Below are 223,844 nucleotides of genomic sequence, written 5' to 3' on the forward strand. Positions count from 1 at the left end.
GTCGACAGCGCATCGACGAAGCCCGGCCAATAATCCACCGTGCGCTCGCGGCGCCGGTTGCGGGCAAGAGCCATGGCTTACTTGCCCTCGCTCTTTTCTGAGTGGCTGGCGCGTTCGCGCACGCGCTCGCTCCGGTCGCCGGTGCGCTCCTGCATGCCGATGCGTTCGGCCAGCCGGTCGAGCGTGCGGCGCATTGCCTTGGCCTCGTCCTGCTGTGCCTCGATCCAGTCGCGCAGCATCTGCTGCTCGTTGCGCATATTCTTGACCAGGCCCTGAATGCCTTCGGCCAGGCTCGCCATGGCGGCGACGGAACGCTGGCTGCCGGCGCCCCCCTCCTCCGAGACCTTGCGCAGATAATCGGAGAGCGCACGCATATCGTCCGAGGAAGCGCCGGCGACAGCGTCGAGGGCCGGCGCCAGGTCGGAGCCGACATCGGTAACCGAGGAGAGCCAGTTTTCCAGCTCCATGTAGAAGCGGTTTTGCGCGCGGCCAGCCTGGAGGTCGAGGAAACCGAGAATGAGCGAACCGGAAAGGCCGAGCAGCGAGGAGGAGAAGGCCTGGCCCATGCCTGAAAGCGGCGTGGAAAGCCCTTCCTTCAGCGCCGAGAGCACGTCGCCCGTGCCGTTCGAGCCGGCATCGAGCGACTGGATGACCATGCTGATCGAACCGATTGTGCCGATCAGGCCCCAGAAGGTGCCGAGCAGACCGAGGAAGACAAGCAGGCCGATCAGGTAGCGCGAGACGTCGCGCGATTCGTCGAGGCGGGTGGCGATCGAATCGAGGATCGAGCGCAGCGCCGTCGTCGACAGCGCCACCGAAGTCTTGCGGCTGCCGATCAGCGCCCGCATCGGCGCAAGCAGCCGCGGATTACGGTTGACCTTGTCGGCGCTGCCGGCGGCGCGGAACGAATTGAACCAGCGCACTTCGGGACGAAGCGCCAGTACATGGTTGAAAACAAGGATGATTCCGACTGCGAGAACGCCGACGATCAGGCCATTGAGGCCCGGATTGTGCATGAAGGCGGTCTGCGTCTGCCGGAAGAGGATGGCGGCGATAAAACCGACGATGACGAGGAAAAGCAGCATCGTCCAGAGGAAGGGCATGGGACTCGAAAGCCTGTAAGCATAACCGCCGGCCGTCTTTTCGGTGGAGCCGATCTCCGCCACATTCACATTTTCCATAGGGTCCGCTGCCTCCGGAGTCATTGCTGGCGGAGACTAGAGCAACATTGTGCCGAATTGAAGTATGCCGGGGTGAAAACCGTGACTTTACAACAGCCAGATTTTCATCCGCTTACTTGGCGGGGATTGGCCGCTTGACCACTTCGATCAGCGCCTTGTGGATGGCTTCGTTGCCGGCGACGATCGCGCCGCTCTCCAGAATGGCCGTCCCGCCGTCCCAATCGGTGGCGAAGCCGCCGGCTTCGCGGATGAGCAGGATGCCGGCTGCCATGTCCCAGGGCGCAAGCTCAGCTTCCCAGAAACCATCGAAACGCCCGGCCGCGACATAGGCAAGATCGAGTGTCGGCGATCCCAAGCGGCGGATGCCCGCAACTTCACCCATCACGTGACGAAGCTCGACCAGGAACTTGCCGTGATTGCGCTTGCCGAGCGCCGGCACGCCGCAGCCGATGACGCAATCCGAAAGCGCGCGGCGCGCGGCGACGCGCAGGCGCCGGTCGTTGAGGAAGGCGCCACCGCCGCGCTCGGCGGTATAGAGTTCGTCGGTCGCCGGGTTGAAGATGACCGCAGCGACAATTTCGCCATTGCGCTCGAGCGCGATCGAGACGGCGAAGGCCGGGATGCCGTGCAGGAAGTTCGTCGTGCCGTCGAGCGGATCGACGATCCAGCGATGCGCGCCGTCCGTGCCCTTGATCTCTTCGCTTTCCTCGCCGAGGAAGCCATAGGTCGGACGCGCCTTCAGCAGCTCTTCCCTGACGATCTTTTCGGCCTTGCGGTCGGCGGTGGAAACAAAGTCGCCCGGCCCCTTGACGGACACCTGCAGGTTCTGCACTTCGCCGAAATCACGCCCCAGCGATTTTCCTGCCTTGAGGGCAGCCTGAACCATGACATTGAGAAGAGCTGAACGGGCCATCGGCGCAATTTCCTTGGGACTGATACGAGGTGCGCGCTGCCAGGGGCGGGAAGGTTCCCTGAACATGCATGACAGGCAGCGCTGAATAGATTGGCGGCCTCAAGACCACAAAATCAGGGAAATTTCAAGGGGAGGCGCGCATGGCTGCCTTGCGTCGGAGGAAACCGGCATTATTCCGGCTGGAGCGGTTTAAAAGGGTCTCAGAACTTCTGCTGCGTCATCAGCACTTCACGAGCGATCTGATCGAGCGGCAGGATTCGGTCGACGCCGCCCTTGGCGATTGCCTCCTTCGGCATGCCGAAAACGACGGAACTCGCCTCGTCCTGCGCCACCGTGTAGGCGCCGCCCTGATGCATTTCCAGCATGCCGCGCGCACCATCGTCACCCATGCCGGTCATGATGATCCCCATGGCGTTCGAGCCGGCCGAGCGCGCCGCCGAACGAAAGAGCACGTCGACGGAAGGCCGGTGCCGCGACACCAGCGGCCCGGTCTTCACGCTCACATAATAGCGCGCACCCTGGCGTTCGAGCAGCATGTGCTTGTCGCCCGGCGCAATCAGCACATGACCGCGCAGCACGGGATCGCCATCGACGGCTTCCTTGACCTCGACCTCGCAGAGACCGTTCAGGCGTTTGGCGAAAGCGGCGGTGAATTTCTCCGGCATATGTTGGACGATCACCATGCCGGGCGCATTGGCCGGCAGTTCCTCCAGGAACTCGCGCAGCGCTTCGGTGCCGCCGGTAGAGGCGCCGACGCAAACCACCATTTCCGTCGTCTTCGCCATGGCGCGGCCCGTCGGCGGCGGCAGCATCACATCCGCTGTCAGCTTCTTGGCCGGCCCCTCCGGAGGAGCCGAGCGAATAGTTCCGGCGGCGCGCCGCACATTGGAAAGTCGCGCATGCGAGGCGCTCTTGACGACTTCGCGAATCCGCATGGCATCTTCCGCGAGACCGTCGGCGGCCCCGATCTTCGATTTCAGAATGACGTCGACGGCACCGGCCTCCAGCGCCTGAAGCAATGTCTCCGAACCGGCTTCCGTCAGCGACGAGCACATCACCACGGGGATCGGCCGCTGCGCCATTAGCTTGCGCAGGAAAGTAATGCCGTCCATGCGCGGCATCTCCACATCGAGCGTGATGACATCGGGGGTCTCTTCTTGCAGTTTCCGCGCCGCCACGAAGGGGTCGGACGCCACCGCCATGATCTCGATATCGGGATCCTGCTCCAGCACATAGGTCAGCGTCTGACGGATGCTGGCGGAATCGTCGATGATGAGAACGCGGATTTTCTTAGCCATGAAGCCTCTAAATGCGCTGAAACACCGTGTTCGAGACCTGCTTCAAAGGCAGATCGAAGCCGGTGATCGATTCGGAATGGCCGATGAACATGTAGCCGCCCTTCGCCAGGCAGCCGCAGAGACGGTTGAGCACGCCGGCCTGAGTCTGCTTGTCGAAGTAGATTAGCACGTTGCGGCAGAAGATGACGTGCATCGGTTCGCCGACCGGGTATTTCTCGTCCATCAGGTTCATGCGGGCAAAACCAATCCTGCTGCGCAGTTTCGGCGTGATGCGCACCTCCCGCCGATTCGGCTGCTTGGCCGTCAGCACGTATTTGCGATGCAGGTCGCGCGGCACCGGTGCGATTAGATCTTCCGGATAAATACCCCGGCGCGCCGTCTGCAGCACATCGGTGGAAAGATCGGTCGCCAGCACGCTGTAGGAGAGGTCGTTGCGACCCTCGGTGAACTCCGCCAGCACCATCGCCATCGTATAGGGTTCGGCTCCCGTCGAGCAGGCCGAACTCCAGGTGCGAATAGTGCGAACGCCGCTGCCGGCAATCGCCGGCAATGCCACGCTCTGCATATAGTCGAAATGCTTGGCTTCGCGGAAGAAGTCGGTCTTGTTGGTCGTCACCACGTCGATCAGGTAGACGGTTTCCTGGGCGAGGCCGTCTTGATTGAACAGGAAGTCACAATAATCGTCGAAGGTCGAGTGGTTGGTGGCGCGAAGGCGGCGCCTTAGCCGCCCTTCGAGCATCGTCAGCTTGGTCGGCGGCATCTTGATGCCGCTATAATCATAGATGAACCGGGCAAGCTTTTCGAAATTGCGCTTGCTGATCCGGTCGCCGGGCAATTGGGTTTCCACCGCTGCTGCCATACTCATAGAACGCAGTACTCCGGGTTGACGCGCGGTCAGGCCGCCGATTGCAGTGCCGAGGCGTCCTCGCGCGACAAGAGCCGCCCGAGATCGATTATGACGACAAAGCCGTTTTCACGGCGAACGACGCCGGCGATATAATCCGAGCGCCAGCGCACGCCGATGTCCGGCGCCGCTTCGATCTGATCACGCCGAAACGGCGTGACCTCGAAGACGCGGTCGGCGACGAGGCCGAGTGTCAGGAGCCGGCTTTCCATCGGTACGTCGAGGACGAGCACCCGCGTATGCGGCGTCGGCTCCGTCTTCGTCATGCCGAGCTTCAATCGAAGATCGATCGTCGGCACGCCCTGCCCGCGCACATCGCGCAGGCCGAGCAGATAGTCGGGACCATTCGGAATCTTGAAAGCTTCCGCATAATCGAGGATTTCCCGTACGACCTCGACCGGCACGGCGAAAATCTCCTCGCCGAGGCTGAAGGTCACGAATTGCGCTTCCAGAGATGTTGGAGCCATGATCAGGCGCTTTCCTTGAATTCGGCGTCCCCATCATCGGGACCGCCCATGGAGAGATCGAGAGCGAAGCCTTTCGCCCGCGCCTGCTGACCGGCGACGCTGTTGGCGGCGAGCTTCCTGCCGCCGAGCTTGCGGCCGGCGACGGGCGCCGAGCTACGAATAGTCACTCTGGCAGCCGGGACGCGGGATTGGCGGTTGCCTGCCATATCGACCTTGAAGAAGGCGATCGAGGCCTGCAGTTCTTCGGCCTGGCTCGCGAGCTCTTCCGAGGTCGCAGACATTTGCTCGGAGGCGCCGGCATTCTGCTGCGTCACCCGATCGAGCTGCTGGATCGCTTCGTTGATCTGGCCAGCACCGATATCCTGTTCGCGGCAGGCGGCACTGATCTCCGAAACCAGTTCGGCCGTCTTGCGAATATCGGGCACCAGCCGGCCGAGCATATCGCCGGCGTCCTGAGCGGCCTTGACCGTATCGCCCGACATCGAGCTGATTTCCGCCGCTGCCGACTGGCTGCGTTCGGCAAGTTTGCGCACCTCGGAGGCGACGACTGCAAAACCCTTGCCGTGTTCGCCGGCACGTGCCGCTTCGACGGCGGCGTTGAGCGCCAGCAGGTCGGTCTGACGGGCGATTTCCTGGACGATGCTGATTTTCTCGGCGATGGTCCGCATCGCCTGTACGGCGCGCGTTACCGCGTCACCGCTCATCTCCGCATCCTTGGCCGACTGGCGGGCGATCTTCTCGGTCTGCGCCGCATTGTCGGCATTCTGCTTGATATTGGCGGCCATCTCCTCCATCGAGGCGGAAGCCTCTTCAGCCGAAGCGGCCTGTTCGCTGGCGCCCTGTGACACCTGCTCGGAGCTCGAGGACAGTTCCTGGCTGCCGGCCGAAACATTTTCGGCGGCAACGACCGCATCGGCAACGACGCCGCGCAGCCGCTCAACCATCTGTTCGAGCGCAATGCCGAGCGTATCCTTCTCCGAAAGCGGCTTCGGGGACACCGTCAGGTCGCCGTCGGCGATCTGCGTGGCGATGTCGGCGGTGATGCGCAGATTATCCGTCATGACGTTGATCATGTTGACCAGGTCTTTGATCTCGTCGTTGGTCCTGATCTCGACCTTCTGGTTCAGATCGCCGATGGCGACAGCGCTGGCAACATTCATGATCTTGCGCAGGCCGCTGTTGACGCCGAGCGCGATCCACAGCGCAGCGGCGAAAGCGATGACGGACGCTCCGATTGCGATACCGATCAACATGGTCTTCGTCGAACTATAAAGAACATCGGTATCGGCATCGGCTTGCGCCATCGACGTCTGCTGAAGTGCGACGAGTCTCCCGAAAACATCTTCCATTTCTGTAACAAGGGCGCGAACCTCCCCCGAGGAAAGTGCCACGGCCGCTGCCCTGTCACCGCTTTGCTGGATAGAGGCGACCTTGCTGGAACCTTCATCGAAGCGTTTGGCCAGCTCGACCAGCCTGTCCCAGAGGGGCTTGCCCTCAGCCGTTGCGAGCAGTTGGCCGCCCGTCGCGAAGGTGAGCATTTCATCGACGCTCTTCGCCGAATTCAGGTAGTCCTTCTTGGCGACGTCGGCATCCATTTCCAGAAGCGCGTTCTTCTGCCAGCGAACGGCATCGAGCTCGGCAGTCTTCGCTTCCAGTGCCAGTTCCAGCCTTTTTGCAGGACCGGAAACAAGATTGCCGACAGCATCGTTCAGTGAACTGAGGCTGATGATTCCATAAACCGCGCTGCCCACCAGCAACAATATGACAAAGCCGAAAGCGGCTGCGAGCTTAAGTTTGATCGTAATACGCATCTCAATATTCCTCTGTGAGAGCGAGGCAATAAATATGGTCCAGGCGGCGCGGCATCATGCAGCAAAGAATTCCGTCAGGCGAAAACATGCCACGGAAAGAAATGAATAGACTTCCATCCCGGCTCCCCCGAGCCGGAAGTATGTGCCGCGGGCCATGCTGGCTGGCCCGCGACCGTTGCGAACGGGGATAACGCTCATGCGCTTTCCCCAGGGGAGCGCCTAAGCGCTCTCCCGAAACTCGTCATCGACGGTGTCGGGACCGCCCATCGACAGGTCGAGGGCAAAGCCTTTCACGCGGGCCTGCTGGCCGGCGACCGTATTGGCCGGCGCCTTGCCGGCCGGTTTGCGCGGTGCGGCTTGAACCCGGCTGCGGGCAGTGGATTTTGCGGCAGGCGCGTGCGCGCGGCGCGCGCCCGCCATATCGACCTTGAAGAAGGCGATCGACGTCTGCAGTTCTTCGGCCTGCGAAGCGAGTTCCTCGGAGGTTGCCGACATCTGCTCGGAGGCGCCGGCATTCTGCTGGGTCACCTTGTCGAGTTGCTGGATCGCTTCATTGATCTGGGCAGCCCCGATATCCTGTTCACGGCAGGCGGCGCTGATCTCGGAAACCAGTTCCGCCGTCTTGCGGATATCGGGCACCAGCCGGCCGAGCATCTCGCCCGCTTCCTGGGCGGCCGTCACGGTATCGCTCGACATCGAGCTGATTTCGGCCGCAGCCGACTGGCTGCGTTCGGCAAGCTTGCGAACTTCCGAGGCGACGACCGCAAAACCCTTCCCGTGTTCACCCGCGCGCGCAGCTTCGACGGCGGCGTTGAGCGCCAGCAGATCGGTCTGACGGGCAATTTCCTGAACTATGCCGATCTTCTGGGCGATCGTGCGCATGGCCTCTACAGCGCGGGAGACGGCTTCACCGCTGGCTTCCGCATCCTTGGCCGACTGACGGGCGATCTTTTCCGTCTGAGCGGCATTGTCGGCATTCTGCTTGATGTTGGAAGCCATCTCTTCCATCGATGCGGAAGCCTCTTCGGCCGAAGCGGCCTGTTCGGTGGCACCTTGCGACACCTGCTCGGAGCTCGAGGACAGTTCCTGGCTGCCGGCCGAAACGTTTTCCGCAGCGGAGATCGCGTCGGCAACGACGCCGCGCAGGCGCTCGACCATCTGCTCAAGGGCGATGCCAAGCGCATCCTTGTCGGAAAGCGGTTTCGGAGACACCGTCAGGTCGCCATTGGCGATCTGGTCGGCGATGCCGGCGGTGGTCCTGAGATTGGAGATCATGCTCTGCATCGCGATGCCGAGCGTATCCTTGTCCGAGAGCGGCTTGGCATCGGTGCTGAGGTCGCCCGTGGCAATCTGGTCGGCAAGGGCCGCCGTGGCGCGCAGATTGGCGGTCATGGTATTGACCGTATTGATCAAATCCTTGATCTCGTCATTGGTCCTGACATCGACTGTCTGATTAAGGTCGCCGAGTGCCACGGCGTTTGCGACAGTCGTGATCTTCCGCAGACCATTGTTGATTCCAAGGGTAATCCACAATGCGGCGCCGAGAGCGATGAGCACGGCAATGCCGGACGCGCTGCCGAGGATCAGCTTCGTCGAGCCATAAAGATGGGTGTTCGATTCGGCGGTCGCCTTCATTCCTTTGCGTTGGATTTCGACGAGCGCCGCAATCGCAGCGCCCATATCGTCGGTCATCGTCCTGAGGTCGCCGAGTGAAAGCGCCAGCGCGCCGGCCTGATCGCCTCTTGCGTCGAGTTGCTGCAGTTCGGCGGATCTTTCGCGGAACTTCGCGCCGATCGTCTGCAATTTCTCCCAATATGGCTTGCCTTCCGGCAAGGCGATGGCAAGACCGCCATCGACGGCATCGAACATGTCCTGCAAGTACCGGTCAGCGTCCTTGTAAAAACCAGCAGCAATTTCGGGATCTGTCGAGAGCAAGGCATTCTTCTGGGAACGGATTGCGTTGACCTCGGCGACATTGGCGGTCAGGGCCAGCTCCAGTCGGCGCACTGATCCGTCGATCATCTGGGCGCTCGCGTCATTCAAAGTGCCGAGGCTCAGACTCCCATAAACCGCGATGGCGATCAGCAGCAGCGTCATGATGCCGAACGCAAGCCCCAGTTTGAGCTTGATAGTGAAACGCATGTGATACCCCCTATAAGCGGTCAAAAACCAATGGATAGAGAACATGTCCCCTTGGCGGGACGTCGAGCTTGATCGTGATGTGCCTGAGGGGAGAGCGACTACATTCACTTCCTGGCAGCCGGACATCTGTCGATCGCAGCGCCAACGCCTACATGCGTTGGGGGATATTCCCGCCCTGGGTCCACCGAGTAGCGAGAGGGATCACATGGAGGCGAAGGCGCATAACCTTCGCCTCCGGGCAAGCGCTTTATGCGCTCTCCCTAAAGTCGTCGTCGCCGGCATCAGGACCGCCCATCGACATATCGAGAGCAAAGCCTTTGAGACGCTGTTGCTGAGTCGAAATCGTCTGTCCACGGCCCTGGCCGTGGGCCTGCGATGCGGGCCTGTGGCCAGCGGCTGAGGGCTTGAGCACCTTGGCCGAAGCTTTTGGCTGCGCCTTGTTGACGCCGGATCGCGCGCTGCCTGCCGTATCGACCTTGAAGAAGGCGATCGACGTCTGCAGTTCTTCGGCCTGCGAGGCGAGCTCCTCGGAGGTGGCCGACATCTGCTCGGATGCGCCGGCATTCTGCTGGGTCACCTTGTCGAGCTGCTGGATCGCTTCGTTGATCTGCGAGGCGCCGATATCCTGTTCGCGGCAGGCGGCACTGATCTCCGAAACCAGCTCGGCCGTCTTGCGAATATCGGGCACCAGGCGGCCGAGCATGTCGCCGGCATCGGCGGCAGCCTTGACCGTATCGCCCGACATGGCGCTGATTTCGGCGGCAGCCGACTGGCTGCGTTCGGCAAGTTTGCGCACCTCCGAGGCGACGACCGCAAAGCCCTTGCCGTGCTCGCCGGCGCGCGCCGCTTCGACTGCGGCGTTCAGAGCCAAGAGATCGGTCTGGCGGGCGATCTCCTGGACGATGCCGATCTTCTGGGCGATCGTGCGCATGGCGTCGACGGCGCGCGTCACCGCTTCACCGCTCATCTCCGCATCCTTGGCCGACTGGCGGGCGATCTTCTCGGTCTGCGCCGCATTGTCGGCATTCTGCTTGATATTGGCGGCCATCTCCTCCATCGAGGCGGAAGCCTCTTCGGCCGAAGCAGCCTGTTCGCTGGCGCCCTGCGACACCTGCTCGGAACTTGCCGAAAGCTCCTGACTGCCGGAAGAGACGTTGTCGGCGGCCGACAATGCATCGGCAACGACGCCGCGCAGGCGTTCGATCATGATGTTGACGTTGCCGAGAAGCTCGCCGATTTCGTCACGGCTGGTGATATCGGCCATCTTCGTCAGATCGCCTTCCGACACTTCGCGAACCACGGTGTTGGCCCGGTTGAGGCCCTTGCTGATCGTGCTGGCGATCCAGAAGGCGGTAATGCCCGCAACCAGCAAGGCAACGCCGGCTACCGCCATCATCATCGTGCGTGTGGTCGCATACTGCGCGTCGGCGCTTTCGTCGGCAGCCTTCATGCGCTGCTTTTCGAGAGTGAGGATTTCGCCGAGCGTCGAGTCGATATCGTTGGCAGCGGCCCGAGCCGCCGTGACGGAGACGGTATTTGCGGCTTCGGCGTTCCCGGCCTTCACATAATCGCGGATCTGGTCGTCGGCTGCATTGAAGGATTTGGAAAGTTCCGCGATACGCGCCCAGCGAACCTTGCCCTCTTCGGTTGCCAACGTCAGTACATGGCCGAATGCATCGGCGAAGTCGTTGCGGGCCTGATTGCCCTTGGCGATGGAACCGGCAGTCTCGTCTGCAGTGCGGGCGGTGAGCAGGTTCTTCTGCTGTCGGATAGCCTCGAGCTGGGCAATGTTGATTTGCTGCGCGAGATCGAGACGGGCTGCCGGACCGGCAAGCAGATTGCCGATCGTGTCGTTCAGCGATCCCAGGCTCAAGATGCCGTAGGCAGCGGTGCCCATCAGCATGAGGATGATGAAGGTGAACGCGGTCACCAGTTTTGTCTTGATTGTCAATCGCATCGGTCTACCCCCAACTTAAACTCAGCCGACGTCAGCTGGCGGCTCCTGCCGCGTCGTGCTTCGATGAAAAAATCGCCTGCAGATTGGGGAGAATGATGAACTCTCCGCCCCTCTTCACCAGGCAGTTGATGTAGTCGGCGCGCCAGCGCATGCCGATGCTCGGCGGCGCCTCGCTTGCGGATTTTGCCAACGTCGTCACCTCGTTCACCTTGTCGGTTCTGAGCCCAACGAGCGTCTGCTCGCCCTGCAGATCGATCTCGATGACGATGAAGCGGCTGTCGATCGTCGCCTCTGCCGCTTCCATCCCGAAAGCGAGACGCAGGTCGGCAAGTGGAATGACCTTGCCGCGAAAATTGATGACGCTAGCGACGAAAGGCTGGCTGCCCGGCACCGCAGTCTCCGGAAGCAGATCCAGGATTTCCTGGACCATGGCCGCCTCCAGCGCGAAGGTCTCGCCGTTAAGGTCGAAGGTCAGAACCTCGACTTCTTCGGCATAGCTCCAGTGATTGTCGAATCGTTCGGCTGTTGCTGCTGCGCTCATCCTGCTACCCGCAATTGCGCCTCCTGATGCTGACCCGCGGCAACCAGGTGCCCGACGTCGAGAATAAGGGCGACGCTGCCGTCGCCGAGAATGGTCGCGCCCGAAAAGGTCGCGACGTCGTTATGCAGTTTCGACATCGACTTGATGACTGTCTGGTGGTCGCCGATGATCTGGTCGACGACGAGGCCGACGCGCTCCGTGCCGGTGGATATGACGACGACCTTCTGATGGACGTCGGGCTTGGTGCCGGTGCGGAAGAGGTCGCGCAGGCGCAGAAACGGCACCAGGCTGTCGCGCAGCGAGATGAAGCTGCGGCCGCGCGAGCGGAGATCTTCCTCGAGCGAAAGTTCGAGGCATTCCTCGACCGCCGAAAGCGGGATGACGTAACGGCCGGAACCGACGCGCACCAGCAGGCCGTCAATGATGGCAAGCGTCAGCGGGATACGCAGCGATACTTCCGAGCCCTGTCCCGGCACGCTAACGATGTCGATCGCGCCGCGAAGCGCTTCGACCGTCTTCTTGACCACGTCCATGCCGACGCCGCGGCCGGACAGGTTGGTGATCGCTGCCGCCGTCGAAAAGCCGGGGGCAAAGATCAGCTGCAGCAGCTCAGAGTCGGAAAGCGGCTGGCCGGGATGGATAAGGCCGGATGATTCCGCCTTGGCGCGAACCCGTTCGCGATTGATGCCGCGGCCGTCGTCCTTGATCGAGATGATCACCTCGCCGCCCGCCTGGCGGGCCGAAAGCGTCACCGTGCCGGCTTGGCTCTTGCCGGCGGCAAGGCGATCGGCCGGCATTTCCAGGCCATGATCGATCGAGTTGCGCACCAGATGCACCAGCGGATCGGCCAGCCGCTCGATGACCGTCTTGTCGACTTCGGTGCTCTCGCCCTCCGTCACCAGCTCGATCACCTTGCCGGTCTCGCGGGCGAGATCGTGAACGAGGCGGCGGAAGCGGGAGAAGAGGGTGGCGACCGGCACCATGCGCAGCACCATCATCGTGTCGCGCAATTCACCGGAGAGCCGTTCGATTTCTTCCGAGACGGAGCGCAGCGCGATATCGGTGCTGGCGCCGGCGAGCTGGCTAAGGCGCGATTGGGCGATGACGAGCTCGCCGACGCGGTCCATCAGCTCGTCCAAACGCTCGGCCGGAACGCGGACATTCTCGGCCGCCTTCGCCTGGCTGACGGCGGCAGGCGGCTCGCGCCTGGCCGGTACCGCCTCGACGGGGCGGAATTCCGGAACGGTGGCCGGCGGAACGGCGGTCGCCGATTCTTCGGCGGCGGGTACAGATGCAGGATTTTCTACGATCGGAGCGGCGGTTGCCGCCGCCGGCCCGCCGATCTCTTCGACGCTGAGTTCCATATCGTCGAGCACGAAGATGAAGACGTCGTCGATCGCCGAGCGGTCCTGCTCGCTGGTCAGCATGACATCCCAGGAAATATGCAGTTCCGTCGGCGTGAGTTCACCAAGGGGCGGAATGGCCGAGGTGTTGGCCCGCACCGTGCATTCGCCGAGATCGCGCAGCTCGTCCAGCAGGCCGAGCGGGTTGGTGCCGTTGGCCATCGAATTGGCCGGCAGGCTGAAGCGGATACGCCAGCTGTTTTTCGTCTTCGCCGATACTTCCCGCACGACCGCGGGCGCGGCAATAGCGGCCACTGCGGCGGCAGGCGCCGTCGCCTTGCCGCCGACGGCAGCCTGCAGCTGTGCCAGAAGCTTGCTGCCGGTGTCGCCGTGATCGGCGTCCGGCTGGTCGACGAGGGCTTGCATATGGTCCTGGGCGGCAAGAACGGCGGCGACGAGTTCGCTGGTCGCCGCGACCTCGCCCTTGCGAACGCGGTCGAAGGCGGTTTCGCAATGATGGGTGAAGGCGGCGAGCGCCTCGAAACCGAACATCGCGCCGGAACCCTTGAGCGTGTGGAGCCCGCGGAACACGGCGTCGACAATATCCTTGTTGTCGAGCTGGTGGGTCAGGTCGAGAAGACCGGCCTCGATCGCCTCGAGGCATTCGGCAGCCTCCATGCGGAACACGGCAACGGGATCGAGCGTACTCATCGTCCGAGCACCTTCTTCACGATCTTCACCAGATGTTCCGGATCGAACGGCTTGGTCAGCCAACCCGTCGCGCCGGCAGCCTTGGCCCGCGCCTTGAGATCGGCATCCGATTCCGTTGTCAGGAAGATGATCGGAACACCGGCCTGCCCAGGCAGCTTTCGCAGTTCCTCGATCATCGTCAGGCCGTCCATGACCGGCATGTTGAGATCGGTGACGATCAGATCGAAGCTGCTGCTCTTGGCCGTCGCGAGGCCTTCGGCCCCGTCGGCGGCCTCGGTGACGCGGTAACCGGCATTGGTAAGCGTGACCTTGGTGGTCAGGCGGATGCTGGCGGAATCGTCGACAGTCAGAATATTTGCACTCATAACGTTACCTCTTTATGCAACCAGAACTTGGAATCTTCTTGATCAAAAGATTCGGTAAAACCTGCGCGTTCGAGTACCTTCAGGACCGAGCCACGTGCAGGAGTAGAAAGCTTGAATGTCTTCCCGTCGGCTTTTGCTTGGCGGCGGGACGACTCAATGAGTTGAATGAAACTCAGATCCGCTTCTGCACTTTCGGGAATGTTGATGATAATTGTATCTCGACTGCGAAACTCATCAGTAAACTTTAAATATAGTTCGCACGCGGAGCGAATACTCAGCAAATCGGGCAAATTTATATATTCGTAATATTGTTTAGGAGTATCCAACGCAGCCTCCCCGGCCAGAGAAATACTTGATGACCCCTAAAGGACTCTCACGGCAGCGTTAATGCAGGGTAAACAGCGGTTGTATAAAACTACCGCATAACGGGTCCTGGGGACTCCCAATTCTCATCCGGAATAAGTTGTATCTTTCCCTCAAAATTTAGAAAAAGATAAAATAAAAGCAGTAGGTTAAACACTATTTACCCGCTAAGAAGTTCGGACGGCGCGCATCCACATCTTTCGTTAATCACAACGCTGACGAGTCCGGCGCGTTTACCGGACGTTTCCATCCTGCTCGTAGAAATAGAGTCTGATAAGCTTGAGTTTTAAGAAAAGGTATAAATGTTGGCACACGCTCTGGTATCGCCGACCGCTGCAGCCCACACAACCGGCCGGGACATCGGCCGGACCCTGGAATCCGCCCGCGGCCGGGTCGAGGAACGTTTTCTCGAAGGCGGCACGGTACTGCTCTCCGTGATGGATGTTCTCAACCGCTTGTTGAATTCTCTTGAGAGCGTCACCGCGGCGCTCGACAATGGGGAGTCGAGCGATACCGGCGCTGATCTCCGTGCCACGGTGGAGAGCCTGACGGCGCTGCCGGCCACCGAAGAAAATCGTCAGCAGGCACTCGTCTCGCTGGCGCAGACCGGCAGGGAGCTGCGCAAATACGTGTCCGACATGCAGGAGACGATGCGTTATCTCAGAACCTTCGCCGTCACCGTGAAGATCACCGGCGCCGGCCTTCCCGAATTCGCCGGCTTCGCTCAGGAGATTCTGGAACGAATCTATTCCGGCACCGATGAGGTCAATCGTTTCGCCACGCATCTCGACAGCCTCGATAAGGAGGTCAAACTCGCTGCCTCCTTCGGCGCCAGTGTCTCCAAGGGCTATGCCGACACCGTTCCGGCTGTCGCCGCCGCCCTGCGCGACGATGCCGCCAAGATCGCCGAACACCGCAAGCATCTCGGCGGCGTCGCCCGCGAAGTCGGCGCGATTGCACGTGGCGTCCAGAGCAAGGTCGCCTCGACGCTATCAGCCCTGCAGATCGGCGACATCACCCGCCAGCGCATCGAGCATGTGCAGGCCACCCTCTCGCTGCTTGAGGAATTCTTTGCAGGCGAAGATGGCTCAAAGCTCGATGCCGGCGCTCGCAAGCGCCTGCAGAACGTGATCCACCATCTGACCGCGGCGCAGATGAGCGACATGTGCGCCAATTTCCAGCGGGATTCGCAGAACGTCGTCACGACGATCGCCAGTTTCGATCACGACATGCGGGAGATTCTGAAGCTACGCGACCAGATGAGCGGTGCGACCGGCGAAGCCGGCGGCAATTTTATGCGTGCGCTGGAATCCAGCGTTTCGGCCGCCCACGAAATCGTCCAGCAGGTCGACACGGCAAGCCGCCAGGCCGACCAGGTGAGCCAATCGACATCAGGCACGGCCGCCAAGCTCTCTGAATCGATCGCCAACATCCGCGCCGTCAAGACCGACATCCATTACATGGCTTTGAACACCAACCTGCGCTGCAGCCGCCTTGGCGAGGAAGGCAGGTCGATCAACGTCGTCACCGCCGAGCTGCGCATCTTCGCCGGCAAGCTCGACGAATCTGCCGACGCCATCGTCAGCGGCCTGCCTGCCCTTGAAGCCGCAGCCGGGCGCGTCGCCCCCGCCACCGATGTCGGGGCCGGCGGTCTGGGAGAGAGCCTGACGTCGGCCGTCGGCAACATCCGCTCCGCCGCCAATATGATGGACAACGAACTGAAGGTACTCGCCGAGAACGGCCGCGAGGTCGCCACCAAGATCAGCCTGCTGATCGGCAAGCTCGATTTCCAGCGCGATCTCGGCGAAGTCTTAACCCGCTGCGCCGAGCTGCTCGAAAGCGCCGCCGGCACCGAGGTCGCCGATATCTCCGATCTCACGGAAGTGATCGCTTCGCTCGACCACAATATCTTCAAACACTATACGATGGTCCAGGAGCGCAGCATTCATCGCGACATCATCCCTGCCTGTGAGGACAGCACCCCGGCGCCCGCCGAGACCGTCAAAGCCGAAAACGACGAGGATCTTTTCGCCGACGCGCTTTTCTGAAGCGCCTCGCATGATTCGCATTTAATGCGACCGCTTTGGAGCAATTTCAGCAAATGTGCGCCGGCTATCGCCGCCGGAACTTGTTGGCGGCCTCGATCGCCGCTTTCTGCTGATCGTCCTCGATGCCGAGATAGAAATCCTCGAGCGACGGATCGGCGAGCCCCGCCCGGCGCGACAGGACGTACCACTTCGCCGCTTCCACCGGGTCGGGCGCCGTGCCGATGGCATTGATGTAAAGATGGGCGAGCTTGTTCTGTGCGACGACGTTGCCGCCATTGGCGGCAAGTTTCAGCCATTCGAAGCCCTTGACGTAATCCTTCGGCCCACCGACGCCGTTGACGAGCCAGATGCCGAGATCGAGCTGTGCCGTGTCGAAACCGGCGCGCGCTGCACGCGCCATCCACTCGCGGGCGAGCTGCTTCTTTTCCTCAGGCAAGTCTTTCAGCGTCGCATAGATCTGCGCCACTGCATATTGCGAATCGGCAATGCCCTGCTCGGCCGATTTCTCGTAGAATGGCAGCGCCAGCTTCAGTCCCTTCTCGCCGGGATTGTCGGCGATCAGAAGCTGCGCCCAGTTGAATTCCGCCGAAGGATTGCCGGCCTCGGCCGCCTTGCGCATGTAGTCGTCGGCCTTGACCTTGTTACGCGGCACACCCTGGCCTTCCATCAGGATCAGCGCATATTTGAACATTGCCGCCGCATCGCCGCCTTCGGCCGCCTTGCCGTACCAGAAGGCGGCATTCTTCACGTCCTTCTTGACACCAAGCCCCTGCGAGAGGATTTCGCCGATCAGCGTCTGCGCCGCCGCATCGCCGAGCTGGGCGCGCGGCAGCGCCTTGTCCATTGCCGTCAGGTAATAGCCGCGCTGGAAGGCGCCATAAGCCTCGTCGACGGGCCCCTTGTAATCCTTCTCCGGCGGCAGGTCCGGCAGCTTCGCACCCATACGGTCGAACACGCCGACACCATCGGAGGGTCGCACGACAGGGCCGGCGGGCCGGTCGGTGCGGAAGGTCGAAGCCGGCGCCGAGCCCGGCTGGCTGATGACGCTGTCGGTGGCTTGCGCCAGGACGACACCCGGCCCGGCCGCAACGAAGGCGGCCATGCTGGCAAGGAAAAATTTCAATGGGCGGGCGGTCGGGATCGGCATGAGCGCGATTTCAATCCTCAAACCGTGGCGCTTTTTCGTCAAGCAAGGCGTTGACTTCGGCAACGATAGACGGCGCCCGGCTGGGCTCGCCGAAGACCGCCAGCCGCAGCGCCACGAATTCCGCTCCGGTCTCGGCGACGGCGAGCGCCGAGGCCGGGTCGGTGCCGCCCATGACGATGCAGGGAATCTCGATCATCGAGGCCCACCATTCGCCGAGCGCAAGGTTCTTCGGATGCGCCTCCGGCTTGATATCACCGTCGAGCTTGCCGAAGAAGATATAGTCCGGCCTGACTTCGCCGATTTCAAGCGCATGGTGACGGTCGGCTGCGTTGCCGCCGCCGACGATCAGCTTCGGCGCATGTTTTTCGATCGCTTCCGAAAGCGCCTCGGCATTGCCGGAAAGGTGCAGGCCGTCAGCCTTTGCCCGTCCAGCAACACGGCTGTCACCTGCAATCAGCGCCGCACTCCCCGCATCCTGGATCAACGGCACCAGCTTCTCGGCATGTTTCTGGAAGGTGCCATCATCGAGCCCATATTGCGGCACGATCACCGAAGCGACATCGCCGCCCTTCAGCGCGTCGGCGACGATCCTTGCCTGTTCATCGGCATCGGCAATATCGGGTGTGATGAGCACAAGGCGGCAGCGGTTTTCCGGTTCGGTCATGAGGTCTTTCCGTTTCCTGCGAATTCCCCTTCGAAAGGAGGGATCCGCACTCGTTTTGTGTGAGTAGTTCCGTTAGACGAGGCTGGCAAGAGGAGGATGCCGAAAGCATGCCGCAGGATCTGTCATTCTACTATGCCGCCGTGCCCGCCATTCTCCTGGTGGGCCTCGCAAAGGGCGGTATGGGCGACGCTTTGTCGCTGATCGGCCTGCCCTTCCTCGCCCTCGTCGTCTCGCCGGTCGAGGCGGCAGCCATCCTGCTGCCGATCCTGGTCTTCATGGACATGATCTCGCTCGTCATCTGGCGCCGACATGGCGACTGGGCGACGCTGAAGATCATGCTGCCGGGCGCAGTCTTCGGCATTGCGCTCGGCTGGGCGACCGCAGCACTCGTTCCGGGCAACATGCTGCGCATCGTCATCGGCGCTGTGACCATCCTCTTCTGCCTGCGCTATTTCTGGAACAATTACGGCCCGGGCGCCGGCAAGATCGTCCCGCCGCGCGGCCAGCGGCCGGTGGCCGCCGGCCTCTGGGGTACATTTTCCGGCTACGGCAGCTTCGTCGCCCATGCGGGCGGTGCGCCCTTTCAGGTCTACGCCCTGCCGCTCAAGCTGCAACCACGCGAATATACCGGCACCAGCGTGCGCTTCTTCGCGATCCTCAACGCCATCAAGCTCATCCCCTATTTCGCACTCGGTCAGCTCGACACCCAGAATCTCGCCACCTCCGCGACGCTTCTACCCTTCGCCCCGCTCGCCACCCTTGCCGGCGCCTGGTGCGTGCGCCGCATGAAGCCGGCGGTCTTCTATCCCTTCATGTATGCGATGGCCCTGATTGCAGCCTTCCTGATCGTGCGCGAGGGTCTTGGCAGGTAGGGCCGCAGCAGCACGCTGCAATGCACAATTTCCTTGCTGGAACGCCCGGTTTGACGTAGCGTTCCCGTCATGTCGAACACGGACCCTTTCTCTGCGATTGCTGATCCGAACCGGCGGTTTCTGCTGGAGGAATTGCGTCGTGCGCCCCGGACCGTCAACGAGCTCGCCGAGGGCCTGCCGATCAGCCGCCCCGCCGTGTCGCAACATCTAAAGGCGCTGCTCGACAGCAATCTCGTCTCGGTGACCTCGGAAGGCACGAAACGCATCTACACGGTCAACAACCGCGGTTTCGACAAGCTCAATTTATGGCTGGATCAGTTCTGGGCTTGAAACAGGCTGACATTTCAGCGCCGCCCATCCTATGCATGCGACTTGAAGCGCGGCGCTCGCAAAAGCGCCAGCCGCAATGCCGCTGGCATCGGGCTGGCGCAATTCTGGTGTAAAATCACCGGTTCTTGCTGATATTAGGCGGAATGGATGGATTTACCTTTTCTTTCGCAAGATGATCGACCGGCGACCCTTGGGAAGATCAGTGGACGGACGACTTGAGACGCATAATCTCGTCCTTGATGCGCAGCTTGCGGCGCTTGCATTCGGCAATTTCCGTATCGGAGATAGAGGGAGCTGTTCTGAGCGCGTGCAACTCCTCCTCGAGAGCAACATGCTTTTTCTGGAGTGATTCAAGATGAGCTTGAACTGTCATTTGACCCTTCCTTCCTCTTACCCTCCCCGGCCATCATCGTCGGGGATCAAGGTGTCAACGCGGCGGACTGTGACATATTTTTGAAGGCTTGTCGAAGGCCAAAAGATGAAGACTGGATGGCAATTTCATGATCAAGACTAACTAGCCGTTACCCGTATTTGGTGATAGGAGCTTGCGGAAATCATCGGCAGATCGGACAAGGTCCGAGGACGATAACGGGGAATGCATATGGCCGATCAGGAACAGGCGGAAATCAGGCTCACCGTGGCGCGGCTGCGCCAAGAGCACGAGGATTTCGACGCCGCGATCAACGCCATGATCCAGATCGGATGCGATGCTCTGCGGATCCAGCGCATGAAGAAGAAGAAGCTCGTCATCAAGGACAGGCTTTCGAAGCTGGAAGATCAGATCATCCCTGACATCATCGCCTGAGGGGGATAGCACAATGATGACAGACAGACCGTCCGTCGCCATCATCATGGGCAGCCAGTCCGACTGGGAGACCATGAAGAACGCCGCCGACACGCTGGAGGCGCTTGAGATCCCTTATGATGCACGCATCATTTCGGCGCACCGCACAGTCGACCGGCTGGTCAATTTTGCCAAGGGTGCGCGGGCGGAGGGCTTCAAGGTCATTATCGCCGGCGCCGGCGGCGCCGCCCACCTGCCGGGTATGACTGCATCGATGACGCCGCTGCCGGTTTTCGGCGTGCCGGTCCAGTCCAAGGCCCTCTCCGGCCAGGACAGCCTTCTTTCCATCGTGCAGATGCCGGCCGGCATTCCTGTCGGAACGCTGGCCATCGGCAAGGCCGGCGCGGTCAACGCCGCCCTTCTCGCCGCCGCCGTCCTTGCCCTTTCCGACGAAGAAATCGCAGACCGGCTCGACGAGTGGCGCGAGCGCCAGAGTGCTGCCGTCGCCGAATACCCGATGGACAATCTATGACGGCAAGAACGATCGGCATCATCGGCGGCGGCCAGCTCGGCCGCATGCTGGCCATTGCCGCCGCCAGGCTGAACTTTCGCACGGTCATTCTCGAGCCGCAGGCGGACTGCCCGGCCGCCCAGCTCGCCAACCGGCAGATCACCGCCGCCTATGACGACCCGATGGCCCTGGCCGAACTCGCCGATATCTGCGATGTCGTCACCTACGAATTCGAGAACGTGCCCGTCACAGCCGCCGAGACGCTCGCGGCAAGCGTGCCCGTCTATCCGCCGCCGAAGGCGCTGGAAGCCGCCCAGGACCGCCTCGTCGAAAAGCGTTTCCTCAATGGCTGCGGCATATCAACCGCCCGCTTCCACGCGGTCGACAGCCAGACCGATCTCGAAATGGCGCTTGACGATTTCGGCGGCCAGGGCGTGCTGAAGACGCGCCGTCTGGGTTATGATGGCAAGGGTCAGAAGGTTTTCCGCTCAGTGGCCGACAGCGCTGATGGCGCCTATGCCGCGCTCGGCGCCGTGCCGCTGATCCTCGAAAGTTTCGTCGCCTTCGAGCGCGAGGTCTCGATCATCGCCGCCCGCGCCACGGACGGCACGGTCGTCTGCTTCGATCCCGCCGAGAATGTCCATCGCAACGGCATCCTCCACACCTCGACGGTTCCGGCTGCGATCTTGCCGACGACGGCGGAGGCCGCCCGCAGATCGGCCGAAAAGATCCTTGCAGCATTGAACTATGTCGGCGTTATCGGCATCGAATTCTTCGTGCTTGCCGATGGCGGCCTGATTGCCAACGAGATGGCGCCCCGTGTCCACAACTCCGGCCACTGGACGGAGGCCGCCTGCGTCGTCAGCCAGTTCGAGCAGCACATCCGCGCCGTTGCCGGCTTGCCGCTCGGCAATGCGGATCGCCATTCCGACTGCGTCCTGCAGAACTTGATCGGCGACGATATCCTTGCCGTTCCCGACTGGCTGAAGCGCTCCGATACGCTGGTCCATCTCTACGGCAAGACCGAGTGGCGCCCCGGCCGCAAGATGGGCCATGTCACCACCTTGACGCCGAAATCGTCGATTTCCAACTGAGAAAACGCTGCTGCGCCTTGGGAAAAACACCGTCATGCGGTTGACACGGAAAAGGTGACGGGGTATCTGCTCCCCCACCTAAAGAGCGCGCCCCGACGGCGCGCTTTTGATTGTTAAAAGATACGGGCGAATGTGAATTCCCCCATAGATCGCGGATCAGAAAAATGAAGATCAAGAATTCGCTCAAGTCGCTCAAGGCTCGCCACCGTGACAACCGTCTGGTTCGCCGCAAGGGCCGCATCTACATCATCAACAAGCTGAACCCGCGCTACAAGGCTCGTCAGGGCTGATTTCGCGCGTCCGGATCGCTTCGCCCGCGCAGTTTGCGCCGGCAGATATCCGGTGGGTCGCTGCGGTGATCACGTCAAATTTGTTTGATCTTCGGCGTTGGCGGGCTAATATGTCCGCCATGCGCTTTTTTGCTTTGACGTCAGCGGCGCTGCCGCTCGCCCTGATCCTCTTCACCGCCACCCTTCCGGCCACTGCGGCGGAGAAGGACGTTATCGTCGAGCAGGCGGATGTCAACTCTTCGCCGAAACAGCACCTCGACCAGCTCTTCAGCCAGCTGAAACGCGAGCGCGACCCTGATAAAGCCAGCGGCATCGCCAATGAGATCCGCATGGAATGGAACGATTCCGGCAGCGCCACCGTCAATCTGCTGATGCAGTGGGCCGACAAGGCGATCGAGGAAAAGCGCAATCCCGCCGCCCTCGATTTCCTGGACGAGGCGATCGCGCTGAAGCCCGATTATGCCGAAAGCTGGAACCGCCGCGCGACGCTGAACTTCGTCATGGGCAATTATCGCAAGTCGATGTCCGACATCGAACGTGTGCTCGATCTCGAGCCGCGCCATTTCGGCGCTCTCTCCGGCATGGCGGCGATCCTCAGCAATTCCGGCAACGACCAGCTGACCTTGAAAGTCTGGGAGCGTTTCCTTGACGTCTATCCCGCCGAACGCACCGCGCAGGAACAGGCCAACACGCTTGCGGAAAAACTCGCCGGGAACCGAACCTGATTCCGTATCGCCGACCTTGAAGCCAGGCGGCAGCGCCCAAATTTAGAACTGTGGCGGGAAACGATGCGGCGCTTCCCCGCCTGCAGATCTTCCCCGCAAGAACGCCTGTCGCTCGTTAATATCATGCTTGCAGAAGTTACCGCTCTTCTCGCCCCGCTCGCCGCTGCCATCGGCTACTCCTCCTACAAGGCGCGGCAAATCGAACAGACCTATCCGAATATCGGCGAGCTGACGGATGTTGGCGGCTATCGCATGAATGCTGTCCATGTCGAGCGCCCTGAAAATGCGGATCTACCGGCGCTCGTCTTCATTCACGGCGCCAGCGGCAATCTGCTCGATCAGGTCGTCGCCTTCCGCGCCGCACTCGAAGGCCGGGCTGAGATGCTGTTCGTCGATCGTCCCGGCCACGGTTATTCCGAACGGGGCGGCCCGGAAAATGCGGTCCCCTCCGGCCAGGCAGACGCTATCGCCAGGCTGATGGAAAAGCGCGGCATCGAAAAGGCTGTCATCGTCGGCCATTCCTTCGGCGGTGCGATTGCCGCCGCCTTCGGTCTGCGCCACCCTGACAAGACCGTCGGTCTGCTCTTTCTCGCCCCCGCCACCCACCCTTGGCCGGGCGGCATCGACTGGTATTATCATGTCGCCACCGTTCCGGTGATCGGCTGGCTCTTCAATCATGCGATCGTCTTGCCGCTCGGGCTGAGTCGGCTGGAACGCGGCACGCTGAGCGTCTTCCGCCCCAATCCGCGCCCGGCCGATTACATCGAAAAAACCGGTCCCTCGCTGGTACTCAGGCCGAACACCTTCCACCACAACGCCGCCGATTTCAAAAGACTGCTCGCCTACGTGAAGGAGCAGTCGCCGCTCTATGCGCAGATCACCGCACCGACCGTCATCATAACCGGCGACAGCGACGAGATCGTCTGGGAGCATCTGCATTCGCGCGGCCTTGCCCGCGATATATCAGGCTCCGAACTCATCACCGTTCGCGGCGTCGGCCACAAGCCGGATTACCTCGCCAGCGATGTCGCCATCGCCGCCATGGAGAAGATCGCCGGCAAGCAGCACGACCTGCAGGCGATCGCCCGCAGGGCCGAGGAAAGGCTTGCCGCCGCATCCAGCGGTCAGATGGGCGTGATCGCACCGCCGCTGGGGCCAAGCGTCCTGCCCGAAACCCTCCGCGGCACCGCCTGAAACTCGCCTCAGGCACTAAGATGCACACCACCATCGCAGGTGAGGACATGGCCGCTCATGAAGGTGTTTCCGATTAGAAAGGCGATCGCCTCGGCGATATCCTCCGGCCTGCCGACACGGCCGACCGGTGTGCGGCCGGCGAAATCCGCAAAGACACCGCCGCGCTGCTCCGGCGGCAGGAAATTCCACCAGGGCGTATCGATGACACCGGGTGAGACACCGTTGACGCGCAGCGGCTTCAGTTCCGCAGCAAGCACCGGCACCATCGCCTCGACGCCGGCGTTGACCGCAGCCAACCCGGCCGTTCCGGGCATGGCAGCCTGCGCGCTGACCGCGGAGACGAAGGTGATGCTGCCGCCCGGCCGCAACAGCGGCAATGCCGCCTGTGCCGCGGCGGCATGCGGAATGAGTTTGGTCTGGAACCCGGCAAGCAGGTCCGCCATGTCGAGCGCTGCGAAGGGTCCGGCGCCAAGACCGCTGCCCATCGCCAGGACGAGATGGCCGAGAGCACCAATCCCGGCGAACGCCTCCGCAAGTCCGGAAAGCTCCGTCGCATCGAGCACGAGGCTGCGCACTTCGCCACCGAGCGAAGCCTTGGCCGCTGCAAGCTTTTCCTCGTCGCGGCCGGCAATGGTGACCGTATATCCTTGTTTCGAAAGTAATTTCGCCGTGGCGAGGCCGATCCCGGAAGAACCGCCGATAACGACCACATGCTGCAAAGACATGATGCTGCTCCTTGAATTGAACGATCGGCAGGTGCCTTAAGCGCCTGCGACCGCCGGATCATGCCCGGCCTGGAAACGGCAAACAGTTCTGATTTTATCCTGGTATCGATACTGATATGATCGCGGGCATGGACCAGAAAGCCGATATATTCGAAGCCCGCCGCCGTGAATTCGCAGCCTTCCTGCGATCACGCCGCGAACGGCTGTCGCCAGCCGAAGTCGGCTTGCCGGAAGGCTTTCGCCGACGCACACCAGGCCTCAGGCGCGAAGAACTTGCCATGCTCGCCGGTGTCGGCACCACCTGGTACACATGGCTGGAACAGGGCCGCGACATCCGCCCTTCCGCGCAAGTGCTCAACGCCCTGGCCGGTGCACTACGCCTCGACGAGGCCGAGCGCCAGCATCTCTTCACCCTCAACAATCGCCAGACGCCCCAGGCAGCACCATCGACGCCGGAACATGTCGATGAGCCCCTGCAACGCATGCTCGCCAATCTGACCCAGCAACCGGCTTATGTGCTCGGCCGCCGATGGGATGTGCTTGCCTGGAACCCTGCCGCTGAAGTGCTGTTCGGTGGTTATGACACGCTGGACCGTGACGAACGCAACATCATGCACCGCCTCTTCGCTGACCCGGCGCATCGACGGCTGCTCGTCGACTGGGAATCGGTCGCCCGCGTCTCGCTGGCGATGTTCCGTGCCGACAGCGCGCGTTATGCCGGCGATCCGGATTTCGAACGGCTGATCGCGTTGCTGAAACAGGCAAACGGCGAATTTCGTGAATGGTGGCAGCGTCACGAGATCATCAGCCCGCTATCCGGCGTCAAGCGTATCGACCATCCGATCAAGGGCCGCATGTCCTTCGAGCATACCGGCCTGACGCTGACGAGCCAGCCCGATATGAAGCTCATTGTCTATACGCCGCTTGCTGACGACGACACCAACAGGAAACTCGCCGAGCTCCTCACATAAAGCCAATCCTTTGCATTGCCTCGGACTGGCGCCGACCCATATGTTTTTCCATCACTGTCCATAGGAGGGGAAATCATGGGCCGTCTGCATATCGGAACGATCTCCGTCATATCGGCACTGTCGCTGAGCCTGACTTCGGCCTTCGCCGCCTCGCCCGCCCCTGTCGAGGCCGAGCACGGCATGGTCGTCACGGCCCAGCATCTGGCGACCGATGTCGGCGTCGAGGTGCTGAAGGGCGGCGGCAATGCCGTCGATGCAGCCGTCGCCGTCGGTTATGCGCTGGCGGTCGTCTATCCATCGGCCGGCAATCTCGGCGGCGGCGGTTTCATGACCATTCGCCTGAAGGACGGCACCAAGACCTTCCTGGATTTCCGTGAACGCGCGCCGCTTGCCGCCACGAAGACCATGTATCTCGATGGCAAGGGCGATATCGTCCCGCGCGCCAGCCTCGATGGTTATCTCGCCGTCGGCGTTCCCGGCTCCGTTATGGGCTTTGAAACCGCCCGCGAGAAATATGGTACGAAGTCGCGCCAGGATCTGATCGCACCGGCGCTCCGCTTCGCCAGGGAAGGCTTCACGCTGGAACAGGGCGACGCCGCAAGCCTCTCCGGGAGCGCCAAACGCCTGGCCAAGGACGAGGCGGCGGCGAAGATCTTCCTGAAACCGGACGGCAAGCCCTTTGCATCGGGCGAAAACCTCCAGCAGCCCGACCTCGCTGCGGTCCTGGCAGGCATCTCTGAAAAAGGTCCCGACGCCTTCTACAAGGCAGCGCCCGCCGAGGCGATCGTCAAGGCGAGCCAGGAGAAGGGTGGTATCCTCGCCAAGGAGGATTTCGAACAATATGCCGTGCGTGAACTGAAGCCGGTCGAGTGCAATTATCGCGGTTATGACATCATTTCCTCGCCGCCGCCTTCATCCGGCGGCGTCATCATTTGCGAGATCCTCAATGTCCTGGAGGGCTACCCGCTCTCCTATCTCGGCTACAACTCCGCCGACACCGTGCACATCATGGTGGAGGCGATGCGCTATGCTTATGTCGATCGCAATGCTGCGCTCGGCGACCCCGATTTCGTCGAGAACCCGGTGGCAAAGCTCATCGACAAGAGCTACGCCAAAGAGATCGCAGCCAAGATCGATCCCTACAAGGCCGGCACGTCGGCGAACCTGAAACCGCTCGGCGGCAAGGAAAGCACCGAGACGACGCATTATTCCATCATCGACGACGAGGGCAATGCGGTCGCCGTCACCTATACGCTGAACGGCTCCTACGGCGCCGCCGTCGTGGCGCCGGGCACCGGTGTCCTGCTCAACAACGAGATGGACGATTTCACCTCCAAGCCCGGCGTGCCGAACCTTTACGGCCTCGTCCAGGGCGAGGCGAATGCCATCGCGCCGAAGAAGACACCGCTCTCCTCGATGAGCCCGACAATCGTCACCAAGGATGGCAAGCCCTTCATGGTGATCGGCAGCCCCGGCGGCTCGCGCATCATCACCATCACGCTGGAAGCGATCCTCAACGTCGTCGATTTCGGCATGGATATCAGCCAGGCGGTGAACGCTCCGCGTATCCACCATCAATGGCAGCCGGACAAAATCTATCTCGAACCCTATGCCATTTCGCCCGATACGGAAAAGACCCTCGCAGCCATGGGCTATAGCTTCGATGGCGGCAATGACGCACCGGTCTGGGGCCAGGCCGCCGGCATCCTCGTCGGCGGCAAAAGCCTTGCGGCGATCGAAAAGGGCGGCGGCGCCCAATACAACGGCGCCATGGACAGCCGCGCCGCGGAGGGCTCGGCGAGCGGCTACTGACGGGCGGCAGCAGCGGACAACAAACGCGACGGGCCATTCATGTCACGGTGACAAAGTCGCCGTTCACAAATGGCTTGCCGCGCCCTAAGCATGAGCGAACCCGCAAGCAGGACGATTCCCGAATGGCCAGCATTGAAATGATTGTTGCCGCCCGCGCCCGTCTGCGCGGCCACGCGAGGCGGACGCCGCTTTTGTCCTCCCCCTTCCTCAACGACATCGCCGGCCGGCGGCTGTTCGTGAAGGCCGAATGCCTGCAGCATTCCGGCTCGTTCAAGTTTCGTGGCGGCTGGTCGGCCGTCTCCGGCCTCGATCCGGCGGTGCGCTCGAAAGGCGTCATCGCCTTCTCCTCCGGCAACCATGCCCAGGGCGTGGCGTTGGCGGCCAAGCTGCACAATATACCCTCCGTCATCATCATGCCGAGCGATGCGCCGAAGCTAAAGATCGCCAACACCCGCGCCTTCGGCGCCGAAGTGGTGCTCTACGACCGCGTCGACGAAGATCGCGACGAGATCGGCGCCAGGCTGTCGGCCGAGCGCGGGCTGACGCTGATCAAGCCCTTCGACGAACCGCTGGTCATCGCCGGTCAGGGCACGACCGGCCTCGAAATCTCCGAACAAGCCGAAGAGGAAGGGGTGACATCGGCCGAAGTCCTCGTTCCCTGTGGCGGCGGCGGGTTGACCTCCGGCATTGCGCTCGCTCTCGAAGCCAGCGCCCCCGGCTTGCGCGTCCGCCCCTGCGAGCCCAAGGATTTCGACGACACAACCCGCTCGCTTGCCTCCGGGAGGATCGAACGCAATGCGGCGATCTCAGGCTCGATCTGCGATGCGATCGTCACGCCGCAGCCCGGAAACATCACCTTCCCGATCCTGAAACGTCTCGCCGGCGCCGGTATCGTCGTCACCGACGAGGAGGCGCTGCGCGCCATGGCGCTCGCTTTCGTCAGGCTGAAGATCGTCGTCGAGCCCGGCGGCGCGGTGGCGCTGGCCGCGGCCCTCTTCCACGGCGAGACGCTGGAAAGCGACACGGTCGTCGCCGTCACTTCAGGCGGCAATGTTGATGCCGATATCTTCGCCATGGCGCTCGAACGCTACGGCTGAGCAAAAGAGGGCTCGCCTGCACTTTCGCCGGAAATACACCCGGCCTGCGACGGCCGGATGCATTCTGTTGCTGCTACTGCTCCCGCAGCGCTCGGCGGATCGCGATCTCGACCGGCGAATAGGCGTCGTCTTCCCGTTCGAGCCGAAGAGCTTCGAAAGGCGCAAGACCGGGCTGCGCCATGAAGCGCGGCTCTTTGCCGCGATGCATCTGCGCTGCATGGACGAGGAAGGGATGGCACAGATAGACCGTGCCCGCCGCCCCCGTCGCCAGAGCAAGCTGCCGGTCTTCGCCAACATGCTCCAGCCACAGATGCGCCATTCCAGCCTCGCCTGCCGGCGCCAGAAGGCGGGCGACATCCTTGTGCGAACCGACACGGATGCGGGTCGGCGCGTCGTCCTCCCCGACATCCGAGAACAGGAAGAGCATGAGCAGCGCCCGCCCGCGTGAGGTGATGTTCACCCGCCAGGCGGAAAAATCCCGTTGCTCGGCCGGATCGGAAACCTCGCCGGGAAAGCTCAGATCGACATGCCAGCCGGCATCGCCGGGATCGTCCGGATGGGGAAAGCGCACCGGGAAACTTCCAAGCCCGGTGCGTGGCTCCCAGCGTCCGTTGCCGACGAGTTGGTCGAAGGCCGAATGCAGAACAGGCGTATTGACAGCTTTCTCGAACGGGCCACCGCCGTAACCGGCAAGCCGCACGACCGGCTGCGTCCATGTCCTTGGATCATCCGCATCGAAGGGAATATCGCGCCACATGATGGCACGAGCCTCCTCGGCCAATTCGCAGGGAAAAGCCTTGTCGATCCGGATAAAACCGTCCTCGATGAATTGCTCGATCTGCGCGGCGCTCAGCGCCGGCGGGTAAACATTGGATGTCATGAAATATCTCTCTATCGCCAATCCTGCCGGCTCTTTCCTTGGCCGGATGCAGGGTCGTTACAATCCACGGCAACGCGCCAGCCGCGAAGGCTGGCAAGCGGCCGCATCTTCCGATGCCCGAAGGCAGAGCTTTAAAGGCTCAAGAAGAAGGCCGTAGCGATATTGAGAGTGATCATCTTCATAGCAGCCTGAAGCTATAACCACGCGATCGAAGGGTCAATGCGGCAATGTCAGGCCGCCGTCTCGTGCAATGCGCCACGCACCGCCTGCAGCACCAGTTCGGCAAGCCGCGCCGCAGCCGGCTGCAGTTCGGCTTCCGTCTGATGCAGGACCAGACCGAGCTTGGGTAAATCGGGCAGGCCGACTGCCTCGGGCACCAGCGGCTGGACCTTCGCCGGCAGGCCGACCTGCGTGCGGATGGTGAGGCCGAGGCCTGCCGCCGTCGCTGCCCAAAGACCGCCAAGGCTGGGACTGACGAAGGCGAGCCGCCAGGAAATGCCGGCTTCGTCAAGCGCCCGGGTCGCCGCATTGCGCAGCAGGCACGGCGCCTCCAGCGAGACGAGCGGCATCGGCTCGCCGGTTGAGGCATGCCAGCCAGGCGCCCCCTCGGCAGGTCCGATCCAGCGCATTGGCACCTCGCCAATCCGCTCGCAATGCGCCGTCAACGTGCCGTCGCTCCAAGCGAGCGCCAGATCGAGCTTGCCTGACGTGACGCGCTCGATCAGTTCGGCATTGCGCACCACCCGCGCCTCGATGCGGACCTTCGGATGTGCCCGCGCGAAGCGGCCGAGCACCTCCGGCAGCAGGTTCTCGCCAAAATCCTCCTGCAGGCCGAGCCGCACCCAGCCTTCCAGCTCGATGCTGTGCACGGCCGCAGCCGCCTCGTCGTTGAGTTCCAGCAGCCGCCTGGCATAACCGAGCATCGTCTCGCCGGCATCGGTGAGCGCCAGGCCGCGCCCGGCCTTACGGAAGATCGGTGTACCCGCCTGCTCCTCCAGCTTCTTCAGCTGCGCGCTCACCGCCGAGGTGGAACGCCCGAGCTTTTCGGCCGCCTTGGCAAAATTGCCGAGCTCGATGCCCGTCGAAAAGGTGCGAAGCACATCGAGATCGAAGATCGTCCGCCGCATCGTATGATCCCATTTTTCAGGATCATTGATCCACAAAATTCTGATTTTCAGCACTATCGTGCCGTGCGATGGTTCTGCTGTCAAGGCCGGCAAACGGCCTGAACCATGGAGACCCCAATGCCCTTCGTTCGCATTTCCCTTCGCAAAGGCAAGTCGCCGGAATATCTCACGGCACTCGCCGACACCATCCAGCGCGCCCTTGTCGAAACCTTCGACGTCCCGGAAAACGACCGCTTTCAGGCCATCCATCAGCACGATGAGAACGAGCTGCTCTTCGACAGCAGCTATCTCGCCGGGCCGCGCTCCGGCGATTTCGTCTATATCTCGATCACCATCGGTCGGCCCCGCACGGCCGAGATGAAGGCGACGCTCTATCGGCGGCTCGCCGATCTGCTGGGCCAATCGCCGGGCCTGCGGCCCGAGGATGTCATGATCGTCATCAGCACCAGCGCCCCGGAAGACTGGTCCTTCGGCGACGGCATCGCCCAGATGACCAATCCTGATTGGCGGCTGCGGACGGCCGGAGGCCAGCAATGAGCGCTTCGAACCCGAAGACGATGACCGTCAGGCGCCCCGGAAAGGCGGTCCGCTCGTCCGAGGGTATCGCAACAGCGCCCTTCTGGGTGGAGATGCTGCTCGAAGGCAGCGCCGACGGCGAAAACACGGCCATGCGCGCCACACTCGATCCCGGCACCATCACCCACTGGCATACACACCCCAGGGGCCAGCTGCTTTATGTGCTTTCGGGTCTTGGGTTGGCGCAGAGCGAGGGTGGTCCCGTCGTGGAACTGCTTGCCGGCGATGCCATCTGGTTTCCACCTGGCGAGCGCCACTGGCATGGCGCAGCCGATGACAGCCCTTTCAGCTATCTCAGCATTCAGGCGACCGAAAACGGCAGCATCGTCGAATGGCTGCAACCGGTGGAGAGACGATGATGATCGCCATGCAATACAGCTTCACCATGCCCGCCGATTACGACATGTCGATCATCGACCGGCGCATCCGCGACAAGGGGCCGCTGCTCGACGGCTTTCCCAATCTCGGCTTCAAGGCCTATCTCAGTGCCCGAAAGGGCGAATTCGGCAGCCGGGATAATCTCTATGCGCCCTTCTACCTCTGGCAAAAGCCGGAAGGGGTAAGCGACTTCCTCTGCGGTCCGGCATTCCAAACGCTCGCCGGCGCCTTCGGCTGGCCTCAAGTAAGAACCTGGATCGTCTGGCACGCAGAAGTCTCGGGTGATATCGCCGCGGCTAGATTTGCCACACGCGATAACCTGCAAATGGAGCCTTACGCGCCGCTCGACGATATCCGCCAGGTCGACAGCACTGAGGCTGAAGCCGACGTAAGGGCAGGCAGCGCCCTCGCCTCCGTCTGCGGTTTCGAGCCGACGACATGGACGCGGGTGCGCTTCAGGCTATGGCGAGAGATCCCCGTGAGCGGTGAGCATGTGCAGGCCTATCGCGTCGGTCACCTATCCCTGCCTCGAGCCTGAACTTAAACGGTTGCCCGGCGGTAGAAGGCGAGCGAGCCGGCAAGCGCCAGCAGCGCACCGCCGCAGGCGCGCTCCAGCCATAAGGCGCCCGAGGTTTTCAGGAAACGCACCGCCTGCGAGCCGAAGAAGGCGTAGCCGAACATGATGAGAAAATCGAGCGCGGCAAAGGTGAGCGCGAGCAGCGCATATTGCGTTGCCTGCGGCAGCGCCGGATCGATGAACTGCGGCAGGAAGGCCGAGAAGAACAGGTAGCCCTTCGGATTGGTCGCCGCGACCATGAAGCTCTTCAGCCCGATCGAGAAGGTCGACGTCGCGTCCGCCGGCACCCCTGCTTTCAACGCCGCATCGATCCCGCCTTTCGAGCGCAGCAGCATGATTCCAAGAAAGGCGAGATAGGCAGCGCCTGCCCATTTCAGCATCGAGAACCAGAATTCCGATGCAGCCAGCAGCGCGCCGAGCCCGACCGCCACGGCGCCGATCAGCAGGAAATCGGAGAGTACCGCACCGATCATACCGGCAATTGCGCGGCGCAGCCCATGCCGCGAACCGTTGGTCAGCGCCAGCAGCACTGTCGGCCCTGGCGTGGCGATACCGACAAAGGAAACGGCTGCAAAAGCCAGTAGCGTCACGATGTCCATGATGATCCCTCCGAACCGAGCGCTGTAGGGGAGGAAACTTGCATGCACCGCAGCCCTTGGCAATGCCCGGCCGTCAACGAAAAAGCCCGCCGCCTCTCTTGAGGCAGCGGGCTTTCGAAGGGATGCACTCGGATCAGATGCCGCTCTGGCCGTCGGAGCCGATATAGGCGATGCGGATCATATTGGTGGCGCCGGGCGTGCCGAGCGGCACGCCGGCCGAGATGATGATGCGGTCGCCCGGCTTGCCGAAGCCTTCGTCTGCGACGATGCGGCAGGCACGGTTGACCATGTCGTCGAGATCGGTCGCGTCATGGGTGACGACGCAATGCAGGCCCCAGACGACGGCAAGGCGGCGTGCCGTCTTGATGATCGGCGACAGCGCCAGGATCGGCACCTGCGGGCGCTCACGCGAGGCGCGAAGGCCTGTCGTTCCCGACGAGGTGTAGCAGACGATCGCCGACAGCTTCAGCGTCTCGGCGATCTGGCGGGCAGCCAGCGAGATCGCATCGGCGCCGGTCGCTTCCGGCTGAGCGCGCTGGGCATAAATGATGCCCGGATAATGCGGCTCGCGCTCGATGGCGGTGGCAATCGAGGCCATGGTCGAAACGGCTTCGACGGGGTAGTCGCCCGAGGCCGATTCGGCGGAGAGCATAACGGCATCCGCACCTTCGAAGACGGCGGTCGCGACATCGGACACTTCGGCGCGTGTCGGCACCGGCGCCGAAATCATCGATTCCAGCATCTGTGTGGCGACGACCACCGGTTTGCCCGAACGGCGGCAGGCACGGATCAGCTGCTTCTGAATTCCGGGAACCGATTCGAGCGGCATTTCGACGCCGAGATCGCCGCGGGCGACCATCAGTGCATCGGAAAGCTCGATGATTTCCTCTATACGCTCAAGAGCCTGTGGCTTTTCGATCTTCGACATCAGGCCGACACGGCCACGGGCGATCTTGCGCACTTCGGCAAGGTCGTCGGGGCGCTGGACGAAGGACAGCGCCACCCAGTCGACATCGTCGGTGGCAAGCACGGCGTCGAGGTCGGCGCGGTCCTTGTCCGTCAGTGCGCCGACGCCGAGCAGCGTGTCGGGAAGGCTGACGCCCTTACGGTCGGAGATGCGCGTGCCCGAAATAACTGTGGTGACGATGCTCTTGCCGTCGCATTTTTCGGCGCGTAGCGCGAGCTTGCCGTCGTCGATCAGCAGGCGGTGCCCGGGCTGCACCGATTCCAGAATCTCGGGGTGCGGCAGATAGACGCGGTTCTGGTCGCCGAGCGCTTCGTTATTGTCGAGCGTGAAGGTCTGGCCGGGTTTCAGGTCGACCTTGCTGTCGACGAATTTGCCGACACGCAGTTTCGGCCCCTGCAGGTCGGCGAGAATGCCGATCGGCCGGCCGGAGCGCGCCTCGACCGAGCGGATGCGCTGGATGAGCGTACGCATCAGGTCATGGCTCGCATGGCTCATATTGATGCGGAAGACATCGGCACCAGCCTGGTGCAGCTTCTCGATCATCGATTCCTCGGCGGAGGCTGGCCCGAGGGTGGCGAGGATTTTAATTTTGCGATTACGCTTCATCAATTCTGGCTTTCTTGCGTCCCTGGGGTGTCGGAGAGTTGGACCATCCAGCTGCCCTGGCGGCCCGTGTCATATTCCTTGAATCCCATTTTCTGGTATCCGCGGGCATAACAATCCTGCACACCCGTGATCTTGAACTCGTTTTCCGCCACGCACATCTGCACGTCCCCCGTCCAACGTCCTCCCCGGGCGGCGTCCTCCGCGTAGAGGTAATAATAACGCGATTGCAATTCTCCCTCGATCAACGTGGCGCAGGTCGTTGCCGGCACCTGCCACCAGCCTTCCGTCATCCAGCCATCCTTGGCCCGATAACCGATCGCCACGCCGACGAGATTTTGCGTTCCGTTGCAGACGCGAAAATCGGCGCGCGCGGCATCTGCGATGAAAAACGGCACAAAAGCTGCAAGAGCAAACAGAGCGAGACGGACCAGCGGTCCGGACCGCGTGAGGAAACTTGGCGCGGCTTGGATCAACACGGCTCCCAAATAGCTCCACGGTTATTCGTATCCGTGTCTTCTTGCGCCGCCGTCAAGCGAAAGTCAACGCAATGCTAATCGATTATATTTCCTTTCACAAACGGCCGTCGAGGTTCGGCTTAAGCTCTGTCCGCCTGCGGCGCTTGAACCCACCGCAACCGCATGCGATCACTGCACCCGACTGCGCAATGACGAACGGCAATTCCTGATGGACGACTTCCAATCCTTCGAAATCCTATCCGGCAAACATGACAAAGGCATGGTGATCCTCGCAGATCACGCGATGAACCGCCTCCCCGCCCGATATGGCCGGCTCGGCCTGCCGGAGGCCGCCTTCGCCCGCCACATCGCCTATGACATCGGCATCGAGGGGCTGACCCGGCAGCTTTCGGCGAGGCTCGGCGTGCCGGCCGTGCTCGGTGGTTTTTCGCGCCTGCTGATCGACCCGAACCGCGGCGAAGACGATCCGACTCTGATCATGAAAATCTCCGACGGCGCCGTCATATCAGGCAATCATCCGATCACGCCGCAGGAGTGGGAGAACCGCATCGAAACCTTCCACCGCCCCTATCATCATGCCGTCGCCGCAACGATAGACAGGGTCGCGAACGCAACCGGCAAAGCGCCGCTGGTGCTGTCGCTGCACTCCTTCACGCCGGCCTGGAAAGGCATTCCCCGCCCCTGGCACGCCGCTGTGCTTTGGGACAGCGATCATCGCGCCGTCGGCCCGCTGCTCGACATGCTGCGCGCCGACCCTGATCTTATCGTCGGTGACAACGAACCCTATGACGGCGCGCTGAAGGGCGATACCATGTACCGCCACTGCATGATGTCAGGCATTCCTCATGCGCTCCTCGAGGTGCGCCAGGACCTGATTGCAGACGAGGCGGGGATCACCGCATGGGCCGAACGCCTGGCGCCGATCTTTGCGGCGATGAATGCCGATCCCGCCTTGCACGAATACGACGTCCATCTGTCGCGCACCGGTCCCTATTGAGGGATGGACCCTGTTGAATGAAAGGAAGCGAGATGACCGCGCTCAGCAAAGAACAGCAGACCGAATTCGAGGCAGCCGCCTTCCGTCGCCTTGTCGCGCATCTTCGTGAACGCAGCGACGTTCAGAACATCGATTTGATGAATCTGGCCGGCTTTTGCCGCAACTGCCTGTCGAACTGGTACCGCGAAGCCGCCGAGGCCGAAGGCGTCCCGGTTACCAGGGACGAATCGCGCGAAATGGTCTATGGCATGCCTTATGAAGACTGGAAGAATCTCCATCAGAACGAGGCCTCGCCTGTGCAAAAGGCAGCTTTTGAACTGAACAACCCACACAAATAGCTTGGGCTGCCCACAACGGCCTTGACCGTGACGCCGCTTCGCGGCAGTCACGTGCCTTCAAAATTGATCATCCCCAACCAGGAGAACACGATGTCTGATGCTCATGGCGTCGCCCGCGACCAGCTCCGCGCTTTCATCGAGCGCATTGAACGGCTGGAAGAAGAAAAGAAGACCATCGCCGACGACATCAAGGACGTCTATGGCGAAGCCAAGGGAATGGGCTTCGATACCAAGATCCTGAAGAAGGTCGTGGCGCTGCGCAAGAAGGACGAGCAGGAGCGCATGGAAGAGGAAGCGATCCTCGACACCTACCTGCTTGCACTCGGGATGATCGAGTCGCCGCCGGAAGGATGATCGGCCCGACATCGCGAATGTCGACAAGCCGCCGGGCCTTCCGGCGGCTTTTCTTTTGCATAGAGCGCGCTTGGCCAAACGATCATTCGCCCGGGTTGACGCGGCCAAAAGAAAAACCGCCGGATCGCTCCGACGGTTTTGATGTTCGGGTATTGGCTGGCTCAGTTCGTGTTGAACTTGCGCACTTCCATGAAGTTTACTGCCGTGCCGCTGAAGCGGGCCGGATCGACCGAAGCGGTCTTGAAGTTGAAGCCTTCGGCATAGACTGATGTCGGCTGGGCGCGCATCGTCTGGCTGACGAACCGCGGCGCCTTCACTTGCTTGGAGGCCAGTTCCAGACGGGCGTTTGTCAGCGCCCACTGGGAAATCATCTTCTGCGTCAGCTTCGGCTCGGTGCGAACAGTCGCGCGGCTGGCGTCCGCAGCGGCGGCTTCCTTGTGCGTCGGGCGGCCGCCCTTGGTGGGCAGACCCTGCGCCACGGCATTTTCGGCCGCCGGTTCATCAAAGCCGTCGCCGAAGCTTGCCGATTTGGTCATCGGCGCCAAGGCAGCGAGCTCGAGCGGAGGCTTTGCGGCCGGCGCCTTCTGCGTCATCGCGGCGTTGATTGCCTGCTCCACCGTCATCTCAGGCGCCTTCGCTATCTGAGTTTCCGCACCCTCGTTGCGCTGCTGATCGAGCGCATCGGCGACGGCGGGAGACAACGCGTCCTGTTCGGCTTCGTCGGCCTCTGCTTCCGGATCGGCGTCGGCGGCAGCAAGAAGGTTCTCGGCAACGGCAGGGCGTTCGACCGGCGTCGGAACCGGCAGGCCATTGGTGCCCGCCAGCGACGCAATCTCGGCGTCGCCGGGCGCGCGGCGCTGGCCGAGAAGCGAGGGAACCGGAATGCTATAGGCGCTGAGATCGGCAAACTGCTGCGGCTGGGCCTGATCGGCCGGAAGCGCTGCGGCAAGGGCCTGCTGCGCGGCATTACCCGAAGACGGTGCGACGAGCGCGCTCGCCACGTCGCTGCCGGCCGGCTGATTGCTGAAGGCCGGGCGAACCTGCGGCACCGGTGCGTTCAGATCGGCGACTTCGGTCTGCTGCGGCTCGGCAGGCGCCGGCTCGGCCTTCGGCGGCGTCGCCTTGGCAACCGCGACAGGTGTCGAATCGTCGCTCTCGTCTTCCTGCTCGTCAGCCCCGCCGCCAAAGAGTGCTTCGAATAACGTCTTATGCTTCGGCGCCGATTCGGAAGCGCTGGCGATCTCGATCTGCGTGCCGCTGACCCGGCGCTTGTAGTCGGCCATCGCCTGCTGATAACCCGGCAGCGGCTTGCCGTCAGCCGGGATATGAATGGTGTTGCCGTTGGGGAAAAGTCGGACCAGCTCGTCGCGGCTCATACGCGGCCAGGCGCGCACGCCGCCGACGTCCATATGCACGAAGGGCGAGCCCGATTTCGGATAGAAGCCGACGCCGCCGACCTGCATCTTCATGCCGATCCCGCGCAGGGTCGCCAGCTTGACGTCCGGAATGAAGAAGTCCATCGCCTTGCCGAGCATATGCTGGCTCTTTTCGGCGACGCCCGAGTTGCGCGAGCGGCCGCGCAGCATCTCGTTGGTACCCGGCGAACGGAAACCGCAGACGACGTTGATATAGTCCCTGGAACCGCTCTGGCGATAAACTTCCCAGATCAGGTCGAACAGCCGCGGATCCATCTTCGTCGGCTGGTTCTTGCGCCAGTCCCGCAGGAAGCGGTTCAGCTGCTCCAGACCCTTAGGGTCGAACTTGCCGTTACGCTTGTAGGTGATGACGGCTTTTTCGCCGGTATGGATGAAATAGAGCTTGAGGCTACGGGTGTCTCCCGCTGCCTCAGAAGGTGTACTAACGAATACCGGTGAGGAAACCGCGAGCGCAAGAAGGGCGGCCGCTACCGTCCTTACTGCCTTTCCGCAGATGTCGGCGCACAACAAGCGCCAGCTCAAGCGCGAAGGCTTGGAATTCCCATTCAGATTCGGCAACTCGATCCCCGTCAGACAGACAATGTCCCGTACTGTCTCAGATGACTGTCAAATGCGGTCACACGATGGCAAAAATGCCACACATGATCAACCTTTTCTTTACATAGTGAACGAGCCACTAACAAGTGGTTTATGATCAGTAACAAATCGTGGTTGCCTTAGTCTTAACAAAAACCCTTAAGCCGCATCTTTCTGGGGATTATCGGGGTCTATGCCGTAATCTTTGAGCTTGCGATAAAGTGTAGACCGGCCGATGCCAAGTTTGCGCGCCACTTGACTCATCTGCCCGCGATAGAATTTGAGCGCGAATCGGATGAGCTCCTCCTCGACGTCGGCAAGCCTGCGCACGTCGCCTGAGGGATTGACGCTGGCGATGGCGTTTTCGGAGACTTCGGACAGACGGTGGTGCACCTCGCCCGAGATCGACGCCCTGAACTCCTCACCATAGCTGTCGTCGGGATCGAGGCCGGTATTGTCGGCAACAAGCGCCAGGTGATCGACGACTTCGTATTCCGGAAGCTGGGCGGCGATCTGCGGGAAGTCCCCTTCCGTCAACTCCGGCCCTTCGGCCAGAACGACCGCGCGGAAGATCGCATTTTCGAGCTGGCGGATATTGCCCGGCCAGTCGTAGGCGGTCAGCAGCGCCAGCGCGCCTGAGTTGACCGTCATGCGGCGACCGTTCTTCTGCTCGCTGGAGAAGCGGTCGGCAAAGACGCGCACCAGATGCGGAATATCTTCTTTGCGCTTGCGCAGCGCCGGAATGGTGATCGGGAAGACGTTGAGGCGATAGTAGAGATCCTCGCGGAAATGGCCGTTCTTGACCTCCTCGATCAGATCCTTGTTGGTCGCCGAGATCAGCCGGACATTGACCTTGTGTGCGGTGCGCGCACCGACGGTCTCGATCTCGCCCTGCTGCACGGCGCGCAACAGCTTCACCTGCACTTCGAGCGGCAGGTCGCCGATCTCGTCGAGGAAGATGGTGCCGCCGTCGGCTTCCATGAATTTGCCGATGTGGCGCTCGGTCGCGCCGGTGAAGGCGCCCTTCTCGTGACCGAAGAGAATGCTCTCGACGAGATTGTGCGGGATCGCCCCGCAATTGACCGTGACGAACGGCTTGTTCGAGCGGTCGCCGCCGGACTGGATGGCGCGCGCCACCAGTTCCTTGCCGACGCCGGATTCGCCTTCGAGCACGACGGGAATGTTGGACTGCGCCGCGCGCTGGGCAAGATCGATGACGCGGAGCATCGCCGGGCTTGCCGAGACGATGTCGTCGAAACCGACCGCGCCTGAGCGCGACCGGCGTCCGGCCCGCGCCTTCACCTCGCGCTGATCAAGCTTCATCGCATTCGAGATCGACGTTGCGATGCGTTCGGGCGAGACCGGCTTGACGACGAAATCGAAGGCGCCGGCGCGCATCGCCTGCACCACCGTTTCGATACCGCCTTGCCCCGTCTGCACGATGACGGGGATCTGCGTGCCGAATTCATGCAGCGCGTCGAGGAATTCGAGGCCGGTCATCTCAGGCATCATCAGGTCGAGCACGATGACGCTGAAAAGTCCGCTGTCGCGTTTGACCATTTCCAGGCCGATGCGGCCGTTTTCCGCCTGGTGCACGACATGGCCGTGACGCTCGATTGCGTTCTTGAGCAGGCGCCGCTGCACGGGGTCGTCTTCGACCACGAGGATTTGCCCTGCACCCTTGAGCTCATTGTAACCGGTCATTGTCGCCTCACTTCATGCGAAACCATGAAGCGCACTCTGGCAGAAAGGCTTGAACATCCAGTTTTGAGAAATAATTGCATTTTAACGATTGGAACGGGTCGTTTTCGTGCCGAAGCGAGGCCCTTCAGGTGCCGAAAGACCCTTGATACGGGGCCTTCTCACGCTTATTCAAACAGACCTGTTATGAAAGTGGAGAGGAATTGCCCCATGAAAATCGAGCTCCCGCACGCCCGCCTTCTTTTGTCGGCAGCAGCGCCGGGTGGGGCGGCCGATCCGGCGCTCGGCGATCTGCCGGTCTGGAAGCTGCAAGATCTTTATCCCTCCGCCACCTCGACCGCCTTCGTCGCCGACATGGAAAAGGCCGGCAAGGCGGCGATCGCCTTTGAAGAAAAGTGGAAAGGCAAACTCGCCGAGGCGGCGACGAAGACCGGTACTGAGGGCATCGGCGCGGCGCTGAAGGAATATGAGGCGCTGGACGATATCATGGGCCGCCTCGGTTCCTTCGCGGGCCTTACCTATTTCTCCGACACCACCGATCCGGCCAACGGCAAGCTCTACGGCGACGTGCAGACCAAGATCACCGAATTTTCCGGCCACCTGCTGTTTTTTGCGCTCGAACTTAACCGCATCGACGATGCGGTGATCGATGCCAGCATGGTCAATGACCCCGCCGTCGGCCACTATCGCCCCTGGCTGGTCGACCTCAGGAAAGACAAGCCCTACCAGCTCGACGATCGGCTGGAACAGCTCTTCCTCGAAAAGTCGATGACATCGGCCGCCGCCTTCAATCGCCTCTTTGACGAAACCATGGCGGAACTGCGCTATGAAATCGACGGCCAAAAAGTGCCGCTCGAAGTGGCGCTGAACATGCTGCAGGAGAAGGATCCCGAGGTGCGCCGCAAGGCCGCCATGGCGCTTGCCGAAACCTTCAAGGCCAATATCCGCATCTTCACCCTGATCACCAATACGCTCGCCAAGGACAAGGATATTTCCGACCGCTGGCGCGGTTTCGAGGACATCGCCGACTCCAGGCATCTCGCAAACCGCGTCGAGCGCGAGGTCGTCGATGCGCTGGCCGCGGCGGTCCGTGAAGCCTATCCCCGCCTTTCGCACCGCTATTACAAGATGAAGGCGAAATGGCTCGGCATGGAGCAGATGAATTTCTGGGACCGCAACGCGCCCCTTCCGGAAACCTCCAGCGCTGTCATCTCCTGGCCCGAGGCGAAGGATACGGTGCTTTCGGCCTACGGCAATTTCGCCCCCGAGATGGCCGATATCGCCCGGCGCTTCTTCGACGAACAATGGATCGACGCCCCGGTTCGCCCCGGCAAGGCGCCCGGCGCCTTCGCCCATCCGACGGTTCCCTCGGCCCACCCCTATGTGCTCGTCAATTATATGGGCAAGCCGCGCGACGTAATGACGCTTGCCCACGAGCTCGGCCACGGCGTGCACCAGGTTCTCGCCGGCGCGCAAGGGGCGCTGATGTGCCAGACGCCGCTGACGCTTGCCGAAACCGCGTCGGTCTTCGGCGAGATGCTGACCTTCCGCGCACTTCTGGAAAAAACCAGCGACAGCCGCGAGCGCAAGGCGATGCTCGCCCAGAAGGTCGAGGACATGATCAACACGGTCGTGCGCCAGATCGCTTTCTATGAATTCGAGCGCAAGCTGCACACCGCCCGCAAGGCCGGTGAACTCACAGCCGACGACATCGGCGAACTCTGGCTCTCCGTCCAGTCGGAAAGCCTCGGGCCGGCGATCAACATTTCGGAAGGTTATGAGACCTATTGGGCCTATATCCCCCATTTCATCCACTCGCCCTTCTATGTCTATGCCTATGCTTTCGGCGATTGCCTGGTGAATTCGCTCTATGCCGTCTACCAGAAGGCCGAGCAGGGTTTTCAGGAAAAGTATTTCGAACTGCTGAAAGCCGGCGGCACCAAGCATCACTCCGAACTTTTGAAGCCTTTCGGCCTCGACGCCACCGATCCGTCGTTCTGGAGCCAGGGCCTGTCGATGATCGAAGGGCTGATCGATGAGTTGGAAGCGCTAGATAAGGGTTGAGAGGGCGAGTCCCTTCTCCCCACGGGGCAGAAGGTGCCGGCAGGCGGATGAGGGGGCCACACGGCAGAACCTGTCCTTCGCCTAAGCTCAGGACGTCGCTTCGCTCCGCCCCCTCATCTGCCCTTCGGGCATCTTCTCCCCGCTGGGGAGAAGAGGAAACCTAGACGTTCCCAATGCGTTTCGGGCAATGGGGAGCAGAACAAACCGAAAGTGGTGCGTGGCCGATCAACCTCATATTCTCTTCCGCGACGACACATCAGGCCAGGTGATGCTTTTCGCCGAACCGGCTGAGATCATCCTTGCCAGGACACGCGCCGAATTCTTTGCCGGCCTCGCCCGCATGGAAGAGGCCAAGGCCGAGGGCAAGTGGCTCGCCGGCTATATGGCCTACGAGGCCGGATATCTCTTCGAAGAGAAGCTTGCTCCTTTCGCTGAGGAAAGCCGCGAAACCCCGCTCATCTGTTTCGGCATCTTCGACGCCCCGCAGTCGGACATACATCCGCTCGCCCAGCCCAAACAGCGGCTCGAAAACGAGGAATTCCTCACTGCCCCAAAAGCCGCCTGGGATTTCACTATATATAAAGAGCGCTTCGACCGCCTCCACCAGCATCTGCGGCTCGGCGACGCCTACCAGGGAAACCTCACCATGCCGATCGAGGCCCGCTGGAACGGTGATCCCCGGGCCGCTTTCTGGTCGCTGATCGAACGCCAGCCGGTCAAATACGGCGCGCTGGTCGATCTCGGCGGCCCGGTCATCCTGTCGCGATCGCCCGAACTGTTCTTCCGCACCGATGAGGGGGGCTGGATCGAGACCCATCCGATGAAGGGTACAGCGAAACGCGGCGATACTCCGGCCGAGGATGCCGAAATCATCGACGCCATGCGCAGCGATATCAAGACGCAGGCGGAAAACCGCATGATCGTCGATCTGCTGCGCAACGACATCTCCCGCATCACCGAGGTCGGCACGCTCGACGTCCCAAAGCTCTTCGACATCGAGACTTATCCGACCGTCCACCAGATGGTGAGCCACGTGCAGGCCAGGCTCCGCCCCGGCCTTTCGATCCGCGATATCTTCTCGGCACTCTTTCCCTGCGGCTCAATCACCGGCGCGCCGAAGATCCGAGCGATGGAAATCCTCCACGAACTCGAGGATGCGCCGCGCGACGCCTATTGCGGCGCGATCGGCATGATCTCGCCGACCGGCGCCATGCGGTTTTCCGTCGCCATCCGCACCATCACGCTTTTTGACGGCGGCCGGGCCGTCTTCAATGTCGGCGGCGGCATCGTCTTCGATTCCACCGCCGAGGCCGAATATGAGGAATGCCTGCTCAAGGCCCGCTTCGCCGTCGGCGATCAATGGATTGCGCGATGATCGATTTTTCATTGATCGAGACGCTGCGCTGGCAGCCCGGCGACGGCTTTATCCGCCTGCGGCTGCATCTCGCCCGGCTTTCCCGCTCGGCCCGCCGCCTTGGCTTCCCGCAGCCGATCGACGCTGCGGCGAGACTTGACGAAGCCGTTGCAGGTGCGAGCGGCCCGCTGCGTGTCCGCCTGACTTTCGACGTGCAAGGCCGCATCGAGGTGACGAGCGCCGCCTTCGCGCCCCTCGCGCCCGGCACCACCTGGACCGTGCGCCTCGCCGAGACCCGTCTGAATTCCGCCGATAAGCTGCTGCGCGTCAAAACCACGCACCGCGCCGTCTACGAGGCCGCGCGCGCCGAATATGCGCCTGGTGAGGCCGATGAAGTCATCCTGTTGAACGAGCGCGGCGACGTCTGCGAAGGGACCATCACCTCGATCTTCCTGGATGACGGAACCGGCATTCTGCGCACCCCGCCCATCTCCTGCGGCCTGCTCGCCGGCGTACTGCGCACCGAGCTGATCTGCACGCGCAAGGCCCGCGTCGGCCACCTGACGCTTGCCGATCTCGATGCCGGCGCGCTTTATATCGGCAACTCGCTGCGCGGCCTGATCCGCGCAAACCTTATCAGGAACTGACCATGTTCATCCTCTCCCTCACCTACCTCAAATCCAATGAGGAAGCCGACAGGCACATGGAACCGCACATGGCCTGGGTGAAGGAGGGTTATGCCAAGGGCTGGTTCCTCGCCTCCGGCCGCAAGGTGCCGCGCACCGGCGGCGCGATCCTCGCGATCGGCGACCGCGCCGCAATCGACACCTATGTCGCCGCCGATCCCTTCACCATCCACGGCGTCGCCGAATACGACATCACCGAGCTTGCCGTGACGACGACGGTGGAAGGACTGGAAATCCTGAAGCGCTGAATTGACAGGAGCCGATCATGGATGACCTCGCCACCCATCTGAAAGAGCTTGAGGAAAAACTCTTCGAACCATCGGTTCGTGCCTCACGCGACATGCTGACCGCACTGCTCTCGCGCGATTTTCGCGAGATCGGCAGTTCCGGACGGCTCTATACCTTCGATGTCATCGTGCCCGCTTTGCTCACCGAGCAACGGACAGGAACATCACGCGGCGAGTTTTTCGAAACTCGAAGGCTTGCGGAGCATATCGCGCTCGTCACCTATCGGGCCATCCATACCGACGTCGCAGGAAGCGAGAGGCGAACGCTGCGCAGTTCCATCTGGCGGTTGGAGGAAGACGGGCACTGGCGCATGCTCTTCCACCAGGGCACCGTGATAGCCTAGCTCAATCCATGTGGGCAGCCGATCGCGCGGGGCCCAGGACGGCCTCCCGGCCCGATATTTACCCTTTCCCCCTCAACGCTCTTTATTGTGACGCGGTTTTATGGTTAGAGCCGGTCACCTTCGCATCTCTGCGGCAATTTCAAAAGAATTCTTCGGGCTGCACGCCTTCGTCCCCTTCCACAGGAGAAAAGAATGACGGAAAAGAACTATCCGGTATATGCCGAAATCACCGGTCCGATCGTGATGATCGGCTTTGGCTCCATCGGCCGCGGCACCCTGCCCCTGATCGAGCGCCACTTCAAATTCGACAAGAGCCGGATGGTCGTCATCGACCCGCGGGAAGAGCCCTCCGACATGGAGATCCTGAAGAAGCACGGCGTTCGCCACATCAAGGAATATGTCACCAAGGACAATTACAAGGACCTGCTGAAGCCGTTGCTGACCGCAGGCGGCGGCCAGGGTTTCTGCGTCAACCTCTCGGTCGACACCTCCTCGCTCGACATCATCAAGCTCTGCCGCAAGCTCGACGTTCCCTATATCGATACGGTCGTTGAACCTTGGCTCGGCTTCTACTTCGACAAGAATATGAAGAACGAAGAGCGCACCAATTATGCGCTGCGCGAAACCGTGCGCAAGGAAAAGGCGAAGAACCCGGGCGGCGCCACCGCCGTTTCCACCTGCGGCGCCAATCCGGGCATGGTCTCCTGGTTCGTCAAGCAGGCGCTCGTCAACCTCGCCAACGACACCGGCCTCAAATTCGACGAACCGGACCAGCACGATCGTGAAGGCTGGGCCAAGCTGATGAAAAAGCTCGGCGTCAAGGGCGTGCACATCGCCGAGCGCGACACCCAGCGCACCAAGCATCCGAAGCCGCTCAACGTCTTCTGGAACACTTGGTCCGTTGAAGGCTTCATCTCCGAAGGCTTGCAGCCGGCCGAACTCGGCTGGGGCACACATGAAGAGTGGATGCCGAAGAATGCCAAAAAGCACAAGAAGGGCAACAAGGCGGCGATCTACCTGGAGCAGCCCGGTGCCAACACCCGCGTGCGCACCTGGTGCCCGACCCCCGGCCCGCAATATGGTTTCCTCGTTACCCACAATGAGTCCATCTCGATCGCTGACTACTTCACGGTTCGCGACAAGGACGGCGAAGTGACCTTCCGCCCGACCTGCCACTACGCCTACCATCCGGCCAATGACGCCGTACTCTCGCTGCATGAGATGTTCGGCAATGGCGGCACCTCCCAGCCGGTCCATCACGTTCTCGACGAGGACGAGCTGGAGGACGGCATCGACGAACTCGGCGTCCTGCTCTACGGCCATGAGAAGAACGCCTACTGGTATGGCTCGCGCCTGTCGCTGGAAGAAACCCGCCGCATCGCGCCCTACCAGAACGCCACCGGCCTGCAGGTGACCTCCGCCGTTCTCGCCGGCATGGTCTGGGCGCTGGAAAACCCGAATGCCGGCATCGTTGAAGCCGACGAAATCGATTACAAGCGCTGCCTGGAAGTGCAGATGCCTTATCTCGGCCCGGTCGAGGGACATTACACCGACTGGACGCCGCTCGATGGCCGTCCGGGTCTCTTCCCGGAAGAGATCGACACCAAGGATCCGTGGCAGTTCAAGAACATTCTCGTTCGCTGAGATCGCTGACGCGACCCTGAAAATGCCCGCCGAAAGGCGGGCATTTTTGTAACGCCTGCTGTCTAAATGCCGCCCGGCGTCGGTCCAAGGCTTGCCTTCGCGGCGGGCGCGCGCCATGTTTTGCCCGAACTTGGCGGGTGTCCGCCGCGCCGATTCGCCGGGAGAAGCCTTATGAAAATCAGAACTGGTCTCGTTCTTGTCGGTGCAGCGGCCGCTCTTGCCGCCTGCGTTTCATCGGAGCCGCGTCGCCTGCCGGTTGCAACCGCGCCGGCTGCTACAAATTCAGTTGAAGGCGCGTGGGCAGACGCCAACGGATTAACGTCTACCTTCACAAGCGGACAGTTTGTAACCCGCACGAACGATGGAACGAATACACAGATGGCATCGGGGACATACACGACGACCCCAGACGGTCTTATTCAGATAAATCTGTACTCGAATATCAAAAGAACGAACTCCCTTGTGAATTGCGCTTTGATCGGATCGAGCCAGCTGAATTGCACCACAGCAACAGGTTCGCAGTTCACACTTTCCCGCCGCGGCTGACGAAAGCTCATGAGGCGATAGGCGGAGCACGCTATGCGGGCCATCGCCGGTTACCTCGTCCTGCTGATCGCAAAGCCGCTTGCGGCAATTGCGATCGTTTTGCCTGTTAACGTCTATCGTGCCCAGGGCATCGCTGCGCCCGATTGCGACGGGCCGCGGCAGGTGCTTATCGCCCTGCCGGCCGTCCTGATTTATGGCGCATGCACGTTCCTTGCCTATCGGGCCGGTCAACGCTTTCACCGCCTCGTTTCCCTTCTCTGCTTAGTCATCGCCATCGCCACGGTTCCGAATATCGCGGAGGCGGTGCACGAACTCTACCGGAATGCCGGCGATGGCGAATGGCTGGGTCAGCCCCCGGCTTTTTTGCCCTGCCCCCTTGGAAAGCGCCCGGCTTGGCCCAGCTTTCTCTTGCGGCCGCCCATCGTCTGATGGAACATCCGCAGGCCGGGAACCGCCCCGGCGGTTTAGGAAGGGATCGGCGAGGATCAAGGGGGATCTCTCGCCTCAATCAGGAGAACAGGGATGACGAAGTCTTTCAGCTTCGGTCTTTTGACCGCGTCCATGCTGGCGCTCAGCGCGGGTGCCGCTTTTGCGGATTACGAACTCAATATTCTTCATATCAACGATTTCCATTCGCGCATCGAATCGATCAACAAGTTCGACTCCACCTGCTCGGCCGAGGAAGAAGGCAAGAACGAATGCTTCGGCGGCGCCGCCCGCCTGAAGACCGCGATCGACCAGCGCCGTCAGGCGTTATCGGGCAAGAACGTTCTACTGCTGAATGCCGGCGACAATTTCCAGGGCTCGCTGTTCTACACGACCTATAAGGGCGCTGCCGAAGCCGAATTCCTGAACCTGATGAAGTTCGACGCCATGACCGTCGGCAACCATGAATTCGACGACAGCGAGGACGGGCTTGCGACCTTCCTCGACAAGGTTCAATTCCCCGTCGTGACGGCAAACGTCAAGGCGACAGCCGCCTCCAAACTCGGCGACCGCATCAAGCCCTCGCTGGTGCTGAATGTCGGCGGCCAGAAGATCGGCATCGTCGGCGCCGTGACCAACGACACTCCCGAACTTTCCTCCCCCGGCCCGAACGTCACGATATCTGATGACGTCCAGACCATTACCTCAGCCGTTCAGGATCTGAAGAGCCAGGGGGTCAACAAGATCATCGCGCTCACCCATGTCGGTTATCCCCGCGACCTCGCTTTTATCGCCAAGATACCGGATGTCGATGTTGTGGTCGGCGGCCACTCCCATAGCCTGCTCTCCAATACCGATCCGAAGGCTGAAGGCCCCTACCCTACGATGGTCGACAATCCCGGAGGCTACAAGGTGCCGGTCGTTCAGGCCGCCTCCTACAGCAAGTATCTCGGCGATGTCGTCGTCAATTTCGACGATAACGGCGTCGTCAAGGATGCCAAGGGTGACCCGATCCTGATCGATTCCACCTTTACGCCCGATCCGGCCGTCGTTGCCCGCATCGCCGAACTGGCTAAACCGATCGAGGAACTGCGCAAGAAGGTCATCGGCTCGTCCGAGACCCCGATCGAGGGCGACCGCAAGGTTTGCCGCGTCAAGGAATGCTCGATGGGCAATCTGGTGGCCGACGCCATGCTCGACCGCACCAAGAACCAAGGTGTTACCATCGCCGTTCAGAATGGCGGCGGCCTGCGCGCTTCGATCGACGGCGGTGAAGTCACCCAGGGCGAAGTCATCACCGTCCTGCCCTTCCAGAACACGCTCGCGACGTTCGAGGCCACCGGCGCAGATGTCATCAAGGCGCTCGAAAACGGCGTCAGCCAGATCGACCAGGGCGCCGGCCGCTTCCCGCAGGTCGCCGGCCTGAAATTCTCCTTCGACCAGTCCAAACCTGTCGGCAGCCGCGTCAGCGACGTTCAGGTGAAGGAGGGCGACAACTTCGCTCCGATCGACCAAGCCAAGACCTATAAAGTCGCCACCAACAACTTCATGCGCTCAGGCGGCGACGGCTATGTGATCTTTAAAGACGGCAAGAACGCCTATGATTTCGGCCCGGATCTTGCAGACGTGACCGCCGAATATCTGGCCGCCCACTCGCCCTATAAGCCCTATACCGATGGCCGCGTCACAGAAATGGGCGCGACCGTAGCAGAGGCGCCCGCTGCCGAACCGGCTGCTCCTGCGCCGGCAACACGCGCACCGACAAGCGAGGTTGCTCCCGCTCCCGCACCGGCCGCCGAGCCTGCCCCCGCTGCGCCTGCCCCGGCCACGCCGGCAGCACCCGCCCCTGCCGCAACGGCGCCTTCCACCCACGTCATCGCCGCTGGCGACACCTTCTGGGATCTCGCCGTGACCTTCTATGGCGACGGCACGTTGTGGCGGAAGCTTTCGGAGGCCAACGGCAGTCCAAACCCGCGTCACCTGACGGTCGGCAAAGAGATCGAAGTCCCGGCCAAGTAAGACGATTTGTCCCGATGCCACTGGCCGGTCCGGGGTTTCCCGGGCCGGCTTTTCTTTCTATAGGGTGAACCACGATCTCGGAGCTGCGTATGAGCCGACGAGACAAAAGAGCGTTGGGGCCAGAATGACAGCAGATACTTCACTCCGCCCGGCAGACCATCCGGCCATCAAGTCAGGCAAGGTCGGCGTCCTACTGGTCAATCTCGGCACGCCCGATGGCACCGATTACACCTCGATGCGCCGCTATCTCCGGGAATTCCTGACCGATCGCCGCGTCATCGAATGGTCGCCGTGGAAGTGGTATCCGATCCTGTTCGGCATCGTGCTCAACACCCGTCCGCAGAAGGTCGGCAAGGCCTATGAGCTGATCTGGAACAAGGAGAAGAACGAAAGTTATCTCCGCACCTATACCCGCAACCAGTCCGAGCGGATGGCCGAGCGCCTGAAGGATCTGGCGACGGTCAAAGTGGATTGGGCAATGCGCTACGGCACACCGTCGATCGCTTCGCGGATCGAGGCGCTGAAGCAAGAAGGCTGCGACCGTATCGTGCTCTTCCCGCTCTACCCGCAATATGCGGCAGCGACGACCGCCACCGTCAACGACAAGGCCTTCCAGAAGCTGCTTTCGATGCGTTGGCAGCCGGCGCTGCGCACCGTGCCAGACTATCATGACGACGAGGCCTATATCGAGGCGCTCGCAAACTCCGTCGAGAAGCATCTTGCGACGCTCGACTGGCAGCCGGAAATGCTGCTCGCCTCCTTCCACGGCATTCCGATGTCGTATTTCAAGCAGGGCGATCCCTACTACTGTCAGTGCCAGAAGACCGGCCGGCTGCTGCGCGAGCGGCTGGGGCTCACCAAGGAAAACTTCATGGTCACCTTCCAGTCCCGCTTCGGGCCGGAGGAATGGCTGCAGCCCTATACCGACAAGACGGTGGAGAAACTCGCCAAAGACGGCGTCAGGCGCATCGCCGTCATCAATCCCGGCTTCGTCTCCGACTGTCTGGAAACGCTGGAAGAGATCGCCGAACAGGCTGCCCACTCCTTCCACGAGAACGGCGGCGAGAAGTTCGCGCATATCCCCTGCCTCAACGACGGCGAGGACGGCATGACCGTATTGGAAAAGGTCGTCCGCCGCGAATTGCAGGGCTGGGTCTGAGGACCATCCCGGAAGCGGCGCCCGGCCGGGTCGCCCGAAAAATCCCACCAAGACCCAACCGTCCTTTCCCTTGGAGGTTGTGCATCCGTGGGTCATTTCTTCCTCGCAAATAACATGCTAACTCACCACATCAGTGTATGGGCGCATGCGCCGTTGGGAGGAAAATTTCATGCTGTTCGGCGGCTTCGACATTGTCGTAATCGTGCTGGTCATCTTCGTCATCCTGGTGCTCTTTGCCGGCATCAAGACCGTGCCGCAGGGCTACCGCTATACGATCGAGCGCTTCGGCCGTTATACCCGCACGTTGGAGCCCGGCCTCAATCTCATCACCCCTTTCATCGAACGCGTCGGCGCCCGGTTGAACGTGATGGAGCAGGTGCTGAACGTCCCCACGCAGGAGGTGATCACCAAGGACAATGCCTCGGTTTCGGCCGATGCCGTCGCCTTCTATCAGGTGCTGAACGCCGCCCAATCCGCCTATCAGGTTGCCAACCTCGAAAACGCCATCCTCAATCTGACCATGACCAATATCCGCTCGGTCATGGGTTCGATGGATCTCGACGAACTGCTCTCCAACCGCGATGCGATCAACGACCGGCTGCTGCGCGTCGTCGACGAGGCCGTGCAGCCCTGGGGCATCAAGGTCACTCGCGTCGAAATCAAGGACATCCAGCCGCCGCGCGATCTCGTCGATGCGATGGCCCGGCAGATGAAGGCCGAGCGCGAGAAACGCGCCCAGGTGCTGGAAGCCGAAGGCTCACGCAATGCACAGATCCTCAGGGCCGAAGGCGCCAAGCAATCCGCCATTCTGCAGGCCGAAGGCCAGCGCGAGGCCGCCTTCCGCAATGCTGAAGCCCGAGAGCGCCTGGCCGAGGCGGAAGCCAAGGCGACCAAGATGGTCTCCGAAGCGATTGCCGCCGGCGACATTCAGGCGATCAACTATTTCGTCGCCCAGAAATACACCGAGGCGCTGGCGTCGATCGGTTCAGCGCCCAATTCCAAGATCGTGATGATGCCGATGGAAGCCTCTTCCATCCTGAGCTCGCTCGGCGGCATCGGCGCCATTGCCCGCGAAGTGTTCGGCGATGCCGGCAACGGCCCGGCTACACCTCCGCCGCCGCGTCCGCGCCCGGTGCCTGGACCGGTGCGCTCGACGCCGCCGATCAATCCGCCGAGCCCGAACCCCTTCAACCCCGATCCGGAGCGGTAAGCCATGCTGGCGAAGATCGTTGCCGAACTCGGTCCGTGGAGCTGGTGGGTCGCAGGCCTGGTGTTGCTCGCGGCCGAAATGATCGTTCCCGGCTTCTTCCTGGTCTGGATCGGCCTTGCCGCCTTGATCGTCGGCGCGCTGTCGCTCATCTTCTGGGACAGCGCCTTCTGGGTCTGGGAACTGCAGGCGATCCTTTTTGCGCTGCTTGCCGTTGCCACGACCTTCGCCGGCCGCCGGCTAACGCTGCGCAATTCCATGACCGACGAGCCCTTCCTCAATCAGCGCGGCGCGAGCCTCGTCGGCCGCACGGCGACGCTGCACGAGCCGATCCGCGAGGGTCGCGGCCGCATTCGTCTCGACGATACGCTGTGGCAGGTGCAGGTGATGGGACCCGACCTGCCGGTGGGAACGCAGGTGAAGGTGGTGTCGAGCAACGGCCGCGACCTGACAGTCGAGCCCGTCTGAACTCCAATCAGATGTTTTTGATCAAGCGACGCCGATCCGCAGCAGATCGTGGAAATGCACCAGCCCCACCGGCCTGTTGTCGTCGTCGATGACGATCAGCGCGCCGATGTGGTGCTGGTTGAGCAGCGCCAGCGCGGCGGTCGCCAGCACCGTCGGCTTCACCGTCTTCGGCGTCCGCGTCATGATGTCGTCAACGGCAAGTTCTGAAAGATTGCGGGTCAGGTTGCGCGCCATGTCGCCTTCGGTGACGATGCCACAGAGCCGCCCATCCTCGTCGAGCACGCCGACGCAGCCGAAATGCTTACGCGACAGCACCGTGACCGCCTCCGGCATCGGTGTGCCCTTGGCAACGAGCGGCAGCTTCTCGCCGATATGCATGATATCGGCGACATGCATCAGGCTCGCGCCCAGCTTGCCGCCGGGATGGAAGACGTGGAAATCCGTGGCGGTAAAGCCGCGCGCCTCCAACAGGGCCACTGCCAGCGCATCGCCGATCGCAAGCTGCATCAACGTCGAGGTCGTCGGCGCCAGTCCATTCGGACAGGCCTCCTGCTCGTTCGGCACGAGAAGGACAATATCGGCGGCCGTTGCAAGCGAGGAACGGTCGCTGCAGGTGATCGCGATCAGCGGAATGGAGAAGCGCCGCGTGAAGGAAATGATGCTTTTGAGCTCGGCACTCTCGCCGCCTTTGGAAATCGCCAACACGACGTCGTCGCGTGCGATCATGCCGAGATCGCCGTGATTGGCCTCCGCCGCATGCACGAAAAAGGCGGGTGTCCCCGTTGAAGCGAACGTCGCCGCAAGCTTGGCGCCGATATGCCCGCTTTTGCCGACGCCAGTGACGATAACACGCCCAGTGATGTCGCCGATGACTTCGACAGCGCGGGTGAAGGGACCGGCCAATCCATTATCGAAGGCCTGTTCGAGCGCTTCAAGACCGCGTCTTTCGGTCTCTATCGTGCGTTTTGCCGATTCGAGCACGCTGTTTTCAACGAGGTTTATCGCTCTTCTGTTCATGAAGTTGCGTTAGACCTTTTCACTTTCCAAGTCCACCCCGCACTCTTCCCGAAATGTGAACAGCGCCCGCCGCCGGCAACGAATGATTAACCACGAGGCTTTACCTTTGGGTAAGAACCGAAAGCATGTCAGGCGCGAATTGCATGGGCCAGCCAAAACAGACGAGCAGTGTGACGCCGCTCCGCGCCATGAGCCGTGCCGTCTCTTTTGCTGCGTTCGGCTGCCTGCTTCTCAGCCAGACGGCGGCCTTCGCACAGTCCGCCACGGCGGGCACGGCGAACAGCCGCTCTGCGGCCTCTGAGAATAATCGCGCCACGAACGACGCCGCACCCGCCACCGGTTTCGATGATGAGACCGGCGACACCGCCGTTCCCACGGCAAACGGCACGACCGCGAATGCGGACGATGCCCAACGGCCCGCCATACCGGACGCGCAATCCGGCGACGACATTACCGGCGCCATCCTCGACGAGGACATCCGCCGGCTGAACACCCGCGAAGCGCCGCTCGATGAAGCGCAGGCGCAGCGCAGGGCTGCCGAAAGCGCCTCGACGGCCGAAACGCCGGGCATTCCGATCGGCACCTTCGTGCTCCGCCCGACTGTCACCCAGAGTATCAACACTGAGACCACCAAGGACGGCAACACCAGTGAGCATCGCGCCTTTCTTGAAACCGACGCGGCCGCGACCCTGACCTCCGACTGGAGCCGGCACCAACTGACGGTCACCTCCGAAGGCGCGTGGCAGAAGAATATCAGCGGCGAGGGCGAAGAGCAGCCTTCCTTGAAGATCAACGGCGACCTCAGGCTGGATCTGTCCAACGATACGGTCGCGCACCTCACTGCCGGCTACAATTTCTATCGGGAAGATACAGACGATCCCGACGCCATCGCCGACGCCACACAACAGTCTGACGTGCAGGAATTTACCGCCGGCGCCTCCGTCCAACGCGATTTCGGCATCCTGCGCGGCACGACGGCACTGGCCCTGACCCGCTCGATCTATTCCGATGCGACGCTTTCGAACGGCACGACCGTTGCCCTCAGCGACCGCGACCAGACGACCGGCACGCTGCGCGGCCGCGTCGGTTATGAGCTGTCACCCGCGCTCATCCCCTTCATCGAGGCCACGGTCGGCCGTACCCTCTATGACGAAACGCGCGACTCCGCCGGCTACGAGCGGTCCGGCCATAGCTATGGCGCCAAAGCAGGCGTCGAGGTCGATCTCGGCGAAAAGCTGAAGGGCGAAGTCGGTGTCGGCTACGAGATGGCGAATTTCGAAGATAACAGGCTCTCGTCCATCGATACCGCCACGCTCGATGCAAGCCTGCTCTGGTCGCCGATCCGCGGCACCGATGTCAATCTCGACCTGCAGACGAGCATCCAGCCCTCGACCACGCCGGGCGAAAGCGGCTACGTCTCGCACGCGCTGACGACGACCGTCACCCACCAGCTGCGCGACAATCTGGTGGGCACGATGATCGGCGGCGTGATATGGCGCGATTATCCCACCGACAGCACCATCAACGACGAGCTCGTCTATACCGCCGCGACCGGCCTGACCTGGAACATCAATCGCTATCTCGATTTGACCAGCACGCTCGGCTACGAGCTGACCACGCGCAAAGACGGCGACGACTCGCAGCAATGGCGAGCCGGCGTCGGCCTCAAGCTGAAACGTTAAACGCCGCGCATCTGCTAGGATACGCGGCGCTCTATCATTTACATGCTGTGCGGAAAACTTATCTCAGACCGGCAAGCAATTCCTTGAAGCCGCCTTCGACGGTCGGGCGGATATCGTCGCGTTCGAGGGCGAATGCGACGTTGGCCAAGATGAAGCCGTCCTTGGCGCCGCAGTCATAGGTCGCGCCGCGGAAGTGGTAACCGGCAAAATCCTGTTCCTTCAGCAGCTTCAGCATGCCGTCGGTGAGCTGGATCTCGTTGCCGGCGCCGCGCTCCTGGGTTTCGAGGATCTTGAAGATCTCCGGCTGCAGGATGTAGCGACCGTTGATGAAGAAGTTGGAAGGGGCCGTCCCCTTGGCGGGCTTTTCCACCATGCCGGTGATTCGGAAGCCCTCGCCGATCGCTTCGCCGACACCGACGATGCCGTATTTATGCGCCTGGTCGGGCGCACACTCTTCGACGGCGACGATGTTGCCGCCACTCTGGCCATAAAGGTCGATCATGCCCTTCATGCAGCCCTTGTCGCCCTTCATGATCATATCGGGCAGCAGCAGTGCGAAAGGCTCGTCGCCGACGATCTCGCGGGCGCACCATACGGCGTGGCCGAGGCCGAGCGGCTCCTGCTGGCGGGTGAAGCTCACCGTGCCGGCCTTCGGCAATTGCTGGGCGAGAAGCGTGATTTCCGCCTTCTTGGCGCGCTCGCGCAGCGTCTGTTCCAGCTCGAAATGGATGTCGAAATAATCTTCGATGACGTGCTTGTTGCGCCCGGTGACGAAAACCAGATGTTCGATCCCCGCCTCTATCGCCTCATCGACGACATATTGAATGATTGGCTTGTCGACGACGGTCAACATTTCCTTCGGAACAGCCTTTGTCGCCGGCAGGAATCGCGTCCCCAACCCGGCCACCGGAAATACTGCCTTACGAACTTTATTGTGTTGAGCCACACCGGCCTCCTGCTTCGAACATATCGCTTTGGAAATAGGGCTTTTTAGCCTTAACTAGTATAGAATTGCTACTGTTTTGCAATGGTGACCGCCGCGGGGCGCTATGGTAAAGAATTTGTTGACTCCGTTCCTGTAGTCTTGGGTCTGGCGCGGACATGATGCCTCGCTGTCCCCGGAAACTGAAGATGACGGATACGACTGTCGATGACCCAGAATCACAAAAACTCCCTTCGTGGTCTTGCTCTCGCCCTCGTTGTCGCCGTCCAGGTTGGACTGGTACCCGACAACGCGAAAGCCGATTCCCGGTTCCAGAAATGGATCGCGGATTTTTACCAAACAGCCGCTCAGAGTGGCATCAGTAAGGCAACCTATCAAAAGGCCTTTTCCGGGGTCAGCGAGCCCGACCCGACCGTGCTCGAAAAAGCGGCCTACCAGCCGGAATTCACTTCGAAAATCTGGGACTACGTCGATTCCCGCGTCAATCCCTATACGGTCAAGATCGGCCGCGAGATGGCCGTCAAGCACGCCAGAACGCTCGCTGCAATCGAGCAGCGATTCGGCGTCGACAAGACCATTCTGCTCGCCATCTGGTCGATGGAATCGAATTACGGCGCCATCCTCGACAAGGACGACCGGCTGCACTACGTGCCGCGCGCGCTGGCAACGCTTGGCTATGCCGATCCGAGCCGCGCCAAGTTCGCCAAGAAGCAGCTGATCGCCGCGCTGAAAATCCTGCAGAACGGCGACGTGCCGGCACGGGAGATGACCGGCTCCTGGGCCGGCGCCATGGGCCACACCCAGTTCATTCCGACAAGCTACCTGCTTTATGCCGTCGATGCCGACGGCAACGGCCATCGCGACATCTGGAACTCGGTGCCGGACGCGCTGGCGACCTCGGCCAATCTGCTGATGAAAAACGGCTGGGACACCGGCAAGACCTGGGGCTACGAGGTTGTCGTTCCCGCTGCAGCAGCCCAGCAGATCGGCAAGAACCACACACTCGCCCAATGGGCAGCACTTGGCCTGACCCGCCCGAACGGCAAGGCCTTCCGCGAGAGCGGTACGAAGGCCGTGCTGAAGATGCCGGCCGGGCCTGGTGGCCCCGGCTTCTTGATGACCGCCAACTTTTTCACCATCAAGAACTACAATGCGTCGGACAGCTATGCACTCGCCGTCGGCCTGCTCGCCGACCAGATCGCCGGCTACGGCGGCCTGCAGCAGCGTTGGCCGCGCCCGGACGGCGCCCTCGACATCACCGAGAAATTCGAGCTGCAGACCCGCCTGAAGACGCTTGGCTACTACAATGGCGAGGTCGACGGCAATTTCGGCTCGGGTTCGAAGGCGGCGATATCAGCGGTGCAGTCGCGCATCGGCATGCAGCCGGACGGCGAGCCCTCATTGCCGCTCCTGAACGCACTTCGTCGCTAGAAGCGGCGCAATCGTGACCTAGATAATAGCGGGAATGGACGCTGGCCTGTCCTGTGTGCAAGATTGCCGGCAGATGCGGAACTGCCCATGACGAAGAAAACTGTCCGGACCCCAATCCGTTGGCTTGTGCTCGCCCTGGCGGCGGCTTCGCTGTGCCTTGGCGCGCTTACGCCTGTGCGTATGGCCGAGGCTCAGGAGCAGCAGCGTTATCAGCGCCGTTCGATCCTCGACTTCTTCCTCGGCCGGCGCTACCTCGAGGATAGCCCTCAGACTCCCGACGCACCGCAGCCGAGGCGCCAGCAGCGCAAGAAACCACCAGCACCGAAGGCCATCGTCAACACCCGCACCGCGCCGCCGCTCCGTGCGCCGGTGCAAGAGGAGCCTGCGGTACAGAAGCTCGGCGATGCCAAGAAAATCCTGATCGTCGGCGATTTCCTGGCCAGCGGCCTCGGCGACGGCCTGACCGCCGCCTTCGAGACCTCGCCCGGGGTCGTCGTCGAAGCCCGCGGCAATGTCTCATCGGGTCTCGTCCGCGATGATTATTATAACTGGCCGGAACAGCTGCCGCAGATGATCGACGAACTGAAGCCGGCAATGGTCGTCGTCATGATCGGCGCCAACGACCGCCAGCAGATGGTGACCGATACCGCCAAGGAGAAGTTCCGCACCGACGGCTGGTTTTCCGAATATCGCCGCCGGGTCCTTTCTTTCGGTAAGGAGGTCACCGACCGGAAGATTCCGCTGCTCTGGGTTGGCCTTCCCGCCTTCGAATCCGATCAGATGACCGCAGATGCCGTTCAGATGAACCAGCTCTACCGCAACCAGGTCGAAAGCATCGGCGGCGAATTCGTCGACATCTGGGATGGTTTCGTCGCTGAAAACGGCAGCTTCATCGTCACCGGTTCGGATGTGAACGGCCAGCAGGTGCGCCTGCGCACCTCCGATGGCATCAACCTGACCCAGGCCGGCCGGCGCAAGCTTGCCTTCTACGTGGAAAAACCTGCGCGACGTCTTCTCGGCACGCAGGCAAGCCCCGATTTGGTCCGCCTCGACTCCAGCAGTCTCCCCGGTCTCGGCCTCCCCGCCAATCCGGTCGAACATACCGTGCCGATCAGCCTCTCCGACCCCAATCTCGACGGCGGCGCCGAGCTTCTCGGCGCCGGGCCACCACCGATGGTTTTGACGCGATCGCCCCGCGACCTTCTGGTGGAGCAGGGCGAGATGACGGCCGCACCACCCGGCCGCGTCGACGATTACCGCCTGCCTGCGGCAAAGACGCCGGCCGAAGTCTCGGTGAAATGAAAAGTCGCGGCAGCCTTCGGTTACGTCCCATTTACGTCGTCTTCGCCTGCGGCCAACTCAAATAGTAGTAGTTCGAGCCGATCAGGCCGAAGAAGGCGTTACTGTCGGTCGTCTGGTCGATATAGCTGCCGTTTTGCTTGACGAAAGCGCCGTCGGCGCCGCGTTCGAGATGCGCATCGAGATAGTCGCTCCAGCCGCTGACATCGATCTCCTTGCCGGCCCTGCTTTCGGTATCGGCCTCATCGGGATCGTCGACATCCCAGGCGGTGATCGATACGCCCTGCGTCGGATCGGCGACGGTCAGTGTGCCCGCTGCCAGCGCGGCCAGCATGTCGTGGGCCTTGCCGCTCTCACCTTCCGCCGCAGCGGCATCCTGCAACTGCTGCTTCAGCATCGACATGAAGGAGGCGCTGGTCACGTCGGCCTCATCGGACGTCTCGTTCTGGGATGAAAGAGTGTCGAGCAATCCTGACAGGGCTTGGTTGGAAAGCAGCGAGGCGGAGCTCGAATCGAGCCCGTAGCTGCTCAGGATACTGGCGGCCGACGAACTCTGCGTATCCTGCGAACTGTCGTCGCCGGGGCCGCGAAGGTTTTTCAGGGCATATTGGGCCGAAACCAGCCGGGTGGTGTCAACTGCTGAAACCATTTGAAAAATCCTGATGAAATGCCTATGCGGCCGAAACGGCGGGGGGCCTCCGCTCCGGTCGCCGCCGGCTCTTCCTGAACTCGGCGTCCGGCGGAAAACCTCGCTTCCCGGCATTGCTTGAAGCTTGCGGCGGAGGCCGGCGCGTCAAGCGGTCGCACCAGCGTATATCCCAAACAAAAAACTCCGCCGGAGGGCGGAGTTCTTGTCTCGGAATCTCTATGCGCCCTGCGATCAGTTCGGCAGAACCGTCGAGCCCATCAATGCCTCGTCGATGGCACGCGCCGCCTGGCGACCTTCGCGGATCGCCCAAACCACCAGCGACTGGCCGCGGCGCACGTCGCCCGCTGTCCAGAACTTGTCGACCGAGGTCTTGTAGTCGCGCTCGTTGGCGACGACATTGGTCGAGCCGCGCTTGTCGGTGTTTAGCGTCAGCTTGCCCTCGAGTTCCTTCAGCACGCTTGTCGTGAACGGGCCGCGGAAACCGATGGCGATGAAGGCGAGATCGGCGCGGATGACGAATTCCGTGCCCGGAACCGGCCGCCGGCGCTCGTCGACCTCGCAGCATTTCACCCCGGTCAACACGCCGTCTTCGCCGACGAATTCGAGTGTCGCCACCTGGAATTCGCGCACGGCGCCCTCGGCCTGCGAGGAGGAGGTGCGCATCTTCGTCGCCCAGAAGGGCCAGACGGCAAGCTTGTCTTCCTTCTCCGGCGGCTGCGGCCGGATGTCGAGCTGGGTGACCTTGACGGCTCCCTGGCGGAACGCCGTGCCGACGCAGTCCGAAGCCGTGTCGCCGCCGCCGACGACGACGATATGTTTGGCGCCGGCAAGGATCGGGTCCGACGGCCAGCCGACGCTGTCGATGTTCTCACGCCCGACGCGGCGGTTCTGCTGCACCAGATAGGGCATCGCATCATGCACACCGGCAAGGTCCGTTCCCGGAATACCCGCCTCGCGCGGCGTCTCGGAGCCACCGCAGTAGAGAACGGCATCGTGATCGGCGAGCAACTGCTCGACCTTGACGTCGACGCCGACATTGACGCCGCAATGGAAGGTGACGCCCTCGCCCTTCATCTGCTCGACGCGGCGGTCGATGAAGTTCTTCTCCATCTTGAAATCGGGAATGCCGTACCGCAGCAGGCCGCCGGGCTTGGTCTCGCGTTCGTAGAGATGCACCTCGTGGCCGGCGCGGCCGAGCTGCTGGGCGGCCGCCATGCCGGCAGGGCCGGAGCCGATGACGGCGACCTTCTTGCCGGTATGGACCGTTGCCGGCTGCGGCCGGATGAAGCCGAGTTCATAGGCCTTGTCGGCGATCGCCTGCTCGACCGTCTTGATGGCGACCGGCGCATCCTCGAGATTCAAAGTGCAGGCTTCCTCGCAGGGCGCCGGGCAGACGCGGCCGGTAAACTCCGGGAAGTTGTTGGTCGAATGCAGGTTGTGGATCGCCGCTTCCCAATTGTTGTTATAAACAAGGTCGTTCCAGTCGGGGATCTGGTTATGAACCGGGCAGCCGGTCGGGCCGTGGCAATAGGGGATGCCACAGTCCATGCAGCGCGCGGCCTGTTTCTGCACTTCCGGGTCCGACATCGGGATCGTGAACTCACGGAAATGACGGATACGATCCGACGCCGGCTGATACTTCGCCACCTGCCGGTCGATTTCCAGAAACCCTGTTACCTTACCCATATCTTCGTCCCTTACCCTCATGACCGCCTCACCGCAGCCAATCTGTCTATCGTCAGTCCCGGTAACCGGGGCAAGTTGCTTCTCTTGACCGTCATTGGAACATGTCCTCTGAAACATCCGTGCGATCTGGACGGCTTTCCGCCGTCGGCATCACGGGGTCGTCGGGATGTGTCCGTCATCCGCCACATCAGGTCAGCGGATGACGGCTGTCCCGGTGCACATCATTCCGCGGCAATGCCCATCCGGCTGCGCTCCATTTCCTCAAGCGCACGACGGTATTCGACCGGCATGACCTTGCGGAACTTCGGTCGGTAATCGGCCCACCTGTCGAGGATCTGCTTGGCGCGGGCCGAGCCCGTATAGTGCAGATGGTTGGAGATCAGCTGGTAGAGGCGCTCCTCGTCGTGGCGCGTCATGTCGCCCGAGACGTCGACGCGTCCCTTGTGCATGAGATCACCGCCGTGATGATGCAGTTTCTCCAGCATGTCATCCTCCTCGGGCACCGGCTCGAGTTCGACCATCGCCATGTTGCAGCGGCTGGCGAAATCGCCGGTTTCGTCGAGCACATAGGCGACACCGCCGGACATGCCGGCCGCAAAGTTGCGGCCAGTCGCGCCGAGCACAACGACGACGCCGCCGGTCATATATTCGCAGCCATGGTCGCCGACACCTTCGACGATGGCGATCGCACCCGAATTGCGCACGGCGAAACGTTCGCCGGCCACACCGCGGAAGTAGCATTCGCCCTCGGTCGCACCGTAAAGCACGGTATTGCCGACGATGATCGAGTTTTCAGCGACGATCCGCGAATTTTCCGGCGGCCGGATGATGATCTTGCCGCCCGAAAGCCCCTTGCCGACATAGTCGTTGCCGTCGCCGATCAGGTTGAAAGTGACGCCGCGCGCCAGGAAAGCGCCGAAGCTCTGGCCCGCCGTGCCGCGAAGCGTCACATTGATCGTGTCTTCCTTCAGCCCGCGGTGGCGGTAACGCTTGGCGACCTCGCCGGAAAGCATCGCGCCCACTGAACGGTCTACGTTCTTGATGCCGACCTCGAAGGCAACGGGTGTCTTGGCGGTCAGTGCCGGCTGTGCCTGCTCGATCAGCACGCGGTCGAGAATATCGTCGATGGGGTGCTTCTGCCGGCTCGTCCAGAAGGTCTCCCCCTTGGGGGCGTCGACCTTGTGGAAGATGCGGCTGAAGTCGAGGCCCTTGGCCTTCCAGTGCGACAGCATCTCGTCCTTCTCGAGCAGCTCCGAAGCGCCGATGATCTCGTCGAGCCGGGTGAACCCGAGCGAGGCGAGGATTGCGCGCACTTCGTTGGCGACGAAGAAGAAGTAGTTGATGACGTGCTCCGGCGCGCCCTTGAAGCGCTTGCGCAGCACCGGATCCTGTGTCGCCACACCCACCGGACAGGTGTTGAGATGGCACTTGCGCATCATGATGCAGCCGGCCGCAATCAGCGGCGCGGTGGCAAAACCGAATTCGTCGGCGCCGAGCAGCGCCCCGATGATGACGTCGCGGCCGGTCTTCAGACCGCCGTCCACTTGCAGCGCGACGCGCGAACGCAAGCCGTTCAGCACCAGCGTCTGCTGGGTTTCGGCAAGGCCGATCTCCCAGGGGCTGCCGGCATGCTTGAGCGAGGTCAGCGGCGACGCACCCGTGCCGCCGTCGAAACCGGCGACGGTGATATGGTCGGCGCGCGCCTTGGCGACGCCGGCTGCAACCGTGCCGACACCGACTTCCGAGACCAGCTTGACCGAAACGTCAGAGGTCGGATTGACGTTCTTCAAATCGTAGATCAGCTGCGCCAGATCTTCGATCGAATAGATGTCATGGTGCGGAGGCGGCGAAATCAGGCCGACGCCCGGCGTCGAGTGACGGGTCTTGGCGACCGTCGCATCGACCTTGTGGCCGGGCAGCTGGCCGCCTTCGCCGGGCTTGGCGCCCTGCGCCACCTTGATCTGCAGCACGTCGGCATTGACCAGATATTCGGTGGTGACGCCGAAGCGACCCGAGGCAATCTGCTTGATCGCCGAACGTTCCGGGTTCATCGAGCCATCGGGCAGCGGCATGTAGCGGTCGGACTCTTCGCCGCCCTCGCCGGTGTTCGACTTGCCGCCGATCCGGTTCATGGCGATCGCCAGCGTCGTATGCGCCTCTCTGGAAATCGAGCCGAAGGACATCGCGCCTGTCGAGAAGCGCTTGACGATATCAACCGCCGGCTCGACCTCATCGATCGACACAGGCTTGCGGCCGAGCGCCTCGGCGCTCTTGATGTTGAACAGTCCGCGGATCGTGTTCATGCGCAGCGCCGAATTGTTCACCATATCGGCGAATTCGCGGTAGCGGTCCTCGGCATTGCCGCGCACGGCATGCTGAAGGGCGGCGACCGCATCCGGCGTCCAGGCATGGCTTTCGCCGCGCATGCGGTAGGCATATTCGCCGCCGATATCGAGCGTCGTGGCAAGTAACGGATCCGTGCCGAAGGCGGCGTTGTGGCGGTCGACGGTCTCGGCGGCGATCGCCTCGAGGCCGACGCCTTCGATCATCGTCGCGGTTCCGAAGAAATACTTGTCGACGAGTTCCGATTGAAGGCCGATCGCATCGAAGATCTGCGCGCCGCAATAGGATTGGTAGGTCGAGATGCCCATCTTCGACATCACCTTGAGGATGCCTTTGCCGACCGCCTTGATGTAGCGGTAGACGACTTCGGAAGCATCCACCTCCTTCGGGAACTCGCCCTTGGCATGCATGTCGAGCAGCGTGTCGAAGGCGAGATAGGGGTTGATCGCCTCGGCGCCATAGCCGGCGAGCAGGCAGAAATGATGCACTTCGCGCGGCTCGCCGGTTTCGACGACGAGACCGACCGAGGTGCGAAGCCCCTTGCGGATCAGGTGATGATGTACGGCGGCTGTCGCCAGCAATGCAGGAATAGCGATTCTATCCGGCCCGATCTGGCGATCGGACAGCACGATGATGTTATAGCCGCCCTTGACGGCCGCTTCCGCGCGTTCGCAGAGCCGGTCGAGCATTTCGGGCATGCCGGCAGCACCACGCTCGATATCATAGGTGAAATCGAGCGTCTTGGTGTCGAAACGGTCTTCCGTATGGCCGATCGAGCGGATCTTTTCGAGATCGCCGTTGGTAAGGATCGGCTGACGCACTTCGAGCCGCTTGGCGTTCGCCGCCCCTTCGTGGTCGAGAATGTTCGGCCGCGGCCCGATGAAGGAGACCAGGCTCATCACCAGTTCTTCGCGGATCGGGTCGATCGGCGGGTTCGTCACCTGCGCGAAGTTCTGTTTGAAATAGGTGTAGAGCAGCTTCGGCTTTTCCGACATCGCCGAGATCGGCGTGTCCGTGCCCATCGAGCCGATCGCCTCCTGGCCGGTCGTCGCCATCGGCGACATCAGGATGCGGGTGTCCTCAAGCGTGTAGCCGAAGGCCTGCTGACGGTCGAGCAGCGACACGTCGCGGCGCAACGCTCTCGGCTCCACCGGCTTCAGCTCTTCCAGGATCAGCTGGGTCCGGTCGAGCCAGCTGCGATAGGGATGCGCTGTCGCGAGCTGCGACTTCACCTCGTCGTCGGAGATGATGCGGCCTTCTTCCATGTCGATCAGCAGCATCTTGCCCGGCTGTAGACGCCATTTCTGGATGATCCTCTCCTCCGGAACCGGCAACACGCCGGCTTCGGATGCCATGATGACGCGGTCGTCATCGGTGACGAGGTAACGCGCCGGCCGCAGGCCGTTGCGGTCGAGCGTCGCGCCGATCTGCTTGCCATCGGTGAAGGCGACGGCGGCCGGCCCGTCCCAGGGCTCCATCAGTGCCGCATGATATTCGTAGAAGGCCTTGCGTTCGGCGGCCATCGACTGGTTGCCGGCCCAGGCTTCCGGGATCAGCATCATCACCGCATGCGCCATCGAATAACCGCCGCGCACCAGGAATTCGAGTGCGTTGTCGAAGCAGGCGGTGTCCGACTGGCCCTCGTAGGAAATCGGCCAGAGCTTGGAGATGTCCTCGCCGAACAACGGCGAGGAGACCGACGCCTGACGCGCCGCCATCCAGTTGACGTTGCCGCGCAGCGTATTGATCTCGCCGTTATGGGCGACCATGCGGTAGGGATGCGCGAGCTTCCACGACGGGAAGGTGTTGGTCGAGAAGCGCTGGTGCACGAGGGCGACCGCACTTTCGAAACGCGGATCCGACAGGTCCTTGTAATAGACGCCGACCTGATAGGCCAGGAACATGCCCTTGTAGACCACCGTCGCCGACGACAGCGACACCGGATAGAAATTGCTCTCCTCGCCGTCGAACTCGTCATAGATACGGTTGGAAATCACCTTGCGCAGCGTGAACAACCGACGCTCGAACTCGTCGTTGTTTTCGGCATCGTCGCCGGCGCCGATGAAGACCTGCACATGATGCGGCTCGGTGGCAGCGATGTCGGGCGCCTTGGAGAGCGAAGAATTATCGACCGGCACATCGCGGAAGCCGATGAAGACCTGGCCCTCTTCGGTGATGACGTCGCTGATCACCTTCTTGAAGTGCTCGATCTGCTTTTCATCGCGCGGCATGAAGATATGACCGACACCATATTCGCCGGCCGGTGGCAGGGTAATGCCCTGCGCGGCCATTTCCTCACGGAAGAACCGGTCGGGGATCTGCACCAGAATGCCGGCGCCGTCACCCATCAGCGGATCGGCGCCGACGGCGCCGCGGTGCGTCAGGTTCTCGAGAATGAACAGGCCGTCCTTGACGATCTGGTGCGACTTCTGGCCCTTCATATGCGCGACGAAACCGACGCCGCAGGCATCATGTTCGTTGCGCGGGTCGTAGAGGCCTTGTTTCTTCGGCATGCCGGAGGCGGATTTGGACGTATTGGCCGTGGCGCGCACCTCTGCAGCAGCAAACCGGTCAAATTCCATGGATGGCGTCTTCGTCATCATCTTTCCTCCTGTCGAAGCCCGCGGGGCCGCGGGTGGCTTTTCGTCCTGCGCCGCAACCAAAATAGGTTCGGCGCATGACAGCGCTGTTGCATGGTGAAGATCGGCCGCAGACATCTGCTTACAAGGAAAGCAAACCGTCGCGTTCCGCGCCTGCCATTCGCCTCCGCGCGCCGCCTGGGGCTTGACGCTTGGGAGAACTATAGCGTGAAAGCCCGTCGCTGCCAGGGTTTTCGGCGCCTCTTCGGCCACAAGGGCCAAAATAGGACAGCAACACTGTCCTAATTCATCAGTTCTATGCCAGAAACGATCTCGGTCCGCAAGAGCGTCCCGTTAAAAATCGTGATTTTGCGACGGAAGATTGCCAGATAAACCCCGAATGCGAAATAAAATTACGCTTTGAAGCCTCATTCTTTTTATTGATTGCGTTATTCAATTTTCGTGATGTGTCAAAGGCGACAACCTTGATCCCGTGCGGCTTTGGCGTAAGGTCCGCTGCGAACCTCCCAGCGCATCCACTCCCCACGGTCTCAGCCATGTTCTTTGCTTCCGATAATTGGGCCGGCGCCCACAGATCCATTGCCGAACGCCTGCTGGCGGAATCGGCCGGATATGCTCCCGCCTATGGCGCCGGCGATCTCGACAAAAAGGTCGAAGCCCGCTTCTGCGAGATCTTCGAACGTGAGGTTTCGGTTTTCTTCGTCGCCACCGGCACAGCCGCCAACTCGCTGGCGCTGGCGAGCGTCCAGCGCCCCGGCGGCATCACCTTCTGCCATTCGGAAGCCCATGTGATCGAAGATGAATGCGGCGCGCCGGAATTCTTCTCGGGCTCCGCCCGCCTCATGGCCGTCGACGGCGAAGCCGGCAAGATCGATCCGGCCAGGCTTTCAGCAAAGATCGCGAACTTCCCCGAGGACGCCCTTCGTCATGGCCGTGCCAGCGCGGTGACCATCACCCAGACGACCGAGATCGGCACTGTCTATTCGCTGCCGGAGATCGGCGAGATCGCCGCCATATCGAGGAAGCGCAAGCTGCCGCTTCACATGGATGGCGCCCGCTTCGCCAATGCGCTGATCGCACTCGATGCGACACCGGCGGAGATGACCTGGAAGCGCGGTGTCGACATGCTGTCTTTCGGCGGCACCAAGAACGGCTGCTGGTGTGCGGAAGCGATCGTCTTCTTCAACCCGGATCAGGCGCGCGAAATGCCCTTCATCCGCAAGCGCGCCGCCCAGCTCTTCTCCAAGTCGCGTTTCATCGCCGCCCAGTTCGATGCCTATTTCCAAAACGGCCTCTGGCTCGATCTCGCCCGCCATTCGAACGGCATGGCCGACCGGCTGCGGGCCGGCATCGGCGCCAGCAACGCCGCCCGCCTCGCCTGGCCAACTGCTTCGAACGAAGTCTTTGCCGTCGTCAGCAAACATGCGGCTAAAACCGCCGAGGAAAAAGGCGCTAAATTCTACGAATGGCCGTTGCCGGCGGCAGCGCCCGAACTGGTTTCCGAAAACGAAATCCTGATCCGCCTGGTCACCAGCTTTGCGACGACGGAAGCCGACGTCGATGGTTTTCTCAAGTGCCTGGCCGCCTGACCATCTTCCGAGGCCTGCCTCCGGCGGGTCTTTCGGTGACGGTCGTGGCTCACACTGACGTCAGCCTTCTCACCTTCTGCAGAATATCGTCCGAAAGGGCGGCGACCAGCGCCTGATCCGCGCCTTTGCGCGGCACCAGCACGAATTCCACCTCTTCCAGCACCGGAAGTTTTCCAGCAGCGATCTCCTTCAGGCCCGAGGGCGCCATGCTGCGCGGCTGCACCAGCACGCCCATGCCGGCCCGCGCCGCCGCCGTCAATCCGCTGAGGCTCCCACACGTGCAGACGATCCGCCACGCCACACCATTCCGCCCCAGCGCCTCCAGCGCAATCGCCCGTGTGACGCTCGGCGGCGGAAAGGCGATCAGCGGCAGCGGGCCGGAGGCGAGCACACGGTCAGGATCGCGCGCCAGCCAGACGAGCGGCTCACGATAGACGAGTTTTCCGCGGTCATCGCCGAGCCGGCGTTTGGCGAGCACCAGATCGATCTCGCCATTGTCCTGCATTTCATAGAGGACGCCGGATAGTGCTACGGTCAGTTCCAGGTCGACGGATGGATGCGAACGAACGAAATCCTCCAGCACCGCCGGCAGCTGGCTGGTAACGAAATCCTCCGATACCCCCAGCCGCAGGCTGCCGCGCAGGCTGTTGCCCCTAAACAGCGACTGCACTTGCCCCTCGATCGAAAGCATGCTGCGCGCGTGCGACAGCAGCGCCTCGCCATCGCCGGTCAGGATGACCTTATGCGTATCGCGTGCCAGGAGCTTGCGCCCGAGTGTGGCTTCCAGCCGCTGGATGTGTTGACTGACCGTCGACTGGCCGAGGCCAAGCCTTTCGGCGGCGAGCGTAAAACTGCCCATCTGCTCGACGGCGACAAAACTGCGCAATTGCGAAAGGTCCAGCATGGATATCCAGTTTCTCGATAACTGTTATTCCTTGCATCCTGGATCGTAATGGACGACAAAACAAGGACTGTTTATCACGCCGCGAGACTGCCATGCGCCGCTTTCTGCCCGACACCTTCACCATCCTGCTCGTCTGCACGGTCATCCTCGCCTCGCTGCTTCCGGCAAGCGGGGCCTTCGCCGGCTATTTCGGCATCGCCACCGATCTTGCCATCGCGCTGTTATTCTTCCTGCATGGCGCCCGCCTCTCGCGTGACGTCGTCATTGCGGGTCTGCTGCACTGGCGCCTGCATCTCGTCATCCTGTTGACCACCTTCGGCATCTTTCCCCTGCTCGGCCTCGGGCTCGGCTTCATTCCCGACACGATCCTGCCGCAGCCGCTTTATCTCGGCATCCTCTTCCTCTGCGTGCTGCCGTCGACGGTGCAGTCCTCGATCGCCTTTACCTCGATGGCCGGCGGCAACGTGCCTGCCGCTATCTGCTCGGCCTCGGCCTCCAACATTTTCGGCATGTTCCTGACGCCGCTGCTCGTCGGCCTGTTGTTTTCCGTCGGCGGCCATGGCGGCTTCTCCTTCGACGCATTGCAGCAGATCCTGCTGCAGCTGCTTGCCCCCTTCATCGTCGGCCAGATCCTGCAGCCCTGGATCGGCGACTGGATTCGCGCCAAGAAAAAGATCCTGATGCCCGTCGACCGCGGCTCAATCCTGATGGTCGTCTATCTCGCCTTCTCGACGGCGGTGGTCGAAGGTCTATGGCACACCTTCTCGATCGCCGACATCGCCGTCGTCATCGTCGCCGATATGGTCCTTCTGGGGATCGTGCTGGTGCTGACGATGTTCGGCAGCCGCCGGCTCGGCTTCAACAAGGCCGACGAGATCACCATCACTTTTTGCGGCTCGAAGAAAAGTCTTGCAAGCGGCGTGCCGATGGCAAACGTCATCTTTTCAGGCCAGTCGATCGGCGCAATCGTTCTGCCGCTAATGCTCTTCCATCAGATCCAGCTGATGGTCTGCGCCGTCATCGCCCAGAAATACGCGGCCGCCGCGGCCCGCCGCGCAACGGAAAAAGAGATAAAGGAAGCCGCCAGCCCGGCCTGACCGGCAACAAAAAACGGCGCCCCGATGGAGCGCCGTTCTTTTACCTGTCACGGGAATAATTAGTCGTTGATGATCTGCGCCTCGATGGCCTTCGGAGCCTCGACCGGGTCTGCGGCAATCGCAATCTTACGGGGCTTCATGGCCTCGGGAATATTGCGCAGAAGGTCGATGTGCAGCAGGCCGTTCTTCAGCGAAGCGGCGGTCACCTCGACATGGTCGGCAAGCTGGAAGCGGCGCTCGAAGGCGCGCTTGGCAATGCCGCGGTAAAGGAATTCGCCGCTTTCGGCAGGTTCCTCGGCCTTTTCACCCTTGACGGACAGCACATGGGCATGGGCTTCGATCGAAAGTTCGGTCTCGTCGAAACCGGCAACCGCCATGGTGATCCGATAGGTATTTTCACCGGTGCGCTCGATATTATAGGGCGGATAGGTCTGCGCCTGCTCCGGCTGGGCAAGGCTGTCGAGCATGGTGAAGAGCCGGTCGAAACCGACGGTGGAACGATAAAGGGGAGAGAAGTCTACGTGACGCATGATGTCCTCCTGTGGAAGCGACGTGTTGCGATGAAATGCCCCTGAAACCCCATCTTTGGCGGCCTCGGGACGGTTGCGCGGGCCCTCTTCGGCACCCGCAGGAAGGAGATGGTGATGGGATTTGGAGAGTTCAAGGCCTTCCCGAAATCGCCCGACCGGCCCCGTGAACCCCGCATGAACAGCCGGTTCGGAGCGCATTCAGGCGCCTGCGCCTAGAGATCGCAGTGTCGGGTGAATCTGGTCCCGATGGCTGGAGTGCATCGTCCCTTCTTCTTCAGCCTCAAACTCGGCCGGCTGTGAGCACCCTCATGCTCCTGCCGGCCCTTTTCGCGCTTACAGCGTTGCTGGGTCGCCGCTTTCCAAGCCGGATGGCATGGGTTATCCCTAACGCATCGTGCTTCCGAAAATCGGAATCGATTTCCGGAAGCACGATGCGTAGATTCAGGGAGTTAGAGCGTCCTTTCCGAAGGGACGCACGGCGCTCTAATAGGCGAAGCAGTCAGCAGCGGCGCATTGGCAAAATCATGGATCAGGTTCTCTATTCGACGCCCGACAATCCCGCCCCGGAGAACCGCACGGAGGGGTTCTTCGAAACCCATGACGGCCACCGCCTGCGTTACGCCGTTTTCCGCTCCGGCGCCCAGGTCGCCAAGGGCACGGTCGTCATCCTGCACGGTCGCAATGAATATATCGAGAAATATTTCGAAACGATCCGCGACCTGACGGCTAGAGGTCTCTGGGTCGCCACCTTCGATATGCGCGGTCAGGGCGGTTCGTCGCGGCTCCTGAAGCGCCGCAATCACGGCCATATCCGCCGCTTCGTCGATTACGAACGTGATCTGGACACTTTCCTCGAAAAGGTGGTGCTGCCGGATACCCGCCTGCCCTTCTATCTGCTCGCCCATTCCACCGGCGGGCTGATCGCACTCTCAGCCGCTCCCTATCTCACCACCCGTATCGATCGTATGGTGCTGTCGGCGCCCTTTATCGGCCTGACCGGCCAGTCGGCCTCGCCCCGCGTCATCCGCGCCCTGGCTGGCACGTTGACGGCCATTGGTCTTGGTTCCTTGCCGCTGACCTCGAAACTGAAAGAGCCGGATTTCCGCGACAACCCGCTGACTTCGGACGAAACCCGCTTCGAGCGCAATGTCGCGATGATGAAGGCCCATCCGGAGCTGACACTCGGGCCGCCGACGGCCCGCTGGCTGAGCGAGGCTTTTCGCACGATGGACCGGGTCACCTCGCCCTACCATCTCTTCTCGATCACCATCCCGACCATCGTCATCGCTCCGACGCGTGACGGCGTCGTGCCCTACACCGCGCAGGAGCGCCTCTCGCGTTATTTCCGCGCCGGCCAGCTGGTGCCGATCAACGGCGCCCGCCACGAGATCTTCCAGGAACGGGATACCTACCGCGCCGCCGCGCTTGCCGCCTTCCACGCCTTCATTCCCGGCAGTGATGCCGAAGAAAACCAGGAGGTCGCCGCGCTAGGGACCTGAGCGGGATTGGCTAGCGCTGCAGCACGGCGATCGCCTGCTCGTAGACCGCCCGGCTGCCGGCGGCGATGATCGAGCCGCCATTCTCAGGCCGTCCGCCGTCCCAGGTGGTGATGATGCCACCTGCCCCCTCGATCACCGGAATGATGCCGCCGACGTCATAGGGCTTCAGGCTGTTTTCGATGACGAGATCGATATGGCCGGCGGCAAGCAGGGCATAGGCATAACAGTCGCAGCCGTAGCGGAAGAGCCGTACCTGGCTCTCGATCTCGCGGTATTTTTCCATCTCCTCGCCGGCGAAGAGATGCGGCGAGGTGGTGAACAGGATGGCGTTCGAAAGCGTCTCGCACTGGCGCGTCGCCAGCCGCCGTTCGCCCTCCGGCCCGCTATAGATCGAACCGTTCTGGTCGGCGAAATAACGCTCGCCGGTAAAAGGCTGTTCGATCATGCCCATGATCGCCCGCCCTTCTTTCTGCAGGCCGATCAGCGTCCCCCACACCGGCACGCCTGAGATGAAGGCGCGCGTGCCGTCGATCGGATCGATCACCCAGACATAGTCCCGGTCGAGACCAACATCGCCGTGTTCCTCGCCCAGAATGCCATGGTCGGGGAAATTCTCTTCGATCAGCGCCCGGATGGCGAGTTCGGCCGCCCGGTCGCCCTCGGTCACCGGATCGAAACCGGAGGAAAGCTTGTTGGTGACATCGAGGCCGGAGCGGAAACGCGGCAGCGTCTCGGCCTTGGCGGCCTCCGCCAGGCGATTGAAGAAGGAGCGGTCAGGAAGCATGGTCGATCCGTTTGGCTGGCGGGAGTGGCGCTTTTCATAGCGAAAAGCAGCCGGAATGCAAACTCGGCAGGCAATTTCAGTCCGGGTGCCCAAAGATGTCGCACCGCAATATATTGCTTGACATTTGTGCAATGCAATAGTAGCGTCTTCATACAGTCTTCTGACTGTAAATACCCTCCTTGGGTGTTTCCTCCCTAGACTTAGCCGCGCTCACAGGCGCGGTTTTTTTTGGCCGGGAGCACGAAGTCCAGGCGTCGGCGAAATCGAAAAATAGATTTATTCGGCCGCCAGCGCCTTATCGCCGGCGAATTTCTCGACATAATCCGCCATCTGCCGCATGAAGGCGGCGACGGCCTCGGCCACCGCGGCGAAATCCTCGCGCTTCTCCAGCGTCACCTCGTCGACATAGATTCCCCGGTTCACCTCGATCTGCAGCGCATGCAGGCCGCGCGAGGGCCGTCCGTAATGTTCGGTGATGAAGCCGCCGGCATAGGGCTTGTTGCGGATCGCCCCGAAGCCCATTTCCTCGAGGATAGCGATGGCGGCGCGCGAAAGTTCGGCCGAAGCGCTGGTGCCGTAGCGATCGCCGATGATGAAATCGGGCCGCGCGCTACAGCCGGCGACGCGCACATTGCCGGGCATCGAGTGGCAGTCGATCAGCACGCCGAAGCCGAACTGCACATGCGTTCGCGCGATCAGCCGCCGCAGCGTCGCATGATAGGGCTTGTAGACCGCTTCGACCCGGTCGAGCCCCTCCTGCACCGGCAGGCGCCGTGCATAGATCTCCATGTTCTCGGCGACGATGCGCGGAATGGTGCCGAGCCCGCCGGCGACCCTCAGCGAATTGATATTGGCATAGGGCGGCAGTAACCCGTCGAACATGCGCGGATCGAGTTCGTAGGGCTCGCGGTTGACGTCGAGATAGGCGCGCGGAAAGTTGGCGGCCAAGAGCGGCGCGCCGAGGGCGACGGCCGAACCGAACAGCTCGTCGACATAATGATCCTCGGAACGGCGGATGGCGATGCCCTCGAGCCTCGACTGTGCGATAAATTCCGGTGGATAAATGCGGCCGCTATGAGGGGAGTTGTAGACGAAGGGAATGGTCTGCGACACGGGCTCATGAACCTCAAAAAGCTCGTATTCGCGTATCTCCGGCACTTTCAGCCCTCTTTACCATGTCATGAACTGACTGCTTTGCGCATGTTGCCAGTTGCCCGGCCCCAAGTCCATACTATGTAGGAGGGATGCGGCCGCGCACAGGCAATTCACCGGTTGTTTACCGGGTAAAGACTAGTGTAAACGCTTGGCAGCCCACCAAAACTTATTGATCAGCGGTCTGGATTGATGACTCAGAAGATACTTCTCGCAGAAGACGACAACGACATGCGCCGCTTCCTGGTGAAAGCGCTCGAAAAGGCCGGCTACAAGGTCCTTTCCTATGACAATGGCGCGAGCGCCTATGACCGGCTGCGCGAGGAGCCGTTTTCCCTGCTGCTGACCGATATCGTCATGCCCGAGATGGACGGCATCGAGCTGGCGCGCCGCGCCACCGAACTCGACCCCGACCTGAAGGTGATGTTCATCACCGGTTTTGCCGCCGTGGCGCTGAACCCTGATTCGAAGGCGCCGAAGGATGCCAAGGTCCTTTCCAAGCCTTTCCACCTGCGTGATCTCGTCGACGAGGTCAACAAAATGCTTGCCGCATAAGGCTTGCCGGGCGGCGTGTCACAAAACTGAAAAAAGCCTATTGACGGCTCCGAAGGTTTTGTGATCTATGCGCCGCCATCGGATGGGCGTGTAGCTCAGCGGGAGAGCACTACGTTGACATCGTAGGGGTCACAGGTTCAATCCCTGTCACGCCCACCATCCGATCTCCCTGACATCGTTGACAGATCCCCGACCCGGGGATTTTCATTTCCTGAAACCGACACGCGTTGAATCGACCAGACCGGGCGGTTCAATCGGCTTTGGGATGCCCATCCACGCGGGAAGCAGGGAGACGTATGACGCAACGGTCGCGGATACGTAAAGCGATATCGATAATCCTCGGCCTCGCCCTGGCTGGGACTGGCCTTTTCGGTTTCGGTTATATGCAGGTCCATGTCGTCGAGGCGGTCAGCATCAAGGTTGGCTGATTCCGATCACGATATTCGCAGCTGGCGTAGCGATCCTTTGGGACGACTTCAAAAGTCCCTAACTCACGTCGCGTCAAACCTGATTCATGTGACGTGCTCTGGGTCTCTGTTTTTCCGCATGTCGCTGTCGCAACGCCGCTGCACAGTTTTGCGCCACATGCTTTAGCCAGCCGATTTCTGTCCGTTTGAGCGTGTCGCTGTCGTTCCGATCCGTTGCCTTGCTGCGACTCGTGCAGACAGCTGCGATGCCGTGCCCGCATATGAGAACGCGCTCATTCGAGCATCAATTGCACACCACTGCCGAGCGCTCAGCCCCTCGTTGCCTACCTATCCGGAAGCTGCGGTTTTGTGACGGACCGATGACAGGTTTGTGACAAAACGCGTGTTATTTCAGCAACATAGCTATACCGGCCTTGTGTCATGATCGATATCGTTATTGCGGCGCAACATGCCCTGTGTAACTTCCGCGGCGAGGCAGGCACCGACCAAAAGGTGCCGCTTCGCTCACACGGGGTGAAGACACGTAGGGACTGCCAATGGCAACGGTCTTCATCCTCTTGCATCTGAACTGGAGGTTATTCCATGAACATCAAGAGCCTTCTTCTCGGCTCCGCTGCTGCTCTCGCAGCAGTATCCGGCGCCCAGGCTGCTGACGCTATCGTTGCTGCCGAGCCGGAACCGGTTGAATACGTCCGCGTCTGCGACGCTTACGGCACCGGCTACTTCTACATCCCGGGCACCGAAACCTGCCTCAAGATCAACGGTTACATCCGTTTCCAGGTTGACGTCGCTCCGAACGCCAGCTCGATCGGCGCCGGCGGCGGCGGTTCTGTCCCCAACGACTCGGATTGGGACGCCCGTACGCGCGGCCAGGTTCAGTTCACCGCCAAGAGCGACACCGAATACGGTCCGCTGACCGGCGTTATCGTCATGCAGTTCAATGCTGACAACGCTTCGGCTCAGAAGGCTCAGCTCGACTCCGCTTACCTCGACATCGCCGGCTTCCGCGCTGGTCTGTTCTACAGCTGGTGGGACGACGGCCTCTCGGGCGAAACCGACGATATCGGTTCGCCGGTCACGCTGCATAACTCCATTCGTTACCAGTACGAGACCGAGGCCTTCTACGCCGGCATCAGCGTCGACGAGCTGGAAGACAGCCCGTTCTATAATGGCGAGACCCCCAACAACGTCGGCGTTGCCGTTGGTCTCGGCGGCAAGGCTGGTGCCTTCAGCTACCAGATCACTGCTGGCTACGACACCGACAACGAAGAAGGTGCCGTTCGCGCAATGGGTACGGTTGCTGTCGGTCCGGGCACGCTCGGCCTCGCAGTTGTCTACGCGACCAACCCGAACGCCTATTACAACAAGGCTGAATGGGCGATCGCTGCTGAATACGCCATCAAGGCGACTGACAAGCTGAAGATCACCCCGGCTGTTCAGTACTACGACAACTACGGTGTCACGGCTGGCGAGTTCAACGACGACGTTAACGCCTGGAAGGTCGGCCTGACACTCGACTACCAGATCGTTGACAACTTCGCGGCCAAGGTTTCGGTTCAGTACCTCGATCCGGACAATGCTGGCGACGTAACCTCGGGCTACTTCCGCCTGCAGCGCGCATTCTGATAAAAGGCTGCCGGCTCATTTAGACCGGCAGCTACAGATTCCTGATCTGACTGACCTCCGATCGGGAAAGAATGGGCCTGGACTTCCCTGCCTGGGCCCATTCCCCCTGACCAGAAATGCGTCCAAGACGGCAGGCGCTCTATCAGCGCCTTGCCACCGTCGTGCTGCACCTGTTTGTTGTCGATACCCCGCATCACCGCCATCACCGGAGCTTCTGACCGATCACCGAGCCGGCCCGGCCGCCGATGGAAACTTTCCGCCTCGGGGAATAACAGAACCAAATTTCGGACACAGAGCCATGCCATGGCCGAACCGAGGATGAGGTGGTGAGTCGCCTCGCCAGGACATGGGGTTTGAGATCGAAATGAAATTATCCGCGCCTGTTGCCGCCGCATTTTTTTCCGCCGCCCTCGCCTTGCCGGCCTCGGCAGCGCCGGCTGCTCCTGCCGAGACGTTTCCAGGCGCACCCGGCGTCATTACGCTTTCCGGCAAATGCGCCAAGCTTGTTGTCGCCAAGTTCGACGCCACCAAGGGCTGCAAGAACGAGCTTGCCAGCGTCACGCTGGTCAATGGCGTGGTCACCTTCATCTTCACATCTGACGGCAAGGCGCTCGGCTTTCAGGGCGATGGCAGCGGCATCAAACCCGCCTCCAACGGCAATGCCCGCCTGCCGCTCACGCTCGTCACCACGGGTGTCGGCAACAAGATGACGGGTCAGGTCAAGGTCGCCGGCTTCTGCACTTTCGGCAATCCCTATTCCGGCAAGCCGATTGCAATCGTATGCACGGCCGAGAGCAAGGATTCCTCCTTCGCCGGCAGCTTCCGCACCGGCGGCAAGCTGGTGAAAAAGGAAAAGTAGCGCAATTCCAATAAAAATGCGCGGCGGTGTTGCGTCCGGGATTGCGTGAAAACAAAGAGCCAGGGCATTTCCGTGATTCGAACAAAAACGATAAATGCTCTGGCCGTCAGGCGCACCACGCGCCGCCGGCAGCGCCGGGCTTGCGCGCCAGCCCCTCATTGATCAACTGCACGCCGAAAGAGCGCCCGTCGCGCGAGACGACGCGCGGCGCGCCCGAAGGCTCGGTCCTGCCTGCCGCATTCATGGTGAAGGGGCCGGCGTTCAGGAGCCCCAGCAGGCGCGACTTGGCGGCAAAGGCCACCCTGCGCTCGCCGTCACAGCGTGCCTGGTCGACGACAGGGCTTGCCATGTCGGCGATCACGATCTTCTCGCCCTTGTACCAGAAGACGCCGCCATCCCCGACGCAGTTGATATGGGCGCCCTGGCCGCAATAGCCGAAGGCGGCCGTCCCGGTTTCCGCCCCGGAAGAGGTCGAGACCGGCACGGCTTTGACCGGCTGAATCGCCGGCGTCGGGATCGTCGCCGGCGGCAGCAGCTGTGATTGTTTTACCGGCGGCGCGGCTTTCGGCGTCGGTGTGGCAAGCGCCACCTGCTTCGGCGGCACGTCCTTCCCGGCGGCAGGTCTCGGCTCCGCCGTCTCCCTCGTGACGGTTGCCGATTGCCGTGCAAGCATCGGCTGGATGCTCTTCCAATGGTCGTGAGCGACGATACCGCCGATAGCGGCAATGCCGATCACTGCCCAGGGCAGCAATCCGCCACCGCTGCTGCGCGTTTTGCTCTTTCCTCTCGCCGGCGCCTTGCGGCGGCCGCGTGTCGCTGTCTTGGCCATCTGTCCGATTCCCGTGAGGCCGGGATTATCGCCGCCCAATCCTTTCTGAAAGGTTGGCGCGGCGGCAGGACAGTGCCGGGTTCGCCGATCTTTGCCTCGAAAGACATGCGAGCAGCAGAAGCGCGGCGGCAAATTCATGCGCATGGGTGAAAAAAGCCGAACAAATCCAGCGCTCACACGTTAGCCAGCGAAAAATCATGCGTTTTAGGAAAAATCCATGGATCTGATTATCGCCGACATGATACCGGCGTCGCGTATCCACTATCCCGTCATCTTCGCCCGCCTACTCGGCGCCATCGTCTTCGGCGGACTGATCGGCTTCGAGCGTGAGGCACGCGACCGCCCGGCAGGCTTCCGCACCCATATTCTCATCAGTCTTGCCGCCGCCCTCTTCGCCATCATTTCGATCGAGGCGGTGCACATGCCGGGTTTTGCCGATGACGAGCAAGTAAGGATCGATCCGCTGCGCGTGATCGAAGCCGTGACCGCCGGCGTTGCCTTTCTTGCCGCCGGCATGATCGTCTTTGCCAGAGGCCGGGTGCATGGGCTGACGACGGGCGCCGGCACGTGGCTCTCCGGCGCGATCGGCCTTGCCATGGGTTTCGGTTATTGGCCGATCGCCTTCTTCACGACGCTGGCCGCCATCTGCGTACTCTTCGCCTTCGGCAAGCTCGAACAACGGTTCGGCTACAATTCCGCACGGCGCGCCGATCGCGATGGAGACCAGTAGAAAACCAGGCGCCCGGCATATGCCGGGCGCTCGTATCAACGTGACTGTCTGCTGGTCATTCCGAGCGTGCGGTCGGAGGATCGCTTTTCCGAACCGGTGCGGTGCCGCCAATGGAGACAGCAAGCGGCTTCTGCGGTTTGCCGATATTGATGCGTTCGTCCGCCGCCTCGCGCACGGCCTGCCATTCATTTTCGTGCCGGATAAAGATCTCGCGGGGCACAAAGTTGATCGTCATATTTTTTCTCACCCTGTTTTAATTCTGCGGTCAGCGCGCCAAGCAGGCTTGCGCAATGCCGGTTATTTCTTTGTCTCTGCATTACCCTTGATGTCGGGACCACCCTTGGAAAGATCCGCACCGGTAACGTGGGCCGGCACGTGAATGTCGTGATAGACGCCCGGTGTCAGCGTCAGGTCGACGTGATGCGGCGGCAGCACTTGCGCCTTCTGCATACGGTTCGGCTTCGCCCGCTTCATGCGGTCGGACGCCTCCGTGCGTTTGTCGGGAACGTGGGTCGAAGTGTGCATCATCGGCCTCCTTTTTTAAGCTCAACCAGGGTCTAACGAGCAGGCACCGGGATGGTTCCAAAAAAACACTTCATTTCGGTGCGGCCGTTGGCCTTGACTGGCCCAGGAAGTTGATTACCTAAGGCCTGTCCCGCAGCCTTCCAGACATCGGCTACGGGTAACTTTGGTGCCGGGCCCCTCTGGCGAGAGTTTTTACGGCGCTCTCGTGATGTCGGTACCGCCTGCAGCTTAGCCGGCGGATTTTTCATCGATGAACAAGCTCACCATGCCTTATCCGCATGCCCGTTTTGGCATGCCGCTTTTCTCCCACCCCCACTCCACCATGATTTGCGGCCGCGAGGTGCGGCCATGAACCAGCCCGTGACCCAGACGTCCTCGCTCAGCTATTTCCGCTGGGCCTTCATCGTCACCGCGCTCGGCCTCGTTCTTGGCGCCGTGCTCGGCTGGCAGACGACAGGCACGGTCGGCGGCATGGCGACCGTCTTCTTCATCTGCACCGTGCTTGCGGTGCTGGAGATCTCGCTGTCCTTCGACAATGCCATCGTCAACGCCAACAAGTTGAAGGAGATGACGCCGCTCTGGCAGAAGCGCTTCCTCACCTGGGGCATCATCATCGCCGTCTTCGGGATGCGCATCGTCTTTCCGCTGGCGATCGTCGCGATTGCGGCCAGGATCGGTCCCTGGGATGCGCTTGTGCTTGCCGCCCGTGAGCCGGAAGAATATGCCCGCATCATGAATGACGCGCATCTGCCGATCGCAGCCTTCGGCGGCACCTTCCTGATGATGGTCGGCCTCAGCTATTTCTTCGACAATGAGAAGAAAATCCATTGGTTCCGAGGCCTGGAAAAGGTGATGGCGCGCTCGGCCACCATCAGGGGCATCGAGATCGCATTCGTCTTGGCGCTGATGCTTGTTTTCTCCTGGCTGATCGGCGGCGAGGAGGCCAGCGTCTTCGTCCATTGCGCCATCTACGGGCTGCTCACCTTCCTCGCGGTCGAAGTGATTGGTGAGTTGCTGGATGCCTCGCAGCAGACGATGAGCGCTGCCGCCAAGGGCGGCCTTGGCGCCTTCATCTATCTCGAGGTCCTGGATGCCAGCTTCTCCTTCGACGGCGTCATCGGCGCCTTTGCCCTGACGCAGAACCTCTTCGTCATCGCTATCGGCCTCGGCATCGGCGCCATGTATGTGCGCTCTATGACGATCATGCTGGTGGAGAAAGGGACGCTTGCCGAATACCGCTATCTCGAGCACGGCGCCTTCTACGCCATCCTGATCCTCTCGGTGATCATGTATGCGCAGACCCTGGTGCACATCCCCGAAGTCATCACCGGGCTCGGCGGCGCGACCCTGATCGGTCTGTCGCTCTGGTCTTCCATTCGCCACAACAAGCGCGAGCAGGCGGAAGATCACGCTGCCCGGCAGGAAGAGCTTCACGCCTAGAGCAAATCCAGGAAAAGTGCGAAACGGTTTTCCGTCCGGAATTGCGTAAAAAAAGTTAGAGCGGTTCTGCGCTTCCGTGAAAAGCTGAAACGCTCTAATACCAGAGGCTGCGGTGCCCGGGCACTGCGGCGCCGCTTCAGACAAAAATAAAGCCCGCGACCATCCGGTTGCGGGCTATTTCATTCGTGCATGGCTTGAAGTTTTAGCGGGAGACCTGACCGAAGGAGGTCGGGTCAATGCCGAGTTCCTTGAGGTCGGAGGCGCGCGGCCGGCGGCCGGCTTCTACCGCGGCGCTGACAGCATTTGCGGCGCCAAGCACTGCAAATGCGCGACCAAAGAAACCCGTGCGGACTGAATTGCGGATGGCGGACATTGTCCATTTCCTTTTGTTTTGATTGACCGCTTATAGTTGGTATCGCGCAGATACCCCCACAATGCTCAGAAAATCACCTCAGCCATGCAGAAACAGGAGGCCGGCGCATGTCTCCATGGCCGGCCTCGAGGGAGGGGTAGGTCGTGGTCTTTTGTTTATTCTAGTCTTCGTTTGCAGCGAGCTGGGACAGCACTTGGCCGCGGCCGCGAATCCGCAGGATCAGCGGGATGAGAAAGGCCGCCGCCGCAACGACGAGCAGGCCTGCGGCGATCGGCGACATCACCAGCGTTGTGACATCGCCCTGGCTGATCGCCAGCGCCCGTCGGAGCTGCTGCTCGGCAAGCGGCCCGAGGATCAACCCGACGACGGCAGGCGCGATCGGATAACCGAAGAGCCGCATCAGATAGCCGAGCACGCCGAAGGCGAGCAGCATGCCGAGTTCGAACACGGATGGATTGGCACCGATCGTTCCAAGCGTCGCAAACAGCAGGATGCCCGCATAAAGCCACGGCTTCGGGATCGTCAGCAGCTTTACCCAGAGCCCGATCATCGGCAGGTTCAACACCAGCAGCATCGCATTGGCGATGAGCAGGCTGGCGATCAGACCCCAGACGAGCTGCGGATTGGTGGCAAACAGCAGCGGCCCCGGCTGCAAACCGTATTGCTGGAAGCCGGCAAGCATGATCGCCGCGGTTGCAGTCGTCGGCAGGCCGAGTGTCAGAAGCGGCACCAGCGTGCCGGCGGCCGACGCGTTGTTGGCCGCCTCAGGACCGGCCACGCCTTCGATCGCGCCATGGCCGAATTCCTCCGGGTTCTTCGCCAGCCGCTTTTCGGTGGCATAGGAGAGGAACGTGCCGATTTCGGCGCCGCCTGCCGGCATGGCGCCGATCGGGAAACCGATCAGCGTGCCGCGCAGCCAGGGCTTCCACGAACGCGACCAGTCCTGCGCCGTCATCCACAGCGAACCCTTGACCGCCTCGACCTTCTCGGCAATCCGGCTGCCCTGCGCGGCGATATAAAGCGTCTCGCCGATTGCAAACATCGCCACGGCAAGCGTCGTCACCTCGACACCGTCGAGCAGGTCGGGAATGCCGAAGGAAAGCCGCGCCTGCCCCGTCTGCTGGTCGATGCCGACCATAGCGAGCGCAAAACCGATGAACAGCGACGTCAGCCCTCTCAATGCCGAATCGCCGAAGGCCGAAGAGACGGTGACGAAGGCCAGCACCATCAGCGCGAAATATTCACGCGGCCCGAAGACCAGCGCCAGCTTGACGATGTAGGGAGCGATGAAGGCGAGCCCGAGCGTCGCGATCAGGCCGGCGACGAAGGAGCCGATCGCCGCTGTCGCCAGCGCCGGTCCGCCGCGCCCGGCGCGCGCCATCTTGTTGCCCTCGAGCGCGGTGACGATCGAGGCGCTTTCACCCGGCGTGTTGAGCAGGATCGAGGTCGTCGAACCGCCATACATGCCGCCGTAATAAATGCCGGCGAACATGATCAGCGAGCCGCCGGGATCGAGTTTGTAGGTGACGGGCAACAGCAGCGCCACGGTGAGTGCCGGGCCGATGCCGGGAAGCACGCCGACGGCGGTGCCGAGCGTCACGCCGACCAGCGCATAAATCAGGTTCATCGGCTGCATCGCAACCAGGATACCCTGCCATAGGAATTCGAATGTGCTCATCTTGGTGTCCCAAGCGGCGTTCCCGACCACGCGATCGGGTCAGGCGCCGCGTAAAATCAAAAGAGCTGACAGCGCGTCCGCGCGGTCAGAAGAACAGATGCTCGAGCGGGCCGGCCGGCAGCGTCAGCTGTAAGAGCTGCGAGAAGATCGCCCAGACGACGAAGCTGAGGACGATGCCAAGCGGCAGCGAAAACCAGAGCTTGCGTTTGCCGAAGCCGCGTGCCGTCAGCGCAAAGAGGATGCCGGTCGCAATCGAGAAGCCGGCGATGCGCAGAAGCAGCATTTGGCCGGCAAGACCGGCGACGATCCAGATGACCGGCGCCACTTCCTGCTGCTCGCGTTCCGGAAAATCGCCGCGCCAAGCTTCGAAGGCGGTCCAGATCCCGAGACAGAAGAGGCCGAACGCCACCACTTGAGGCACTGTCGCCGGGCCAATGCGGTCGTATTGCGCGATGGTTTTCAGATGCGAGGCATCCCAGGCCATCACGCCGGCGATGACGAAGAGGAAAACGGCAATGATGAACGCCGCCCAATCAGGGCGGCGTGTCGTTACCGAGGAGGTGTTATCCTCGCTCATTGAACAAGTCCGATATCTTTGAGAATGCCTTCGGTGGCTGAGACATCCTTCTCGAGCTGCGCCTTGAAGGCGTCGCCGGACAGATAGGTGTCGGCCCAGCCCTTGGTCTTCAGAGTTTCCTGCCAGGTGGCGGAGCTATGCAGCTTCTCGAAATCGGCGGTGACGCTTGCCACCTGCTCCGGCGACAGGCCGGGGGCGGCGGCAACCATGCGCCAGTTCTGGATAGTGACGTCGGTGCCGGCTTCCTTCAGCGTCGGGGCGTCGACGCCATCGATGCGCTTGTCGCTGGATACGGCGAGAAGACGGAGCGTGCCGGATTTCACCTGCGATTCGAACTCGCTGTAGCTCGAAACGCCGGCCGTGACCTGTCCACCGAGAATGGCGGCAAGCGCTTCACCACCGCCGGAGAAGGCGACGTAGTTGATCTTGGTCGGATCGACGCCGGAGGCTTTGGCGATCAGGCCGACGGTGATGTGGTCGGTACCACCGGCCGAGCCGCCGCCCCAGGAAACCGCGCCCGGATCCTTCTTCAGCGCAGCAACCAGATCCGCCATGGTCTTGATCTCGGACGCAGCAGGAACGACGACGGCTTCATATTCGCCGGTCAGACGGGCGATCGGCGTGACGTCCTTGAGCGTCACCGGCGATTTGTTGGTGAGGATCGCGCCGACCATGACATAGCCGCCGACGATCAGCGAGTTCGGATTGCCGGCAGCCTGGCTGGCAAACTGCGCCAGGCCGATAGTGCCGCCGGCGCCCGGAACGTTCTGGACCTGCACGTTGCCGGAGATCTTCTCCTGCTGCAATGCGGTCTGCAGCGAACGGGCCGTCTGGTCCCAGCCGCCGCCGGGAGCGGCAGGCGCGATGATGGTGTAGTCGGCCGCATAGGCCGGCAGCGCGATGGCCGCGGCAAGAAGGGTTGCGATGAACGTATGCTTCACGATGTGTCCTCCGTGGGCGGCTGAGCAACCGCCTGTTATTCTCTTGGAATCGGGAGGAACGGCCGGCCAGTGGACGCAAGCGTCCTGAATGACGAGCAGAATACCTCCCAAGGCTTCAGCTCTCCGCCTCCACGGAGAAGAAGTAGCCAAAGCCACCACAACAAGCTGTCATTTAGCTGACATCGGCGAGATATCCAGGAGAAGAGGCCACTTTTTTGCCGTAATTGGTGGCTGCCGGCTTAAATCCCGGCTCCCACATGCGACCGGCTCAAAGCGGACGCCTTCACTGCGCCCGTAGAACCTCGTTCCAGTGGGCAATCAGCCGTGCCCGTTTTACCTGGTCGAGATAGACCATCAGCCCGGGGCTGACCGGCACCGGCCGGAGTTGGGCGCCGAGCAGTTCCTGCAGCGTATTGGCGGTATTCTCCCCCGCCACCTCGGGGCTGACCGCCGGGATCTGCAGCTCCCGCGCCATGATCGTCTGTCCTTCCCTCGACATGAAGAAGGTGAGATAGCGCCTGCCGAGCTCCGGCTCGGCGGCCGCCTGCGGCACCAGCCCGATCCGCGACATCACTACGGTATAGTCCTTCGGCAGCACGATGCCGACATCCGGATACCGCGAGGCCCAATCGGCCGCATATGAGCCGAGAATATTGTATCCGAGCACGAAGCGCCCATCGGCAACACGCTCCAGGATCGCCGAACTCGTTGAATAGAGCTTGACGCCGGCAGCCCCCATCGCGCCAATCACCGACCAGATGTCGCCGAACTGCTCCTGGTCGCGCGCCATGAACAGAAAGCCGACGCCGGAGCGCTCAATATCGTAGGTGCCGATCCGCCCGTAGACGTCGTCGCCCTTGCGGTTCAGGTAATCGACGAACTCCGCCCGCGAACTCGGCACCGGATCATGCGCAAAACTCGGCTTGTGGTAGACGAACACTGCCGGTTCGAAGGTCAGCGCATAGGCGGTGTTGCGCCAGTTCGCCCATTTCGGCCAGGCGGCACTCATCGGCAGGTTGCTGACCTGCGCATATCCGTCATTGGACAGCTTCACCTGCAGGTCCATCGCCGAGGAAAAGGCAAAGTCCGCCGTCTTCTTACCGGCATCCGTCTCCCTGACGATCCGGTCGTAGATATCGCCGGTCAGCATGTCCTCATATTTGACCGCGACGTCCGGATTGGCGTCCTGGAAACCCCGGATCATCGGCCGCGCCAACGGCTCGTCGAGCGAGGAATAAACCGTCAGCACCGGCGCATCGGCCTTGCCTGATTTCGCCGGATAAAAGGCCTGATCGGCAAGCGCGAAGCCTGGCCAGAAGGCCAGCAGCAAGATGAAAATTCTCCTCATGCCGCAACAATGCCCCAGCATGCCGGAGGGAACAAGAGCAAGGGCGCCCGGCCTAGGCGGCGATCCGTTCCACAGGGCGTTTTGTGCATGCAGCAGGGAGCCTTGGCGGCGACGTGACTTTTATAGGACCGATCCCGAAGCCTCGACCGAAACAACCCACTCCGCCTTCTCCGATTAGAATCCGCCTTTTCATCACAAAGGATTAGCGCTGAGCGCTCTCCTTCACCCATTCAGAGTATTGATGAAGATCCGCGACGCTATATGGTCGCGCTGCCGTGTCAAAACGTCGAATCCGCCCGAATTTTCTTATTCGGGGGACGACTCTACGCGACAAAAACTCTATAAAAAGCTGGACTAAACTGGGAAGATCCATGGGAGGGGTCATGGAACGACGACTGAGCGCTATTCTCGCTGCGGATGTCGTTGGCTACAGCCGACTGATGGGCATTGATGAGGCCGGCACGCTGCAGGCGCTGAACCGCCACCGCTGCGAACTGGTCGACATTCGGATTTCAGACTATAAAGGCCGGATCGTCAAACTCACCGGCGACGGCATCCTTGCCGAATTCCAGAGCGTCGTGAATGCCGTCGCCTGCGCCGCCGAAATCCAGCGCAGCATGGCCGCCCGCAATGAGAACGTGCCCAAAGACGAGCGCGTCGAATTCCGTATCGGCATCAATCTCGGCGACGTCGTGGTCGAAAACGGCGATATCTTCGGAGACGGCGTCAATCTTGCCGCCAGGCTTGAGCGGATCGCAGCGCCGGGCGGCATCGCCGTATCGGCCTCGGTGCGCGATCAGGTCGGCGCGCGCCTCAATCTCGGCTTCGAATTCATCGGCGAGCATATGCTGAAGAACATCCGGCAGCCGGTTCAGGTCTATACCGTCACCCTGGCGCCGCCCTCCTCGGCGAAATTGGTCGCGCAGAACCGCAATACCTGCTTCATCGCGGTGCTGCCCTTCACCAATATGAGCGGCGACGCCGACCAGGACTATTTCTCCGACGGAATCACCGAAGACATCATCACCGATCTCTCCAAGATCTCCAGCCTGCACGTCGTGCCGCGCAATACCATCTTCACCTACAAGGGCATATCGGTGAAGGTGAAGCGGCTCGCCCAGGAACTTGGCGTGCGCTACGTGCTTGAGGGAAGTGTGCGCATCTTCGGCAATCGCGTGCGCATTTCCGGCCAGCTGATCGACACCGCCAATGGCGATCATCTCTGGGCCGAGCGTTATGACCGCGACCTGACCGACATCTTCGCCATCCAGGACGAGATTACCCATGCGATCGTCGGCCAGTTGAAGGTGCGCCTGCTGCCGGAGGAGAAGAAGGCGATCGCCAATGAGCCGACCGCCAATGTCGAGGCCTATACCTATTATCTCCGGGGCCGCCAGCTCTCCCACACCTGGACCAAATCCTATCTCCAGCTCGCAAGGCGCATGTTCTGCAAGGCGGTCGAGCTCGATCCGGACTATGCCCGCGCCTATGCCGGTATTGCCGATTGCGACGCGGCGATCCGCGATTGGGCCCCTGACGACGTGCCGCTGAGGCGCATCCTCGACATGAGCGCCCGCGCGCTTGCGCTTGATCCCGACCTTCCCGAGGCCCACGCCTCTCACGGCCTTGCCCTGCATCAGAGCGGCTTTGATGACAGGGCGGCCGCGGCCTTCGAACGTGCCCTGGCGCTCGACCCGAACCTGTTCGAGGCGAATTTCCATTATGCGCGGTTCTTCTTCATGCACGGCAACTTCGCCGAATCGGTTCAATATTTCACCCGCGCCGCCGCCATCCGCCCTGACGATTACGTCTCGCCGATTCACCTGATGTCCGCCTACCGCTCGCTCGGCCGCGTGCTGGATACGGAAAACTGGGCGCGTCTCGGTTTGCTGCGCGCCGAACGCGCGTTGAACCTCAATCCGGAAAATTCCGGCCCGGCCCATCGCGGCGCGCTGGCGCTTGCCCATATGGGTGATGCCAACAGGGCGCGCGACTGGGCCGCCCGCGCCATCGCCATCGACCCGGACGACATCGTCGCGCAGTATAATCTCGCCTGCGTCTATTCCGTCCTTGGCGATGCCGACCAGGCGATCGATCTCCTTGAGAGGCTGCTGCCGCACAGCTCCGTCTACCATATCAAATGGTTCAACAATGATTCCGATCTCGACAATATCCGCGACGATCCCCGCTTCCAGAGGCTGCTGGCCGCCGCCATGATGCAGCGCGAACGGATCGAAAGGACCGCGAGCTGAAATCCGCTTCCCCCATGCATTCACCCAACTTCGAAAATCGCTGTGACATCGCTCCCCCACCTCTGTAATCTCCTTTGAAAACAGGGGGACATCCGTGCGCATCCTGCTCACCGAAGACAATATCGCGCTGGCCGACGGCCTGTCGGCGATCTTGCGCGGCACGGGCCATGCCGTCGATGTCGTCCATGACGGCGCATCCGCCAATGCGGTCATCGCCGCGGAAAATTTCGATCTCGTCATTCTCGACCTCAACCTGCCCGAGATGGACGGGCTCGACGTGCTGCGCGCCATGCGCGCGCGGCAGAACCAAGCGGCCGTCCTCATCCTGACGGCACGCGGCACGCCGGAAGAACGGGTCAAGGGCCTCGATCTCGGCGCCGACGATTATCTGATCAAACCCTTCGACATATCAGAATTCGAGGCCCGCGTGCGCGTGCTCCTGCGCCGCCAGGCCGGCCTGCGCTCGGCGACCGTCAGTTTTGGCGGCATCTCCTTCGATCTCAATGCCAGAGCCTTTTCGGCAGGCGCCACGCCGCTCGACATTCCCGCCCGCGAACTCGGGCTGCTCGAAATTCTTTTCATGCGGGCCGGCAAGGTCGTTGCCAAGGAGGCGATCATTCAGTCGCTGACGGCCTTCGACGACGACATTTCGGCAAACGCCATCGAGCAATATGTCAGCCGCCTGAGGAAACGCCTCTCGCCGCACGGCCTGACGGTCAAGACCGCCCGCGGCATCGGCTATTATCTCGACAAGCTCCCCGAGGCCTCATGAAAGCCGCCTATTCCCTCCGGCGACGGCTGCTCTTCTGGCTGCTCGTCTCCACGGCCGTCATCGGCACGCTGGCGCTTGCAGATACCTATCGCGAGGCGGTCCAGACCTCGAACATCGTCTCCGACCGCGTGCTCGCCGGCTCCGCGCTGGCGATTGCCGAACGCGTCGTCGTTGCCGAGGACGGCACGCTGCAGGTCGACATCCCCTATGTCGCGCTTGAAATGCTGACCTCGGCCGCGCAGGACCGCGTCTTCTACCGCGTCGATGGTCCGCCCGGCAAATTCATCACCGGCTACCAGTCCCTGCCGGTCCTGAACGAGACTCCGGCCAATGCTGCCGCCTTCGCCGACGACAGCTTCCGCGGCGAGCCGATCCGCGTCGCCACGCTCGAACGCTCCGCCTCGACAGGCATCCGCTCCGTGCCCTTCGTCGTGACGGTCGCCGAAACCACCATCGCCCGCCGGCAGTTGGCGCAAGCGATCCTCGTCCGCTCGGCACTCCGCCTCGCCTTCATGATCGCGGGTGCCGCCGTCATCGTCTGGATCTCCGTCACCGTGGCGTTGCGTCCGCTCTATAAGCTAGGCGACGCCATCGGCGAACGCAGCCCCGATGACCTGCATCCGATCGGAGAGATCGTGCCGAGCGAGGTCGAGCCGCTGGTCGGTACGGTGAATAGCTTCATGGTCCGCCTGCAATCTGCGCTCGATGCGCTGCGCCATTTCACCGGCAATGCCAGCCATCAGCTGCGCACGCCGCTGGCGATCATCCGCACCCAGCTTGCGCTTTCCGCCCGCGCCGGCTCGCTTGCGGAGGCCCAGGCGGCCGCGCTCAAGGGGGATCAGGCCGTAGCGCATGCCGAGCGCATCCTTGCCCAGCTTCTGCTGATGGCCAAGATCGACGCCGCCACCGCCAAGGAGGCACTGACCGCCTCCGCCATCGACCTTGCCGCCATCGCCCAGGAAATTACCGGTGAGCAGATCCCGACGGCTGCCGTCGCCGGCATCGATCTCGGCTTCGAGGGAGAGAGCCCGGCGATGATCCGCGCCGAGCCGCTGCTGATCGGCGAAATGCTGCGCAACCTTGCCGGAAATGCCATCGCCTATGCCGGCAAGGGGGCGGAGGTCACCGTCCGCATCATCGCAGCCACGGAGACGATCCGCCTCGAAGTTGAGGACAACGGCCCCGGCATTGCCAGCGAAAAGCTGGAGGCGGTGCGCCGGCGTTTTTCGCGTGGCAACGACACAGGTACGCCGGGCGCCGGTCTCGGCCTGCCGATCGTCGAGGAAATCGCCAACCTTTTCAATGCCGACCTGACGCTGGAGCCAGGCCCGGACGGCAAGGGCCTGAAGGCGGCCGTCACCTTCGCCAAGGCGGCGTAAAAGCCTTCGACCCTCCTTGCTTTCTCTCGCTGCATTGCACACACTGTTTTTGGGAACAGCAAGCCGCACGACGATGCGAGCGGGATAAAAAGAGAAATATGTCGATCAAAGCCAGCATCTATCATCTGACCCATTACACTTATGACAAGCCGGTCCGCCTCGGCCCGCAGATCATCCGGCTGAAACCTGCCTCGCATTCGAAGACTCGGGTGCTGAGCCACTCGCTGAAGGTCACGCCCGCCAACCATTTCGTCAACCTGCAGCAGGACCCTTACGGCAACTACCTTGCCCGCTACGTCTTTCCGGATCCGGTGACCGAGTTCAAGATCGAGGTCGATCTCGTCGCCGACATGACGGTCTATAATCCCTTCGACTTCTTCGTCGAGGAAGAGGCGACCAAATGGCCCTTCGGATATCCGGAAACGATCCAGGAAGATCTGTCGATCTACATGACGCCGGAGCCGGCTGGCCCGCGCCTGAAGGCGCTGCTGCCGACGCTCGACTGGTCGCCCGACCAGCCGACGGTCGATATGATCGTCGGTCTGAATGCCCGTCTGCAGCGGCAGATCGGCTACGTCATCCGCATGGAAACCGGCGTGCAGACACCGGAGGAGACGCTGGAAAGCGCCAAGGGTTCCTGCCGCGACACCAGCTGGTTGCTCGTCCAGATCCTTCGCCATCTCGGCTTGGCCGCCCGCTTCGTCTCCGGCTATCTCATCCAACTGACGCCTGATCTGAAGGCGCTCGACGGCCCCTCCGGCACCGAAGTCGATTTCACCGACCTGCATGCCTGGGCAGAGGTCTATCTGCCCGGCGCCGGCTGGGTCGGTCTCGATCCGACCTCCGGCCTGTTGACCGGCGAGAGCCACATCCCGCTTGCCGCCACGCCGCATTACCGCAACGCCGCGCCGATCTCGGGCGGCTATTTCGGCGAGGCCGAAACCGAATTCGCCTTCGACATGAAGGTCTCGCGTGTTGCCGAACATCCGCGCATCACCAAGCCCTTCTCCGATGAAAGCTGGGACGAACTCAACGAACTCGGCGAGAAGGTCGATGGGGTCCTCGAAGCTGAGGACGTGCATCTAACGATGGGCGGCGAGCCGACCTTCGTCTCGATCGACGATTTCCAGTCCGAGGAATGGAATACCGCCGCCGTCGGCCCGACCAAGCGCGAAAAGGCCGACAGCCTGATCCGCAAGCTACAGGAGCGCTTCGCCCCCGGCGGCTTCCTGCATTACGGCCAAGGCAAATGGTATCCGGGCGAAAGCCTGCCGCGGTGGACCTTCTCGCTCTACTGGCGCCGCGACGGCAAGCCGATCTGGCAGAACCTCGACCTGGTCGCCGCCGAAGGCAAGGATACCGGCGTCAAGGCCGAGGATGCCGAAAAGCTCCTGACAGCGATCGCAAGGGAATTGGCGATCAAACCTGACATGGTGCAGCCGGCCTATGAGGATCCGGCCGAATGGATCATCAAGGAAGGCAGCCTGCCTGAAAACGTCGATCCGGCGAATTCGAAGCTGAAGGACCCCGAGGAGCGCAGCCGTATCGCCCGTGTCTTCGCCCGTGGCCTCACCGTCCCCACAGGTTACCTCCTTCCGGTCCAGGCATGGAACGCCAAGGCAGCTGAAAGTCGTGTCTGGATCAGCGAGAAATGGCGTACCCGCCGCGGCAAGATATTCCTTGTTCCAGGCGACAGCCCGATCGGTTATCGCCTGCCGCTCGGCACGCTGCCTTACGTTCCCCCGGCGCGTTATCCCTATATGCACCCCGCCGATCCGACCATCCCGCGCGGACCGTTGCCTGACGTCTTCATACCGGCCGGCCGAGCCATGCCGGAAGCCTCCTTCCAAGCCGGCGAGAGCAATAGCGGCCGGATCGAACAGACACTTGGGGAGATCGGCGGCGCCGTGCGCACCGCCATGTCGGTCGAGCCGCGCGATGGCAGGCTCTGCGTCTTCATGCCGCCGGTCGAACGCATCGAGGATTATCTCGAGCTGATCGCCGCTGCCGAAAACGCCGCCACAGAACTGAAGCTTCCTGTCCACATCGAAGGCTACCCGCCGCCGCAGGACGAGCGCATCAATGTCATCCGCGTCGCCCCGGATCCCGGCGTCATCGAGGTCAACATTCATCCTGCCTCGAACTGGAAGGACTGCGTCGATATCACCACGGCGATCTACGAGGAGGCGCGCGCCACCCGGCTCGGCGCCGACAAGTTCATGATCGACGGTCGTCATACCGGCACCGGCGGCGGCAACCATGTTGTCGTCGGCAGCGCCAATCCGAACAACAGTCCCTTCCTGCGCCGTCCCGATCTGTTGAAGAGCGTCGTCCTCCACTGGCAGCGCCACCCCTCGCTCTCCTATCTCTTCTCCGGCATGTTCATCGGCCCGACCAGCCAGGCGCCGCGCATCGATGAGGCCCGCCATGACAGCCTCTACGAGCTGGAGATCGCTATGGCGCAGATCGCCGCCCCCGGCCGCGGCCAGCAACCGCTGCCCTGGCTCGTCGACCGCCTGTTCCGCAATCTTTTGACCGACGTCACCGGCAACACCCACCGTGCCGAGATCTGCATCGACAAACTGTTTTCGCCCGACGGCCCCACAGGAAGGTTGGGTCTCATCGAGTTCCGCGGCTTCGAGATGCCGCCGAACGCACGTATGTCGCTTGCCCAGCAATTGCTGGTGCGCGCGCTGATCGCCCGCTTCTGGGTCAACCCGGTCGACGGCAAGTTCGTCCGCTGGGGCACGACCCTGCATGACCGTTTCATGCTGCCGCATTTCGTCTGGGCCGATTTCCTCGACGTGCTCGCCGACCTTCGCGAAAACGGCTTCGACGTCAGCCCCGAATGGTTCAAGGCCCAGCTCGAATTCCGCTTCCCCTTCTGCGGCGAAGTCGAATACGAGGGCTCGAAGCTGGAACTGCGCCAGGCGCTGGAGCCCTGGCATGTCATGGGTGAGGAAGGCGCGCCGGGCGGCACCGTCCGCTACGTCGACAGCTCCGTCGAGCGCCTTCAGGTGCGGCTCGAATCCAGCAACACGGCACGCTACACAGTCACCTGCAACGGCCGCAGCTTGCCGCTGACGCCGACCGGCACCGCCGGCGTCTCGGTTGCCGGCGTCCGTTACAAGGCGTGGCAGCCAGCGTCCGGCCTGCATCCCGTCCTGCCGATCAACACGCCTTTGACTTTTGACATTTATGATACATGGTCGAAGCGTTCGATCGGCGGCTGCATCTATCATGTTGCCCATCCGGGCGGCCGGACCTATGACACCTTCCCGGTCAACGGCAACGAGGCGGAAGCAAGGCGGCTCGCCCGCTTCGAGCCGTGGGGACATACGGCGGGCGGTTATATCCCCCGCGCCGAGACGGGGTCGCTTGAATTCCCGCTGACGCTGGATCTGAGGCGGCCTGCTGGAATTTGATGCCGGGGGTGAGGGGTAGCTTGGGTTTTGATGGGTAAGAGGCCGGCAATAGAGCGCAGGGAAGAGGCAGAGGACCGCACCGGCAGACGTGCGGCCTTCGACTATGCGCCGCTTCCCGGCACCGCCGACGAGATGGTTGACAACAAAGGCAGGGTCCGCCCGGTCTGGCAGCATTTCCTCTCGCATCTGAGCGCAATGCCGGAAAAGGATCTTGCCGAGCGTTTTGCCCGCGCCGACCGCTACCTCAGGGATGCCGGCGTCTTTTACCGTGCCTATGGCAGCAAGGGCACCGGCGAACGCGCCTGGCCGATTTCGCATATCCCGGTGCTGATCGACGAGCGCGAATGGCAGGCGCTGTCGGCCGGCCTCGTCCAGCGCGCCGACCTGCTGGAAGCGATCGTCGCCGACATCTACGGCGACAACCGGCTGGTGGAAGAAGGCGTTCTGCCGCCGGCGCTGATGGCCGCCAATCCCGAATTCCAGCGCCCGCTCGCCGGCATCCGGCCGGCATCCGGCCACTATCTGCATTTCTGCGCCTTCGAGATCGGCCGCGGCCCCGACGGCAACTGGTGGGTGCTGGCCGATCGGACTCAGGCGCCGTCAGGCGCCGGTTTCGCGCTGGAAAGCCGCGTCGCGACCACCCGGGCCTTCTCGGATATCTACGCCGAAACACCCGTTCACCGCCTTGCCTCCTTCTTCGGTGGCTTCCGCGATGCGCTGCAGGCCATGAAACATTCGGGCGACGACCGCATCGCCGTGTTGACGCCGGGCCCGGCCAACGAGACCTATTACGAACACGCCTATATCGCCCGCTATCTCGGCTTCATGCTGCTCGAGGGCGAGGATCTTACCGTCGTCAAGGGCCGCGTCATGGTGCGCACCGTCGCCGGCCTGAAGCCGATCGGCGTGCTCTGGCGCCGTCTCGATTCGGCCTTTGCCGACCCGCTGGAACTGAACCAGAATTCGCATATCGGCACACCCGGCCTCGTCGAAGCGCTGCGCGCCGAAAGCGTCACCATCGTCAATGCGCTCGGCACCGGCGTTCTCGAGACCCGGGCGCTGCTGGCCTTCATGCCGACTATCTGCCGCCGCCTGCTGGGGCAGGATCTGCAACTGCCCTCGATCGCCACCTGGTGGTGCGGCCAGGAAGATGAGCGCGAGCACGTCGCCAAGAATATCGAGAAGATGGTGATCGGCCCGGCCTATTCCCGCGCCCCCTTCTTCGACGATGACGGCGAATCCGTGCTCGGATCGTCGCTACGGGCGACCGCCAAGGATTCCATCACCGACTGGCTGAGTTCGGACGGCCCGAAACTTGTGGGACAGGAGGTCGTGACCCTCTCGACGACGCCGGCCTGGGTAGACGGCAAGCTCGTGCCGCGGCCGATGTCGCTGCGTGTCTTCGCCGCCCGCACGGCAAACGGCTGGCAGATCATGCCCGGCGGTTTTGCCCGCATCGGCTCCGGCGCCGATGTCGCGGCCATCGCCATGCAGTCGGGCGGCGCGGCCGCCGACGTCTGGATCGTCAGCGACAAGCCGGTCGAGCGCCACACGCTGCTGCCGGCCGAGGGCAGCTTCACCCGCAACATGCCGGGCAGCCTGCCGAGCCGGGCGGCCGACAATCTGTTCTGGCTCGGCCGCTACATCGAGCGCGCCGAAGGGGCGCTGCGCATCCTGCGCGCCTGGCATGCGCGTTATGCCGAAGCTGCCGATCCGAGCCAGCCGCTGCTGGCCGACGTCTCCGCCTATCTCGCCGCCGTCGATATCGACACCGCCGAACCCGTGCCGGAAAGGCTGCTGCGCAACATCGACAGCGCCGTTTATTCGGCGAGCAATATCCGCGACCGTTTCTCGCCGGATGGCTGGCTGGCACTCAACGATCTCGCCAAGACCGCCCGCCGCTTCCATGTCGCCGTCGCGGCCGGCGACGATGCCAGCCACGCGATGACGATCCTTCTGCGCAAGCTCGCGGGCTTTGCCGGCCTCGTGCACGAGAACATGTACCGCTTCATGGGCTGGCGCTTCCTCTCGCTCGGCCGCTATATCGAGCGTGGCTTGCACATGACGCGGCTCCTCGGCCACATGTCCGGCCCGGAAGCGCCGGACGGCGCCCTCGACATGCTGCTCGAAATCGGCGACAGCGTCATGACCCACCGCCGCCGCTACAACGTCAACACGGCGCGGCTGACCGTCACCGACCTGCTGGCGCTCGATCCCCTCAATCCCCGCTCGGTCCTCTTCCAGGTGAACGAGATCCACCACGAGGTCGAGCAACTGCCGAACGCCCTGATCAACGGTCAGATGTCGCCCTTCTACCGCGAGGCGATGCGGCTCCATTCCGGCCTGGCGGTGATGACGCCGGAGGGCATGGGGGCCGAGGTCTATCAGCGGCTCGAACGCGAATTGGAGCAGCTTTCCGATCTGCTCGCCCAGACCTATCTCGGGTGACGGCGATGCTTTACGATCTTTCTCTCCGCATGGGTTACAGCTACGACGTGCCGGCCTCCGGCGCCCGCCACATCATGCGCTTGATGCCGCTGTCGCTGACCCATCGGCAGCGTCTGGTCGCCGGCTCGATCACCATCTCGCCGACGCCGGACGAGCAGTCGCATTTCGTCGATTTCTTCGATCATCCGGCCACCTCGTTCCTGCTGCGCGCGCCGCACGAGACGCTCGACATTCGGATGCAGGCCCGCGTGCAGGTGGAAAGCCAGCCGATCGCCGCTGATTTCTCGCCGCTGCTGGCCGACCTGCCGGAGGAGATAGCCGGCATCTGGTCCTTGGCGCCGGACTCACCGCACCACTTTCTCGGCGACAGCCCGCGCCTGACTCAGGCGCGCGAGATCGGCGACTTTGCCCGAAGCTGTGCTGCGCCTGATCTGACGGCGATGCAGATCGCCTACGCGCTTTGTGCCCGCGTCTACAAGGATTTCACCTACGACGCCGACGCGACGACGGTCGACACGACGCCGCTCGAGGCATTCAGGCTGAAGCGCGGCGTCTGCCAGGATTTCACCCACATCATGATCCTGGCGCTCAGAAGCCTCGGCATTCCGGCCGGCTACGTCTCCGGTTTCCTGCGCACCATCCCGCCGCCCGGCAAGGAACGCCTCGAAGGGGCGGATGCCATGCATGCCTGGGTGCGGATCTGGTGCGGCGAAACCATCGGCTGGATCGAGCTCGACCCGACCAACAACATCCCCGCCGGCACCGATCATATCGTCGTCGCCTATGGCCGGGACTATTCCGACGTCGTTCCCGTCATCGGCGTACTGAAAAGCTATGGCGGGCAGCGCGCCGACCAGGCGGTCGATGTGATCCCGCTGAAATAATCCCAAAACTGGAAAAATCCGCTCATTCGTTAAACTTCTATTGACGCCGTAAGGACGGCGTAAAGAAGCAGCAATGCCTAATGTAACCCACAGAGTCCATTTCGGGTGAACATGATGAGCACCTTCTTTTTGCATCCCTGCCTGCGTCGCATGTTCAGCGATCGAGGCGGTAATTTCGGTATCATGACGGCGATCATGATGCCCGTTCTTCTCGGCGTCGCCGGCATGGCGATCCAGGTCGGAGATATGTTGCTCTCCAAGCAGCAGTTGCAGGAGGCGGCCGATTCCGCCGCGCTCGCAACGGCCACCGCGCTGGCAAATGGCACGATCCAAACCTCGCAGGCCGAGGCCTTCGCGCAGAATTTCGTAGCCGGGCAAATGGCGAATTACCTGCAGAGCGGCAGCGATATCAAGAGCGGGACGGGCGTCACCGTCCAGACAAGCACGTCAGGCAAATCGACATCCTATCAGGTAACGGTTTCACCGAGCTACGACCTCACGGTTAATCCGCTCATGCAGGCGGTCGGCTTCAGCACGCAACATCTTTCGGTATCAGGCACGACGGTCGGTGGTCACTCAGAGACCCAAGGCTCGATCTCCATGTTCCTCGCACTCGATAAGTCGGGGTCGATGGGAGATAATACCACCACGGTCACGACGGAATCATTCACCTACAAGTGCAATCCTCATTTGAACCCTAGCGGCAAAAACACGATCTATGACACCTGCACCGGCACGCGTACGCGTTATTACACCAAGATAGAAGCGCTGAAGCTCGCCGCCGGCAATCTCTTCGGCCAGCTCAACAGCGCCGATCCCAACGCCGAATACGTGCGCACCGGCGCGGTATCCTATGATATCGTTCAATACCCAGCCAGCAGTCTCGCTTGGGGGACCACCGCTGTCACGAGCTACGTCAATGCGCTTCAGTCGGGAGGCGGCACGAACTCAAGCGGTGCAATGAGCACGGCTTACACGTCTCTCACCGCCAAGAACGCCGCCGGCAATGACGCCGAGGATGCCGCTCACAAGCAGAAGACCGGGCAAGTGCCGAAAAAATACATCGTCTTCATGACTGACGGCGATAATAACAACGATACGTCTGGCGGCCGTTCCTACGACACCGCGACAAAGACAACATGCGACGACGCGAAGTCGAAGGGCATCGAAATCTATACGATTGCCTTCATGGCGCCCGCGGGGGGACAGGCACTGCTGCATTATTGCGCCTCCGACGACTCCCATTATTTCCAGGCGGAAAAAATGGAAGACCTCCTTGCCGCCTTCGAGGCGATCGGAGCGAAGGCCTCCGCACAGATGACGCGCCTGACGAACTGACGGTACCGCCGGGAGTAAAAGTCGAATGAAAAGCCGCGCCGGAACAAACCGGCGCGGCTTTTCGTTTATCGCTGTCCCATCCATCTGATCGGGAAAAGCGATTGAAATCAATCCGCTTGCACCCGGTGAATATGCAGGTTTCGCAATTTTTTCGTTTGTCCAAATCCTTTGTTGCAAGTGCTTCCTAACGATGCATAAACTGTCGCTGAGACAAGCGACAAATCGATTAAATCAGGCATAACGTCCTGAAACCAAATTAAAATTGGCGAGATCTGACGATGAATAATGTTTCCAAGCCGGTTATCCCCTCTCCCGCCCCGCGCAGCTCAAAGCCGGAAATTCTCGCCGAAGAAATCATCGAACGCCTGACCTATCGCATCGGCAAGGACGCCAAGGTGGCAAAGCCGCATGACTGGCTGACGGCGACGATCCTGGTGGTGCGCGACCGCATCATCGACAAGTGGATGGCCTCCACCCGCGAGGTCTATGCGACCGGCGCCAAGCGCGTTTATTATCTTTCCCTCGAGTTCCTGATCGGCCGCCTGATGCGCGATGCCGTCTCGAATCTCGGCCTGATGGAAGAGGTGCGCGATGCGCTCGCCTCGCTCGGCGTCGATGTCAACGTCATTGCCGGCCTGGAGCCCGATGCCGCACTCGGCAATGGCGGCCTCGGCCGTCTGGCAGCCTGTTTCATGGAGAGCATGGCAACAGTCGACGTACCCGCCTATGGTTACGGCATCCGCTATGTGCACGGCCTCTTCCGCCAGCAGTTGGCTGACGGCTGGCAGGTGGAGCTGCCGGAAAACTGGCTCGCCCACGGCAATCCCTGGGAGTTCGAGCGCCGCGAGAGCGCCTATGAAATCGGCTTCGGCGGCGCCGTCGAATTCATCACCACCCATGACGACCAGCCGCGCTACGTCTGGAAACCGGCCGAGCGTGTCATCGCCGCCGCCTTCGACACGCCGGCGGTCGGCTGGCGCGGCAAGCGCGTCAACACGCTGCGCCTCTGGTCGGCGCAGCCGATCGATCCGATCCTGCTCGATGCCTTCAATGCCGGCGATCACATCGGGGCGCTGCGCGAAAGCAACAAGGCCGAAAGCCTGACCCGGGTTCTCTATCCTGCCGACGCCACCCCGGCCGGCCAGGAACTGCGCCTGCGCCAGGAATTCTTCTTCTCGTCGGCCTCGCTGCAGGACATCCTGCGCCGCCATCTGCAGCAATATGACGATTTCACCTCGCTACCGGACAAGGTGGCGATCCAGCTGAATGACACCCATCCCGCCGTCTCCGTCGCCGAACTGGTGCGCCTGCTCTGTGACGTGCACGGGATGGATTTCGAACAGGCCTGGGACATCACCCGCCGCACCTTCTCCTACACCAATCACACACTTCTGCCCGAAGCGCTGGAGAGCTGGCCGGTTCCGCTGTTCGAGCGGCTGCTGCCGCGCCACATGCAGATCGTCTACGCAATCAACGCCAAGATCCTGATCGATGCCCGCAAGGGCAAGAACTTCTCCGACGGCGAAATCCGCTCGATCTCGCTGATCGAGGAAAGCGGCGACCGCCGCGTGCGCATGGGCAACCTCGCCTTCGTCGGCTCGCACTCGATCAACGGCGTCTCGGCACTTCATACGGACCTGATGAAGGTCACGGTCTTTGCCGATCTGCACAAGCTCTATCCCGATCGCATCAACAACAAGACCAACGGCATCACGCCACGCCGCTGGCTGCAGCAGTGCAATCCCGGTCTCACCGGCCTGATCCGCGAAGCGATCGGCGACGAATTCCTCGATGATGCCGAAAAGCTGACGCCGCTCGACAAGTTCGCCTCCGATCCGACCTTCCAGCAGAAGTTCGCCGCCGTGAAGCGCGCCAACAAGGTGGCGCTTTCCAATCTCGTCGCCAGCCGCATGGGCGTGAAGCTCGATCCGTCGGCGATGTTCGACATCCAGATTAAGCGCATCCACGAATACAAGCGCCAGCTTTTGAACATCATCGAGGCCGTCGCGCTCTATGACCAGATCCGCTCGCATCCCGAGCTCGACTGGGTGCCGCGCGTGAAACTTTTCGCCGGCAAAGCGGCGCCGAGTTATTACAACGCCAAGCTGATCATCAAGCTGATCAACGACGTCGCCCGCACCATCAACAACGACCCGTCGGTGCGCGGGTTGCTGAAGGTCGTCTTCGTGCCGAACTACAATGTCTCGCTTGCTGAAGTCATGGTTCCGGCCGCCGACCTCTCCGAACAGATCTCGACCGCCGGCATGGAAGCATCCGGCACCGGCAACATGAAGTTCGGCCTCAACGGCGCGCTGACCATCGGCACTCTCGATGGCGCCAACGTCGAGATGCGCGACAATGTCGGCGAAGACAACATCGTCATCTTTGGCCTCAAGGCCGACGAGGTCTCGAAGGTTCGCAGCGACGGCCACAATCCGCGCGCCATCATCGAGGGATCGCGCGAACTCGCGCAGGCGCTTGCAGCCATCGGCTCCGGCGTCTTCTCGCCCGATGACCGCAACCGTTACACGGCACTGATCGACGGCATTTATTCACACGACTGGTTCATGGTCGCGGCCGACTTCGACGCTTACGCCCAGGCCCAGCGCGAAGTCGATCAGATCTGGACCAACCAGTCCGCCTGGTACACCAAGACGATCAACAACACTGCGCGGATGGGCTGGTTCTCGTCCGACCGCACGATCAGGCAATATGCAGACGAAATCTGGAGAGCCGGATGAAAACGCCGAAAAACGTCCCTGAAGTAAAGCTTTCCTGGGAAATTTCGGCAGATGAAATCGCGGCGATCCTTGCCGGCTCGCATTCCAATCCCTTTGCCGTCCTAGGGGTGCACCAGTCCGGCGACGCTTTCGTCGCCCGCTGTTTCATCCCGGGCGCGGAGGAAGTGACCGCCATGACGCTCGACGGCAGCGTCATCGGCGAGCTCAAACAGCTCCATGCCGACGGCTTTTTCGCCGGCCCGGTTTCCCTTACCAAGCTCCAGCCGGTGCGTTACCGCGCCCGGCGCGGCGATGCCGAATGGGCGGTCACCGATCCTTACAGCTTCGGTCCGGTGCTCGGGCCGATGGACGATTATTTCGCCCGCCAGGGCTCGCATTTGCGCCTGTTCGACAAGATGGGCGCCCACCTCATCAAGCATGACGGTGCTCAGGGCATCCATTTCGCCGTCTGGGCTCCGAATGCGCAGCGCGTCTCCGTCGTCGGTGATTTCAACAATTGGGACGGCCGTCGCCACGTCATGCGCTTCCGCTCCGATAGCGGCATCTGGGAAATCTTTGCGCCTGACGTGCCGATCGGCGTTGCTTACAAATTCGAGATCCGCGGCCAGGACGGCGTGCTGCTGCCGCTGAAGGCCGACCCCTTCGCCCGCCGCAGCGAGCTCCGGCCGAAAACCGCCTCGATCACCGCCGCCGACCTAGAGCAGGAGTGGGAAGACGAAGCCCACCTGAAGCACTGGCGCGAGACCGACAAGCGCCGCCAGCCGATCTCGATCTACGAGGTGCATGCCGCCTCGTGGCAGCGCCGGCAGGATGGCACGATGCTTTCCTGGGACGAGCTCGCCTCCAGCCTCATCCCCTATTGCGCCGACATGGGCTTCACCCATATCGAATTCCTGCCGATCACCGAGCATCCCTATGACCCCTCCTGGGGGTACCAGACGACAGGCCTCTACGCACCGACCGCCCGTTTCGGCGAGCCGGAAGGTTTCGCCCGTTTCGTCAACGGCTGCCACAAGGTCGGCATCGGCGTCATCCTCGACTGGGTGCCGGCGCATTTCCCGACCGACGAGCACGGCCTCGGCTGGTTCGACGGCACGGCGCTCTACGAGCACGAAGACCCGCGCAAGGGCTTCCACCCGGACTGGAGCACGGCGATCTACAATTTCGGCCGCACCGAGGTCGTTTCCTATCTCGTCAACAACGCGCTCTACTGGGCCGAGAAATTCCATCTCGACGGTCTGCGCGTCGACGCTGTCGCCTCGATGCTCTATCTCGATTATTCCCGCAAACACGGCGAATGGATCCCGAACGAATATGGCGGCAACGAGAACCTGGAAGCGGTCCGCTTCCTGCAGGATCTCAACATCCGCATCTACGGCCAGCATTCCAACGTCATGACCATCGCCGAGGAATCGACCTCCTGGCCGAAGGTCTCCCAGCCCGTGCATGAAGGCGGCCTCGGCTTCGGCTTCAAGTGGAATATGGGCTTCATGCATGACACGCTGAGCTACATGAGCCGCGACCCGATATATCGCGGGCACCATCACAATGAACTCACCTTCGGCCTGCTCTACGCTTATTCGGAAAATTTCGTCCTGCCGCTGTCGCATGACGAGGTTGTCCATGGCAAAGGCTCGCTGATCGCCAAGATGCCGGGCGACGACTGGCAGAAATTCGCCAATCTGCGCGCCTACTACGCCTATATGTGGGGCTATCCCGGCAAGAAGCTGCTGTTCATGGGCCAGGAATTTGCCCAGTGGAGCGAATGGAGCGAGGCGAAATCGCTCGATTGGAACTTGCTTCAGTATCGCATGCACGAGGGCATGCGGCGCCTGGTGCGCGATCTCAATTTCACCTATCGCAGCAAGCCGGCCTTGCATGAGCGTGACTGCGAGGGCGAGGGTTTTGAATGGCTGGTCGCCGATGATCACCAGAACTCCGTCTTTGCCTGGCTGCGCAAATCGCCGGGCCAGAAGCCGGTCGCCGTCATCACCAATTTCACCCCCGTCTACCGTGAGAACTACATGATCCGCCTGCCGTCCGCAGGCCGCTGGCGGGAAATCCTGAACACCGATGCCGACATCTACGGCGGCAGCGGCAAGGGCAATGGCGGGCGCGTGCAGGCCGTCGATGCCGGCGGCGACATCACCTGCTCGATCACCTTGCCGCCCTTGGCGACAATCATGCTTGAACCTGAAAATTAGTGACTGGTGGGAGGAGAAAATGGTAGAAAAGCGCGTTCAGCCACTTGCTCGCGATGCAATGGCTTATGTTCTGGCCGGCGGCAGGGGGAGCCGTCTCAAGGAACTCACCGATCGGCGTGCGAAGCCCGCCGTCTATTTCGGCGGCAAGGCCCGCATCATCGATTTCGCCCTGTCGAACGCCCTGAATTCAGGCATCCGCCGCATCGGCGTTGCCACGCAATACAAGGCGCATTCGCTGATCCGCCACATGCAGCGCGGCTGGAACTTCTTCCGCCCTGAGCGCAACGAGAGCTTCGACATCCTGCCGGCCAGCCAACGCGTTTCGGAAACGCAGTGGTATGAAGGCACCGCCGACGCCGTCTATCAGAACATCGACATCATCGAGGATTACGGTGTCGAATACATGGTCATTCTCGCCGGCGACCACGTCTACAAGATGGACTATGAATGGATGCTGCAGCAGCACGTCGATTCCGGCGCCGACGTCACCATCGGCTGCCTGGAAGTGCCGCGCATGGAGGCGGTGGGCTTCGGCGTCATGCATGTCAACGAGAAGGACGAGATCATCGCCTTCGTCGAGAAGCCGGCCGATCCGCCGCCCATTCCCGACAAGCCGGATTTCGCCCTCGCCTCAATGGGCATCTACGTCTTCCACACCAAGTTCCTGCTCGACGCGTTGCGCCGCGACGCCGCCGACCCGAGCTCCAGCCGCGATTTCGGCAAGGACATCATCCCTTATATCGTCGAGCACGGTAAGGCGGTCGCCCACCGCTTCGCCAAGTCCTGCGTCCGCTCAGATTTCGAGCATGAACCCTATTGGCGCGACGTCGGCACGATCGACGCCTACTGGCAAGCCAATATCGACCTGACGGCGATCGTTCCGGAGCTCGATATCTACGACAAGTCCTGGCCGATCTGGACCTATGCCGAGATCACTCCGCCGGCGAAATTCGTCCATGACGACGAGGACCGCCGCGGCTCGGCCACCTCCTCCGTTGTCTCGGGCGACTGCATCATCTCCGGCGCCAGCCTCAACAACAGCCTGCTCTTCACCGGTGTCAGGGCCAACTCCTTCTCCAAATTGGAAGGCGCGGTCATCCTGCCGAACGTCAAGATCGGGCGACGGGCGCAGCTCAAGAATGTGGTGATCGACCATGGTGTCGTCATTCCGGAAGGCCTGGTCGTCGGCGAGGATCCCAAACTCGACGCCAAGCGCTTCCGGCGGACGGAAAGCGGCATCTGCCTGATCACGCAACCGATGATCGACAAGCTGGATATCTGACTTATGAAAGTTCTTTCGGTTTCGTCCGAAGTCTTCCCTTTGATCAAGACAGGGGGCCTGGCGGATGTGTCAGGCGCCCTGCCGATTGCTCTGAACGCCTTCGGGGTCGAGACCAAGACCCTGCTGCCCGGCTATCCCGCCGTCATGAAGGTCATTCGCGACCCGGTCGTCAGGCTCGAATTCCCCGACCTGCTCGGCGAGCCGGCGACCGTGCTGGAGGTTGAGCACGAGGGCCTCGATCTGCTCATCCTCGATGCGCCGGCCTATTACGACAGGCCGGGCGGCCCCTATGTCGATCCGCTCGGCAAGGACTATCCCGACAACTGGCGGCGTTTCGCTGCTCTGTCGCTGGCGGCCTCCGAGATCGCCGCCGGACTGCTGCCCGGCTGGCGGCCGGATCTCGTCCACACGCACGATTGGCAGGCGGCGCTGACCTCGGTCTATATGCGCTACTATCCGACGCCGGAATTGCCGAGCGTGCTGACCATCCACAACATCGCCTTCCAGGGCCAGTTCGGTCCCGAGATTTTTCCCGGCCTGCGGCTGCCCGCCCATGCCTTCGCCACCGACAGCATCGAATATTACGGTACGGTCGGTTACCTTAAGGGCGGCCTGCAGACCGCCCACGCGATCACCACGGTCAGCCCGACCTATGCCGACGAGATTTTGACACCGGAATTCGGCATGGGGCTCGAGGGCGTCATTGCCAGCCGCATCGATGATCTCCACGGCATCGTCAACGGCATCGACACCGATATCTGGAACCCCGCGACCGATCCTGTCGTCCACACCCATTATGGCCCGACAACGCTGAAGAACCGTGAGGAGAACCGCCGTTCGATCGCCGAATTCTTCCATCTCGACAATGACGACGCCCCGATCTTCTGCGTCATCAGTCGTCTCACCTGGCAGAAGGGCATGGACATCGTTGCCAACATCGCCGACGAAATCGTCGCCATGGGCGGCAAGCTCGTCGTGCTCGGCTCCGGCGAAGCCGCGCTTGAAGGCGCACTGCTTGCCTCCGCCAGCCGCCATCCCGGCCGCATCGGCGTCTCGATCGGCTATAACGAGCCGATGTCGCATCTGATGCAGGCCGGCTGCGACGCGATCATCATCCCGTCGCGTTTCGAACCCTGCGGCCTGACCCAGCTTTACGGCCTGCGCTACGGCTGCGTGCCGATAGTCGCCCGCACCGGCGGGCTGAACGACACGGTAATCGATGCCAATCACGCCGCACTTGCGGCGAAAGTGGCAACCGGCATACAATTCTCACCCGTGACGGAAACCGGCATGCTACAGGCAATCCGCCGTGCGATGCATTTTTACGCGGACCGAAAACTCTGGACCCAATTGCAAAAGCAAGGCATGAAATCGGATGTCTCCTGGGAGAAGAGCGCCGAACGCTACGCTGCCCTCTATTCAAGCCTCGTCTCGAAAGGCATGTGAACTAAAATGAACAAGTCCGTATCCACCACGCCCTACCTGGACCAGAAACCCGGCACGTCGGGCCTGCGCAAGAAGGTTCCGGTCTTCCAGCAGCCGAACTATGCGGAGAACTTCATCCAGTCGATCTTCGATTCACTGGAAGGCTATCAGGGCAAGTGCCTCGTCATCGGCGGCGACGGACGCTACTACAATCGCGAAGTCATCCAGAAGGCGATCAAGATGGCCGCCGCCAACGGCTTCGGCAAGGTCATGGTCGGCAAGGGCGGCATCCTGTCGACGCCGGCCGCTTCCCACATCATCCGCAAGTACAAGGCTTTCGGCGGCATCATCCTCTCCGCCAGCCACAATCCCGGCGGCCCGACCGAAGACTTCGGCATCAAATACAACATCAACAACGGCGGCCCGGCGCCGGAAAAAATCACCGACGCGATGTATGCGCGCTCGAAGACGATCGACAGCTACAAGATCGCCGATTTCGCCGACGTCAATCTCGACCGCATCGGCAAGGACGAGCTGCCCGGCGGCATGATCCTCTCGGTCATCGACCCGGTCGAGGACTATGCCGCGCTGATGGAAGAGCTGTTCGATTTCGGCGCCATCCGCAACCTGATCAGCCTCGGCTTCCGCATTGCCTTCGACGGGATGAGCGCCGTCACCGGCCCCTATGCCAAGGAAATCTTCGAAAATCGTCTCGGCGCTCCCTTGGGCTCGGTGCGCAACTTCATGCCGCTGCCGGATTTCGGCGGTCATCATCCCGACCCGAACCCGGTGCACTGCAAGGAACTCTTCGATGAGATGATGGGCGATGACGCGCCCGATTTCGGCGCCGCTTCCGACGGCGACGGCGACCGCAACCTGATCATCGGCCGCGGCATCTTCGTCACCCCTTCCGACAGCCTGGCGATCCTTGCCGCCAACGCCAATCTCGCTCCCGGCTATTCCGGCGGCCTGGCCGGCATCGCCCGCTCGATGCCGACATCAGGTGCCGCCGACCGTGTCGCCGAAAAGCGCGGCATCGGCATGTACGAAACACCGACCGGCTGGAAGTTCTTCGGCAATCTGCTCGACGCCGGCATGGCGACGATCTGCGGTGAGGAAAGCTCCGGCACGGGCTCCAGCCACGTCCGCGAGAAGGACGGTCTCTGGGCGGTGTTGCTCTGGCTGAACATCCTTGCCGTGCGCGGCGAGAGCGTCGCCGATATCGTCACCCAGCACTGGCAGACCTATGGCCGCAACTATTATTCGCGCCATGACTACGAAGGCCTCGACACCGATGCGGCAAACGGCCTCGTGGACAATCTCCGCAGCCAGCTTTCCACCCTGCCTGGCAAGAGCTTCGGCAGCCTGACGGTCGAAAAGGCCGACGACTTTGCCTATCACGATCCGATCGACAAATCGGTGAGCGAACATCAGGGTGTCCGCGTGCTGTTTGCGGGCGGCTCCCGCGTCGTCTTCCGCCTATCCGGCACCGGCACGTCTGGCGCAACCTTGCGTGTCTATATCGAGCGCTACGAGCCGGATTCGACTCGCCACAACATCGAAACGCAGGAAGCGCTCGCCGATCTGATCGCCGCCGCCGAAAGCATTGCCAGCATTCGTGAACGCACGGGACGCGATACGCCAACCGTGATCACCTGATCCGGGGGGAACATGCGGGGAGAGAGTTCGGCGCAAAGCGGCGCCATCGTCTTCGAGACCGGCGTCGAATTTGCCGTGTGGTCGCATCATGCCGCGCAGATCGAACTCTGCCTCTTCGAGGATGACGGCAACAGGGAGTTCGCCCGCCTGCCGATGGCGCGCGACAGCAATCACGTCCATCGTCTGTTTGTCGACGGCCTGAAGGCGGGCGCCCGCTACGGCTATCGTGCCGATGGCATCTACGCCCCCGACAACGGCCTCTGGTACGATCCCTCCAAACTGCTGATCGATCCCTATGCCAAGGAGATCGATCGGCCGTTCCGCTACGATCCCCGCCTCGGCATCTATGGCGAAGACAGCCAGGATCTGATGCCGAAGGCGATCGTCACCGCCGATACACGCGCCGAAATCCGCAAGCCGCTCTTCAAGCCGGGCGGCTTCATTTATGAGGTGGCGGTGCGGCCGTTCACCATCCTCCATCCCGATGTGCCGGAGGCTCAGCGCGGCACCATCGCCGCCCTTGCCCATCCCTCCGTTGTCGCGCATCTCAAGCGGATCGGTGTCGACGCCGTCGAACTGATGCCGATCACCGCCTGGATCGACGAACGCCACCTGCCGCCGCTCGGCCTGACCAACGGCTGGGGCTACAATCCCGTCGCCTTCATGGCGCTCGATCCGCGGCTGGCGCCGGGCGGCATGACGGAACTGCGCCAGACGGTCGCCGCCCTCCATGCCGAAGGCATCGCCGTCATCCTCGACCTCGTCTTCAACCATACCGGCGAGAGCGACCGCCACGGGACCACGCTGTCGCTGCGCGGCCTCGACAACCTGCATTATTACCGCCACGCGGAGAATTGGCCGGGCGAACTGATCAACGACACCGGCACAGGCAACACGCTCGCCTGCGATCATCCCGAAGTGCGGCGCCTCATCGTCGACAGCCTGCGCCATTTCGTGCTCAACGCCGGCGTCGACGGTTTTCGCTTCGATCTCGCCCCGGTGCTCGGCCGCACCGCCACACGCTTCGAACGCGACGGCGGAACGCTTGCCGCGATCCTCGCCGACTCTGTGCTTGCCGACCGGATCATGATTGCCGAACCCTGGGATATCGGTCCGGGCGGTTACCAGCTCGGCAATTTCCCACCGCAGTTCCTTGAATGGAACGACCGGCTTCGTGACGATCTGCGCTGTTATTGGCGCGGCGACGACTGGAAGACCGGGTCGCTCGCCACCGCACTTGCCGGCTCCTCCGACATCTTCTCCCGCAATGACGGCAAAGGGACGCGCAACGTCAATTTCCTCGCCGCCCATGACGGCTTCACGCTGACCGATCTCGTCTCCTATGCTGGCAAGCACAATGACGCCAACGGCGAACACAATCGCGACGGCCACAACGAGAACCACTCGTGGAACAACGGCGTTGAAGGGGAAACCGTCTATCCCTCGATCCGCAAGCGTCGCCGGGACGATGTGATGGCGTTGATATCGACGCTCTTTGCCACCCGCGGCAGCATCATGCTGACGGCGGGCGACGAGGGCGGCCGCGGCCAGCACGGCAACAACAACGCCTATTGCCAGGACAATGAGATCACCTGGCTCGATTGGAAGGGGCTGAACGAGGACCTCGTCGCCCATACCGCCTTCGTCGCCGGGCTGCGCCGCCGCTTCACGGTCTTTTCCGAAACAGGCTTCCTGTCTGGAAACGGCGATGTCGAATGGATCTCGCTCTCCGGCGAGCCGATGACCGTTTCCGAATGGGAGACGCCCGCGCTTTCCACCCTCGGCATGCTGCTTTCGACCGGTGACCGCTCCGCGCGTGGCAGGCAGACCCGGCTTGCTGTCCTCTTCAACCGTTCCGGCGACCGCCAGTTTTTCACGCTCCCGTCCGGAACCGAACCGGGATGGCGGCAATTGACACCGGATGGGCCCAAGAAAACCGGCGCCCGCGTCACCCTTGAGCCACGCTCCGTCGCCTTTTTCGTAGAAAAATGACCCCCTCTCCTCCCGTGCGCAAATCCTTGTCGCAATCGTCATAAATGCACGATAAGGCTTTGGCCGGCGGCCTTTTTCACGAGGAATTCATGGTCACGGAAATTTCACTCTCCGAGGTGCGGGGACTGATCGGCATGGAAACAGGTCTTTCGGACTGGATCACTGTCGACCAGACGATGATCGACGCCTTTGCAGGCGCAACCGGCGACCATCAGTTCATTCATGTCGATCCCGAGCGCGCAACCGCCGAGAGCCCCTTCGGCGGCACCATCGCCCATGGCTTCCTGACGCTGTCTCTGCTGTCGACGATGAATTACAACTGCTTGCCGAAAGTGCGCGAGCAAACCATGGGCATCAATTACGGTTTCGATCGCGTCCGCTTCATGACGCCGGTGAAAAGCGGCGCCCGCGTCCGCGGCCGCTTCCTGCTCTCCGAGGCGCGCTTCCGCGGCGCCGGCATGCTGATGACCACCTATGACGTTTCGATCGAGATCGAAAACGAGAAGAAGCCGGCCCTGACGGCAAGATGGATCACCATCATCCAATTCGACCCGAAGGATCGTCCCGAGGACGTTTAGGCAAAACGGTGCTTTTGTTTAGAGCGGTTCAGGTTTTCACGGAAGCGCCGAACCGCTCTAACCTTTTGTTTTTACGCAATCCCGGACGGAAAACCGCTTCGCACTTTTCCTGGAATTGCTCTAGATAGCCGAATTGAAGACGGCTTCGAGCGCGTGTCCGTCCGGATCCATCACGAACGCCGCATAATAATGTTCGCCGTAGTGAGGACGTAAGCCCGGACCACCGTTGTCACCGCCGCCATGGGCGATTGCCGCTGCGTGAAATCGATCGACCGCCTGGCGGCTCGGAGCGGCGAAAGCCAGATGGAAACCCGGGCCGGCCGGACGCTGGCCATCCGGTCGATGTTTGATCGCCAGCTTGTCCCCGCCGCCGGCAAGGCCGTAGCCGACCGCCTGTCCCGTCTGCCCCGGCCTGATGTCATCCCAGACCCTGACATAACCGAGGGCAGCAAGAGCGGCATCGTAAAATGCCGCCGACCGATCGATATCGGAAACGCCGAGGGAAGCATGGTGCAGCATTTAGAGCCTTTCGGGTTAGAGCATTCTGCCGGAGCAGACGCGCGCCGGCTGGTCGACCATCCGACTCCGTTTGAGCCAACGGAATGCTGCAACCTAACCGGGAAAGGCTCCCTGAACAACCCCCTACGCAGCCGGATTGGTTCGGCCTTAATGCCGCGCATCTTCTGCCGCTTCCGTCAGCAGCCCGAAGACGTAATCCGAAAACGACCGCCAGCACTCCACCCGGAACGTCTCTTCATCAGTGCGCAAAAGCACGATTTCCGCCTTGCCGAGGATCGTGCGCGACGCGGCTCCGACCGGAAACGAAGACAAGGACAGATCCTGCGGGCAGCCGGCAGCAAGCGTCTTTTCCGCACCCGGTCCCGAGACGATGATCGCGAGATTGCGGTGAGAAACGTCGGTCGCCGAATGCACGGCGGCCACGCCTGACAGCACCGTCATCAGATCGGCGCCGTCCTCGTCGATCAGCAGCCATTCGTCCGGCCCGATCCAGAGCACCGATCGGGCGCCCGCCCGGCCCGATGTTTTCGGGGCGGTCGCCACGGACAGACCGAGCGCGGAGGAAAGCGCAGCAAGCGATTCCGCCGGCGCGCGCAGCGCCACCCGGCTCGCCGCCGGCGCCGTCGTCAGCCGTACTGTTGCGGAGCCGCCGAGACGGCCGGCAAGCGCCGGTTTGCGAATTGCGACATCAGCCATGGATGCGGCCTCCTTCCTTGTCAAAGAATACCAGATCCGTCACTTCGACGGCGATCGTCCGGTCCGCCATTGGCACATAGAGCGTCTCGCCCATCCGCGCCCGGCCGCCGGCGACAAGCGCGAAGGCGATCGAACGGCCGCAATTTTCCGACCAGTAGGCCGATGTGACGTGACCGAGCATGGTCATCGGCTTCGGCTCGTTCGGGTTGGCGACGACCTGCGCGCCTTCTTCGAGCACCAGTTTCGGATCCTGGGTGACAAGGCCGACGAGTTGCTTGCGCCCTTCCTTGACAAGGTCCGGACGCTGCAGCCCGCGAATGCCGACGAAGTCCTTCTTTTTCTTCGAAACCGCCCAGGCAACGCCCGCGTCATCGGGGGTCACGGTCCCATCAGTATCCTGGCCGACGATGATGTAACCCTTCTCGGCGCGGAGAACGTGCATCGTCTCGGTGCCATAGACGCAGGCGCCGAGCGGCTCGGCATTGGCCCAGACCGCTTCCAGCACCGACTGGCCGTAATCGGCCGGCACGTTGATTTCGAAGCCGGTCTCGCCGGTGAAGGAGACGCGGAACAGCCGTGCCGGCACGCCACAGACCGTGCACTCGGCAACGCTCATATGCGGGAAGGCTTCGTTCGACAGATCGAGCCCCTCGACCAGCGGCGCGACGATCTCGCGCGCCTTCGGCCCCTGCACCGCAATCACTGCCCATTGCTCGGTCACCGAGGTCAGCCATACCTGCAGATCCGGAAATTCCGTCTGCAGGTAATCTTCCATATGATGGAGAACCCGCGGCGCGCCGCCGGTCGTCGTCGTCACATGGAAACGGTCGTCCGCCAGGCGCCCGACGACGCCGTCGTCATAAACAAAGCCGTCCTCGCGCGTCATGATGCCGTAGCGGGCCTTACCCGGCTTCAGCGTGTCCCAGGCATTGGTGTAGATAAGGTTGAGGAACTTTGCCGCATCCGGCCCCACCACCTCGATCTTGCCGAGCGTCGAGGCATCAAAAATGCCTGCCGACTCGCGTGCTGTCCGGCATTCGCGGGCGACCGCCTCATGCATGGTCTCGCCCGCCTGCGGATAGAACCAGGCACGCTTCCAGTTGCCGACATCCTCGAAAACGGCCCCATGGGCTTCTTCCCAGTTATGCAGCGGCGTCTTGCGTGTCGGATCGAACAGCTCTCCGCGCGAATGGCCGACCAGCGTTCCGTAAGTGACCGGCGTATAGGGCGCACGGAACGTGGTGAGACCGACCTGCGGTATTTCCTTGCCGAGCATTTCGGCGGCGATCGCCAGGCCATGCATATTGGAGAGCTTGCCTTGGTCGGAGGCCATGCCGTTGGTCGTGAAGCGCTTGATGTGCTCGATCGAATGCATGCCCTCGCGCACGGCAAGGCGGATATCCTTGGCGCAGACGTCGTGCTGGAAATCGATGAAGGCCTTGGCGTTGGTCTTCGGGCCGGCGCCTTCGGCAGCACCGATCATGCCGCCGGTCCAGTCATAGGCCTGCTCTGCCGAAATTGCGATCTTGTCGCCGCCGCTTCCGCCGGTGGCCTGCGCCATCAGCTCGCCGGCGGCAAGCGATTCCTCGATTGTCCGCTGCAGATCGTCGGTGCCGTTGCAGGCGCCGACCGAGAGGCAGTCCTGTGCATAGGAGCCGGGCAGGAAACGCTGGCTTTCGGCGTCGAAGGCCACCTTGCCGCGCGACTGAGAGAAGAGATGCACGGACGGCGTCCAGCCGGCCGAAACCAGCAGCGCATCGACCGCGATCTTGCGCCGCGAACCGCCGCCGTTGCGCGCCACCGTCATCGACGAGATGCGCAGCCGCCCGGCCGTGTCGACGACCGACTGGCCGGTGAGAACGTCGATGCCGAGCGCACGCGCCTCTTCCAGCACCGCCGCTCCCGGCGCCTGCCTGCTATCGACGATGGCGGCGATCGAAACACCGGCTCGCTTCAGATCGAAAGCCGCATCATAGGCTGAATCATGCGCCGTGTAGATGCCGACCTTGGTCCCGACCGCGACGCCGTAGTGATTGAGATACATCCGCCCCGCCGAGGCGAGCATGATGCCCGGCCGGTCGTTGTTCGGAAATACCATGTGCCGCTCGATCGCGCCGGTCGCAAGGATCACCCGCTTGGCACGGACCTGCCAGAGCCGCTCGCGGGGCAGATCGCGGGAAGGCTTGGCGACATGATCGGTGACGCGCTCGGCAAGAGCGACGAAATTGTGGTTGTAGTAGCCGAAGGCGGTGGTGCGGACGAGGACTTCGACGTTGTCCATCGCCTTCAGGCGCGCCACGGCCTTCTGCGCCCAGCTATTGCCGTCCTGTCCGTCGACCTTCACACCGGTATCGTAACGCAGTGCCCCGCCCGCTTCCGCCTGCTCGTCGCACAGGATGACCCGGGCGCCGTTCTCGGCCGCAGCCAGCGCCGCTGAAAGCCCGGCAAGGCCGGCGCCGACCACCAGCACGTCGCAATGGGCGTAGCGGCTGGCATAATGGTCGGGATCCTCCTCCGTCGGCGCGACGCCGAGGCCGGCGGCACGACGGATGATCGGTTCGTAGACGCTTTTCCAAGCGGCGCGCGGCCACATGAAGGTCTTGTAGTAGAAGCCGGCAGCAAAGAACGGCGACATCAGATTGTTTACCGCACCGACATCGAAGGCGAGCGACGGCCAACGGTTCTGCGAGTTGACGATCATGCCGTCGAAGACTTCCTGCACCGTGGCGCGCACGTTCGGCTGCTTGCGCGCCGTATCGCGGGCGACGTCGATCAGCGCATTCGGCTCCTCGGCTCCTGCCGACAAAATGCCGCGGGCCCGGTGGTATTTGAACGAGCGGCCAACGAGATGCACGCCGTGGGCGATCAACGCCGAGGCGACGGTATCACCTTCGAGCGCTGTATAGCTCTTGCCGTCGAAGCTGAAGCGCGCGGTTTTGGCCGGCGTCAGGCGCCCTTTGCCGACGATACGGTTCACGCCGCTCATTGCGCCTCTCCTTCCACGGCTTCATATGTCTCGACAGGCCCATGCTGCTGGGCGGCCGCCCCGATCTCAGGCCTCGGCTCACCCGCCTTGTAGGTCACGATGAACTTATCGGTCACCGTATCGCGCGCCGCGTTGAAGAAGCGCCCGCAGCCGTGAATATGCCGCCAGCGCTCGAAGATCAGGCCCTTCGGATTGTCGCGCAGAAAGAAATAGGCCTCGAATTCCTCGTCCGAGATCGAGGCGATGTCGGCGGGCCGCACGATATGCGCGTCACCCGCGCCGCGGAATTCAAGCTCGGAGCGCTCTTCCTGGCAGTAGGGGCAGTGGATCAGCAGCATGTGGAGTTTCCTTGGGGAAAAGGGGAGACTAGCGGTGCGGCGCCCCACAAAATCTCGGTCACAGCATTCATCGTCAGTGCGCCACCGCCGCTGCCGCCGCCTCGTCGATCAATCGGCCGCTGCGGAAGCGTTCCAGCGTCAGCCCGGCATTGAATTTGTGCGGTTCGTCGCGGGCAATCAGATGCGCAAAGAGATTGGCCGAGCCCGGCGTCGCCTTGAAGCCGCCGGTGCCCCAGCCGCAATTGACGTAGAGCCCTGGAACCGGCGTCTTCGACTGGATCGCCGAACGATCCGGCGTGTTGTCGACGATGCCGCCCCATTGCCGCATCATCTTGACGCGCCGGAACATCGGGAAGAGTTCGCAGATGGCGTCGAGCGTATGCGTGATGATCTGCAGGCCGCCGGTCTGGGAGTAGGAATTATACTGGTCGGTGCCGGCGCCGATGACGAGCTCCCCCTTGTCGGACTGGGAGATGTAGGCATGCACCGTGTTCGACATGACCACGCAGGGGAAGATCGGCTTCAGCGGCTCGGAGACCAGCGCCTGCAGCGGGCTCGATTGCAGCGGCACGCGTACATCGGCCATCTTCATGATCGTCGTCGTATGGCCGGCGGCCGAAACGGCGACCTTTTTGGCGCCGATGAAGCCACGCGAGGTCTCGACTCCGGTCACCCGTCCATCGGGGCCGCGGCGGATGCCGGTCACTTCGCAATTCTGGATGATATGCACGCCGCGGTCCGAGGCTGCGCGCGCATAACCCCAGGCAACCGCATCGTGCCGGGCCGTGCCGCCGCGCCGCTGCAGCGCCGCACCGTTGATCGGGTAGCGGGCGCTGGCCGAGATGTCGAGCGGCGGGCAATAGGCCTTCGCCTGCTCCGGCGTCAGCCATTCATTGTCGATGCCGTAGAGCCGGTTGGCATGGATATGCCGCTTGAACGACTGCTGGTCGTGAATATTGTGCGAGAGCATCATCACGCCGCGCGGCGAATACATCACATTGTAGTTGAGCTCCTGCGAAAGCCCTTCCCAGAGCTTCATCGAATGCTCGTAGATGTGCATGCTCTCTTCGTAGAGATAATTCGAGCGGATGATGGTGGTGTTGCGCCCGGTATTGCCGCCGCCGAGCCAGCCCTTCTCGATCACCGCCACATTGGTGATGCCGTGCTCCTTGGCGAGATAATAGGCAGCGCCCAGACCATGGCCACCGGCGCCGACGATGACGACGTCGTATTCAGCGCGCGGCTCAGGCGAAGTCCACTGCTTCTCCCAGCCCTTATGGCCACGAAGGGCCTCCCTTGCCACAGCAAAAACCGAATATTTCCGCATCTGCCTTCTTCTCCTTCGGGAAAGGGCTGTTCTCCGCGCCCATACAAATCGCAAATCCAAATGCGGCACAACGGCTCTTTTGCGACAGCCGAGCGCTTTGCTTTTGACACTAAGCGACATGATGCCGAAAACCGCGCAGTTTTTGCGCGACATCGTCCGCTGCTCCCGAGGCCGTTCGCAGGTTGAGGCAACCAGCCCTTCCTGGGCCGCCGCCCGGTGCTAGCCCAAGTGGGCGAGAAGACAAGCAGTTACTAAAATGTTAACTCACCCCATGTTCCCGGGGTTTCTGTATCATGTGGGGTCGGCGTTCATTACTCCAGGCGCTTTGCATTGTGGTCGCCGGCGCGCAACCGGCACTTACCGCCGAGGCGGTCGGCCAGGCTGTCGTCATCAAGACCGAGGTGACGGGACAGAGCGGCCCGATCGAAGTCGACACCAGCGTTCATCGCAACGAGCGCATCAAGACATCCCCATCGGGCCTTGGCCAGTTCCTTTTCCGTGACGGGACGAAGCTCGCGGTGGGCTGGGGCTCGTCGGTGGTGATCGACAAATATGTCTTCGATGATTCCCAATCGGTCAAGAAACTCACGATCAGAGCGGCAAAGGGTACGTTCCGCTGGGTGAGCGGCAGTTCCAACTCCTCCGCCTACCAGATCCTGACGCCCGCCGGCACGATCGGTGTGCGCGGCACCGCTTTCGATTTCTATGTCGGCCCTGATGGCACCACCGCCGTCGTCCTGTTGAATGGCGCGGCCCGGTTTTGCGGCCCGGGCGGCTGCCGGCAATTGCAGCAGCGCTGCGATTGCGTGGTGGCCAAGCCGAACGGCAATATGTCGGCGGCACGCCGGGTCGATCCCAGCATTCTCGATACGCTCGGAAATCCCCGCGCGCTGCCCTTCCTCTCCGGCAACCAGCGACTTGCCGGCGGCATCGGCATGATCGGCGGCTGCAATATGGCCTCTGTTGCCCCGGAAAGAAAAGACCGAACGCGGCCTCCGCCGGCAGTTGCGCCGGCTCCCCAAAGGCAGGATCCGCCACAGAGACAGGCCGAGCCGCAGAAGGAGCGGCCGAACAAGCCCGACAAGCCGCATCACGATAGGCCAGATTACGATGGGCCACATCACGACAGGCCGCAGCACGACAGGCCGCAGCATGATAGGCCGCACCATGATAGGCCGGATAGGCCCGACGGCCATGACGATCACCACGGGCCGGGAAACCACGACCAGAATGGGAATGACCAGGATCACCAAGGACACGACCGCGACCGTGATGGAGATCGCGATCACAACAGAGGCCGCAGTTTCAATCGCAACCGCTGACGCCTTCAGTCGGCCGCACTGTTCTCGAACCGATCGGCCACTTCGCGAAAATGATCGGTCCTGCCGGATACCCGCTGATAGAATTCAGCCAGGCCGTCGATCACCCCCGCCGCCCTGAGCTTTGCCGTGCCGATCAGCTTGCGGGTGTTCTTCGAATGCGAAAGCAGGGCCTGCATCAACTGCTGGTGAACGACGACAAGGGCTGAAAACTCGGCCGATGCTGCGACGTCTTCGTCGCCGACCACGGCAAGGATCTGCGTTCGGCCGCTCTTGCCCTTGAGCGGAATGGCGCCAGCCTCGATCAGCGCCATTCCCTGCACCGACCTTGCCGTGCTGTCGGATATCAGAATATCGAAGCCGACTTCCTTGCAGCATGATTCCAGGCGCGCCGCGACGTTAACGGCATCGCCGACCGCCGAATAGTTGAAGCGGGTCTTGGCACCCATATTGCCAACGCAGGCAAGGCCGGTATGAATGCCAATGCCGATCCCGACCTGTTGTCCGGATCCGAAGCCGAAGGCATCGCCGGCGTTCAATTCGGCGAGGGTTTCTCGCATGGCTAGTGCGGCGCGAACCGCCTTGGTTTGATGATCGGTCACGTCGACGGGCGCATTCCAGAACGCCATGATTGAATCGCCGATGAACTTGTCGAGTGTGCCTTCATTGGCCACCACATGGCGGCTCAGCGCATCGAGCAGCGTATTGAGGAACGCGACGACATCGGTCGGCGCCAGCCGCTCGCTGATCTCGGTGAAGTTCCGGACATCGACGAACATGACCGTCAGTTCGCGGTCGTCGCCGCCAAGGCGCAATGCATCGCGGGTATGCTCGATGCGATGGAGCAGCGATGGAGAAAGATAATGCCCGAAGGCGCGTCGCACCTCGCGCCGCTCTCGGTCGATCACCAGGATTCGGAACGAGGTCGCGGCAAAATGGATGATCGATCCGCTGATGATCGGCGCCAATGGATCGAAGAGAAGTCCCGCGTAGAGAAACGAGAACCAGCACGTCACGAGTGCCATTGCCGTGATCAGCAGGCCGCAGACCAACGCAACGGCGGGACTGACGAAGGTTGTCACCACGACGAGTAGGCATCCGAGCACTGCGATGACAAGGATCTCCAGCCCGTCCGCCCAGTCAGGTCGCGACAGGAAACGGCCGGAAAGGATCTGCTCGACGGCCTGCGCATGCAGCGAAACGCCGGGAACATTCTCGCCAAGCGCGGTGACGCGGATGTCCTGCAGCCCGGCCGCCGATGTGCCGACGAAGACGATACTGCCCTCGATGGACGCCGCGACCTCGGGAGAGGCCCCTTCAGGCGCAAGCACCTGCCGGGCGGATATATAGCGCTCCGCCCGGTCGGGGCTGACATAGAGCCAGAGTTCGCCTGCTGCCGTCAACGGCACGACGAAATCGCCGATCTTTGCCGATGTCATAATGCCGGCGCGATCGGGCGCACCCGATAGCACATAGGTCGACACCCCCTGCGCGACGCGCAACGCCTCGATCGCGAGATTGGGATAGAGCTGCACGCCGTCGGTCAGGAACAGCGGGACCGCCCGCACCACGGGCGAGGGATTGCCGGGATTGAGGCTGATATGGCCAAGGCCGGCTGCATTGGCCTCCAATTGCGGTCTGAGCGGCGTCGAGGCACGCAGATAGGGCGGCGCCGAGACGGGGCTGTCGCCGGTGAAGGCAAAACCCGCCTTCACCGGAGGCCGGTAATTGCCCTCGTTGGAAAGGCCGAAGCCGAGGACGACGGGCTTCTCGGCAATCGAGCGGGCGAATATCTCGTCATTGTCGGGCAGTTTCTCGGCCAACGCAGGATCGACCCCGGCGACATCTCGCACCACATTGCTTGGCGACAGCCGGTCCGGCTCCGCAAAGAGAATATCAAAGGCAATGGACGCAGCACCCATGTCTGAAAGCCGATCCACCAGCACGGCCAGCCGGTCCCGCGGCCATGGCCATTGCCCAAATTCGCGTAACGAGGCCTCGTCGATATCGATTACCCGGACCGGCATCTGCTCGAAGGTCCTCGGAACCAGCCGCTGATACTCGTCGAAAGTCACGCCGCGGATCAGCTTGAACATCGTCGGATCGGCCGCCCGAAGAAGCGTGAGCATAGCCACGATCGCCAGGCCGATAACGACACCGATTTGCTGCACGCGTGTCATGATTTCACCGGTGTCCCCTGCCGGCAGATAGGCTACGCCGCTTTCGCGCCAAACGCCATTCGCACATGCATTCCCGGTGCTCTCTTTTCGGCCTCTCGCGTTCGCCTTCTGGGCAGGCGGCCCGGCAGCGCTTCAATGCGGCCCACGCCTCCAGTTTGGCCGCACGTTTGCCCGGAGAGCGAAGCTTCGACCTTGCCGGGCGCGCGGTGAAATGTTCTTGTATCGATCGAAAATCGGATGCTTTTTTTGAAAAGGGTGAAAGTCACCGTGATTTCCGAAACCGCCGCGCGCCGGAACGGCTACTGGCTGATTGTCGTGGTGCTGGCAATGCTCGCGGGACTGCCGCTGGCCGTCTGGCTCGATATCAGCGATCTCTCCGGAAATACCCTGCGGCGTCAGGCCCGCGACATGAGCTCGCTCATATCGAGCATCCGCTCCTATTATTCCGCCAACGTCGTGGGCCGTGTTCTGGCCGCCCACGCCAGCGGCGCGACCGAAGGCACGACCGTCTCCCACAATTACGCCAATATACCAGGCGCCATTCCGCTGCCGGCGACGCTGTCCCTGGAACTCGGCGATGTCATCAAGGAACAGCAGGCCAATATCACCTACCGTTTCGTCTCCGACCTGCCGTTCAAGAGCCGCGCATCCCACGAGCTCGACGAATTCGAGAGCAAAGCGCTCGCCGCGCTGCGCGCCAATCCGCAGCAGACGCTGAACGATCTCAGCCGTGTCGGATTGACCGATACCTTGCGCTTCATCACCCCCGTCGTCATGGGCCAGGCTTGCGTTGCCTGCCACAATACCCATCCCGAAAGCCCGAAGACCGATTGGAAAGTGGGCGACGTGCGCGGCATTCAGGAAGTCATTATCCGGCAGCCCTATGCGGGCAATGTCTTCGCCTTCAAATACCTGCTCTGCTATTTTCTGTTCGTTGCCATTATCGGCATCAGCTTCATCCTGCTCCAGCGCCAGCAGGCGCGCGCGATCCATAGCGCCAACCAGGATCTGGAAGCCGCAAACGAGTTTCTGGCCAGCGTTTCCCTGAAGATTTCGCGCTATCTCTCGCCGCAGATCTATAAGAGCATCTTCTCCGGGCAGAAGGACGTCGTCGTTCATACCGAGCGCAAACGCCTGACGATCTTCTTCTCCGACATCAAGGATTTCACCGCGACCACCGAGCGCCTGCAGCCGGAAGCACTGACGGCGATGCTCAACGAATATCTGACTGAGATGTCGAACATTGCCCTGGAACATGGCGGTACGGTGGACAAGTTCATCGGCGACGCAATGCTGGTGTTTTTCGGCGACCCGGAAACCAAAGGTCCGGAGGAAGACGCGAAAGCCTGTCTGCGCATGGCCGTCGACATGCAGCGCCGTCTCGGCGAACTCAAGGACAGATGGCGCAGAAACGGCACCGAAGAGCCTTTCGTCGTCCGCATGGGGATCAACAGCGGCTATTGCAACGTCGGCAATTTCGGCAGCAGCGACCGCATGGACTATACGATCATCGGGGCGGAGGCCAATCTCGCGGCGCGGCTGCAATCGATCGCCCAGGGAGGAGAAATCGTCATCAGCTACGAAACCTATGCGCTGGTGAACGAGATCGTCGACGCCCACCCATTGCCGCCGATCACGATGAAGGGCATACAGCGCGAGATCGTGCCCTATGCGGTGGATGGGCTGACACTCGGTGCGGATCATAAGAGCCGCGTGCTCAGCGAGCACCTCGCCGGTCTCGACCTGCATCTCGATATGAGCCGGCTGGAGCCGGCCGATCGCCTCCGGGTCAGAACGGCTCTCAAGGATGCGATCGCCGCGCTGGACGAAACCACGCCCGAGGCAGCCGGATCGTGACCGGATAGGGGCAAGCGTGATTTTTCCGCCCGCTTTCCATATGCATCTGGACTTCCCATACCCGATCTGATATCCCGCATCACCAATCGCAAGGCTGCGGCCGCGCGAACGTTATATTTTTGCCCCTGGCGCTGCGCCGCCGCCGGCATCAACCAACCGAAGGAACGTGATTCTCGTGCAGGTACTTGTCCGCGATAACAATGTCGATCAGGCTCTCCGCGCTCTCAAGAAGAAGATGCAGCGCGAAGGCATTTTCCGCGAAATGAAGATGCGCGACTACTACGAGAAGCCGTCGCAGAAGCGTGCTCGCGAAAAGGCCGAAGCTGTTCGCCGCGTTCGCAAGCTGGCCCGCAAGCGCGCCCAGCGCGAAGGTCTGGTCGCAGCACGCTGAGCGTTGCTGTCGTTTTTTTGACGTTTTCAGATGCATTGTGGCGGGGGCGATAGGTTCGCCACCGCCTTTTTTAGTTTGCCGCTGAAGATCGCATATCCCAGTATCGGGTATGCCGCATGGGGAAAGCGAGCCCGAATGGCTGTCAACACCTTCAATCCGTCCAGCGCCTGGCGCCTGCAGAAAACCGCATTCCTGCCCGCTTTGGCGCTGGCGGCAATGTTCGGCCTCGCCGGCTGTGAGACGACAAACACCACAGATGCCGTGATCAGCATCGACAAGGCGCAGGGTTCGGAAGAGAATATCGCGTCGCTGACGGCAGTCATCAACGCCAACCCTAAGGATCCCGAAGGCTACAACGTCCGCGGTTCCGCCTATGGCCGCGGCGGCCAGTTCCGCCAGGCGTTGAACGACTTCAACACGGCATTGCAGATCAATCCGCGGTTTTTCCAGGCTTATGCCAACCGCGCCCTGGTCTATCGCAACATGGGCCAGCAGGCCCAGGCGATCAGCGATTATAATGCCGCGCTGCAGATCAATCCGAGTTACGACGTCGCCTATATCGGCCGCGGCAACGTCTACCGCATGGCCGGCCAGGACGACCAGGCCTTCAACGACTTCGACAAGGCGATCCAGCTCGGCACCACCGACGGCCGGGCCTATCACAATCGTGGCCTGATCTATCAGAAGCGCAATCAGCAGGACAAGGCGATCGACGACTTCTCGAAGGCGATCTCGCTCGCGCCGAATTCGCCCGAGCCCTATAATGGCCGCGGCATTTCCTATATAGCGCTGAACGACAACGACAACGCCTTTGCCGATTTCAACCATGCCATCGAACTCAATGGCAACATCGCCGAATCCTGGGCTAACCAGGCGCTGGTTTACGAACGGCGCGGCGACAAGGCGAAGGCCGCCCGGTCCTATCGACACGCCGTTGGCCTCGATCCCAAATACCAGCCGGCTCGCGACGGCCTTGCCCGCGTCGGCGTCGCCCCAGCCGGCTAAGGACATCAGTCGGGCGGCCGAAATATCGGCCGCCGCATGGTCCACCGTCCCCGATGACATACTATAGTATGTTGCAACCTCGTCTTGCTCCCCCTAACATGTCGCTGCTTCGATAGCTTGCTATCGGGCGTTCGAAACAGTTTGAGGGCGGCTTGCGAGAGATGCGGATCTTTGCTTTCCTGACCGCTCGTAAAAATCCTTGCCGGCAGCCAGTGCATGGGACGTGGCGAAACAGATGAAGATCGTCGCGCTGTTCTTTCCCAAGGCCTCGATCGGCACCTATCTCGTTGCCATGGCGGTGGCGATCGCTCTGCCGATCTTCGCCTTTGTAACGCTGCTTCTACTGCAGCTTGAGGACAACCAGCGTTCGACGCTGAGGCGCGAGACGGCCCAGGATGCGCTTGCGCTTTCGCGCATTATCGACCGCCAGCTTCAGGATATGGCAACGACGCTGCGGCTGCTTTCAAGCTCACCCGAGCTCGAAAACGGCAATCTCGCCGCCTTCCACGAGCGCACGGAAACGGCCCTCAGAGACAATACGCTGTTCGTCATCGCCGTCGATCGCACCGGCGAGCAGCTGTTGAACACGCGCCGGGCGTTCGGCACGCCGCTTGGCAAGACGGCGAACATCCCCGCCCTCGAAGCCGTCATGGCCTCCGGTCGCATCGAGGCATCGGACGTCTTCCGCGGCCGGACCAGCGGCGATTGGGTTTATAACGTCACCCTGCCGCGGGCCAACGATCCCGTCGCAGCCCTCATCATCACGCAGGATGCCAAGGATCTGGGCAAGCTCGTGACGACCGAGGGCCTTGCCCCCGGCTGGTCGGCCGCCGTCATCGATCAGAGCGGCCACGTGGTCGCCGCCGCCGGCCCCGCCAATCTGGAACCCGGCACGCCCTTCGATCCGCGCATCCTGCCGGCGTTCACCGCTTCCCGCGGCGTCTTCCAGGACGAGACGATCCTGCCGCACACGCTGCTCGGTTATGCCAGGATTCCCGGCTGGTCGTGGAAAACGGTAATCTGGGGACCGATCGCTCAGGCTTCGATCCTCAGCACCTGGCGTTTCCTCATCATCGGCGGCGTGGCCCTGGTGCTCGTCGCGGTGCTCGGCGCCTATGCCGTCGCAAGGCAGGTGCGCACCACCATCCGCGATATCGCCGAAATGGCGAACCGCATGGGCGAAGGCCATATCGTCTCGCCGGTCGAGACCAGTGTCATCGAGGCGAACCAGGTGGCGATCGCCCTTTCGAATGCCTCCTTCGACCGCAGCCAGACCGAGGACCGGCTGCGCTTCGTCATGCATGAGCTCGTCCACCGCACCAAAAACCTTCTGACACTTGCCCAGGCAATGATGCGCCAGCTCGCCAAACAGGCCGACAGCGTCGAGACCTTCCAAGCCGCCGTCGCCGACCGCCTCGAGGGGCTGGTGCGTTCGATCGAGCTGCTGACCAGCGAGCAATGGGGAGGCGTGTCGCTGCGGCGGGTCGTCGACATCCACCTGCAGGCCTTCCCGCAATCGCGCGAACAGATCGAGATCACAGGGCAAGACTTCGTGCTGAAGCCGGATGCGGTGCAGAATCTCGGACTTGCCTTGCATGAACTCGCAACCAATTCGGTGAAATACGGTGCGCTCTCAGTCCCGCAGGGCCGCGTTCGCTTCGAATGGCATGACGTCGAGAAGGAGGCAGACAAGCCGGATGCCTTGCTTCGTTTCACTTGGGAAGAGCGCGGCGGCCCGCCGGTCGCAGAGCCGACCCGCTCGGGTTTCGGCACCACCGTCATCAAGGCTCATGCCGCCTCGGCTTTCCGCGGCACGGTGCAGGTTGATTTCCTGCCCGAGGGCCTGCGTTGGGTCCTGACGGCGCAGCGCGCCATGCTGGAGCGGGAATAGCGCAGGAACAATCGCCATCCCTACCCGTTTCGAACAGGTCGTTCCAAAGGAGAAAGACCATGTTCAAGCAAACGATGATCGCAGCCGCGGCCCTGGCAGCCGCTGCCTGGGCAAGCCCGGCGGGCGCGGAAAGCTATGTCACGCTTGGCCGTCTGGTCTGCGGGTCGGAAGGCGGCCAGGGTCTGATCGTCACCTCGCAGAAGAACCTTATCTGTACCTATACGCCGGCGTCAGGCGGCGCCAAGGCGGTCTATGCCGGCAAAATCGAGAAATTCGGCATAGATATCGGCCAGACCGGCAAAAGCGTGATGATCTGGCAGGTGCTGGCCAAGACCGGCACGGATGTCCCGCAATTCGCCCTTGCCGGTGAATATTACGGCATCGGCGCCGATGCGAGCCTGGGTGCAGGCGCCGGCGCCAAGGTGATCGCCGGCGGCACCAACAAGGCCTTCATGCTGCAGCCATTGAATGTCCAAGCCCAGGAAGGGCTGAACCTGGCGATCGGCGTCGAGAAGATGACCCTGGTGCCGGGCGAGATATGATAAAAACGGACGTCCAAGCTGAATCGAACAGCCGCCCGAAGGCGGCTGTATCTGCGTTCATCAATGCGCGATGGCCTTGTTGATATCCTCGGTCATCTTCTTGGCGTCGCCGAGCAGCATCATCGTGCCGTCCTTGTAGAACAGCGTATTGTCGATGCCGGCGTAACCCGAGCCGAGCGAGCGCTTGACGAACAGGCAGGTCTTGGCCCGGTCGACGTCGAGGATCGGCATGCCGTAGATCGGCGAGGTCTTGTCGTCGCGCGCCGCCGGATTGGTCACGTCGTTGGCGCCGATGACATAGGCGACGTCGGCCTGGGCGAATTCCGAATTGATGTCCTCGAGCTCGAAGACCTCGTCATAGGGAACATTTGCTTCTGCGAGCAGCACGTTCATATGACCGGGCATGCGGCCCGCGACCGGGTGGATCGCGTATTTCACTTCGACGCCGTTCTTCTTCAGATTGTCGGCGAGTTCGCGCAGCGCATGCTGGGCCTGGGCGACCGCCATGCCATAGCCCGGCACGATGATGACCTTCGAGGCATTGGCCATCAGATAAGCCGCATCCTCGGCCGAGCCGAGCTTGACGGTCTTATCTGAGGTGTCAGGCCCGCTGGACGCCGTCTCGCCGCCGAAACCGCCGAGGATGACGGAGACGAAGGAGCGGTTCATGCCCTTGCACATGATGTAGGAGAGGATCGCGCCGGAGGAACCGACGAGCGCGCCGGTGATGATCAGCGCCAGATTGCCGAGCGTGAAGCCGATGCCGGCCGCAGCCCAGCCGGAATAGGAATTCAGCATCGAAACGACGACCGGCATGTCGGCCCCGCCGATCGGCACGATCAAAAGCACACCGAGCGCCAGCGACAGTGCCACGACGGCCCAGAAATCGAAATGGCTTTCAGTGGCGGCAAGCCCGATGATGAAGAGCACGATCAGCACCAGCAGGGTCGCGTTGATCAGATGCCGGTAAGGCAACATGATCGGCTTGCCGGACATGCGCCCATCAAGTTTCAGGAAGGCGATGATCGAGCCGGTGAAGGTCAGCGCACCGATCGCTACGCCGAGCGCCATCTCGACCCGCGCCTCGGTATGGATGTGGCCGATCTCGCCGATGCCGAAGGAAGCGGGCGTATAGAGTGCGGAGGCTGCGACCAGCACGGCGGCGAGGCCGACCAGCGAGTGGAAGCCAGCAACGAGCTGCGGCATCGAGGTCATGGCGATGGTGCGGGCGACATAGGCGCCGACGCTGCCGCCGATGGCAAGGCCGAGGATGATCAGCACGAAGCCGCCGAAATTGGGCGTGGCCAGCACCAGCGTCGTCAGGATGGCGATCCCCATGCCGATCATGCCGTAGAGATTGCCCTTGCGGCTGGTGGCCGGATGCGACAGACCGCGGAGCGCCAGGATGAACAGCACGCCGGAGACGAGGTAGAGGAAAGCTGCGATATTGGTCATCAATCCCTCACCGGTCCTTCTTGCGGTACATCGAAAGCATCCGCTGCGTCACGAGGAAGCCGCCGAAGATGTTCACCGAGACGAGCACGAGGGCAACGAAGCCGAAGCCGGTCGCAAGCCCGCTTGTCGAGATGCCGACCGCCAGAAGCGCGCCGACGACGATGACGGAGGAGATCGCATTGGTGACCGCCATCAGCGGCGTATGCAGCGCCGGCGTTACCGACCAGACGACGTAATAACCGACGAAGATCGATAAGACGAAGATCGCCAGTTGGAAGACGAAGGGATCGATCGCCCCGCCGGTAGCAGCACTTGCCGCTTCCGGAGCGTGGGCAGCCGCGGTGGCGACGGCGGTTACAGCATCGTTCAGCTGCTGCAACGCTCTGTCCATTGCTTCACTGGCCATCAGAGATCTCCCTTCTTCGCGCCGCCGAAGGCGGGATGAACCACGTCGCCGGCATAGGTCAGCATCGTCGCCTTGACGAGTTCGTCGTCGAGGTTGACGACAAGCGTCTTGGTTTCCTTGTTGACCATGGTCTCGAGGAAGGTGACGAGGTTCTTGGCGTAGAGCGCCGAAGCGCTAGCCGCGACCCGGCCCGGCATGTTGGCAAAACCGATCACCTTGACGCCGTCGACATCGGCGATCTCGCCGGCAACGACCCCCTCGATGTTGCCGCCGCGCTCGACCGCGAGGTCAACGGCGACCGCGCCCGGCTTCATTGCGGCGAGCATGGCGCGCGAAACCAGCCGCGGCGCCGCGCGGCCGGGGATCAGCGCGGTGGTGATGACAATATCCTGTTTGGCGATATGTTCGGCCACCAGGGCTGCCTGCTTGCCTTGATAGTCGGCGGACATTTCCTTGGCGTAACCGCCGGCCGTTTCCGCCGCCTTGAACTCCTCGTCCTCGACGGCGATGAATTTGGCGCCGAGCGAGGCGACCTGCTCCTTGGCGGCCGGGCGGACGTCGGTCGCCGAGACCGCAGCACCCAGACGCCGCGCCGTGGCGATCGCCTGCAGACCGGCGACGCCGGCGCCCATGACGAAGACCTTGGCGGCGGGCACGGTGCCGGCAGCGGTCATCATCATCGGCATGGCGCGGTCATAAACCGCCGCCGCCTCGATGACGGCCTGATAGCCGGCGAGATTGGCCTGGGACGAAAGCACGTCCATGGACTGGGCGCGGGTAATGCGCGGCATCAGTTCCATCGCGAAGGCCGAAAGTCCGGCGCTTGCCAGAGCCGCGATCGCTTCGTCATTGCCGTACGGATCCATGATGGCGATGACCACGGCGCCGCTTTTATAGCCTGAGATTTCCTTTTCGGTCGGGCGGCGCACCTTGAGCACCACGTCGGCGGCGGCTGCATCGGCAAAACTGCCGATCCGGGCGCCGGCGGCCTCGAACTCTCCGTCCGGAAGGCGCGACGCCGCACCGGCGCCGGCTTCGACGACGACGTCGAAGCCGAAACTTTTCATTTTCTTCACGGTCTCGGCGGAGGCCGCGACACGCGTCTCCTCGCCCGCAATTTCCCTTGCAACGAAAACGATATTGCCCAACTGCCCCCTCCTCCGGGTCAGCCAGACCGCCGCAGGCTTCCCTGCGCAGGCCAAGCACCTAAAGCATGTCGCGCAAAACTGTCCGTCGGTCCTGCGATAACGATATGCGAGAAAATAAAGACCTGAAGCGCGAAGAGCGAATCTGAAAGATCGCGACGCGCTTCAGTCACAAAGCTTCGGCGAAGCCCCTCCCCTTTGCCGCGATCAGCGGAACAGGAAGACGCCGACAGCGAGTAGAATGATGAAAACGAAGAGGCCGCCGAGAAGGCCGGCGCCGCCGAAGAAACCGGCGGTCATCGCAAGCAGGAGGACGATGAGAAGCATCGAGCCGTATTTTGTGGCGGTGATGAACATGTCGTAGGTCTTTTCATGTTCCTTGTAATCCATCGGCGCGCCGGTCTCGACCGGTCCGGTATGATGTTCAGCCATAAATATCGTCTCCCTGAAATGCCTCTGCGCTGCCTGATTCCCCCGGCTGGCGAGAGAAGTCCCTGCTTGCAGGAATTACACAATGACAGGCGAAAGCGCAATGCATGAGAATGCCGCAGCTTCGCGTCAAAACCACCGATCTCTATGAGGGCGTTGACCGCGGATCTGGTCATCGCCCCTCATTATTCTAACGCAGGTTCTCTCCCGGAAGAGAGGAAGAAATCAGAGCGGCAGATCGGTTCCGAGTTGGCCCTGCGGCACGAAGCGCGCCGTCGGGATGATGGTGAGCGGCGGCAATGTGTCGTTGGGATTGCGCGAAAACATCATGCGCTGCTCGCTGGCGCTGGAGATGAAGAAGGGGTAACGCGTCAACAGCTTGCGTCCGACCTCGACCACATTCGTCGCCATCAGCGTCACGTCAACCCCGTAACTCTCCGCCAGTCGGCCGGGCACAATCGTATCGGCATAGAAGACCCGCTTGTAGAAGGCGGCATGAGGCGGCCGGACGGACTGAATAACGCGGTCCGCCCGGAAATAGGCTGCCGCCACGATGGCGGGTCTCAGCGTCAGATAGGGAACCCATGGCATGTTGGCGGTGAGTTCAGGATCGGCCGCGAAACGCGCCGGGTCGATCAAGGTCAGCCCGGCGTCCAGAAGCTCATTCATCGCCTCGGGAAAGGCCTCTCCGGACCGGCTGATGCGATGCTCCGGCGTCACATTGTGAATTCGGATCGTACTGACCAATTCGCCATAATAGTACAGACCGAAGATATAGGCATGGCTGTCGAAATCGACATCGTCCAATAGGCCTTCCGGGGCAAGCGACAGCGCGCCGTGGGCCTTGTACGCCTTGTAGCGCAGCCGTTCCACCTCCTCCATGTCTTCGCTGCTCTCAACACGGCGATATTCGACATGGTCCAAAATTTCCAAAATTTTCGTGCTGAAATCATTACGCGTGAACAGTGTATCTGACATATTTTGATCCGCTCGTTAACGGATCATTAATCATACGCCAGCCAAATTTAGGCAAGGAAATCCGATAATTCGGCCCGTATATAAAGTATTAAGGTTAACGGCGCGGAGGACCTTGAGGGGAAAAAGCGGCGGAGCGCTCAGGCGACCTTGTTGCGGCGACGCTGAACGGTCCGGCGGCCGATGCCCTGCTGTAACAGCGGGATGTTCTTGGAAGGTACCGGCTGAGAGAAAACATAGCCCTGCACAAGATCGGTGCTGCGGTGCTTGTTGAGCAGGGCGAGCTGCTCTTCGGTCTCGACGCCCTCGATGACGATCTTCAGGCCCAGTTCGCGGGCGAGATGGACCGTACCGCGCAATAGCTTGAGACGGCGGTTATCCTCGACGATGTTGCGGACGAAGGAGCGATCGATCTTGACGATATCGAGCGGCAGCGTGTCGAGATAGCTGAGGCTGGAAAAGCCGGTGCCGAAATCGTCGATGGCGATGGTGATGCCGCGGGCCCTGAGTTCCGCCAGGATGGCGCGCACGGCGGCCGGCTCGTCGATCAGGCAGCTTTCGGTGATTTCGAGATGCAGCCGCGCCGCGTCGAGGCCGGAATGGGCAAGCGCATCGGCGACCAGCTGAAGGATGTCGGCATCCCTGAGGTCCCGCGCCGAGAGGTTGACCGAGACGGCGATGTGGTCCGGCCAGTTCTTGCATTCGCTGCAGGCCTTGAACAGGACGAAGCGGGTGATGTCGGAGATGATGCCCATATCCTCGGCGAGCCGGATGAAGACATCGGGCGGGATCGAGCCCTTCTCCGGATGCACCCAGCGCGCTAAGGCCTCGGCGCATTCGATCCGCGAACCGTCGGCCCGGAACATCGGCTGGAAGACCAGATGCAGAGCCTGGGCCGAAACCGCGTCGCGCAGATCCGCCTTCAGCTTCTGCTGCTCGATATAGCGGCCATCCATCTCCCGCTCGAAGCCGGATATGCCGCCCTTGAAGCGCGACTTGCTTTCGAACAGGGCAAGATCCGCCTTGACGCTCCATTCGTCCATCGCGAAGGCGGTACTTTCGAGGATCGCGTAGCCGGCGCTGAGCGAAACCAGGAAGGTCAGTTCGTCGACCTCGTAGTGACCCTGGATCGCGGCGTGCACGCGGCGGATTTCGATGTCGAGCGAGGCCGGCTCCTTCGCATGCGGAAAGAACAGGATGAACTGGTCGCCCATCAGCCGGCCGAGAATGGCGTTGCCGGAGGCCTGCTTGATGCGGGCGGCGATAGCGCAGAGCAGATGATCGCCGGTGACGTGGCCACGCATGTCGTTGACATGTTTGAATTCGTCGATATCGAGAACCATGAAGCCGAGCGGCCCGGACTTCCGCTGATGTTTGGCGAGATACTCCTGCACCAGCTGCCCGAAATACTCTCTGTTCGGCAGGCCCGTCAGCGCATCGAAGCGGACCATATGCATGATTTTCTGTTCCGCCTTCACCCGGCTCGACACATCCTCGAAGATCAGCACGGCGCCGCCATCGGCCCTTCGGCTGGCGGAGAATTCGAGCGACAGGCCCTCGGGAAAATGAATGAGCGTGCGCGACAGGTTGCCTTCGGCGACCTGGGTCAGCTGGCGCAGGATGAGCTCCGGCTGCGAGGCGTCCATGAAGCTGTAGCGCGCGCCGTAACGCAGCACAGCGCCGAGGTCGCGGTCCTTCAGCCGTTCCGGCGCACCGATCTTCAAAAGCTCGCAGGCCTTGCGATTGACGACCTGGATACGGTTTTCGGCATCGACCATGACCAGGCCGTGCGGCATGTTGTTGAGCGCCGTGTCGAAGCGGCCGGCGATGATGGTGATTTCCCGGCGCGCGATGACATTCTCGTAGAGAAACTCGCGCACGCCGTTCGCCATGGCCCGCGTCGTCAGCCAGAAGGGAATGAGGAAGATCGACAGCAGGCCACGATAGAAATCCAGCGCCAGCAGGCTGCAGACGATCATCGGCAGACAGCAGAAGAACGTCTGGAGGTCGACTGCGAAGCGCGAGCCGTAGTTGCGGCCGACGACGGAAACCATGGTCGCCATGGTGACGGAAATGCAGGCAAGCTCCGCAAAGGAATCATGCACGACGAAGATGGCGTAGCCGCTGGCGATGCCGAGCAGCGCGGTGGTGCAGGCTCCACTGCCAACGAGAACCCGCTCCCAACGCTCGATTCCGGCGTGCGACAGACCCTGCTTGTCGACACGATCGAACTGCTGGAAGATGGCCATGCGAGCGCCGAAAACCAGAAGGAAGGCGGCCGACAGCAGGATGTAGATGGAGTATTGCGTCTTGGCAGCCACGGCAAGGCACGTCGCAACATGCACGATCACGCCAACAAGAAGCGTCATGCGGTTCCCGGAAAGGGAGCTCACAAACGACAGATACACATCTAAAGGGACCCTGTTCGGGTTATCTGGCTTCATCCACACTTTCCCTGTGCGCGGGGATTCTAGGCTCAACCCTTTAAAAATTGATTTCAACGGAATCAAACATTTGGGTAAATTTTCTAAAACCAGAGGATGAACCGTGCAGCCTACACGCGCCAATACAGCTTTTTGGCGAGATTATGGAAATTTTTTATCCACGCCTGGGTTGTCTAATAATGAGACGCTCACACGGCCCGGTCAGCGCTTCTAAGACTATACTCCAAGGCGAGGCATTTATCCTTCCAATTTCCAAGGCCGTGGTCTACATCGATTGCAAGAGGGAAAGCTGCCGGGAAAACGGCAGGACAAGAACAAGGGAAACGAATGTCGGGACTTCTGGCGGCAAGCCGGCTGATCGATTCGGTCAGTCGGATCATGGGCAAACTTTCCGAATATATGGTGCTGTTCTGCTGTCTGATCAGCGCCGGAAACGCCATCGTCCGCTACGCCTTCAACTACAGTTCGAACGGCTGGCTCGAGATCCAATGGTATCTCTTCGCCTTCGTCGTGATGCTCGGCGCCTCGCATGCGTTGCGCAACAACGAGCATGTCCGCGTCGACCTGATCTATGGTGCGGTTTCCGACAAGGCGAAGATCTGGATCGACATCGTCGGCCTCATCTTCTTTCTCATCCCGGTTTGCGTCTTCCTCACCTGGCTATGCTGGCCCTTCTTCACGCTGTCCTACCAGCAGGGCGAAATATCGGGCAACGCCGGCGGACTGATCCGGTGGCCCGTGAAGCTGATCCTCGTGGCTGGCTTCGCACTGCTTTCCCTTCAAGGCGTTTCCGAGCTGATCAAGCGGATCGCCGCCCTCACCGGCGAAATCAGCATCGACACCAAATACGAAAAGCCGCTGCAGTAGCGCGCCCTGGAGGAACGGTTTTGTTTGATTTCGGCATCATTCCGCCGGCCATGTTCCTGGGCATGGTCATCTTCATGCTCTACGGGTTTCCGGTCGCTTTTTCGCTCGCCGCCGTCGGCATGTTCTTTGGCATCATCGGCATCATCACCGGCCATTTCAGCGAAGCCTTTCTGCAAGCGCTGCCGCTACGCTTTTTCGGCATCGTCTCCAACGACCTCCTGCTCGCCATTCCCTTCTTCACCTTCATGGGAGCGATATTGGAACGTTGCGGGCTGGCCGAAGATCTGCTCGAAGGCACCGGCAAGCTCTTCGGCGGCATTCCCGGCGGCCTCGCCTATGCCGTCATCCTCGTCGGCGCCGTGCTCGGCGCGATCACCGGCACGGTGGCCGCCTCCGTCATCACCATGGGCGTGATCTCGCTGCCGATCATGCTGCGTTATGGCTACAGCCCGCGCCTTGCCACCGGCGTCATCGCCGCTTCCGGCACCATAACGCAGGTGATCCCGCCTTCGCTGGTGCTCGTCGTTCTCGCCGATCAGCTCGGCCGGTCGGTCGGCGACATGTATCTCGGCGCCATCGGCCCCTCGATCCTGCAGGTGACGATTTTCGTGCTGTTCATCCTGGTGATGTCGATCATCCGGCCGAAATCGATGCCGCCGCTGCCGAAAGAGGTGCGCGGCGATTTCAACTGGGCGCTGCTGGTAAAGGTGCTGATGGGCATGGTGCCCTCGATCGTGCTGATCTTCCTGGTGCTCGGCACGATCTTCATGGGCCTTGCAACGCCGACGGAAGCCGGTGCACTGGGCGTCGTCGGCGCCATGGCGCTCGCCGCCATGAATCGCCGCCTCACCTGGCCGCTGATCCGCGAAGCGATGGCATCGACCACCCACATCACATCGATGGTGGTGATGATCCTGATCGGCTCCACCTGTTTCAGCCTGGTGTTTCAGGGCATGGACGGCTCGCGCTGGATCGAGCACATGTTGTCGGGCATTCCTGGCGGCCCGGTCGGTTTTCTGATCTTCGTCAATATCTTCATCTTCGTGCTCGCCTTCTTCCTTGATTTCTTCGAGATCGCCTTCATCGTCATCCCGATGCTCGCCCCCGTCGCCTCCAGTCTCGGCATCGACCTGATCTGGTTCGGCGTCTTGATCTGCGTCAACATGCAGACGAGCTTCATGCATCCGCCCTTCGGCTTCGCGCTGTTCTACCTGCGTTCGATCGCCGGCAAGGACGTCAAAACCTCAGATATCTACATGGGTGCGCTCCCCTGGGTCGGCATGCAGCTGATCCTGGTGGCGATCGTGATCTTCTGGCCGCAATCGGTCACCTACTGGCTGGACCATGGCCCGAAGGTCGATCCGAACTCGATCAAGATCGAAGTCCCGGGCTTCGGCGGCCAGCTCGGCCTGCCGCCGCTCGGCGGCGGCAAGGACTCACCGCAGATTCCCGGCCTGACACTGCCACCGCTCGGCCTGCCGGGAGCACCGCCACCCCCCGCCAAATAACAGAGCCAAAACAAAACCCCGGACCAAGTGATCCGGGGTTCTGATATTCGTATCATGCGCCGATGGAAGCCCTCAGAGCTTTCCGGCCCGCTGCTGGATCATCATGAACGTATCGAAGGTGTATTCCGAAAGCTGCATCCAGAGATAAGCGTCCCGCTTGAAGGCGGTCTGATCCTCGTAGATCTTCTTGAAATACTGGTTGGTGCCGGAGATTTCGCTGTAGATGCCGGTTGCAGCCTGGAAGCAGGCTTCCATGATCTCCTGGCTGAACGGGCGCAACGTCGCCCCCTCCGCAACCAGTTGCTTCAGCGCCGTCGGATTCTTCATGTCGTATTTCGCCAGCATGTTGGTGTTGGCGAAGGCGCAGGCGTCGGTCAGCGCTGCCTGATAGTGCTTCGGCAGGCTGCTCCACTTTTCGAGGTTGAAGAATCCGTGAACCGTCGGGCCACCTTCCCACCAGCCCGGATAATAGTAATACTTCGCCACCTTGTGGAAACCGAGCTTCAGGTCGTCATAGGGGCCGACGAATTCCGCCGCGTCGATCGTACCCTTTTCCAGCGCCGGATAGATGTCGCCGCCGGCGATCTGCTGCGGGATGACGCCGACCTTCTCCATGACGCGGCCGGCAAGGCCGGCAATGCGCATCTTGACGCCCTTGAGGTCGTCGAGCGTATTGATTTCCTTGCGGAACCAGCCGCCCATCTGCGCGCCGGTATTGCCGGCAGGCAGCGCATACATGCCCTGCGTGGCATAAAATTCATTCATCAGCTTATTGCCGTTGCCCTCGTAAAACCAGGCATTGGTCAAGCGGCTGTTCAGGCCAAACGGAATGGCCGTTCCGAACGCATAAGTCGGATCCTTACCGACAAAATAATAGGAGGTCGTATGGGCGGCCTCGACCGTGCCGGCGGCCACCGCATCGACGGCCTGCAGACCCGGCACGATTTCACCGGCCGCGAAGGGCTGGATGGTAAAGTTGCCGTCTGTCGCGGCGGCGACATGCTTGGCGATATCCTCGGCGCCGCCATAGATCGTATCCAAGCTCTTCGGAAACGACGACGTCATGCGCCACGCGATCTTCGGATTCTCCTGCGCGATCGCAGGCGCTGCCAATGCCGTTGCGGCTACCGCGCCGGCGCTGGCGGTTCCCGCCTTCTTGAAAAACGAACGACGATCCATCAAAAACCTCCCGTATGGATGGCACTGCGCGGCCAAATTCACCCCACCCGCAGCCGGCGCAAACCTAAGCATGGCGGGGGCCGCGATTCAAGCTTTAGTCTATTAGCCTTTGGCATCAGGACGGCAACAAGGGAATGCGAGTGCAACTATCAAAATCAGCGGCTTAGCAGCGAAGCCGGAGCCACAGGGCTGGTTCGGCCGTATTTTGGCCCGCTGACACAGCCAAGCGTTGACTTAAGGGCCGTTCTGGCGCCAGAAACACTGTGCAGAAAGATTTTTACCGGGGTTGATATGACGAAACCGATCGTTGCCATTCCTGCCGATATCCGCAGCTTCGACGGCGCGACCTGGCATGCCGTGCAGCATCAATATGTGAGTGCCGCCTTGAACGCGGCCGGCGTCATGGCCTTCATCATCCCCGCCTTCGAGGCAGGCTACGATACCGACGCGATCCTCGACCGCGTCGACGGCCTCCTGGTTTCCGGCTCGGCCAGCAACGTGCATCCTTCTCTCTACGGTGCCGAGGCGAACGAGCGGGACGGTCCATTCGACCCCGCCCGCGACGCCACCAGCCTGCCGCTGATCCGCCGCGCTATCGACCGCGCCATCCCGCTTCTCGCCATCTGCCGCGGCATCCAGGAGCTGAACGTCGCGCTCGGCGGCTCGCTGGCAAGCGAGATCCACGAGCAGCCCGGCATTTGGGACCATCGTCGGCCGGACGGCGTCGACCGCGATGGCATGTACGCCGTTCGCCAAAGCGTCTACATCAAGGAAGGCTCCTGCATCGCAAGCATTCTCGGCCCCGGCGAAATTCGCGTGAATTCCCTGCACCGTCAGGCGATCGCCAGGACCGCGCCGCGCCTGCAGGTAGAAGCGATCGCCGAAGACGGCACGGTGGAGGCCGTCTCCGTCATCGACGCCAAGGCCTTCGCCGTCGGCGTGCAATGGCATCCGGAATACTGGGCCGAAACCGACAAGCCTTCGAACCAGCTATTTGAAGCTTTCGGCGACGCCGTCCGCGCCTACGCCGCCGGCAAGCTGTCGGTCACCCCCGCGCAGGCGATCGCCTAGGCCTTTTGCGGCGTCTCCGGCACCGGCGTCAGCGCGGCTCCGGTCTCAAACCAGGCGATGAGATTGTCGGCGACGAGATCGGCCATGGCGTTGCGGGTCGGCACCGACGCGGAGGCGACATGCGGCAGCAGCACCGCATTGGCCGGTTCCAGCAGGCTGTCCGGCACGGTCGGCTCGTCATAGAAGACATCGAGACCGGCGGCTCCGAGCCCACCGGAAGTTAGCGCCGCGCTCAGCGCCTCCTCGTCTACCGTCCAGCCGCGGCCGACATTGACGAGAATGCCGTTCGGGCCGAGTGCGGCCAGAATATCGGCACCGATCGTCTTGTGCGTCTGCGGCGTCTTCGGGACGATGGCGATCAGTGTATCCACCGCTTCCGCCAGCCCCTTCAGCGTCGAGTGATAATCATAGGGTACATCGGCATGGCGCGAGCGCGTGTGATAGCTGATCTTTACCTTGAACGGCTCCAGCCGCTTGGCGATTTCGAGGCCGATGCGGCCAAGGCCGTAAAGCCCGACATGGCGGCCCTTGAGCGAGAAACGCGACAGCGGATAGGTCGCGCCCGGTTTCCAGTTGCCGGCGCGCAGCCAGGCTTCGGCCCGCGGCAGTTCGCGGATGGTGTTCAACAGCAGACCGATTGCCGTATCTGCGACCTCGTCGTTCAAAACGTCAGGCGTATTGGTGACGACGATGCCCTTTTCGGCGGCGCGCCTCACATCCATACCGTCATAACCGACGCCGAAGCTGGCGATCACCTCGACAGCAGGCAGCTGATCCATCCAGGCGCCGGGAAAGGCGCCGGAGACGGCAACGCCGCGGATGCGGCCGGCGGTCTCACTGTCGAGCGCAAGCTTTTCCGCGCGTGGGACGGCGATAATCTCGAAACGATCCTTCAGGCTTTCGAGAACACGATCGTGTATCTTCCCAGGAACGAGAATGGCGATGCGGGACATGGCTTTTCCTCTTGGGTGGCAGTCTTGGTTCAGGCGCGGGGCCGATGGGGGCTGGTGGACTGGCGGATGCGCATTTCCGGCTTGATCAGATGCATGCCGTCGGGCTCGTGGCTGCCGGCCAGACGATCGAGCAGCGCCCGGGCGGCCAGGCGTCCGACCTCGGCCTGGCCGTTCCAGACGGTCGTCAGCGCTGGGGTGGCAATCGACGCTTCCTCGAGATCGTCATAACCGGTGACGGAAATGTCGCGGCCCGGCATCAGGCCGGCGCGCGCAATGCCGTTCATCAGCCCGATCGCCACGAGATCGTTCCAGCAGACGGCCGCCGTCGGCTTCTGCGGCAGCGACAGGAAATGCACGGCGGCCTCGAAGCCACCCTGTTTCGAGCGCGGGCCGGGAATACGGAGGTTCGGATCGACCTCGATGCCCGCCTTGCGCAGCGCATTGACATAACCCTGGTAGCGGTCGCGGCCGGTGGAGGTCTGATCGGTGCCGCCGATCATGGCGATCGAGCGGTGGCCGAGGCCGATCAGGTGGTTGGTGGCCAGCGAGATGCCGTAGCTGTCGTCGCCGCGATAGGTCGGCAGGTCTTGGCCCTCCATCGAGCGGGCGACCAGGATCGCCGGCATGCCGTTTTCTTCTGCCAGCTGCACATCCTCAGGCGGCGTGCCGATCGCCGGTGACATGATGACGCCGTCGCCGCCGAGCTGCAGCAGCGTCTCGATGAAGGTGCGCTGCTTTTCGACATTGTCGTAATGGTTGGAAAGGATGAAGGTGTGGCGGCTGCGATCGAGCTCGCTTTCGATCGCCTTCAGGATCTCTCCGTAGAAGGGGTTCATGATGTCATGCACGACGACGCCGATGATGCCGGAGCGCGAGGTGCGAAGGCTGGCGGCGCGGCGATTGTAGATATAGCCGAGCGCGCGCGCCTGCTCCTTGATCTTGTCCCGGGTATTGCCGGCGACCAGCGGACTGTCGCGTAAGGCGAGCGATACGGTCGCCGTTGAAATGCCGAGCGTTTCGGCGATCGTCGAAAGCTTGATCTTCTGGACCACGTGTCCCTCCTCCAGGCAGCACGCAAGACAGCAAAGACCCCGCCGGCAAACCGGCGCGGCCCCTTAAAATGTTTAATTAAAAGATTTAACCGGCGGAGGCAATTCGTCTTTCAGGGAAATTTCAGTCTTCGTCCGGTTCTTCGATGTGGAGGGCTTCGGCCTGCAGATTGCCGTCGATCGCTTTCAGCAGGCGGACGAGATTGCGGATTTCCTTGTCGGAGAAATCAAGCGTCGCCAGCCTGTCGCAGGCCGAGGCCGCCATTTCTATCCCCTGCACGCTGCCGCGGCCGAGTTCGGTGAGATAGACCTTGGTGAGGCGAGCATCCTCGGCATCGGGCTTGCGCTCGAGGAAACCCTGCGCCTCCATGCGGCCGATCGTGCGCGTCATCGTCGGCGCCTTGACGCCGAGTTTCTGGGCAAGACCGCCGGCCGTCATGCCGTCGCTCTCGGCAAGCGAAAGAATGACACCATCCTGGCCGGCATAGAGGCCGCTTTCGAGCAGGTTGCGCGAGAGCACCGTACGCATGGAACGGGCCGCCTGGGTCAGCGCCGGCGAGAGGTCGACGAGCGTGTACTCGGTCTGGTCCTTCTTCTTGGACTTGTTCTTTTTGCCGTCCTTATGCTTCTTTCCCATAGCCATCCCTTTGATCTTTAAGCCCCGGCGCCGCTGCGATATGACATTGCCCAGGATCTCGTCATAAACAAGAGGCAACGACCGGATGATGACGCCTTCGCCCCGCTTCGACGACAGCGACCCGGCCTTTGCTCCCGGCGGACGCCGCCCGATCGCCGTACTGCCGCTCGGCGCTCATGAACAGCACGGCCCGCACCTGCCCTTCGAAACCGACACGCTGATTGCCGAAGGCATCGCCGGACGATTGAAGATGGCCTTGTCAGCCGGCCTACCGGTCACCTTCCTGCCCGCCGAATCTGTCGGCTATTCCGTAGAGCATATGGATGTTGAAGGAACGAAGACGCTTGCCTTCGACGAAGCCGTCAACCGCTGGCTCGGCATCGCCGAGAGGCTGGCCAAGCGGGATATCCGCAAATTGGTGATGCTGAACGCCCATGGCGGCAATTCGCCTCTGATGACGATCGTCGCCACCGAGGCGCGAATCCGCTTCGCCATGCTGGCGGTGGCGACGAGCTGGACCCGCTTCGGTCTGCCCGATGGCGTGATCCCGCCGGAGGAAAAGGCGATCGGTATCCATGGCGGCGATATCGAGACCTCGGTGATGCTGGCGCTTCACCCTGATAAGGTCGATATGGCGAAGGCGGCGGACTTCCCCTCCCGACAGAGCGAATTTGCCGGGCGCTTCAAGCATCTGCGCGCCTACGGGCCGCATGCCTTTGGCTGGAAGATGGCCGATCTCAATCCGCAAGGCGTGGCAGGCAACGCCGCGGCCGCGACGGCTGAAAAGGGTGAGGCGCTGATTGCCCATGCGGTGAAGGGGCTGGTGGAATTGCTGGAGGATGTCGATGCCTTCGACATCACGCAGTTCCGTTGAAGATGGGGTATCTCTACCGGGCAGGCGATGTGATCTTATAACATTATAAAACCCTTTGAACTGCCGCGCCCATGCCATTATATGAGACCAACCGTTCAAGCAGCCGATCCAAAACCGCTCGGCCGCACGCCTAATCCTAGAGGTTCTCATGACCGACGCGATCTCCACCCAGAAGCCCATTCCCGTTACCGTGCTCACCGGTTATCTCGGTGCCGGCAAGACGACCTTGCTCAACCGCATCCTTTCCGAAAATCACGGCAAGAAATATGCGGTCATCGTCAATGAGTTCGGCGAAATCGGCATCGATAACGACCTGATCGTCGAGTCCGACGAGGAAATCTACGAGATGAACAACGGCTGCGTCTGCTGCACGGTGCGCGGCGACCTGATCCGCGTCGTTGAAGGCCTGATGCGCCGCCCTGGCCGTTTCGACGGCATCATCGTCGAAACCACCGGTCTTGCCGATCCGGTGCCGGTCGCCCAGACCTTCTTCATGGACGATGATGTGCGCGCCAAGACCGAGCTCGACGCCGTCATCGCCCTCGTCGACGCCAAGCACTTGCCGCTGCGGCTGAAGGACAGCCGTGAGGCCGAAGACCAGATCGCCTTCGCCGACGTCGTCGTCATCAACAAGAGCGATCTGGTGACACCGGAAGAACTTGATGTGATCGAGGATATCGTCCGCGCCATCAACCCGGCCGCCCGCGTCTACAAGACCAGCCGCTCGGGCGTCGACCTCGCCCGCGTGCTCGATCAGGGCGCCTTCAACCTGGAGCGCGCACTGGAAAACGATCCGCATTTCCTCGAGCATGGCCATGACGACCATGTCTGCGGCCCGGATTGTGATCACGACCACCACCATCATGATCATGACCATGATCATCACGGTCATGAGCATCACGGGCACGAGCATCATCACCATGGCGCCATGTCGGCTATCCATGATGTGACGGTGCAGTCGGTGTCGCTGCGCGGCGGCCAGATGAACGCGGAGCGCTTCTTCCCCTGGATCCAGAAGGTCACCCAGACGCAGGGACCGAACATTCTGCGCCTCAAGGGCATCATCGCCTTCAAGGACGATCCCGAGCGTTATGTCGTCCAGGGTGTCCACATGATCATCGAGGGTGATCACCAGCGGCCATGGAAAGAAGGCGAGAAGCACGAGAGCCGTCTCGTCTTCATCGGCCGTGATCTCGACCGCGAAAAGCTCGAAGCCTCCTTCAAGGCCTGCGAGGCAGCCGCCTGATGCCGACAGTTGCACCGCTTGATCTCGACGGCCACGTTCTGGCCGTCGAATTTTTAGGTGATGTCCCCTTCTTCGCCAGCGCCAACGGCACGTTTCACCGGCTGGACGGCGGCGACAGGGTTTCAGAAGCCCATCAGGGCATGCTCACCGCCATCCGCGACCCCTATAGCGAGAGCCTGATCTCGGGCGGCGAGGACGGCAAGGTACTGCGCATTGCAGCCGACGGCAGCGTCAGCGAGCTCGCCAGCGCGCCGCGCAAGTGGATCTCGCAGGTGGCCGCCGGCCCGCAAGGCGCCATTGCCTATTCCTACGGCAAGAGTTCGCTCGTGCGCCTTGCCGACGGCACGACCAAGGAATTTGCCGAGGAGCGCACGGTCGAAGGCCTCGCCTTCGCCCCGAAGGGCCTGCGCATCGCAGCTGCGCGGTATAACGGTGTATCGCTGCACTGGATCGGCATGAATGCCAAGCCGATCGATCTCGAATGGAAGGGTGCGCATACCGGCGTCACCTTCTCGCCTGACGGCAATTTCCTCGTCACCTCGATGCAGGAAAACGCGCTGCACGGCTGGAAACTCGACAGCAAGCCGGGTGCGGAAGCCCGCCATATGCGCATGACCGGTTACCCATCCAAGGTCAAATCGCTCTCCTGGTCGGTCAAGGGCAGGTGGCTCGCCTCTTCGGGCGCGCCGGCGGCCATCGTCTGGCCATTCCAGGGCAAGGACGGGCCGATGGGCAAGGCGCCGCTGGAGCTCGGCACCCGCGCCAATGTCATGGCGACCGCAGTGAAATTCCATCCGCTGGAAGATATCCTCGCTATCGGCTTCATCGATGGCATGATTCTGGCCGTCCGCATCGCCGACAGCAAGGAGGCGCTGCTGCGCCGCCCCGGCAAGGGTGCGGTCACGGCGATGAGCTGGAGCAAAAACGGCAAGCTCCTGGCCTTCGCCTCCGAAGCCGGCGATTGCGGCGTCATCGATATTTCGGCTTGAGCCATCGTGCCGGCCACGACGACATGGTGACGGAAGCGGAAATCGTGGCGCTCGGCGCCGACCACATGCAGGCAGCCGCAAGGATCAGGCGTGTGGCGCTGTGGCAGCGGCTGCCCTGGCTGCCGGATCTGCATAGGCCTCACGAAGACGAGCAATATTGGCGCATGCATCTGCTGCCGAACTGCACGATCCTCGGCGCCGCCGTGGCAAACCGGCTGGTCGGCGTCATCGCCTATGGCGACGCCTGGATCGAGCAGCTTTATGTTCTCCCCGATTTCCAGGGCAACGGCATCGGCTCCCTGCTTCTTGGCCACGCCAAGGAGGAGATGGATGAAATCAGGCTGTGGACGTTCCTGCGCAATACCGGCGCCCGTGCCTTCTATGAACGGCACGGTTTTTCCGCCGAGGAAGAGACCGATGGCGCCGACAACGAGGAAAAAGAGCCGGATATACGCTATCATTGGCGTCGGCTTCCGGAGCTGACGCCTGGCGGCTAAAACAGGCAGTCAAGCCGGAAATATCGGCTTGCCAAATGCCTTGCCCGGGCGAAACATGAATCTCGCGCAAGCATAACTGCGCAGTCGCCGACAGAGGAAACGGGAATGCCGAAATCCACCGGCCTTGGTCTGGCCGAGCAACAGCTGCAGTCCCTGGACAACTCATTCGTCTGGGCGGTGATCCGCGCCGAGGCACTCGAACTTGCCGCACGCGAACCGATCCTGCAGCAGCTGCTCGCCGCTCAGATCACGACCACCTCCGGCAACAATGAAATCATCGCCCGCGTGCTCGCCGCGCGGCTTGCTGCGACGCAGATGGAAACGGGCGATCTGTTCGATCTGATCCTGTCCACGCTCGACGACGATATCATGCGGAAGATCGAGGCCGATCTCCTCGCTGTGCGCGAACGCGACCCGGCCTGCACGACATTTCTTCACGCGCTCCTGAACCTCAAGGGCTTTCATGCGCTGCAGACGCACCGCATCGCCCACGCGCTCTGGAACGCCAGCCGCCCGGAAATCGCCAGCTGGCTCGCCAATCTCGCCTCGCTGGTCTTCGGCCCGGATATCCATCCGGCCGCCCAGATCGGCGCTTCCATCATGCTCGACCACGGCTCGGGTATCGTCATCGGCGAAACGGCTGTCATCGAGGATGAAGTGTCGATCCTGCAGAATGTCACGCTCGGCGGCACCGGCAAGGAAACCGGCGACCGCCACCCGAAGATCCGCCATGGCGTGATGATCGGCGCCGGCGCCAAGATCCTCGGCAATATCGAAATCGGCGCCTTCAGCAAAATCGCCGCCGGCAGCGTCGTGCTGAAGGCGGTTCCCGAGCATTGCACGGTCGCCGGCGTGCCGGCAACACTCGTGCGCGTCCACCGCGCCGACGAAATCCCGGCCGAGACGATGGACCAGAATATCTAGGGGCATTCCGAAATAGGGCTCGCCCTATTACGCAGCCTGCTGATTTTCCCTGAAGGCTTCGACGCGGTTGCGGCCTTCGCGCTTCGAACGATAGAGCGCCGCATCGGCCTTTTGCATCAGCCCCTCAAAATCCCCGTCCCTTTCCGTGCGCGTGGCAACGCCGATGCTCAGCGTCGGATAGACGGCCAGATCCGGCCTTTGCATGACGGCGGCGGCAAAGGCGAGACGGAGGCGCTCGGCAATCGTCACCGCATCCTGCCCGGAAACATTCTTCAGCACCGCCAGAAACTCGTCCCCGCCTTGACGGGCGAGCAGATCGCCGGAGCGCATGATGTCTCTCGAAACACTGGCGAAAAGCCGCAGTATCTCGTCGCCGGCGGCGTGGCCATGCCGGTCGTTCAGCTGCTTGAAATGGTCGATATCGATGATCAGCAGCGACACCGGCTGCGATCCAAGCGTAGGCACATGCTGGGCAAGGCCGCCGCGGTTGAGCGCGCCGGTCAGTGGATCGTGATGAGCAAGCTCCATCAGCTGATTCCGGCTGCGCTCGGCGGCCATCAACACCATCGCCATGCTGCGAAGCATGATGAACGCCACCGCCGATACCGCCATCCAGCTATGGACGACGCTGCCGCCGAAAGGATCCGGCCCGCCGATTTCTCCGGTCGCTGCAAGAATGCTGCGAACCGCAAAGATCGTGGCGGTGCAGACATAGAGGCCGACAAGCAGGGCGGCCGAATACAGCTTCTCGCGCCGGACAACGCTGACTGCCTCTGTTGCTACGGCAAGATCGCAGAGGCAGCAGATGACGGAGACATAAAGAAGTCTCGCCGATATTGCGGAGGGATCGCTGACGATAAGCACGACAGGCACGCTGACGAGAAGGATGGCAAGCCAGAGAGTGCGCTGGTCGAGGGTCCGGCCAGCAAAGACGCGCACGGCAAAGAACATCAGCATGTAGCCGGCGATCGTCACCACATTGCCCCCATCGACCGAGACGGAGTAGGGAACGAAATTGCGCAACGCAACGAGGAAGGAGCCGACGCCGACAAGCAGGTTACTCCAGCCCCACCAGAGCGGCCACCTCTCGAAGCGGCCAGTCGCATAGGCTGCGAGCTGGAGGAAACCCAGCACGAAGCAGCTCACGGCAACAATGAAGTAAATCGTCCTGAGATCCAGCAGCATGACGCTTTCCCGAAATTCTCGCGGAGCGTACAGGAAGCGTTTTGCGGTTTGATTGGAGGCTTCGCTAGAAGTTTAACGATCACCGGGTTTTTCAGGCGGCGCGCACCGTGCCGATAATGTCCGCCAGCAGCGCATGCAACAGATCCCGATACCCGTTGCGCGCCGATGGACCGCTTTCCTCCGACGTCATAACGACTGTCAGATCCAGCGACGGCACGATGTAAAGCATCTGCCCGCCGTAACCCCAGGCGAAATGCACCTGCTCACCACCGATCTGCCGCGCGAACCAGCCGTAGCCATAGTCATCGCCGGAGAAATGTGAGTTGGTGTGGTGCTGCCACGACTGGGAGATCCAGTCGGCAGGCACCACCTGCTCTCCTTTCCGAGTACGCCCGCCATTGCGGTAGAGTTCGCCGAAGGCAAGCAGCGATCGGGCGCTCATCGCCATCTGATTGCCGCCGAGATAGATGCCCTGCGGATCGCGCTCCCATGCGTCGATCCGGAAACCGTCGACCGGGCCGAGCCACTCATGCGCCAAGGCCAGCGTCGGCCGCCGGCCGACTTTCGTAAGAATGGCCGACAGCAGATGGGTGGATGCCGTGGAATAGAGCATCTCCCCGCCCGGCCGATCGACGAAAGGCTGCGAGAGCGCGAAACGCACCCAGTTGCGCGAGGAGACCCAGCGGCCGTAATTCGGCCCCGACATGCGATCGAGCCCAGCCTGCATGGAGAGAAGATGACCGATGGTAATATCGTTGACACGCGGGTCCGGCGTCGCGGGTAGATCGGCCATCAGGATCGGCGCGATCTTCTGATCGGGTCCCGTCAGCAGGCCTTTGCCGATGGCAATGCCGACCAGCGCCGAAATGACCGACTTCGAAGCGGATTTGATATTGGTCGATTCCGACGGCGAGTGGCCGTGGAAGCCGCGTTCGGCGAGCACCCGGCCGCCGCGCGCGACGATCACTGTCTTGAGAGGCCGCATCGCCGGGTCACCAGCCGCCTGATCGAGAAGAGGGTCAAGCCCGGTGAAGGTGCGGGCCGTGCTCTGGGCAGCGGCCGGCACTGTTGCGGCCAGCGGCAAACCGAAGAGAAGCAGAAGGGAGAGAACGCGGATCATGCGGGGCAAGATAGGATATCGCCACGGCATGTTCGCGCGCCGGCGGCGCTTTTCACGCGATTGTGTTGCCATGGTTACCAGGCATCCATCGCGGTCACCACGGGCCGCGGCAACCGAAAAACAATCCGCGCCGCAACCACGGCAGGCCCGCCTGCCTCCATGGTCAAGCGGCGCGGATAGTGCCGGCCGGGGTAAGGACGTTCAACCCCGGCCAGCCGATCGTTAGGCTGCGCCGCGAACCGGCGCGCTGGCCAGCATGCGTCCCGAGGGGACGATCATGCCGGCTGCGCCGTCAAGCCAGCCTTCCGTGAGCTCGAGCGCCAGAAAGCGCGAGCGTTCGAACGGACCTGGCATGACAAGATGGCGAGCCTTCTCGGCAAAAAAGCCGAAACGCTCGTAATAGGCAGCATCGCCGACGAGCAGGACAGCGCCATGCCCGCGCTTTTTGGCTTCGAGGATCGCCGCGCGCATCAGCGCCGAGCCGATGCCCTTGCCGCCTTGACGGGAATCGACGGCGAGCGGGCCAAGCAGCAGCGCATTGATCGGCGTGCCCTCGTCGTTGACGCCGGCCTCGACGTTCCAGAGCCGCACCGAGCCGATGAGATGACCGTCGCGATCACGCGCGACCAGCGCCAGGCCTTCGGCCGGAACACGGTTGCGGCGGATCTTCTCCGACGACTTCTTGCGGCGATCCGGCCCCATGACGCGGTCGAGCAGGTTTTCACGGGCAACGACGTCCGACGGATTTTCGGCGTCGATGGCGAAAGTGGTGGGCGCAAAGAATGCGCGGACAGAATCAAGAACAGCGGCCATCTTGGCCTCCCGTACCCAATACCGTTATCAGCGGCGATGAAAGAAAATTGTGAAGTTGCCGCCCCGGCTGATTACGGGGCCGGCAGAAACGACTTTAGATGACGTAGGCTCTCAGCGGCTCGAAACCGTTGAAAGCGACTGCCGAATAGGTCGTCGTATAGGCGCCGGTGCCTTCGATCAGGACCTCGTCGCCGATCGAAAGGGAGATCGGCAGCGGGTAGAGGTTCTTTTCGTAGAGCACGTCAGCCGAATCGCAGGTCGGGCCGGCGATGACGCAGGGCTCCATCTCGTCACCGTCGTGCTCCGTGCGGATCGGATAGCGGATGGCTTCGTCCATGGTCTCGGCGAGACCGCCGAACTTGCCGATGTCGAGGAATACCCAGCGGGCATCGTCATTGTCCGACTTCTTCGAAATCAGCACGACCTCCGCCTTGATGACGCCGGCATTGCCGACCATGCCGCGGCCCGGCTCGATGATCGTCTGGGGGATCTGGTTGCCGAAATGCGCGCGCAGCGCCTGGTAGATCGACTTGCCGTAAGCTTCTGCAGACGGAACGTCGCGCAGGTACTTGGTCGGGAAGCCGCCGCCCATGTTGACCATCTGCAGGTGGATGCCCTGCTTGGCAAGCGATACGAAGACGCGCTTGGCATCGGCGAGTGCCGAATCCCAGGCATCGACCTTGGTCATCTGCGAACCGACATGGAACGAGACGCCGTAGGACTGCAGGCCGAGCTGATGGGCGTAGACGAGAACGTCGACAGCCATCTGCGGGACGCAGCCGAACTTGCGCGACAGCGGCCATTCGGCGCCTTCGCCATCGGTGAGCACGCGGCAGAAGACGCGGGCGCCGGGAGCGGCGCGCGAGATCTTCTCGACTTCCTCGTGGCTGTCGACCGCAAACAGGCTGACGCCGAGCGCATGTGCGCGGGCAACGTCACGTTCCTTCTTGATCGTATTGCCGAAGGAGATGCGGGCGGCAGTCGCACCGGCGTCTAGCGCCATTTCGATTTCGGCAACGGATGCGCAATCGAAATTGGAGCCGAGGCCTGCAAGCAGCTTCAGCACTTCAGGAGCCGGGTTGGCCTTGACGGCGTAGTAGATAGCGCTGTCCGGCATGGCGTGACGGAAGGCGTGGAAATTGTCGCGAACGACATCAAGGTCAACCACGAGGCAGGGACCGTCGGGACGTCGGGTTGCGAGAAAGTCGCGGATGCGCTGGGTGGTCATATCGTTCCCTCTTCCAATTCCAGAGCTCCGGCATGAACCGGAGGACAAAGGGCATACGAGAACTCGCATTGGAACCAGCCGGTGGAGACCCCGGAACCATAGCAAGCGCTCGATGCGCAGATCGTGAACCAACGCCGCGATGCGGTGTAAGTTCGGCTTTGTCTGCCATGGATTGGAGGGAGAATCCCAACCGCACTTCCGGCAATGATGGTGTGCCTCTTCAGTAACCCCCGCTGATGGAAAGCAGGGAGAGAACAAAAAGGCCCGCACCGTCGTTGCTTCAGGCGTCCTCGCATTTTCCGGTTGGCCGGAATAGCGACTGGAGGGGTTAATTCCAGGTACCTTACCGATTTCCTCACCAATTCGAGGGTTCGGCGGACACCCATGGGCACGTGCGACTTTGGGCTGAGTGGGAAATAAGAATATTCGCCTTCATAATCAAGCGATTTTTTAATCTGGAGGTCAAAAAAATAATTGAACAAGCCGAGCCAATTTGTTCAATATTCCGAAACAGCTTTGGGAAAAGCCATGGACACCTTGACCCGCATACGCGCCTTCATCGATGTCGTCGAGGCCGAAGGCTTTTCCGCCGCCGCGCGGCGCACCGGCCGCTCGAAGGCGCTGCTCTCCAAATATGTGCGCGAGCTGGAAGATGAGCTCGGCGCCCTGCTGCTCAACCGCACCACACGGCAGTTCTCGATGACCGAGGCCGGCCATACCTATTACCGCAGCGCCTCGGATATCCTCAAAGAGATCGACAACCTTGCCGACCTCGTGCGCGAAAACAATGCGCAGCTGAAGGGGCGGCTGCGTATATCCGTGCCCCGCACCTTCGTCGATGCCGATGTCGGCCAGTCGCTGATCGATTTCTCCAGAGAGAACCCGGACCTTTCGCTGGAGATCGCCGCCGATGACCGGTTTGTCGATCTGATCGAGGAAGGCTTCGACGTGGCGATCCGCATCAGCAAGCTCGAAGATTCAGGCATGATCGCCCGCAAAATCTCCGATTTCCGCGTCCATCTCTGCACCACCCCCGATTTTCTCGAGCGCCATCCCGATCTTGCCCATCCGAGCGACATTTCCAACGTTCCCTTCATCGTCGATACCAATTCGCGCACCCAGGCGAGTATTCGTTTCCACAATCCCGACAACACCTCATTCGCCGTCGCGGTCTCCGGCCCGATGGAGGTCAACAGCCCGCATGCGACATTGCGCGCCGCCCTCTCCGGCATCGGCATCGCCCTCATCCCTGACTTCATCGCCCGCAAGCCGATCGAAAGCGGCGAGCTGGTGACGCTGTTCAACGATTACCTCCCCACCGATCGCGGCATCTACGCAGTCTATCCGCACCGCCGTTACCTGCCGGCCAAGGTGAGGATATTCGTCGACTACCTCAACAACTGGTTCAAGAAACATCCCTAGAGCATGTCGCGCAAAAGTGTGCAGCGGTTTTGCGATAACGACATGCGTAAAAACAAAGACCTAAAGCGCGAGGAGCGAATCTGAAAGATCGCGACGCGCATTAGCGCCGCCCTTGCGGTTGCGACATCGCGCCCCAGGCCAACCCGCGGCTCTCTGAATCCAATGCGGAATCGGTCCCAATTCCGTCCCAATTTCTGGCAAGAAGTCAGGTCCACCGAACAGGGCAGCGGAAGAGATGAAATATTCGACGATACTGATGGCCGCGCTTGTTTCGCTGGCGCCGGCCGCCGCCTTTGCCCATCCGCACATCTTCGTGGAGGCCCGCCTCGAGGTCGTGGCCGACAAGGATGGCAGCGTCGAGGAACTGCGCAATGTCTGGCGCTTCGATGAAGTTTTCTCTTCCTCGGTCGTCATGGATTTCGACAAGAATACCGACCTCAAGCTGGAGCCGAACGAGCTGGCGGAGGTCGGAAAAACGGTGAAGCAATCGCTTGCCGAATATGATTACTACATGAACCTGACGATCAACGGGAAGAACATCACCGTCCAGAAGCCCGACATCATCCACGTCGACTACAAGGACGGCCAGCTGCTGATGTTCTTTGCGGTCAAGCCGGTGGAGAAGATGCCACTGAAAGGCAGGCTCAGCTTCGGCGTCTACGACCCGACGCTCTATACCTCTATCGACTTCCCCACCGACAACGAACTGGCAATCGTCGGCGACGGCTTCAAGGCCTGCAAACATCAGGTGGTGCGGCCGGATGCCGACCAGGTAATCTCGCAGAACAAACAGTCGCTGACCGACGCCTTCTTCAATGATCCCACCGGCACCAACATGTCCAAACTCTTCGCCACCCGGCTGGAGGTGACATGCTGACAAAACGCCGGCCGTTCATCCTTGCCGCTTCGGTCTTGGCGCTTCTGGCGGCGGCAAGCCTCGCCCATGCGCAATCGCCGCTCGGCATCGGCACGGCAGAACCGAGCTTCCAGCCGACCGGCGGGCCGCTCGCACCGCTGCTGCTCTATGTGAATTATGAGCAGCAGGCCTTCTATCGGGCGCTGACTGGCGCCTTGAAGGCGATGCGCCAGGATCCGTGGCAGCTGGCCTCGCTGATCGGCCTCTCCTTCGCCTATGGCGTCTTCCATGCGGCCGGCCCCGGTCACGGCAAGGCGGTGATCTCTTCCTACATGATCGCCAACGAAATCGAGTTGAAGCGCGGCGTGGTGATTTCCTTCATTTCGGCCTTCATCCAGGGGGTGGTGGCGGTGGCACTGGTCGGCGGCGCCTGGCTGGTGCTGCGCGGCACCGGCATCACGCTGACGGCGGCGACCCATGCGATGGAGATCGCAAGCTTTGTCATGGTCATCCTCTTCGGCGGCTGGCTGCTGTTCCGCAAGCTGCGCTCGATGGTCGGCAACATGCCGCGCCGCCGGCTGATGGCGACGCCTGCCGGTCCGGTCAGCATGATGCTCGACTGGAAGGACAATGCCGCCGAACGCCAGGCCTACGCCTTCAACGGCAAGGCGCAGGCTGTCGAAGCCGGCCACACCTTCGTTCCCGGCATGGCCTGCGAGACCTGCGGCAATGCCCATGTGCCGGATCCCGCCCTGCTTGGCGGCGACCGGTTCAGCACCCGCGAGGCCTGGTCGGCCATCGTCGCCGTCGGCCTCCGGCCCTGCTCCGGCGCATTGCTGGTCATGACCTTCTCGCTGCTGAACGGGCTCTATCTCGGCGGCGTGCTTTCGGTCGCCGCCATGTCGCTCGGCACGGCGATCACTGTTTCCCTGCTTGCCACCCTTGCCGTCACCGCCAAGAGCGCCGCCGTCCGTCTCTCCGGGCGCGGCTCGACCGCCTCGGTCTGGATCGGCAACACCATCGAAATCCTCGGCGCTGTGCTCGTTATCCTGATGGGCGCCCTGCTGCTCGGGGCCTCGCTGCAGGGGTAGGTCTACTTCCCTTTGCCGCGCTGATAGCGAGCCCGCAGCCAGAAGACTGCGAAAAACGCCATGATCAGGCAGACGCCGACGACGATACCAAGCGTCGGCGAGAAATTGCCGATCCACAGGACGATGGTCGGCAGGAAATAGATGACCAGGGCAGCGCCTAGCAAGATGATACCGGCGGCGGTCGCCTGCGAGCGGCTTTCAGGGCTCATACGAGCCTTTCCTTTTCGAGGTCAGCGCGGATATCCTGCAGGCGGCGGATCTGGTTGCCCGCGGCGTCGAAATTCTCGGGCGAAAGCCAACTCTCGAAGGCCTCGTTGAGCAGCGGCCATTCGGCGTCGATCATCGAGAACCAGGCAGTGTCGCGGTTGCGGTGCTTGGAGATCATGTGCTGGCGGAAGACCCCTTCGAAGCTGAAGCCGTAACGCGCCGCCGTCGTCTTGCTCGCCTCGTTCTTATTGTCGCATTTCCATTCGTAGCGGCGGTAGCCAAGCTCCTCGAAGACGTGCTTGGCCATCAGGTAATGCGCTTCGGTGGAAAGCGGCGAACGCTTCATCTCGGGACCATGTGCCACGCCGCCGATCTCGACGACGCCGTTTGCCGGGTCGGCGCGCATATAGTTCGCCATTCCGACAATCTTGCCGGTCGCATTGTCGCGGAATATATGGGTGAGCCAACCGGACTTGGTGTAGACGGTCTCAAGCCAGTTGGCGAAATCCTCGATCCCGGAAAAATCGTCCTGCGCGAAATAGAGAAGCAGCGGGTTGATGCCCATGCCGCCCAGCCCGTCCCACAGCGCCTCGAGATGGTCGGCGCGGCGATAAGGTTCGACGGTGACAAAACGGCCCTTCAGCGTCACCGGCTTCGGCGCCGGGCAGCCCTTGAAATTTGCAAGATCGCGCATCTTCACTCCCTCTATCTAGGAGTGGATAGGCCAGCCGCCCGACAAAGGCAACCGGCCTAGATGTTACTGTGACAAGGTAACTTTCGCAGAGGACACCGTCGCCTCGATATGATCGACCAGCTGGTCGGCAAGGCCGAGCCTGCCGGCAAGCAGATCGAGATAACCGCGCTCGGCGCGCGAATCCGGCTCGATGGTCAGCCGCGAGGCGGTATAGAGTTCGACGCGCTGTTCCTCCGTCGTCGCGGCGGCCACAAGCGCGTCGATATCCGTCGGCGAAGCGAGTTCGCGCTCGATGAAGGCCGCAGCCTCGCCGCTGACATCGGCAGCCTTGACCTTGTCCATGATGAGGGCGCGTTCGGCATCGTCGATATGGCCGTCGGCCTTGGCGGCGGCGATCATCGCACGGATCAGCACCAGCACGAACTCATTGCTGCCGGCCGGCGAGGCCGGCCCGAAGCCGGATTCGACAGGCGGCGGCAGGAGAACCGGATTGTTGGCCGAGGGCGCATCCGAGGGCGCTGCCGGCGCTTGGCCTGCCTGGTAGTTTTTGTAGGCCTGGTAGCCGAGGCCGGCAATGGCGGCAAGACCGCCGATCGCCAATGCATTGCCGGCAATACCCCGGCCTGTCTTGGTGCCGAGAAGCGCCGCGGCGATCGCACCGGTCGCCAGCGGGTTGTTTTTAGCCGTCTGGACAGCGTCGCCAGCCCTGTCACGAACCGAACCGCCGAGACCCGGCACCTGCGAACCCAAGAACTGGTCGAGAAGCTTCTTCGCGTCGAACATTCCTCGTCATCTCCCTGTTGAAGCCGGAAGAGAGATAGGTTTGCGACGGCTGGAATACAAACAGAGGAGAGGGCAGAGGAGAAGGAATTGTGCCGTGAGGCTCAACCCCTATCCTAAACTCAGGCCTTCAGCGCCGCAGCCTCGGCCGCGAGCTTGGTAATCCCCGCCCAGTCGCCGGCCGCGACCAGTTCCTTTGGCGCGACCCACGAGCCGCCGACGCAGATGACGTTCGGCAGCGACAGATAATCATTGGCGTTCTTCAACGAAATGCCGCCGGTCGGGCAGAACAGCGTGCCGGCAAGCGGCGAAGAGAGCGCCTTCAGCAGGGCCGCGCCACCGGCCTGCTCTGCCGGGAAGAACTTCAGCACCTGGTAGCCTTCTTCGCGCAATGCCATGACTTCGCTGGCGGTCGCGGCACCCGGAAGCAGCGGCACCTCGGAATCGGCAGCCGCATCGAGCAGTTCCTGCGTGGTGCCCGGGCTGACGATGAACTTCGAACCAGCTTCGACGGCGGCTTCCCAATGGGCGGCATTCAGGATCGTGCCGGCGCCGACTTCGGCCCCCTCGACCTCGGCGGCGACGGCGCGCACGGCATCGAGTGCCGCAGGTGTGCGCATGGTGATCTCGATCGCCTTCAGACCGCCGGCAACGAGCGCGCGGGCCAGCAGTACGGCCGACTTGGCATCGTCGACGATCAGGACCGGAACGACAGGCTGGAGTTTCAGGATGGAAAGGAGCTTCTCTGTTTTCTCGCCCATGGTCGCGCGACCTCCTTGAAACGATTGAAATTGGTCCCCGAATAACGCCCCGACGGAACCTTGTCGAGGTAAAACCAATTCACCTAACAAGATGGGTATGAAATGCGTGGAAATTGGGCTACCGTGCCCCGATCGTCACAAAAGGTTCACCGATATGGCGAAAGAGATCGAGCGGAAATTCCTCGTACGCAGCGATGGATGGCGTTCCGCCGTCGAGACGAAATCTGTCCTGAGACAGGGCTACATCGCCTCGATGGACGATCGCTCCGTCAGGGTGCGTATCCTCGATGGCAAGAAGGCGAGACTGACGATCAAGATCGGCCGCAGCGCCATCACCCGTGATGAATTTGAATACGACATCCCTGTCGCCGATGCCGAGGAACTGTTGCAGAACGCAATCGGCATCGTCATCGAGAAGACGCGCTACCGCGTTCCGCATGAGGGTTTCGTCTGGGAGGTCGACGTCTTTGCCGGCGAACATCGCGGACTGGTGATTGCCGAGGTCGAGATGACCGCAGAGACCGATAGTCCGGCCCTGCCCGCCTGGCTCGGTCGTGAAGTGACCGGCGATTTCCGCTATTCCAACCAGGCCCTTGCCACAGAATATGGGCACGACAGGCATGGCCTATCGCATTCGGCCTAAGGCCGATTTCACCAGAGAGTTCCGCAGCGCCGCGAAAGAGCAGCTGGACGATGCCATTGCACTTATCGAAGAACAGCCGGACGGCGCGCATGAGGCGATCCATTCCTTCCGCAAGAATCTGAAACGACTGCGCTCGCTTTACCGGCTTGTCGCCCGCGAGGTGCCGGACTTCCAGGATCGCGAAAATGCCAGGCTGCGCGATGTCGCCCGCTCGCTTTCGGCGATCCGCGACGCCAACGCCCTGATCGGCACCGCGCAATATCTGCAGCAATCGGCCCGCGAGCCGGAGGAGAGCGAGGCGCTCGGCCGTATCGTCACCATTCTCGAAGGGCGCCGTGACTGGATGGCGGATGCCGAAAGCGGCCTGGAACAGCGGCTGGCGGAAACCTCCGACGTTCTGCATGAGGCGGTCGCCGCGCTGGATGGAGTCTGCTTTGATGGCGGCCACCGCAAGAATGCCCGCAAGCTGGCGAAGAGCTGGCGCCGAACCGCGCGGAAGGCGAGGGCGGCACTTGCGGCCTGCCACGGCGAGGCATCGGCCGACGACTTCCACAATCTGCGCAAACGCACCTACGATTACCGGCTTTATCACGGCCTTTTGCGCGATGTCTGGCCGGGCGCGATGAAGGCCAAGCGGGATGCGGCCAAGGAACTCGTCGAGGATCTCGGCCACATTCACGATCTTGCCGTGCTCTCCGAACTGGTCGAGGCCGAACCGCAGCTCTTCACCCGCAATGACGACCTCGCCCATCTGCTCGACGCCATCATCTTCCGCCAGCAGGAAGACCGGCGGCAAGCGCTTGTCAAAGCCGAAACCGTCTTCGCCGATGATCCCGACGAGGAAGCGCAGCGCATCGAACTTCTCTGGCTGACGGCCGGAAGTTGAAGGGCGAAACCGGAGGTGCTTGTGCTGGTTTACGTGCCGCCGGCGCAATCTAGAGATAACGTCAAAGAACCTGTTGACCTCAACCAACCTTGAGGTCCTAGCCTCCGGTGGTCGAACAACAGAGACCTGACCCCGCGAGGACGAAATGACCGCTGAAAATGCCGCTATGCCTGATGTGCTCGGACTCTACGAGACCCATCTGACCGTTGCCGATCTCAAGACCTCCACGGATTTCTATCGCGATGTCGTCGGGCTCGAACCGGCGGCCTCATTCGAGGAGCGCAAAGTCGCTTTCCTCTGGGTGGACGACCGGAAGACCGGCATGCTTGGCCTTTGGGAAACCGGCACCGGACCGCTGAAGATGCGGTTGCATATCGCTTTCCGCATGACCGCCGACGGCGTGCTGAAGGCGCCCGCCATTCTCAAGGCAAAGGGCGTCGAACCTCTGGGCTTTACCGGTGAACCGGCGGTGGAGCCGGTGGTTCTCGGCTGGGTGCCGGCGCTGTCGATCTATTTCAAGGACCCGGATGGGCACTCGATCGAGTTCATCAGCATTCTCGACGACATCCCCGACCGGAGTTTTGGCGTGCGGCCGTTTTCCGAATGGCGGGCGCGCGGATAGTCGGTCACCGCAAGGCCGCCTCTGGTGAAGGCAATTGCGCGATCCACCGATTTTCTGTATTTCCGCCCCATGACCGACAGCCTGACACACACCAGCCCGTTCCTCGTGGCCGCACTCTACCATTTCGTTTCCGTGCCGCGCTTTGCCAGTCTGCAGGCGCCGCTGCAGGCGCTTTGCGAGGAGAGCGGCGTCAAGGGCACGCTGCTTCTGGCCCATGAGGGCATTAACGGCACGATCGCCGGCCCGGATGCCGGCATCAGCGCGGTGCTCTCCTTCCTGCGGGCTCAGCCGGAATTTTCGAGCCTGGAGCATAAGGAAAGCCGCGCCTCGAAAATGCCTTTCCTGCGCATGAAGGTGAAGCTGAAAAAGGAAATCGTCACCATGGGTGTCGAGGATATCGACCCCAACAAGGTGGTCGGCACCTATGTGGCGCCTCAGGACTGGAACGCGCTGATTTCAGATCCCGATACGATCGTCATCGACACCCGCAACGATTACGAGACGGCAATCGGCACCTTTCGCGGCGCGCTCGACCCGAAGACGAAATCATTCCGCGAATTTCCGGATTGGGTTCGCCAGAATACCGGCCTGCACAACAAACCGAAGATCGCTATGTACTGCACCGGCGGCATACGCTGCGAGAAGGCCACCGCCTTCATGAAGGCTGAGGGCTTCGACGAAGTTTTTCATCTGAAGGGCGGCATCCTGAAATATCTCGAAGAAGTGCCCCAGGAGGAAAGCCTCTGGGACGGCGCCTGCTTCGTTTTCGACGAGCGCGTCTCCGTCGAACACGGGTTGAAAGAAGGCGAACACAAGCTCTGCCACGCCTGCCGCAACCCGATCACCGCAGAGGAAATCACCTCGCCGCTCTATGAAGAAGGCGTTTCCTGCAGCCATTGCTACCACACGCGCACGGAAGAGGATCGGCTGCGCTACCGTCAGCGGCAGCTCCAGATCGCCCTCGCCCGGAAACGCGGCCAGCGGCATATCGGCAGCTGAGTCAGGATCCTTTGCGGATCAGCTTCATTTTACGGAAACCTGCACGCCGTCAGGCTGCGCCGAGACGGCGCCGGTCTGCCGGCTCGGCTGCATTCCGCGCCTGCAGCATCTCGGTGATCCGATCGGCCGTCATCGGCTTTCCGAACAGATAACCCTGTAGGCAATCGCAGCCGAAGAGGCGCATGGCGATTGCCTGCTCCTCGGTCTCGATGCCCTCGGCCGTCACCGGAATGTCGAGAGAGCGGGCGAGCGCCACTGTCGCCTGCAGCATCTCGCGCTGGCGCTTGTCCTCATTGACCCCCATGACCAGCGAACGGTCGATCTTGATCCGGTCGAATCCGAACTGCCTGAGATAACCGATCGAGGAAAAGCCGGAGCCGAAATCATCGAGCGCTACTTTGACCCCCAGCGCCTTCAGCCGTTCGATCGACTGGCGGGTGCGCTGCGGATTCTGGATCATGTAGCCTTCGGTGATCTCGAGCGTGATGCGCCCCGCCTCGATCTCCGTCTGCTTCAGCACATAGCGCACATAATCGGCGAAGGCGGGATTGCGGAACTGACCGGGAGAGACGTTAACCGAGACGTTGAGTTCCGGCCATTGCTTGGCCGTCTCGCAGGCCTTGCGCAGCACGAACAGGCCGAGCGATTCGATGAGGCCGCTGGTCTCGGCGATCGGGATGAAGACCTCGGGTGAAACGGGCCCGTGACCTGGACGGTTCCAGCGCACCAGCGCCTCGACGCCGGTCGGTGCATGCGAGGCCGCATCGATCAGCGGCTGGTAGGCGAGCGTCAGATCGCCGCTTTCGATGGCGATCCTGAGATCGAGCTCCAGGGCATTGCGCTGCTCCCGGTCGGCATCCATCGACGGATCGTAGAGTGTCATGCGGGCGCGGCCGGCTTCCTTCGCCTTGTACATGGCAAGGTCGGAGCGGCGCACCAGCTCCTCGCGCCCGATCGTGCCGGCGGGCGACATGGCGATGCCGATGCTGGCCCCGACGACAACGACGCGGCGACCGATCTCAAGCGGCTCGACCAGAAAATCGAGGATCTGCTCGGAAAGCTGTAGGGCCGCGGCATTCTCGCCGTCCGAAAGAAAGGCGATCGCAAATTCATCGCCGCCGATGCGGGCGAGAACCGCGCCTTGCGGAATGAGCACGTCGAGACCGGCCGCGACCGCGCGGATCAACTGGTCGCCGGTGCCGTGGCCATAACTGTCATTGATTTCCTTGAAGCCATCGAGATCGAGATAAAGGAGCAGCACGTTGCGTTTGGTCTGGCGCGCCTCGACGACAAAGCGGTCGACGGCAAGCCCGAGACCATCGCGATTGGAAAGTCCGCTCAGCCGGTCACGCAGCGCCTCCTCGCGGGCGCTGCTTTCCTCGGCCTTCAGCCGGCGGCCGGCAAGCCAGCCGATAACCAGCAGCACCACGAAGAACAGCCCGACAAGTCCGAGCGCCTGCAAGACCATCGGCCGCACCTGGGCGTAGCCGACATCACCCGGGGAACGCGAGGTCCAGACGAGTTTTTTCAGCGTTGCCCCGGTCGGATCGGCGATCGGCACGAAATAATCGGCCTCGAAGCTCGCCGGCGCCAGCCTCAACCCGCCGATGACATAGGTCTGGCCGAGTGCGGCCACCCGGTCGTTGTCGAGATGGCGGGCAAAAACGAGATAGCGGTGGTGGCCGGCGGGCGCATCCAGCGCGCCGGATTTTTTCCGCACCAGGGCGACGCCGACAGCGGCAACACCGCGTTTGGTGGTGACGAAGCCGACCGCCTGTGGAGTACCGGAAAGGCCCGCCGCCTTCGCCGTCTCGAACAGGGTCCAGAGCGACGGCGCGAAGAAATCCGCGAGCGGCTCCTCCATCGGCTTGCCGTCGCGATAGGCCATGATCGGCTTCTTCCCGTCATCGATGACGATCGCCATGTCGAAAAGCGCGCTATTGACCGACATCTCGCCGTAATTGCTGACCGTCCAGGCCATGCCGTCGGGCGAATAGACGTTGACGGCGGCATCGTCCCAGGCGGCGTAATCGTCGAGCGTCGCGCCGAGCTGGTCCTCAAAAGTCTTCAACGCTCCAATCGTCGTTTCGCGCGAGCGCTCATCATCGAGGAGATTGGCATTTTCGGCCACGCGTTCGAGCGCCGTCAGCACCATGACGGTGACGATTGCGACGATGATGGCGAAGGAGAAAAGCACAGCCGTGACGGTGATGTGACGGCCTACTCCCAATCCCTTGCTCTGCGACTTTCCGGCTGTCTGCATTGCGGCTCCCTGACCGTCCGACTTTGCCAGTCAAGGGTTCAAAAACGTTTAAGCAACCACCTGTTGAAGATTTGAAGGGACCTATTTCTTTGTCTGCTGATGACGGAAAATGACGAAGCAACGTCGCCATCCCACCTAACCCGTCTTGTGATTGCCCTTCGGGAACTCCGCTGCGAGTTGGCGATACCACTTGCCGCTCTTCTTCACCGTGCGCAACTGGGTCTGATAATCGACATGGACGAGGCCGAAGCGCATGCGGTAGCCTTCCGCCCATTCGAAATTGTCCATCAGGCTCCAGGCGAAATAGCCGCGCATGGGATAACCGTCCTTGATCAGGCCAGCCACGACATCGAGATGGTCGCCGAGATAATCGAGACGCATTGTGTCGTCGACCTCACCGTCGACGACATCGGTATTGTCGCAGGCGCCGTTCTCGGTGATGAAGCATTCCGGCAGTTCGTAGCGGCGGTAGAGGTCCTCGACCAGGAGCTTCAATCCCGGCGCATAGATTTCCCAGCCGATATCGGTTTTGACGTCGCTTGCCGGCGGCGCTTTCACCGTCCAGGGGAAATCGCCCTTTCGTTCCGTATCCTCGGCGACGCGCTCTGGCGTGTAGTAATTCAGACCCCACCAGTCGAGTTTCTGGCTGATCAGCCGCATGTCGCCATCCTCGATGACAGGCATGCGGTCGCCGAGCGCCTCGACGAATTCCTTCGGATATTCGCCCTTGAAGACGGGATCGAAAAAGGCGCCGTTGTGGAACTGGTGCGCACGTTCGGCGGCGGCAAGATCGGCCGGGCTGTCGGAGCCGGGGATGATTGAGGCGGCGTTGAGCACGAGCCCGACCGGCACAGCGGGAGCTTCCGAGCGGATCCCCTCGACGCCGAGACCGTGGGCAAGGTTCATGTAGTGCATGGCGTGCAGGGCGGCCTGCATATTGCGCTCGCCCGGAGCATGAATGCCGTAGAGGTGGCTCAGCCAGACGATGCACCAGGGCTCATTGAAGGTTGCGACGGCGTCGAGACGGTCGCCAAGGCGATTCATCACCGCCTTGGCGTAGCGCTGAAAGGCATAGGCGGTCGAGCGCGCCGTCCAGCCGCCGTCGCCGGCAAGCAGCAGAGGCAGGTCCCAATGATAGAGCGTCGCAAAGGTTTTGATCCCGCGCGCTTTGCAGCCATCGACCAGCCGCTCATAGAAATCGAGGCCGGCCTCGTTCACCGGGCCTGTGCCGTCGGGGATGATGCGCGGCCAGGCAATCGAGAAGCGGTAGGCTTCGACACCCATATCCTTGATGAGATCGAGATCCTGCTCCAGCCGGTTATAGTGGTCGCAGGCGACGTCGCCATTGTCGCGATTATAGACGCGGCCCGGCATATTGCAGAAAGCATCCCAGATGGATGGCTTGCGGCCATCCGCCTTGCTGGCGCCTTCAATCTGGAAGGCGGCGGTGGCGACGCCGAAGGTGAAATCGCCGGGAAGGCGGCTTGCAAGCGTCTTCGCATCGATCATCTGTAAATCCCGTCTCTCAGCGTGTGGATTGACCGTTTGGCTTCGGATTTAGCCAAGCCGGAAAGCAAAGTACAGGTCCGTGAGAAGAAAAACTGCAACGTTACAGTACGTGACCGAGCAGCGGTGAGCGCGTCATTCGCTGACCGCGAACTGCCATACTCTCCGCCCCTGACTGCTCTCATAACGCGAATGTCAGCAGTCGTGACTTGCTGTCCAGCCCAGGATCACTGACACAGCCAGGACATCGCAAATATGAAAGGAATCCGATGCTGCCTTCGATCCATCTGCTGCAGCCCCATCTGCTGAGCCTGCTGCGCATCGTCTCGTCACTTGTGCTGTTCAGCTACGGAACGCAGAAGATCCTGCATTTTCCGGTCGCCGCAAGCGTGCCGCCCGTGGGCTCGCTCTCCTGGATTGCCGGGTTTATCGAACTCACCCTCGGCTTCCTGGTTCTGGTCGGATTCCAGACCCGGATCGCCGCCTTCGTGCTCTCGGGCCTAATGGCTTTTGCCTATTTCATCGGCCATGCGGGCAAGGGCATCTACCCCGCGCAGAACGGCGGCGTCGCCGCAATCCTGTTCTGCTTCGTGTTTCTGTATCTGGTGGCCGCAGGTGCCGGACCTCTCAGTGTCGATAACCTGCTGAAGCGCGGCCGCAAGGCTGCTGCCTGATCTCCATAACCAAAACGCCGAGGCGACGTGGCTCGCCTCGGCGTTTTTCATGGGGCGACGGAGATCGGTCAATTCAGACCTTGACCCAGGCGCCGTTCTTCTTGGAGGAGGCGACGCAAGCCTCGACGAAGGCCACACCCTTCACGCCGTCATCGACCGTCGGGTAGACCACCGCCTTGTCGACGGCCTTGCCCTTCTTGCGGGCATTGATCGCATGCGCGGCTTCGGTATAGATCGTCGCAAAGGCCTCGAGATAACCCTCCGGATGCCCAGATGGCACGCGCGAGACGCGGCCGGCGGCCGCGCCCGAGCCGGCGCCGCCCCGGGTAATCAGCCGCTTCGGTTCGCCGAACGGCGTGTACCAAAGATAGTTCGGGTCCTTCTGGGTCCATTCCAGCCCGCCCTTGCTGCCGTAGACGCGGACCATCAGGCCGTTTTCATGGCCGGGCGCCACCTGGCTGCACCAGAGCATGCCCTTAGCCGGCTTCTCCGAGCCCTTCGCTTTGAAACGCAACATGACATGGGCGTTGTCATCCAGCCGGCGGCCGGGAACGAAGCTGTCGAGATCGGCGGCCAGGCTGTCGAGTTCCAGCCCCGATATGAAGGCGGCAAGATTATAGGCATGCGTGCCGATATCGCCGGTGGAGCCGCCGACGCCGGACTGCGCCGGATCGGTGCGCCAGGCCGCCTGTTTCTGGCCGGTCTGCTCGACCGCCTCAGTCAGCCAGTCTTGCGGATATTCGGCCTGGACGACTCTTATATCGCCGAGTTCACCGTTCGCGACCATCTCGCGTGCCTGACGCACCATCGGATAGCCGGTGTAATTATGTGTCAGCACGAAGAGCGCGCCGCTCTCGTCTGCTATTTTCTTCAGTTTCTTCGCATCGGCAAGGTTCGATGTCAGCGGCTTGTCGCAGATGACATGGATGCCGCGCTTCAGGAATTCCTTAGCCGCATCGTAATGCACATGGTTCGGCGTGACGATCGCCACCGCCTCGATGCCGTTCTTCAGCTTCGCCTCGCGGATCGCCATCTCGCGATAGCTGGAATAGGTCCGCGACGGATCGAGGCCGAGATCGCGGCCGGATTGAACCGCCTTTTCCGGCGTCGACGACAGCGCGCCGGCGATAAGATCGTACTGATCGTCGATACGCGCCGCGATACGGTGCACCGCACCGATGAACGCGCCGGCGCCGCCGCCGACCATACCGAGCCGAATGCGCGGCTCGCGGGTCTGTTCGGATGATGCTTCGATTGCCATTCTTGTCCTCCTGAAATTTAACCTGGTGCGGATGCGCGCCCCTCATCCGGCTGCCGCCACCTTCTTCCCGCTCGCGGGGCGAAGGGGATATGCCGCGATGTTTACGCCCATCTCGACGGCCGGTGCGGCAAGTCCCCTCGCCCCGTTTACGGGGAGAGGGTTAGGGTGAGGGGCAGCCCCGGTAAGACCTATGACTTAGAGCCCCAGCATCCGCCGGTTCGCTGCCTGGTCGGTACCGCTGCCGGCGAAATCGTCGAAGGCTTTCTCGGTGACGCGGATGATATGGGCGGCGACGAATTCGGCGCCTTCGCGGGCGCCATCCTCCGGATGTTTCAGCGCGCATTCCCATTCGACCACGGCCCAGCCGTCGAAATTATTGGCGGTCATCTTCGAGAACACCGCGCCAAAATCGACCTGCCCGTCGCCGAGCGAGCGGAAGCGGCCGGCTCGTTCCACCCAGCCCTGGTAACCCCCGTAGACGCCCTGACGCCCGGTCGGGTTGAACTCGGCATCCTTGACGTGGAACATCTTGATGCGGTCCTTGTAGATGTCGATATTGTCGAGATAGTCGAGGCACTGCAGGACATAGTGTGAGGGATCGTAGAGCATGTTGGCGCGCGGATGGTTCTTCACGCGTTCGAGGAACATCTCGAAGGTGATGCCGTCATGCAGATCCTCACCCGGGTGGATTTCGTAGCAGACGTCGATGCCGTTCTCATCGGCATGATTGAGGATCGGGGTCCAGCGGCGGGCAAGTTCGTCGAAGGCGGTCTCGACAAGACCGGCGGGACGTTGCGGCCAGGGATAGATGAACGGCCAGGCGAGCGCGCCGGAGAAGGTCGCATGAGCCTTGAGGCCGAGGTTCTTCGATGCCGTCAGCGCCATCTTGACCTGCTCGACCGCCCATTCCTGGCGCGCCTTCGGATTGCCGCGCACCTCGGGGGCTGCAAACCCATCGAAGGCTTCGTCATAGGCCGGATGAACGGCGACGAGTTGGCCCTGCAGATGGGTGGAGAGTTCGGTGATCTCGATGCCGTTTTCGCGGGCCTTGCCGGCGAATTCGTCACAATAATCCTTGGAGGTCGCAGCCTTCTTCAAGTCGATCAGCTGGCTCGCCCAGGTCGGCACCTGGACGCCTTTGTAACCGATGTCGGCCGCCCATTTGGTGATCGCGTCCCAGGAATTGAAAGGAGCGGCATCGCCCGCGAACTGGCCAAGGAAAAGGCCGGGACCCTTGATCGTCTTCATGTCAGATTCCTCCCTGAATATCGACCGTAAACGTTTCTGAAATGTTGTAGCACGCAATTTGGCGGGCGCAAGGCGCCTCCTCGCGCTCAGCTCGCGTTTTGGCGCAAGGCCGGATGCGATAGGGCTGCGAGCTAATCATGATGGGCTTTGGCGGGCAAGAGGTACGTGCAGCATTTTCAGCCGCGTATTGTATGGAAGCAGAAAATGCGCCCATCCTTTCGAATGGGCGCATGTCGCCAGCCGATGGATCAGAACGGAGAATCCGGGAAGTAGAAGTCCTTGGCATTGTCCTTGGTGACGAGCGTCGCGTCGAGGATATAGCTGCCGTGAACCGGAACCTGATCGTAGAGGGCGGCTGCGGTCAGTTCCATGGCCGTGCCGACCATTGCCGGCGGATAGAGAACGTCGACCGGGATCAGCTTATCGCCGTCCATGACCTTCTTCACCATGTCCTTGGAGCCGGCGCCGGCAACGACATACTGAATGTCGGTGCGCTTGGCCTGCTCGATCGCCTGCAGAACGCCGACAGCCATGTCGTCGTCCTGGCACCAGACGACGTCGATCTTCGGGTATTTGGTCAGATAATCCTGCATGACCTTGAAGGCATCGTCGCGGTTCCAGTTGCCGTACTGGCGGTCGAGAATCTTGACCTTGGAGCCGGCAATACCCTTGTCGAAGCCGTCCTGGCGCTGCTGGTCGATCGGAATCGGCAGACCGCGGATGACGACGACTTCAGCTTCCGGCGTCTTTTCGGCGATGTACTTGCCGGCGACTTCGCCGAGCGCCGGATTGTTGCCGGCGACATAGAGGTCGCGCACGGAATTGTCGTTGCTCGACGGCGCACGGTCGACGAGCGCGACGAACTTGCCCTTGCCCTTGACTTCCTTGATGGCGTTGACGAGCGGATCGGGATCCGACGGCAGGATGACTAGGGCGTCGATGCCCTGCGTATCGAGATCCTGCACGGCGTTTGCCTGGCTGGCGGCATCCGGCGAGGTCTTGACGATGACGTTGAGACCGGGATGTTCGGCCATCAGCAGCTTGGCGACGCGCTCGGCATGGAACACCACGCCGGAAGTCCAGCCGTGGTCGGCGGCCGGAATGGACACGCCGATCGTGAATTTCTTATCCTGGGCGTGAGCGGCGCCGGCGAATGTCACCGCCGCAACCGCCAGGCCCAACATCAATTTACGCATGCTATTTCCTCCCAATAATGTCAGGGACTTTTCCATATCGGGACCGGACGCCCTGTAAGCCCGGTCAATTGCAATCCCGGCCATATGCAAGCCGGATCAGTTCATGTTTTGCGCACCAGCGAGCGCTGGACGAACATGGCGATGATGATGATCGCACCCTGGATGGCGCCGATCAGATACTCGCTGATGAAATTCGAAAGCAGCATGATGTTGCCGACAAGCTCGAGAATGAAGGCACCGCAGATCGTGCCCCAGACCCTGCCGGCGCCACCCTTCAGCGCCGTCCCGCCGACCACGACAGCGGTGATCGCCTGCAGCTCCCACAGGATGCCTGTCGTCGCCGACGTCGAGCCGAGACGGGGAACATAGAGCAACACAGCGATGGCGACGCACATGCCCTGGATGACGAAGGCGATCGTCCGCACACGATTTACTGCGATACCGGAATAGCGGGCGACATCACTGTTCGATCCGACAGCAACGACATGGCGCCCGTAGCGGGTGCGATAGAGGATGAAGGCCGCAACCGCCGTCACCGCCAGGATCACCACAATCGGCGTCGGCACGCCGGCGATATTGCCGAAATAAGCAGGACGATAGAGCGTCTGGATGTCGGCGGAGCGAAGGGTGATCGCACCGCCCTGCGACAGCCATGTCGTCAGGCCGCGATAGATGCCCATCGTGCCGAGCGTCGCAATGAAAGGCTCGATCTTGCCCACCGTGGTGATCAGGCCGTTCGCCAGGCCGCAAAGCGCACCGGCGACCAAGGTGAAGACGACCGCGACCGTCAGCATCAGAGCCGGGTTTTCGATGGCGCCCGAATTCATCAACAGGATCATCAGGCTGGCGACAAAGGCCACCATCGAACCCACCGACAGGTCGAGATCACCGGCCGAGATCACGAAAGTCGCGCCGACCGCGATGATGGCGATGAAGGCGCTGCGCGTCGCGACATTGGCAAGGTTGGTGATGCCGATGAAATTGGGATTGACCAGGGCTCCGACGATCAGCAGCAGCGCCAGGGCGACGAACGGCGCGACCGCACGCAGATCGACATCCCGCCAGGATCGGCGCCGGATTTCCCTGGTCTCCTCGTTGACACTCATTTCCAAAACCAACCTCCCGCCCCTTCTTTTTGGGCATCTTATCTGTCCGCTTCAGCCCTCAGGCCGCCGCTTTCCTCTTCAGCCCGGCAGCGTAACGCATGATCTCCTGCTCGGAGATCTCGTCTCCTTCGAGCACGCCGACGATATGTCCTTCGCGCATCACCACCACCCGCGTACAGAGCCCGATGACTTCGGGCATCTCCGACGAGACGATGATGATCGACCGGCCGTCCCGGGCCAGCGCCGAGATAAAATGATAGATCTGCTGCTTGGTGCCGACATCGATGCCGCGCGTCGGCTCGTCGATGATGATGATGTCGGGCTCGGTCTCCATGACCTTGGCCAGCAGCAGTTTCTGCTGGTTTCCGCCCGACATCCGGCCGGCAATGATATTCGCGTCGCGAACCCTGATGTCGAAACGGCGCTTGGCTTTCGCCAGTGCAGCAGCCTCGCTGGCCGGGCTGAGATAACCGTGACTGGCGTGCCTTTCGAGCGATTGCAATGTCAGATTGGCCACCATGCCGGAGCGCAGCAGCAGCCCCTTCGACTTGCGGTCCTTGGTCATGTAGGCGAGCCCGCAGCGATTGGCGGCATGCACGTCGCCGGAGGGAACCGTTTCCCCCTTGATGACCACCTCGCCCTCGAGGCGGCTTCGCAAGCCGGCGATCGCTTCCATCAGTTCGGTGCGGCCGGAGCCGATCATGCCGGAAAAACCGATGATCTCGCCCTTGCGCACCGCAAAGCTCGCATCCTTCACATAGCCCGTCGACACCGAGGCCACGCTCAAGACGATCTCCTCGTCGACATCCGGCTCGACCTTGGCGGGATAGAGGCTGGAAAGTTCGCGGCCGACCATCAGCTGCGCGATCGATTCCCCGTCCAGAATGGAAGTCGGCGACGTCTTGATCCATTGGCCGTCGCGCAGCACCGTGACACGATCCGTCAGCTCCATCACCTCGTCGAGCTTGTGGGAGACGAAGACGAAGCTGGTGCCCTGATCGCGCAGCTTGCGGACCTGCTTGAACAGCATATTGGTCTCTTCCCGCGACAAGACGGCGGTCGGCTCATCCATGAACACGACCCGCGCGTCGCGGCTGATTGCCTTGGCGATTTCGACCATCTGTTTGTCGGCTATCGAAAGCGTGCTGATCAGCGCATTTTCATCGACATGCGAACCGAGCGCATCGAGAACCTTGCGTGTCTCGGCGCGCATATATTTGCGGTCGAGCACACCGAAACGCGTGACTTCGCGCCCGAGAAACAGGCTTTCCGTCACCGTCAGATGTTCGGCGAGATTGAATTCCTGGTGGATGATGACAATGCCGAGCGCTTCGGCGGCGCCATTGGGCGGCAGCACCACAGGCTTGCCATCGAGCACAATCTCGCCGGATGTCGGCTGTTCGAAGCCTGACAATACTTTGACGAGCGTGGACTTGCCGGCGCCGTTCTCACCCATGAGGGCATGGATTTCGCCGGCGCGGAGATCGAAATTGACGCTGAAGAGGACCTGCACACCACTGAAGGATTTGCATATACGCCTGGCGGACAGCACCACGGGTGCGGTGTCAGCGATTTCCACGGTCATTATGCCCTCCCCCAAGAGCGCCTCGCATCCGGCAGAACACCGGCGCCACTCCATCACCTTGAACTAGCGCACATTCCCAATCTGAAAACCGCTTTGCTGTTTTCGGGCGCTGTGCGCTGCGGCTCCCGTCCGCTTTGGAGTTATGTAAACCTTTACATCGGCCATGTAAAGGTTTACATCGTGGATTAACACAGATCAGTTGAAGCCTGCCTTTGACCTGTCGACAAGTCTGTGTAGTGTCGCGGCGAAGACAGTCCAAGGCAGAGCTCAGTGTCGAATTCCACGCCCGCAACAATCGAAGACGTCGCCCGGATCGCCGAGGTCTCCATCGCGACGGTTTCGCGGGCGATCCACACCCCGGAGAAAGTCGCCAACTCCACGCGGCTCAAGGTCAACCAGGCGATCGCCGTCACCGGCTACACCACCAATGCCATGGCCCGCAGCCTGAGGCTCGGCCGCTCCAACATGATCCTCGTGGTGGCGCCCGATATCGGCGATCCCAATTTCTCCAACATCCTCGTCGGCCTTGAGAATGAGGCGCGCGCGCATGGCTACGGCATCCTGATCGGCCACACGCAGAACGACGCCCAGCGCGGCCTCGAATATCTGAAATTCTTGAATTCCAACCAGGCGGCCGGACTGATCCTGTTCACCGGCATCCTGCCCTTCGGCCATCAGACGATGACGGCGCGGCTGCCGCCGAGCGTCGGCGTTTTCGAGCCTGTCTTCAATGGCGGCATCCCCTATGTCGGCGTCGACGATACCGAGGGCGCGAGGAAAGCGGTGGACCTGCTGCTGGCCGAAGGCCATCGCAAGATCGCCTTCATCGGCGATTCGCGCACCCGGCTTGCCTATATCAGGCGCCGCATGGGTTATGATGCCGGGCTCGATGCCGCCGGCATCCCGCCCGATCTGAGGATCGTCCTCGAAGGCGACGGCACGATCGAGAGCGGCCGGCATGCGGTCGAGCAGCTCTTCATGCGCGATACGCTGCCCACCGCCTTCATGTGCGTCAACGACCAGACGGCAATCGGCGTCATGATCGGGCTCGGAGCGCGCGGCTACGACATTCCGCGCGATTTCTCGGTGACCGGGTTCGACGACGTGCCGCAGGCCGTCTTCATATCGCCGGCGCTGACGACGATCCGCCAGCCGCGAACGGCGATCGGCAAACAGGCGATGGCGCTGCTGTTGGAACTCTTGTCCGATGGCCGCCCGGCCGAGACGGAAATCCTGCTGAGAGCGGATCTGGTGGTGCGAAACTCCGTCTCCGCCCCGTCACGCAACTGGTCGAAGCGCTGAGCGATATAGGCCGGTAAAACCTGGGAGAGGCTTGCGCCGGCGACCGAAGCCGCCGGCGCCGGTTATCAGACGTAACGGTTGACGACGTTTTCGAGCAGTTCCTGCTTGCCCGATCGCGGCTGCGGGTTGATGTCCTTGCTCTCGACCCAGTTCGTGATCTCATCCAGCGAATACTCGCCCCGGAAGAGCTTCTGCGCCTCGGCCGATTCCCAACCGGCGTAACGATCGGCGAGCGGCTGCGACAGAGCCTTGTCCTCGATCATCCTGGCAGCGGCTTTCAGGCCGCGGGCACAGCAATCCATGCCGCCGATATGGCCGATCAGCAGATCCGCCGGGTCGAGAGACTGGCGGCGAAGCTTCGAGTCGAAGTTGGTGCCGCCGGTCTTGAAGCCACCGCCTGCCAGAACGTGGTAATAGGCCAGCGCCATTTCGGGAACATTGTTGGGGAACTGGTCGGTGTCCCAACCGGACTGGTAGTCGTTGCGGTTCATGTCGATCGAGCCGAAGATGCCGAGCGCATTGGCAAGCGCCAGTTCGTGCTCGAAGGAGTGACCGGCCAGGATCGCGTGGCCCTGCTCGATATTGAGCTTCACCTCGTTTTCAAGTCCGTGCTTCTTGAGGAAGCCGTAGACGGTCGCAACGTCGTAATCATACTGGTGCTTGGTCGGCTCCTGCGGCTTCGGCTCGATCAGGATCGTGCCCTTGTAGCCGATCTTGTGCTTGTATTCGACGACGAGATTGAGGAAGCGTCCGAGCTGGTCGAGCTCGCGGCCGATATCGGTGTTCAGCAGGGTTTCGTAACCTTCGCGGCCGCCCCAGAGCACGTAGTTCTCACCGCCGAGCTTCTGCGTGGCGTCGATGCAGGTCTTGACCGTCGCAGCAGCGAAAGCAAAGACATCCGGATCCGGATTGGTGGCTGCACCCGACATATAGCGGCGGTGCGAAAACAGGTTCGCCGTGCCCCAGAGCAGCTTGGTGCCGGTAGCGGCCTGCTTTTCCGCGAAATAATCGACGATCTCGTTCAGGTTCTTGGTATTTTCGGCAAAGTTCTTGCCTTCCGGGCGCACGTCGGCGTCATGGAAGCAGTAGTAGGGCGAGCCAAGCAGCGAAAAGAATTCGAAAGCGACGTCGGCCTTGAGCTTGGCGGCCTTCATCGTGTCTTCGAACCAGGGACGCAGGAAGGTCTGGCCGCCGAAGGGGTCGCCGCCCGGCCAGGTGAAGGTGTGCCAATAGGCCACCGCAAAGCGCAGATGGTCTTCCATGCGCTTGCCCATGACGATCTCGTCCGGCTGGTAATAACGGAAGGCCAGCGGATTGGTGCTATCGGGGCCTTCGTATTTCACTTTTTGGATATCGCCGAAAAATCCGGTGCTCATATCAGGTCTCCTTGGGTTCGAATCTCTTAGCAGTTCTAAATTCCTGTTCGCGGAGGCGGCCCTCTCATCCGCCTGCCGGCACCTTCTCCCCGAGGGGAGAAGGGACTTGCCGCAACGTTGCAGCTCTTTCAAAGCCGTCGCTACCGACTCCCCCTCTCCCCTCGGGGAGAGGGGGCCGCCAATCTCAATGCCCCAGCGATTTGATCGCCGGGTAGAGTGCGCGATAGCGCTTATACGCATCCTCATAAGCACCGCTCAGCGCCGACACCGGCTCGATCGTGCCCGATGTCACGGGCGGCGTGCAGACCGCAATCGGATCTGCCCCTGTCGCAGCGATCAGCCCGAGGCGGGCAGCACCAAAGGCCGCGCCGAAATCGCCGTCGGCCGGCAGATCGACCGGAACGCCGAGGGCGGTCGCGATCGACGCCAGCCAGTAATGCGAACGCGAACCGCCGCCGATCGCCGTGACACGCGCTATGCCGGTACCGGCCGAGCGCAACGCTTCGAGATTGTCGCGAATGGCGAAGGCCACACCTTCGAGCACCGCCTGGGTGAGAACGGCGCGGCCGCTTTCATGTTCGAGGCCGATAAGGGCGCCGCGGATGACGGCATCATTGTGCGGCGTGCGCTCGCCGGAGAGATAAGGAAGGAAGGTGACGCCGGTCGGCGCCTTCAGCGTCTCCCCGAGTTCACTGGTGAGATCGGCGGCCGACTTGCCGGTCAAGCCGGAATGCCAGTTGAGCGCATCGGTGGCCGACAGGATGACGCCCATCTGGTGCCAGGTGTTCGGCAGTGCGTGGCAGAAGGCATGCACGGCGCTTTCCGGCTTCGGCAGATAGGAACCGTTGGCGGCAAACAGGACGCCCGATGTGCCGAGCGAGACGAAGGCGGCGCCATCACTGACCGTGCCCATGCCGCACGCCGATGCGGCATTGTCGCCGGCGCCGCCGGCAACGACGACATTGCCGGAGATGCCCCATTGCGCTGCCAGTTCGGGCCGCAGCGTGCCGGCCTGCTCGGTGCCTTCGGCAAGCGCCGGCATTTGCTCCTCGGAAAGATCAGTGGCGGCGAGCAGTTCGGACGACCAGGCGCGCTTGCCGGTGTCGAGCCACGAGGTGCCGGCCGAATCCGACATTTCGGAGATATATTCGCCGGTCAGCCAGAGGCGCAGATAGTCCTTCGGCAGCAGCACCTTGGCGATCTTGGCGAAAACGTCGGGCTCATGCTTCTTGACCCAGGCGAGCTTCGGCGCCGTGAAGCCGGGGAAGACGATGTTGCCGGTGAGCGCGCGGAAGCGCGGCTCGGCATCGAGGGCGGCAGCTTCGACGTGACTGCGCGTGTCGTTCCAAAGGATGCAGGGGCGCAGCACCTTGTCGGCGGCATCGATCAACGTCGCGCCGTGCATCTGGCCGGAAAGGCCGATGCCCTTGACGGCTTCAAGCTCTTTCGGATGTTTCGCCTTCAGGCCGGCGACAGCCTCCTGCGTGGCACGCACCCAGTCGGCCGGCTCCTGCTCCGACCAACCGGAATGCGGACGCGAGACGTCGAGCGAACCATTGGCCGAGCCGACGATCTTCTGATCGCCATCGATCAGCATCGCCTTGACGCCGGAGGTTCCGAGATCGAGACCGAGATACATGGGGTATTCTCCTTTGCCGTTACGGCAGATTGTCTTTCAGAAATATGTCGAGGCGGATGCGCTCCTGCGCGTCGATGACGGCAAGTCCGTCCGCCTTGGCTTTCAATATGCGGATGGCGCTGCGCACTTCGTGGCCGGCGTCCTGGTTGAGGATGGCATCGATCGTGTTGTCGACGAGTGCTGCGCGGGTATGGGCGGTCAGTTCGTGGGCAATCACGGTCAGCGTCCGGTCAGCGGCCTTCTCCTTCAACGCCCGGATGAGGCCGCGATTACCGGCGCCGAGGCTGTAGATGCCGACGATGCCGGCATTCCCGAGCGCATCGGCAACGAGCCTATGGGCAACCTCGGGGTCGTCGCGGCCTTCGAGTACCGGCAGGATCGCAAGATCGGGAAATTCTTCGGCCATGACCGCGGCAAAACCTTCCAGCCGCTCGCGATGGTCGCGCACCAGCATGGAGCCGGCGAGCACCGCGATCTCACCCTTTCGCGGCCCGAGAAATCGGCCGAGCAGACCGGCCGCCGTGCGGCCGGCCGCAATATTGTCGACGCCGGCATAATGATGGCGAAGCGACCCGGTGAGATCGGAAACCAGAGTGACGATGGGAAAGCGCTCGCGCACCAGCCTGTCAACGGCGGCGCGCACCTCAGGCGCATCCGTCGCGACCATGGCGATGCCGCAAGGCTTTTCGCGTGAAAGTCCTTCGAGCACGGAAACGAGGGCGGCCGGATCGAATGCCGGCACCTCGATGGTGCGAATATCGGTGCGCTCGGCCGGCGAGCGCAGAACTGCCTGCCGGATCTCCGCATTCAGCCCATGCATGAAGGAATTGTCGCTGGCCGGCAGGATGAAGACCAGCGGATAGGTGCGGCCCTTGGCGAGATTGGCGGCGGCGACGTCCCTAACATAACCGAGTTCGCGGATTGCGGCTTCAACCTTCTCCCGCGTGACGTGACGCACACCCGGACGCTGGTTGAGGACCCGGTCGACAGTCGCAAGACTGACGCGGGCGGCGGCGGCGATATCGTGAACTGTGGGCCTCATCATTCCTCCTGACGAGACCATTAGCGCCAAATTTGATGTACGTAAATCAAAAAATCGACAGGCCGGTTGGCGCACTGTTTTTCCGGACGGCCGGTCGGCTTCGAGGCAATCCGCCCGACGATTATATGCTGATGACATAACGGCTGGAAAAGGCAAATAAAAAGGCCCTCCGAAGAGGACCTTTTCATGGGGCGACAGGCCGGAGGTCAGTGGCCGCCACCGCCTCCCCCGCCTTGCGGCGCGGGTTTCTTGAGCATGGCGACACCGAAGATCATCGCGACGAAAAGCCCGGTCAGGATCAGGAACACATCGCTGAAGGAGAGGATCACCGCCTGCTTGGTGGCAAGGCCGACCATCTGCTTGATCGCGACCGAGGCGCCATCCATGCCATATGTATTGAAGTTGGCGGCCATATTGTTCATCTGGTCGAGCGCCACCGGATTGCCCCAGTCCATATTCTCCCGCAGCCGCTCGTAATGCACGTCCTGGCGGTTGGTGAGCACGGTGTTGATGACGGCAAGGCCGACGGCGCCGCCGAGGTTTCTGGTCAAGTTGAACAGGCCGGACGCACCGCGAATACGCGAGGGCGGCATGGTGCCGAGCGCGATATTGTTGATCGGCACCATGCACATCATCAGCCCGAAGCCACGCAGGATCTGCGGGATGAAGAGTTCGTAGAAATCCCAATCCGCCGTCAGGTGGATCATGATGAATGTGCCGGCGGCGAAGCTGGTGAAGCCGATCACCATCATCAGGCGCAGATCCATCTTGGTCGACAGCCGCCCGGCGATCGGCGCGGTGAAGAACATCGCAAGGCCGGAGACGAACATCGTCTGGCCGATCATCAGCGAATCATAGCCGCGGATGCGGCCGAGATAGACCGGGTAGATATAGGTGAGGCCGTAAAGGCCGATGCCCATGACGAAGGAGAAGACCGAGCCGAAGGAGAAATTCCGGTTCGAAAAGGCCTTGAGGTCGACGACGGGGAAATCCACCGTGAAGGCGCGATAGAAGAAGACGATGGCCGCGACGCCGGAAGCGACGGCGGCAATGGCGATGGAACTGTCGTTGAACCAGTCGTTCGAATTGCCCTCTTCGAGCACATATTCCATCGCGCCGAGGAAGATGCCCATCGAGAACAGCCCCCACCAGTCGAACTTCTTGAACAGCGACAGTTCCGGCTTGTCGAAATCGATGAAGTTCCAGGTGACCAGCGTGACGATGATGCCGGGGACGATATTGACGAGGAACAGCCAGTGCCAGGAGAAGGCGTGGCTGAGGTAGCCGCCGACGGTCGGGCCGATGGTCGGCGCCAGCGTCGCGATCAGGCCGATGATCGGTGAGACGATGCTGCGCTTCGACGCCGGGAAGATGGTGAAGGCAGCCGCAAACACCGACGGAATCATGCCGCCGCCGATGAAGCCTTGAATGGCGCGGTAGACGATCATCTGGTCAATATTCGTCGCCGTCGCCGCAAGCGCGCTGGCCATGGTGAAGCCGGCGGCCGAGATCGCGAAAAGATAGCGCGTCGAAATGATGCGCGCCAGCGTGCCCGACAGCGGAATCATGATCACTTCCGCGATCAAATAGGCCGTCTGCACCCAGCCGACTTCGTCGCTGCCGGCCGAAAGACCGGCCTGGATTTCGGCAAGCGAGGCCGAGACGATCTGGATGTCGAGGATCGACATGAACATGCCGAGCACCATCGCAAAGAAGGCGATGAGCTTCCTCGGATCCATGCGCTCGTCAGCGTGGGCAGGCGCTGCCGGAATCGTTCCCGCTGTTGCTGTTGCGCTTCCGGCCATCGGACCCTCCGCCTATTCTAAAGGCTACTTGCTCGGCGCCGTGCGGGTGTCGACATCGACGACGACGCTGAGGCCCGCGCGCAGGCGTCCGCTGTCGAGCGCATCCTGCGGCAGCGCGATGCGCACCGGCACGCGCTGGATCACCTTGGTGAAATTGCCCGTGGCATTTTCCGGCGGCAGCAGCGAGAAGACCGAGCCGGAAGCCGGCGAGATCGATTCGACGGTGCCGACCACAGGATGGTCGCTATAGGCGTCGACATGGACGTTGACCTTCGAGCCGGCAACCAGATGCTGGATCTGCGTTTCCTTGAAGTTGGCATCGATATAGAGCTGGCGCACCGGAACAAGCGCCATTAGCCGCTGGCCGGGCGAGACGAGATCGCCTTCCTGCACCGAGCGATTGCCGACAATGCCGTCATAAGGCGCCTTGAGCACGGTGAAGGAGAGGTCGCGGGCAGCCTTGTCGCGCGAGATCTCCAGCGAACGGACCGAACCTTCGGCTTCCCTGCGCTGGGACTGAAGAATGGTGACGTTGGCGTGCGCAACGGCGATATTGGCGTCGCCGCCGGCAAGATTGGCCTTGGCCTGGTCAAGGGCGATATTGGCGTTGTCGAGATCGGCAGCGGTACCGACCGACTTCGCCTGAAGCTCGCTCTGGCGCTTCTGGGTAATCTCGGCACCGCGAACGGCCGCTTCGAGTGCCACCTTTTGCGCCTGCGCCTGCACGAGGCTGGCATTGGCGCCTTCGATCTGCGCGTCGATGCGCTGCAGCGAAAGCTGTTCGGTGGCGATCTGGGCCTGCGCCAAGTCGAGGGCGTTCTGATAGTCGCCGTTATCAAGCGTGGCAAGCACGTCGCCCGCTTTGACTTCCTGGTTGGCGACCACATTCACCTTCGCGACGTAGCCCGTGACCTTCGGCGAAATCGTTGCGATATCGCCCTCGATATAGGCGTCGTCGGTCGACACCATGAAGCGGCCGTTCGTCCACCATTCGTAACCATACCAGCCGCCGCCGGCCAGAAGAGCAAGCACGACGATCGGCAGCACCGGGCTGCGGCGCTTGTTCGGCGCTGCGGGTGCGGTAACCGATGCGGGCGCCGACTGCGCCGGGGCAGACGGCTTTTCGAGGGCTTCGGCTGTCGGAGCTTCTGCAACGGTCGCGACCTCGGCCCTTACTTCTTCGGCCTCAGCCTTTTCGCTGACGATCCGTGCGACGTTGCTTTTCTGATTGCTCGACATGGCCACTTTACCGATCTTGAGTAAATAATCGAACTGAACGGTTCGGTTCAGTTGACTTAAACCTGTTTTATCGTCATATCAAGATGTATAGAACCAATCGGTTCGATTTCTTTAATGAAAAGACGAAACCGTGAACACGGTTAAGGAGACATGACGCTGAAATCCGACCATGCCGCCGTCTTCAGTCCTCCCGTTGGCGGGGGCCGATTTGCCGCGGGCGAAGATCCGGCCAAGCGCCAGCAGATCCTCGCCGGCGCCAAGCGCGTCTTCATGAAAATGGGCTTCGACGCCGCCAGCATGAATGACGTGACGCGCGAGGCCGGCGTCTCCAAGGGAACGCTCTACGTCTATTTCACCAACAAGGAAGAGCTGTTTTCGGCGATGATCGAGGCCGAGCGCGCCGCCTTCGTGGCGGCCGTGCGCACGGCGCTTGCCGAACATGACGATCCCGAAGCCGGTCTGTACGAATTCGGGATAAGCTTTGTCACCCACATGACCGACGAAAAGGTCATCAACGCGATGCGCACCGTTCTCGGCGTTCGCGACCGCATGCCGGTGCTCTGTCAGCGCTTCTTCAAGGGCCCGGTCAATCTGCGCACCATCATGCGAGATTTCCTCGAACTGCATGTCGCCGAAGGCACACTCAAGATCGACGACATCGATCTGGCCGCCGGTCAGTTCCTCGATCTCGCCAGCGGCAGTTTCTTCAAGCTCCGGCTGTTCGGAAGCATGGAAGAACCGCCGTCCCGCGAGGAAATCGACCGCGTCATCCGTGGTGCGATCCGGGTTTTCATGGCCGCCTACGGCGCGCACCGGCACGAGACCGCCTGACCGCATCCTCGACTGCCGCCTTCCATCGGCTGAAACTCCGCAACAACGATCAAATCCGGCTGCCGGCATTTCTCTAAGAAGGAGGCGGCAACCAGGGGAGTGATGATGAACGCCATCGCACGGGCGATATGGTTCATAGAGAGCCATTTCGAAAACGATCTATCGCTGGAAGAGATATCGGAAGCAGCCGGATTGTCGCGTTATCATCTGTCGCGCGTCTTCGGGCTCGTCACCGGTCACTCGATCAGCGGTTATATCAGAGGCCGGCGCCTCAGCCGCGCCGTGCCCGCGCTTGTCGGTGGCTCATCCACCATTCTCGAGGTTGCGCTTTGCGCGGGCTACGGCTCGCACGAGGCTTTCACCCGTGCCTTCCGCGACCAGTTCGGCATGACGCCGGATGCGGTGCGCCGGCAGGGGCACGCCCGTAACCTTGTCTTGCTGGAGCCGATCAGAATGGAACCCGCCCACCTCAACGACCTCGAACCACCCCGCTTTGAAACCCTTCAGCCGATGCTCTTTGCCGGCCTGCAGGAGATCTACCCCTATGGCGGCAATGCCGCCATTCCCTCTCTCTGGCAGAAGTTCAATGCCCATTTCGGCCATATATCAGGCCAGAAAGGCAACGTCGCTTACGGCATCTGTACGCATATTGACGGCGAAGCGGAGAAATTCCGCTATATGGCGGCGGTCGAAATCTCCGATGCCGGCGATCTGCCGGCGGATTTTGCAACGCTCAAGCTTCCGGGCCAGCGCTATGTCGTCTTTAACCATCGCGGCCATGTCTCCGGCATTTCCGCGACCATGAACCGGATTTTCGGCACATGGTGGCCAACCTCCGGTCTGGAGCATGGCGAGATCCCCGACATGTTCGAACGCTACGACGAGCGCTTCGACCCTTATACCGGCATGGGCGTCACCGAAATCTGGCTGCCTATCAGAGCATGATGCCGAAAAGTGCGAGCGGTTTTCTTTTGAAATCATGCTCTAACTCTTTCATTTAGAACAGGATTCAAATTTAAGGGTGACCCGGCCTTAAATTATCCTGTTCTAGGGAATAAAAGTCATATCGATTTCGTATACCCCCTTGCGGCGCTTGTGTGGCAGGCTGCCGACACTACATTGCGCGCGTCATCCAATCATGTGACGCAAGAGGGAAATACGCCGATGCAGGAAATCATGACGCTCATTCAGGATCCGGCCGCCTGGGTGGCGCTCATCACGCTGGTGGTGATGGAAGTCGTTCTCGGTATCGACAACCTGATCTTCATTTCCATTCTCACCAACAAACTGCCGCCCGAGCACAGGGAGCGGGCCCGCAAGATCGGCATCGGTCTTGCGCTGGTCATGCGCCTGGCTCTTCTCGGCACCGTCGCCTGGATCGTGCAACTGACCGAACCGCTATTTACGGCTTTCGGCCACGGCTTCTCCTGGAAGGATCTGATCCTGATCGCCGGCGGCTTGTTCCTCGTCTGGAAAGCCACCAAGGAAATTCACCATACTGTCGATCCCGTCGACCATCAGGAGGATTTCATCGCGAAATCCGTCACGACGGGCTTCGCGTCGGCGATCGGCCAGATCCTGCTACTCGACCTCGTCTTCTCCGTCGACAGCATCATCACCGCCGTCGGCATGACGCCGCATCTGCCGATCATGGTGATTGCCGTCATCGCCGCCGTCACCGTCATGCTGGTTGCCGCGAACCCGCTTGCCAACTTCATCGAGAGGAACCCGACGATCGTCATGCTGGCGCTCGCCTTCCTGCTGATGATCGGTACGACGCTGATCGCCGAAGGCATGGGCTTCCATGTGCCGAAGGGCTACGTCTATGCCGCCATGGCCTTCTCGGCGCTGGTCGAAGTGTTGAACATGATTGCGCGTAATGCCCGCAAGCGGAAGCGGGAAGGCGCGCATTGAGGCTGACGCGGGACGGCGCGTCGAAAACCGGCGCACCGTCCCTCAATGCCATCAGGCCCTTGCAGACGTGGTTTTTCTTGACGCGCCCGGTTGAATATGGCCTAAGGCCAGCCGAACGGACGATCGGCGGATAGTGCGGGCGCATGCCCTTTTTCGGCCGGTTTGCCGATGAAGATATCTGCATCCTTCGGCCGAACGTCGCTTTCCCTGGAAAGCCGTCCGGCGTTCATTGACGGGCCATACCAATGACAACTTCCGGCGTCCGCGTCCGCATCGCTCCCTCGCCGACCGGCGAGCCGCATGTCGGTACCGCTTACATCGCTCTTTTCAACTACCTTTTCGCCAAGAAGCACGGCGGCGAATTCATCCTGCGCATCGAGGATACCGATGCGACGCGCTCGACCCCGGAATTCGAGACCAAGGTGTTGGACGCCCTGAAATGGTGTGGGCTGGAATGGAAGGAAGGCCCCGATATCGGCGGTCCTTACGGCCCCTATCGGCAGTCCGACCGCAAGCCGATGTACCAGCCTTTCGCTGAGGAGCTGCTGGACAAAGGTCATGCCTTCCGCTGTTTCTGCACGCCCGCGCGTCTGGAGCAGATGCGCGAGGCGCAGCGCGCGGCCGGCAAGCCGCCGAAATATGACGGTCTCTGCCTCAGCCTGACGGCAGAGGAAGTGACCTCGCGTATGGCAGCCGGCGAGACGACCGTCATTCGCATGAAGATCCCGGCCGAAGGCACCTGCGACTTCACCGACGGCGTCTACGGCGATGTCTCCATCCCCTGGGATTCCGTCGACATGCAGGTCCTCATCAAGGCCGACGGCATGCCGACCTATCATATGGCCAACGTCATCGACGACCATCTGATGAAGATCACCCATGTGGCGCGCGGCGAGGAATGGCTGGCTTCGGTGCCAAAGCACATCCTGCTCTATCGCTATTTCGGCTGGGACCAGCCGGTCTTCATGCATCTGTCGCTGATGCGCAATGCCGACAAGTCGAAGCTGTCGAAGCGCAAAAACCCGACCTCGATCTCCTATTATTCGGCGCTCGGTTATATCCCGGAAGCGCTGATGAACTTCCTCGGCCTGTTCTTCATGCAGATCGCCGAAGGCGAAGAGCTGCTGACGATGGACGAACTCTCCGAAAAATTCGACCCTGAAAACCTCTCCAAGGCCGGCGCGATCTTCGATATCCAGAAGCTCGACTGGCTGAACGGCCGCTGGATCCGCGAGAAACTGTCCGAAGAGGAATTCCAGGCGCGCGTGCTCACCTGGGCCATGGAAAACGACCGCCTGAAGGCCGGCCTGCGGCTGTCGCAGACGCGCATTTCCAAGCTCGGCGAACTGCCCGATCTCGCCGGCTTCCTGCTGAAATCAGATCTCGGCCTGCAGCCCTCCGACTTCGCCAAGATCAAGTCGCCGCCGGAAGAGATCCTGGAGATCCTCAACACCGTTCAGCCCGATCTCGAAAAGATCCTGGAATGGAATGTCGAAACGATCGAGGCGGAGCTGCGCGCCATCGCCGACCGCATGGGCAAGAAGCTCAAGGTCGTGGTCTCGCCACTGTTCGTCGCCGTATCGGGCTCGTCGCGGTCCCTGCCGCTCTTCGATTCCATGGCGATCCTCGGCCGCTCGGTCGTGCGCCAGCGCCTGAAGCTCGCCGCACAGGCGGTTGCCGCCCTCGTCGGCTCGAAATGACAGTGGAGCCCCTCCCCACAAGGGGAGGGGTAAGCGCAGCCGGCCGCCGCGCTTCGAACCACTGAGCGCCATTGATTTAGAATTCATGCCGCATCGATGAGGCAAATGACATGAACGATAAGACCGAAAACACCCTGTCCTCCGACGCCACGGAAGTGCGTGCCCAGAAGCTGAAGCTGCTGCGCGAGCAGATCGGCGACGTCTATCCGGCGCATTTCCACCGGACGATGACCAATGCCGAGCTGGCCGCGAAATACGAGGGCCTGGAGCCCGACACCGAGACCCAGGATATCATCACCGTTGCCGGCCGCGTCTATTCCTCACGCAACTCGGGCATGTTCATGGACATCCATGACGCCGGCGGCAAGATCCAGATCTTCAGCCACAAGGACACGACGCCCGAAGAGGCCCGCGCCCTATTGCCGATGATCGATATCGGCGACATCATCGGCGTCACCGGCATCGTGCGCCGCACCAAGCGCGGCGAGCTGACGATCAACGCCCAGAAGATCGAAATGCTGACCAAGTCGCTGCTGCCGATGCCCGAGAAGTGGCACGGCCTCTCCGACATCGAGCTGCGCTATCGCAAGCGCCATCTCGACATCATGACCAACGAGGATTCGAAGCTCCGCTTTCAGCAGCGTTCGAAGATCGTCTCCGGCATCCGCCGCTTCATGGAGAATGACGGCTTCATGGAAGTCGAGACGCCGATGCTGCAATCGATCTATGGCGGCGCCACCGCCGAGCCGTTTAAGACGCATCACAACACGCTGAAGCTCGACATGTATCTGCGCATCGCGCCGGAACTGTTCCTGAAGCGCACGCTGGTCTCCGGCCTCTCCGACAAGGTCTTCGAGATCAACCGCAACTTCCGCAACGAAGGCGTCTCCACCCGGCACAATCCCGAATTCACCATGATGGAGTGTTACTGGGCCTATGCCGATTACGAGGACATGATGGACCTCGTCGAGCGGCTGTTCGAGGGCCTGGCGCTCTCCATCCACGGCACCACCGAATTCGACTTCGGCGACAAGCAATTGTCCTTCAAGGGTCCGTTCAAGCGCGTGCCGATGCCTGACGCCGTCAAGGAAGCGACCGGTATCGATTTCCTGGCGATCAAGACCGATGAGGAAGCCCGCGCCGCCGCCAAGGCTGCCGGCTTCGCGGTCGAGAAGGATTGGACCTGGGGCGAGTGCCTTGCCTTCATCTTCGAGGAAAAGGTTGAATCGACGCTGATCCAGCCGTCTCATGTCACCCATTTCCCGAAGGACATCTCACCCTTCGCCAAGGAAGTGCCGGGCGAGCCGCGCCTGGTCGAGCGCTTCGAAACCTATTGCAACGCTTGGGAACTCGGCAACGCCTTCTCCGAACTCAACGATCCCGAAGAGCAGCGCCACCGCATGGTCGAGCAGCTCGAACAGGCCCATGCCCGCGGCGAAAAGGAAAAGCAGCTGGATGAGGAATTCCTCGATGCGATCGACCAGGGCATGCCGCCGGCCGGTGGCCTCGGCATCGGCGTCGACCGCCTGATCATGCTGCTGACCAACGCCCCGTCGATCCGCGACGTCATCCTCTTCCCGGCCCGCCGCAACAAGGCCGACTGACGGGATTAAAAACGACAAAACAAAATAAGCGGAGTGCCGGCCGGCGCTCCGCTTTTTTATGCCGTTCGTTCAGTGGGTCTTCGGCGCTTCTGCCGGCGGTTCTTCGGCCGGTGCCTCGGCCACGACGTCGGTGCCGGCTCCCTCGGCGGGCGGCGCCGCTTCTCTTTCGGCCGCCGGTGCTGCGCCATGTGCGCCGCCTGCGGCCTTCTTGCCTTTTTCTACGTTTTTCGTGGAGCCAACGGCGACCGGATCGACGCAATCCTCGGGCTCCTTGAAGCCGGCGCTGATCATCGCGATCTCGTCGAGAGGCAACTCTATGCGTTCGCCGAAGAACAGCCCGTTTTCACTGGCCCTGCCATCATAATAGCGGGCCGTATAGGACTTGTCGTCGAGGCCGGGAACGGTCTTGTCAGGATGCGGGATATAGATGACATCGGCGCCGATTGCCCGGCCGCGGATATCGGCGCGCAATGTCGGGCCGTTCTCGTCGAGCACCACAACCTGTACCAGATCCGGCTTCTGCGCGGCATAAACGGCTTGGGCGACACGAAGCGCGGTTGTGACCCGCGTCATCCCGTCGGTCGGTTCGGTCTTGATGTATTTGCGCACCCAGATGTGGTTCTGCTTCCGGATCGTCACCAGATTGACGTCGCTGCATTCGAGCCCGTAGCCCCCGCCGGCTGCGCCGATCAGCCTGTCCTTGCCGACATAGACAGCCGCGCCGCCGGAAACGCCCGCCAGAAGAGCGACTCCACCGATGATGATTGCCAATTTCCGGGAAGGCCGGAACATGCGCAGTAAGGCCTTCACGCCAACTGCTCCGCCATCTGAAACTCCAACGCAGGACAAGTGCTGAGAACGTTAGGGAAATCACGTTTCCGAAAGTTTAAGTGGGCATGTGAAGCCTGCGCCCTTTTGAGAAAACACCAAAAAAGGTCCACATTTTTCCGCCGCTTGCCACGGCCTGCTCCACCATGCTCTAAACGCTGATGGCCTTCACGCTTCGCCAGGTTCAATATTTTGTCGCCGTCGCCGAACAGGGCTCGGTGACGCGTGCCGCGCAGAACCTTTCGATCTCACAATCCTCGGTGACGGAAGCGCTGAAGGAACTCGAAACCGACCTCGGCGTCGAGCTCTTCGAGCGCCATCCGCGCGGCCTGACGATCACCCATAACGGCCACCAATTCCTCCGTCATGCGACGAAGATCCTGGCCTCCGTCTCCGATGCGCGCACCAGCTTCTCCAGCCAGCAAGGCGCGCTTTCCGGCACGTTGAATATCGGCGTCACCTCGCTTGTCGCCGGCTACGTGCTCTCCGACCTCCTGGCGCGATACCGGCGCGCCTGTCCGGGCATCGAGGTTAGCGCCATCGAGGATAATGGCGGTTATCTTGAACATCTCCTGGTCGGCGGCGAACTCGATGTCGCCGTCATGGTAATCTCCAACCTGCGCGACCGCATGGCGCTGCAGGCCGAGATCCTCGAAACCTCGCCCTATCGGCTATGGCTGCCGATGGGCCATCCGCTGGTATCGGCCGACATCATCTCGGTCGCCGATATCGCCCGCGAACCGCTGATCATGCTGACGGTCGACGAAATCGAGGAGAATACCGGCAAGCTGCTCTCAGCCCTCGGCGCCCGTCCGCATGTCGCCTTCCGCACCCGCTCGGTGGAAGCGGTGCGCAGCCTGGTTGCCACAGGGGCCGGCGTGGCGCTGCTTCCCGATCTCGTCTATCGCCCCTGGTCGCTGGAAGGCGACCGCATCGAGAGCCGTGACGTCTCCGGATCGTTGCCGGTCGTCCAGGTCGGCATGGTCTGGCGCAAGGGCTCCAGCCTGCCGCAGGCGGCCCGCGATTTCGTCGGCATCGCCGAGAGTCTGCGCTCCGGCCGCATCCGCTGATATCGGAATTTCCGATAACGCCTTTCTGATAAATGAATTTGCGAAAGCGGCTTTTTCGCGTCACCTTTCATCCGGGAACAAACCGCCACGGAAAAGTGGCACCAGACCGGGAGACGGATGATGACCAATCTCTTGAAATCCTGCACGGCAGCGCTCGCCTGCCTGAGCTTGGCGACGCAGGCGATTGCCGCCGAACCGCTGAAGGCGCTCGGCAAGGGCGAAGGAGCGGTCAGCATCGTCGCCTGGGCCGGCTATATCGAGCGCGGCGAGACCGACAAGAACTACGACTGGGTCACCGATTTCGAAAAGGAGACCGGCTGCAAGGTGTCCGTCAAGACTGCCGCCACCTCGGATGAAATGGTCTCGCTGATGAACGAGGGCGGCTTCGATCTCGTCACCGCATCGGGTGACGCTTCGCTCCGTCTCATCGCCGGCAAGCGTGTCCAGCCGATCAACACCGATTTGATCCCGAGCTTCAAGACCGTCGACGAGCGCCTGCAGAAGGGCCCGTGGTATACGGTCGGCGACGTGCATTACGGCGTGCCCTATCTCTGGGGGCCGAATGTGCTGATGTATAATACCGATGCCTTCAAGGACAAGGCGCCGACCAGCTGGAATGTCGTCTTCGAGGAGCAGACCCTGCCCGACGGCAAGTCGAACAAGGGCCGCGTCCAGGCCTATGACGGCGCGATCTATATCGCTGACGCCGCCCTGTATCTGATGGCCCACAAGCCGGACCTCGGCATCAAGGACCCTTACGAGCTGAACGAAGACCAGTACAAGGCCGCCCTTGACCTGCTGCGCGGCCAGCGCAAGCTCATCTCCCGATACTGGCACGACGCGATGATCCAGATCGATGACTTCAAGAACGAAGGTGTCGTCGCCTCCGGTTCCTGGCCCTTCCAGGTCAATCTGCTGCAGGCCGACAAGCAGAAGATCGCCTCCACCTTCCCGGAGGAAGGCGTCACCGGCTGGGCCGACACCACAATGCTGCACGCCGACAGCGAACATCCAAACTGCGCCTATATGTGGATGGAACATTCGCTGCAGGCCAAGGTCCAGGGCGACGCCGCCGCCTGGTTCGGCGCCGTGCCCTCGGTTTCCGCCGCCTGCAAAGGCAACGCGCTGATGGGCGACACCGGCTGCGCCACCAACGGCTTCGATCACTTCGACAAGATCAAGTTCTGGAAGACCCCGGTCGCCAAATGCGCGACGCAGAGCGAGTGCGTGCCCTATCATCGCTGGGTGTCGGATTATATCGGCGTGATCGGCGGGCGGTGAGCCGATCCGCCGTGTGCGTAAAATCCCCTCCCCAACCCCTCCCCACAAGGGGGAGGGGCTAAGAGCGGCGCCGCCGAATCCTGCCGAAACACCAAGGTATTTGCAAAAGGGTACGGCAGGTTAAGCCCCTCCCCCTTGTGGGGAGGGGTTTGGGGCGGGGTCTTCATAGACCAAGGCCAAAGCCCTCTCTGAGAATACAAGACCCGGAGTCCCCAATGACGTCAGCCGTCCGTTTCCAGCAGGTATCGCGCCATTTCGGCCAGGTTCGCGCCGTCGACGGCGTCGATCTTGAGATCGCGCCGGGCGAATTCTTCGCCATGCTCGGCCCCTCCGGCTCCGGCAAGACGACCTGCCTGAGATTGATCGCCGGCTTCGAGCAGCCGAGCGCCGGCCACATCCAGATCTTCGGCGAGACGGCCGACGGCGTTCCGCCCTATCGCCGCAACGTCAATACCGTGTTCCAGGACTACGCTCTCTTCCCGCATCTCAACATCCTCGACAATGTCGCCTACGGGCTGATGGTCAAGGGTGTCGGCAAGGCGGAGCGGATGAAGGCGGCGGGTGATGCCCTCGAACTCGTCAAGCTGCCGGGCTACGGCGCCCGCCGCCCCGGTCAACTGTCCGGCGGCCAGCGGCAGCGCGTGGCGCTTGCCCGCGCCCTCGTCAACAAGCCGAAAGTGCTGCTGCTCGACGAGCCGCTCGGCGCGCTCGACCTCAAGCTGCGCGAACAGATGCAGGAGGAGTTGAAGAGCCTGCAGCGCGCGCTCGGCATCACCTTCGTCTTCGTCACGCATGATCAGGGCGAGGCGCTCTCCATGGCCGATCGCGTCGCCGTCTTCAACAATGGCAACATCGTCCAGGAAGGCACGCCGCAAGATATCTACCGCCGCCCGAAGACCCGCTTCGTCGCCGATTTCGTCGGCTCCTCGAACGTCATCGCGCCGGATCTGATGGCTGCGCTCGGCGGCGACAAACGCTGGGCAAGCCTGCGCCCCGAGGCGATCCGCCTGGCCAGCGACGGCATCGAGGCGACGGTCGAAAATGCAAGCTTCCTCGGCGCCGCCACCCGTCTCGGCGTCGATCTTAGGGGCAGCCGGCTGCATATCACACTGCCGGCCGGCGCGCCTGTGCCTGACGTCGGCGCCGGTATTCGCCTCGCCTGGCAGCCGGCCGATATCCACTACATGGACGATGCGGCATGACGACGCTCACCATCTCGGACGCCAAGACATCGATCCTTCCGGGGCGCAGCGGCGTTTTCGGCCGGATGTCGGATGCCTTCTGGCGGCACCCGAAGCTGCTGCTCTTCCTGATGCTGACGCCGCCGCTGCTCTGGCTCGGCATCATCTATATTGGCTCGCTGATCGCCCTGCTTCTGCAGAGCTTCTTTTCGATCGACGATTTTTCCGGGCTGGTGAATTACGAATTCACCCTTGCGACCTATGCCCAGCTTTTGAGCCCGACGAATTTCGACATCATCATCCGCACCGTCGTGATGGCGGCGCTGGTCACCATCGCTTCCGCATTGATTGCCTTCCCGATCGCCTACTTCGCAGCGCGTTATGCGCAGGGAAAATGGAAGGTGCTCTTCTATCTCGGCGTCATGCTGCCGCTCTGGTCGAGTTATCTCGTCAAGATCTACGCCTGGAAGCTGATCCTCGCCAAGGAAGGCATCCTCACCTGGATTTTCGCGAAGCTCCACCTCTCCTGGCTGCTCGACGGCGTCCTGAACCTGCCCGTCATCGGCGGCAATTCACTCTCGGTGAGTTATCTCGGCACCTTCATCGTCTTCGTCTATATCTGGCTTCCCTATATGATCCTGCCGACGCAGGCGGCGCTCGAACGCGTTCCTGGCAATCTGATCGAGGCTTCGGCCGATCTCGGCGCCACGCCGCGCCAGACCTTCCGCACCGTGCTGCTGCCTTTGGCTCTGCCCGGCATCGTCGCCGGTTCGATCTTCACCTTCTCGCTGACATTGGGCGATTACATCATCCCCCAGATCATCGGCTCGTCCAGGCTCTTCATCGGCCAGGCCGTTTATGCCCAGCAGGGAACGGCCGGCAACGTGCCGCTCGCCGCCGCCTTCTCCGTCGTGCCGATCGTCATCATGGCGCTTTATCTGTCGCTCGCGAAAAAGCTGGGGGCCTTCGATGCGCTCTGACCTCAAGACATCGCCGCTGCCCCTGAAGATCGCCGCCGCCGGCGGGCTGCTCTTCCTGCACCTGCCGATCCTGCTGATCTTCGTCTATGCCTTCACCACCGAGGAAAAGAGCTACCAATGGCCGCCGCCCGGCCTGACGCTGCAATGGTTCGCGGTCGCCTGGAACCGTCCGGACGTCTGGTCGGCGCTTGGCCTATCCGTGCAGGTCGCCGTCATCGCCACCGCGACCGCACTCGTCCTCGGCACACTCTGTGCGGCGGCCGTCAGCCAGACGAAGTTCTTCGGTCGTGAAGCGATCTCGCTGCTGGTCATCCTGCCGATCGCGCTTCCCGGCATCATCACCGGCATTGCGCTGCGCTCCGCCTTCAGCCTGTTCGACATCCCGTTTTCGGTCTGGACCATCGTGCTTGGCCACGCCACCTTCTGCGTGGTCGTCGTTTACAACAATGCGGTCGCCCGCTTCCGCCGCACCTCCGGCTCGCTGATCGAGGCTTCGATGGATCTCGGCGCCGACGGCTTCCAGACCTTCCGTCATGTCATCCTGCCGAATATCGGCACCGCCCTTCTCGCCGGCGGCATGCTCGCTTTCGCATTGTCCTTCGACGAGGTCATCGTCACCACCTTCACCGGCGGTCAGCAATCGACCTTGCCGATCTGGATGCTCGAAGAACTCATCCGCCCACGCCAGCGCCCGGTCACCAATGTGGTCGCCATGGTCGTGGTGCTCGTCACCTTCCTGCCGATCCTGGCAGCCTATTACCTCACCCGCGACGGCGACCAGATCGCCGGCGCCGGCAAATAACAGGGAGAACATCATGGATATCCAAATGCTGATCGGGTCCCGCTTCGAAAAAGGCACGGAGACGGAAGAGCACATCCTGAACCCGAAGACCGGCGAGACGGTGATCGACCTTCCCGAGGCCTCGCTGTCGCAGATCGACGCCGCCGTCCATGCCGCCGAAAAAGCCTTCAAGAGCTGGTCGCAGACGACGCCGGGCGAACGGTCCGGTTACCTGCTGAAGATCGCCGACGCCATCGAGAAGGATGCCGCAGGTTTCGCCACGGTCGAGGCGCTGAACTGCGGCAAGCCGATCAATGCCGTATTGAACGACGAAATCCCGGCGATCGTCGATTGTTATCGCTTCTTCGCGGGCGCCGTGCGCAATCTGCACGCACCGGCCGCCGGCGAATACCTGCCCGGCCATACCTCGATGATCCGCCGCGATCCGATCGGCATCGTTGGCTCGATCGCGCCGTGGAACTATCCGATGATGATGATGGCCTGGAAGCTGGCGCCGGCAATCGCCGGTGGCAATACCGTCGTCTTCAAGCCTTCGGAGCAGACGCCGCTGACGGCGTTGAAAATGGCGAAGCTGCTCTCCGAAATCCTTCCCGAAGGCGTAGTCAACGTCATCCTCGGCCGCGGCGAGAGAGTCGGCAACGCGCTGATCAATCACGCCAAGATCGGCATGGTGTCGATAACCGGCGATGTCGCCACCGGCAAAAAGGTGCTGCAGGCTGCCGCCAAGACGGTCAAGCGCACCCACCTGGAACTCGGCGGCAAGGCCCCTGTCATCGTCTTCGACGATGCCGATATCGACGCCGTCGTGTCAGGCATCCGCACCTTCGGCTATTACAATGCCGGCCAGGACTGCACGGCCGCCTGCCGCATCTATGCCGATGCCAGGGTCTACGATAATTTCGTCGCCGATCTCTCCTCGGCGGTCGCAAGCATCCGCTTCAACCAGACTGACGATACCGAAAACGAGATCGGCCCGCTGATCTCCAGACGCCAGCGCGACCGCGTCGAAAGTTTCGTTGCCCGCGCTTCCGAACACAAGCACATGGAGATCACCACCGGCGGCAAGGTTGCGGGCGACAAGGGCTTCTTCTTCACTCCGACCGTTATTGCCGGCGCGCTGCAGGACGACGAGATCGTTCGCCGCGAGGTCTTCGGCCCGGTCGTCTCGGTCACCCGCTTCTCAGACGCCGACGATGCCGTTAGCTGGGCAAACGACAGCGATTACGGCTTGGCTTCTTCGGTCTGGACCAAGGATATCGGCCGGGGCATGAAGACCGCCGCGCAGCTGCAATATGGCTGCACCTGGATCAACACGCATTTCATGCTGGTCAACGAAATGCCGCATGGCGGCCTCAAACAATCGGGCTACGGCAAGGACATGTCGGTCTACGCACTGGAGGATTACACCGCCGTGCGCCACGTGATGATCAATCACGGCTGAGTGGAGGAAAGGCCGGATCTGGAGAGGATCAGGCCGAGTTCAGCGCGCTCATATTCGCTTTGGCGGCGTCGGCACTGTCGAGCTGGTCTTCAGCGGTCGGGAACAATTTCCCGGCTGCCGCGTCTTCCAGCAAACACAAAGGATGATGCCATGCTGAAATGGGCTCTGATATTTTTCGTGATTTCAATCATCGCCGGCTTTTTCGGTTTTTCCGGCGTATCCGCAGCCACTGCGACCATCGCCCGCGTTCTCTTCGGCATTGCGCTGGTGATCTTCCTGATCTTCCTCGTTCTCGCGCTTTTGGCCGGCCAGGCGATCTTGTAGGCGCTTGCAGGCGCCGCGCAGGAACAATCCGTGGCTCGAACAAGCCGCGGAGCGGTCTACGCCATGTCGCGCAGAGTTTGCCGCGAATTCGCTACAATACCGACCTTAGCCAGGGATGCATTCGGTCTGCCCGCGTTCTCAGCAGCCCGTCGATCGATATCGATCCCGCCCCCGAAGCCGCCAGGACGAACATGCCGCCGGCAATCGCCAGGTCCTTCTCGAAATGCAGCAGCTCATTCTGGCTGGCAAAATTCGTGTGAAAGAGTAAGGCCGTCGCCAGGCAGAAGAAGGCCAGCGCCAATGCGCCAAGCCGGCTGAGGAAACCTGTCGCAACGGAAAGGCCGGCGCCGATCTGAAGTGCTATGACGGCAAATGCAACCGGCGCGGCCAGCCCGAGTTTTGCGAAAATGTCGACGGTCGCGCTGATGTCCGATGCGAGCACCAAGCCTTCGTGCAGGAAGATCAGCGACAGCAGCAGCCTGCCGAGGAGAAGAATGAGATCGGCCAGACTGGGCCGGCTTGCAGCGCTTTCCATCATACCCTCCGGTTTGAAGAGCAAGTGGTTGGCCACCCGCTCCGGCAAGGGGCATTATAGCAGGCTTGCGCCGACATTGATCGCCAGCGCCAGGATCGTCGTATTGAACAGGAACGACAGCACGGCATGCAGCAGCGTCAGCTTGCGCATGCTGGTCGAACTGACCGCGACATCCGCCGTCTGCGCGGCAACGCCGATGGTGAAGGAGAAATAGAGGAAGTCCCAGTAGCCGGGCTCTTCGATGCCGTCGGGAAATTTGAGGCCGCCCTCCTCGTCCGCCCCGCCATAGAAATAATGGGCGTAATGAATGGTGAAGAGCGTATGCAGGAAGATCCAGGAGATCAGGATCGTCAACACCGCGGCACCCGCCCGCGCCAGCGCAACGTCAGGTGCCGCCTCCTTGATCGAATGCAGCTCGATGCCGATGCCGGCAATGCTGGCAAGTGCGGCGCCAATCGAAAGGGCCAGCAAAACGGTGTCTGAGAAATCGAGATCCGCGGAGCGTTTGCGGATGCTCTCGACCGTCGCCCGCAGCATCTTGCGCCAGCTGAGCCCGACAAAAACACCGGCGCTGACATTCCAGCCGAGCAAGATGTTGGCAGCGCTGACCTCCCGCGAGGTCAGAAGCAGGAAGACCACCAGTCCGGCAAGAATGGCGATGATGAAGCTTGCATGTTTGTAGGCAAGCGCCCCAAGCGAATTTGCCGGTTCCTCATCCGCCATACCAGTCTCCGACAAGATATGCCCTTGATAACAGCATGAAAAAGACGCGGCTGCCAACCGGCATCCGCGCCCTCGATTGCATGTCCAAGCCTATCAGGCGGCGGCGAGCTGCAGTTCCTTCTGCACCATAGTGCGCAGCGTCCCCAGATCCTTGGCGAAAGCACGGATGCCTTCGGAGAGTTTTTCCGTCGCCATCGCGTCTTCGTTCATCATCCAGCGGAAGGTCTTCTCGTCGACCGAAACCCTCGGATCCGGCTTCCGGTTATCAGGCGAGAGCTTGCGCTCCAGCTTGCCTTCGTCCTTGGCAAGTTCGTCGAGCAGGTTCGGGCTGATGGTCAGGCGGTCGCAGCCGGCAAGGGCCTCGATTTCACCGGCGCTGCGGAAGGAGGCGCCCATGACGATCGTCTTGATGTCGTTGGTCTTGTAGTAGTTGTAGATTTCGCGGACGGAGATGACGCCCGGATCTTCCTCAGGGCCGAACTCCTTGCCGGTCGATTTCTTGTACCAGTCGAGAATGCGGCCGACGAAAGGCGAGATCAGGAAGACTTTGGCGTCGGCGCAAGCAATCGCCTGGGCCTTGCTGAACAGAAGCGTCAGGTTGCAGTCGATGCCTTCCTTCTGCAGCACTTCCGCGGCGCGAATGCCCTCCCAGGTGGAGGCGAGCTTGATGAGGATGCGATCCTGACCGATGCCGCGCTCCTTGTAGGCGGCGATGATCGACCGCGCCTTGGCAAGCGACGCCTCGGTATCGAAGGAGAGATCGGCATCGACCTCGGTCGAGACACGGCCCGGGACGAGCTTCACCAGGGCGGCGCCGACGGAGATGGCGAGGCGATCGGCCACAGCTGAGGAAACGGCTTCGGAATTACCGCCCTGCTTCTTGCCCCAGGCGACAGCTTCCTTGATGACGTCGGCAAACATCGGCGTGCCGAGTGCCTTCAGCACGATGCTCGGGTTGGTCGTGCAATCCACCGGCTTCAGGCGGGCGACGGCCTCGATGTCGCCGGTATCGGCGACGACGGTGGTAATCTCGCGGAGTTGGTCAAGCTTGGATGTCATGGTCAATAATCCTTGTTGAACTTGGGCTGCGACCGGCGCGAGTTCCGCCCGGCAAAGGTGATCTACCGACAGCTTGTCTGCATGCTGCGGGCGAAAATGCGCGCATCCGTCACGGATGATTCATAAACGTGAAGGACAGTGGCCGTGTTCCCGCGGCTAAACGTCCGCCCGAACGCAAGCGACGCCTGCGACTGGAAGGCCGGTCGTGACTTTCGGCATGCCCGCACTATGTCCTCCTCGGACGGACAGAACGATTTCGTGTGGCCAGGACTATCGCCGTTCGCCCGAGGGAAAGTCAAGGACATTTGTGCATTTCAATTGACATAAGTGTCACACCCGTCATTATCCCCGCAACAAACGTGCCGTGACAACCGTTGATCCCAAAAGGGATTTAGGGCGGGAATTCGGCTGGAGGAAATGTGGTCAAGCTCAAACGCGGCACGCACACGGCCTATTCCGAGGCATCCTCGCTGCGGCTGAGGGCGGCATGGCTCTACTATAATGAAGGCCTGACCCAGAAGGACGTCGCCGAACAGCTCGGCATCAGCCGCACCACTGTGATCCGCCTGCTCGACGAGGCGATGAAGCGCAGCGAAGTCCAGATCTGGATCAACGATTCGATCGGCGATTGCGTTGAACTTGCGGTAAAGCTGGAGCGCGCCTATGGCCTCGACGAGGCGATCGTCGTGCCGGCGCCGGTCCATGGCGACGTCAATTCGCTGGCGAGGAATGTCGGGCTGGCGCTGGGCCAGTTCCTCTCCGAAGCCATCCCCGACGACTACACCATCGGCGTCGGCTGGGGCCGGACCATGACCGCCTCGCTGTCGAGCTTCCGGCCGCCGCGCCGTGCCAATTGCAAGGTCGTCTCCCTGCTCGGCGGCATCGTCGCCGTGCACCAGACGAACCCGATCGATTACACATGGCGGCTGGCAAATCAGCTCGGCGCCGAATGTTATATGTTCCTGGCGCCGCTTCTCGTCGATTCCGTCGAGACCAAGCGCAACCTGATCGAGAAATGCGGACTGGACACAATCTACCGTCTCGCCGAGAACCTTGATCTGGCGATCGTCAGCTGCGGCGATATCGGCCCGCATTCGACCTCGTTGTCGGAGGGCTGGATCTCGAAAGCCGAGCTGCAGCAGTTGATCGATGCCGGCTGCGTCTGCGACACCATGTTCAACTTCCTCGACAAGGACGGCAATTCCGTCGACCACTCGATCAATCGGCGCGTCATGTCCGTCGATCTCGATACGCTGAAAGAGGCCAAGCACATCGTGCTCTCCTCCGGCGGCGCCCACCGCGCCGTCGCCATCCGCGCCACGATCAAGCGCATCGGCTGCAACACGCTGATTACCGATGAAAGTGCGGCCCGAGAATTATTGCGACTGGCGGAATGACATTTCGTCCCTCTCCTCCGCAGCCGGAGAAGTGCCGGAGCGATAGGGAGGCGATGAGGGGTGAGCGACGCAAGGAGCGACCGGTCGGAGCAATCAGCAACGACCGACCTCCCTCAACACTCTCAGGCCTGCGCCGATTCCCAGCCGAGCATCGCCCGCTTGCGGGTGAGGCCCCAGTGGTAACCTGTCAAAGCACCATTCTTGCCGAGCGCCCGGTGGCAGGGCACGACGAAGGAGATCGGATTTGCCCCGACCGCAGCCCCGACAGCGCGCTGTGCCGTCGGCCGGCCGATATCATTGGCGATATCGGAATAGGTGACGGCCTTACCGAATGGGATCTTCATCAGGCTCTGCCAGACACGCACCTGGAAATCCGTGCCGATCAGCACGACGCGCAGCGGCTGCTCGGACGACCATCTGCCGGGCTCGAAGATGCGGGCGGCGTAGGGAACCGTCGCCTGCAGGTCCTCGATATAACAGGCATTCGGCCAGCGGCAGGTCATGTCTTCGAGACAGGCCCGCTCGTCGCCGGAATCGCTGAAGGCGAGGCCAGCCAGGCCGCGGTCGGTCACCATGATCAGCGCGACACCGAAGGGGCAGATGTGGAAGCCGTAACGGATGGTGAGGCCACCGCCCTTGGCCTTCCACTCGCCGGGCGACATCGCCTCATGGGTGACGAAGAGATCATGCAGCCGGCTCGGGCCGGAGAGGCCGACCTCGATCGAGGTTTCGAGCAGCGGCATATCTTCCTTGCGCAGCAGCCGCTTGGCATGGTCGAGCGTCACCGCCTGCAGGAAACCCTTGGGTGACAGGCCGGCCCAGCGGGTAAAGGTCTTCTGCAGCTGCGTCGGCGACTGATTGAGCCGCGCGGCGATCGCCTCCAGCGAAGGCTGGTCGCGGTAATCCTCGGTGATGAGTTCGATCACCCGACGGACAATGTCATAATCGGGGCCGTCAGGCGTGATGTCTGTTTGCAGGTTCGCAATCATATTCATCGTCTTTCTCCTTGTCGTAAGGAGATAATCAATAGGCTGTTCGCAAACCACCCGTTTCTTGCGCACCCGTCAGCTAAGTTCAGATACGCTGCTTGACCGTGGCGAGCGCGCCTTTGAAGGCTTTGGCAAAGCTTTCACGATCGTCGGGGTTGAGGAAGGAACCAATATCGGTGCGCCGGCCCTCGCCGAATATCTGCATGGAAAGGATGCCGAGCTCCTGGTGCCGGCGGATGAGGAAACGCGCCCAGAACGGATTGAAATGATGCTCCACCATTCGTCCCGATGGCGCAAACTTGCGCACAGACACATCGGTGCGCGACACCGTCACCTGTTCGCGCGCTCTCCCCGAGCGATAATTCAGCCAGAAAGCGCCATAGATAAGCAGGAAATCCAGCCCGAAGAAGAAACCGATCGGCCAGGCGCCGGTCGCGATGAAGAACATGCCGTAGAGGAAGCAGACGGAACCGGACAGAACAAGCAGCACCCTAAAGCCCCGGCGGCCGAGCGATCGGTGGGGGAAGAGTTCGGCAGCGAAAACAGGCTGCTCGTTGAAGCTATCGGCGTTGCTTTCCATCATGGCTGCTGAGTATAGATTCACCATGGCGAATCCGAAACTCAAATCCGTGACCAAACCGTCGCAAAACTCGAATGTGATCGCCCACCGCAAACCGGCGGCGGCAGTGAAGACCGCCTATTCGCTGGCCGAGCGCGAGGAGATCTTCCGCCGCTTCTCGGTGCAGCGGCCGGAACCGAGGGGCGAACTCGAGCATACCAACCCCTTTACCCTGGTCGTTGCAGTCGCACTGTCGGCGCAGGCGACCGATGTCGGCGTCAATAAGGCGACCCGCGCCCTCTTCAAGCTTGCCGATACGCCGGAAAAGATGCTCGATCTCGGCGAGGGGCGGCTGCGCGATCACATCAGGACGATCGGTCTCTATCGCAACAAGGCGAAAAACGTCATCGCGCTCTCGCAGATGCTGGTCGACGATTTCGCCGGCAAGGTGCCGGAGACGCGAGAGGAACTGGTGAAATTGCCGGGCGTCGGCCGCAAGACCGCCAATGTCGTGCTGTCAATGGCCTTCGGCCAGGCGACGATGGCCGTCGACACGCATATCTTCCGCATCGCCAATCGCATCCGGCTTGCCCCCGGCAAGACGCCCGACGAGGTCGAGGCGCGGCTGATGAAGGTGATCCCGCAACATTACCTCTATCACGCCCATCACTGGCTGATCCTGCACGGTCGCTATACTTGCAAGGCGCGCCGCCCGGAATGCGAGCGCTGCGTCATCGCCGACCTCTGCAAGTCGCCTGAGAAGAGTTGGGATATACCGGCGCCGCTCGTCGAGCTACCGCCGCAGGTGATCGGCGAGGCCGTGGAATAGGACAGGGCATCTCTGCCCTGCCGCCGTGCCTCAGCTTCGCATACCGGCCTCGCGCGCGGAAATCAGCTTGTGCAGATGCACCATCATGCCGGCGGCGAACAGCGGGGTCAGAAGATTGACGAACGGAACCGCCAGAAACAACGCGATCACCAGCCCGCCAAGAAAGACGGTGGAGGCGTGTTTGGCGCGGACGAGCCGCGCCTCCTCAGGCGAACGGAAGCGCATGGCGGCGAATTCGAAAAATTCCCGTCCGAGCAGATAGCCGTTCACCAGAAAGAACGCGACCAGATTGACGCCCGGGATGAACAGCAGCAGCAACGCCACGATATTACCGAGGATAACCACGCCGAGGAACTTGATCGAGCTTACGATCGCCGGCGCGAGCGGCATGGCGGTGCCCGCCGCGTCCTGGGGATAATCGCGTTTTTCAATGACGTCGGCGACATCGTCAAGAAACAGGCCAGCGATCAGCGCCGTGACAGGTGACAGCAGCAACGCCAGGATCAGCGCAAGACCGATCCCGGCAAGAATTGCGAAAACCAGGGCGAGCCACCCGGCCCAATCCGGCACATCGGGAAAGAAGCTGGTGAGCCAGGGAAAGAGGAAGGCCATGAAGGCCCCGCGCAGCGCGAACCAGAGACCGACCAGAACGAGGACCGTCAGGCCGAGCACTTTCCAGAAGACCGAACGTGTTTCCGGCGCGAACAAATTGGTCAGCGATAGTCGAGCGGCATCAAGGATCATGTCTTAGGCGTCTCCGGTTGCGCCGAAGATGTAGGAAAGATTGATGCCACCCACAAGAGAGAATAAAATTGCAGTCGGTAATAGAAAACTTGTCGAAAATGAAATGCTAATATAGTATTGTCACGTATCTGAATATGCATGGGCCTGAGAAGCAGCTTCCGAAATAGTTGCAAAGACAAGGGGTCGCAACAGCGCATCCACGGAACGCCTCTAAGGAAAAACGGGGGAGGCTGATGTGGAAGACTTTGTGCAAAAACTCAGGCAATACGCAAAAAGCGGCACTCCGGCCGAGCGCCGCATTGCGAAATATTTCACCGAACATCTGAACGACCTGCCGTTCGAGACGGCTGCGTCGGTCGCCGACAGGCTGGATCTCTCGCCGATGACCGTTGGGCGCTTCCTGCGCGCGCTCGGCTATCAGGGATTGGACAGTGTCAAAGTAGAAATTCGCGAGACCGTGACGACATCGCCGGCGCAATTGCAGAGCGCCATGAGCGAGCTGCATCAGGACGCCGCCGAGGGCAAACCGCTCGCCGTGCTGGTTGCCGAACAGATCCAGGCGCTCCACCATATCTACCATCTGACGGCGCAGCCGCACTGGTCCGAAGCCGTCAGCCTGATCAGCACCGCCCGGGAAGTGTCGATCGCCACGCATGCCCGGCTTGCAAGCCTTGCCCATCATTTCTGCCAGCGGCTGACGCAGGCGCGTGACGGCGTGCGCACGCTCGACGGCGCCGACAACCGTTTTGCCGAGCTCTTCGCCAGGCTGGCGGTCGACGACGCGCTGCTCGTCATCATCGATTGTCGCCGCTTCGCCAAGGCGCGCCTGCTTGCCAGGACGGCGCGGCGCTACGGTTATAAGGTCGTGCTCATTTCACCGCAGCAGGCGGACTGGATGGCGGATCAGTCGAATGTCATGCTGCCCTTGCCGCCCGCGCGCGCGCCCGATCTCGACAATCTTCCGCCGCTGATCGCACTGCTCGACTGCCTGTCGGAATCCGTCATCCTCGAAGTCGGGGAAGAGGCCGCCCTTCGCCGCCGCCGCATGATGGAGTTTGCGACCGTCCTCGGCGAGACGGCGAACCACTAAGGCGCGTTCCGCTTCGTGGTGGCATCTAATGAGCGCACCACTATCATCAGCTTCGAAAAGGACCGCCTTTAAGCGGTCTGTTTGAAGCTCATGCCGTCTGCGCCCCCTCTGTAGTTCCGTCAGCAGAAATTCCCCAACAACTTGAAGTATTGTCATAGCTGCGGCGGGCAAGAAGAAGAAGCTCCACAAGAAGATTCTTCGCCTGAGGGTATCGCCGGGGAGCGATAGTTGTGTAGATTGCAACCAGCGAGGAGGTAGTCTTCATGTCGACTTTCCGGAATGCAGTTGTTTCTTTGCCCGGCAGGCCGCCGGGTCATAGCCCAGCCCCACAAGTTCACACGCGAGAAACCGAAGTCTTTCGCGTGATCCATGGCCTGTATCGTTTCAATGCGGCGACGAGGAGTTCGATGCACCACCAGGAACCGTCGTTGTTTTGCCACCGCATGCGCGACACAGCTGGCGGAATATAGGTGACGAACTCGGCCAAATGTTCGGCACAGTTACTCCAGCAGGTTGCGAGCAATTATTTGTCGATAATGAAGCCTGCTCTGCCGACACTCCCGAGAAAAATGCTGTGATCGAAGAGCATTTTGGGATGATCAGTGATCTGACGCTGGCTCTTGGGTTGGCATAAAGCATAAAGAACCCGACTGCCGCTTTGGCAGTGTTACCGTTGGAGGGGCGTTTCATGGAGATACACGCAATCAATTCTCCAGCTGATTTCGAAGAGGGGCTTGCGCTCATCAATGCAATGGGAAAATGGGACGCAGAAGAGTCCAGAAAGTTCGGGGTGCCCGATGCCGTATTGTTCGAATACATCTACGGACACACCGCAGAAACTCTGATGGAAAAATTCGGTCAACGCGGCGCGGGCTTCTTCTTGGCTCGCGCAGATAAACACGTGGCCGGGTGTGTTGGTTATTCGAAGTCAGATGACAGTGTCGCCGAATTACAGAAAATGTACGTCCGTCCCGCGTCAAGAGGTCAAGGTGTTGCGAAGGGCCTGATGACCGCCTGCTTGGATGCAATGCGCGATGACGGATACGCAAATGTGCGATTGGAAACCGTGACGTTTATGAGTGACGCCATTGCTCTCTACGATGCCTTTGGCTTCAAACGAAGCGAGCAGTTTAGAACCGTTCCGCTAAGCTTGCAGCCCATCACGATTTTTATGGCGAGGAAGCTCTAGCAATCCCAGGAAAGTGCGCAGCGGGTTTTCCCGGGAATGCGTAAAACAAAGGGATGGAACATCTCCGTGTTTCGGAGAAAAACGGAGATGTTCTAACTGCTACTGCATCGTTTCCAGCTCAGTGCGATGTCGGTGCATGGCGAGAAGACGGCGGTAGTCGCGGTCGTAGAGCGCCTGCTTCGCCTTATCGGGAAGCCGTTCATCGCCGCCCGGATACATCGCCTCGCCGGCAGCCGCCAGATCTGCGTGCAAGCCGCAGGCGACGGATGCGGCGATCGCCGTGCCGAGCAGCACCGCCTCGTTCATCCTCGGCACCACGACTTTGCAGCCGGTGGCATCGCTGTAGAGTTCCATCAGCACCGGGTTCTTCACATGCCCGCCGGCAATATGCAGCGTATCGGGCACGTAGCCGTATTGCTTCATCATTTCCAGAATATGCCGAATGCCGAGCGCAATCGCCACGGCAGTGCGCCAGTAAAGCGTGCAGAGGCCATCGAAGGACGTATCGAGGCTCAGCCCGCTGACGACGCCGACGGCGTGCGGATCGGCGAGCGGCGAGCGATTGCCATGGAAATCCGGCAGCACGAAAATGCGCGCCCCGAAGGCATCGCCCTGCTCGGTCCGCAATTCGGCAATGCGTGAGACGATCCTCTGATGCAGCGCTGCCGTCGGCTCGCCGCCGGCGGCATGCATGCGCACGATGTGGTCGAGCAGCGCACCGGTCGCCGATTGCCCCGCCTCCACCAGCCAGGATTGCGGGAAAACTGCCTCGTAATAGGGACCCCACATGCCAAGGCTCGGCTGGCGTTGCCTGGAGAAGGTGACGATACAGCTCGACGTGCCGGCGATCAGCGCCAACTGGTGCTCGCGCTTTGCAGGATCGGCGGCATAACCGCCGAGCGCGCCGAGCGCGCCGGCATAAGCGTCGATCATCCCGGCCGAGACATGGCAGTCGGTGGTCAGCCCCAGCGCCTCGGCCGCCTCCGGCGTCAGCCAGCCGACGCTGCCTCCGACCGGCACGGTCTCATCCGGCAGCTGGCCGCGCGACCGAAGGTCCTCGAGACCGATCCGCTCCAGGAAATCCTGCTGCCAGCCCTTTTCGAGATGGGCGAGATAGTTCCATTTCGCCGTCAGCGTGCAACGCGACCGGGCAGGCGATCCGGTCGATTTCCACGTCATGAAATCGGCGAGATCGAAGAAGTAGCCGGCCTTTTCCCATGTGGAGGGCAGCTTCTTCTTCAGCCACATCAGCTTCGGCATCTCCATTTCGGGCGACATGACCTGCCCGGAATGTTCAAGCACAGCGTGGCCCGTCGCCGTGCAGAAATCGGCTTCCTTCAGCGCCCGGTGATCGAGCCAGACGATCGTGTCGAACCGCTTCTCGCCGCCGGTGGAAACGCTGAGCTGCCGGCCCTCGACATCGCGCACGACAAGCGAACAGGTGGCGTCGAAGCCAATCGCGCCGACCGAAGCTGCCGCGATGCCGGATTGCTGCATCGCGCTACGCACCGCCGCGCAGGCAGCGGACCAGATGTCCTCGGAATCGTGTTCGGCATGGTTCTCGCGCGGCCGGTTCATCACGATCGGATGTTCGGCCTTGGCGAGCAGGCGGCCGCGGGCATCGAAGACGCCGGCGCGCGCACTGCCGGTGCCGACATCCACCGCAACCACATGATCCCGCATCAAATCTTGATCCCGTCCAGCTTATGGTTGCGGACAAGGTGTATCAATTCCGGCATGGCGTCAAACACCACGTCAGGCGCAAGCCGGTCGAGTTCGGCGCGATAGCCGGCGAAGTTGGCATGCGATCCGCCGGTGAAGGCGAAGACCGTCATACCCGCCGCCTTGGCGGCGGCAATGCCGGCCGGGCTGTCCTCGATGACGATGCAATGAGCAGGCTCCACCTGCATTTCACGCGCCGCATGCAGGAAGAGATCGGGCGCCGGTTTGCCGCGCTTGACCATCGTCGCACTGAAGAGATCGGGCAGTCTGCCGAGAAGCCCGGTGACGGAAAGTGACAGCCGGATGCGTTCCAGCTGGCTTGAGGAGGCGACGCAGCAGGGAATGCTAAGCCGGTCGATCGTCGCGGCCATACCGTCGATCGGCTTCAATTCGGTGCGGAAGCGGGCGTAGAGATCGGTGCGAATGCGCTCGAGGAATTCCTCATCGGCATGCACGTTGAATTCGGTTTCCAGCGTATCGATGAGCGTCGACAGGCTGCGGCCGAGAAAGCGCTCATACGCCTGGTCCTCGGTGATCGATACGCCGAGATCGGTCATCGCCCCGACCAGCACGCTGATCGAGATCGGCTCGCTATCGACGAGCACGCCATCGCAATCGAAGATGATCAGCCGTGGTTCAGCGTCAGCCATGGAGGACCCAATCTGAGTTCGATTTCGCACGCACGACCGTCCCACGTCCTCGCAAGGCTGGACGGACGGCGGCAACGAATGCCGCCACGGATTGCCTACACTGCGAGCTTGCCGTCGAGATAGAGCTGCAGCGTCTCCCGCGTGCCCTTTTCCCACAGAGTTTTGAGAGCATGGGCGAAACGCTTGCGGAAAAGTTCGGATTTCGCCACCTCGCCGAAAATATCGTCAAAGGCGAGGAAGACCGACGGATCGTCCTTTGCCTTCAGCGCTGCCGCATGCAGCCGCTCGGCGCTGGCATCGTTGAAGACGATATCCCTGCCGCTGTCGGTTTTGCCGGCGAAATAGCGGCACCAGAGCGCCGAGACCAGCGACAGGCCGACGACATCCCTGCCCTGGCTGAGATTGTCGAGCGTCGACGGCAGGATGAATTTCGGCTGGCGGTTGGATCCGTCCTGCGCCAGCCGCGGAATGGTGTCGGCGATCTTCGGGTTGAGCAGGCGATGTTCGATCAGCGCGAAATAATCCGTCAGCGACGTGTTCGGCACCGGCGGTATGATCGGGATGATCTCGTCTTTCTCGAGCTTGGCGAGGAAGGCGCGGATCAGCGGATCTTCCATGGAATCATGAACGAAATGAATGTCCATCAGTGCCGCCGGATAGGCGATCGCCGCATGCCCGCCGTTGAGGATGCGGATCTTCATATGCTCATAGGGTGTGACATCGGGCACGAAGGTCACGCCGACCTTTTCCAGTGCCGGCCGGCCGGCGGTGAACTTGTCCTCGAGCACCCACTGCTTGAATTCCTCGCAATAAACCGGCCAATTGTCCTCGATCTCGAAATTGTCCCTGAGGATATCGATCTCCCGCTGGCCGGTTGCCGGCGTGATGCGGTCGACCATCGCATTCGGGAAGGCGACGTTCGCCCGGATCCACTCGGCAAAGCCGGGATCCGACAGTGCCGCCGTACCGACGACGGCATTGGCGGTGACGATGCCGTTATGGGGAATGTTGTCGCAGGACATGACGGTGAAAGGACCGATGCCCTTGTCCTTCCGCGCCTTCAACCCGGCGACGATCAGGCCGAACACCGTCTGCGGCGCACCGGGATTCTGCCCGTCGGCGGCGATCGCCGGATGGGCCGGATTGAATGTGCCCGATGCATCGATGAAATAACCGCCCTCGGTGATCGTCATCGAGACGATGCGGGTTTCGGGATCGGCGAGCCTGGCGATGATCGCGGCGGGATCGCCGACTGGCAGGATATCGATCATCGGCGCGGTGACGCGCGCCGCCGTCTTGTTGTTGTCCTGCTCGACCACCGTCGTCAGGAAATCCTGTGCCGCAAGCTTTTCGCGCATCGCGGCATCCGACGGCAGCACGCCGGCGCCGATGATCGCCCAGTCGTGATCCGTGCCCTGATTGAAGAGATCGTCGAGATAGATCGCCTGATGGGCCCGGTGGAAATTGCCGACGCCGAAGTGCACGATACCGGCTTTCAGCGATGCCCTGTCATATCCAGGGACCGCGGCAGTGCGCGCCGCGTCCGAAAGCGTTGCCAGCGATAGTTTGCACGTCATGTTTCAGTCCTCTTGAAGGTCTTGCCGGAACGGCCGGGCGCCATCGCCCGGCTCGCATGCCTGCCCCCAGCCGGCGGCCTGCCTCAGATGGCAAGGCCGCCCTCGTTGAATTTGTGAATACGCGAACGGTCCGGCGTCAGGTAGACCGTATCGCCCGCCTTCGCGGCAAAATCGCCGCTGCCGCGCGCCGTCAACATGCCAATCTCCCCGGCATCGATATGCAGGAAAGTGTCGGAACCGAGATGCTCGGCGACCACGACCCTGCCCTTCCAATCGCCGCTCTCCATCGACAACAACACATGTTCGGGCCGGATGCCGATCGTATGGGCGCCGCGCTGCGCCGCGTTCTGGCCCTTGATGAAATTCATCTTCGGCGAGCCGATAAAGCCGGCGACGAAAAGGTTGCGCGGCCGGCTGTAAAGCTCGAGCGGCGATCCGACCTGCTCGATATTGCCACGGTTCAGCACGACGATCTTGTCGGCCATGGTCATCGCCTCGACCTGATCGTGGGTGACATAGACCATCGTCGTCTTCAGCTGCTGGTGCAACTCGCTGATTTCGAGGCGCATGTTGACGCGCAGCGCCGCATCGAGGTTCGACAGTGGTTCGTCGAACAGGAAGGCCGAAGGCTGGCGCACGATGGCGCGGCCGATCGCGACGCGTTGGCGCTGGCCGCCGGAAAGCTGGCGCGGCTTGCGCTCCAGGTAGTCGGTGAGATTGAGCACCCGTGCGGCATCCGTCACCTTGCGGTCAATCTCCGCCTTGTCCATGTTCGCCATCTTCAGCGGGAAGGCGATATTGTTGCGCACGCTCATATGCGGATAGAGCGCGTAGGACTGGAACACCATGGCAAGGCCGCGCTCCGACGGCGCCTTTTCGGTGGCATCGCGGCCATCGATGACGATCTTGCCGCCGGAAACGTCCTCGAGACCGGCGATCAGCCTGAGGAGCGTGGACTTGCCGCAGCCCGATGGGCCGACGAAGACAACGAATTCGCCGTCCTGGATGTCGAGATCGATCGAAGGGATGACCTTGGCTTCGCCGAAGACCTTGGAAACCTTCTGAAGGGTAATGCTGCCCATGTTTCTCTCCCTTTATCTTATTTCACAGCGCCGAAGGTCAGGCCGCGGACGAGTTGTTTCTGGCTGAACCAGCCGAGGATCAGGATCGGCGCAATCGCCATGGTCGATGCCGCCGAGAGCTTGGCGTAGAACAGCCCCTCCGGACTGGAATAGGAAGCGATGAAGGCCGTCAGCGGCGCCGCTTTGGAGGCGGTGAGGTTGAGCGTCCAGAAGGCCTCGTTCCAGGCAAGGATGATGTTCAGAAGCAGCGTCGAAGCGATGCCCGGCACCGCCATCGGCGTCAGCACGTAGACGATCTCCTTCATCAGCGACGCCCCATCCATGCGGGCCGCTTCGAGGATCTCGCCGGGAATCTCCTTGAAGTAGGTATAGAGCATCCAGACGATGATCGGCAGGTTGATCAGCGTCAGCACGATCACCAGCCCGGTGCGCGTATCGAGCAGGCCCGAATTGCGAAACAGCAGATAGATCGGGATCAGTGCGCCCACAGGCGGCATCATCTTGGTCGACAGCATCCACATCAGCACATCCTTGGTCCGCTTGGTCGGCGAAAACGCCATCGCCCAGGCGGCCGGAATGGCGATGATCAGGCCGATCAGCGTCGAGCCGAAGGAAATGATCACCGAGTTCATGAAGTGGCTGAGATAGTTCGACCGGCTCTGCACTTCCGCGTAGTTCTCCGTCGTCCAGTGGAAGAACAGGAACTGCGGCGGCGAGGCGATGGCGTCGGCTTCCGATTTGAAGCTGGTGAGGAACGTCCACAGGATCGGGAAGAAGATCAGGATGCCGAGCGCCCAGGCAATCGCGGTGACGATCACCTTGCGTCGGGTTGTGACTTTTCTGGCCATCTCAAGCCTCCAGATTCTTGCCGACGAGGCGGACGAGGAAGATCGCGACGATATTGGCAAGTACGACCGCGACGATACCGCCCGCCGAAGCGCCGCCGATATCGAACTGCAACAGCGCCTGCGCATAGACGAGATAGGTGAGGTTGGTGCTGTCGGTGCCTGGCCCGCCATTGGTGGTGACGAGGATCTCGGCAAAGACCGAAAGCAGGAAGATCGTCTGGATCAGGATCACCACGGTAATGGCGCGGGCCATATGCGGCAGGATGATGTAGATGAATTTCGAGATCGGCCCGGCGCCGTCCATTTCGGCCGCTTCCTTCTGCTCTTCGTCGAGCGACTGCAGGGCAGTCAGCATGATGAGGGTGGCAAAGGGCAGCCACTGCCAGGCAACGATCAGAATAACCGAGAACAGCGGCGCATTGGCCAGCCAGTCGATCGGTTGCAGGCCGAGCGCCTTGGCAAGATGCGCAAAGAGGCCGTTGACCGGGTTCATGAACATGTTCTTCCAGACCAAGGCTGCCACCGTCGGCATGACGAAGAACGGCGCAATCACCAGGATGCGCACGATGCCTTGGCCATACATCGGCTGGTCGAGCAGCAGCGCGAAGGCGATGCCGCCGATGACGGTGATCAGCAGTACGCCGGCGACGAGCACCAGCGTGTTGATCAGCGCCGCGAAGAAGGCCGGATCGGACAGAAAATATTCGTAATTCAGAAAGCCGACGAAGCTTTCCATGCCAGGATTGAGCAGATTGTAGTTCAGCGTCGAGAAATAGATCGTCATCGCGAGCGGGACGATCATCCATGCAAAGAGGAGCAGCACGGAGGGCGCAATCATCAGGCGCGCTGCGGAGCGGGTATGCAAGGTTGCCATGGCAATCACCGATCTGATCTGAAGCGGGGAGCGGCCGCAAGAAAGCTTTGTCTGAAAAGCGGCCGCCGATGCAGTTCGGGCATCGGCGGCCCAGAGGGGCGGATTGTCAAGGATCCGCCTTTGGCTCAGGAGGTTATTACTTAATGTAGCCGGCCTTGGTCATTTCACGCGTTGCCAGCTGCTGTGCGCTCTTCAGCGCCTGGTCGACCGAAATCTGGCCGGCAAGGGCTGCCGAGAATTGCTGGCCCACCGCCGTGCCGATGCCCTGGAATTCCGGGATCGCCACGAACTGGACGCCGACATAAGGGACCGGCTTGACGGTCGGCTTGGTCGGATCGGCCGAGTTGATCGAGTCGAGCGTCATCTTGGCGAAGGGAGCAGCCTTCTGGTAATCCGCGTTCGCATAGAGCGAGGTGCGGGTGCCGGGAGGTGCGTTCAGCCAGCCTTCCTTTTCAGCGACGAGGTTGGTGTAGTCCTTGCTCGTGGCCCAGGCGACGAACTTCTCGGCGGCTTCGACCTTCTGCGAGCCCGCCGGGATGGCGAGGTTCCAGGCCCAGAGCCAGTTGCCGCGCTTGCCGAGGCCCTTGTCCGGGGCAAGAGCAAAGCCGACCTTGTCGGCGACCTGCGACTGCTTCGGATCGGCGACGAAGGAAGCAGCGACCGTTGCGTCGATCCACATGCCGCACTTGCCGGTCTGGAAGAGCGCCAGGTTCTCGTTAAAGCCGTTGGAGGACGCGCCCGGAGGACCGGCATCCTTCATCAGCTTGACATAGAAGTCGAGCGTGTCCTTCCACTCGGGCTGATCGAACTGCGGCTTCCACTTTTCATCGAACCAGCGGGCGCCGAAGGAGTTGGACATGGCCGTCAGGAACGCCATGTTCTCGCCCCAGCCGGCCTTCCCACGCAGGCAGATGCCGTAGATTTCCTTGTCCTTGTTGGTGATCTTGCGGGCAGCGTCCGCAACGAAGTCCCAGGTCGGGGCGTCGGGCATCTTCAGGCCGGCGGCGTCGAACAGGTCCTTGCGGTACATGACCATCGAGCTTTCACCGTAGAACGGCGCCGCATAGAGCTTGCCGTCCGTGGTCAGGCCGCTGCGGATCGCCGGCAGCAGATCGTCGACGTCGTAGTTGGCGCCGAGATTGTCGAGCGGCAGCAGCCAGCCCTGTTTTGACCAGATCGGAACTTCGTAAGTGCCGATCGTCAGAACGTCGTACTGGCCGCCCTTGGTCGCGATGTCGGTCGTGACCTTCTGGCGCAGCACGTTCTCTTCGAGGGTTACCCATTCAAGGTCGATGCCGGGATTCTTCGCCTTGAAATCATCCGTCAGCTTCTGCATCCGGATCATGTCGCCGTTATTCACGGTTGCGATTGTCAGCGTCTCGGCCGAAGCCATGCCGGCAAACGCCAGCGCTGAGCAGGCGCCCAGCAGAAAAGTTCTCAATGTCATATCTTCCTCCCAGAAGACGGGGTGTGAGCATTCGCTTCGCTCATGGGCAATTACTCAATAAACGATAAAGAATGTCAATCGGCAATCGTTGCTGCGGCGCCGAAGGAAGTAGCTATCCATTGATTTTAAATGAGTATTTTTGCTCAATTCCTGAGCAAAAACTCAGCCGTCTCTTCGTCGGTAATCAATGCATTGATTTGCTGGCCGACAACGGCGGCTCGGATCGCCTTGAACTTGCGCTTGCCCTTGGCCAGCCCGATGACCATCGACGCGTCGCGAGATGGGATCGGCGCCGACGCGACGCGTTCGTTGATCGGGTTGTCGAGCAACCTGCCGTCGACGTCGAAGATCCAGCCGCAGATCTCGCCGACGGCGCCGCCGCGCATCAGCTCCATCATCTCGTCCTTCTCGAGGAAGCCGTCGACGCAGAGCGGCCCGTCGATGCCGAGCTCGCCGATGCCGACGAAGGTGACGTCGGCCTGCGCGCTCATATCGAGCGTCGAGCGCACCAGCTGCTGACCATGCAGCAGCTCCCGCTCTTCCGCCGAGGTGACAAGCACCGGCAGCGGCATCGGATAATGCCGCGCCTTGACCGCATCGGCCATGCTGAAGATGACGTTGTAATAGGCGGCCGATCCGTCCGGGGCGATATTGCCGGTCAGTGAAACGATGCGGTGATTGGGACATTCGATCGCCGGAAGCTGGTCGACGGCCGCCTTCAGCGTACGGCCGGTCCCGACGGCAAGCACGATCGGCTCGGCCCGTTTCAGCCACCGCTCGATCTCGGCCGCGGCCGCCTCGGCAATACCGACGGTCGCCGACGACCCGGAATCGCTCGGCACCACCTCCACATGTTTCAGCCCGAATTTCCGCCGCAGCTGACTGGCGAGTTCCAGGCAGGCGGCGATCGGATGATCGAGCCGGACCTTGATCAGACGCTCGGCAACCGCCAGCGATACCAGCCGTTGCGCCGATTGCCGCGAGATGCCCATCGCGGCGGCGATTTCATCCTGCGTGCGCCCGGCGACGTAATAGAGCCAGCCGGCACGTGCCGCATCGTCGAGGCGTGCCGCGGTCTCGGATCTTTTTGCCATTCAATGCCTACCACGCAAAGTGAGCCGGCGTGCCGCCGCCGAACATGATTTGAAACTGTATCGCGCCAGATCAAAACAAAATTCCGGCAAATGTCGAGCCTGTTGAAAAGAGCTCCGCCAAATAACCGACGTTACTCAGGCAAACCATTGCATCACGAGATAGATCGCCGCCTTCACCAGCCCGTAAATCACGCCGCCGGCAATGACCAGCGACACGGCCGTCATGATGAAGCCGATCAGCGCGAAGAGCCCGTCGCGGCCCAATATGCCGAAAGCGAAGACCGAGATCGTGATCGCCGGCAGCATATTGCCGAGCGGGACCGGCAGCAGCAGCACGATCGACAGCAACAGGCATGCCGCCCCGGCGACATATTCCGCCGGCGGCTCGGCGAAGATCGCCAGCCTCGGCTTCAGCATGCGCTCCGCCCAGGCGAGCCGGCGGTGGATACGGCCGACAATGGTTTCGAAATCCTCCCGCCGCATCGACCGGTCGGCAATCACCCGCGGCAGCCAGGGTTTCAGCCCGAAGGTCAGCTGCGCTGCCAAAAAGATCAACGGCGCGCCGAGCACTGCCGAGGTCCCGGGCGGCGTGGGAAAAGCATTCGGCAGCGCGAAGATCAGCATCAGCGCGCTGATTGCCCTGTCGCCCATCGTCTGGAACAGATCGCCGATCGAAATCCGCTCCCGGCTCCGGTCGGCGGCCAGCTGCCGCAGGATGGATGAAAGGCGACGGCCTTTGGGACGTGGCGGACGTGGTCTTCTGCGTCTGTGGGAATCGGCGTTTTCGATGGTCATTGATCCGGGAAATGATGGAAGAGTAGGGCCGAATTCTGGCGGTGCAATATGCCAATTGAATGACTTGCGGGGTTAGAAATTTCGCCAGGAGCGGCGATCGTGCCAAAAATGAAAAGCTTGTAATTCCCACGCAACAGTGCGAGCAGACGCTCGCAAGACCTGAGGAACGACGGACAGGCAATGATCATCTCATTCGACATCGGCGGCTCCGCCATCAAGGGCGGCATCGCCCGCTCCGAGACGGACATCGCCCCCCTCGGCCGCCGCCCGACTCCCAGGGATGATTTCGCCGCTTTCGTCGAGGTCCTGCGCGCCATCATCGCCGAGACCGGCGAACAGCCGAGCCGGATAGCGCTCTCCATCGCCGGCGTCGTCGATCCCGATACGCAGCGACTGATCTGCGCCAATATCCCCTGCATCCACAGCCGCAGGCTCGCGGCCGACCTCGAAGCCGAGCTTGGTCTTCCGGTGCTGATTGCCAACGACGCCGACTGCTTCGCGATGGCCGAAGCCGGTCTCGGCGCCGGCCGCGGCCACCGCATCGTCTTCGGCGCCATCCTCGGCACGGGCGTCGGCGGCGGCCTGGTGGCCGACGGGCGCCTCGTCAACGAGGCCGGCGGTTTTGCCGGCGAATGGGGTCACGGCCCGATTATCGCCTCCGCGGCCGGCAATCCGCCCGTCGCCATTCCCGCCTATGCCTGCGGCTGCGGCCAGAAGGGCTGCGTCGATACCGTCGGCGGCGCCCGTGGCCTAGAGCGTCTGCACAAGACGCTGCACGATCTCGACCTTTCCAGCGAAGAAATCATCGCTCAATGGCAACATGGCGAGGAGAAGGCGACACGGACGATCGACGTCTATGTCGATCTCGTCGCCTCGCCGCTGGCGCTGACCATCAATATCACCGGCGCCACCATCGTGCCGGTCGGCGGCGGGCTGTCCAACGTCGAGCCGCTGCTTGCCGAACTCGATCATGCGGTGCGCGCCCGCATCCTGCGAAAGTTCGACCGTCCCCTGGTGGTCCGCAGCGAATGCCGCATCGAACCCGGCTTGATCGGCGCCGCGCTGCTGGGGCTGAAGGCGGACGCATTGCTTCCTACAGCATAGGCCACATCCGCACGACCGCCGCGAACCGGTCCCAATCCTTCCGCTCCAACGGCGTCCACGCGGCTTCGGCGACGGCCGGAAGCCGCGGGAAGACCAGTCGGTTGAAATAGGCGCGAGAGAGGAAGTTTTCAGTCCAGATGCAGGCCTGGATGCCGCGCATCTTCTCCTGCAGCGCGTCCGGCAATTCACCCTCGGCCTCGTAAGCGTAGGTATGTTCCGGCGGCGCATGGCCCGCCCATGCCGCGCCGGGCTCGTCCCAGGCTTCGGCCTGCGCCATGTCGAGATAATAGGCCTGCCCCGGCGTCATCACCACCTCGTAGCCTTGCTGCGCCAGCTCGATGCCGACGGCGGGCTTTTCCCAGGCCATCAGCAGCGTGCCCTCGCGATCGACGCCGCCGCCATGCGAAACCTCGTTCCAGCCGGCGAGCTTCCTGCCGCGCTCCGACAGCATGACCTTGATGCGCTTCAGGAAATAGGACTGCAGTTCGGCTGTGCCTGCAAGCCTCTCCCGCTTCATCAGCGCCTGGCAGAGCGGCGAAGAAAGCCAGGCGCCCTGCGCCACCTCGTCGCCGCCGACATGGAGATACTCGCTCGGAAACAGCGCCACGATCTCGTCGAACACTTTGCCGAGAAATTCGTAAGTGAATTCGACGGCAGGGTTGAGGGCGTTGTTGGCATAACCCTGCACCGCACGATAGCTGTCCGGCGCTTCCTGCCCGTCGACCAGCTCGGGCAGCGACAACAAGGCTGCGGTACTGTGGCCGGGAATGTCGATTTCCGGCACGACCTCGACACCGAGCGAGGCGGCATGCGCAACGATCCGCCTGACGTCATCCTGGGTGTAATGGCCGGCGCGTGTTTCCGCCCCGTCTCCGAGTTGGGGCACGAGGACCTCGTCCGGCCCGCGCCGCGCGCCGATCTCCGTCAGCGCCGGATAGGCCCTGATCTCCAGCCGCCAGGCTTCGTCGTCGCTCAGGTGCCAATGAAAGATATTGAGCTTGTTCCAGGCAAGGATATCGATCAGCCGCAGGACGTCGGCGACCGGATAGAACTGTCGCGACACATCGAGATGGCAGCCGCGCCAGTCATAACGCGGCTGGTCGGCGATCGTGCCGAAATTGGGGAATTTGAATCTTTCGCGATCGGCGCGGGCGCCATGCAGCAGCTGCGCCAGGCTGATCAGCCCGTATTGCCGCCCCGCTTCATCCGCGCTCGAAAGCACGATCTCATGCGCGGTGAAACGCAGCTCGTAGGCGACGGCGGCGATCGACGATTCGGTGACGAAACGAATGCGTCGCCCGCCTTCGACGGCACTCAGCGAAAACGGCGCGTTGTCGGCTGGGTAGAGGCGCTGGTAAAGTGAATGAACCCGGGAGAGGGCCTCGATCGCACCAAGCCGCGTCCTCTCGGCCGGATAGAGTATGACCGGCAAGTCACCCGCCTTCAGGCCGAGCGACAGCGGCCAGGGCAGCAGCGAATAGGGTTCCTGGACTTTGCCCGCCGGCGGAAGCGGCGGCGCCACACCGCCATCCCGGCCTTCGAGAATCAGACCGCCGAAATCGACGGGAACGTGACGGCCGTCGGCAAGTGTCAGATAGGCGGATTTAACACCGGCAGTGACATGTTTCGGCTCTCTGCTCAGCCCCTCGACCGTGAACCGCCAGCGCCCGCCCGGCGGCACCGTCAACTCCTCGGACGGCAGGAACTCATGGAAATGCGCGACCTGCCGCTTGAGGCTGCCGCCATCGCAGAGATGTTTGTCGGCAACCCGCGTCTCCGACGTATAGGCGAGCGAGAAGCCGGAGAGAGGCTCGGCCGAAAGATTGAAGAGGGTGAAGTTCAAGCGCCCGAAACTGCCTTCGACCGGGCGCCAGCTTGTTTCCAGACGATAATCGGCCATGTCGCGTCCTCCCGCGTCAACGAACGGCCGGGATCGCGGCTGGTCTTCCGGCATTCCTTCGCAGCTTAGCGTGTTCGGGACGTCAATGGAATCGGCGCGAACTCAGGCGAGGCGGGCAGCCATGAGATCCCCAGCAACACGCCTTGACGAAGAGCCGTGGCCCTACAAAGAAAAGGGCGGCTTTCGCCGCGCCGTCCTCACTCTGCTGCCAACGCCGGCGGATGTCTGTCATCCGCCTCTCCCCGGATCGCGTCGGCATCCCGGCAGAAGAAAAGGGCGTAACCTGCGGGCAGAACCAGAATGGTGAGCACTGTCGCAACAGGACGCCCATTCATCGCGTAGGCGAGCGGTCCCCGGGGACCAGATTTCCTATGGGGCGATTCAGATGGTCTATGAAATCTGCCAAAAAGGCTGAGGCATGGATGGCTCCTTTATGCACGGCAATCGTCTGGGGGATTTCGGAGAATGTTCCTTCCACGAGCCGGAAGCCCGAAATGCGCACCGAAGTTTGGATAAGATATTCGGCCAATCCGGCAGCCGCATCACACTGGGACCCGACAAGTAGCTCGACGGCTGCCGCGGGGCTGTCAGTGTGAGACACCGTTGCACTTTCAAGCATTCGTTCGAGCTGTTTCGTGTAGGCCGCACTCCTTGCAGAGGCGATCCGGACTCCTTCGACGTCAATGTCTTCGACCCGCCGGAAGGACGAACTGTCAGGCACGAGATAGGTCGCTTTGACGGAGGTGTATGGAGGTGAAAAGGAGAAACGGCCGGCTCTTGATGGATCCGAGGCAATGAAAGCGATGTCCCATTTATCGCCGTCTGCATCGGCGAGTATGTCGGCGGCCGAGCCGTACTGGATTAGAAGGAGGCCGCAATCCAATTGTTCGGCGATCTTGTGGGCTATCTGGACGCTCGGGCCGACCAAGGCGCCCGCCTCATCGTCCCATCGGACCAACGCCGCATTTGACATATTGACGGCGGCCCTGATAGCGCCGGTCGGCGCTATCTCAGCCAAAACCTGCTTCCGCGTCGACATCTTCGAACTCCCTAAGATCCGAACCTGGCCGCCAGCGCTTCGGATCCTCTTGCAAGTAAGGCGACGTCTACACCGACCGCGGTAAACAGCGTCCCCAGCGAAATGCATCGGGCTGCGAACTTCTCGTCGGGGGTGAGTATGCCTATCGGCTTTCCAAGTGCGTTCAAGCGCCTTATCGCGTCCTCGATTGCCATAACCACTTCAGGGTGACCCGGTTGGCCAGGATGGCCAAGGCTCGCCGCGAGATCAGCCGGGCCGATGAAGACGCCGTCCACTCCTTCGACAGCGGCGATGGACTCGAGACGATCGAGCGCTTCACCGGTCTCGATTTGAAGAAGCAGGCATATCTCCTGCTCCGCGATCTGCGCATAGTTCGGAACACGCCCGAAGCGGGTGGCACGCGTCAAGGCAGAGACACCACGGATCCCGCGCGGCGGATACCGTACGGCTGCTACGGCGGCCATCGCCTCCTCTTCCTTCTGCACATATGGAACGAGCAGCGTCTGGACGCCGATGTCCAGAAACCGCTTGATCAGCACAGGGTCGTTGAAGGCAGGGCGGACGACGGGAGAAACGTTATAGGGCGCGACCGCCTGCAATTGGGGCAGGACGGTTAGGACGTCGCTGGGAGAATGCTCGGTGTCGAACAGCAGCCAGTCGAAGCCCGATGGCGCAACGATTTCCGCTGCGTAGCTTCCCGGAAGGCCGCACCATAGACCGATCTGGCTTTGTCCGGCCATGAGCTTCCGCTTAAAATGATTGACGGGGAGTTCCATCGCCACCTCACACGAACGAAACGCCGATGGAGCCGACCGGCCCGTAATCGGCCTGGATGACGTCGCCTTTGGCGATATCCACGGGGCGTGTGAACGAGCCGGCAAGAACGATCTGGCCCTTTCTCAAGCCGCCTCCGACAGCATGGAGCTTGTTCACGAGCCATGCGATTCCAGCGGCTGGATGTCCCATGATGGCTGCGGAAACGCCGGATTCCTCGATGATGCCGTTTTTTGAAAGCGTTGCGCCGACCCAGCGGATATCGACATCCATCGGCCGAACGATGCGACCGCCCACCACGATTGCTCCGAAAGCCGCGTTGTCGGCGATCGTGTCGGTGATGGCTCTTGGCACTTCGGTTCGATAGTCGATGATTTCGAGAGCGGGAACGACAAATTCGGTCGCCCGCATGACGTCATAGACACGGGTGCTTGGACCTTCGAGATCCTCGCCCATTACGAATGCAAGTTCGACTTCGAGACGTGGCTTGATGAACAGATCCGCTTTGATCTGCGCTCCATCATTGAAGAGAGCGTCGTCAAGAATGACGCCGTAATCGGGCTCCGTCATTTTGGAAGCCATCTGCATTGCCCGCGACGTCAGTCCGATCTTGTGGCCAGCGATCCGTGCACCTTTCGCAACCCGCGCCTGCGCCCAGAGCGCTTGTATTTTGTAGGCGTCTTCGAGTTCCAGGTTCGGATATGTCTTGCTGGGCTGGACGATTGGCTTGCGTTCGACTTCGGCCTTCAGCAGTGCATTGGCTGCCTCCTGGCGTTCCTTTTCCGTGATCATGATCTGGCTCTGCTGGTTTCGTTATTTGATCGGAGGGCGCGGCAGGGCGGCCTCGCCCGGCTCCATGACATATGTGTAATCGAGCGAGAACCACGGCCCTGCGACGTCAGCGTCGGTCGGGTGCGGCTCCTCATGGTGGACGAAGTCGCCGGTCAAAGCCGCGGTCACGCCAAACTGTACGTCGGAGTCGATATTCGGATCGCTCGGGTCGAAGACCTGGGAGATGAGTGTCTTGTACCCGTGCTTGAAGATGAGTGCGTGCAGATGGGCGGGTCGATAGGGGTGGCGGCTTTGCGCCTTAAGAAGGCGACCCACGACTCCGTCGACGGGAATCGGGTAGCCAACCATCTTGACCGTTCTGAACCAGAAACGCCCTTCTTCGTCCGTAGTGAGCTTCCCCCGGAGATTCATTTCCGCCTGGTCGGGATCCTGGTTCTCGTAAAGGCCGACAGGCGACGCATGCCACACATCGACCTCGGCGTCCGCCACAGGCTTGCCCTCCCGATCGATCACCTTCGCATGGACGAACAAAGGCGCGCCCGGGGTCTCGGACCGGATGATGGTTCCGCCGTTCTCGACTCGCGGAGAGTTAAGCCGCCAGAATGGCCCGAGCAACGATTGCGACGTCTCTGTCTGTCCCTTGTCGCCGTTATTGAGCAGGCAGACGAGCGAAGAGACCCCGAGCGACCCCGCCATGAGCACGAATTCGTTGTGACTGTCAGTCTGCAATTGGCCAATTTCGTTGAGGACCGCCGTGGCCTCCCGGAATTCCGCTTCCGAAAGCCTGACCTCCCGTATGAACGCGTGGAGATGCTTCACCAATGCGACGAGTATTTCACGCAGCCTGGGATCCTCGGTGCGGTTCATCACGGCGAGGACGGCAGGCGTCAACTCGCTCTCAGTTCTGATTGGCATGCTGCCACCTCCTAATCACGCTCGAATATCAAAATAATCGATTATTTGTCAAGCTAAACGGAGGTGCGTCAGACGTGTAGTTTGTCTTTCTTTCTGCGCAGGAAACATCAACATATTGATTCTAAAATAAATATTCTGCTGCCTATCAATTTTTAGAAAAAATCGGCCACTTTTCCCGGCGACACAAGTTGACAGAAATAATCGTTTATTATATCGGTCATCGAAAGTTGGGAAGGATTGCCTGGGAGGAGAGATGGACTCGACCGACGACGGCGCCCATGGCGCGTTGACAGACGAAGATGCGCCGTCCGCTGCTTTCGCCGACGATGGAAAAAACACCATCGGCAGCCAGCTCGCATCGCGTCTTCGAGAGGCGATCATTTCCGGCGAACTGGAGGCGGGCAGCAAGATCAATCTCGACAAGGCCCGAAAGACGTTCAATGTCAGCCTCAGCCCGTTGCGCGAAGGCCTGGCCCGACTCATTTCCGACGGCTTGGTTGAGTTTCAGGACAATCGCGGCTATCGCGTCGCCCCGATTTCGCTTGCCAATCTCGAAGAAGTTACGACCCTTCGGGAGGAAATCGAGGTGTTCGCACTGCGCGAATCCATTCGCCTCGGCGACGTCGAGTGGGAGGGCAACATTATGCGTGCGCTCCATCGCCTGAACCGAACCGAGCGCGACGCCGCCCGTCCCGAAACGCTGGAACACTGGGAAGCGCTGCACCGCGAATTCCACCTCACTTTAATCTCGGGCTGCGGTAAGCCCCTGCTTCTCCACTTCTGCAATCTTCTGCTGAATCTCAACGACCGATACCGCCGCGCCTTCCTTATCCGCACATCCGGGGACCGCAACGTAGGCCAGGAGCACAGCGAGATTGCGCAGGGCGCCGTGGCACGCGACGTTGAATATGCCTGCGAGAAGCTGCGCCAGCACATCCACCGCACCGGAACCAATCTTCGAAACCATCTTGCGACGAAAGGTGTCGTATGATGGCCGCCTCAACATCAAAGTCGGCCGTCCCGATCGGCGTCGCGCACTTCTCGTCTATAATGCTGCCCCCCGCGGAATTCGCGAAGATTGCCAAACGCGCAGGTTTCTCCAGGATAGGCCTCAGGCTCCATCCAGCCTTTCCCGGTGCGCCGTACTATGAACTGCCTGTCGGTAGCGCAGCAGCCGAAGAATTGAAGGCTGTGCTTGCCGGTGAAGAAATCGAGGTCTTCGACATAGAGTTCTTCGTGATCGATCCCTCCTTCGACGCATCGTCAGTGGAGGCGACCGTCGCAGCAGCTGCGAACATTGGAGCGCGTCGGCTCAGCGTCTGCGGTGACGATCCGGATCATGCCAGACTGTTATCGAATTTTTCGGATTTCTGCGTCCTCGCGGGGCGGTACGGGTTGGCGGTCGACATCGAGAACATGGGCTGGCGGGTGGTCAAAGCCTTTGCAGATGGCATAGACCTCGTGACAGGGGCTGGGATGGCGAATGCCGGCGTTCTCGTCGACGGCATTCATTTCTTCAGGAACGGCGCGGCTCTGGCAGACTTACGGGCCAACCTCGACAAAGTGAAGCACGTTCAACTATGCGACGTGGCCGGTCCGGCGCCGACAAAGCCGGAGGATATGATCGCGGAAGCAAGAAGCGGCCGGCTGCCTCCCGGGGAGGGCGAGCTGCCGTTGGACGATCTGGTTGCGGCGGTCGGCACCGCCGCTTCCATCTCGGTGGAAGTGCCTCTGGTCGGATCCATGGCGCCGGAGGCCCACCTTAAACATCTTTTCGGCTGCGCGGAAAGAATAGTCGGGCCGGTTCGATAGCCTGGCGCAGGTGATCCGCACCGGAAGGAGGAAATCATACATGAGTTATACATTCGATTTTGGTGCGGTCTTTGACCGCGCCCCGGAGTTGCTTTGGGGTTCGCTCGGTACGATCGGGCTGGCGCTGGCCGGAATGCTCCTCGCGCTGGTAATCGGTATTCTCGGCGTTGCCGGCAGAACTTCCAAGATCCGGCTCGTTCGAGCGCCCGTCATCGGGTTCGTGGAAATCGTCCGGAATACACCTTTCCTCGTACAGATTTTCTTCATCTACTTCGCGCTTCCCCTGATGGGCATACGCCTCAACCCGACGGTTACCGCGATTATCGCACTGGCCATCAACGGCGGGGCATACGCGATCGAGATCATCCGTGGCGGCGTCGAGAGCGTCAACAAGGGTCAGATCGAGGCAGGCTTCGCACTTGGCCTCCATAAGGGCGACGTCTTCCGGTTGATCGTACTGAAGCCGGCTCTCCGGGCAATCTACCCATCCCTCACCAGTCAGTTCGTGATGCTGACTCTCACCACCTCCGTCTGCACCTCGATCGCAGCCTACGAGCTCACATCGGCGGCGCAGAGAATCGAATCCGATACGTTCCGCAGCTTCGAGGTCTACTTCTCCGTAACTGCCATCTACCTCGTCATTTCGACCCTGATGATGGGCCTCTTCGCCCTCATTTCCCGCCACTACTTCAACTACCCGACGCGATAGGAGGCACTTATGGGTCCGATCGGCGAAAACGAATTTCTCTTCATCTTGCAGGGTCTGAAATGGACCGTACTGCTAGCGATCATCGGCTTCGTAGGTGGAGGCATGTTCGGGATATTGATCGCCCTGGCGCGCGCATCAAAAAACCGGACTGCGCGCGTCGCGACTTCGGGCTACATCGCCCTCTTCCAGGGCACGCCGCTGCTGATGCAGCTTTTCGTCGTGTACTACGGCGTGGCGCTGCTCGGCGTTGATGTCAATGCCTGGATCGCGGTGGCTATCGCCTTCACTCTTCATGCGAGTGCCTTCCTCGGCGAGATTTGGCGCGGCTCCATCCAAGCCGTTCCGAAAGGTCAGAGCGAAGCCGCAAACGCGCTCGGTCTGCACTACGTATCGCGGATGAAAGACGTCATTCTTCCGCAAGCCCTGAAAATCTCCATGCCCGCGACCATCGGCTTCCTTGTCCAGCTCATCAAAGGAACGTCGCTCGCCGCGATCGTCGGCTTCATCGAGCTGACCCGAGCTGGACAGATTATCTCGAACCAAACCTACCGGCCTCTCCTCGTCTTCGGGATCGTCGGCGTGATCTATTTCATCATTTGCTGGCCGCTGTCGCACCTTGGAAGTGGCCTCGAAAAACGGATGGCGAAAGCAGTCCGCTAACCGCTTCGTTCGAAGCAAAAACAAAGAGGAGGAATAAGCAATGCAGACCAACCGTAGGAAATTTCTGGGAATCGCTTTTGCGACGGCCGCTTTCGCCACCATCGGCGCCACCGCCGCATCGGCCGCCACTGTCGAAGAAATCAAAGCCAAGGGCACTCTCGTCGTCGGCATCCAGGGTGACAACGCACCATGGGGTTTTGTGAATACGAGCGGCAAGCAGGACGGCTTCGACGCCGATATCGCGACGCTGTTTGCCAAGCAACTCGGCGTGAAGGTCGAGTTCCAGCCGCTCGCCGTCGCCAACCGAATTCCGGCGCTGACGACGGGGAAGGTCGATATCCTGTTCGCCACAATGGCCATGACCGAGGAACGCGCCAAATCGATCCAGTACAGCAAGCCGTACGCGGCGAACACAATCTCGCTCTATGCCGCGAAGGCCGATGCCGTAAAGGCGCCGGCCGATGTAGCGGGCTGGGAAATCGGTGTGCCGAAGTCGAGCTCGCAGGATAAGGCTGTAACCGACGCCGTAGGATCGACTGCAACGATCCGCCGCTTCGACGATGACGCCGCCACCATCCAGTCGCTCATTTCCGGTCAGGTGAAGGCTGTCGGCGGCAACCAGTTCTACGGACAGAGGCTCGATGCGGCCAGCGCCGGGACTTACGAGCGTAAGATCGACTTCCTGAAGACCTATAACGGTGTCGGAACGCGCCTTGGCGAGAAGGACTGGAACGAAGCCGCCAACAGCTTCATCGACAAGATCAAGGCAAGCGGGGAGCTGGCGGCCATCACCAAGAAGTGGATGGGCATCGACCTTCCGACATTCCCCGAATCCATCCCCAACATCCCGTTCACCGCCAAGTAAAGCATACATGGAGGGCGCCGTGCTCAATTCTTCAAACGATCAGTCGACGTTGATTTCACTTGAGAAGCTGGAGAAATGGTACGGCTCCTTCCATGCTCTGAAAAACATCAGCCTGTCGGTGCGCAAAGGCGAGAAGATCGTCCTTTGCGGCCCGTCGGGTTCTGGCAAATCGACTTTGATCCGCTGCATCAACGCGCTTGAGATGATCCAGGACGGGAAGATCGTCGTCGAAGGACAGCTGCTCGATGGCAGTACGAAGGCTGTGGACGCGATCCGACGCGAAGTCGGCATGGTGTTCCAGAATTTCAATTTGTTCCCTCACATGACCGTGCTTCAGAACTGCACGCTAGCCCCCATGCGTGTTCGCGGCACCAGCCGCGCCGACGCCGAACGGCTGGCTCGAAAATATCTGGAACGCGTCCGCATCCTCGACCAGGCGGAGAAATATCCCGCCCAGCTTTCCGGGGGGCAGCAGCAGCGCGTCGCAATCGCGCGTGCGCTCTGCATGGAGCCGAAGGTGATGCTGTTCGACGAGCCCACGAGTGCGCTGGACCCCGAGATGGTCAAGGAAGTGCTAGATACAATGATCGGGCTCGCACGCGACGGCATGACCATGATCTGCGTGACCCATGAAATGGGCTTCGCCCGCCAGGTAGCAGACAGGGTCATCTTCATGGCCTCTGGTGAGATCATCGAAGAGGCTGAACCCGAGGTTTTCTTCAGGTCTCCTCAGCACGAGCGCACCAGGGCGTTTCTCGGCGAAATACTTGCCCATCACTGATCCGGTAGAGTTATCAAAATGGACGATAGGAAATTCCATGTCGGGCTGATCGGCGCAGACATTCAGATGTCGAAGTCGCCGGCTCTCCACGAGACCGAAGCACACCAGCTTGGACTAGAATATCGGTACGAGCTTCTCGATCTATCCGAGCGCGGTCTTCCCGCATCTGCGCTGCCAGACCTTCTAGACGAGATCGAGCGCCGGGGCTTTGCGGGAAGCAACATTACCCATCCGTGCAAGCAGACCGTCATCGCACACCTGACCGACCTGTCGGAAGATGCCCAGATGCTCGGCGCAGTCAACACGGTCGTGCTTCGCAATGGAAAGCGGATCGGGCACAACACCGATTGGTATGGTTTTTATAAGAATTTCGAGCGCGGATTGCCGGATGTTGCCAAAGCACATGCGGTCCTGCTCGGCGCCGGCGGCGCGGGAGTCGCAGTCGCGCACGCAGCCATCAAACTCGGAATCGAGATGCTTTCGATCTTCGACCAGGACGCAAATCGCGCCGCCACGCTTGCCGATCAGCTCAACCGGCGTTTCTCCAAAAGGTGCGCGCAGCCGATCAGGGATGTCAGCGCCAAGCTCGCTTCGGCCGACGGGCTGATCCACGCCACGCCGACGGGTATGCGAAGCCATCCCGGCATTCCGATCGACCCGGAATCGCTTCAGTCGCGTCACTGGGTCGCTGATATCGTCTACATGCCGCTTGTGACCGAGCTTCTGGCTTTGGCCGAGAAGAAGGGCTGCAGAACGCTGCCCGGTGGTGGAATGACGGTATTCCAGGCCGCCGCCGCGTTCGAATTGTTCACGAGCGTGGAGCCGGACGCGGAACGAATGTCGCGTCACTTCGAAGAATTGTGCCGAGCTGGAGTGTGATCGGGAGGGCATGCGATGCCGCATATCATTATCGACTATAGCCGGGGCGCTGCCGAACGCGTCGTTATCGACGAGCTGACCAGAGCGGTGCATCGCCGAGTCCGCGACGGGGGCCTGGTGAAGCCTACTATAGTTCGCACATTCGCCAGAGAAGCGACTTTCTCCTGCGTCGGTGATGAACATGCCGACAATCACTTCATTCAAATAATTGTGCGCATGGCTCCCGGACGGTCGGCGGAGACCAAACGAGAACTGCTGAAAGCGGTTCTCGACGCCGCGCACGATGTCGCAGCGCCCGCATTGCAGGAAGGGCGACTGGGGCTTCGCGCCGACCTCTACGAATCCGATCCGAATTTCGCATTCCAGGAAATAGCATTCGCCTGAACCCGTCGATACTTTCACAGGGATAATTGCAATGAGCCTGATCTACGTTCTTAACGGCCCAAACCTCAATCTGCTCGGCAAGCGCCAGCCTGACATCTACGGCCACGAGACGCTGGCGGACGTCGAGGCCGCCTGCCGAAGGCTGGCATCGGAACTCGGACACGAGCTCCGCTTCCACCAGAGCAACCGCGAATATGAAGTCATCGACTGGATCCATGAAGCGCGTGAGGATGGAGCCGGCATCGTGATCAATCCAGCTGCATTCACGCACACCTCGCTTGCCATCCTCGACGCTCTGAATACGTTCGAAGGTCCCGTCATCGAGATCCATATCTCCAACGTGCATAAGCGCGAAAGCTTCCGCCACCACTCCTTTGTCTCCCACAGGGCAGACGGCGTAATCGCCGGCCTTGGGACGGAAGGTTACCAGCTCGGTATCCGCCGCGTCGCGACTGTCCTAAAGACCTCGAAGAACGGCTGACACAGAATGGTCGACCAGGTCAAACTGTCAGGGATCTGCGAAACCGTAAGGAAAACGGCGCGGCTTTCGCCGCGCCGTCCTCACTCAGCTGCCAACGCCGGCGGATGTCTGTCATCCGCCTCTTCCTGGATGGCGTCGGCATCCCGGCCTGGCTCGTCCTTTGCCTTCGGCTCGCGGCCGAAGAAAAGAGCGTAACCGGCGGGCAGAACCAGAATGGTGAGCACTGTTGCAACCAGGATGCCGCCCATCATCGCGTAGGCGAGCGGGCCCCAGAAGACGCCGCGCGAGATCGGGATCAGCGCCAGGACGGCGGTCAGCGCCGTCAGCATGATCGGCCGGAAACGCCGCACGGCAGCACCGACGATCGCCTCCTGCCGGTGCATGCCGGCCTTGATATCCTGGTCGATCTGGTCGACCAGGATGATCGAATTGCGCATGATGATGCCGAGCAGCGCGATGACGCCGAGGATCGCGACGAAGCCAAAGGGCGCGCCGCTGATCAGCAAGGCGGCCGCCGCCCCGATAATGCCGAGCGGCCCAGTGGCGAGCACCAGCATCGCCTTGCCGAAATGCTGCAGCTGCACCATCAGCAGCACGATGATGACGGCAAGCATGATTGGCGCCTTGGCGGCGATCGACATCTGGCTTTCCGCCGCATCCTCGGCGCCACCCTGGATCTCGACATTATAGCCGGCCGGCAGCCTGTCGCGCAGGTCCTTCATATCGGCATACATCTTCATGACGACGTCATTCGGCTGCACGCCATCCGGCAGCGTCGCCCGCACGGTGATCGTCGGCAGCCTGTTGCGCCGCCATTCGATGCCCTGCTCCATGACAGGCACGACCTTGGCGACCTGCGAGACCGGCACGAAGCCGCCGAAATCCGTCGGGACATAGACCGAGTTGACGGCCGACAGCAGCGAACGGCTGGCATCCGGTTCGCGGGCGACGATCGAGACCGTCTCCTCGCCGTCGCGGAAATCGTCGAGCGCCGCTCCCGACATGGCCGTCTGCAGCATCTGGCGGACGCGCTGCGAAGTGACGCCGAGCGCCCGTGCACGGTCCTGGTCGATCACCAGCTTCATCGCCGGCACCGGCTCCAGCCAGTCGTCATGGATGGCGCCGAGCATCGGATTGGCTTCAAAGCGCGCCTTCACCTGATCGGCGATCGCTCGCACTTCCTGGCGGTCAGGCCCCATGACGCGCATCTGCACCGGCCAGCCTGTGGGCGGGCCGAGGAAGAGCCGGTCGACCTTGCCGCGGATCGACGGGAAGTCTTCCGCAAGGATGGTGCGCAGCTTGACGATCAGCCTTTCGCGGGCCGGTTCGTCATTGGCCATGACGAGAAGCTGGGCGAAGTTCGGATTGCGCAGCTGCTGGTCGAGCGGCAGGAAGAAGCGCGGCGCGCCTTCGCCGATATAGGTGGCGATGAACTTCTTGTCGGGATCATCCATCATCTTGGCTTCGAGCGCCTTGGCCTGAACCTCGACTTCTTTGATGCTGGTGCCCTCGGGCAGCCAGAGATCGACGAGGATTTCCGGCCGCGAGGATTGCGGGAAGAAATTCTGCGGAATGAACTGGAAGGCCCACAGGCTGGTGGCGAAGGTGCCGAGCGTCAGGAGCAGCACGATGACCCGGTGGCGAACCGCCCAGCCGACCGTGCCGCGCAGCCGGCGATAGAAGCGTGTATCAAAGGCGTCATGATGCTCGCCGGCGTGATGGCGTTGCTTGAGGATCATATAGCCGAGCCACGGCGTGAAATAGACCGCGACGAACCACGAGGTGACCAGCGCGATG

202 protein-coding genes, 1 tRNA gene and 3 pseudogenes (2 of these 206 running past the window's edge) are annotated in these 223,844 nt (G+C 61.8%); 107 read left to right on the forward strand and 99 right to left on the reverse strand.

Features of this window, described 5'->3' with window-relative positions; translation table 11 throughout:
• The 13 genes from RLEG4DRAFT_RS29220 to RLEG4DRAFT_RS29280 form a co-directional block, all read right to left on the reverse strand.
• A protein-coding gene (locus RLEG4DRAFT_RS29220; protein ID WP_003582177.1) for a peptidoglycan -binding protein crosses the window boundary here: on the reverse strand, window positions 1–74 show its 5' end (the start). Its footprint begins 958 nt before the window's first position; 74 of the gene's 1,032 nt are visible here — the first part of the coding sequence; its start codon is at window positions 72–74; its stop codon lies beyond the left edge, outside the window.
• 3 nt (window positions 75–77) lie between these two features.
• Complete coding sequence (locus RLEG4DRAFT_RS29225; protein WP_003582178.1) at window positions 78–1,181, reverse strand: MotA/TolQ/ExbB proton channel family protein; 1,104 nt, start codon at window positions 1,179–1,181, stop codon at window positions 78–80.
• Window positions 1,182–1,293: 112 nt separating this feature from the next.
• Window positions 1,294–2,094: an inositol monophosphatase family protein gene (locus tag RLEG4DRAFT_RS29230; RefSeq protein ID WP_003566429.1), complete on the reverse strand. Its 801-nt coding sequence runs from the start codon at window positions 2,092–2,094 to the stop codon at window positions 1,294–1,296.
• Window positions 2,095–2,294: 200 nt separating this feature from the next.
• Window positions 2,295–3,392, reverse strand: a complete 1,098-nt coding sequence (locus RLEG4DRAFT_RS29235; RefSeq protein ID WP_003582179.1) for a protein-glutamate methylesterase/protein-glutamine glutaminase — start codon at window positions 3,390–3,392, stop codon at window positions 2,295–2,297.
• 7 nt (window positions 3,393–3,399) lie between these two features.
• Window positions 3,400–4,257, reverse strand: coding sequence for a CheR family methyltransferase (locus RLEG4DRAFT_RS29240; RefSeq protein ID WP_003582180.1), 858 nt, complete (start codon window positions 4,255–4,257; stop codon window positions 3,400–3,402).
• A 29-nt stretch (window positions 4,258–4,286) separates the two neighbouring features.
• Window positions 4,287–4,763: a chemotaxis protein CheW gene (locus RLEG4DRAFT_RS29245; protein WP_003582182.1), complete on the reverse strand. Its 477-nt coding sequence runs from the start codon at window positions 4,761–4,763 to the stop codon at window positions 4,287–4,289.
• A gap of 2 nt (window positions 4,764–4,765) precedes the next feature.
• The gene (locus tag RLEG4DRAFT_RS29250) at window positions 4,766–6,574 is read right to left on the reverse strand and encodes a methyl-accepting chemotaxis protein (RefSeq protein ID WP_003582184.1); all 1,809 of its coding nucleotides are present in this window, start codon (window positions 6,572–6,574) and stop codon (window positions 4,766–4,768) included.
• Window positions 6,575–6,793: 219 nt separating this feature from the next.
• Window positions 6,794–8,716, reverse strand: coding sequence for a HAMP domain-containing methyl-accepting chemotaxis protein (locus tag RLEG4DRAFT_RS29255; RefSeq protein WP_003582186.1), 1,923 nt, complete (start codon window positions 8,714–8,716; stop codon window positions 6,794–6,796).
• Window positions 8,717–8,963: 247 nt separating this feature from the next.
• A complete protein-coding gene (locus RLEG4DRAFT_RS29260) occupies window positions 8,964–10,673 on the reverse strand; it encodes a methyl-accepting chemotaxis protein (RefSeq protein WP_003582188.1) in 1,710 nt (569 codons plus the stop codon).
• A 31-nt stretch (window positions 10,674–10,704) separates the two neighbouring features.
• A complete protein-coding gene (locus RLEG4DRAFT_RS29265) occupies window positions 10,705–11,214 on the reverse strand; it encodes a chemotaxis protein CheW (protein WP_003582191.1) in 510 nt (169 codons plus the stop codon).
• Window positions 11,211–13,268 carry a chemotaxis protein CheA gene (locus RLEG4DRAFT_RS29270; protein ID WP_003582192.1) on the reverse strand — a complete coding sequence of 686 codons (2,058 nt, stop codon included), beginning with the start codon at window positions 13,266–13,268 and terminating at the stop codon, window positions 11,211–11,213. The genes RLEG4DRAFT_RS29265 and RLEG4DRAFT_RS29270 overlap by 4 nt, the downstream gene beginning before the upstream one ends.
• Window positions 13,265–13,633, reverse strand: a complete 369-nt coding sequence (locus RLEG4DRAFT_RS29275; protein ID WP_003582193.1) for a response regulator — start codon at window positions 13,631–13,633, stop codon at window positions 13,265–13,267. Before RLEG4DRAFT_RS29275 ends, RLEG4DRAFT_RS29270 begins: the two co-directional genes overlap by 4 nt.
• Window positions 13,630–13,959, reverse strand: coding sequence for an STAS domain-containing protein (locus tag RLEG4DRAFT_RS29280; protein ID WP_003582194.1), 330 nt, complete (start codon window positions 13,957–13,959; stop codon window positions 13,630–13,632). Before RLEG4DRAFT_RS29280 ends, RLEG4DRAFT_RS29275 begins: the two co-directional genes overlap by 4 nt.
• A 342-nt stretch (window positions 13,960–14,301) precedes the next feature.
• Between RLEG4DRAFT_RS29280 and RLEG4DRAFT_RS29285 the strand changes: the two genes are divergently transcribed.
• Window positions 14,302–16,044 (forward strand): chemotaxis protein, encoded by a 1,743-nt coding sequence (locus RLEG4DRAFT_RS29285; RefSeq protein ID WP_171898276.1) that lies wholly within the window; start codon window positions 14,302–14,304, stop codon window positions 16,042–16,044.
• Between the two features lie 64 nt (window positions 16,045–16,108).
• Here the strand turns inward: RLEG4DRAFT_RS29285 and RLEG4DRAFT_RS29290 are convergent, their stop codons facing one another.
• Together RLEG4DRAFT_RS29290 and RLEG4DRAFT_RS29295 are read right to left on the reverse strand one after the other, a co-directional pair.
• Window positions 16,109–17,191: a tetratricopeptide repeat protein gene (locus RLEG4DRAFT_RS29290; protein WP_003582196.1), complete on the reverse strand. Its 1,083-nt coding sequence runs from the start codon at window positions 17,189–17,191 to the stop codon at window positions 16,109–16,111.
• Between the two features lie 10 nt (window positions 17,192–17,201).
• A complete protein-coding gene (locus RLEG4DRAFT_RS29295) occupies window positions 17,202–17,855 on the reverse strand; it encodes a thiamine phosphate synthase (protein WP_003582197.1) in 654 nt (217 codons plus the stop codon).
• Window positions 17,856–17,962: 107 nt separating this feature from the next.
• Here RLEG4DRAFT_RS29295 and RLEG4DRAFT_RS29300 point away from each other — a divergent pair, with 107 nt between their 5' ends.
• Entirely contained in the window at window positions 17,963–18,727 is a 765-nt protein-coding gene (locus tag RLEG4DRAFT_RS29300; protein ID WP_003582199.1) for a sulfite exporter TauE/SafE family protein, read from the forward strand.
• A gap of 69 nt (window positions 18,728–18,796) precedes the next feature.
• Entirely contained in the window at window positions 18,797–19,057 is a 261-nt protein-coding gene (locus tag RLEG4DRAFT_RS29305; protein ID WP_003542830.1) for an ArsR/SmtB family transcription factor, read from the forward strand.
• Between the two features lie 199 nt (window positions 19,058–19,256).
• Here the strand turns inward: RLEG4DRAFT_RS29305 and RLEG4DRAFT_RS39425 are convergent, their stop codons facing one another.
• The gene (locus RLEG4DRAFT_RS39425) at window positions 19,257–19,430 is read right to left on the reverse strand and encodes a YdcH family protein (protein WP_003566443.1); all 174 of its coding nucleotides are present in this window, start codon (window positions 19,428–19,430) and stop codon (window positions 19,257–19,259) included.
• Between the two features lie 228 nt (window positions 19,431–19,658).
• Here RLEG4DRAFT_RS39425 and RLEG4DRAFT_RS29315 point away from each other — a divergent pair, with 228 nt between their 5' ends.
• The 6 genes from RLEG4DRAFT_RS29315 to RLEG4DRAFT_RS29340 all read left to right on the forward strand — a co-directional run bounded on the left by RLEG4DRAFT_RS29315 (window position 19,659) and on the right by RLEG4DRAFT_RS29340 (window position 23,655).
• Window positions 19,659–19,862: a YdcH family protein gene (locus RLEG4DRAFT_RS29315; protein WP_003566445.1), complete on the forward strand. Its 204-nt coding sequence runs from the start codon at window positions 19,659–19,661 to the stop codon at window positions 19,860–19,862.
• Between the two features lie 16 nt (window positions 19,863–19,878).
• Window positions 19,879–20,373, forward strand: a complete 495-nt coding sequence (purE, locus tag RLEG4DRAFT_RS29320) for a 5-(carboxyamino)imidazole ribonucleotide mutase (RefSeq protein WP_037094900.1) — start codon at window positions 19,879–19,881, stop codon at window positions 20,371–20,373.
• Entirely contained in the window at window positions 20,370–21,446 is a 1,077-nt protein-coding gene (locus RLEG4DRAFT_RS29325; protein ID WP_003582203.1) for a 5-(carboxyamino)imidazole ribonucleotide synthase, read from the forward strand. Before purE ends, RLEG4DRAFT_RS29325 begins: the two co-directional genes overlap by 4 nt.
• 164 nt (window positions 21,447–21,610) lie before the next feature.
• On the forward strand, window positions 21,611–21,736 hold the full coding sequence (gene ykgO, locus RLEG4DRAFT_RS29330) for a type B 50S ribosomal protein L36 (RefSeq protein WP_003582204.1): 126 nt from the start codon (window positions 21,611–21,613) through the stop codon (window positions 21,734–21,736).
• Window positions 21,737–21,846: 110 nt separating this feature from the next.
• Window positions 21,847–22,461 (forward strand): hypothetical protein, encoded by a 615-nt coding sequence (locus tag RLEG4DRAFT_RS29335; protein ID WP_003582205.1) that lies wholly within the window; start codon window positions 21,847–21,849, stop codon window positions 22,459–22,461.
• A 123-nt stretch (window positions 22,462–22,584) separates the two neighbouring features.
• Window positions 22,585–23,655, forward strand: coding sequence for an alpha/beta fold hydrolase (locus RLEG4DRAFT_RS29340; protein WP_051040942.1), 1,071 nt, complete (start codon window positions 22,585–22,587; stop codon window positions 23,653–23,655).
• An 8-nt stretch (window positions 23,656–23,663) separates the two neighbouring features.
• Here RLEG4DRAFT_RS29340 and RLEG4DRAFT_RS29345 read toward each other — a convergent pair whose 3' ends face one another.
• Window positions 23,664–24,380, reverse strand: a complete 717-nt coding sequence (locus RLEG4DRAFT_RS29345; protein ID WP_003582209.1) for an SDR family oxidoreductase — start codon at window positions 24,378–24,380, stop codon at window positions 23,664–23,666.
• A gap of 116 nt (window positions 24,381–24,496) precedes the next feature.
• On the opposite strand from RLEG4DRAFT_RS29345, the gene RLEG4DRAFT_RS29350 reads away from it, so the two are divergent.
• The 3 genes from RLEG4DRAFT_RS29350 to RLEG4DRAFT_RS29360 all read left to right on the forward strand — a co-directional run bounded on the left by RLEG4DRAFT_RS29350 (window position 24,497) and on the right by RLEG4DRAFT_RS29360 (window position 28,260).
• The gene (locus RLEG4DRAFT_RS29350) at window positions 24,497–25,351 is read left to right on the forward strand and encodes a helix-turn-helix transcriptional regulator (protein WP_003582212.1); all 855 of its coding nucleotides are present in this window, start codon (window positions 24,497–24,499) and stop codon (window positions 25,349–25,351) included.
• A gap of 75 nt (window positions 25,352–25,426) precedes the next feature.
• Window positions 25,427–27,163 (forward strand): gamma-glutamyltransferase, encoded by a 1,737-nt coding sequence (ggt, locus tag RLEG4DRAFT_RS29355; protein ID WP_003582215.1) that lies wholly within the window; start codon window positions 25,427–25,429, stop codon window positions 27,161–27,163.
• Window positions 27,164–27,285: 122 nt separating this feature from the next.
• Window positions 27,286–28,260: a threonine ammonia-lyase gene (locus tag RLEG4DRAFT_RS29360; RefSeq protein WP_003582216.1), complete on the forward strand. Its 975-nt coding sequence runs from the start codon at window positions 27,286–27,288 to the stop codon at window positions 28,258–28,260.
• Between the two features lie 73 nt (window positions 28,261–28,333).
• Here RLEG4DRAFT_RS29360 and RLEG4DRAFT_RS29365 read toward each other — a convergent pair whose 3' ends face one another.
• Both RLEG4DRAFT_RS29365 and RLEG4DRAFT_RS29370 read right to left on the reverse strand, forming a co-directional pair.
• Entirely contained in the window at window positions 28,334–29,140 is an 807-nt protein-coding gene (locus RLEG4DRAFT_RS29365; RefSeq protein ID WP_003582217.1) for a phytanoyl-CoA dioxygenase family protein, read from the reverse strand.
• Between the two features lie 230 nt (window positions 29,141–29,370).
• Window positions 29,371–30,267, reverse strand: coding sequence for a LysR substrate-binding domain-containing protein (locus tag RLEG4DRAFT_RS29370; protein WP_003582218.1), 897 nt, complete (start codon window positions 30,265–30,267; stop codon window positions 29,371–29,373).
• A gap of 117 nt (window positions 30,268–30,384) precedes the next feature.
• Here RLEG4DRAFT_RS29370 and RLEG4DRAFT_RS29375 point away from each other — a divergent pair, with 117 nt between their 5' ends.
• From RLEG4DRAFT_RS29375 to RLEG4DRAFT_RS29385, 3 genes are read left to right on the forward strand one after another with little or no spacing between them, the layout of a single operon-like run.
• Complete coding sequence (locus tag RLEG4DRAFT_RS29375) at window positions 30,385–30,804, forward strand: tautomerase family protein (RefSeq protein WP_003582219.1); 420 nt, start codon at window positions 30,385–30,387, stop codon at window positions 30,802–30,804.
• Window positions 30,801–31,202: a cupin domain-containing protein gene (locus tag RLEG4DRAFT_RS29380; RefSeq protein WP_003582221.1), complete on the forward strand. Its 402-nt coding sequence runs from the start codon at window positions 30,801–30,803 to the stop codon at window positions 31,200–31,202. Before RLEG4DRAFT_RS29375 ends, RLEG4DRAFT_RS29380 begins: the two co-directional genes overlap by 4 nt.
• The gene (locus tag RLEG4DRAFT_RS29385; protein WP_037094910.1) at window positions 31,202–31,759 is read left to right on the forward strand and encodes a DUF4865 family protein; all 558 of its coding nucleotides are present in this window, start codon (window positions 31,202–31,204) and stop codon (window positions 31,757–31,759) included. Before RLEG4DRAFT_RS29380 ends, RLEG4DRAFT_RS29385 begins: the two co-directional genes overlap by 1 nt.
• Before the next feature lie 2 nt (window positions 31,760–31,761).
• On the opposite strand, the gene RLEG4DRAFT_RS29390 is transcribed toward RLEG4DRAFT_RS29385, so the two are convergent.
• The 3 genes from RLEG4DRAFT_RS29390 to RLEG4DRAFT_RS29400 all read right to left on the reverse strand — a co-directional run bounded on the left by RLEG4DRAFT_RS29390 (window position 31,762) and on the right by RLEG4DRAFT_RS29400 (window position 34,443).
• The gene (locus RLEG4DRAFT_RS29390; RefSeq protein WP_003582224.1) at window positions 31,762–32,397 is read right to left on the reverse strand and encodes a LysE family translocator; all 636 of its coding nucleotides are present in this window, start codon (window positions 32,395–32,397) and stop codon (window positions 31,762–31,764) included.
• Between the two features lie 133 nt (window positions 32,398–32,530).
• A complete protein-coding gene (gene pyk, locus RLEG4DRAFT_RS29395) occupies window positions 32,531–33,970 on the reverse strand; it encodes a pyruvate kinase (RefSeq protein ID WP_003582227.1) in 1,440 nt (479 codons plus the stop codon).
• Entirely contained in the window at window positions 33,970–34,443 is a 474-nt protein-coding gene (locus tag RLEG4DRAFT_RS29400) for a DUF1036 domain-containing protein (protein WP_003582229.1), read from the reverse strand. Before RLEG4DRAFT_RS29400 ends, pyk begins: the two co-directional genes overlap by 1 nt.
• Before the next feature lie 211 nt (window positions 34,444–34,654).
• Here RLEG4DRAFT_RS29400 and RLEG4DRAFT_RS29405 point away from each other — a divergent pair, with 211 nt between their 5' ends.
• The 3 genes from RLEG4DRAFT_RS29405 to RLEG4DRAFT_RS29415 all read left to right on the forward strand — a co-directional run bounded on the left by RLEG4DRAFT_RS29405 (window position 34,655) and on the right by RLEG4DRAFT_RS29415 (window position 36,135).
• Window positions 34,655–35,443: an N-formylglutamate amidohydrolase gene (locus RLEG4DRAFT_RS29405; protein WP_003582231.1), complete on the forward strand. Its 789-nt coding sequence runs from the start codon at window positions 34,655–34,657 to the stop codon at window positions 35,441–35,443.
• A gap of 32 nt (window positions 35,444–35,475) precedes the next feature.
• Window positions 35,476–35,781, forward strand: coding sequence for a DUF1244 domain-containing protein (locus tag RLEG4DRAFT_RS29410; protein ID WP_003582233.1), 306 nt, complete (start codon window positions 35,476–35,478; stop codon window positions 35,779–35,781).
• Window positions 35,782–35,871: 90 nt separating this feature from the next.
• The gene (locus RLEG4DRAFT_RS29415) at window positions 35,872–36,135 is read left to right on the forward strand and encodes a DUF2312 domain-containing protein (protein ID WP_003542853.1); all 264 of its coding nucleotides are present in this window, start codon (window positions 35,872–35,874) and stop codon (window positions 36,133–36,135) included.
• A 161-nt stretch (window positions 36,136–36,296) separates the two neighbouring features.
• On the opposite strand, the gene RLEG4DRAFT_RS29420 is transcribed toward RLEG4DRAFT_RS29415, so the two are convergent.
• Both RLEG4DRAFT_RS29420 and RLEG4DRAFT_RS29425 read right to left on the reverse strand, forming a co-directional pair.
• Window positions 36,297–38,129 carry a DUF882 domain-containing protein gene (locus RLEG4DRAFT_RS29420; protein WP_037094339.1) on the reverse strand — a complete coding sequence of 611 codons (1,833 nt, stop codon included), beginning with the start codon at window positions 38,127–38,129 and terminating at the stop codon, window positions 36,297–36,299.
• Between the two features lie 177 nt (window positions 38,130–38,306).
• Entirely contained in the window at window positions 38,307–39,851 is a 1,545-nt protein-coding gene (locus RLEG4DRAFT_RS29425; protein ID WP_003582238.1) for a sigma-54-dependent transcriptional regulator, read from the reverse strand.
• A 207-nt stretch (window positions 39,852–40,058) separates the two neighbouring features.
• Here RLEG4DRAFT_RS29425 and RLEG4DRAFT_RS29430 point away from each other — a divergent pair, with 207 nt between their 5' ends.
• The 12 genes and pseudogenes from RLEG4DRAFT_RS29430 (at window position 40,059) to RLEG4DRAFT_RS29480 (ending at window position 52,052) form a co-directional block, all read left to right on the forward strand.
• Window positions 40,059–41,912 (forward strand): M3 family oligoendopeptidase, encoded by a 1,854-nt coding sequence (locus RLEG4DRAFT_RS29430; RefSeq protein WP_003582240.1) that lies wholly within the window; start codon window positions 40,059–40,061, stop codon window positions 41,910–41,912.
• Window positions 41,913–42,099: 187 nt separating this feature from the next.
• Window positions 42,100–43,287: an aminodeoxychorismate synthase component I gene (locus tag RLEG4DRAFT_RS29435; RefSeq protein WP_051040920.1), complete on the forward strand. Its 1,188-nt coding sequence runs from the start codon at window positions 42,100–42,102 to the stop codon at window positions 43,285–43,287.
• The gene (locus tag RLEG4DRAFT_RS29440) at window positions 43,284–43,913 is read left to right on the forward strand and encodes an aminotransferase class IV family protein (RefSeq protein WP_003582244.1); all 630 of its coding nucleotides are present in this window, start codon (window positions 43,284–43,286) and stop codon (window positions 43,911–43,913) included. Before RLEG4DRAFT_RS29435 ends, RLEG4DRAFT_RS29440 begins: the two co-directional genes overlap by 4 nt.
• Window positions 43,914–43,915: 2 nt before the next feature.
• Complete coding sequence (locus RLEG4DRAFT_RS29445) at window positions 43,916–44,200, forward strand: YciI family protein (RefSeq protein WP_003582245.1); 285 nt, start codon at window positions 43,916–43,918, stop codon at window positions 44,198–44,200.
• A gap of 17 nt (window positions 44,201–44,217) precedes the next feature.
• Window positions 44,218–44,583: a DUF4440 domain-containing protein gene (locus tag RLEG4DRAFT_RS29450; RefSeq protein ID WP_003582246.1), complete on the forward strand. Its 366-nt coding sequence runs from the start codon at window positions 44,218–44,220 to the stop codon at window positions 44,581–44,583.
• A gap of 192 nt (window positions 44,584–44,775) precedes the next feature.
• The gene (locus RLEG4DRAFT_RS29455) at window positions 44,776–46,227 is read left to right on the forward strand and encodes a homospermidine synthase (protein ID WP_003582247.1); all 1,452 of its coding nucleotides are present in this window, start codon (window positions 44,776–44,778) and stop codon (window positions 46,225–46,227) included.
• A 171-nt stretch (window positions 46,228–46,398) separates the two neighbouring features.
• Window positions 46,399–46,773: a hypothetical protein gene (locus RLEG4DRAFT_RS39430; RefSeq protein WP_003582248.1), complete on the forward strand. Its 375-nt coding sequence runs from the start codon at window positions 46,399–46,401 to the stop codon at window positions 46,771–46,773.
• A 33-nt stretch (window positions 46,774–46,806) separates the two neighbouring features.
• Window positions 46,807–47,121: pseudogene (locus tag RLEG4DRAFT_RS29460) on the forward strand (hypothetical protein); the annotation flags it as partial.
• A 174-nt stretch (window positions 47,122–47,295) separates the two neighbouring features.
• Window positions 47,296–49,218, forward strand: a complete 1,923-nt coding sequence (locus RLEG4DRAFT_RS29465) for a bifunctional metallophosphatase/5'-nucleotidase (protein ID WP_003582250.1) — start codon at window positions 47,296–47,298, stop codon at window positions 49,216–49,218.
• A 124-nt stretch (window positions 49,219–49,342) separates the two neighbouring features.
• Complete coding sequence (gene hemH, locus RLEG4DRAFT_RS29470; RefSeq protein ID WP_003582252.1) at window positions 49,343–50,377, forward strand: ferrochelatase; 1,035 nt, start codon at window positions 49,343–49,345, stop codon at window positions 50,375–50,377.
• A 169-nt stretch (window positions 50,378–50,546) separates the two neighbouring features.
• Entirely contained in the window at window positions 50,547–51,587 is a 1,041-nt protein-coding gene (locus tag RLEG4DRAFT_RS29475) for an SPFH domain-containing protein (protein WP_003582254.1), read from the forward strand.
• A gap of 3 nt (window positions 51,588–51,590) precedes the next feature.
• Window positions 51,591–52,052 (forward strand): NfeD family protein, encoded by a 462-nt coding sequence (locus RLEG4DRAFT_RS29480; RefSeq protein ID WP_003582256.1) that lies wholly within the window; start codon window positions 51,591–51,593, stop codon window positions 52,050–52,052.
• Between the two features lie 21 nt (window positions 52,053–52,073).
• On the opposite strand, the gene RLEG4DRAFT_RS29485 is transcribed toward RLEG4DRAFT_RS29480, so the two are convergent.
• Window positions 52,074–53,069: a KpsF/GutQ family sugar-phosphate isomerase gene (locus RLEG4DRAFT_RS29485; protein ID WP_003582258.1), complete on the reverse strand. Its 996-nt coding sequence runs from the start codon at window positions 53,067–53,069 to the stop codon at window positions 52,074–52,076.
• Between the two features lie 143 nt (window positions 53,070–53,212).
• On the opposite strand from RLEG4DRAFT_RS29485, the gene RLEG4DRAFT_RS29490 reads away from it, so the two are divergent.
• Window positions 53,213–54,751 carry an outer membrane beta-barrel protein gene (locus tag RLEG4DRAFT_RS29490; RefSeq protein ID WP_003582260.1) on the forward strand — a complete coding sequence of 513 codons (1,539 nt, stop codon included), beginning with the start codon at window positions 53,213–53,215 and terminating at the stop codon, window positions 54,749–54,751.
• A 58-nt stretch (window positions 54,752–54,809) separates the two neighbouring features.
• Here RLEG4DRAFT_RS29490 and galU read toward each other — a convergent pair whose 3' ends face one another.
• Window positions 54,810–55,697 carry a UTP--glucose-1-phosphate uridylyltransferase GalU gene (gene galU, locus RLEG4DRAFT_RS29495; protein ID WP_003582262.1) on the reverse strand — a complete coding sequence of 296 codons (888 nt, stop codon included), beginning with the start codon at window positions 55,695–55,697 and terminating at the stop codon, window positions 54,810–54,812.
• A gap of 204 nt (window positions 55,698–55,901) precedes the next feature.
• Between galU and RLEG4DRAFT_RS29500 the strand changes: the two genes are divergently transcribed.
• Window positions 55,902–57,125 (forward strand): lytic murein transglycosylase, encoded by a 1,224-nt coding sequence (locus RLEG4DRAFT_RS29500; RefSeq protein ID WP_003582263.1) that lies wholly within the window; start codon window positions 55,902–55,904, stop codon window positions 57,123–57,125.
• Window positions 57,126–57,212: 87 nt separating this feature from the next.
• Entirely contained in the window at window positions 57,213–58,427 is a 1,215-nt protein-coding gene (locus RLEG4DRAFT_RS29505; RefSeq protein WP_003582265.1) for an SGNH/GDSL hydrolase family protein, read from the forward strand.
• Window positions 58,428–58,458: 31 nt separating this feature from the next.
• On the opposite strand, the gene RLEG4DRAFT_RS29510 is transcribed toward RLEG4DRAFT_RS29505, so the two are convergent.
• The 3 genes from RLEG4DRAFT_RS29510 to gltB form a co-directional block, all read right to left on the reverse strand.
• On the reverse strand, window positions 58,459–59,073 hold the full coding sequence (locus RLEG4DRAFT_RS29510; RefSeq protein WP_003582268.1) for a hypothetical protein: 615 nt from the start codon (window positions 59,071–59,073) through the stop codon (window positions 58,459–58,461).
• Window positions 59,074–59,304: 231 nt separating this feature from the next.
• Window positions 59,305–60,759, reverse strand: a complete 1,455-nt coding sequence (locus RLEG4DRAFT_RS29515) for a glutamate synthase subunit beta (protein WP_037094344.1) — start codon at window positions 60,757–60,759, stop codon at window positions 59,305–59,307.
• Between the two features lie 221 nt (window positions 60,760–60,980).
• Entirely contained in the window at window positions 60,981–65,705 is a 4,725-nt protein-coding gene (gltB, locus tag RLEG4DRAFT_RS29520; RefSeq protein WP_003582272.1) for a glutamate synthase large subunit, read from the reverse strand.
• Between the two features lie 533 nt (window positions 65,706–66,238).
• On the opposite strand from gltB, the gene RLEG4DRAFT_RS29525 reads away from it, so the two are divergent.
• The gene (locus RLEG4DRAFT_RS29525) at window positions 66,239–67,291 is read left to right on the forward strand and encodes a threonine aldolase family protein (protein WP_003582274.1); all 1,053 of its coding nucleotides are present in this window, start codon (window positions 66,239–66,241) and stop codon (window positions 67,289–67,291) included.
• A gap of 49 nt (window positions 67,292–67,340) precedes the next feature.
• On the opposite strand, the gene RLEG4DRAFT_RS29530 is transcribed toward RLEG4DRAFT_RS29525, so the two are convergent.
• The gene (locus RLEG4DRAFT_RS29530) at window positions 67,341–68,195 is read right to left on the reverse strand and encodes a LysR family transcriptional regulator (RefSeq protein ID WP_003582276.1); all 855 of its coding nucleotides are present in this window, start codon (window positions 68,193–68,195) and stop codon (window positions 67,341–67,343) included.
• A gap of 92 nt (window positions 68,196–68,287) precedes the next feature.
• Between RLEG4DRAFT_RS29530 and RLEG4DRAFT_RS29535 the strand changes: the two genes are divergently transcribed.
• Window positions 68,288–69,292 carry a bile acid:sodium symporter family protein gene (locus RLEG4DRAFT_RS29535; protein ID WP_003582278.1) on the forward strand — a complete coding sequence of 335 codons (1,005 nt, stop codon included), beginning with the start codon at window positions 68,288–68,290 and terminating at the stop codon, window positions 69,290–69,292.
• A 59-nt stretch (window positions 69,293–69,351) separates the two neighbouring features.
• Here RLEG4DRAFT_RS29535 and RLEG4DRAFT_RS29540 read toward each other — a convergent pair whose 3' ends face one another.
• Entirely contained in the window at window positions 69,352–69,822 is a 471-nt protein-coding gene (locus RLEG4DRAFT_RS29540) for an Hsp20 family protein (RefSeq protein ID WP_003582280.1), read from the reverse strand.
• A gap of 524 nt (window positions 69,823–70,346) precedes the next feature.
• On the opposite strand from RLEG4DRAFT_RS29540, the gene RLEG4DRAFT_RS29545 reads away from it, so the two are divergent.
• Window positions 70,347–71,321 carry an alpha/beta fold hydrolase gene (locus tag RLEG4DRAFT_RS29545; protein ID WP_003582282.1) on the forward strand — a complete coding sequence of 325 codons (975 nt, stop codon included), beginning with the start codon at window positions 70,347–70,349 and terminating at the stop codon, window positions 71,319–71,321.
• A gap of 10 nt (window positions 71,322–71,331) precedes the next feature.
• Here the strand turns inward: RLEG4DRAFT_RS29545 and hisN are convergent, their stop codons facing one another.
• Both hisN and RLEG4DRAFT_RS29555 read right to left on the reverse strand, forming a co-directional pair.
• Window positions 71,332–72,105, reverse strand: coding sequence for a histidinol-phosphatase (hisN, locus tag RLEG4DRAFT_RS29550; protein ID WP_003582284.1), 774 nt, complete (start codon window positions 72,103–72,105; stop codon window positions 71,332–71,334).
• A gap of 276 nt (window positions 72,106–72,381) precedes the next feature.
• A complete protein-coding gene (locus RLEG4DRAFT_RS29555) occupies window positions 72,382–73,263 on the reverse strand; it encodes an N-formylglutamate amidohydrolase (protein WP_003582286.1) in 882 nt (293 codons plus the stop codon).
• A 186-nt stretch (window positions 73,264–73,449) separates the two neighbouring features.
• On the opposite strand from RLEG4DRAFT_RS29555, the gene cpdR1 reads away from it, so the two are divergent.
• The 5 genes and pseudogenes from cpdR1 (at window position 73,450) to RLEG4DRAFT_RS29580 (ending at window position 76,725) form a co-directional block, all read left to right on the forward strand.
• Window positions 73,450–73,812, forward strand: coding sequence for a response regulator CpdR1 (gene cpdR1 / locus RLEG4DRAFT_RS29560; protein ID WP_003542883.1), 363 nt, complete (start codon window positions 73,450–73,452; stop codon window positions 73,810–73,812).
• Window positions 73,813–73,896: 84 nt separating this feature from the next.
• A tRNA-Val gene (locus RLEG4DRAFT_RS29565) sits at window positions 73,897–73,971 on the forward strand.
• 137 nt (window positions 73,972–74,108) lie between these two features.
• A pseudogene (locus RLEG4DRAFT_RS58735) lies at window positions 74,109–74,302 on the forward strand (hypothetical protein).
• Window positions 74,303–74,822: 520 nt separating this feature from the next.
• Window positions 74,823–75,866 (forward strand): porin, encoded by a 1,044-nt coding sequence (locus RLEG4DRAFT_RS29575; protein WP_003582288.1) that lies wholly within the window; start codon window positions 74,823–74,825, stop codon window positions 75,864–75,866.
• Between the two features lie 364 nt (window positions 75,867–76,230).
• Window positions 76,231–76,725, forward strand: a complete 495-nt coding sequence (locus RLEG4DRAFT_RS29580; RefSeq protein WP_003582290.1) for a hypothetical protein — start codon at window positions 76,231–76,233, stop codon at window positions 76,723–76,725.
• A 106-nt stretch (window positions 76,726–76,831) separates the two neighbouring features.
• Here RLEG4DRAFT_RS29580 and RLEG4DRAFT_RS29585 read toward each other — a convergent pair whose 3' ends face one another.
• Complete coding sequence (locus RLEG4DRAFT_RS29585; RefSeq protein ID WP_003582291.1) at window positions 76,832–77,554, reverse strand: hypothetical protein; 723 nt, start codon at window positions 77,552–77,554, stop codon at window positions 76,832–76,834.
• A gap of 217 nt (window positions 77,555–77,771) precedes the next feature.
• Here RLEG4DRAFT_RS29585 and RLEG4DRAFT_RS29590 point away from each other — a divergent pair, with 217 nt between their 5' ends.
• Entirely contained in the window at window positions 77,772–78,284 is a 513-nt protein-coding gene (locus RLEG4DRAFT_RS29590; protein WP_003582292.1) for an MgtC/SapB family protein, read from the forward strand.
• A gap of 55 nt (window positions 78,285–78,339) precedes the next feature.
• Here the strand turns inward: RLEG4DRAFT_RS29590 and RLEG4DRAFT_RS29595 are convergent, their stop codons facing one another.
• Window positions 78,340–78,519 carry a hypothetical protein gene (locus RLEG4DRAFT_RS29595; protein WP_003582293.1) on the reverse strand — a complete coding sequence of 60 codons (180 nt, stop codon included), beginning with the start codon at window positions 78,517–78,519 and terminating at the stop codon, window positions 78,340–78,342.
• 62 nt (window positions 78,520–78,581) lie between these two features.
• Entirely contained in the window at window positions 78,582–78,812 is a 231-nt protein-coding gene (locus RLEG4DRAFT_RS29600; protein ID WP_033179672.1) for a hypothetical protein, read from the reverse strand.
• A gap of 345 nt (window positions 78,813–79,157) precedes the next feature.
• On the opposite strand from RLEG4DRAFT_RS29600, the gene RLEG4DRAFT_RS29605 reads away from it, so the two are divergent.
• On the forward strand, window positions 79,158–80,249 hold the full coding sequence (locus tag RLEG4DRAFT_RS29605; protein WP_003582295.1) for a DUF475 domain-containing protein: 1,092 nt from the start codon (window positions 79,158–79,160) through the stop codon (window positions 80,247–80,249).
• 202 nt (window positions 80,250–80,451) lie between these two features.
• On the opposite strand, the gene RLEG4DRAFT_RS41040 is transcribed toward RLEG4DRAFT_RS29605, so the two are convergent.
• From RLEG4DRAFT_RS41040 to RLEG4DRAFT_RS29625, 5 genes are all read right to left on the reverse strand, one after another.
• On the reverse strand, window positions 80,452–80,622 hold the full coding sequence (locus RLEG4DRAFT_RS41040) for a hypothetical protein (protein WP_003582296.1): 171 nt from the start codon (window positions 80,620–80,622) through the stop codon (window positions 80,452–80,454).
• Window positions 80,623–80,782: 160 nt separating this feature from the next.
• Window positions 80,783–82,300: a tripartite tricarboxylate transporter permease gene (locus RLEG4DRAFT_RS29610; protein ID WP_003582297.1), complete on the reverse strand. Its 1,518-nt coding sequence runs from the start codon at window positions 82,298–82,300 to the stop codon at window positions 80,783–80,785.
• Between the two features lie 85 nt (window positions 82,301–82,385).
• A complete protein-coding gene (locus RLEG4DRAFT_RS29615; protein WP_003582298.1) occupies window positions 82,386–82,877 on the reverse strand; it encodes a tripartite tricarboxylate transporter TctB family protein in 492 nt (163 codons plus the stop codon).
• Window positions 82,874–83,818 (reverse strand): Bug family tripartite tricarboxylate transporter substrate binding protein, encoded by a 945-nt coding sequence (locus RLEG4DRAFT_RS29620; RefSeq protein WP_003582300.1) that lies wholly within the window; start codon window positions 83,816–83,818, stop codon window positions 82,874–82,876. Before RLEG4DRAFT_RS29620 ends, RLEG4DRAFT_RS29615 begins: the two co-directional genes overlap by 4 nt.
• A 283-nt stretch (window positions 83,819–84,101) precedes the next feature.
• The gene (locus tag RLEG4DRAFT_RS29625; protein WP_003582302.1) at window positions 84,102–85,148 is read right to left on the reverse strand and encodes an ABC transporter substrate-binding protein; all 1,047 of its coding nucleotides are present in this window, start codon (window positions 85,146–85,148) and stop codon (window positions 84,102–84,104) included.
• A 401-nt stretch (window positions 85,149–85,549) separates the two neighbouring features.
• On the opposite strand from RLEG4DRAFT_RS29625, the gene RLEG4DRAFT_RS29630 reads away from it, so the two are divergent.
• From RLEG4DRAFT_RS29630 to RLEG4DRAFT_RS29695, 14 genes are all read left to right on the forward strand, one after another.
• Complete coding sequence (locus tag RLEG4DRAFT_RS29630; RefSeq protein WP_003582304.1) at window positions 85,550–87,418, forward strand: adenylate/guanylate cyclase domain-containing protein; 1,869 nt, start codon at window positions 85,550–85,552, stop codon at window positions 87,416–87,418.
• A gap of 94 nt (window positions 87,419–87,512) precedes the next feature.
• Window positions 87,513–88,190 carry a response regulator gene (locus RLEG4DRAFT_RS29635; RefSeq protein ID WP_003566554.1) on the forward strand — a complete coding sequence of 226 codons (678 nt, stop codon included), beginning with the start codon at window positions 87,513–87,515 and terminating at the stop codon, window positions 88,188–88,190.
• On the forward strand, window positions 88,187–89,569 hold the full coding sequence (locus RLEG4DRAFT_RS29640; protein WP_003582306.1) for a sensor histidine kinase: 1,383 nt from the start codon (window positions 88,187–88,189) through the stop codon (window positions 89,567–89,569). The genes RLEG4DRAFT_RS29635 and RLEG4DRAFT_RS29640 overlap by 4 nt, the downstream gene beginning before the upstream one ends.
• A gap of 98 nt (window positions 89,570–89,667) precedes the next feature.
• A complete protein-coding gene (locus tag RLEG4DRAFT_RS29645) occupies window positions 89,668–92,994 on the forward strand; it encodes a DUF2126 domain-containing protein (protein WP_003582308.1) in 3,327 nt (1,108 codons plus the stop codon).
• Between the two features lie 30 nt (window positions 92,995–93,024).
• Complete coding sequence (locus RLEG4DRAFT_RS29650) at window positions 93,025–95,442, forward strand: circularly permuted type 2 ATP-grasp protein (protein WP_003582310.1); 2,418 nt, start codon at window positions 93,025–93,027, stop codon at window positions 95,440–95,442.
• A gap of 5 nt (window positions 95,443–95,447) precedes the next feature.
• Window positions 95,448–96,326 carry a transglutaminase family protein gene (locus RLEG4DRAFT_RS29655; RefSeq protein ID WP_003582312.1) on the forward strand — a complete coding sequence of 293 codons (879 nt, stop codon included), beginning with the start codon at window positions 95,448–95,450 and terminating at the stop codon, window positions 96,324–96,326.
• Window positions 96,327–96,440: 114 nt separating this feature from the next.
• Window positions 96,441–97,664, forward strand: a complete 1,224-nt coding sequence (locus tag RLEG4DRAFT_RS29660; protein WP_037094350.1) for a TadE/TadG family type IV pilus assembly protein — start codon at window positions 96,441–96,443, stop codon at window positions 97,662–97,664.
• A gap of 278 nt (window positions 97,665–97,942) precedes the next feature.
• Window positions 97,943–100,405, forward strand: coding sequence for a glycogen/starch/alpha-glucan phosphorylase (locus RLEG4DRAFT_RS29665; protein WP_003582316.1), 2,463 nt, complete (start codon window positions 97,943–97,945; stop codon window positions 100,403–100,405).
• Window positions 100,402–102,609: a 1,4-alpha-glucan branching protein GlgB gene (gene glgB / locus RLEG4DRAFT_RS29670; RefSeq protein WP_003582318.1), complete on the forward strand. Its 2,208-nt coding sequence runs from the start codon at window positions 100,402–100,404 to the stop codon at window positions 102,607–102,609. The genes RLEG4DRAFT_RS29665 and glgB overlap by 4 nt, the downstream gene beginning before the upstream one ends.
• 19 nt (window positions 102,610–102,628) lie before the next feature.
• Window positions 102,629–103,891, forward strand: a complete 1,263-nt coding sequence (glgC, locus tag RLEG4DRAFT_RS29675; protein ID WP_003582320.1) for a glucose-1-phosphate adenylyltransferase — start codon at window positions 102,629–102,631, stop codon at window positions 103,889–103,891.
• 3 nt (window positions 103,892–103,894) lie between these two features.
• The gene (gene glgA, locus RLEG4DRAFT_RS29680; protein ID WP_003582322.1) at window positions 103,895–105,337 is read left to right on the forward strand and encodes a glycogen synthase GlgA; all 1,443 of its coding nucleotides are present in this window, start codon (window positions 103,895–103,897) and stop codon (window positions 105,335–105,337) included.
• A 6-nt stretch (window positions 105,338–105,343) separates the two neighbouring features.
• Window positions 105,344–106,975 carry an alpha-D-glucose phosphate-specific phosphoglucomutase gene (locus RLEG4DRAFT_RS29685; protein WP_003582324.1) on the forward strand — a complete coding sequence of 544 codons (1,632 nt, stop codon included), beginning with the start codon at window positions 105,344–105,346 and terminating at the stop codon, window positions 106,973–106,975.
• Between the two features lie 12 nt (window positions 106,976–106,987).
• Entirely contained in the window at window positions 106,988–108,967 is a 1,980-nt protein-coding gene (gene glgX, locus RLEG4DRAFT_RS29690) for a glycogen debranching protein GlgX (RefSeq protein ID WP_003582325.1), read from the forward strand.
• 89 nt (window positions 108,968–109,056) lie between these two features.
• Window positions 109,057–109,545 carry a MaoC family dehydratase gene (locus tag RLEG4DRAFT_RS29695; RefSeq protein ID WP_003582326.1) on the forward strand — a complete coding sequence of 163 codons (489 nt, stop codon included), beginning with the start codon at window positions 109,057–109,059 and terminating at the stop codon, window positions 109,543–109,545.
• Window positions 109,546–109,665: 120 nt separating this feature from the next.
• On the opposite strand, the gene RLEG4DRAFT_RS29700 is transcribed toward RLEG4DRAFT_RS29695, so the two are convergent.
• The 5 genes from RLEG4DRAFT_RS29700 to RLEG4DRAFT_RS29720 form a co-directional block, all read right to left on the reverse strand.
• The gene (locus tag RLEG4DRAFT_RS29700) at window positions 109,666–110,064 is read right to left on the reverse strand and encodes a VOC family protein (protein WP_003582327.1); all 399 of its coding nucleotides are present in this window, start codon (window positions 110,062–110,064) and stop codon (window positions 109,666–109,668) included.
• Between the two features lie 147 nt (window positions 110,065–110,211).
• A complete protein-coding gene (locus RLEG4DRAFT_RS29705; protein WP_003582328.1) occupies window positions 110,212–110,760 on the reverse strand; it encodes a sarcosine oxidase subunit gamma in 549 nt (182 codons plus the stop codon).
• Window positions 110,753–113,746, reverse strand: a complete 2,994-nt coding sequence (locus RLEG4DRAFT_RS29710; RefSeq protein WP_003582329.1) for a sarcosine oxidase subunit alpha — start codon at window positions 113,744–113,746, stop codon at window positions 110,753–110,755. The genes RLEG4DRAFT_RS29705 and RLEG4DRAFT_RS29710 overlap by 8 nt, the downstream gene beginning before the upstream one ends.
• Complete coding sequence (locus tag RLEG4DRAFT_RS29715) at window positions 113,743–114,084, reverse strand: sarcosine oxidase subunit delta (protein WP_003582330.1); 342 nt, start codon at window positions 114,082–114,084, stop codon at window positions 113,743–113,745. The genes RLEG4DRAFT_RS29710 and RLEG4DRAFT_RS29715 overlap by 4 nt, the downstream gene beginning before the upstream one ends.
• 73 nt (window positions 114,085–114,157) lie before the next feature.
• The gene (locus RLEG4DRAFT_RS29720; RefSeq protein WP_003566586.1) at window positions 114,158–115,411 is read right to left on the reverse strand and encodes a sarcosine oxidase subunit beta family protein; all 1,254 of its coding nucleotides are present in this window, start codon (window positions 115,409–115,411) and stop codon (window positions 114,158–114,160) included.
• A gap of 293 nt (window positions 115,412–115,704) precedes the next feature.
• Between RLEG4DRAFT_RS29720 and RLEG4DRAFT_RS29725 the strand changes: the two genes are divergently transcribed.
• Window positions 115,705–116,733 carry a FecR family protein gene (locus RLEG4DRAFT_RS29725; RefSeq protein WP_003582331.1) on the forward strand — a complete coding sequence of 343 codons (1,029 nt, stop codon included), beginning with the start codon at window positions 115,705–115,707 and terminating at the stop codon, window positions 116,731–116,733.
• 5 nt (window positions 116,734–116,738) lie between these two features.
• On the opposite strand, the gene RLEG4DRAFT_RS29730 is transcribed toward RLEG4DRAFT_RS29725, so the two are convergent.
• Window positions 116,739–118,910, reverse strand: a complete 2,172-nt coding sequence (locus tag RLEG4DRAFT_RS29730) for a CHASE2 domain-containing protein (RefSeq protein WP_003582332.1) — start codon at window positions 118,908–118,910, stop codon at window positions 116,739–116,741.
• Between the two features lie 255 nt (window positions 118,911–119,165).
• Here RLEG4DRAFT_RS29730 and RLEG4DRAFT_RS29735 point away from each other — a divergent pair, with 255 nt between their 5' ends.
• The 5 genes from RLEG4DRAFT_RS29735 to RLEG4DRAFT_RS29755 all read left to right on the forward strand — a co-directional run bounded on the left by RLEG4DRAFT_RS29735 (window position 119,166) and on the right by RLEG4DRAFT_RS29755 (window position 124,596).
• Window positions 119,166–120,767, forward strand: a complete 1,602-nt coding sequence (locus RLEG4DRAFT_RS29735; RefSeq protein WP_037094917.1) for an adenylate/guanylate cyclase domain-containing protein — start codon at window positions 119,166–119,168, stop codon at window positions 120,765–120,767.
• 175 nt (window positions 120,768–120,942) lie between these two features.
• The gene (rpsU, locus tag RLEG4DRAFT_RS29740; protein ID WP_003542939.1) at window positions 120,943–121,158 is read left to right on the forward strand and encodes a 30S ribosomal protein S21; all 216 of its coding nucleotides are present in this window, start codon (window positions 120,943–120,945) and stop codon (window positions 121,156–121,158) included.
• A gap of 135 nt (window positions 121,159–121,293) precedes the next feature.
• Window positions 121,294–122,163 (forward strand): tetratricopeptide repeat protein, encoded by an 870-nt coding sequence (locus RLEG4DRAFT_RS29745; RefSeq protein WP_003582334.1) that lies wholly within the window; start codon window positions 121,294–121,296, stop codon window positions 122,161–122,163.
• A 235-nt stretch (window positions 122,164–122,398) separates the two neighbouring features.
• Complete coding sequence (locus RLEG4DRAFT_RS29750) at window positions 122,399–124,054, forward strand: sensor histidine kinase (protein ID WP_003582335.1); 1,656 nt, start codon at window positions 122,399–122,401, stop codon at window positions 124,052–124,054.
• Window positions 124,055–124,113: 59 nt separating this feature from the next.
• Complete coding sequence (locus RLEG4DRAFT_RS29755; RefSeq protein ID WP_003582336.1) at window positions 124,114–124,596, forward strand: DUF992 domain-containing protein; 483 nt, start codon at window positions 124,114–124,116, stop codon at window positions 124,594–124,596.
• Window positions 124,597–124,656: 60 nt separating this feature from the next.
• On the opposite strand, the gene RLEG4DRAFT_RS29760 is transcribed toward RLEG4DRAFT_RS29755, so the two are convergent.
• From RLEG4DRAFT_RS29760 to RLEG4DRAFT_RS29785, 6 genes are all read right to left on the reverse strand, one after another.
• Window positions 124,657–126,051 (reverse strand): NAD(P)(+) transhydrogenase (Re/Si-specific) subunit beta, encoded by a 1,395-nt coding sequence (locus RLEG4DRAFT_RS29760; RefSeq protein WP_003582337.1) that lies wholly within the window; start codon window positions 126,049–126,051, stop codon window positions 124,657–124,659.
• 7 nt (window positions 126,052–126,058) lie between these two features.
• Window positions 126,059–126,457 (reverse strand): proton-translocating transhydrogenase family protein, encoded by a 399-nt coding sequence (locus RLEG4DRAFT_RS29765; RefSeq protein WP_003582338.1) that lies wholly within the window; start codon window positions 126,455–126,457, stop codon window positions 126,059–126,061.
• The gene (locus RLEG4DRAFT_RS29770; protein ID WP_003582339.1) at window positions 126,457–127,605 is read right to left on the reverse strand and encodes a Re/Si-specific NAD(P)(+) transhydrogenase subunit alpha; all 1,149 of its coding nucleotides are present in this window, start codon (window positions 127,603–127,605) and stop codon (window positions 126,457–126,459) included. The genes RLEG4DRAFT_RS29765 and RLEG4DRAFT_RS29770 overlap by 1 nt, the downstream gene beginning before the upstream one ends.
• 204 nt (window positions 127,606–127,809) lie before the next feature.
• Window positions 127,810–128,034, reverse strand: coding sequence for an aa3-type cytochrome c oxidase subunit IV (locus RLEG4DRAFT_RS29775; protein WP_003566599.1), 225 nt, complete (start codon window positions 128,032–128,034; stop codon window positions 127,810–127,812).
• Between the two features lie 222 nt (window positions 128,035–128,256).
• The gene (locus RLEG4DRAFT_RS29780; RefSeq protein WP_003582340.1) at window positions 128,257–129,009 is read right to left on the reverse strand and encodes an N-acyl amino acid synthase FeeM domain-containing protein; all 753 of its coding nucleotides are present in this window, start codon (window positions 129,007–129,009) and stop codon (window positions 128,257–128,259) included.
• A 137-nt stretch (window positions 129,010–129,146) separates the two neighbouring features.
• Complete coding sequence (locus RLEG4DRAFT_RS29785) at window positions 129,147–131,450, reverse strand: putative bifunctional diguanylate cyclase/phosphodiesterase (protein WP_037094355.1); 2,304 nt, start codon at window positions 131,448–131,450, stop codon at window positions 129,147–129,149.
• Window positions 131,451–131,777: 327 nt separating this feature from the next.
• Between RLEG4DRAFT_RS29785 and RLEG4DRAFT_RS29790 the strand changes: the two genes are divergently transcribed.
• Window positions 131,778–132,317, forward strand: a complete 540-nt coding sequence (locus tag RLEG4DRAFT_RS29790; protein ID WP_003582343.1) for a TRAP transporter small permease subunit — start codon at window positions 131,778–131,780, stop codon at window positions 132,315–132,317.
• Window positions 132,318–132,337: 20 nt separating this feature from the next.
• Window positions 132,338–133,825: a TRAP transporter large permease gene (locus RLEG4DRAFT_RS29795; RefSeq protein ID WP_003582345.1), complete on the forward strand. Its 1,488-nt coding sequence runs from the start codon at window positions 132,338–132,340 to the stop codon at window positions 133,823–133,825.
• 72 nt (window positions 133,826–133,897) lie between these two features.
• Here RLEG4DRAFT_RS29795 and RLEG4DRAFT_RS29800 read toward each other — a convergent pair whose 3' ends face one another.
• Entirely contained in the window at window positions 133,898–135,004 is a 1,107-nt protein-coding gene (locus RLEG4DRAFT_RS29800; RefSeq protein ID WP_003582347.1) for a TRAP transporter substrate-binding protein, read from the reverse strand.
• Between the two features lie 291 nt (window positions 135,005–135,295).
• Between RLEG4DRAFT_RS29800 and RLEG4DRAFT_RS29805 the strand changes: the two genes are divergently transcribed.
• Window positions 135,296–136,075, forward strand: coding sequence for a gamma-glutamyl-gamma-aminobutyrate hydrolase family protein (locus RLEG4DRAFT_RS29805; protein ID WP_003582349.1), 780 nt, complete (start codon window positions 135,296–135,298; stop codon window positions 136,073–136,075).
• Here the strand turns inward: RLEG4DRAFT_RS29805 and RLEG4DRAFT_RS29810 are convergent.
• The 3 genes from RLEG4DRAFT_RS29810 to RLEG4DRAFT_RS29820 form a co-directional block, all read right to left on the reverse strand.
• The gene (locus RLEG4DRAFT_RS29810; protein WP_003582351.1) at window positions 136,072–137,028 is read right to left on the reverse strand and encodes a 2-hydroxyacid dehydrogenase; all 957 of its coding nucleotides are present in this window, start codon (window positions 137,026–137,028) and stop codon (window positions 136,072–136,074) included. The two genes, RLEG4DRAFT_RS29805 and RLEG4DRAFT_RS29810, sit on opposite strands and share 4 nt — an antisense overlap.
• Window positions 137,029–137,057: 29 nt before the next feature.
• Entirely contained in the window at window positions 137,058–138,080 is a 1,023-nt protein-coding gene (locus RLEG4DRAFT_RS29815; RefSeq protein ID WP_003582353.1) for a LacI family DNA-binding transcriptional regulator, read from the reverse strand.
• A 121-nt stretch (window positions 138,081–138,201) separates the two neighbouring features.
• The gene (locus tag RLEG4DRAFT_RS29820) at window positions 138,202–138,714 is read right to left on the reverse strand and encodes a MarR family winged helix-turn-helix transcriptional regulator (RefSeq protein ID WP_003582356.1); all 513 of its coding nucleotides are present in this window, start codon (window positions 138,712–138,714) and stop codon (window positions 138,202–138,204) included.
• 85 nt (window positions 138,715–138,799) lie between these two features.
• On the opposite strand from RLEG4DRAFT_RS29820, the gene RLEG4DRAFT_RS29825 reads away from it, so the two are divergent.
• The 5 genes from RLEG4DRAFT_RS29825 to cysE all read left to right on the forward strand — a co-directional run bounded on the left by RLEG4DRAFT_RS29825 (window position 138,800) and on the right by cysE (window position 143,244).
• Window positions 138,800–139,588, forward strand: coding sequence for a creatininase family protein (locus RLEG4DRAFT_RS29825; RefSeq protein WP_003582357.1), 789 nt, complete (start codon window positions 138,800–138,802; stop codon window positions 139,586–139,588).
• A 148-nt stretch (window positions 139,589–139,736) separates the two neighbouring features.
• Complete coding sequence (locus RLEG4DRAFT_RS29830; RefSeq protein WP_003582358.1) at window positions 139,737–140,834, forward strand: CobW family GTP-binding protein; 1,098 nt, start codon at window positions 139,737–139,739, stop codon at window positions 140,832–140,834.
• Complete coding sequence (locus tag RLEG4DRAFT_RS29835) at window positions 140,834–141,823, forward strand: WD40 repeat domain-containing protein (protein ID WP_003582359.1); 990 nt, start codon at window positions 140,834–140,836, stop codon at window positions 141,821–141,823. The genes RLEG4DRAFT_RS29830 and RLEG4DRAFT_RS29835 overlap by 1 nt, the downstream gene beginning before the upstream one ends.
• 23 nt (window positions 141,824–141,846) lie before the next feature.
• The gene (locus RLEG4DRAFT_RS29840; protein ID WP_003582360.1) at window positions 141,847–142,320 is read left to right on the forward strand and encodes a GNAT family N-acetyltransferase; all 474 of its coding nucleotides are present in this window, start codon (window positions 141,847–141,849) and stop codon (window positions 142,318–142,320) included.
• A 105-nt stretch (window positions 142,321–142,425) separates the two neighbouring features.
• The gene (cysE, locus tag RLEG4DRAFT_RS29845; protein WP_003582361.1) at window positions 142,426–143,244 is read left to right on the forward strand and encodes a serine O-acetyltransferase; all 819 of its coding nucleotides are present in this window, start codon (window positions 142,426–142,428) and stop codon (window positions 143,242–143,244) included.
• 27 nt (window positions 143,245–143,271) lie between these two features.
• Here cysE and RLEG4DRAFT_RS29850 read toward each other — a convergent pair whose 3' ends face one another.
• The 4 genes from RLEG4DRAFT_RS29850 to odc2 form a co-directional block, all read right to left on the reverse strand.
• A complete protein-coding gene (locus RLEG4DRAFT_RS29850) occupies window positions 143,272–144,429 on the reverse strand; it encodes a GGDEF domain-containing protein (protein ID WP_003582362.1) in 1,158 nt (385 codons plus the stop codon).
• Between the two features lie 91 nt (window positions 144,430–144,520).
• Complete coding sequence (locus RLEG4DRAFT_RS29855) at window positions 144,521–145,549, reverse strand: serine hydrolase domain-containing protein (protein WP_037094358.1); 1,029 nt, start codon at window positions 145,547–145,549, stop codon at window positions 144,521–144,523.
• A gap of 222 nt (window positions 145,550–145,771) precedes the next feature.
• Complete coding sequence (locus RLEG4DRAFT_RS29860) at window positions 145,772–146,362, reverse strand: GNAT family N-acetyltransferase (protein ID WP_003582366.1); 591 nt, start codon at window positions 146,360–146,362, stop codon at window positions 145,772–145,774.
• Between the two features lie 94 nt (window positions 146,363–146,456).
• Complete coding sequence (gene odc2 / locus RLEG4DRAFT_RS29865; protein ID WP_003582367.1) at window positions 146,457–147,590, reverse strand: ornithine/lysine decarboxylase; 1,134 nt, start codon at window positions 147,588–147,590, stop codon at window positions 146,457–146,459.
• A 528-nt stretch (window positions 147,591–148,118) separates the two neighbouring features.
• Here odc2 and RLEG4DRAFT_RS29870 point away from each other — a divergent pair.
• The 3 genes from RLEG4DRAFT_RS29870 to RLEG4DRAFT_RS29880 all read left to right on the forward strand — a co-directional run bounded on the left by RLEG4DRAFT_RS29870 (window position 148,119) and on the right by RLEG4DRAFT_RS29880 (window position 150,959).
• Window positions 148,119–149,012, forward strand: coding sequence for a LysR family transcriptional regulator (locus RLEG4DRAFT_RS29870; protein WP_003582369.1), 894 nt, complete (start codon window positions 148,119–148,121; stop codon window positions 149,010–149,012).
• Window positions 149,013–149,247: 235 nt separating this feature from the next.
• A complete protein-coding gene (locus tag RLEG4DRAFT_RS29875) occupies window positions 149,248–149,889 on the forward strand; it encodes a DUF1007 family protein (RefSeq protein WP_003582371.1) in 642 nt (213 codons plus the stop codon).
• The gene (locus tag RLEG4DRAFT_RS29880) at window positions 149,883–150,959 is read left to right on the forward strand and encodes a nickel/cobalt transporter (RefSeq protein WP_003582373.1); all 1,077 of its coding nucleotides are present in this window, start codon (window positions 149,883–149,885) and stop codon (window positions 150,957–150,959) included. Before RLEG4DRAFT_RS29875 ends, RLEG4DRAFT_RS29880 begins: the two co-directional genes overlap by 7 nt.
• A gap of 2 nt (window positions 150,960–150,961) precedes the next feature.
• Here RLEG4DRAFT_RS29880 and RLEG4DRAFT_RS29885 read toward each other — a convergent pair whose 3' ends face one another.
• The 4 genes from RLEG4DRAFT_RS29885 to RLEG4DRAFT_RS29900 all read right to left on the reverse strand — a co-directional run bounded on the left by RLEG4DRAFT_RS29885 (window position 150,962) and on the right by RLEG4DRAFT_RS29900 (window position 153,401).
• Window positions 150,962–151,168, reverse strand: coding sequence for a hypothetical protein (locus RLEG4DRAFT_RS29885; protein WP_003582374.1), 207 nt, complete (start codon window positions 151,166–151,168; stop codon window positions 150,962–150,964).
• Window positions 151,165–151,860: a GNAT family N-acetyltransferase gene (locus RLEG4DRAFT_RS29890; RefSeq protein WP_003582375.1), complete on the reverse strand. Its 696-nt coding sequence runs from the start codon at window positions 151,858–151,860 to the stop codon at window positions 151,165–151,167. Before RLEG4DRAFT_RS29890 ends, RLEG4DRAFT_RS29885 begins: the two co-directional genes overlap by 4 nt.
• Before the next feature lie 63 nt (window positions 151,861–151,923).
• Window positions 151,924–152,643, reverse strand: coding sequence for a tellurite resistance TerB family protein (locus RLEG4DRAFT_RS29895; protein ID WP_003582376.1), 720 nt, complete (start codon window positions 152,641–152,643; stop codon window positions 151,924–151,926).
• Window positions 152,644–152,762: 119 nt separating this feature from the next.
• On the reverse strand, window positions 152,763–153,401 hold the full coding sequence (locus RLEG4DRAFT_RS29900; protein WP_003582377.1) for a 2-dehydro-3-deoxy-phosphogluconate aldolase: 639 nt from the start codon (window positions 153,399–153,401) through the stop codon (window positions 152,763–152,765).
• Between the two features lie 154 nt (window positions 153,402–153,555).
• On the opposite strand from RLEG4DRAFT_RS29900, the gene RLEG4DRAFT_RS29905 reads away from it, so the two are divergent.
• The 4 genes from RLEG4DRAFT_RS29905 (at window position 153,556) to RLEG4DRAFT_RS29920 (ending at window position 156,551) form a co-directional block, all read left to right on the forward strand.
• Window positions 153,556–154,044: a CYTH domain-containing protein gene (locus RLEG4DRAFT_RS29905; protein ID WP_003582378.1), complete on the forward strand. Its 489-nt coding sequence runs from the start codon at window positions 153,556–153,558 to the stop codon at window positions 154,042–154,044.
• A complete protein-coding gene (locus RLEG4DRAFT_RS29910; RefSeq protein WP_037094920.1) occupies window positions 154,022–154,930 on the forward strand; it encodes a CHAD domain-containing protein in 909 nt (302 codons plus the stop codon). The genes RLEG4DRAFT_RS29905 and RLEG4DRAFT_RS29910 overlap by 23 nt, the downstream gene beginning before the upstream one ends.
• Window positions 154,931–155,075: 145 nt before the next feature.
• Complete coding sequence (locus tag RLEG4DRAFT_RS29915) at window positions 155,076–155,552, forward strand: VOC family protein (RefSeq protein ID WP_003582380.1); 477 nt, start codon at window positions 155,076–155,078, stop codon at window positions 155,550–155,552.
• Between the two features lie 69 nt (window positions 155,553–155,621).
• The gene (locus RLEG4DRAFT_RS29920; RefSeq protein WP_037094362.1) at window positions 155,622–156,551 is read left to right on the forward strand and encodes a rhodanese-related sulfurtransferase; all 930 of its coding nucleotides are present in this window, start codon (window positions 155,622–155,624) and stop codon (window positions 156,549–156,551) included.
• Between the two features lie 49 nt (window positions 156,552–156,600).
• Here RLEG4DRAFT_RS29920 and RLEG4DRAFT_RS29925 read toward each other — a convergent pair whose 3' ends face one another.
• Both RLEG4DRAFT_RS29925 and RLEG4DRAFT_RS29930 read right to left on the reverse strand, forming a co-directional pair.
• Window positions 156,601–158,814: a putative bifunctional diguanylate cyclase/phosphodiesterase gene (locus RLEG4DRAFT_RS29925; RefSeq protein ID WP_003582382.1), complete on the reverse strand. Its 2,214-nt coding sequence runs from the start codon at window positions 158,812–158,814 to the stop codon at window positions 156,601–156,603.
• A 135-nt stretch (window positions 158,815–158,949) separates the two neighbouring features.
• Entirely contained in the window at window positions 158,950–160,323 is a 1,374-nt protein-coding gene (locus RLEG4DRAFT_RS29930; protein ID WP_003582383.1) for a GH1 family beta-glucosidase, read from the reverse strand.
• A gap of 266 nt (window positions 160,324–160,589) precedes the next feature.
• Between RLEG4DRAFT_RS29930 and RLEG4DRAFT_RS29935 the strand changes: the two genes are divergently transcribed.
• Window positions 160,590–160,994, forward strand: coding sequence for a DoxX family protein (locus RLEG4DRAFT_RS29935; protein ID WP_003582384.1), 405 nt, complete (start codon window positions 160,590–160,592; stop codon window positions 160,992–160,994).
• Between the two features lie 73 nt (window positions 160,995–161,067).
• Here RLEG4DRAFT_RS29935 and RLEG4DRAFT_RS29940 read toward each other — a convergent pair whose 3' ends face one another.
• The 5 genes from RLEG4DRAFT_RS29940 to RLEG4DRAFT_RS29960 all read right to left on the reverse strand — a co-directional run bounded on the left by RLEG4DRAFT_RS29940 (window position 161,068) and on the right by RLEG4DRAFT_RS29960 (window position 167,390).
• On the reverse strand, window positions 161,068–162,255 hold the full coding sequence (locus RLEG4DRAFT_RS29940; protein WP_003582386.1) for a Gfo/Idh/MocA family protein: 1,188 nt from the start codon (window positions 162,253–162,255) through the stop codon (window positions 161,068–161,070).
• 195 nt (window positions 162,256–162,450) lie between these two features.
• A complete protein-coding gene (locus tag RLEG4DRAFT_RS29945) occupies window positions 162,451–163,503 on the reverse strand; it encodes a sugar phosphate isomerase/epimerase family protein (RefSeq protein ID WP_003566650.1) in 1,053 nt (350 codons plus the stop codon).
• A 248-nt stretch (window positions 163,504–163,751) separates the two neighbouring features.
• Complete coding sequence (locus tag RLEG4DRAFT_RS29950) at window positions 163,752–164,699, reverse strand: substrate-binding domain-containing protein (protein WP_003582389.1); 948 nt, start codon at window positions 164,697–164,699, stop codon at window positions 163,752–163,754.
• 101 nt (window positions 164,700–164,800) lie between these two features.
• The gene (locus RLEG4DRAFT_RS29955; RefSeq protein WP_003582391.1) at window positions 164,801–165,805 is read right to left on the reverse strand and encodes an ABC transporter permease; all 1,005 of its coding nucleotides are present in this window, start codon (window positions 165,803–165,805) and stop codon (window positions 164,801–164,803) included.
• Between the two features lie 58 nt (window positions 165,806–165,863).
• Entirely contained in the window at window positions 165,864–167,390 is a 1,527-nt protein-coding gene (locus RLEG4DRAFT_RS29960; RefSeq protein ID WP_003582392.1) for a sugar ABC transporter ATP-binding protein, read from the reverse strand.
• Between the two features lie 270 nt (window positions 167,391–167,660).
• On the opposite strand from RLEG4DRAFT_RS29960, the gene RLEG4DRAFT_RS29965 reads away from it, so the two are divergent.
• Entirely contained in the window at window positions 167,661–168,692 is a 1,032-nt protein-coding gene (locus RLEG4DRAFT_RS29965) for a LacI family DNA-binding transcriptional regulator (RefSeq protein WP_003582395.1), read from the forward strand.
• Window positions 168,693–168,757: 65 nt separating this feature from the next.
• Here RLEG4DRAFT_RS29965 and xylA read toward each other — a convergent pair whose 3' ends face one another.
• From xylA to RLEG4DRAFT_RS29990, 5 genes are all read right to left on the reverse strand, one after another.
• Window positions 168,758–170,068 carry a xylose isomerase gene (gene xylA, locus RLEG4DRAFT_RS29970; protein WP_003582397.1) on the reverse strand — a complete coding sequence of 437 codons (1,311 nt, stop codon included), beginning with the start codon at window positions 170,066–170,068 and terminating at the stop codon, window positions 168,758–168,760.
• A 184-nt stretch (window positions 170,069–170,252) separates the two neighbouring features.
• The gene (xylB, locus tag RLEG4DRAFT_RS29975; RefSeq protein ID WP_003582399.1) at window positions 170,253–171,707 is read right to left on the reverse strand and encodes a xylulokinase; all 1,455 of its coding nucleotides are present in this window, start codon (window positions 171,705–171,707) and stop codon (window positions 170,253–170,255) included.
• 19 nt (window positions 171,708–171,726) lie between these two features.
• A complete protein-coding gene (locus tag RLEG4DRAFT_RS29980) occupies window positions 171,727–172,749 on the reverse strand; it encodes a LacI family DNA-binding transcriptional regulator (protein WP_003582400.1) in 1,023 nt (340 codons plus the stop codon).
• 206 nt (window positions 172,750–172,955) lie between these two features.
• Entirely contained in the window at window positions 172,956–174,554 is a 1,599-nt protein-coding gene (locus RLEG4DRAFT_RS29985; RefSeq protein WP_003582402.1) for a DHA2 family efflux MFS transporter permease subunit, read from the reverse strand.
• Window positions 174,555–174,578: 24 nt separating this feature from the next.
• Window positions 174,579–175,793 (reverse strand): HlyD family secretion protein, encoded by a 1,215-nt coding sequence (locus RLEG4DRAFT_RS29990; RefSeq protein ID WP_003582404.1) that lies wholly within the window; start codon window positions 175,791–175,793, stop codon window positions 174,579–174,581.
• Window positions 175,794–175,943: 150 nt separating this feature from the next.
• Between RLEG4DRAFT_RS29990 and RLEG4DRAFT_RS29995 the strand changes: the two genes are divergently transcribed.
• The 5 genes from RLEG4DRAFT_RS29995 (at window position 175,944) to lysS (ending at window position 181,842) form a co-directional block, all read left to right on the forward strand.
• The gene (locus RLEG4DRAFT_RS29995; protein ID WP_003582407.1) at window positions 175,944–176,624 is read left to right on the forward strand and encodes a TetR/AcrR family transcriptional regulator; all 681 of its coding nucleotides are present in this window, start codon (window positions 175,944–175,946) and stop codon (window positions 176,622–176,624) included.
• 105 nt (window positions 176,625–176,729) lie between these two features.
• On the forward strand, window positions 176,730–177,569 hold the full coding sequence (locus RLEG4DRAFT_RS30000) for an AraC family transcriptional regulator (protein ID WP_003582409.1): 840 nt from the start codon (window positions 176,730–176,732) through the stop codon (window positions 177,567–177,569).
• A gap of 219 nt (window positions 177,570–177,788) precedes the next feature.
• Window positions 177,789–178,538 (forward strand): TerC family protein, encoded by a 750-nt coding sequence (locus RLEG4DRAFT_RS30005; RefSeq protein WP_003582411.1) that lies wholly within the window; start codon window positions 177,789–177,791, stop codon window positions 178,536–178,538.
• A 245-nt stretch (window positions 178,539–178,783) separates the two neighbouring features.
• Complete coding sequence (gltX, locus tag RLEG4DRAFT_RS30010) at window positions 178,784–180,238, forward strand: glutamate--tRNA ligase (protein WP_003582413.1); 1,455 nt, start codon at window positions 178,784–178,786, stop codon at window positions 180,236–180,238.
• 110 nt (window positions 180,239–180,348) lie between these two features.
• Window positions 180,349–181,842, forward strand: a complete 1,494-nt coding sequence (lysS, locus tag RLEG4DRAFT_RS30015) for a lysine--tRNA ligase (protein ID WP_003582416.1) — start codon at window positions 180,349–180,351, stop codon at window positions 181,840–181,842.
• A 69-nt stretch (window positions 181,843–181,911) separates the two neighbouring features.
• On the opposite strand, the gene RLEG4DRAFT_RS30020 is transcribed toward lysS, so the two are convergent.
• Window positions 181,912–182,652, reverse strand: coding sequence for a hypothetical protein (locus RLEG4DRAFT_RS30020; protein ID WP_003582418.1), 741 nt, complete (start codon window positions 182,650–182,652; stop codon window positions 181,912–181,914).
• Window positions 182,653–182,831: 179 nt separating this feature from the next.
• On the opposite strand from RLEG4DRAFT_RS30020, the gene RLEG4DRAFT_RS30025 reads away from it, so the two are divergent.
• The 7 genes from RLEG4DRAFT_RS30025 to RLEG4DRAFT_RS39440 all read left to right on the forward strand — a co-directional run bounded on the left by RLEG4DRAFT_RS30025 (window position 182,832) and on the right by RLEG4DRAFT_RS39440 (window position 189,749).
• Window positions 182,832–183,740 (forward strand): LysR family transcriptional regulator, encoded by a 909-nt coding sequence (locus RLEG4DRAFT_RS30025; RefSeq protein WP_003582420.1) that lies wholly within the window; start codon window positions 182,832–182,834, stop codon window positions 183,738–183,740.
• Between the two features lie 120 nt (window positions 183,741–183,860).
• Window positions 183,861–185,021 (forward strand): ABC transporter substrate-binding protein, encoded by a 1,161-nt coding sequence (locus tag RLEG4DRAFT_RS30030; protein WP_003582422.1) that lies wholly within the window; start codon window positions 183,861–183,863, stop codon window positions 185,019–185,021.
• A 215-nt stretch (window positions 185,022–185,236) separates the two neighbouring features.
• Complete coding sequence (locus RLEG4DRAFT_RS30035; protein WP_003582424.1) at window positions 185,237–186,223, forward strand: ABC transporter ATP-binding protein; 987 nt, start codon at window positions 185,237–185,239, stop codon at window positions 186,221–186,223.
• Window positions 186,220–187,182: an ABC transporter permease gene (locus RLEG4DRAFT_RS30040; RefSeq protein ID WP_003582426.1), complete on the forward strand. Its 963-nt coding sequence runs from the start codon at window positions 186,220–186,222 to the stop codon at window positions 187,180–187,182. Before RLEG4DRAFT_RS30035 ends, RLEG4DRAFT_RS30040 begins: the two co-directional genes overlap by 4 nt.
• A complete protein-coding gene (locus tag RLEG4DRAFT_RS30045) occupies window positions 187,172–187,984 on the forward strand; it encodes an ABC transporter permease (RefSeq protein WP_003582427.1) in 813 nt (270 codons plus the stop codon). The genes RLEG4DRAFT_RS30040 and RLEG4DRAFT_RS30045 overlap by 11 nt, the downstream gene beginning before the upstream one ends.
• Window positions 187,985–187,997: 13 nt before the next feature.
• Entirely contained in the window at window positions 187,998–189,425 is a 1,428-nt protein-coding gene (locus RLEG4DRAFT_RS30050) for a gamma-aminobutyraldehyde dehydrogenase (RefSeq protein WP_003582428.1), read from the forward strand.
• A 150-nt stretch (window positions 189,426–189,575) separates the two neighbouring features.
• Window positions 189,576–189,749, forward strand: coding sequence for a DUF1328 domain-containing protein (locus RLEG4DRAFT_RS39440; protein ID WP_003582429.1), 174 nt, complete (start codon window positions 189,576–189,578; stop codon window positions 189,747–189,749).
• Window positions 189,750–189,840: 91 nt separating this feature from the next.
• On the opposite strand, the gene RLEG4DRAFT_RS30060 is transcribed toward RLEG4DRAFT_RS39440, so the two are convergent.
• From RLEG4DRAFT_RS30060 to tal, 3 genes are all read right to left on the reverse strand, one after another.
• Complete coding sequence (locus RLEG4DRAFT_RS30060) at window positions 189,841–190,287, reverse strand: DoxX family protein (protein WP_037094366.1); 447 nt, start codon at window positions 190,285–190,287, stop codon at window positions 189,841–189,843.
• A gap of 51 nt (window positions 190,288–190,338) precedes the next feature.
• Window positions 190,339–191,007, reverse strand: coding sequence for a DUF1345 domain-containing protein (locus RLEG4DRAFT_RS30065; protein ID WP_003582431.1), 669 nt, complete (start codon window positions 191,005–191,007; stop codon window positions 190,339–190,341).
• A gap of 93 nt (window positions 191,008–191,100) precedes the next feature.
• Window positions 191,101–192,066: a transaldolase gene (gene tal, locus RLEG4DRAFT_RS30070; protein WP_003582432.1), complete on the reverse strand. Its 966-nt coding sequence runs from the start codon at window positions 192,064–192,066 to the stop codon at window positions 191,101–191,103.
• A gap of 419 nt (window positions 192,067–192,485) precedes the next feature.
• Between tal and RLEG4DRAFT_RS30075 the strand changes: the two genes are divergently transcribed.
• Complete coding sequence (locus RLEG4DRAFT_RS30075) at window positions 192,486–193,463, forward strand: sugar-binding transcriptional regulator (protein WP_003582433.1); 978 nt, start codon at window positions 192,486–192,488, stop codon at window positions 193,461–193,463.
• Between the two features lie 122 nt (window positions 193,464–193,585).
• Here the strand turns inward: RLEG4DRAFT_RS30075 and RLEG4DRAFT_RS30080 are convergent, their stop codons facing one another.
• Entirely contained in the window at window positions 193,586–194,458 is an 873-nt protein-coding gene (locus tag RLEG4DRAFT_RS30080; RefSeq protein WP_003582434.1) for a methylated-DNA--[protein]-cysteine S-methyltransferase, read from the reverse strand.
• A 79-nt stretch (window positions 194,459–194,537) separates the two neighbouring features.
• Complete coding sequence (locus RLEG4DRAFT_RS30085; protein WP_037094923.1) at window positions 194,538–195,035, reverse strand: DUF2244 domain-containing protein; 498 nt, start codon at window positions 195,033–195,035, stop codon at window positions 194,538–194,540.
• Between RLEG4DRAFT_RS30085 and nth the strand changes: the two genes are divergently transcribed.
• Window positions 195,034–195,840 carry an endonuclease III gene (nth, locus tag RLEG4DRAFT_RS30090; protein ID WP_171898245.1) on the forward strand — a complete coding sequence of 269 codons (807 nt, stop codon included), beginning with the start codon at window positions 195,034–195,036 and terminating at the stop codon, window positions 195,838–195,840. The genes RLEG4DRAFT_RS30085 and nth overlap by 2 nt on opposite strands.
• 30 nt (window positions 195,841–195,870) lie before the next feature.
• Here nth and RLEG4DRAFT_RS30095 read toward each other — a convergent pair whose 3' ends face one another.
• Window positions 195,871–196,584 (reverse strand): sulfate transporter family protein, encoded by a 714-nt coding sequence (locus RLEG4DRAFT_RS30095; protein WP_003582437.1) that lies wholly within the window; start codon window positions 196,582–196,584, stop codon window positions 195,871–195,873.
• A 235-nt stretch (window positions 196,585–196,819) separates the two neighbouring features.
• Between RLEG4DRAFT_RS30095 and RLEG4DRAFT_RS30100 the strand changes: the two genes are divergently transcribed.
• The 3 genes and pseudogenes from RLEG4DRAFT_RS30100 (at window position 196,820) to RLEG4DRAFT_RS38175 (ending at window position 198,863) form a co-directional block, all read left to right on the forward strand.
• Window positions 196,820–197,674 carry a MurR/RpiR family transcriptional regulator gene (locus RLEG4DRAFT_RS30100; protein ID WP_003582438.1) on the forward strand — a complete coding sequence of 285 codons (855 nt, stop codon included), beginning with the start codon at window positions 196,820–196,822 and terminating at the stop codon, window positions 197,672–197,674.
• Between the two features lie 263 nt (window positions 197,675–197,937).
• Window positions 197,938–198,308: pseudogene (locus RLEG4DRAFT_RS39445) on the forward strand (cupin domain-containing protein).
• 54 nt (window positions 198,309–198,362) lie between these two features.
• Window positions 198,363–198,863 (forward strand): GNAT family N-acetyltransferase, encoded by a 501-nt coding sequence (locus RLEG4DRAFT_RS38175; RefSeq protein ID WP_003582439.1) that lies wholly within the window; start codon window positions 198,363–198,365, stop codon window positions 198,861–198,863.
• A gap of 99 nt (window positions 198,864–198,962) precedes the next feature.
• On the opposite strand, the gene RLEG4DRAFT_RS30110 is transcribed toward RLEG4DRAFT_RS38175, so the two are convergent.
• The 9 genes from RLEG4DRAFT_RS30110 to RLEG4DRAFT_RS30150 form a co-directional block, all read right to left on the reverse strand.
• The gene (locus tag RLEG4DRAFT_RS30110) at window positions 198,963–200,546 is read right to left on the reverse strand and encodes an FGGY-family carbohydrate kinase (protein WP_003582440.1); all 1,584 of its coding nucleotides are present in this window, start codon (window positions 200,544–200,546) and stop codon (window positions 198,963–198,965) included.
• A complete protein-coding gene (locus RLEG4DRAFT_RS30115; RefSeq protein ID WP_003582441.1) occupies window positions 200,546–201,235 on the reverse strand; it encodes an HAD family hydrolase in 690 nt (229 codons plus the stop codon). The genes RLEG4DRAFT_RS30110 and RLEG4DRAFT_RS30115 overlap by 1 nt, the downstream gene beginning before the upstream one ends.
• Before the next feature lie 95 nt (window positions 201,236–201,330).
• On the reverse strand, window positions 201,331–202,812 hold the full coding sequence (locus RLEG4DRAFT_RS30120) for a mannitol dehydrogenase family protein (protein WP_003582442.1): 1,482 nt from the start codon (window positions 202,810–202,812) through the stop codon (window positions 201,331–201,333).
• Between the two features lie 83 nt (window positions 202,813–202,895).
• Entirely contained in the window at window positions 202,896–203,894 is a 999-nt protein-coding gene (locus tag RLEG4DRAFT_RS30125) for an ABC transporter ATP-binding protein (RefSeq protein WP_003582443.1), read from the reverse strand.
• Window positions 203,895–203,911: 17 nt separating this feature from the next.
• On the reverse strand, window positions 203,912–204,742 hold the full coding sequence (locus RLEG4DRAFT_RS30130) for a carbohydrate ABC transporter permease (protein ID WP_003582444.1): 831 nt from the start codon (window positions 204,740–204,742) through the stop codon (window positions 203,912–203,914).
• 1 nt (window position 204,743) lies between these two features.
• Window positions 204,744–205,616 (reverse strand): carbohydrate ABC transporter permease, encoded by an 873-nt coding sequence (locus RLEG4DRAFT_RS30135; protein WP_003582445.1) that lies wholly within the window; start codon window positions 205,614–205,616, stop codon window positions 204,744–204,746.
• 136 nt (window positions 205,617–205,752) lie between these two features.
• Window positions 205,753–207,063 carry an ABC transporter substrate-binding protein gene (locus tag RLEG4DRAFT_RS30140; RefSeq protein ID WP_003582446.1) on the reverse strand — a complete coding sequence of 437 codons (1,311 nt, stop codon included), beginning with the start codon at window positions 207,061–207,063 and terminating at the stop codon, window positions 205,753–205,755.
• A 143-nt stretch (window positions 207,064–207,206) separates the two neighbouring features.
• Window positions 207,207–208,157: a sugar-binding transcriptional regulator gene (locus RLEG4DRAFT_RS30145; protein ID WP_003582447.1), complete on the reverse strand. Its 951-nt coding sequence runs from the start codon at window positions 208,155–208,157 to the stop codon at window positions 207,207–207,209.
• A gap of 135 nt (window positions 208,158–208,292) precedes the next feature.
• Window positions 208,293–208,871, reverse strand: a complete 579-nt coding sequence (locus tag RLEG4DRAFT_RS30150; protein WP_171898277.1) for an exopolysaccharide biosynthesis protein — start codon at window positions 208,869–208,871, stop codon at window positions 208,293–208,295.
• Window positions 208,872–209,132: 261 nt separating this feature from the next.
• Between RLEG4DRAFT_RS30150 and RLEG4DRAFT_RS30155 the strand changes: the two genes are divergently transcribed.
• Window positions 209,133–210,056, forward strand: a complete 924-nt coding sequence (locus RLEG4DRAFT_RS30155) for an ROK family protein (RefSeq protein WP_003582450.1) — start codon at window positions 209,133–209,135, stop codon at window positions 210,054–210,056.
• Here RLEG4DRAFT_RS30155 and RLEG4DRAFT_RS30160 read toward each other — a convergent pair.
• The 5 genes from RLEG4DRAFT_RS30160 to RLEG4DRAFT_RS30180 all read right to left on the reverse strand — a co-directional run bounded on the left by RLEG4DRAFT_RS30160 (window position 210,046) and on the right by RLEG4DRAFT_RS30180 (window position 215,476).
• Window positions 210,046–211,956: a beta-N-acetylhexosaminidase gene (locus RLEG4DRAFT_RS30160; protein ID WP_003582451.1), complete on the reverse strand. Its 1,911-nt coding sequence runs from the start codon at window positions 211,954–211,956 to the stop codon at window positions 210,046–210,048. The two genes, RLEG4DRAFT_RS30155 and RLEG4DRAFT_RS30160, sit on opposite strands and share 11 nt — an antisense overlap.
• Window positions 211,957–212,287: 331 nt before the next feature.
• Window positions 212,288–212,995, reverse strand: a complete 708-nt coding sequence (locus RLEG4DRAFT_RS30165) for a transporter substrate-binding domain-containing protein (protein WP_003582452.1) — start codon at window positions 212,993–212,995, stop codon at window positions 212,288–212,290.
• Window positions 212,996–213,006: 11 nt separating this feature from the next.
• Window positions 213,007–213,771 carry a 4-hydroxy-2-oxoheptanedioate aldolase gene (gene hpaI, locus RLEG4DRAFT_RS30170; protein ID WP_003582453.1) on the reverse strand — a complete coding sequence of 255 codons (765 nt, stop codon included), beginning with the start codon at window positions 213,769–213,771 and terminating at the stop codon, window positions 213,007–213,009.
• A 7-nt stretch (window positions 213,772–213,778) separates the two neighbouring features.
• A complete protein-coding gene (hpaH, locus tag RLEG4DRAFT_RS30175; protein ID WP_003582454.1) occupies window positions 213,779–214,561 on the reverse strand; it encodes a 2-oxo-hept-4-ene-1,7-dioate hydratase in 783 nt (260 codons plus the stop codon).
• Between the two features lie 21 nt (window positions 214,562–214,582).
• Window positions 214,583–215,476, reverse strand: coding sequence for an intradiol ring-cleavage dioxygenase (locus RLEG4DRAFT_RS30180; RefSeq protein WP_003582455.1), 894 nt, complete (start codon window positions 215,474–215,476; stop codon window positions 214,583–214,585).
• A gap of 253 nt (window positions 215,477–215,729) precedes the next feature.
• On the opposite strand from RLEG4DRAFT_RS30180, the gene RLEG4DRAFT_RS30185 reads away from it, so the two are divergent.
• Genes RLEG4DRAFT_RS30185 through aroQ form a run of 9 tightly spaced genes read left to right on the forward strand, consistent with a single transcriptional unit; the run spans window position 215,730 to window position 222,047 of the window.
• Window positions 215,730–216,467: a GntR family transcriptional regulator gene (locus RLEG4DRAFT_RS30185; RefSeq protein WP_003582456.1), complete on the forward strand. Its 738-nt coding sequence runs from the start codon at window positions 215,730–215,732 to the stop codon at window positions 216,465–216,467.
• Window positions 216,467–217,288, forward strand: a complete 822-nt coding sequence (locus RLEG4DRAFT_RS30190) for a sugar phosphate isomerase/epimerase family protein (protein ID WP_037094926.1) — start codon at window positions 216,467–216,469, stop codon at window positions 217,286–217,288. The genes RLEG4DRAFT_RS30185 and RLEG4DRAFT_RS30190 overlap by 1 nt, the downstream gene beginning before the upstream one ends.
• A gap of 40 nt (window positions 217,289–217,328) precedes the next feature.
• Entirely contained in the window at window positions 217,329–217,997 is a 669-nt protein-coding gene (locus RLEG4DRAFT_RS30195; RefSeq protein ID WP_003582461.1) for an amino acid ABC transporter permease, read from the forward strand.
• A 9-nt stretch (window positions 217,998–218,006) separates the two neighbouring features.
• Complete coding sequence (locus tag RLEG4DRAFT_RS30200) at window positions 218,007–218,657, forward strand: amino acid ABC transporter permease (RefSeq protein WP_003582463.1); 651 nt, start codon at window positions 218,007–218,009, stop codon at window positions 218,655–218,657.
• Between the two features lie 40 nt (window positions 218,658–218,697).
• Entirely contained in the window at window positions 218,698–219,522 is an 825-nt protein-coding gene (locus RLEG4DRAFT_RS30205; protein WP_003582465.1) for a transporter substrate-binding domain-containing protein, read from the forward strand.
• A 7-nt stretch (window positions 219,523–219,529) separates the two neighbouring features.
• Window positions 219,530–220,303 carry an amino acid ABC transporter ATP-binding protein gene (locus RLEG4DRAFT_RS30210; protein WP_037094374.1) on the forward strand — a complete coding sequence of 258 codons (774 nt, stop codon included), beginning with the start codon at window positions 219,530–219,532 and terminating at the stop codon, window positions 220,301–220,303.
• Window positions 220,304–220,321: 18 nt separating this feature from the next.
• Complete coding sequence (locus RLEG4DRAFT_RS30215; RefSeq protein ID WP_003582469.1) at window positions 220,322–221,182, forward strand: shikimate dehydrogenase; 861 nt, start codon at window positions 220,322–220,324, stop codon at window positions 221,180–221,182.
• Window positions 221,183–221,197: 15 nt separating this feature from the next.
• The gene (locus RLEG4DRAFT_RS30220) at window positions 221,198–221,566 is read left to right on the forward strand and encodes a 5-carboxymethyl-2-hydroxymuconate Delta-isomerase (protein ID WP_003582471.1); all 369 of its coding nucleotides are present in this window, start codon (window positions 221,198–221,200) and stop codon (window positions 221,564–221,566) included.
• 31 nt (window positions 221,567–221,597) lie between these two features.
• A complete protein-coding gene (gene aroQ, locus RLEG4DRAFT_RS30225) occupies window positions 221,598–222,047 on the forward strand; it encodes a type II 3-dehydroquinate dehydratase (protein ID WP_003582472.1) in 450 nt (149 codons plus the stop codon).
• Window positions 222,048–222,127: 80 nt separating this feature from the next.
• Here aroQ and RLEG4DRAFT_RS30230 read toward each other — a convergent pair whose 3' ends face one another.
• Window positions 222,128–223,844: the 3' portion of an efflux RND transporter permease subunit gene (locus tag RLEG4DRAFT_RS30230; RefSeq protein WP_003582474.1), read on the reverse strand. The gene runs 1,430 nt beyond the window's last position; 1,717 of the gene's 3,147 nt are visible here — the last part of the coding sequence; its start codon lies beyond the right edge, outside the window — the gene reads right to left on this strand; the stop codon is at window positions 222,128–222,130.

The sequence above is a fragment of the Rhizobium leguminosarum bv. trifolii WSM2297 genome, from assembly GCF_000271845.1.

What these genes read in the sequence shown, in the direction of transcription:
- RLEG4DRAFT_RS29705 (WP_003582328.1), bottom strand. Translation starts at nt 110,760, where the DNA reads ATGGCTGATGTCGCAATTCGCAAACCGGCGCTTGCCGGCCGTCTCGGC.
- RLEG4DRAFT_RS29515 (WP_037094344.1), bottom strand. Translation starts at nt 60,759, where the DNA reads ATGGGTAAGGTAACAGGGTTTCTGGAAATCGACCGGCAGGTGGCGAAG.
- RLEG4DRAFT_RS29410 (WP_003582233.1), top strand. Translation starts at nt 35,476, where the DNA reads ATGACCGCGCTCAGCAAAGAACAGCAGACCGAATTCGAGGCAGCCGCC.
- RLEG4DRAFT_RS29390 (WP_003582224.1), bottom strand. Translation starts at nt 32,397, where the DNA reads ATGGACATCGTGACGCTACTGGCTTTTGCAGCCGTTTCCTTTGTCGGT.
- RLEG4DRAFT_RS29530 (WP_003582276.1), bottom strand. Translation starts at nt 68,195, where the DNA reads ATGCTGGACCTTTCGCAATTGCGCAGTTTTGTCGCCGTCGAGCAGATG.
- RLEG4DRAFT_RS30160 (WP_003582451.1), bottom strand. Translation starts at nt 211,956, where the DNA reads ATGGCCGATTATCGTCTGGAAACAAGCTGGCGCCCGGTCGAAGGCAGT.
- RLEG4DRAFT_RS29295 (WP_003582197.1), bottom strand. Translation starts at nt 17,855, where the DNA reads ATGACCGAACCGGAAAACCGCTGCCGCCTTGTGCTCATCACACCCGAT.
- hemH (WP_003582252.1), top strand. Translation starts at nt 49,343, where the DNA reads ATGACAGCAGATACTTCACTCCGCCCGGCAGACCATCCGGCCATCAAG.
- RLEG4DRAFT_RS30005 (WP_003582411.1), top strand. Translation starts at nt 177,789, where the DNA reads ATGCAGGAAATCATGACGCTCATTCAGGATCCGGCCGCCTGGGTGGCG.
- RLEG4DRAFT_RS29750 (WP_003582335.1), top strand. Translation starts at nt 122,399, where the DNA reads ATGAAGATCGTCGCGCTGTTCTTTCCCAAGGCCTCGATCGGCACCTAT.
- pyk (WP_003582227.1), bottom strand. Translation starts at nt 33,970, where the DNA reads ATGAAGCGTAATCGCAAAATTAAAATCCTCGCCACCCTCGGGCCAGCC.
- RLEG4DRAFT_RS30210 (WP_037094374.1), top strand. Translation starts at nt 219,530, where the DNA reads ATGGAGGGCGCCGTGCTCAATTCTTCAAACGATCAGTCGACGTTGATT.
- ykgO (WP_003582204.1), top strand. Translation starts at nt 21,611, where the DNA reads ATGAAGATCAAGAATTCGCTCAAGTCGCTCAAGGCTCGCCACCGTGAC.
- hisN (WP_003582284.1), bottom strand. Translation starts at nt 72,105, where the DNA reads ATGCTTCCTGACCGCTCCTTCTTCAATCGCCTGGCGGAGGCCGCCAAG.
- RLEG4DRAFT_RS29835 (WP_003582359.1), top strand. Translation starts at nt 140,834, where the DNA reads ATGCCGACAGTTGCACCGCTTGATCTCGACGGCCACGTTCTGGCCGTC.
- RLEG4DRAFT_RS29290 (WP_003582196.1), bottom strand. Translation starts at nt 17,191, where the DNA reads ATGCCGATCCCGACCGCCCGCCCATTGAAATTTTTCCTTGCCAGCATG.
- RLEG4DRAFT_RS30045 (WP_003582427.1), top strand. Translation starts at nt 187,172, where the DNA reads ATGCGCTCTGACCTCAAGACATCGCCGCTGCCCCTGAAGATCGCCGCC.
- RLEG4DRAFT_RS29780 (WP_003582340.1), bottom strand. Translation starts at nt 129,009, where the DNA reads ATGTCAGATACACTGTTCACGCGTAATGATTTCAGCACGAAAATTTTG.
- RLEG4DRAFT_RS29455 (WP_003582247.1), top strand. Translation starts at nt 44,776, where the DNA reads ATGACGGAAAAGAACTATCCGGTATATGCCGAAATCACCGGTCCGATC.
- hpaI (WP_003582453.1), bottom strand. Translation starts at nt 213,771, where the DNA reads ATGGAACTCCCCGTCAATCATTTTAAGCGGAAGCTCATGGCCGGACAA.
- tal (WP_003582432.1), bottom strand. Translation starts at nt 192,066, where the DNA reads ATGACATCCAAGCTTGACCAACTCCGCGAGATTACCACCGTCGTCGCC.
- RLEG4DRAFT_RS29380 (WP_003582221.1), top strand. Translation starts at nt 30,801, where the DNA reads ATGAGCGCTTCGAACCCGAAGACGATGACCGTCAGGCGCCCCGGAAAG.
- RLEG4DRAFT_RS29955 (WP_003582391.1), bottom strand. Translation starts at nt 165,805, where the DNA reads ATGAGTGTCAACGAGGAGACCAGGGAAATCCGGCGCCGATCCTGGCGG.
- RLEG4DRAFT_RS29895 (WP_003582376.1), bottom strand. Translation starts at nt 152,643, where the DNA reads ATGTTCGACGCGAAGAAGCTTCTCGACCAGTTCTTGGGTTCGCAGGTG.
- RLEG4DRAFT_RS29950 (WP_003582389.1), bottom strand. Translation starts at nt 164,699, where the DNA reads ATGCGTAAATTGATGTTGGGCCTGGCGGTTGCGGCGGTGACATTCGCC.
- RLEG4DRAFT_RS29665 (WP_003582316.1), top strand. Translation starts at nt 97,943, where the DNA reads ATGAATAATGTTTCCAAGCCGGTTATCCCCTCTCCCGCCCCGCGCAGC.
- RLEG4DRAFT_RS29230 (WP_003566429.1), bottom strand. Translation starts at nt 2,094, where the DNA reads ATGGCCCGTTCAGCTCTTCTCAATGTCATGGTTCAGGCTGCCCTCAAG.
- RLEG4DRAFT_RS29890 (WP_003582375.1), bottom strand. Translation starts at nt 151,860, where the DNA reads ATGCGCGATCTTGCAAATTTCAAGGGCTGCCCGGCGCCGAAGCCGGTG.
- RLEG4DRAFT_RS29730 (WP_003582332.1), bottom strand. Translation starts at nt 118,910, where the DNA reads ATGACACGCGTGCAGCAAATCGGTGTCGTTATCGGCCTGGCGATCGTG.
- RLEG4DRAFT_RS29985 (WP_003582402.1), bottom strand. Translation starts at nt 174,554, where the DNA reads ATGGCCGGAAGCGCAACAGCAACAGCGGGAACGATTCCGGCAGCGCCT.
- RLEG4DRAFT_RS29315 (WP_003566445.1), top strand. Translation starts at nt 19,659, where the DNA reads ATGGCCGATCAGGAACAGGCGGAAATCAGGCTCACCGTGGCGCGGCTG.
- RLEG4DRAFT_RS29335 (WP_003582205.1), top strand. Translation starts at nt 21,847, where the DNA reads ATGTCCGCCATGCGCTTTTTTGCTTTGACGTCAGCGGCGCTGCCGCTC.
- RLEG4DRAFT_RS30220 (WP_003582471.1), top strand. Translation starts at nt 221,198, where the DNA reads ATGCCGCATATCATTATCGACTATAGCCGGGGCGCTGCCGAACGCGTC.
- RLEG4DRAFT_RS39425 (WP_003566443.1), bottom strand. Translation starts at nt 19,430, where the DNA reads ATGACAGTTCAAGCTCATCTTGAATCACTCCAGAAAAAGCATGTTGCT.
- RLEG4DRAFT_RS29810 (WP_003582351.1), bottom strand. Translation starts at nt 137,028, where the DNA reads ATGTCCCGCATCGCCATTCTCGTTCCTGGGAAGATACACGATCGTGTT.
- RLEG4DRAFT_RS29240 (WP_003582180.1), bottom strand. Translation starts at nt 4,257, where the DNA reads ATGAGTATGGCAGCAGCGGTGGAAACCCAATTGCCCGGCGACCGGATC.
- RLEG4DRAFT_RS29855 (WP_037094358.1), bottom strand. Translation starts at nt 145,549, where the DNA reads ATGATCCGCGTTCTCTCCCTTCTGCTTCTCTTCGGTTTGCCGCTGGCC.
- RLEG4DRAFT_RS29915 (WP_003582380.1), top strand. Translation starts at nt 155,076, where the DNA reads ATGACCGCTGAAAATGCCGCTATGCCTGATGTGCTCGGACTCTACGAG.
- hpaH (WP_003582454.1), bottom strand. Translation starts at nt 214,561, where the DNA reads ATGATCACGGAAAAGGAACGCCAGGAGGCAGCCAATGCACTGCTGAAG.
- RLEG4DRAFT_RS29800 (WP_003582347.1), bottom strand. Translation starts at nt 135,004, where the DNA reads ATGGATCGTCGTTCGTTTTTCAAGAAGGCGGGAACCGCCAGCGCCGGC.
- glgX (WP_003582325.1), top strand. Translation starts at nt 106,988, where the DNA reads ATGCGGGGAGAGAGTTCGGCGCAAAGCGGCGCCATCGTCTTCGAGACC.
- RLEG4DRAFT_RS29265 (WP_003582191.1), bottom strand. Translation starts at nt 11,214, where the DNA reads ATGAGCGCAGCAGCAACAGCCGAACGATTCGACAATCACTGGAGCTAT.
- RLEG4DRAFT_RS29610 (WP_003582297.1), bottom strand. Translation starts at nt 82,300, where the DNA reads ATGAGCACATTCGAATTCCTATGGCAGGGTATCCTGGTTGCGATGCAG.
- RLEG4DRAFT_RS29700 (WP_003582327.1), bottom strand. Translation starts at nt 110,064, where the DNA reads ATGCTGCACCATGCTTCCCTCGGCGTTTCCGATATCGATCGGTCGGCG.
- RLEG4DRAFT_RS29685 (WP_003582324.1), top strand. Translation starts at nt 105,344, where the DNA reads ATGAACAAGTCCGTATCCACCACGCCCTACCTGGACCAGAAACCCGGC.
- RLEG4DRAFT_RS29960 (WP_003582392.1), bottom strand. Translation starts at nt 167,390, where the DNA reads ATGACCGTGGAAATCGCTGACACCGCACCCGTGGTGCTGTCCGCCAGG.
- RLEG4DRAFT_RS29270 (WP_003582192.1), bottom strand. Translation starts at nt 13,268, where the DNA reads ATGAGTACGCTCGATCCCGTTGCCGTGTTCCGCATGGAGGCTGCCGAA.
- RLEG4DRAFT_RS29490 (WP_003582260.1), top strand. Translation starts at nt 53,213, where the DNA reads ATGGGCCAGCCAAAACAGACGAGCAGTGTGACGCCGCTCCGCGCCATG.
- RLEG4DRAFT_RS29235 (WP_003582179.1), bottom strand. Translation starts at nt 3,392, where the DNA reads ATGGCTAAGAAAATCCGCGTTCTCATCATCGACGATTCCGCCAGCATC.
- RLEG4DRAFT_RS29605 (WP_003582295.1), top strand. Translation starts at nt 79,158, where the DNA reads ATGAACCAGCCCGTGACCCAGACGTCCTCGCTCAGCTATTTCCGCTGG.
- RLEG4DRAFT_RS29250 (WP_003582184.1), bottom strand. Translation starts at nt 6,574, where the DNA reads ATGCGTATTACGATCAAACTTAAGCTCGCAGCCGCTTTCGGCTTTGTC.
- RLEG4DRAFT_RS29710 (WP_003582329.1), bottom strand. Translation starts at nt 113,746, where the DNA reads ATGAGCGGCGTGAACCGTATCGTCGGCAAAGGGCGCCTGACGCCGGCC.
- RLEG4DRAFT_RS29790 (WP_003582343.1), top strand. Translation starts at nt 131,778, where the DNA reads ATGTCGGGACTTCTGGCGGCAAGCCGGCTGATCGATTCGGTCAGTCGG.
- RLEG4DRAFT_RS29600 (WP_033179672.1), bottom strand. Translation starts at nt 78,812, where the DNA reads ATGATGCACACTTCGACCCACGTTCCCGACAAACGCACGGAGGCGTCC.
- RLEG4DRAFT_RS29980 (WP_003582400.1), bottom strand. Translation starts at nt 172,749, where the DNA reads ATGAGGCCCACAGTTCACGATATCGCCGCCGCCGCCCGCGTCAGTCTT.
- RLEG4DRAFT_RS29510 (WP_003582268.1), bottom strand. Translation starts at nt 59,073, where the DNA reads ATGGTTTCAGCAGTTGACACCACCCGGCTGGTTTCGGCCCAATATGCC.
- RLEG4DRAFT_RS29720 (WP_003566586.1), bottom strand. Translation starts at nt 115,411, where the DNA reads ATGCGGAAATATTCGGTTTTTGCTGTGGCAAGGGAGGCCCTTCGTGGC.
- RLEG4DRAFT_RS30145 (WP_003582447.1), bottom strand. Translation starts at nt 208,157, where the DNA reads ATGGCAAAAAGATCCGAGACCGCGGCACGCCTCGACGATGCGGCACGT.
- RLEG4DRAFT_RS30025 (WP_003582420.1), top strand. Translation starts at nt 182,832, where the DNA reads ATGGCCTTCACGCTTCGCCAGGTTCAATATTTTGTCGCCGTCGCCGAA.
- RLEG4DRAFT_RS29450 (WP_003582246.1), top strand. Translation starts at nt 44,218, where the DNA reads ATGGATGACCTCGCCACCCATCTGAAAGAGCTTGAGGAAAAACTCTTC.
- RLEG4DRAFT_RS30120 (WP_003582442.1), bottom strand. Translation starts at nt 202,812, where the DNA reads ATGACGTGCAAACTATCGCTGGCAACGCTTTCGGACGCGGCGCGCACT.
- RLEG4DRAFT_RS29440 (WP_003582244.1), top strand. Translation starts at nt 43,284, where the DNA reads ATGATCGATTTTTCATTGATCGAGACGCTGCGCTGGCAGCCCGGCGAC.
- RLEG4DRAFT_RS29910 (WP_037094920.1), top strand. Translation starts at nt 154,022, where the DNA reads ATGGCCTATCGCATTCGGCCTAAGGCCGATTTCACCAGAGAGTTCCGC.
- RLEG4DRAFT_RS29325 (WP_003582203.1), top strand. Translation starts at nt 20,370, where the DNA reads ATGACGGCAAGAACGATCGGCATCATCGGCGGCGGCCAGCTCGGCCGC.
- cpdR1 (WP_003542883.1), top strand. Translation starts at nt 73,450, where the DNA reads ATGACTCAGAAGATACTTCTCGCAGAAGACGACAACGACATGCGCCGC.
- RLEG4DRAFT_RS29825 (WP_003582357.1), top strand. Translation starts at nt 138,800, where the DNA reads ATGATGACGCCTTCGCCCCGCTTCGACGACAGCGACCCGGCCTTTGCT.
- RLEG4DRAFT_RS30205 (WP_003582465.1), top strand. Translation starts at nt 218,698, where the DNA reads ATGCAGACCAACCGTAGGAAATTTCTGGGAATCGCTTTTGCGACGGCC.
- ggt (WP_003582215.1), top strand. Translation starts at nt 25,427, where the DNA reads ATGGGCCGTCTGCATATCGGAACGATCTCCGTCATATCGGCACTGTCG.
- RLEG4DRAFT_RS30190 (WP_037094926.1), top strand. Translation starts at nt 216,467, where the DNA reads ATGGCCGCCTCAACATCAAAGTCGGCCGTCCCGATCGGCGTCGCGCAC.
- RLEG4DRAFT_RS30080 (WP_003582434.1), bottom strand. Translation starts at nt 194,458, where the DNA reads ATGAATATGATTGCGAACCTGCAAACAGACATCACGCCTGACGGCCCC.
- RLEG4DRAFT_RS30185 (WP_003582456.1), top strand. Translation starts at nt 215,730, where the DNA reads ATGGACTCGACCGACGACGGCGCCCATGGCGCGTTGACAGACGAAGAT.
- RLEG4DRAFT_RS29245 (WP_003582182.1), bottom strand. Translation starts at nt 4,763, where the DNA reads ATGGCTCCAACATCTCTGGAAGCGCAATTCGTGACCTTCAGCCTCGGC.
- RLEG4DRAFT_RS30095 (WP_003582437.1), bottom strand. Translation starts at nt 196,584, where the DNA reads ATGATCCTTGATGCCGCTCGACTATCGCTGACCAATTTGTTCGCGCCG.
- RLEG4DRAFT_RS29785 (WP_037094355.1), bottom strand. Translation starts at nt 131,450, where the DNA reads ATGAAGCCAGATAACCCGAACAGGGTCCCTTTAGATGTGTATCTGTCG.
- RLEG4DRAFT_RS29990 (WP_003582404.1), bottom strand. Translation starts at nt 175,793, where the DNA reads ATGTCGAGCAATCAGAAAAGCAACGTCGCACGGATCGTCAGCGAAAAG.
- odc2 (WP_003582367.1), bottom strand. Translation starts at nt 147,590, where the DNA reads ATGACCACCCAGCGCATCCGCGACTTTCTCGCAACCCGACGTCCCGAC.
- RLEG4DRAFT_RS29585 (WP_003582291.1), bottom strand. Translation starts at nt 77,554, where the DNA reads ATGGCCAAGACAGCGACACGCGGCCGCCGCAAGGCGCCGGCGAGAGGA.
- RLEG4DRAFT_RS29875 (WP_003582371.1), top strand. Translation starts at nt 149,248, where the DNA reads ATGAAATATTCGACGATACTGATGGCCGCGCTTGTTTCGCTGGCGCCG.
- RLEG4DRAFT_RS29360 (WP_003582216.1), top strand. Translation starts at nt 27,286, where the DNA reads ATGGCCAGCATTGAAATGATTGTTGCCGCCCGCGCCCGTCTGCGCGGC.
- RLEG4DRAFT_RS29945 (WP_003566650.1), bottom strand. Translation starts at nt 163,503, where the DNA reads ATGAAGACGATCAAGGGTCCCGGCCTTTTCCTTGGCCAGTTCGCGGGC.
- xylA (WP_003582397.1), bottom strand. Translation starts at nt 170,068, where the DNA reads ATGAGCACCGGATTTTTCGGCGATATCCAAAAAGTGAAATACGAAGGC.
- RLEG4DRAFT_RS30050 (WP_003582428.1), top strand. Translation starts at nt 187,998, where the DNA reads ATGGATATCCAAATGCTGATCGGGTCCCGCTTCGAAAAAGGCACGGAG.
- gltB (WP_003582272.1), bottom strand. Translation starts at nt 65,705, where the DNA reads ATGATGACGAAGACGCCATCCATGGAATTTGACCGGTTTGCTGCTGCA.
- RLEG4DRAFT_RS29480 (WP_003582256.1), top strand. Translation starts at nt 51,591, where the DNA reads ATGCTGGCGAAGATCGTTGCCGAACTCGGTCCGTGGAGCTGGTGGGTC.
- RLEG4DRAFT_RS29805 (WP_003582349.1), top strand. Translation starts at nt 135,296, where the DNA reads ATGACGAAACCGATCGTTGCCATTCCTGCCGATATCCGCAGCTTCGAC.
- RLEG4DRAFT_RS29425 (WP_003582238.1), bottom strand. Translation starts at nt 39,851, where the DNA reads ATGACCGGTTACAATGAGCTCAAGGGTGCAGGGCAAATCCTCGTGGTC.
- RLEG4DRAFT_RS29695 (WP_003582326.1), top strand. Translation starts at nt 109,057, where the DNA reads ATGGTCACGGAAATTTCACTCTCCGAGGTGCGGGGACTGATCGGCATG.
- RLEG4DRAFT_RS29375 (WP_003582219.1), top strand. Translation starts at nt 30,385, where the DNA reads ATGCCCTTCGTTCGCATTTCCCTTCGCAAAGGCAAGTCGCCGGAATAT.
- RLEG4DRAFT_RS29300 (WP_003582199.1), top strand. Translation starts at nt 17,963, where the DNA reads ATGCCGCAGGATCTGTCATTCTACTATGCCGCCGTGCCCGCCATTCTC.
- RLEG4DRAFT_RS30195 (WP_003582461.1), top strand. Translation starts at nt 217,329, where the DNA reads ATGAGTTATACATTCGATTTTGGTGCGGTCTTTGACCGCGCCCCGGAG.
- RLEG4DRAFT_RS29500 (WP_003582263.1), top strand. Translation starts at nt 55,902, where the DNA reads ATGACCCAGAATCACAAAAACTCCCTTCGTGGTCTTGCTCTCGCCCTC.
- lysS (WP_003582416.1), top strand. Translation starts at nt 180,349, where the DNA reads ATGAACGATAAGACCGAAAACACCCTGTCCTCCGACGCCACGGAAGTG.
- RLEG4DRAFT_RS29485 (WP_003582258.1), bottom strand. Translation starts at nt 53,069, where the DNA reads ATGAACAGAAGAGCGATAAACCTCGTTGAAAACAGCGTGCTCGAATCG.
- aroQ (WP_003582472.1), top strand. Translation starts at nt 221,598, where the DNA reads ATGAGCCTGATCTACGTTCTTAACGGCCCAAACCTCAATCTGCTCGGC.
- RLEG4DRAFT_RS30180 (WP_003582455.1), bottom strand. Translation starts at nt 215,476, where the DNA reads ATGCCAATCAGAACTGAGAGCGAGTTGACGCCTGCCGTCCTCGCCGTG.
- RLEG4DRAFT_RS30085 (WP_037094923.1), bottom strand. Translation starts at nt 195,035, where the DNA reads ATGATGGAAAGCAACGCCGATAGCTTCAACGAGCAGCCTGTTTTCGCT.
- RLEG4DRAFT_RS29880 (WP_003582373.1), top strand. Translation starts at nt 149,883, where the DNA reads ATGCTGACAAAACGCCGGCCGTTCATCCTTGCCGCTTCGGTCTTGGCG.
- RLEG4DRAFT_RS29630 (WP_003582304.1), top strand. Translation starts at nt 85,550, where the DNA reads ATGGAACGACGACTGAGCGCTATTCTCGCTGCGGATGTCGTTGGCTAC.
- RLEG4DRAFT_RS29860 (WP_003582366.1), bottom strand. Translation starts at nt 146,362, where the DNA reads ATGGCCGCTGTTCTTGATTCTGTCCGCGCATTCTTTGCGCCCACCACT.
- RLEG4DRAFT_RS30000 (WP_003582409.1), top strand. Translation starts at nt 176,730, where the DNA reads ATGAACGCCATCGCACGGGCGATATGGTTCATAGAGAGCCATTTCGAA.
- RLEG4DRAFT_RS29660 (WP_037094350.1), top strand. Translation starts at nt 96,441, where the DNA reads ATGAGCACCTTCTTTTTGCATCCCTGCCTGCGTCGCATGTTCAGCGAT.
- RLEG4DRAFT_RS29885 (WP_003582374.1), bottom strand. Translation starts at nt 151,168, where the DNA reads ATGAGCCCTGAAAGCCGCTCGCAGGCGACCGCCGCCGGTATCATCTTG.
- RLEG4DRAFT_RS29940 (WP_003582386.1), bottom strand. Translation starts at nt 162,255, where the DNA reads ATGGCAATCGAAGCATCATCCGAACAGACCCGCGAGCCGCGCATTCGG.
- glgA (WP_003582322.1), top strand. Translation starts at nt 103,895, where the DNA reads ATGAAAGTTCTTTCGGTTTCGTCCGAAGTCTTCCCTTTGATCAAGACA.
- RLEG4DRAFT_RS29645 (WP_003582308.1), top strand. Translation starts at nt 89,668, where the DNA reads ATGTCGATCAAAGCCAGCATCTATCATCTGACCCATTACACTTATGAC.
- RLEG4DRAFT_RS38175 (WP_003582439.1), top strand. Translation starts at nt 198,363, where the DNA reads ATGGAGATACACGCAATCAATTCTCCAGCTGATTTCGAAGAGGGGCTT.
- RLEG4DRAFT_RS29760 (WP_003582337.1), bottom strand. Translation starts at nt 126,051, where the DNA reads ATGACCAATATCGCAGCTTTCCTCTACCTCGTCTCCGGCGTGCTGTTC.
- xylB (WP_003582399.1), bottom strand. Translation starts at nt 171,707, where the DNA reads ATGTATCTCGGTCTCGATCTCGGAACCTCCGGCGTCAAGGCGATGCTG.
- nth (WP_171898245.1), top strand. Translation starts at nt 195,034, where the DNA reads ATGGCTGCTGAGTATAGATTCACCATGGCGAATCCGAAACTCAAATCC.
- RLEG4DRAFT_RS29370 (WP_003582218.1), bottom strand. Translation starts at nt 30,267, where the DNA reads ATGCGGCGGACGATCTTCGATCTCGATGTGCTTCGCACCTTTTCGACG.
- RLEG4DRAFT_RS29445 (WP_003582245.1), top strand. Translation starts at nt 43,916, where the DNA reads ATGTTCATCCTCTCCCTCACCTACCTCAAATCCAATGAGGAAGCCGAC.
- RLEG4DRAFT_RS29900 (WP_003582377.1), bottom strand. Translation starts at nt 153,401, where the DNA reads ATGGGCGAGAAAACAGAGAAGCTCCTTTCCATCCTGAAACTCCAGCCT.
- RLEG4DRAFT_RS29525 (WP_003582274.1), top strand. Translation starts at nt 66,239, where the DNA reads ATGTTCTTTGCTTCCGATAATTGGGCCGGCGCCCACAGATCCATTGCC.
- RLEG4DRAFT_RS29350 (WP_003582212.1), top strand. Translation starts at nt 24,497, where the DNA reads ATGATCGCGGGCATGGACCAGAAAGCCGATATATTCGAAGCCCGCCGC.
- RLEG4DRAFT_RS29820 (WP_003582356.1), bottom strand. Translation starts at nt 138,714, where the DNA reads ATGGGAAAGAAGCATAAGGACGGCAAAAAGAACAAGTCCAAGAAGAAG.
- RLEG4DRAFT_RS29345 (WP_003582209.1), bottom strand. Translation starts at nt 24,380, where the DNA reads ATGTCTTTGCAGCATGTGGTCGTTATCGGCGGTTCTTCCGGGATCGGC.
- RLEG4DRAFT_RS29850 (WP_003582362.1), bottom strand. Translation starts at nt 144,429, where the DNA reads ATGCTGCTGGATCTCAGGACGATTTACTTCATTGTTGCCGTGAGCTGC.
- RLEG4DRAFT_RS30130 (WP_003582444.1), bottom strand. Translation starts at nt 204,742, where the DNA reads ATGGCCAGAAAAGTCACAACCCGACGCAAGGTGATCGTCACCGCGATT.
- RLEG4DRAFT_RS29765 (WP_003582338.1), bottom strand. Translation starts at nt 126,457, where the DNA reads ATGGCCAGTGAAGCAATGGACAGAGCGTTGCAGCAGCTGAACGATGCT.
- RLEG4DRAFT_RS29465 (WP_003582250.1), top strand. Translation starts at nt 47,296, where the DNA reads ATGACGAAGTCTTTCAGCTTCGGTCTTTTGACCGCGTCCATGCTGGCG.
- RLEG4DRAFT_RS29275 (WP_003582193.1), bottom strand. Translation starts at nt 13,633, where the DNA reads ATGAGTGCAAATATTCTGACTGTCGACGATTCCGCCAGCATCCGCCTG.
- RLEG4DRAFT_RS30040 (WP_003582426.1), top strand. Translation starts at nt 186,220, where the DNA reads ATGACGACGCTCACCATCTCGGACGCCAAGACATCGATCCTTCCGGGG.
- RLEG4DRAFT_RS29580 (WP_003582290.1), top strand. Translation starts at nt 76,231, where the DNA reads ATGAAATTATCCGCGCCTGTTGCCGCCGCATTTTTTTCCGCCGCCCTC.
- RLEG4DRAFT_RS29540 (WP_003582280.1), bottom strand. Translation starts at nt 69,822, where the DNA reads ATGCGTCACGTAGACTTCTCTCCCCTTTATCGTTCCACCGTCGGTTTC.
- RLEG4DRAFT_RS29255 (WP_003582186.1), bottom strand. Translation starts at nt 8,716, where the DNA reads ATGCGTTTCACTATCAAGCTCAAACTGGGGCTTGCGTTCGGCATCATG.
- RLEG4DRAFT_RS30135 (WP_003582445.1), bottom strand. Translation starts at nt 205,616, where the DNA reads ATGGCAACCTTGCATACCCGCTCCGCAGCGCGCCTGATGATTGCGCCC.
- RLEG4DRAFT_RS30215 (WP_003582469.1), top strand. Translation starts at nt 220,322, where the DNA reads ATGGACGATAGGAAATTCCATGTCGGGCTGATCGGCGCAGACATTCAG.
- RLEG4DRAFT_RS39440 (WP_003582429.1), top strand. Translation starts at nt 189,576, where the DNA reads ATGCTGAAATGGGCTCTGATATTTTTCGTGATTTCAATCATCGCCGGC.
- RLEG4DRAFT_RS29725 (WP_003582331.1), top strand. Translation starts at nt 115,705, where the DNA reads ATGTGGGGTCGGCGTTCATTACTCCAGGCGCTTTGCATTGTGGTCGCC.
- RLEG4DRAFT_RS29415 (WP_003542853.1), top strand. Translation starts at nt 35,872, where the DNA reads ATGTCTGATGCTCATGGCGTCGCCCGCGACCAGCTCCGCGCTTTCATC.
- RLEG4DRAFT_RS29870 (WP_003582369.1), top strand. Translation starts at nt 148,119, where the DNA reads ATGGACACCTTGACCCGCATACGCGCCTTCATCGATGTCGTCGAGGCC.
- RLEG4DRAFT_RS29715 (WP_003582330.1), bottom strand. Translation starts at nt 114,084, where the DNA reads ATGCTGCTGATCCACTGCCCCTACTGCCAGGAAGAGCGCTCCGAGCTT.
- RLEG4DRAFT_RS30035 (WP_003582424.1), top strand. Translation starts at nt 185,237, where the DNA reads ATGACGTCAGCCGTCCGTTTCCAGCAGGTATCGCGCCATTTCGGCCAG.
- RLEG4DRAFT_RS29755 (WP_003582336.1), top strand. Translation starts at nt 124,114, where the DNA reads ATGTTCAAGCAAACGATGATCGCAGCCGCGGCCCTGGCAGCCGCTGCC.
- RLEG4DRAFT_RS29650 (WP_003582310.1), top strand. Translation starts at nt 93,025, where the DNA reads ATGGGTAAGAGGCCGGCAATAGAGCGCAGGGAAGAGGCAGAGGACCGC.
- RLEG4DRAFT_RS29225 (WP_003582178.1), bottom strand. Translation starts at nt 1,181, where the DNA reads ATGGAAAATGTGAATGTGGCGGAGATCGGCTCCACCGAAAAGACGGCC.
- RLEG4DRAFT_RS30030 (WP_003582422.1), top strand. Translation starts at nt 183,861, where the DNA reads ATGACCAATCTCTTGAAATCCTGCACGGCAGCGCTCGCCTGCCTGAGC.
- purE (WP_037094900.1), top strand. Translation starts at nt 19,879, where the DNA reads ATGACAGACAGACCGTCCGTCGCCATCATCATGGGCAGCCAGTCCGAC.
- RLEG4DRAFT_RS29385 (WP_037094910.1), top strand. Translation starts at nt 31,202, where the DNA reads ATGATCGCCATGCAATACAGCTTCACCATGCCCGCCGATTACGACATG.
- RLEG4DRAFT_RS30115 (WP_003582441.1), bottom strand. Translation starts at nt 201,235, where the DNA reads ATGGCTGACGCTGAACCACGGCTGATCATCTTCGATTGCGATGGCGTG.
- RLEG4DRAFT_RS41040 (WP_003582296.1), bottom strand. Translation starts at nt 80,622, where the DNA reads ATGTCCGCCATCCGCAATTCAGTCCGCACGGGTTTCTTTGGTCGCGCA.
- RLEG4DRAFT_RS29260 (WP_003582188.1), bottom strand. Translation starts at nt 10,673, where the DNA reads ATGCGATTGACAATCAAGACAAAACTGGTGACCGCGTTCACCTTCATC.
- RLEG4DRAFT_RS29475 (WP_003582254.1), top strand. Translation starts at nt 50,547, where the DNA reads ATGCTGTTCGGCGGCTTCGACATTGTCGTAATCGTGCTGGTCATCTTC.
- RLEG4DRAFT_RS30065 (WP_003582431.1), bottom strand. Translation starts at nt 191,007, where the DNA reads ATGGCGGATGAGGAACCGGCAAATTCGCTTGGGGCGCTTGCCTACAAA.
- RLEG4DRAFT_RS29925 (WP_003582382.1), bottom strand. Translation starts at nt 158,814, where the DNA reads ATGCAGACAGCCGGAAAGTCGCAGAGCAAGGGATTGGGAGTAGGCCGT.
- RLEG4DRAFT_RS29305 (WP_003542830.1), top strand. Translation starts at nt 18,797, where the DNA reads ATGTCGAACACGGACCCTTTCTCTGCGATTGCTGATCCGAACCGGCGG.
- glgB (WP_003582318.1), top strand. Translation starts at nt 100,402, where the DNA reads ATGAAAACGCCGAAAAACGTCCCTGAAGTAAAGCTTTCCTGGGAAATT.
- RLEG4DRAFT_RS30200 (WP_003582463.1), top strand. Translation starts at nt 218,007, where the DNA reads ATGGGTCCGATCGGCGAAAACGAATTTCTCTTCATCTTGCAGGGTCTG.
- RLEG4DRAFT_RS29930 (WP_003582383.1), bottom strand. Translation starts at nt 160,323, where the DNA reads ATGATCGATGCGAAGACGCTTGCAAGCCGCCTTCCCGGCGATTTCACC.
- RLEG4DRAFT_RS29615 (WP_003582298.1), bottom strand. Translation starts at nt 82,877, where the DNA reads ATGAGCGAGGATAACACCTCCTCGGTAACGACACGCCGCCCTGATTGG.
- RLEG4DRAFT_RS29640 (WP_003582306.1), top strand. Translation starts at nt 88,187, where the DNA reads ATGAAAGCCGCCTATTCCCTCCGGCGACGGCTGCTCTTCTGGCTGCTC.
- RLEG4DRAFT_RS29545 (WP_003582282.1), top strand. Translation starts at nt 70,347, where the DNA reads ATGGATCAGGTTCTCTATTCGACGCCCGACAATCCCGCCCCGGAGAAC.
- RLEG4DRAFT_RS29840 (WP_003582360.1), top strand. Translation starts at nt 141,847, where the DNA reads ATGGTGACGGAAGCGGAAATCGTGGCGCTCGGCGCCGACCACATGCAG.
- RLEG4DRAFT_RS29935 (WP_003582384.1), top strand. Translation starts at nt 160,590, where the DNA reads ATGCTGCCTTCGATCCATCTGCTGCAGCCCCATCTGCTGAGCCTGCTG.
- RLEG4DRAFT_RS29595 (WP_003582293.1), bottom strand. Translation starts at nt 78,519, where the DNA reads ATGACGATCAACTTTGTGCCCCGCGAGATCTTTATCCGGCACGAAAAT.
- RLEG4DRAFT_RS39430 (WP_003582248.1), top strand. Translation starts at nt 46,399, where the DNA reads ATGAAAATCAGAACTGGTCTCGTTCTTGTCGGTGCAGCGGCCGCTCTT.
- RLEG4DRAFT_RS29435 (WP_051040920.1), top strand. Translation starts at nt 42,100, where the DNA reads ATGGGGAGCAGAACAAACCGAAAGTGGTGCGTGGCCGATCAACCTCAT.
- RLEG4DRAFT_RS29775 (WP_003566599.1), bottom strand. Translation starts at nt 128,034, where the DNA reads ATGGCTGAACATCATACCGGACCGGTCGAGACCGGCGCGCCGATGGAT.
- RLEG4DRAFT_RS30155 (WP_003582450.1), top strand. Translation starts at nt 209,133, where the DNA reads ATGATCATCTCATTCGACATCGGCGGCTCCGCCATCAAGGGCGGCATC.
- glgC (WP_003582320.1), top strand. Translation starts at nt 102,629, where the DNA reads ATGGTAGAAAAGCGCGTTCAGCCACTTGCTCGCGATGCAATGGCTTAT.
- RLEG4DRAFT_RS29920 (WP_037094362.1), top strand. Translation starts at nt 155,622, where the DNA reads ATGACCGACAGCCTGACACACACCAGCCCGTTCCTCGTGGCCGCACTC.
- RLEG4DRAFT_RS29745 (WP_003582334.1), top strand. Translation starts at nt 121,294, where the DNA reads ATGGCTGTCAACACCTTCAATCCGTCCAGCGCCTGGCGCCTGCAGAAA.
- RLEG4DRAFT_RS30060 (WP_037094366.1), bottom strand. Translation starts at nt 190,287, where the DNA reads ATGATGGAAAGCGCTGCAAGCCGGCCCAGTCTGGCCGATCTCATTCTT.
- RLEG4DRAFT_RS29905 (WP_003582378.1), top strand. Translation starts at nt 153,556, where the DNA reads ATGGCGAAAGAGATCGAGCGGAAATTCCTCGTACGCAGCGATGGATGG.
- RLEG4DRAFT_RS29405 (WP_003582231.1), top strand. Translation starts at nt 34,655, where the DNA reads ATGGACGACTTCCAATCCTTCGAAATCCTATCCGGCAAACATGACAAA.
- RLEG4DRAFT_RS29575 (WP_003582288.1), top strand. Translation starts at nt 74,823, where the DNA reads ATGAACATCAAGAGCCTTCTTCTCGGCTCCGCTGCTGCTCTCGCAGCA.
- RLEG4DRAFT_RS30140 (WP_003582446.1), bottom strand. Translation starts at nt 207,063, where the DNA reads ATGACATTGAGAACTTTTCTGCTGGGCGCCTGCTCAGCGCTGGCGTTT.
- RLEG4DRAFT_RS29590 (WP_003582292.1), top strand. Translation starts at nt 77,772, where the DNA reads ATGGATCTGATTATCGCCGACATGATACCGGCGTCGCGTATCCACTAT.
- RLEG4DRAFT_RS30110 (WP_003582440.1), bottom strand. Translation starts at nt 200,546, where the DNA reads ATGCGGGATCATGTGGTTGCGGTGGATGTCGGCACCGGCAGTGCGCGC.
- cysE (WP_003582361.1), top strand. Translation starts at nt 142,426, where the DNA reads ATGCCGAAATCCACCGGCCTTGGTCTGGCCGAGCAACAGCTGCAGTCC.
- RLEG4DRAFT_RS29655 (WP_003582312.1), top strand. Translation starts at nt 95,448, where the DNA reads ATGCTTTACGATCTTTCTCTCCGCATGGGTTACAGCTACGACGTGCCG.
- RLEG4DRAFT_RS29340 (WP_051040942.1), top strand. Translation starts at nt 22,585, where the DNA reads ATGCTTGCAGAAGTTACCGCTCTTCTCGCCCCGCTCGCCGCTGCCATC.
- RLEG4DRAFT_RS29535 (WP_003582278.1), top strand. Translation starts at nt 68,288, where the DNA reads ATGCGCCGCTTTCTGCCCGACACCTTCACCATCCTGCTCGTCTGCACG.
- RLEG4DRAFT_RS29830 (WP_003582358.1), top strand. Translation starts at nt 139,737, where the DNA reads ATGACCGACGCGATCTCCACCCAGAAGCCCATTCCCGTTACCGTGCTC.
- RLEG4DRAFT_RS30125 (WP_003582443.1), bottom strand. Translation starts at nt 203,894, where the DNA reads ATGGGCAGCATTACCCTTCAGAAGGTTTCCAAGGTCTTCGGCGAAGCC.
- RLEG4DRAFT_RS29430 (WP_003582240.1), top strand. Translation starts at nt 40,059, where the DNA reads ATGAAAATCGAGCTCCCGCACGCCCGCCTTCTTTTGTCGGCAGCAGCG.
- RLEG4DRAFT_RS29995 (WP_003582407.1), top strand. Translation starts at nt 175,944, where the DNA reads ATGACGCTGAAATCCGACCATGCCGCCGTCTTCAGTCCTCCCGTTGGC.
- RLEG4DRAFT_RS29365 (WP_003582217.1), bottom strand. Translation starts at nt 29,140, where the DNA reads ATGACATCCAATGTTTACCCGCCGGCGCTGAGCGCCGCGCAGATCGAG.
- RLEG4DRAFT_RS30165 (WP_003582452.1), bottom strand. Translation starts at nt 212,995, where the DNA reads ATGTCGACGCGGAAGCAGGTTTTGGCTGAGATAGCGCCGACCGGCGCT.
- gltX (WP_003582413.1), top strand. Translation starts at nt 178,784, where the DNA reads ATGACAACTTCCGGCGTCCGCGTCCGCATCGCTCCCTCGCCGACCGGC.
- RLEG4DRAFT_RS29505 (WP_003582265.1), top strand. Translation starts at nt 57,213, where the DNA reads ATGACGAAGAAAACTGTCCGGACCCCAATCCGTTGGCTTGTGCTCGCC.